This is a genomic window from Neorhizobium galegae (assembly GCF_021391675.1).
Taxonomy (GTDB): Bacteria; Pseudomonadota; Alphaproteobacteria; order Rhizobiales; family Rhizobiaceae; genus Neorhizobium; species Neorhizobium galegae_B.
Genome location: NZ_CP090095.1, coordinates 1240792 through 1467070, shown reverse-complemented (window position 1 = coordinate 1467070; position 226279 = coordinate 1240792). Strand labels below are relative to the sequence as shown.

Annotated in this window: 231 protein-coding genes, 1 tRNA gene and 3 pseudogenes (2 of these 235 running past the window's edge); 123 read left to right on the top strand and 112 right to left on the bottom strand. The window is 62.1% G+C overall.

The window, feature by feature from the left end:
* Nucleotides 1-729, top strand: partial view of a polysaccharide deacetylase family protein gene (locus LZK81_RS07340; protein WP_046609859.1) — the 3' portion only. 123 nt of this gene lie to the left of the window's left edge; the window shows 729 of its 852 coding nt (coding positions 124-852); its start codon lies beyond the left edge, outside the window; its stop codon occupies nt 727-729.
* Nucleotides 730-747: 18 nt separating this feature from the next.
* Here LZK81_RS07340 and LZK81_RS07335 read toward each other — a convergent pair whose 3' ends face one another.
* Together LZK81_RS07335 and LZK81_RS07330 are read right to left on the bottom strand one after the other, a co-directional pair.
* Entirely contained in the window at nt 748-1197 is a 450-nt protein-coding gene (locus tag LZK81_RS07335; RefSeq protein WP_233955670.1) for a DNA polymerase III subunit chi, read from the bottom strand.
* Between the two features lie 46 nt (nt 1198-1243).
* On the bottom strand, nt 1244-2737 hold the full coding sequence (locus LZK81_RS07330; protein ID WP_233955669.1) for a leucyl aminopeptidase: 1494 nt from the start codon (nt 2735-2737) through the stop codon (nt 1244-1246).
* 232 nt (nt 2738-2969) lie between these two features.
* On the opposite strand from LZK81_RS07330, the gene LZK81_RS07325 reads away from it, so the two are divergent.
* The 7 genes from LZK81_RS07325 to rsmA all read left to right on the top strand — a co-directional run bounded on the left by LZK81_RS07325 (nt 2970) and on the right by rsmA (nt 11433).
* The gene (locus LZK81_RS07325; RefSeq protein WP_233955668.1) at nt 2970-3761 is read left to right on the top strand and encodes a phosphatase PAP2 family protein; all 792 of its coding nucleotides are present in this window, start codon (nt 2970-2972) and stop codon (nt 3759-3761) included.
* 114 nt (nt 3762-3875) lie between these two features.
* The gene (gene lptF / locus LZK81_RS07320) at nt 3876-5051 is read left to right on the top strand and encodes an LPS export ABC transporter permease LptF (RefSeq protein WP_233955666.1); all 1176 of its coding nucleotides are present in this window, start codon (nt 3876-3878) and stop codon (nt 5049-5051) included.
* Nucleotides 5048-6136: an LPS export ABC transporter permease LptG gene (lptG, locus tag LZK81_RS07315; RefSeq protein WP_046605618.1), complete on the top strand. Its 1089-nt coding sequence runs from the start codon at nt 5048-5050 to the stop codon at nt 6134-6136. The genes lptF and lptG overlap by 4 nt, the downstream gene beginning before the upstream one ends.
* Complete coding sequence (locus tag LZK81_RS07310) at nt 6136-8463, top strand: LPS-assembly protein LptD (RefSeq protein WP_233955665.1); 2328 nt, start codon at nt 6136-6138, stop codon at nt 8461-8463. Before lptG ends, LZK81_RS07310 begins: the two co-directional genes overlap by 1 nt.
* 133 nt (nt 8464-8596) lie before the next feature.
* The gene (locus tag LZK81_RS07305; protein WP_233955663.1) at nt 8597-9541 is read left to right on the top strand and encodes a peptidylprolyl isomerase; all 945 of its coding nucleotides are present in this window, start codon (nt 8597-8599) and stop codon (nt 9539-9541) included.
* Between the two features lie 42 nt (nt 9542-9583).
* Nucleotides 9584-10600: a 4-hydroxythreonine-4-phosphate dehydrogenase PdxA gene (pdxA, locus tag LZK81_RS07300; protein ID WP_233955662.1), complete on the top strand. Its 1017-nt coding sequence runs from the start codon at nt 9584-9586 to the stop codon at nt 10598-10600.
* Entirely contained in the window at nt 10600-11433 is an 834-nt protein-coding gene (rsmA, locus tag LZK81_RS07295) for a 16S rRNA (adenine(1518)-N(6)/adenine(1519)-N(6))-dimethyltransferase RsmA (protein ID WP_233955661.1), read from the top strand. Before pdxA ends, rsmA begins: the two co-directional genes overlap by 1 nt.
* An 83-nt stretch (nt 11434-11516) precedes the next feature.
* Here the strand turns inward: rsmA and LZK81_RS07290 are convergent, their stop codons facing one another.
* The 9 genes from LZK81_RS07290 to fabD all read right to left on the bottom strand — a co-directional run bounded on the left by LZK81_RS07290 (nt 11517) and on the right by fabD (nt 20044).
* Nucleotides 11517-12269, bottom strand: a complete 753-nt coding sequence (locus LZK81_RS07290; RefSeq protein WP_233955660.1) for a hypothetical protein — start codon at nt 12267-12269, stop codon at nt 11517-11519.
* An 80-nt stretch (nt 12270-12349) separates the two neighbouring features.
* Nucleotides 12350-13117, bottom strand: a complete 768-nt coding sequence (locus LZK81_RS07285; RefSeq protein ID WP_233955659.1) for a hypothetical protein — start codon at nt 13115-13117, stop codon at nt 12350-12352.
* A gap of 282 nt (nt 13118-13399) precedes the next feature.
* The gene (gmk, locus tag LZK81_RS07280; RefSeq protein WP_046636472.1) at nt 13400-14080 is read right to left on the bottom strand and encodes a guanylate kinase; all 681 of its coding nucleotides are present in this window, start codon (nt 14078-14080) and stop codon (nt 13400-13402) included.
* A gap of 3 nt (nt 14081-14083) precedes the next feature.
* Nucleotides 14084-14971, bottom strand: coding sequence for a YicC/YloC family endoribonuclease (locus LZK81_RS07275; protein ID WP_046609847.1), 888 nt, complete (start codon nt 14969-14971; stop codon nt 14084-14086).
* A 32-nt stretch (nt 14972-15003) separates the two neighbouring features.
* Complete coding sequence (gene mltG, locus LZK81_RS07270) at nt 15004-16197, bottom strand: endolytic transglycosylase MltG (RefSeq protein WP_046605624.1); 1194 nt, start codon at nt 16195-16197, stop codon at nt 15004-15006.
* A 204-nt stretch (nt 16198-16401) separates the two neighbouring features.
* Nucleotides 16402-17664, bottom strand: a complete 1263-nt coding sequence (fabF, locus tag LZK81_RS07265; protein WP_233955658.1) for a beta-ketoacyl-ACP synthase II — start codon at nt 17662-17664, stop codon at nt 16402-16404.
* Nucleotides 17665-17792: 128 nt separating this feature from the next.
* Nucleotides 17793-18029, bottom strand: coding sequence for an acyl carrier protein (locus tag LZK81_RS07260; RefSeq protein WP_003502080.1), 237 nt, complete (start codon nt 18027-18029; stop codon nt 17793-17795).
* Nucleotides 18030-18316: 287 nt separating this feature from the next.
* Nucleotides 18317-19054, bottom strand: a complete 738-nt coding sequence (gene fabG / locus LZK81_RS07255) for a 3-oxoacyl-[acyl-carrier-protein] reductase (RefSeq protein WP_151041552.1) — start codon at nt 19052-19054, stop codon at nt 18317-18319.
* A gap of 42 nt (nt 19055-19096) precedes the next feature.
* Entirely contained in the window at nt 19097-20044 is a 948-nt protein-coding gene (gene fabD, locus LZK81_RS07250; RefSeq protein ID WP_233955657.1) for an ACP S-malonyltransferase, read from the bottom strand.
* A 165-nt stretch (nt 20045-20209) separates the two neighbouring features.
* On the opposite strand from fabD, the gene LZK81_RS07245 reads away from it, so the two are divergent.
* The 3 genes from LZK81_RS07245 to LZK81_RS07235 all read left to right on the top strand — a co-directional run bounded on the left by LZK81_RS07245 (nt 20210) and on the right by LZK81_RS07235 (nt 23932).
* Complete coding sequence (locus LZK81_RS07245) at nt 20210-21256, top strand: aldo/keto reductase (RefSeq protein WP_233955656.1); 1047 nt, start codon at nt 20210-20212, stop codon at nt 21254-21256.
* Nucleotides 21257-21573: 317 nt separating this feature from the next.
* Nucleotides 21574-22800, top strand: coding sequence for a hypothetical protein (locus tag LZK81_RS07240; protein WP_233955655.1), 1227 nt, complete (start codon nt 21574-21576; stop codon nt 22798-22800).
* Between the two features lie 184 nt (nt 22801-22984).
* Complete coding sequence (locus LZK81_RS07235; protein WP_233955654.1) at nt 22985-23932, top strand: RTX toxin; 948 nt, start codon at nt 22985-22987, stop codon at nt 23930-23932.
* A 72-nt stretch (nt 23933-24004) separates the two neighbouring features.
* Here LZK81_RS07235 and LZK81_RS07230 read toward each other — a convergent pair whose 3' ends face one another.
* On the bottom strand, nt 24005-25471 hold the full coding sequence (locus tag LZK81_RS07230) for a peroxidase family protein (RefSeq protein ID WP_233955653.1): 1467 nt from the start codon (nt 25469-25471) through the stop codon (nt 24005-24007).
* A 569-nt stretch (nt 25472-26040) separates the two neighbouring features.
* Here LZK81_RS07230 and rpsF point away from each other — a divergent pair.
* The 27 genes from rpsF (at nt 26041) to LZK81_RS07095 (ending at nt 48337) form a co-directional block, all read left to right on the top strand.
* Entirely contained in the window at nt 26041-26520 is a 480-nt protein-coding gene (gene rpsF, locus LZK81_RS07225; protein ID WP_037080787.1) for a 30S ribosomal protein S6, read from the top strand.
* A 22-nt stretch (nt 26521-26542) separates the two neighbouring features.
* The gene (gene rpsR / locus LZK81_RS07220; protein ID WP_007771634.1) at nt 26543-26797 is read left to right on the top strand and encodes a 30S ribosomal protein S18; all 255 of its coding nucleotides are present in this window, start codon (nt 26543-26545) and stop codon (nt 26795-26797) included.
* A 158-nt stretch (nt 26798-26955) separates the two neighbouring features.
* Complete coding sequence (locus LZK81_RS07215; protein WP_046605632.1) at nt 26956-27942, top strand: hypothetical protein; 987 nt, start codon at nt 26956-26958, stop codon at nt 27940-27942.
* Nucleotides 27943-27978: 36 nt separating this feature from the next.
* Complete coding sequence (rplI, locus tag LZK81_RS07210) at nt 27979-28554, top strand: 50S ribosomal protein L9 (RefSeq protein WP_037080794.1); 576 nt, start codon at nt 27979-27981, stop codon at nt 28552-28554.
* A 255-nt stretch (nt 28555-28809) separates the two neighbouring features.
* Nucleotides 28810-30306, top strand: coding sequence for a replicative DNA helicase (locus LZK81_RS07205; protein ID WP_046605633.1), 1497 nt, complete (start codon nt 28810-28812; stop codon nt 30304-30306).
* Nucleotides 30307-30317: 11 nt separating this feature from the next.
* Nucleotides 30318-30644, top strand: coding sequence for a toxin-antitoxin system TumE family protein (locus LZK81_RS07200; RefSeq protein ID WP_326491505.1), 327 nt, complete (start codon nt 30318-30320; stop codon nt 30642-30644).
* Entirely contained in the window at nt 30641-31003 is a 363-nt protein-coding gene (locus LZK81_RS07195) for a transcriptional regulator (RefSeq protein WP_046605634.1), read from the top strand. The genes LZK81_RS07200 and LZK81_RS07195 overlap by 4 nt, the downstream gene beginning before the upstream one ends.
* 113 nt (nt 31004-31116) lie before the next feature.
* Nucleotides 31117-32283, top strand: a complete 1167-nt coding sequence (gene alr, locus LZK81_RS07190) for an alanine racemase (protein ID WP_233955652.1) — start codon at nt 31117-31119, stop codon at nt 32281-32283.
* A gap of 67 nt (nt 32284-32350) precedes the next feature.
* Nucleotides 32351-32626 carry a type II toxin-antitoxin system ParD family antitoxin gene (locus LZK81_RS07185; protein WP_046605636.1) on the top strand — a complete coding sequence of 92 codons (276 nt, stop codon included), beginning with the start codon at nt 32351-32353 and terminating at the stop codon, nt 32624-32626.
* A 40-nt stretch (nt 32627-32666) separates the two neighbouring features.
* A complete protein-coding gene (locus tag LZK81_RS07180; RefSeq protein ID WP_233955651.1) occupies nt 32667-32930 on the top strand; it encodes a type II toxin-antitoxin system RelE/ParE family toxin in 264 nt (87 codons plus the stop codon).
* A gap of 7 nt (nt 32931-32937) precedes the next feature.
* On the top strand, nt 32938-34341 hold the full coding sequence (radA, locus tag LZK81_RS07175) for a DNA repair protein RadA (RefSeq protein WP_046605638.1): 1404 nt from the start codon (nt 32938-32940) through the stop codon (nt 34339-34341).
* A 104-nt stretch (nt 34342-34445) separates the two neighbouring features.
* Entirely contained in the window at nt 34446-35033 is a 588-nt protein-coding gene (locus LZK81_RS07170; protein ID WP_233955650.1) for a CvpA family protein, read from the top strand.
* A gap of 154 nt (nt 35034-35187) precedes the next feature.
* Nucleotides 35188-36690 (top strand): amidophosphoribosyltransferase, encoded by a 1503-nt coding sequence (purF, locus tag LZK81_RS07165; protein ID WP_046605640.1) that lies wholly within the window; start codon nt 35188-35190, stop codon nt 36688-36690.
* A gap of 79 nt (nt 36691-36769) precedes the next feature.
* The gene (locus LZK81_RS07160) at nt 36770-37582 is read left to right on the top strand and encodes an IS5 family transposase (protein WP_046612902.1); all 813 of its coding nucleotides are present in this window, start codon (nt 36770-36772) and stop codon (nt 37580-37582) included.
* Nucleotides 37583-38018: 436 nt separating this feature from the next.
* A complete protein-coding gene (locus LZK81_RS07155) occupies nt 38019-38759 on the top strand; it encodes an SDR family NAD(P)-dependent oxidoreductase (protein ID WP_233955648.1) in 741 nt (246 codons plus the stop codon).
* A 103-nt stretch (nt 38760-38862) separates the two neighbouring features.
* Nucleotides 38863-39081 carry a hypothetical protein gene (locus LZK81_RS07150; protein WP_037080813.1) on the top strand — a complete coding sequence of 73 codons (219 nt, stop codon included), beginning with the start codon at nt 38863-38865 and terminating at the stop codon, nt 39079-39081.
* 152 nt (nt 39082-39233) lie between these two features.
* A complete protein-coding gene (locus LZK81_RS07145) occupies nt 39234-39614 on the top strand; it encodes a hypothetical protein (RefSeq protein WP_046605641.1) in 381 nt (126 codons plus the stop codon).
* 218 nt (nt 39615-39832) lie between these two features.
* Nucleotides 39833-41218: a cysteine--tRNA ligase gene (gene cysS / locus LZK81_RS07140; RefSeq protein ID WP_233955647.1), complete on the top strand. Its 1386-nt coding sequence runs from the start codon at nt 39833-39835 to the stop codon at nt 41216-41218.
* Nucleotides 41219-41253: 35 nt separating this feature from the next.
* Nucleotides 41254-41646 carry a VOC family protein gene (locus tag LZK81_RS07135; protein ID WP_233955646.1) on the top strand — a complete coding sequence of 131 codons (393 nt, stop codon included), beginning with the start codon at nt 41254-41256 and terminating at the stop codon, nt 41644-41646.
* A gap of 365 nt (nt 41647-42011) precedes the next feature.
* On the top strand, nt 42012-42374 hold the full coding sequence (locus LZK81_RS07130) for an endonuclease domain-containing protein (protein ID WP_046605644.1): 363 nt from the start codon (nt 42012-42014) through the stop codon (nt 42372-42374).
* A gap of 2 nt (nt 42375-42376) precedes the next feature.
* Nucleotides 42377-42874, top strand: coding sequence for a GFA family protein (locus LZK81_RS07125; RefSeq protein ID WP_233955645.1), 498 nt, complete (start codon nt 42377-42379; stop codon nt 42872-42874).
* The gene (locus LZK81_RS07120; protein WP_046624411.1) at nt 42871-43383 is read left to right on the top strand and encodes a GFA family protein; all 513 of its coding nucleotides are present in this window, start codon (nt 42871-42873) and stop codon (nt 43381-43383) included. The genes LZK81_RS07125 and LZK81_RS07120 overlap by 4 nt, the downstream gene beginning before the upstream one ends.
* Entirely contained in the window at nt 43380-43856 is a 477-nt protein-coding gene (locus LZK81_RS07115) for a GFA family protein (RefSeq protein ID WP_046605647.1), read from the top strand. The genes LZK81_RS07120 and LZK81_RS07115 overlap by 4 nt, the downstream gene beginning before the upstream one ends.
* Nucleotides 43853-44812, top strand: a complete 960-nt coding sequence (pip, locus tag LZK81_RS07110; protein ID WP_233955644.1) for a prolyl aminopeptidase — start codon at nt 43853-43855, stop codon at nt 44810-44812. Before LZK81_RS07115 ends, pip begins: the two co-directional genes overlap by 4 nt.
* 252 nt (nt 44813-45064) lie before the next feature.
* Entirely contained in the window at nt 45065-46681 is a 1617-nt protein-coding gene (gene cimA / locus LZK81_RS07105; protein WP_233955643.1) for a citramalate synthase, read from the top strand.
* A 247-nt stretch (nt 46682-46928) separates the two neighbouring features.
* On the top strand, nt 46929-47951 hold the full coding sequence (gene rsgA / locus LZK81_RS07100) for a ribosome small subunit-dependent GTPase A (RefSeq protein ID WP_233955642.1): 1023 nt from the start codon (nt 46929-46931) through the stop codon (nt 47949-47951).
* Between the two features lie 227 nt (nt 47952-48178).
* Nucleotides 48179-48337 (top strand): hypothetical protein, encoded by a 159-nt coding sequence (locus LZK81_RS07095; protein WP_172745617.1) that lies wholly within the window; start codon nt 48179-48181, stop codon nt 48335-48337.
* Between the two features lie 56 nt (nt 48338-48393).
* On the opposite strand, the gene LZK81_RS07090 is transcribed toward LZK81_RS07095, so the two are convergent.
* Together LZK81_RS07090 and LZK81_RS07085 are read right to left on the bottom strand one after the other, a co-directional pair.
* On the bottom strand, nt 48394-49083 hold the full coding sequence (locus LZK81_RS07090) for a pentapeptide repeat-containing protein (protein WP_046624508.1): 690 nt from the start codon (nt 49081-49083) through the stop codon (nt 48394-48396).
* Nucleotides 49084-49369: 286 nt separating this feature from the next.
* A complete protein-coding gene (locus LZK81_RS07085) occupies nt 49370-50242 on the bottom strand; it encodes a protein-L-isoaspartate O-methyltransferase family protein (RefSeq protein ID WP_233955641.1) in 873 nt (290 codons plus the stop codon).
* A 152-nt stretch (nt 50243-50394) separates the two neighbouring features.
* Between LZK81_RS07085 and rarD the strand changes: the two genes are divergently transcribed.
* On the top strand, nt 50395-51306 hold the full coding sequence (gene rarD, locus LZK81_RS07080; protein WP_233955640.1) for an EamA family transporter RarD: 912 nt from the start codon (nt 50395-50397) through the stop codon (nt 51304-51306).
* A 20-nt stretch (nt 51307-51326) separates the two neighbouring features.
* Nucleotides 51327-51656 carry a DHCW motif cupin fold protein gene (locus LZK81_RS07075; RefSeq protein WP_233955639.1) on the top strand — a complete coding sequence of 110 codons (330 nt, stop codon included), beginning with the start codon at nt 51327-51329 and terminating at the stop codon, nt 51654-51656.
* A 17-nt stretch (nt 51657-51673) separates the two neighbouring features.
* Here LZK81_RS07075 and LZK81_RS07070 read toward each other — a convergent pair whose 3' ends face one another.
* On the bottom strand, nt 51674-52303 hold the full coding sequence (locus LZK81_RS07070) for a TIGR00730 family Rossman fold protein (RefSeq protein ID WP_046611934.1): 630 nt from the start codon (nt 52301-52303) through the stop codon (nt 51674-51676).
* Nucleotides 52304-52448: 145 nt separating this feature from the next.
* On the opposite strand from LZK81_RS07070, the gene LZK81_RS07065 reads away from it, so the two are divergent.
* The 5 genes from LZK81_RS07065 to LZK81_RS07045 all read left to right on the top strand — a co-directional run bounded on the left by LZK81_RS07065 (nt 52449) and on the right by LZK81_RS07045 (nt 58913).
* Nucleotides 52449-54263: a LysM peptidoglycan-binding domain-containing protein gene (locus LZK81_RS07065; RefSeq protein ID WP_233955638.1), complete on the top strand. Its 1815-nt coding sequence runs from the start codon at nt 52449-52451 to the stop codon at nt 54261-54263.
* Between the two features lie 523 nt (nt 54264-54786).
* Nucleotides 54787-55476: a hypothetical protein gene (locus LZK81_RS07060; RefSeq protein WP_233955637.1), complete on the top strand. Its 690-nt coding sequence runs from the start codon at nt 54787-54789 to the stop codon at nt 55474-55476.
* 156 nt (nt 55477-55632) lie between these two features.
* A complete protein-coding gene (locus LZK81_RS07055) occupies nt 55633-57522 on the top strand; it encodes an ABCB family ABC transporter ATP-binding protein/permease (RefSeq protein ID WP_233955636.1) in 1890 nt (629 codons plus the stop codon).
* Nucleotides 57523-57651: 129 nt separating this feature from the next.
* A complete protein-coding gene (locus tag LZK81_RS07050) occupies nt 57652-57792 on the top strand; it encodes a hypothetical protein (protein ID WP_156376347.1) in 141 nt (46 codons plus the stop codon).
* Nucleotides 57793-57890: 98 nt separating this feature from the next.
* The gene (locus tag LZK81_RS07045) at nt 57891-58913 is read left to right on the top strand and encodes an LLM class flavin-dependent oxidoreductase (protein ID WP_233955635.1); all 1023 of its coding nucleotides are present in this window, start codon (nt 57891-57893) and stop codon (nt 58911-58913) included.
* A gap of 124 nt (nt 58914-59037) precedes the next feature.
* On the opposite strand, the gene LZK81_RS07040 is transcribed toward LZK81_RS07045, so the two are convergent.
* Nucleotides 59038-59883, bottom strand: a complete 846-nt coding sequence (locus tag LZK81_RS07040) for an SDR family oxidoreductase (RefSeq protein ID WP_233955634.1) — start codon at nt 59881-59883, stop codon at nt 59038-59040.
* A 93-nt stretch (nt 59884-59976) separates the two neighbouring features.
* Here LZK81_RS07040 and LZK81_RS07035 point away from each other — a divergent pair, with 93 nt between their 5' ends.
* From LZK81_RS07035 to LZK81_RS07020, 4 genes are all read left to right on the top strand, one after another.
* Complete coding sequence (locus LZK81_RS07035) at nt 59977-60903, top strand: AraC family transcriptional regulator (RefSeq protein WP_233955633.1); 927 nt, start codon at nt 59977-59979, stop codon at nt 60901-60903.
* Between the two features lie 116 nt (nt 60904-61019).
* Complete coding sequence (locus LZK81_RS07030) at nt 61020-61718, top strand: phosphatidylserine decarboxylase (protein ID WP_046605752.1); 699 nt, start codon at nt 61020-61022, stop codon at nt 61716-61718.
* 17 nt (nt 61719-61735) lie between these two features.
* Nucleotides 61736-62578 carry a CDP-alcohol phosphatidyltransferase family protein gene (locus LZK81_RS07025; RefSeq protein ID WP_233955632.1) on the top strand — a complete coding sequence of 281 codons (843 nt, stop codon included), beginning with the start codon at nt 61736-61738 and terminating at the stop codon, nt 62576-62578.
* 174 nt (nt 62579-62752) lie between these two features.
* Complete coding sequence (locus LZK81_RS07020; RefSeq protein ID WP_233955631.1) at nt 62753-62890, top strand: hypothetical protein; 138 nt, start codon at nt 62753-62755, stop codon at nt 62888-62890.
* 30 nt (nt 62891-62920) lie between these two features.
* Here the strand turns inward: LZK81_RS07020 and LZK81_RS07015 are convergent, their stop codons facing one another.
* The 3 genes from LZK81_RS07015 to LZK81_RS07005 are packed head-to-tail and all read right to left on the bottom strand — an operon-like array spanning nt 62921 to nt 64715.
* Nucleotides 62921-63538, bottom strand: a complete 618-nt coding sequence (locus LZK81_RS07015) for a LysE/ArgO family amino acid transporter (RefSeq protein ID WP_233956497.1) — start codon at nt 63536-63538, stop codon at nt 62921-62923.
* A 40-nt stretch (nt 63539-63578) separates the two neighbouring features.
* Complete coding sequence (locus LZK81_RS07010) at nt 63579-64346, bottom strand: SOS response-associated peptidase (protein ID WP_233955630.1); 768 nt, start codon at nt 64344-64346, stop codon at nt 63579-63581.
* A gap of 42 nt (nt 64347-64388) precedes the next feature.
* Nucleotides 64389-64715 carry a YnfA family protein gene (locus LZK81_RS07005; protein ID WP_233955629.1) on the bottom strand — a complete coding sequence of 109 codons (327 nt, stop codon included), beginning with the start codon at nt 64713-64715 and terminating at the stop codon, nt 64389-64391.
* A 47-nt stretch (nt 64716-64762) separates the two neighbouring features.
* On the opposite strand from LZK81_RS07005, the gene LZK81_RS07000 reads away from it, so the two are divergent.
* The 11 genes from LZK81_RS07000 to LZK81_RS06950 all read left to right on the top strand — a co-directional run bounded on the left by LZK81_RS07000 (nt 64763) and on the right by LZK81_RS06950 (nt 71395).
* On the top strand, nt 64763-65065 hold the full coding sequence (locus tag LZK81_RS07000; RefSeq protein WP_233955628.1) for a type II toxin-antitoxin system RelE/ParE family toxin: 303 nt from the start codon (nt 64763-64765) through the stop codon (nt 65063-65065).
* Nucleotides 65062-65361 (top strand): addiction module antidote protein, encoded by a 300-nt coding sequence (locus LZK81_RS06995; RefSeq protein WP_046611946.1) that lies wholly within the window; start codon nt 65062-65064, stop codon nt 65359-65361. The genes LZK81_RS07000 and LZK81_RS06995 overlap by 4 nt, the downstream gene beginning before the upstream one ends.
* Nucleotides 65362-65378: 17 nt before the next feature.
* A complete protein-coding gene (locus LZK81_RS06990; RefSeq protein ID WP_046611947.1) occupies nt 65379-65795 on the top strand; it encodes an NUDIX domain-containing protein in 417 nt (138 codons plus the stop codon).
* Between the two features lie 46 nt (nt 65796-65841).
* On the top strand, nt 65842-66270 hold the full coding sequence (locus tag LZK81_RS06985; RefSeq protein ID WP_046628335.1) for a TIGR02301 family protein: 429 nt from the start codon (nt 65842-65844) through the stop codon (nt 66268-66270).
* Between the two features lie 101 nt (nt 66271-66371).
* Nucleotides 66372-66629: a hypothetical protein gene (locus LZK81_RS06980; RefSeq protein WP_007752665.1), complete on the top strand. Its 258-nt coding sequence runs from the start codon at nt 66372-66374 to the stop codon at nt 66627-66629.
* Between the two features lie 40 nt (nt 66630-66669).
* Nucleotides 66670-67410, top strand: coding sequence for a hypothetical protein (locus LZK81_RS06975; RefSeq protein ID WP_052759100.1), 741 nt, complete (start codon nt 66670-66672; stop codon nt 67408-67410).
* 288 nt (nt 67411-67698) lie between these two features.
* On the top strand, nt 67699-68001 hold the full coding sequence (locus LZK81_RS06970; RefSeq protein ID WP_046605670.1) for a hypothetical protein: 303 nt from the start codon (nt 67699-67701) through the stop codon (nt 67999-68001).
* Nucleotides 68002-68400: 399 nt separating this feature from the next.
* On the top strand, nt 68401-69243 hold the full coding sequence (locus tag LZK81_RS06965; protein ID WP_046605671.1) for a YgfZ/GcvT domain-containing protein: 843 nt from the start codon (nt 68401-68403) through the stop codon (nt 69241-69243).
* 32 nt (nt 69244-69275) lie between these two features.
* Entirely contained in the window at nt 69276-69860 is a 585-nt protein-coding gene (locus LZK81_RS06960) for an HD domain-containing protein (RefSeq protein WP_046605672.1), read from the top strand.
* Entirely contained in the window at nt 69857-70381 is a 525-nt protein-coding gene (locus tag LZK81_RS06955) for a tyrosine phosphatase family protein (protein ID WP_233955626.1), read from the top strand. The genes LZK81_RS06960 and LZK81_RS06955 overlap by 4 nt, the downstream gene beginning before the upstream one ends.
* Before the next feature lie 120 nt (nt 70382-70501).
* Complete coding sequence (locus LZK81_RS06950) at nt 70502-71395, top strand: mechanosensitive ion channel family protein (RefSeq protein ID WP_046605674.1); 894 nt, start codon at nt 70502-70504, stop codon at nt 71393-71395.
* Between the two features lie 84 nt (nt 71396-71479).
* Here LZK81_RS06950 and LZK81_RS06945 read toward each other — a convergent pair whose 3' ends face one another.
* Nucleotides 71480-72172, bottom strand: coding sequence for an RES family NAD+ phosphorylase (locus LZK81_RS06945; protein WP_233955625.1), 693 nt, complete (start codon nt 72170-72172; stop codon nt 71480-71482).
* Nucleotides 72169-72558, bottom strand: coding sequence for an MbcA/ParS/Xre antitoxin family protein (locus LZK81_RS06940; protein WP_233955624.1), 390 nt, complete (start codon nt 72556-72558; stop codon nt 72169-72171). Before LZK81_RS06940 ends, LZK81_RS06945 begins: the two co-directional genes overlap by 4 nt.
* 143 nt (nt 72559-72701) lie before the next feature.
* Here LZK81_RS06940 and LZK81_RS06935 point away from each other — a divergent pair, with 143 nt between their 5' ends.
* Nucleotides 72702-73196 carry an HIT family protein gene (locus LZK81_RS06935; RefSeq protein WP_233955623.1) on the top strand — a complete coding sequence of 165 codons (495 nt, stop codon included), beginning with the start codon at nt 72702-72704 and terminating at the stop codon, nt 73194-73196.
* A 50-nt stretch (nt 73197-73246) separates the two neighbouring features.
* Here the strand turns inward: LZK81_RS06935 and LZK81_RS06930 are convergent, their stop codons facing one another.
* The 3 genes from LZK81_RS06930 to LZK81_RS06920 form a co-directional block, all read right to left on the bottom strand.
* Entirely contained in the window at nt 73247-74059 is an 813-nt protein-coding gene (locus tag LZK81_RS06930) for an ABC transporter permease (protein WP_233955622.1), read from the bottom strand.
* The gene (locus LZK81_RS06925) at nt 74056-74844 is read right to left on the bottom strand and encodes an ABC transporter ATP-binding protein (protein WP_233955621.1); all 789 of its coding nucleotides are present in this window, start codon (nt 74842-74844) and stop codon (nt 74056-74058) included. Before LZK81_RS06925 ends, LZK81_RS06930 begins: the two co-directional genes overlap by 4 nt.
* A gap of 176 nt (nt 74845-75020) precedes the next feature.
* Complete coding sequence (locus tag LZK81_RS06920) at nt 75021-76061, bottom strand: ABC transporter substrate-binding protein (RefSeq protein WP_233955620.1); 1041 nt, start codon at nt 76059-76061, stop codon at nt 75021-75023.
* Nucleotides 76062-76500: 439 nt separating this feature from the next.
* On the opposite strand from LZK81_RS06920, the gene LZK81_RS06915 reads away from it, so the two are divergent.
* The 4 genes from LZK81_RS06915 to LZK81_RS06900 are packed head-to-tail and all read left to right on the top strand — an operon-like array spanning nt 76501 to nt 81306.
* Entirely contained in the window at nt 76501-79272 is a 2772-nt protein-coding gene (locus LZK81_RS06915; protein ID WP_233955619.1) for a DUF2339 domain-containing protein, read from the top strand.
* A gap of 20 nt (nt 79273-79292) precedes the next feature.
* On the top strand, nt 79293-79931 hold the full coding sequence (locus tag LZK81_RS06910; protein ID WP_418936498.1) for an HD domain-containing protein: 639 nt from the start codon (nt 79293-79295) through the stop codon (nt 79929-79931).
* Between the two features lie 12 nt (nt 79932-79943).
* Nucleotides 79944-80795, top strand: a complete 852-nt coding sequence (locus LZK81_RS06905; RefSeq protein ID WP_233955616.1) for an MOSC domain-containing protein — start codon at nt 79944-79946, stop codon at nt 80793-80795.
* A gap of 13 nt (nt 80796-80808) precedes the next feature.
* A complete protein-coding gene (locus LZK81_RS06900) occupies nt 80809-81306 on the top strand; it encodes a GNAT family N-acetyltransferase (protein ID WP_233955615.1) in 498 nt (165 codons plus the stop codon).
* A 25-nt stretch (nt 81307-81331) separates the two neighbouring features.
* Here the strand turns inward: LZK81_RS06900 and LZK81_RS06895 are convergent, their stop codons facing one another.
* Nucleotides 81332-82555 (bottom strand): MFS transporter, encoded by a 1224-nt coding sequence (locus LZK81_RS06895; protein WP_233955614.1) that lies wholly within the window; start codon nt 82553-82555, stop codon nt 81332-81334.
* A gap of 158 nt (nt 82556-82713) precedes the next feature.
* Between LZK81_RS06895 and LZK81_RS06890 the strand changes: the two genes are divergently transcribed.
* The gene (locus LZK81_RS06890) at nt 82714-83331 is read left to right on the top strand and encodes a TetR/AcrR family transcriptional regulator (RefSeq protein WP_233956496.1); all 618 of its coding nucleotides are present in this window, start codon (nt 82714-82716) and stop codon (nt 83329-83331) included.
* Nucleotides 83332-83573: 242 nt separating this feature from the next.
* On the opposite strand, the gene LZK81_RS06885 is transcribed toward LZK81_RS06890, so the two are convergent.
* Nucleotides 83574-84305 carry an SDR family NAD(P)-dependent oxidoreductase gene (locus LZK81_RS06885; RefSeq protein ID WP_233955613.1) on the bottom strand — a complete coding sequence of 244 codons (732 nt, stop codon included), beginning with the start codon at nt 84303-84305 and terminating at the stop codon, nt 83574-83576.
* Nucleotides 84306-84386: 81 nt separating this feature from the next.
* Here LZK81_RS06885 and LZK81_RS06880 point away from each other — a divergent pair, with 81 nt between their 5' ends.
* Nucleotides 84387-84779 carry a winged helix-turn-helix transcriptional regulator gene (locus LZK81_RS06880; protein WP_233955612.1) on the top strand — a complete coding sequence of 131 codons (393 nt, stop codon included), beginning with the start codon at nt 84387-84389 and terminating at the stop codon, nt 84777-84779.
* Between the two features lie 258 nt (nt 84780-85037).
* Here the strand turns inward: LZK81_RS06880 and LZK81_RS06875 are convergent, their stop codons facing one another.
* Nucleotides 85038-85394 (bottom strand): antibiotic biosynthesis monooxygenase, encoded by a 357-nt coding sequence (locus LZK81_RS06875; RefSeq protein ID WP_233955611.1) that lies wholly within the window; start codon nt 85392-85394, stop codon nt 85038-85040.
* Between the two features lie 123 nt (nt 85395-85517).
* Between LZK81_RS06875 and LZK81_RS06870 the strand changes: the two genes are divergently transcribed.
* The 3 genes from LZK81_RS06870 (at nt 85518) to LZK81_RS06860 (ending at nt 89018) form a co-directional block, all read left to right on the top strand.
* Nucleotides 85518-86405: a LysR family transcriptional regulator gene (locus LZK81_RS06870; RefSeq protein WP_233955610.1), complete on the top strand. Its 888-nt coding sequence runs from the start codon at nt 85518-85520 to the stop codon at nt 86403-86405.
* A 169-nt stretch (nt 86406-86574) separates the two neighbouring features.
* A complete protein-coding gene (locus LZK81_RS06865) occupies nt 86575-87474 on the top strand; it encodes a DMT family transporter (protein WP_233955609.1) in 900 nt (299 codons plus the stop codon).
* Nucleotides 87475-87764: 290 nt separating this feature from the next.
* Nucleotides 87765-89018 carry an MFS transporter gene (locus tag LZK81_RS06860; protein WP_233956495.1) on the top strand — a complete coding sequence of 418 codons (1254 nt, stop codon included), beginning with the start codon at nt 87765-87767 and terminating at the stop codon, nt 89016-89018.
* A 15-nt stretch (nt 89019-89033) separates the two neighbouring features.
* Here LZK81_RS06860 and recO read toward each other — a convergent pair whose 3' ends face one another.
* On the bottom strand, nt 89034-89786 hold the full coding sequence (gene recO, locus LZK81_RS06855; RefSeq protein ID WP_233956494.1) for a DNA repair protein RecO: 753 nt from the start codon (nt 89784-89786) through the stop codon (nt 89034-89036).
* A 200-nt stretch (nt 89787-89986) separates the two neighbouring features.
* Between recO and LZK81_RS06850 the strand changes: the two genes are divergently transcribed.
* Nucleotides 89987-90376, top strand: coding sequence for a hypothetical protein (locus LZK81_RS06850; RefSeq protein ID WP_233955608.1), 390 nt, complete (start codon nt 89987-89989; stop codon nt 90374-90376).
* Between the two features lie 9 nt (nt 90377-90385).
* Here the strand turns inward: LZK81_RS06850 and LZK81_RS06845 are convergent, their stop codons facing one another.
* From LZK81_RS06845 to LZK81_RS06815, 7 genes are all read right to left on the bottom strand, one after another.
* On the bottom strand, nt 90386-90889 hold the full coding sequence (locus tag LZK81_RS06845; protein WP_046611977.1) for a PAS domain-containing protein: 504 nt from the start codon (nt 90887-90889) through the stop codon (nt 90386-90388).
* A gap of 164 nt (nt 90890-91053) precedes the next feature.
* Entirely contained in the window at nt 91054-92007 is a 954-nt protein-coding gene (era, locus tag LZK81_RS06840; RefSeq protein WP_233955607.1) for a GTPase Era, read from the bottom strand.
* Between the two features lie 10 nt (nt 92008-92017).
* The gene (gene rnc / locus LZK81_RS06835) at nt 92018-92737 is read right to left on the bottom strand and encodes a ribonuclease III (RefSeq protein WP_233956493.1); all 720 of its coding nucleotides are present in this window, start codon (nt 92735-92737) and stop codon (nt 92018-92020) included.
* Nucleotides 92734-93483: a signal peptidase I gene (lepB, locus tag LZK81_RS06830; RefSeq protein ID WP_046605691.1), complete on the bottom strand. Its 750-nt coding sequence runs from the start codon at nt 93481-93483 to the stop codon at nt 92734-92736. The genes rnc and lepB overlap by 4 nt, the downstream gene beginning before the upstream one ends.
* A gap of 83 nt (nt 93484-93566) precedes the next feature.
* The gene (gene acpS / locus LZK81_RS06825) at nt 93567-93968 is read right to left on the bottom strand and encodes a holo-ACP synthase (protein ID WP_046611980.1); all 402 of its coding nucleotides are present in this window, start codon (nt 93966-93968) and stop codon (nt 93567-93569) included.
* A 40-nt stretch (nt 93969-94008) separates the two neighbouring features.
* On the bottom strand, nt 94009-94569 hold the full coding sequence (locus LZK81_RS06820) for a DUF2062 domain-containing protein (protein ID WP_233955606.1): 561 nt from the start codon (nt 94567-94569) through the stop codon (nt 94009-94011).
* A gap of 227 nt (nt 94570-94796) precedes the next feature.
* A complete protein-coding gene (locus tag LZK81_RS06815) occupies nt 94797-94952 on the bottom strand; it encodes a DUF3563 family protein (RefSeq protein ID WP_080951252.1) in 156 nt (51 codons plus the stop codon).
* A 302-nt stretch (nt 94953-95254) separates the two neighbouring features.
* Between LZK81_RS06815 and LZK81_RS06810 the strand changes: the two genes are divergently transcribed.
* The gene (locus LZK81_RS06810; protein WP_233955605.1) at nt 95255-95908 is read left to right on the top strand and encodes a glutathione S-transferase family protein; all 654 of its coding nucleotides are present in this window, start codon (nt 95255-95257) and stop codon (nt 95906-95908) included.
* Between the two features lie 184 nt (nt 95909-96092).
* Complete coding sequence (locus LZK81_RS06805; protein ID WP_233955604.1) at nt 96093-97571, top strand: FAD-dependent oxidoreductase; 1479 nt, start codon at nt 96093-96095, stop codon at nt 97569-97571.
* A 149-nt stretch (nt 97572-97720) separates the two neighbouring features.
* On the opposite strand, the gene LZK81_RS06800 is transcribed toward LZK81_RS06805, so the two are convergent.
* Both LZK81_RS06800 and rpoZ read right to left on the bottom strand, forming a co-directional pair.
* Entirely contained in the window at nt 97721-99949 is a 2229-nt protein-coding gene (locus LZK81_RS06800) for a RelA/SpoT family protein (protein ID WP_046611983.1), read from the bottom strand.
* Between the two features lie 158 nt (nt 99950-100107).
* Nucleotides 100108-100515: a DNA-directed RNA polymerase subunit omega gene (rpoZ, locus tag LZK81_RS06795; RefSeq protein ID WP_037080919.1), complete on the bottom strand. Its 408-nt coding sequence runs from the start codon at nt 100513-100515 to the stop codon at nt 100108-100110.
* Nucleotides 100516-100804: 289 nt separating this feature from the next.
* Here rpoZ and LZK81_RS06790 point away from each other — a divergent pair, with 289 nt between their 5' ends.
* Nucleotides 100805-101380, top strand: a complete 576-nt coding sequence (locus LZK81_RS06790; protein WP_046605695.1) for an NYN domain-containing protein — start codon at nt 100805-100807, stop codon at nt 101378-101380.
* Between the two features lie 84 nt (nt 101381-101464).
* Nucleotides 101465-102526, top strand: a complete 1062-nt coding sequence (locus LZK81_RS06785) for a bifunctional transcriptional activator/DNA repair enzyme AdaA (protein WP_233955603.1) — start codon at nt 101465-101467, stop codon at nt 102524-102526.
* 278 nt (nt 102527-102804) lie between these two features.
* On the opposite strand, the gene LZK81_RS06780 is transcribed toward LZK81_RS06785, so the two are convergent.
* The 4 genes from LZK81_RS06780 to dapA all read right to left on the bottom strand — a co-directional run bounded on the left by LZK81_RS06780 (nt 102805) and on the right by dapA (nt 105731).
* On the bottom strand, nt 102805-103770 hold the full coding sequence (locus tag LZK81_RS06780) for a lysylphosphatidylglycerol synthase transmembrane domain-containing protein (protein ID WP_233955602.1): 966 nt from the start codon (nt 103768-103770) through the stop codon (nt 102805-102807).
* A gap of 75 nt (nt 103771-103845) precedes the next feature.
* Entirely contained in the window at nt 103846-104139 is a 294-nt protein-coding gene (locus LZK81_RS06775) for a WYL domain-containing protein (RefSeq protein ID WP_233955601.1), read from the bottom strand.
* A 111-nt stretch (nt 104140-104250) separates the two neighbouring features.
* The gene (gene smpB / locus LZK81_RS06770; protein ID WP_046611986.1) at nt 104251-104727 is read right to left on the bottom strand and encodes an SsrA-binding protein SmpB; all 477 of its coding nucleotides are present in this window, start codon (nt 104725-104727) and stop codon (nt 104251-104253) included.
* A 119-nt stretch (nt 104728-104846) separates the two neighbouring features.
* Nucleotides 104847-105731, bottom strand: a complete 885-nt coding sequence (gene dapA, locus LZK81_RS06765; RefSeq protein WP_046605699.1) for a 4-hydroxy-tetrahydrodipicolinate synthase — start codon at nt 105729-105731, stop codon at nt 104847-104849.
* Between the two features lie 273 nt (nt 105732-106004).
* On the opposite strand from dapA, the gene LZK81_RS06760 reads away from it, so the two are divergent.
* The gene (locus LZK81_RS06760) at nt 106005-108080 is read left to right on the top strand and encodes a lytic transglycosylase domain-containing protein (protein WP_233955600.1); all 2076 of its coding nucleotides are present in this window, start codon (nt 106005-106007) and stop codon (nt 108078-108080) included.
* A 154-nt stretch (nt 108081-108234) separates the two neighbouring features.
* Here LZK81_RS06760 and LZK81_RS06755 read toward each other — a convergent pair whose 3' ends face one another.
* The 5 genes from LZK81_RS06755 to LZK81_RS06735 form a co-directional block, all read right to left on the bottom strand.
* Nucleotides 108235-109275, bottom strand: coding sequence for a porin (locus tag LZK81_RS06755; RefSeq protein WP_233955599.1), 1041 nt, complete (start codon nt 109273-109275; stop codon nt 108235-108237).
* A 182-nt stretch (nt 109276-109457) separates the two neighbouring features.
* The gene (locus tag LZK81_RS06750; protein ID WP_233955598.1) at nt 109458-110510 is read right to left on the bottom strand and encodes a porin; all 1053 of its coding nucleotides are present in this window, start codon (nt 110508-110510) and stop codon (nt 109458-109460) included.
* Between the two features lie 418 nt (nt 110511-110928).
* A tRNA-Ser gene (locus tag LZK81_RS06745) sits at nt 110929-111018 on the bottom strand.
* A gap of 126 nt (nt 111019-111144) precedes the next feature.
* Nucleotides 111145-111945 (bottom strand): aldolase/citrate lyase family protein, encoded by an 801-nt coding sequence (locus LZK81_RS06740; RefSeq protein WP_233955597.1) that lies wholly within the window; start codon nt 111943-111945, stop codon nt 111145-111147.
* 11 nt (nt 111946-111956) lie between these two features.
* Complete coding sequence (locus LZK81_RS06735) at nt 111957-113186, bottom strand: NAD(P)/FAD-dependent oxidoreductase (RefSeq protein WP_233955596.1); 1230 nt, start codon at nt 113184-113186, stop codon at nt 111957-111959.
* Between the two features lie 286 nt (nt 113187-113472).
* Between LZK81_RS06735 and LZK81_RS06730 the strand changes: the two genes are divergently transcribed.
* The 3 genes from LZK81_RS06730 (at nt 113473) to LZK81_RS06720 (ending at nt 116234) form a co-directional block, all read left to right on the top strand.
* Complete coding sequence (locus LZK81_RS06730) at nt 113473-113826, top strand: PilZ domain-containing protein (RefSeq protein WP_046605705.1); 354 nt, start codon at nt 113473-113475, stop codon at nt 113824-113826.
* Nucleotides 113827-114183: 357 nt separating this feature from the next.
* Entirely contained in the window at nt 114184-115047 is an 864-nt protein-coding gene (locus tag LZK81_RS06725; protein ID WP_233955594.1) for a LysR family transcriptional regulator, read from the top strand.
* A 77-nt stretch (nt 115048-115124) separates the two neighbouring features.
* Nucleotides 115125-116234, top strand: coding sequence for a pyridoxal phosphate-dependent aminotransferase (locus LZK81_RS06720; RefSeq protein ID WP_233955593.1), 1110 nt, complete (start codon nt 115125-115127; stop codon nt 116232-116234).
* A gap of 188 nt (nt 116235-116422) precedes the next feature.
* On the opposite strand, the gene LZK81_RS06715 is transcribed toward LZK81_RS06720, so the two are convergent.
* Entirely contained in the window at nt 116423-116689 is a 267-nt protein-coding gene (locus LZK81_RS06715; protein ID WP_007758903.1) for a sel1 repeat family protein, read from the bottom strand.
* A 536-nt stretch (nt 116690-117225) separates the two neighbouring features.
* On the opposite strand from LZK81_RS06715, the gene LZK81_RS06710 reads away from it, so the two are divergent.
* From LZK81_RS06710 to LZK81_RS06655, 12 genes are all read left to right on the top strand, one after another.
* On the top strand, nt 117226-117564 hold the full coding sequence (locus LZK81_RS06710; RefSeq protein ID WP_046628262.1) for a DUF2147 domain-containing protein: 339 nt from the start codon (nt 117226-117228) through the stop codon (nt 117562-117564).
* A gap of 573 nt (nt 117565-118137) precedes the next feature.
* Nucleotides 118138-118356 (top strand): hypothetical protein, encoded by a 219-nt coding sequence (locus LZK81_RS06705; protein WP_046605709.1) that lies wholly within the window; start codon nt 118138-118140, stop codon nt 118354-118356.
* Nucleotides 118357-118443: 87 nt separating this feature from the next.
* Nucleotides 118444-118713 (top strand): hypothetical protein, encoded by a 270-nt coding sequence (locus LZK81_RS06700; RefSeq protein WP_233955592.1) that lies wholly within the window; start codon nt 118444-118446, stop codon nt 118711-118713.
* Nucleotides 118714-118800: 87 nt separating this feature from the next.
* A complete protein-coding gene (locus LZK81_RS06695) occupies nt 118801-119016 on the top strand; it encodes a hypothetical protein (protein ID WP_046628265.1) in 216 nt (71 codons plus the stop codon).
* 87 nt (nt 119017-119103) lie between these two features.
* Entirely contained in the window at nt 119104-119319 is a 216-nt protein-coding gene (locus LZK81_RS06690; protein ID WP_233955591.1) for a hypothetical protein, read from the top strand.
* An 87-nt stretch (nt 119320-119406) separates the two neighbouring features.
* Entirely contained in the window at nt 119407-119673 is a 267-nt protein-coding gene (locus tag LZK81_RS06685) for a hypothetical protein (protein ID WP_046607638.1), read from the top strand.
* An 86-nt stretch (nt 119674-119759) separates the two neighbouring features.
* Entirely contained in the window at nt 119760-120014 is a 255-nt protein-coding gene (locus LZK81_RS06680) for a hypothetical protein (RefSeq protein ID WP_046607639.1), read from the top strand.
* Nucleotides 120015-120465: 451 nt separating this feature from the next.
* A complete protein-coding gene (locus LZK81_RS06675; protein WP_233955590.1) occupies nt 120466-120762 on the top strand; it encodes a hypothetical protein in 297 nt (98 codons plus the stop codon).
* A 300-nt stretch (nt 120763-121062) separates the two neighbouring features.
* Nucleotides 121063-121233: a hypothetical protein gene (locus LZK81_RS06670; RefSeq protein WP_172724099.1), complete on the top strand. Its 171-nt coding sequence runs from the start codon at nt 121063-121065 to the stop codon at nt 121231-121233.
* Between the two features lie 75 nt (nt 121234-121308).
* The gene (gene amn / locus LZK81_RS06665; protein WP_046607641.1) at nt 121309-122811 is read left to right on the top strand and encodes an AMP nucleosidase; all 1503 of its coding nucleotides are present in this window, start codon (nt 121309-121311) and stop codon (nt 122809-122811) included.
* Between the two features lie 48 nt (nt 122812-122859).
* Nucleotides 122860-123138 carry a type II toxin-antitoxin system VapB family antitoxin gene (locus LZK81_RS06660; RefSeq protein WP_233955589.1) on the top strand — a complete coding sequence of 93 codons (279 nt, stop codon included), beginning with the start codon at nt 122860-122862 and terminating at the stop codon, nt 123136-123138.
* A complete protein-coding gene (locus tag LZK81_RS06655; RefSeq protein WP_046628270.1) occupies nt 123135-123563 on the top strand; it encodes a type II toxin-antitoxin system VapC family toxin in 429 nt (142 codons plus the stop codon). The genes LZK81_RS06660 and LZK81_RS06655 overlap by 4 nt, the downstream gene beginning before the upstream one ends.
* Here the strand turns inward: LZK81_RS06655 and LZK81_RS06650 are convergent.
* On the bottom strand, nt 123560-124525 hold the full coding sequence (locus LZK81_RS06650; RefSeq protein WP_233955588.1) for a lysylphosphatidylglycerol synthase transmembrane domain-containing protein: 966 nt from the start codon (nt 124523-124525) through the stop codon (nt 123560-123562). The two genes, LZK81_RS06655 and LZK81_RS06650, sit on opposite strands and share 4 nt — an antisense overlap.
* An 83-nt stretch (nt 124526-124608) precedes the next feature.
* Here LZK81_RS06650 and LZK81_RS06645 point away from each other — a divergent pair, with 83 nt between their 5' ends.
* Genes LZK81_RS06645 through LZK81_RS06635 form a run of 3 tightly spaced genes read left to right on the top strand, consistent with a single transcriptional unit; the run spans nt 124609 to nt 127112 of the window.
* The gene (locus LZK81_RS06645; RefSeq protein ID WP_233955587.1) at nt 124609-125628 is read left to right on the top strand and encodes a glycosyltransferase family 2 protein; all 1020 of its coding nucleotides are present in this window, start codon (nt 124609-124611) and stop codon (nt 125626-125628) included.
* On the top strand, nt 125612-126964 hold the full coding sequence (locus LZK81_RS06640; RefSeq protein WP_233955586.1) for an ArnT family glycosyltransferase: 1353 nt from the start codon (nt 125612-125614) through the stop codon (nt 126962-126964). Before LZK81_RS06645 ends, LZK81_RS06640 begins: the two co-directional genes overlap by 17 nt.
* Before the next feature lies 1 nt (nt 126965).
* A complete protein-coding gene (locus LZK81_RS06635; protein WP_233955585.1) occupies nt 126966-127112 on the top strand; it encodes a hypothetical protein in 147 nt (48 codons plus the stop codon).
* Nucleotides 127113-127278: 166 nt separating this feature from the next.
* On the opposite strand, the gene LZK81_RS06630 is transcribed toward LZK81_RS06635, so the two are convergent.
* The gene (locus LZK81_RS06630; protein WP_233955584.1) at nt 127279-128646 is read right to left on the bottom strand and encodes an aspartate aminotransferase family protein; all 1368 of its coding nucleotides are present in this window, start codon (nt 128644-128646) and stop codon (nt 127279-127281) included.
* Between the two features lie 84 nt (nt 128647-128730).
* Here LZK81_RS06630 and LZK81_RS06625 point away from each other — a divergent pair, with 84 nt between their 5' ends.
* On the top strand, nt 128731-130065 hold the full coding sequence (locus LZK81_RS06625) for a glutamine synthetase family protein (protein WP_233955583.1): 1335 nt from the start codon (nt 128731-128733) through the stop codon (nt 130063-130065).
* 9 nt (nt 130066-130074) lie between these two features.
* On the opposite strand, the gene LZK81_RS06620 is transcribed toward LZK81_RS06625, so the two are convergent.
* A complete protein-coding gene (locus tag LZK81_RS06620; RefSeq protein ID WP_046607647.1) occupies nt 130075-130788 on the bottom strand; it encodes a hypothetical protein in 714 nt (237 codons plus the stop codon).
* 305 nt (nt 130789-131093) lie between these two features.
* Here LZK81_RS06620 and LZK81_RS06615 point away from each other — a divergent pair, with 305 nt between their 5' ends.
* Nucleotides 131094-131837 carry a GGDEF domain-containing protein gene (locus tag LZK81_RS06615; protein ID WP_233955582.1) on the top strand — a complete coding sequence of 248 codons (744 nt, stop codon included), beginning with the start codon at nt 131094-131096 and terminating at the stop codon, nt 131835-131837.
* 39 nt (nt 131838-131876) lie between these two features.
* Here LZK81_RS06615 and LZK81_RS06610 read toward each other — a convergent pair whose 3' ends face one another.
* Nucleotides 131877-132815 carry a diacylglycerol/lipid kinase family protein gene (locus LZK81_RS06610; protein WP_233955581.1) on the bottom strand — a complete coding sequence of 313 codons (939 nt, stop codon included), beginning with the start codon at nt 132813-132815 and terminating at the stop codon, nt 131877-131879.
* A 271-nt stretch (nt 132816-133086) separates the two neighbouring features.
* Here LZK81_RS06610 and LZK81_RS06605 point away from each other — a divergent pair, with 271 nt between their 5' ends.
* Nucleotides 133087-134328 (top strand): MFS transporter, encoded by a 1242-nt coding sequence (locus LZK81_RS06605; protein WP_233955580.1) that lies wholly within the window; start codon nt 133087-133089, stop codon nt 134326-134328.
* 230 nt (nt 134329-134558) lie between these two features.
* Here LZK81_RS06605 and LZK81_RS06600 read toward each other — a convergent pair whose 3' ends face one another.
* Nucleotides 134559-134954, bottom strand: a complete 396-nt coding sequence (locus LZK81_RS06600; RefSeq protein WP_046611630.1) for a winged helix-turn-helix transcriptional regulator — start codon at nt 134952-134954, stop codon at nt 134559-134561.
* A 123-nt stretch (nt 134955-135077) separates the two neighbouring features.
* On the opposite strand from LZK81_RS06600, the gene LZK81_RS06595 reads away from it, so the two are divergent.
* Complete coding sequence (locus LZK81_RS06595) at nt 135078-136094, top strand: zinc-binding alcohol dehydrogenase family protein (protein WP_233955579.1); 1017 nt, start codon at nt 135078-135080, stop codon at nt 136092-136094.
* 77 nt (nt 136095-136171) lie between these two features.
* Here LZK81_RS06595 and LZK81_RS06590 read toward each other — a convergent pair whose 3' ends face one another.
* Nucleotides 136172-136783, bottom strand: coding sequence for a L,D-transpeptidase (locus LZK81_RS06590; RefSeq protein ID WP_046607653.1), 612 nt, complete (start codon nt 136781-136783; stop codon nt 136172-136174).
* Between the two features lie 186 nt (nt 136784-136969).
* Here LZK81_RS06590 and LZK81_RS06585 point away from each other — a divergent pair, with 186 nt between their 5' ends.
* The gene (locus tag LZK81_RS06585) at nt 136970-137161 is read left to right on the top strand and encodes a type II toxin-antitoxin system VapB family antitoxin (protein ID WP_233955578.1); all 192 of its coding nucleotides are present in this window, start codon (nt 136970-136972) and stop codon (nt 137159-137161) included.
* A gap of 77 nt (nt 137162-137238) precedes the next feature.
* Here LZK81_RS06585 and LZK81_RS06580 read toward each other — a convergent pair whose 3' ends face one another.
* Nucleotides 137239-138915: an electron transfer flavoprotein-ubiquinone oxidoreductase gene (locus tag LZK81_RS06580; protein ID WP_233955577.1), complete on the bottom strand. Its 1677-nt coding sequence runs from the start codon at nt 138913-138915 to the stop codon at nt 137239-137241.
* A gap of 258 nt (nt 138916-139173) precedes the next feature.
* Between LZK81_RS06580 and LZK81_RS06575 the strand changes: the two genes are divergently transcribed.
* The 5 genes from LZK81_RS06575 to LZK81_RS06555 all read left to right on the top strand — a co-directional run bounded on the left by LZK81_RS06575 (nt 139174) and on the right by LZK81_RS06555 (nt 145309).
* On the top strand, nt 139174-139962 hold the full coding sequence (locus LZK81_RS06575; RefSeq protein WP_046628289.1) for an SDR family oxidoreductase: 789 nt from the start codon (nt 139174-139176) through the stop codon (nt 139960-139962).
* A 128-nt stretch (nt 139963-140090) separates the two neighbouring features.
* Nucleotides 140091-140459 (top strand): hypothetical protein, encoded by a 369-nt coding sequence (locus LZK81_RS06570; protein WP_046607656.1) that lies wholly within the window; start codon nt 140091-140093, stop codon nt 140457-140459.
* Between the two features lie 97 nt (nt 140460-140556).
* Nucleotides 140557-140760, top strand: a complete 204-nt coding sequence (locus LZK81_RS06565; RefSeq protein ID WP_046611635.1) for a hypothetical protein — start codon at nt 140557-140559, stop codon at nt 140758-140760.
* 200 nt (nt 140761-140960) lie between these two features.
* Nucleotides 140961-142187 (top strand): efflux RND transporter periplasmic adaptor subunit, encoded by a 1227-nt coding sequence (locus LZK81_RS06560; protein WP_233955576.1) that lies wholly within the window; start codon nt 140961-140963, stop codon nt 142185-142187.
* Entirely contained in the window at nt 142184-145309 is a 3126-nt protein-coding gene (locus LZK81_RS06555) for an efflux RND transporter permease subunit (RefSeq protein ID WP_233955575.1), read from the top strand. Before LZK81_RS06560 ends, LZK81_RS06555 begins: the two co-directional genes overlap by 4 nt.
* Nucleotides 145310-145358: 49 nt before the next feature.
* Here the strand turns inward: LZK81_RS06555 and LZK81_RS06550 are convergent, their stop codons facing one another.
* A complete protein-coding gene (locus tag LZK81_RS06550) occupies nt 145359-146921 on the bottom strand; it encodes a hypothetical protein (RefSeq protein WP_233955574.1) in 1563 nt (520 codons plus the stop codon).
* 296 nt (nt 146922-147217) lie between these two features.
* Nucleotides 147218-148042: a class D beta-lactamase gene (gene blaOXA / locus LZK81_RS06545; protein ID WP_233955573.1), complete on the bottom strand. Its 825-nt coding sequence runs from the start codon at nt 148040-148042 to the stop codon at nt 147218-147220.
* Nucleotides 148043-148146: 104 nt separating this feature from the next.
* On the opposite strand from blaOXA, the gene LZK81_RS06540 reads away from it, so the two are divergent.
* The 5 genes from LZK81_RS06540 (at nt 148147) to LZK81_RS06520 (ending at nt 152159) form a co-directional block, all read left to right on the top strand.
* Nucleotides 148147-149037 carry a LysR family transcriptional regulator gene (locus tag LZK81_RS06540; RefSeq protein ID WP_046607716.1) on the top strand — a complete coding sequence of 297 codons (891 nt, stop codon included), beginning with the start codon at nt 148147-148149 and terminating at the stop codon, nt 149035-149037.
* A 141-nt stretch (nt 149038-149178) separates the two neighbouring features.
* A complete protein-coding gene (locus tag LZK81_RS06535; RefSeq protein WP_233955572.1) occupies nt 149179-150471 on the top strand; it encodes an Hsp70 family protein in 1293 nt (430 codons plus the stop codon).
* Nucleotides 150472-150715: 244 nt separating this feature from the next.
* Nucleotides 150716-151612 carry a uracil-DNA glycosylase gene (locus LZK81_RS06530; RefSeq protein WP_233955571.1) on the top strand — a complete coding sequence of 299 codons (897 nt, stop codon included), beginning with the start codon at nt 150716-150718 and terminating at the stop codon, nt 151610-151612.
* Between the two features lie 176 nt (nt 151613-151788).
* The gene (locus LZK81_RS06525; RefSeq protein ID WP_046607662.1) at nt 151789-151980 is read left to right on the top strand and encodes a hypothetical protein; all 192 of its coding nucleotides are present in this window, start codon (nt 151789-151791) and stop codon (nt 151978-151980) included.
* A 26-nt stretch (nt 151981-152006) separates the two neighbouring features.
* On the top strand, nt 152007-152159 hold the full coding sequence (locus LZK81_RS06520; RefSeq protein ID WP_172717206.1) for a hypothetical protein: 153 nt from the start codon (nt 152007-152009) through the stop codon (nt 152157-152159).
* Between the two features lie 27 nt (nt 152160-152186).
* On the opposite strand, the gene LZK81_RS06515 is transcribed toward LZK81_RS06520, so the two are convergent.
* Nucleotides 152187-153125 carry a DMT family transporter gene (locus LZK81_RS06515; protein ID WP_233955570.1) on the bottom strand — a complete coding sequence of 313 codons (939 nt, stop codon included), beginning with the start codon at nt 153123-153125 and terminating at the stop codon, nt 152187-152189.
* 331 nt (nt 153126-153456) lie between these two features.
* Here LZK81_RS06515 and pepN point away from each other — a divergent pair, with 331 nt between their 5' ends.
* Nucleotides 153457-156105 carry an aminopeptidase N gene (pepN, locus tag LZK81_RS06510; protein WP_233955569.1) on the top strand — a complete coding sequence of 883 codons (2649 nt, stop codon included), beginning with the start codon at nt 153457-153459 and terminating at the stop codon, nt 156103-156105.
* 16 nt (nt 156106-156121) lie between these two features.
* Here the strand turns inward: pepN and LZK81_RS06505 are convergent, their stop codons facing one another.
* Nucleotides 156122-156685, bottom strand: coding sequence for a TetR/AcrR family transcriptional regulator (locus LZK81_RS06505; RefSeq protein ID WP_233955568.1), 564 nt, complete (start codon nt 156683-156685; stop codon nt 156122-156124).
* Between the two features lie 122 nt (nt 156686-156807).
* Between LZK81_RS06505 and LZK81_RS06500 the strand changes: the two genes are divergently transcribed.
* A complete protein-coding gene (locus LZK81_RS06500) occupies nt 156808-158010 on the top strand; it encodes an MFS transporter (RefSeq protein ID WP_046607666.1) in 1203 nt (400 codons plus the stop codon).
* Between the two features lie 163 nt (nt 158011-158173).
* The gene (locus tag LZK81_RS06495) at nt 158174-160516 is read left to right on the top strand and encodes a PAS domain-containing sensor histidine kinase (RefSeq protein WP_046628352.1); all 2343 of its coding nucleotides are present in this window, start codon (nt 158174-158176) and stop codon (nt 160514-160516) included.
* Between the two features lie 38 nt (nt 160517-160554).
* On the opposite strand, the gene LZK81_RS06490 is transcribed toward LZK81_RS06495, so the two are convergent.
* The 14 genes and pseudogenes from LZK81_RS06490 to LZK81_RS06425 all read right to left on the bottom strand — a co-directional run.
* The gene (locus tag LZK81_RS06490) at nt 160555-163506 is read right to left on the bottom strand and encodes a bifunctional [glutamine synthetase] adenylyltransferase/[glutamine synthetase]-adenylyl-L-tyrosine phosphorylase (protein WP_233955567.1); all 2952 of its coding nucleotides are present in this window, start codon (nt 163504-163506) and stop codon (nt 160555-160557) included.
* Between the two features lie 32 nt (nt 163507-163538).
* Nucleotides 163539-164930 (bottom strand): sensor histidine kinase, encoded by a 1392-nt coding sequence (locus LZK81_RS06485; RefSeq protein WP_418936497.1) that lies wholly within the window; start codon nt 164928-164930, stop codon nt 163539-163541.
* Between the two features lie 27 nt (nt 164931-164957).
* On the bottom strand, nt 164958-165716 hold the full coding sequence (locus LZK81_RS06480) for a response regulator transcription factor (RefSeq protein WP_326491504.1): 759 nt from the start codon (nt 165714-165716) through the stop codon (nt 164958-164960).
* Nucleotides 165717-165791: 75 nt separating this feature from the next.
* Nucleotides 165792-167381 carry a Do family serine endopeptidase gene (locus LZK81_RS06475; RefSeq protein WP_046628316.1) on the bottom strand — a complete coding sequence of 530 codons (1590 nt, stop codon included), beginning with the start codon at nt 167379-167381 and terminating at the stop codon, nt 165792-165794.
* Between the two features lie 146 nt (nt 167382-167527).
* On the bottom strand, nt 167528-168004 hold the full coding sequence (locus LZK81_RS06470; protein ID WP_418936479.1) for a cytochrome c-type biogenesis protein: 477 nt from the start codon (nt 168002-168004) through the stop codon (nt 167528-167530).
* Nucleotides 168005-168146: 142 nt separating this feature from the next.
* Nucleotides 168147-170135 (bottom strand): heme lyase CcmF/NrfE family subunit, encoded by a 1989-nt coding sequence (locus tag LZK81_RS06465; RefSeq protein WP_233955566.1) that lies wholly within the window; start codon nt 170133-170135, stop codon nt 168147-168149.
* A complete protein-coding gene (ccmE, locus tag LZK81_RS06460) occupies nt 170132-170617 on the bottom strand; it encodes a cytochrome c maturation protein CcmE (protein ID WP_233955565.1) in 486 nt (161 codons plus the stop codon). Before ccmE ends, LZK81_RS06465 begins: the two co-directional genes overlap by 4 nt.
* Complete coding sequence (ccmI, locus tag LZK81_RS06455) at nt 170614-171750, bottom strand: c-type cytochrome biogenesis protein CcmI (protein ID WP_233955563.1); 1137 nt, start codon at nt 171748-171750, stop codon at nt 170614-170616. Before ccmI ends, ccmE begins: the two co-directional genes overlap by 4 nt.
* 148 nt (nt 171751-171898) lie before the next feature.
* A complete protein-coding gene (locus LZK81_RS06450) occupies nt 171899-172333 on the bottom strand; it encodes a hypothetical protein (RefSeq protein WP_233956490.1) in 435 nt (144 codons plus the stop codon).
* A 266-nt stretch (nt 172334-172599) separates the two neighbouring features.
* Entirely contained in the window at nt 172600-174024 is a 1425-nt protein-coding gene (locus LZK81_RS06445; protein WP_418936478.1) for an ATP-binding protein, read from the bottom strand.
* Nucleotides 174014-174685, bottom strand: a complete 672-nt coding sequence (locus LZK81_RS06440) for a response regulator transcription factor (protein WP_046628321.1) — start codon at nt 174683-174685, stop codon at nt 174014-174016. Before LZK81_RS06440 ends, LZK81_RS06445 begins: the two co-directional genes overlap by 11 nt.
* 50 nt (nt 174686-174735) lie before the next feature.
* Complete coding sequence (locus LZK81_RS06435) at nt 174736-175002, bottom strand: hypothetical protein (protein WP_046611652.1); 267 nt, start codon at nt 175000-175002, stop codon at nt 174736-174738.
* A 117-nt stretch (nt 175003-175119) separates the two neighbouring features.
* A complete protein-coding gene (locus LZK81_RS06430; RefSeq protein WP_233955562.1) occupies nt 175120-175332 on the bottom strand; it encodes a hypothetical protein in 213 nt (70 codons plus the stop codon).
* Between the two features lie 20 nt (nt 175333-175352).
* Nucleotides 175353-177422 (bottom strand): annotated as a pseudogene (locus LZK81_RS06425) (baseplate megatron protein TIM-barrel domain-containing protein); the annotation flags it as partial.
* 589 nt (nt 177423-178011) lie between these two features.
* On the opposite strand from LZK81_RS06425, the gene LZK81_RS06420 reads away from it, so the two are divergent.
* The 5 genes from LZK81_RS06420 (at nt 178012) to LZK81_RS06400 (ending at nt 184128) form a co-directional block, all read left to right on the top strand.
* Nucleotides 178012-179787 carry a KAP family P-loop NTPase fold protein gene (locus tag LZK81_RS06420; RefSeq protein WP_233955560.1) on the top strand — a complete coding sequence of 592 codons (1776 nt, stop codon included), beginning with the start codon at nt 178012-178014 and terminating at the stop codon, nt 179785-179787.
* Nucleotides 179787-180545 (top strand): hypothetical protein, encoded by a 759-nt coding sequence (locus LZK81_RS06415; RefSeq protein ID WP_233955559.1) that lies wholly within the window; start codon nt 179787-179789, stop codon nt 180543-180545. Before LZK81_RS06420 ends, LZK81_RS06415 begins: the two co-directional genes overlap by 1 nt.
* On the top strand, nt 180538-181857 hold the full coding sequence (gene qatC / locus LZK81_RS06410; RefSeq protein ID WP_233955558.1) for a Qat anti-phage system QueC-like protein QatC: 1320 nt from the start codon (nt 180538-180540) through the stop codon (nt 181855-181857). The genes LZK81_RS06415 and qatC overlap by 8 nt, the downstream gene beginning before the upstream one ends.
* The gene (gene qatD / locus LZK81_RS06405) at nt 181854-182609 is read left to right on the top strand and encodes a Qat anti-phage system TatD family nuclease QatD (protein ID WP_233955557.1); all 756 of its coding nucleotides are present in this window, start codon (nt 181854-181856) and stop codon (nt 182607-182609) included. The genes qatC and qatD overlap by 4 nt, the downstream gene beginning before the upstream one ends.
* A gap of 538 nt (nt 182610-183147) precedes the next feature.
* Nucleotides 183148-184128 carry a metallophosphoesterase family protein gene (locus tag LZK81_RS06400; RefSeq protein WP_233955556.1) on the top strand — a complete coding sequence of 327 codons (981 nt, stop codon included), beginning with the start codon at nt 183148-183150 and terminating at the stop codon, nt 184126-184128.
* A gap of 76 nt (nt 184129-184204) precedes the next feature.
* Here LZK81_RS06400 and istB read toward each other — a convergent pair whose 3' ends face one another.
* The 16 genes and pseudogenes from istB to LZK81_RS06325 all read right to left on the bottom strand — a co-directional run bounded on the left by istB (nt 184205) and on the right by LZK81_RS06325 (nt 201227).
* Complete coding sequence (istB, locus tag LZK81_RS06395) at nt 184205-184939, bottom strand: IS21-like element helper ATPase IstB (RefSeq protein ID WP_046611191.1); 735 nt, start codon at nt 184937-184939, stop codon at nt 184205-184207.
* 5 nt (nt 184940-184944) lie between these two features.
* Nucleotides 184945-186438 (bottom strand): annotated as a pseudogene (istA, locus tag LZK81_RS06390) (IS21 family transposase); the annotation flags it as partial.
* Between the two features lie 549 nt (nt 186439-186987).
* Entirely contained in the window at nt 186988-187788 is an 801-nt protein-coding gene (locus tag LZK81_RS29410; RefSeq protein ID WP_418936496.1) for a lantibiotic dehydratase C-terminal domain-containing protein, read from the bottom strand.
* Between the two features lie 56 nt (nt 187789-187844).
* The gene (locus LZK81_RS06385; protein ID WP_233955555.1) at nt 187845-190163 is read right to left on the bottom strand and encodes a lantibiotic dehydratase family protein; all 2319 of its coding nucleotides are present in this window, start codon (nt 190161-190163) and stop codon (nt 187845-187847) included.
* A complete protein-coding gene (locus LZK81_RS06380) occupies nt 190160-190921 on the bottom strand; it encodes a DUF5825 family protein (RefSeq protein WP_233955554.1) in 762 nt (253 codons plus the stop codon). The genes LZK81_RS06385 and LZK81_RS06380 overlap by 4 nt, the downstream gene beginning before the upstream one ends.
* The gene (locus LZK81_RS06375; protein ID WP_233955553.1) at nt 190921-192783 is read right to left on the bottom strand and encodes a RiPP maturation radical SAM C-methyltransferase; all 1863 of its coding nucleotides are present in this window, start codon (nt 192781-192783) and stop codon (nt 190921-190923) included. Before LZK81_RS06375 ends, LZK81_RS06380 begins: the two co-directional genes overlap by 1 nt.
* A gap of 123 nt (nt 192784-192906) precedes the next feature.
* Nucleotides 192907-193113: a hypothetical protein gene (locus LZK81_RS06370; protein ID WP_233955552.1), complete on the bottom strand. Its 207-nt coding sequence runs from the start codon at nt 193111-193113 to the stop codon at nt 192907-192909.
* A gap of 573 nt (nt 193114-193686) precedes the next feature.
* A complete protein-coding gene (locus LZK81_RS06365) occupies nt 193687-193893 on the bottom strand; it encodes a hypothetical protein (protein WP_233955550.1) in 207 nt (68 codons plus the stop codon).
* A 259-nt stretch (nt 193894-194152) separates the two neighbouring features.
* Nucleotides 194153-194626 carry a hypothetical protein gene (locus LZK81_RS06360; protein ID WP_233955548.1) on the bottom strand — a complete coding sequence of 158 codons (474 nt, stop codon included), beginning with the start codon at nt 194624-194626 and terminating at the stop codon, nt 194153-194155.
* A 94-nt stretch (nt 194627-194720) separates the two neighbouring features.
* Nucleotides 194721-196403 (bottom strand): AAA family ATPase, encoded by a 1683-nt coding sequence (locus LZK81_RS06355; protein WP_233955547.1) that lies wholly within the window; start codon nt 196401-196403, stop codon nt 194721-194723.
* A 1742-nt stretch (nt 196404-198145) separates the two neighbouring features.
* Complete coding sequence (locus LZK81_RS06350) at nt 198146-199003, bottom strand: DUF2163 domain-containing protein (protein ID WP_233955546.1); 858 nt, start codon at nt 199001-199003, stop codon at nt 198146-198148.
* Entirely contained in the window at nt 199000-199638 is a 639-nt protein-coding gene (locus LZK81_RS06345; protein ID WP_233955545.1) for a DUF2460 domain-containing protein, read from the bottom strand. Before LZK81_RS06345 ends, LZK81_RS06350 begins: the two co-directional genes overlap by 4 nt.
* A 23-nt stretch (nt 199639-199661) precedes the next feature.
* Complete coding sequence (locus tag LZK81_RS06340) at nt 199662-200192, bottom strand: phage tail tape measure protein (protein WP_233955544.1); 531 nt, start codon at nt 200190-200192, stop codon at nt 199662-199664.
* Between the two features lie 32 nt (nt 200193-200224).
* On the bottom strand, nt 200225-200452 hold the full coding sequence (locus LZK81_RS06335) for a rcc01693 family protein (RefSeq protein WP_255392918.1): 228 nt from the start codon (nt 200450-200452) through the stop codon (nt 200225-200227).
* A gap of 20 nt (nt 200453-200472) precedes the next feature.
* Nucleotides 200473-200820, bottom strand: coding sequence for a gene transfer agent family protein (locus tag LZK81_RS06330; protein ID WP_233955543.1), 348 nt, complete (start codon nt 200818-200820; stop codon nt 200473-200475).
* Complete coding sequence (locus LZK81_RS06325; protein ID WP_046611658.1) at nt 200820-201227, bottom strand: phage major tail protein, TP901-1 family; 408 nt, start codon at nt 201225-201227, stop codon at nt 200820-200822. The genes LZK81_RS06330 and LZK81_RS06325 overlap by 1 nt, the downstream gene beginning before the upstream one ends.
* A 106-nt stretch (nt 201228-201333) precedes the next feature.
* On the opposite strand from LZK81_RS06325, the gene LZK81_RS06320 reads away from it, so the two are divergent.
* Nucleotides 201334-202560 carry an MFS transporter gene (locus LZK81_RS06320; RefSeq protein ID WP_233955542.1) on the top strand — a complete coding sequence of 409 codons (1227 nt, stop codon included), beginning with the start codon at nt 201334-201336 and terminating at the stop codon, nt 202558-202560.
* Here LZK81_RS06320 and LZK81_RS06315 read toward each other — a convergent pair.
* The 13 genes and pseudogenes from LZK81_RS06315 to LZK81_RS06255 all read right to left on the bottom strand — a co-directional run bounded on the left by LZK81_RS06315 (nt 202544) and on the right by LZK81_RS06255 (nt 210174).
* A complete protein-coding gene (locus LZK81_RS06315) occupies nt 202544-202981 on the bottom strand; it encodes a hypothetical protein (RefSeq protein ID WP_233955541.1) in 438 nt (145 codons plus the stop codon). The two genes, LZK81_RS06320 and LZK81_RS06315, sit on opposite strands and share 17 nt — an antisense overlap.
* The gene (locus LZK81_RS06310) at nt 202978-203232 is read right to left on the bottom strand and encodes a hypothetical protein (protein ID WP_046611661.1); all 255 of its coding nucleotides are present in this window, start codon (nt 203230-203232) and stop codon (nt 202978-202980) included. The genes LZK81_RS06315 and LZK81_RS06310 overlap by 4 nt, the downstream gene beginning before the upstream one ends.
* Before the next feature lie 54 nt (nt 203233-203286).
* Entirely contained in the window at nt 203287-203685 is a 399-nt protein-coding gene (locus tag LZK81_RS06305; RefSeq protein WP_233955540.1) for a DUF3168 domain-containing protein, read from the bottom strand.
* Nucleotides 203682-204014, bottom strand: a complete 333-nt coding sequence (locus tag LZK81_RS06300; protein WP_418936477.1) for a phage head closure protein — start codon at nt 204012-204014, stop codon at nt 203682-203684. Before LZK81_RS06300 ends, LZK81_RS06305 begins: the two co-directional genes overlap by 4 nt.
* Complete coding sequence (locus LZK81_RS06295) at nt 204014-204583, bottom strand: head-tail connector protein (RefSeq protein ID WP_233955539.1); 570 nt, start codon at nt 204581-204583, stop codon at nt 204014-204016. Before LZK81_RS06295 ends, LZK81_RS06300 begins: the two co-directional genes overlap by 1 nt.
* Nucleotides 204584-204743: 160 nt before the next feature.
* On the bottom strand, nt 204744-206009 hold the full coding sequence (locus tag LZK81_RS06290) for a phage major capsid protein (RefSeq protein ID WP_233955538.1): 1266 nt from the start codon (nt 206007-206009) through the stop codon (nt 204744-204746).
* Complete coding sequence (locus LZK81_RS06285; RefSeq protein WP_233955537.1) at nt 206006-206587, bottom strand: HK97 family phage prohead protease; 582 nt, start codon at nt 206585-206587, stop codon at nt 206006-206008. Before LZK81_RS06285 ends, LZK81_RS06290 begins: the two co-directional genes overlap by 4 nt.
* Nucleotides 206588-206797: 210 nt before the next feature.
* Nucleotides 206798-207132 (bottom strand): annotated as a pseudogene (locus tag LZK81_RS06280) (DUF6107 family protein).
* 212 nt (nt 207133-207344) lie between these two features.
* Entirely contained in the window at nt 207345-207650 is a 306-nt protein-coding gene (locus tag LZK81_RS06275; protein ID WP_233955536.1) for a type II toxin-antitoxin system RelE/ParE family toxin, read from the bottom strand.
* The gene (locus LZK81_RS06270; protein ID WP_233955535.1) at nt 207647-207925 is read right to left on the bottom strand and encodes a CopG family ribbon-helix-helix protein; all 279 of its coding nucleotides are present in this window, start codon (nt 207923-207925) and stop codon (nt 207647-207649) included. The genes LZK81_RS06275 and LZK81_RS06270 overlap by 4 nt, the downstream gene beginning before the upstream one ends.
* Before the next feature lie 54 nt (nt 207926-207979).
* Complete coding sequence (locus LZK81_RS06265; protein WP_418936476.1) at nt 207980-209152, bottom strand: phage portal protein; 1173 nt, start codon at nt 209150-209152, stop codon at nt 207980-207982.
* A gap of 37 nt (nt 209153-209189) precedes the next feature.
* The gene (locus tag LZK81_RS06260; protein ID WP_046607695.1) at nt 209190-209504 is read right to left on the bottom strand and encodes a Dabb family protein; all 315 of its coding nucleotides are present in this window, start codon (nt 209502-209504) and stop codon (nt 209190-209192) included.
* Between the two features lie 49 nt (nt 209505-209553).
* Entirely contained in the window at nt 209554-210174 is a 621-nt protein-coding gene (locus LZK81_RS06255; protein WP_046607696.1) for a chitinase, read from the bottom strand.
* A 158-nt stretch (nt 210175-210332) separates the two neighbouring features.
* On the opposite strand from LZK81_RS06255, the gene LZK81_RS29250 reads away from it, so the two are divergent.
* Nucleotides 210333-210458, top strand: a complete 126-nt coding sequence (locus LZK81_RS29250) for a hypothetical protein (protein ID WP_267967571.1) — start codon at nt 210333-210335, stop codon at nt 210456-210458.
* 28 nt (nt 210459-210486) lie between these two features.
* Here the strand turns inward: LZK81_RS29250 and LZK81_RS06250 are convergent, their stop codons facing one another.
* The 4 genes from LZK81_RS06250 to LZK81_RS06235 form a co-directional block, all read right to left on the bottom strand.
* Nucleotides 210487-211719: a DNA-packaging protein gene (locus LZK81_RS06250; protein ID WP_233956486.1), complete on the bottom strand. Its 1233-nt coding sequence runs from the start codon at nt 211717-211719 to the stop codon at nt 210487-210489.
* Between the two features lie 236 nt (nt 211720-211955).
* Nucleotides 211956-212615: a hypothetical protein gene (locus LZK81_RS06245; protein WP_233955533.1), complete on the bottom strand. Its 660-nt coding sequence runs from the start codon at nt 212613-212615 to the stop codon at nt 211956-211958.
* A gap of 265 nt (nt 212616-212880) precedes the next feature.
* Nucleotides 212881-214341: a protein adenylyltransferase SelO gene (locus LZK81_RS06240; protein WP_080952535.1), complete on the bottom strand. Its 1461-nt coding sequence runs from the start codon at nt 214339-214341 to the stop codon at nt 212881-212883.
* A 98-nt stretch (nt 214342-214439) separates the two neighbouring features.
* Nucleotides 214440-215828 carry an MFS transporter gene (locus LZK81_RS06235; protein ID WP_233955532.1) on the bottom strand — a complete coding sequence of 463 codons (1389 nt, stop codon included), beginning with the start codon at nt 215826-215828 and terminating at the stop codon, nt 214440-214442.
* Nucleotides 215829-216035: 207 nt separating this feature from the next.
* Between LZK81_RS06235 and LZK81_RS06230 the strand changes: the two genes are divergently transcribed.
* The gene (locus tag LZK81_RS06230; protein ID WP_233955530.1) at nt 216036-216665 is read left to right on the top strand and encodes an outer membrane protein; all 630 of its coding nucleotides are present in this window, start codon (nt 216036-216038) and stop codon (nt 216663-216665) included.
* A 77-nt stretch (nt 216666-216742) separates the two neighbouring features.
* On the opposite strand, the gene LZK81_RS06225 is transcribed toward LZK81_RS06230, so the two are convergent.
* The 6 genes from LZK81_RS06225 to LZK81_RS06200 form a co-directional block, all read right to left on the bottom strand.
* On the bottom strand, nt 216743-217873 hold the full coding sequence (locus LZK81_RS06225; protein ID WP_233955529.1) for an esterase-like activity of phytase family protein: 1131 nt from the start codon (nt 217871-217873) through the stop codon (nt 216743-216745).
* A gap of 254 nt (nt 217874-218127) precedes the next feature.
* On the bottom strand, nt 218128-218328 hold the full coding sequence (locus LZK81_RS06220; RefSeq protein WP_046611674.1) for a heavy-metal-associated domain-containing protein: 201 nt from the start codon (nt 218326-218328) through the stop codon (nt 218128-218130).
* A gap of 298 nt (nt 218329-218626) precedes the next feature.
* Entirely contained in the window at nt 218627-219058 is a 432-nt protein-coding gene (cueR, locus tag LZK81_RS06215) for a Cu(I)-responsive transcriptional regulator (RefSeq protein ID WP_046607700.1), read from the bottom strand.
* Nucleotides 219055-221487, bottom strand: a complete 2433-nt coding sequence (locus tag LZK81_RS06210; RefSeq protein WP_233955528.1) for a heavy metal translocating P-type ATPase — start codon at nt 221485-221487, stop codon at nt 219055-219057. The genes cueR and LZK81_RS06210 overlap by 4 nt, the downstream gene beginning before the upstream one ends.
* A 223-nt stretch (nt 221488-221710) precedes the next feature.
* Nucleotides 221711-222736, bottom strand: coding sequence for a helix-turn-helix transcriptional regulator (locus tag LZK81_RS06205; protein ID WP_233955527.1), 1026 nt, complete (start codon nt 222734-222736; stop codon nt 221711-221713).
* 350 nt (nt 222737-223086) lie between these two features.
* The gene (locus LZK81_RS06200) at nt 223087-223518 is read right to left on the bottom strand and encodes a winged helix-turn-helix transcriptional regulator (RefSeq protein WP_233955526.1); all 432 of its coding nucleotides are present in this window, start codon (nt 223516-223518) and stop codon (nt 223087-223089) included.
* Between the two features lie 88 nt (nt 223519-223606).
* Here LZK81_RS06200 and LZK81_RS06195 point away from each other — a divergent pair, with 88 nt between their 5' ends.
* Nucleotides 223607-224422 (top strand): oxidoreductase, encoded by an 816-nt coding sequence (locus tag LZK81_RS06195; protein ID WP_233955525.1) that lies wholly within the window; start codon nt 223607-223609, stop codon nt 224420-224422.
* A gap of 47 nt (nt 224423-224469) precedes the next feature.
* On the top strand, nt 224470-225471 hold the full coding sequence (locus tag LZK81_RS06190) for an NADP-dependent oxidoreductase (RefSeq protein ID WP_233955524.1): 1002 nt from the start codon (nt 224470-224472) through the stop codon (nt 225469-225471).
* Nucleotides 225472-225486: 15 nt separating this feature from the next.
* Here the strand turns inward: LZK81_RS06190 and LZK81_RS06185 are convergent, their stop codons facing one another.
* Complete coding sequence (locus tag LZK81_RS06185; RefSeq protein WP_046607705.1) at nt 225487-225948, bottom strand: YcgN family cysteine cluster protein; 462 nt, start codon at nt 225946-225948, stop codon at nt 225487-225489.
* A 186-nt stretch (nt 225949-226134) separates the two neighbouring features.
* Between LZK81_RS06185 and LZK81_RS06180 the strand changes: the two genes are divergently transcribed.
* Nucleotides 226135-226279, top strand: partial view of a transglycosylase domain-containing protein gene (locus tag LZK81_RS06180; RefSeq protein WP_046607706.1) — the 5' portion only. 2069 nt of this gene lie beyond the right edge of the window; only the first 145 of its 2214 coding nucleotides appear in the window; its start codon is at nt 226135-226137; the stop codon falls past the right edge of the window.

Sequence of the window (226279 nt, the reverse complement as noted above, 5' to 3'; positions counted from 1 at the left end):
TCGTCCAAATCGCCCAGAAAGGTCGAAGCGGATTCGCCGGTAGCGCTGACGCCGGTCGCTTGGGGGCGTTTCAACAATCCCGGCAGCCTTTCCGGCCGCACCCTCACCGCCTCGTCGCTTTCCGACCTGAAGCTCGCCGACAAGGAGGTCGTGCTGACCTTCGACGACGGCCCGATGCCGAAGAAGACGGAGAAGATCCTCTCCATCCTCGACGAATACGACGTCAAGGCGACCTTCCTGATGGTCGGGCAGATGGCGAAGGCCCATCCGGAGATCGCCCGCAAGGTGGTCAATGCCGGCCACACGATCGGCAGCCATACCTATCGTCATGCCGACCTGCAGCACCTTTCCTTCGATGCGGCCGTGGCCGAAATCGAAAAGGGGCGCGATGCGGTGACCAGCGTCACCCATGAGGATGCCGGTTTCTTCCGCTTCCCCTATCTCGCCGACACCAGGCGCTTGCGCCAGTGGGTCGCCTCAAACAGCATGGTGGTGCTGGACGTGCAGGTGGATTCCAAGGATTATTTCGGCGTCTCGCCGGCCGCCGTCGCAACCCGCACGATGAATTCGTTGCGCGCCCACGGCAAGGGCATCATCCTGCTGCACGACATCCATGCCCGCACGGCCGCCATGCTGCCGGCGCTGCTCACCCAGCTGAGCGCAGAGGGCTACAAGGTCGTTCGCCTGCGCCACAGCAATTCGTCGATGATGATGGCCTGGCTGAACTGAGGGAAAGAATGCGCGGGGTCAGGCCTTCTTGACCCAGCGCCCCTCTTCCGATTGCTGCCAGTAGGTCAGCGCATGCCCCTCGCCCTTCAGCTTCTTCCACTGGGCGCGGGCATTGTCGAGTTGGACGGTGTCGTAGCCATCGAACATGAAAACGATCCGGTCATAGTCGACGATCGGGGGCGGCTCGGCACCATCCACCAGAAAACGGACAGTCGCACCGTTGCCATTTTCGGCGGCGGAGGTCAGCAGCACCGGCTGCGCCTCGGCCATCGGCGAGACATCCGTGCCATGCGGCAGAAAACTGTCCTCGCGAAACGTCCACAGATGCGCGTCGAGAAAGTCCCGCCGCACATCGCCGCTCGTCTGCACCGCCACCTTCCAGCCGCGCTCGACGCTCTTTTCGAGGAGCGCCGGCAACGCATCCTCGAGCTTTGATTCGGTCAGGTGATAGAACAGGACTTCGGTCATCACAGTTGAGAACCCATATTTTCGTTGAACCGACAAATATGGGTTCTCAACCCACCTCGTAGTGCGCCCGGACGAGTTCGTCCAGCAGCCGCACGCCGTAGCCCGATCCCCAGGACTGGTTGATCTCGCTCGACGGCGAGTTCATCGCGGTACCGGCGATGTCGAGATGGGCCCAGGGCGTTTCGCCGACGAAGCGCTTCAGCAGCTGCGCCGCGGTGATCGACCCGGCATGGCGCCCGCCGGTATTCTTCATGTCGGCGAATTTCGAGTCGATCAGCTTGTCGTAATCCTTGCCGAGCGGCATGCGCCACAGGCGCTCGCCGGTGACGTCTCCGGCACCGCTCAACTGGCCGGCCAGCGTGTCGTCGTTGGAGAACAGGCCTGCCTGCAGATTGCCGAGCGCCACCAGGATGGCGCCGGTCAGGGTGGCGAGATTGATCATGAAACGCGGCTTGAAGCGATCGTTGCAATAGTGAAGCGCATCGGCAAGCACCAGCCGGCCTTCCGCATCGGTGTTGATGATCTCGATCGTCTGGCCGGACATGGTGGTGACGATGTCGCCCGGCCGCTGTGCATTGCCGTCAGGCATGTTCTCGACCAGGCCGAGAATGCCGATCGCGTTGACCTTCGCCTTGCGGGCGGCGAGCGTATGCATGAGGCCGATGACGGCAGCCGCGCCGCCCATGTCGCCCTTCATGTCCTCCATGCCGGCGCCCGGCTTGATGGAAATGCCGCCGGTATCAAAAACGACGCCCTTGCCGATGAAGGCGACCGGCGCCTCCTTCGGCTTGCCGCCCTTCCACTGCATGATGGCGAGCCGCGGCGGCCGCACCGACCCCTGCGCCACGCCGAGCAGCGCGCCCATGCCGAGCTTCTTCATCTCTTTTTCGGTGAGGATTTCCACCTCGACGCCGAGCTTTTCGAGTTCCTTCGCCCGGTCGGCGAATTCGACCGGGCCGAGCACGTTCGGCGGCAGGTTGACGAGTTCGCGGGCGAGAAGGACCCCGCCGGCAATCGCCTCGGATTCGGCAAATGCCTTCTTGGCGGCCGTATGCTCGGCTGTGACGATCGTCACCTTCACCGTCTTCGGCGCCTTTTCCTCGTCATCGCCCTTCTTCGTCTTGTAGGTGTCGAAACTGTAGGCGCGCAGCAGCATGCCGAGCGCAAAGCCGCCGAGCTGTGCGCCGCCGACCGCAAGGCCGGGCAAGTCGGCGAAGATCACCACCTTGGTCATCGACTTGACCGAGGATGCGGCGATGCCGCCCGCCTTCAGCCAGTCATAGGCGGTCAGCGTCTCGGCCTTGCCGAGGCCCAACACGACCAGCCGGTCTGCCGGCGATCCCTGCGGCGCAATGAGGTCCAGCGTCGACATCGGCTTGCCGGAAAACTTCGCGATCTCAGCCGCCCGGGTCACGATGCCGGCGGGGTCGGCCTCGGCGGCACCCGCCGCGGGCCCGTCGCCGGCAAGCTTGAGCTGGATGGCAAGGCCACCATCGATCTTGGCGGACTTGGCGAAGGAGATATCGAATTTCACGGACATTGCGACTCCAGGAGGCTTTCGAATGGAACGCGGCGATCATCGCCGTTTCGGCTTGAAGCGCAAGGGCGAGAAGTCACAACCGCGTCAACCCGGAGTCGGGTCCCCTGTCCTGACGCGTCAAAAAGCCCGATTTCGGGCGCGGACATTCCCGGCTATCGGCAGACGGCCCTGTTCAAATTCCGCGCGTCTTGCTCTAGGGTCGCGCCGCCTGATGACCACCGGATCAATTCGCATGACCTCGCCCTCCCCCACCGTCTCCGACCGGCTTGCCGCCGTTCGACGATTCTTCGCCAGACCGAAGGGATGGTTCATCGTGCTGATGGCGCTCTGGTGGGTGCTGCTGGCGGTCTTCTACCTGGTACCCCAGATCGACCTTGCCGTGGCGCGCGCCTTTTTCGCGCAGGCCGCCTGTGGCGAGGCGATCGAACAGGGCCAGGTCTGCGGCAGTTTTCCCTATGGTGGCGAAACCGTCTTCGTCCTGATCCGGCGCGTTCTCTTCTACCTGCCGGCGCTGGTCGCGATCTATCTCCTCTATCGGCTGATCGCCAACCTGCAGCACCACGGCAAGACCTACAGCCCGCGCAAGACACGGGATTATTCCATCGCCCTGATTTCCTTCCTGATCGGCCCGTATGTGCTGGTCAACCTGATCCTGAAGCAGGTCTCCAACCGGCCCCGCCCCTACGAGACCGACTTTTTCGGCGGCAAGGACGTGTTCACGTCGGCGGGCGATTTCGGCGGCGCCTGCGCCGGCAACTGTTCCTTCATTTCCGGAGAGGCGGCGGGCGCCGGGTGGCTGGCCTGCCTCACCATTTTGCTGCCCAAACCGCTGCGTCCGGTGCTCGGGCCCCCGCTGATCGCCATCTCGCTGATCTCGCCGGCGCTCAGGACCTCCTTCGGCGGCCATTATTTTTCGGACGTGACGCTCGGCTGGTTGTCGTCGCTGGTGGTCTATGCAGCGGTGGCTGCGTGTTTCGAAATGTCACAGCGAAGAAGAAAACGGAATTCGCAAACAAATTTGTGACGCAGCCCCTGTCGCAAAGCTGATCTCAATCGCTTAGATAGGCGCGACCGTCATCTCGGGGTAACTAGCTGTCACCATTCCCCGGGTGACGTTGTGCAAGGTATCTAGGCCGGAATGAAGCTTCTCGAAGTCTACATATTGCGCCGGATTTTTCAGATGTTCCTGGTGACGCTCCTGCCGGTGCTCACCATCATCTGGACCATCCAGGTGCTGGGACGCATCAACCTGGTCACCGATACCGGCCAGTCGATGGGCTCGTTCGCGACTCTTGCCACCTTCATCCTCCCCACCATCATCCCCGTCGTGCTGCCCTTCGCTCTCGTCATCGGCATCACCCAGACGCTGACGGCGATGAACAACGATTCGGAACTGCCCGTCATCGACGCTGCTGGCGCGTCGCGCAGCATCATTTACCGGCCGGTGCTGATGCTCGGGCTCGCGCTTAGTCTCTTTTCGTTCCTGGTGACGAATTTCGTCGAGCCGCCGTCTCGCGTCGCGGCCCGCCAGATGGTCGCCGCGGCTTACGCCGACCTGCTCTCCTCGGTCATCGAGGAAAAAACCTTCCGCAGCATCGAGCCGGGGCTCTACGTGCAGATCTCGGAGCGCCATTCCGGCCGGGTGCTCAAGGGCCTGTTCGTCGTCGATTATCGCGACCGGAATTTCGACCTCATCTATTACGCCCGCGAGGGATCGATCGACGAAAGCGGTACCTCGCTCACCATGCGTGACGGCGAGGTCCACCGCAAATCCGCCGACGGACGCATTTCGATCATCAAGTTCGTCTCCTACGCCTTCGATCTGTCTGCAATGGCGAAGGCGGAAGGCGGCCTGCCGCAATATTCGTCCGACCGCAGCCTCACCTTCCTTCTGAACCCGGATCCGAACGATCCCGTCTACCAGAAGTCGCCGGACGCCTATCGGTCGGAGCTGCACAGACGCCTCTCCGACTGGCTTTTCCCGATCACCTTCGCGCTGATCTCGCTGGTCATTGCCGGTAGCACCCGCTCGCACCGGCAGGCCCGGGTCCATCCGATGGTGTTTGCGCTTTTCCTCGCTTTCGGCGTGCGCTGGCTCGGGTTCTCGGCCACCAACATGGTCGAACGCCATGCACTCTACACCCCGCTCCCCTACGCGGTGCCGATCGCCTTCTCGCTGATCGCGATCTTCATGCTTGCCACCAACCGGCAGTTCTCGGCGCCGCGCTTCATCGCACGCGGCATGTCGCGCCTGGCCAACAGCCTGCAGCGGCGCATACCCGCCTCGCGGACTTCGGGCGGAGGTACGGCATGATCTTCACGACGCTCGGCCGGTATTTCTTCCGTCGTTATATCATCACAGCGCTCTGGTTCCTGCTCGGCGTCGGCGCCATCATCTTCCTCGCCGACTTCAGCGAGACCAGCCGCCGCATGTCGGGCTTCAGCGGCTACACGGTCTCAGCCGGGCTGGCGATGACCGCCATGCGCGTGCCGCTCATCCTGCAGCAGACCATCCCGACGCTCAGCCTGTTTATCGGCATGACGGTGCTGATCGCACTCAACCGCCGCTACGAACTGGTGGTGACGCGCGCCGCCGGCATTTCGGTCTGGCAGTTCATCTCGCCCTTCGTCATCGGAGCGTTTCTGATCGGGCTCGCAACCTTGCTTGTGATCAATCCGCTCGCCGCCTGGGGCCAGCGCGAATCCGCTTCCATGGAGGCAAGCTGGCGCGAAGCGAGCAACCGCTCGCGGGCATCCACCTTCATTCCCTGGATCCGCCAGATCAGCGGCGACGACGATACGGTCATAGGCGCCAAGAGCTATCAGGAGAAGGGAACGCGGCTTGTCGACGTGGTGGCTTTCCAGTTCGACAAGGACGGCCGCGTGATCATGCGGCAGGACGCCAAGACCGCAAAATTGGAAGATGGTTACTGGCTGCTTAACGAGGTTTTGGAAAACCGGCCGGGCGAAATTCCAGTGCGTCGCGAGACAGCACAGGTTCGCACCAAGTTGAAGCAGGAGTATATCCAAGAGAGCCTGGCGCAGCCTGATACTGTTGCGTTTTTTGATCTTTCCAGAAAAATCGAGGTCAGCAAATCTTTCGGCATTCCCACAAAGGCGCTGGAGACGCAGTACCACTCGCTGCTCTCCCTGCCGATCCTGCTCGTGGCAATGACTCTCATTGCTGCAACAGTCTCATTAAAATTCAGTCGGTTCGCCCAGTCCCGCTCCGTGATTCTGGGTGGAATAGTTTCTGGCTTCGTGCTTTATGTCGTCACGGTGCTCGTGAAGGCATTCGGAAGCAGCGGGGCAATTCCTCCTTTCGTGGCGGTCTGGATTCCAGTGATCGTCGCGACGGCACTGGGGACGACGATTCTGCTTCATCAGGAGGATGGCTAGTGGCGGTAAGTGACCGCAAACATATAAGACGGCTCGCCGCCGCCCTGCTGACAGGTGTGTCTGTATGCGTATTCGGCGTCTCCGCAACGGTTGTGCAGGCTCAGGGTCTGGTGCCTCAGGCAGCGGACGGCGCCAAGATGCTGTTGCGCGCCAATGAGCTCGTCTACAATCAGGACGCCGAGGTGGTCACCGCGACCGGTGGCGTGCAGATCTACTACAACCGCTACAAGATGGTGGCGCAACGCGTTCAGTACGATCAGAAGAGCGGCCGCGTCATGGCGACCGGCAATATCGAGCTGATCGAGCCGGGCGGCAGCCGTGTCTATGCCGAGCAGATGGACGTCACCGACAGCTTCGGCGAAGGTTTCATCAACGCGCTCCGCGTCGAGACCACCGACAATACCCGCCTTGCCGCCGAGAGCGCCGAGCGCCAGCCCGGCGACCTGATGGTGCTCAACAATACCGTCTACACCGCCTGCCTTCCCTGCACCAAGACGCCGGGCAAGGCTCCGCTTTGGCAGGTCAAGGCGCAACGGGTAGTCCGCAATGGCCAAGCCCATACGATTCGGCTTGAAAGCGCCCAGTTCGAACTGTTCGGCCTGCCGATCGGTCGCTTGCCTTTTGCGATCGAGGTGCCGGACGAAACGGTCGAGCGGAAGTCGGGCCTTCTGTTCCCCCAGTACAGCGCGAGCGACAATCTCGGCTTCGGCATCACGGTGCCCTATTATCACGTGTTCTCGCCGAGCATGGATGCGACGCTCAGCCCCACCTACTATTCCAATCAGGGGCTGCTGCTTCAGGGCGAGATCCGCAACAAGTTCGAAACAGGCGAACATACGTTCCGCTTCGCCGGAATCCATCAGAACGATCCGGAAACCTTCGATCCGAATACCAGCGACCGGGCTGCGGACAACCGCTTCATGGTCGCCTCCAGGGGCGCCTTCAGGATCAATCCGCGCTGGACATTCGGCTGGAACGTCATGACCCAGAGCGACAACAACTTCTCGCGCACCTACAAGTTGACGGGCGTCAGCAGCGGCACGTTCACCAACGACGTCTATCTCACCGGGCAAGGGACGCGGAACTATTTCGACCTGCACAGCTATTATTTCAACATCCAGGATGACACCTATAGCAACACGGCCGAACAGAAGCAGGCGATCGTCTATCCCTCGCTCGACTACACCTATTACGCGCCGGAACCGATCCTGGGCGGTGAGCTTTCGGTCACGTCCAACATTACCAACCTGTCCCGTCGCGAAGACGACTGGTACAGGGAAGGCACCACCAATCGTTTCCCGGGCCTTGAAGGCAGCTACAGCCGTTTGACCGTGGAAGCCGAATGGAAGCGCACCTTCAACACGCTCGACGGCCTGCTGCTGACGCCGATCCTCGCCGCCCGCGGCGACGGCATCCGCCATACCGGTTCCGGCACGCCGGGTGCCTATTTCGGCGATATGGAGTCTGAAGGTGCCAACGGCCGTTACATGCTCACGGCCGGTCTCGAGGCGCGTTATCCGATCCTGCTGACCACCGAAAACAGCAGCCATATCATCGAGCCGATTGCGCAGATCTTCGCGCGTCCCGATGAGCAGATGGCCGGCGGATTGCCGAACGAGGATGCGCAGAGCTTCGTCTTCGACGCCACCAGCCTTTTCGAGCGCGACAAGTTTTCGGGCTTCGATCGTGTCGAAGGCGGCACGCGCGCCAATGTCGGCCTGCGTTATACCGGCACGTTCGCCAACGGCATCGGCGTGCGCAGCATTGTCGGCCAGTCCTACCAGATTGCCGGCCAGAACTCGTTCGCGACCGAGGACCTGGTTCAGGCGGGCGCCAATTCCGGGCTCGAAACGAGCCGGTCCGATTATGTCGCGATGGCGGCAATCGATCTGCCGCGGGGCTTCACGATCGGGGCAAACGCCCGCTTCGATGAAAAGACATTCGCGATCAAGCGCACCGATGCCTCGCTTTCCTACACGACGCCGCGGGTGAGCGGCTCGCTGGTCTACACGCAGGTCGATGCTCAGCCGGAATACGGTGCGGACGACGCGAGGGACGTGCTGAAGCACTCGATGAGCTTCCGGATCAACGAAAACTGGGCGCTTGCCGGCACGGCTACCTGGGACCTCACGGACAAGGAACTGATCCGGCGCGGCATCGGCATCAGCTATGCGGACGAGTGCACGATCTTTACGGTCGCCTATACAGACAAGCAGTCGGACACGGCCGCCAACGACTGGACCGTCAGCGCCCGCCTGAGCTTCCGCACGCTCGGCGATATCAGCGTCGGCTCGACCGAAGGTTTCGATCAGGACTACCGCTACTGACGTGGCGGCTCGTCCGATCGGCTGAACGTCATCGTTTCGCCGCAAGAATTGTGCAAGCGGTCGCAAATAGAGTATGAAATGCGAGGCCGGTCGGGCTCAAGTGCCCACCGGGGCGGGAAAAGGGATTGGTATCATGTTCGCAATGACCGCAACGCGCAAGCTGGTGCTGGCCGCGGCCGCCTTGGCCGCCTCGGTCGTCATTCAGCCCGCTGCCCAGCAGGCGCAGGCCGCCAGCGAAGTTTCGGCCGTCGTCAACAGGACGGCGATCACCAGTACCGACGTCGGCCGGCGCGTCGCCTTCCTGCGCCTTCAGCGCCAGAAGGCAGATGCCAAGACGGCGCGTGAGGTGCTGGTGGATGAAGCGCTGAAGCGCCAGGAAATTTCCCGCGTGAAGATGTCGGTCAGCACCGAGGATGTCGACAAGGCCTTCGAGCGGTTTGCCGCCGGCAACAAGCTGAGCGTGGCGCAGATGAGCCAGATCCTCGACAAAGCCGGCGTCGGCGTCGAGCATTTCAAGAATTACATCGCCGTGCAGATGAGCTGGCCACGACTGGTCAACGCCCGCTACGGCGGTTCGCGCGGCCGCATGTCGAGCCAGGAACTCGTCACGCGCATGATGGAGAACAAGGAAAAGCCGGTCACGACCGAATATTTCCTGCAGCAGGTGATTTTTGTCGTGCCGCCGGCCAAGCGCAACGCCATTCTCGCCAAGCGCCAGAAGGAAGCCAACGCCGCGCGTTCCAAATTCCCGGGCTGCGAGCAATCCAAGGATTTCGCCGCGACCATGCTGGACGTGTCGATCCGCGACCTCGGCCGCGTCCTCGCCCCCGAGCTCCCGGCCGACTGGAAGCCGCTGATCGAGAAGACGGCCGATGGCGGCACGACGGGCACCCGCGTCACCGAACGCGGCGTCGAATTCCTGGCCATCTGCAAACAGCGCCAGGTGTCGGATGATCTCGCGGCGGAAGTCGTGTTCCGCGCCGAGGATCTCGGCAAGGAGAAGAAGGGCGCTCCCGATCCGAACGACAAGAAATATCTCGATGACCTGCGCAGCAAGGCCCAGATCGAGTATCGCTGAGATATCGCTGACCTCGACACTTAAGTCATTTTCGGAGCCGTAATGCCTCTCGACCGTCCGCTTGCGTTGACCCAGGGCGATCCTGCCGGCATCGGCCCCGATATCACACTGGTCGCCTGGGCCGCGCGCCGGGCATACGACCTGCCGCCTTTCCTCTTCCTCGGCGATCCGGCCGTGCTCAAGGCCCGCGCCGTGATGCTCGGCCTCGACGTGCCGATCCGGGAAGCGGATAGCGACAGCGCGATGTCGATCTTCGACGACGCCCTGCCCGTGCTTCCCATTCCCGCGGGCGCGGAAATCGCCGCCGGCCAGCCGCATGTGGCGACCGCCAGGGGGACGATCCAGGCGATCGAGACCGCCGTGTCGCTCTCGCTCGAGGGCAAGGCCGCCGGCACGGTCACCAATCCGATCGCCAAATCCATTCTCTACCAGGCCGGCTTCGGTTTCCCCGGCCACACGGAATTCCTGGCCGACCTTGCCGAACGCGCCACGGGCAAGAAGATCCTGCCGGTGATGATGCTGGCCGGGCCAAAACTCCGGGCCATCCCGGTCACCATCCATATCCCGATCGCCCAAGTCCCGGCGGCCCTCAATGCGGACCTGATCGCCGAGACCTGCCGCATCGCCCATCACGATCTGAAGACCCGCTTCGGCATCGAAAAGCCCCGGCTCGCCGTCGCCGGCCTCAACCCGCATGCGGGCGAGGACGGGGCGATCGGCCGCGAGGACCAGGATATCATCCATCCGGCGATCTTCAAGCTGCGGGCCGAGGGCCTGCACGTCTTCGGGCCGCTGCCGGCCGACACGATGTTCCACGACGAGGCGCGCGCGCGTTACGACGTGGCGATCTGCATGTATCACGACCAGGCCCTGATCCCGGCCAAGGCGCTCGGGTTCGACACGTCCGTCAACGTCACGCTCGGCCTGCCCTTCATCCGCACTTCGCCGGACCATGGCACGGCGTTCGGCATTGCCGGCCAGGGCGTGGCCCGCGAGACCAGCCTCGTCGAGGCGATCAGGCTTGCCGGCAATCTCGCGTTGAAATCGAAAGCAGCCTGATGGCAACTCTGGACGGCTTGCCGCCGCTGCGGGACGTGATCCAGCGTCACGGGCTCGACGCCAGGAAGGCGCTCGGCCAGAATTTCCTTCTCGACCTCAACCTCACCCAGAAGATCGCCCGCAGCGCCGGGCCGCTTGGCGATGCGACGGTTTTCGAGGTCGGCCCCGGCCCCGGCGGCCTCACCCGCGCCATCCTGTCGCTCGGCGCGAAAAAGGTGATCGCGGTCGAACGGGACAGCCGCTGCCTTCCGGCTCTTTCGGAAATCGGCGAGCATTATCCCGGCCGGCTGGAAGTGATCGAAGGCGACGCGCTGAAGACCGACTTTGCCGCGCTGGCGCCGGAAGGTCCCGTTAAAATCATCGCCAACCTGCCTTACAACGTCGGCACCCAGCTGCTGATCAACTGGCTGCTGCCCACGCCGGATCAATGGCCACCCTTCTGGGAAAGCCTGACATTGATGTTCCAGAAGGAAGTCGGCCAGCGGATCGTCGCCGATGAGGATGACGACCATTACGGCCGGCTCGGCGTTCTCGCCGGCTGGCGCACCGATGCCCACATGGTCTTCGACGTGCCGCCGCAGGCCTTCACGCCGCAGCCCAAGGTGACCTCGACTGTCGTCCACCTGACGCCGCGCCAAAATCCCCTGCCCTGTGACGTCACCAGGCTGGAGCGCGTCACCCACGCCGCCTTCGGCCAGCGGCGAAAAATGCTGCGCCAGAGCGTCAAATCGCTCGGCGGCGAGGCGCTGCTGGTGAAGGCCGGCATCGACCCGGCACGGCGGGCGGAAACGCTGTCGGTGGAAGAGTTCGTGAGGCTGGCGAACTGCCTCTGAGAGGTAGCGCCATAACTCACTATAAGAGACGCCCGATGCGGCCGATCCCGGCGCTCTCAGAAGTAATCGCCGTCGTACAGAAGCTACCAGACGAAATATGAGTACTTTGAGCCGCTGACGCCCCAGGTGGCTTGCTTGCCGGATGCCTTGTCGTACATGACGCCGTCCCTGGTCTCTGTGTATTTCTCCAGAAATGCGTCCATCCCTTCGACCTTGAAGATTGCGCCGGTGCCAAACCGATCAGAGTAGGCCTCCATCGAAGATGTCACGCCCATCGTGGCCATGTCGTATTTTTCAACGGCCCCATTTTTCAGAGCGGTGGCGAAGGAAAGGGTGTCATCAAGGGAGGCAGGGTCCACCCCCCGCTCCAAAGCCGATTCCATCGTCTCCAGCCAAAACTGCTGCCAATCCGCGTCGTTATAACCGGCCGCTATACCAGTAAACGTTTCGCGGACGTTCCCCTCGGCGTCCTTGTGCTTTGTGTAGGTTCCTTCGGCGTCGTAGAAATTCATGGTGGCGATTTGCGACGCTGACCCCGTGAAGGTTTCGGTCACGCTGCCGTCATCAGCATCCTTCCTCGTGTACATCCCTTTCGCACCAAAGATCTGTAGCGCATCGGCGGCCTTAGCAGCCGTATCGTCGCTGCTCATCCTTGCCGCGATTTCAATGATCGTCCCGATCGCGTTGCCGGTCCGAAGGGCGCTGTCGAAACCGCCGCCAACTTCACCAAGCAGAGCGCCTGCTGGTGAGAGGGGCGCAGCCGATTGCGGCGCGCTCGAGGCGCTAAAAAGCAGGGAAACGGAACCGGCGGACATCGCATTTATGGGGAGTAGCATAGGGCTTCCTCATCGTTTTCTGATCGCCCGGAGCGGGCTGTGGACGTGCGTGCAGTCACGACGAACATCGAGAAGGGAAATTAGAAGACGAAATATGTGTACTTTGAGCCGCTGGCGCCCCAGCTTGAAAGCTTGCCGGTTGCCTTATCGTACATGACGCCGTCCCTGGTCTCGGTGTATTTCTCCAGGAAGGCCGCCATGCCGTCGACCTTGTAGCTAATCCCGCCGCCGGTGCTGCCGCTTGCATAAGTATTGCGATAGGTGCTTATCGAAGTCGTTACGCCCATTTCAGACATGTCGTATTTTTCAACGGTCCCATTTCGTAGCGCTGCGGTGAAGGAACGAGCGTTGTCAACGAAGGCGGGGTCGACACCCCGTTCCAGATTCGCTTCCATCTGCTCCAACCAGAACTGCTGCCAATCCTCATCATTGTAGCCGCTGGCGGTGCCGTTAAACGTTTCTACAATATTGCCCTCGGCGTCCTTGTGCTTTGTATAGGTTCCTTCGGCGTCGTAGAGCCGCATGCTCGCGATTTGCGATGCCCACCCTGTGAAGGTTTCGATGACGCTACGGTCCTCGAATTTCTCCTTCGTGTACGTCCCTTTCGCGCCAAAGATCTGAAGTGCGTCGGCGACCTTGGAGGACGTATCGTCGTTGCTCATCCTTGCTGCGATTTCAATGATCGTCCCGATCGCATTGCCGGTCCGCAGCGCGCTGTCGAAACTGCCACCAACCTCGCCAAGCAGGGCGCCTACCGGTGAGGGAGGCGCAGCCGGCTGCGGCGCGCTCGACGCACTAAAAAGCAGGGAAACGGAACCGGCAGACATCGCATTTATGGGGAGTAGCATAGAGCTTCCTCATCGTTTTCTGATCGCCCGTTTCATTCGGGCTACCCTCGATTGGAAGCGTCATGCTTGACCGCACCGTGCGGCAAAAATCCCCAATTTTTTCTTAATTTCTACCCATAGATGTAGCCCGCCTCGAAAGCGTATTTCTACGGCTTTGTCGGAAAAGACCATGGGTTGGAAACGGAACAGGGTCAGTGAAGAAATCGATCCCTGAAGGGCCGCAAACCGCAAGTGCCGAAGATGAACGGGGCAGCATGCTATCCGCGCGCCACCAGCCCTCTCCTACAGCTCCGGCTCTTCCGTCAGCAACTCGCTCACAAAATCGAACAGCCCATGCCGGCGGTCGCGGCGGATGCGTTCGGCGTTGACGATGCAGCTCACATGGCCGAAAGCCTCGTCGAGATCGTCGTTGACGATGACGTAGTCGTATTCCCGCCAGTGCTCGATCTCGGCACGCGAGTTCAGGAGCCTAGTGCGGATCACCTCTTCGGAGTCCTCGGCGCGGCGGTGCAGGCGAGACTGCAACTCGGTCATGGTCGGCGGCAGCACGAAGATCGAGACGACGTCGGCGGCCATCTTTTCCTGCAGCTGGCGGGCGCCCTGCCAGTCGATGTCGAACAGCATGTCGCGGCCCTCGCTCATCGCCAGCTCCACGGGCTCGCGCGGGGTGCCGTAGAAATTGCCGTGCACCTCTGCCCATTCGAGCAGGTCGCCGGCGTCGCGCATCTTCTCGAACTGCGGCACGGTGATGAAATGATAGTGCTTGTCGGCGATCTCGCTCGGCCGCTTGGCCCGGGTCGTGACGCTGATCGAGATTTCGAGGCTGCGATCCGCATCCAGAAGATTGCGGGCGATCGTCGACTTGCCGGCGCCCGACGGCGAGGAAAGAACCAGCATCAGTCCGCGCCGGGCGATCTTCACGGCCGGGGACGCTTTGCCCTGAGACGATGGGGCCGGGCTCATGTCTTACTCCAGATTCTGGACCTGTTCGCGGAACTGGTCGATGACGACTTTCAACTCGATGCCGGCGGACGTGACCGCCGCCGAATTGGATTTCGAACAGATAGTATTCGATTCCCGGTTAAATTCCTGTGCAAGGAAATCGAGCCGGCGGCCCACCGGGCCGCCCTTGTCTATAAGTTCGCCGGCGGCCGCCACATGCGCCTTCAGCCGGTCGATCTCTTCGCGCAGATCGGCCTTGGTGGCAAGCAGGGCCGCTTCCGCATGCAGCCGGTCGCGGTCGAGCGTCGGCGCCTCCTGGAGAAGCGCTGCGAGCTGGAAGGACAGCTTGCGGGCGATCTCCTCCGGCGTGCGGGAAGGATCGGTCTCGACGACCTGGGCAAGCTCCGCGATACGGGCGACCTGGCCTTTGAGAACGGCTGCCAGCGCCATGCCCTCGCCCTCGCGCATCCGCTGCAGATGACCGATCGCCTCGTCGAGGCTGCCGAGGATCGCGATATCGCGGGCTGCGACCGTCTCCTCGTCCTCTTCCGCCTCGCGGATATCGACTAGGCCGCGAATGCCCATCAGCGTATCGAGCCTCAGCGGCGAAGGATCGACGAGATCGCCGAGTTCGGCGCGCAGCGCCAGCACCGCTGCCAGCGCATCGCGGTTCAGCACCGCCTCCACCTTGGTCTCGGCAACGGTGAGGGTGAGGGTCGCCTGCAGATTGCCGCGCGAAAATTTCTCCGTGATCAGCCGGCGGACGTCCGGCTCCAGCCGTTCGAGACCGGGCGGCAGGCGCAGCCTTATATCGAGGCCCTTGCCGTTCACCGAGCGCAGTTCCCATGCATAACGGTTGCGCCCACTCGTGCCTTCGCTGCGGGCAAAACCGGTCATGGACTGCAATGTCATCGGTGTCTCCAGATCACGCTTTCGGGAAGCGGTCAGTTGCTCTTCGGCGGCTTTTCCGCTTCGTCGCCGTCCGGCTGGCCGTCTACCACTTCCGGGTTGGCGGCGCGCTCGGATTCCATTCTGCGCCAACGACGGACGTTGGCATTGTGTTCCTCGAGCGTCGCTGCGAACACATGCCCGCCGGTGCCGTCGGCCACGAAATAGAGGTCCTTGGTTCGCCAGGGATTGGCAACGGCTTCGAGGGCGGCACGGCCGGGATTGGAGATCGGCGTCGGTGGCAGGCCCTTGATCTGATAGGTGTTGTACGGCGTCGGCTTGACGAGGTCGGACTTGAAGATCGGCCGGTCGGAGGGTTTTCCCTCGCCGCCGAAGATGCCATAGACGATCGTCGGATCCGATTGCAGGCGCATGCCGCGCTGCAGCCGGTTGATGAAGACGGAGGCCACATGGGCGCGCTCGTCTTCCTTGCCGGTCTCCTTCTCGACGATCGAGGCGAGTACGACGAATTCTTCCCTGGTCTTGATCGGCAGGTCCGGGTCGCGACGCTCCCAGATCTGGTCGACCATCTTCTGCTGCGCAACCCGCATCTGCTGGATGATGTCGGCGCGCTTGCTGCCGCGCGAGAACTTGTAGGTATCCGGCCTCAAGCTTCCCTCGGCCGGCAGTTCTGACGGCAGGTCGCCTTCGAGCACCGCATCCTCGGCGAGACGCAGCATCATCTGCCGCACCGTCAGGCCCTCCGGCATGACGACCGAATAGAGGATCGACTTGCCCGATTCCAGGATGGCCATGATGTCCTTCATGGAGGCGCGCGCCTTGATCTCGTATTCGCCGGCCTTCAGCGTCTCGCCCTTGCGCAGGTAGGTCGCCGTCACGTAGCGGAACACGCGTGCATCGGAGATGATACCGTTGCGTTCGAGATTTGTGGCGATTTCCGCAAGCCCGTTGCCAGGGCGAACCATGAAATGGGTGTTGGCTTCGAGCGGGCCTGGCTGCTGGAAGGCCGAGATCATGTAGTAGAAGCCAGCTACCCCGATCACGCAGAGAACCACGACCATGGTCATCACGAAATTCAGGAAGATGACGACCTGGCTGCGCGCCTTCTTGGAACGGCGGGGCGGTTCCGGCACGCGTTCGGGCTTCAGGGCCTCGTTCGGCGATTTCGGAATAATCGGTCCCCTGCCATTGCCGGGCGGCAATTCACTGACATGATTCGTATCGTTCAACCGCGCCCCCCGGGGTTAACGCCCCCTACAGACTCAAAGACTTGCAACCCGCTGTTTGGCCAACCAATGCGGCGAAAAACAGGTCCAGAAGATGATACGAGCCGGCTCGCGAGTCCAGCCGGCATATGTTTCAGTGCCCGAAACAATCGACGCCATGAAAATCCGGCCCCGAAAGATCAGGTCCCAAGGATCAGGCCCCAAGGATCAGGCTTCGTAGCGGCGCAGCACGAGAGATGCGTTGGTGCCGCCGAAACCGAAGGAGTTCGACAGCGCGACGTTGATCTCGCGCTTGCGCGCCTTGTACGGCACCAGGTCGATCGCCGTCTCGACATCGGGATTGTCGAGGTTGAGCGTCGGCGGCGCGATGTTGTCGCGAATGGCAAGCGCCGAGAAGATCGCCTCGACCGCACCGGCAGCGCCGAGAAGATGGCCGATCGCCGACTTGGTCGACGACATGGAGATCTTCGAAGCGGCGTTGCCGACCAGACGCTCGACCGCGCCGAGTTCGATCGTGTCGGCCATGGTCGAGGTGCCGTGGGCGTTGATGTAGTCGACGTCCGACGCCGAGAGACCGGCGCGCTTCAGCGCCGCGGTCATGCAGCGGAACGCGCCGTCGCCGTCTTCCGAAGGCGCGGTGATGTGGAAGGCGTCGCCGGACATGCCGTAGCCGACCACTTCCGCATAGATCTTGGCGCCGCGGGCCTTGGCATGTTCCAGCTCTTCCAGAACCACGATGCCGGCGCCCTCGCCCATGACGAAACCGTCGCGGTCGCGGTCATAGGGGCGCGAAGCCTTCTGCGGATCGTCGTTGTGCTTGGTGGAGAGCGCCTTGCAGGCGGCGAAACCGGCCAGCGAAATGCGGCAGATCGGCGATTCCGCGCCACCGGCGACCATCACCTCGGCATCGCCGAAGGCGATCATCCGGGCCGCGTCGCCGATCGCGTGCGCCCCGGTGGAACAGGCAGTGACGACCGCATGGTTCGGACCGCGCAGCTTGTGGCGGATCGATACCTGGCCGGAGACGAGATTGATCAGTCGGCCGGGAATGAAGAAGGGCGAGATACGGCGCGGACCCTTGTCGCGCAGCGTATAGCCTGCCTCGACAATGCCTTCGAGGCCGCCGATGCCCGAGCCGATCAGCACGCCGGTGGCGATCTGGTCCTCGTCGGTCTTCGGATGCCAGCCGGCATCTTCGAGCGCCATGTCGGCGGCGGCCACACCGTAGATGATGAAGGGATCGACCTTGCGCTGTTCCTTCGGCTCCATCCACTGGTCCACGTTGAACGTGCCATCGGAACCGTCGCCGACAGGAATGCGGCAGGCGATCTTTGCGGGAAGGTCTTCGACCTCGAATTCAGTGACAACGCGGGCAGAGTTCTCGCCGGCCAGCAAGCGCGACCAGCTGACTTCCGTTCCGCATCCGAGAGGAGATACCATGCCGGTACCGGTGATAACGACCCGTCTCATCGCCAGTGCCCTACCCTATAATTTTTTCTCGATTTTCAGGGCCCAAGCCCCAATTGCTGAAACGGCCCGAACAAGCGGGCCGTTTTCGGGACCTGCCTTGCGGCGTCATCCCCACTATGTCGGGTTGATCAGGCCTGAGCCTTCTCGATGAACTTCACAGCGTCGCCGACGGTCAGGATGGAATCGGCAGCGTCGTCAGGGATTTCAACGCCGAATTCTTCCTCGAAAGCCATGACCAGTTCGACGGTGTCGAGCGAGTCCGCACCGAGATCGTCGATGAAGCTTGCGCCTTCGACGACTTTGTCGGCGTCGACGCCGAGGTGGTCAATAACAATTTTCTTAACGCGTTCTGCGATATCGCTCATGTCGGTTTCCTCGACCTTTGTCTTTATCGAATGCCCGATCGGCATCCGCACCCTGTTAAAAACCTGCGACCGCCGCTTGTTCAGCGCCGATGCGGGCAAACCCGTTCTCCCCTTTTCAGGTTCCGATCCTATTGCACTCACGCAATATGACGGCCTGCATTTCAGGGTGACCATTCACAGTCATGGCCCGCTTAACATGGTTTCCGTGTTCAGCAAAGCCAGAATTTGTTCCATTGCACAGCCGCCAACAACCGATTGTAACGTGTTTTCTCGAAGGCGGCACTCAATCAGATCATCGCCATGCCGCCGTTGACATGCAGGGTCTGGCCGGTGACGTAGCCAGCCTCGCTGGAGGCGAGATAAAGGACCGCGGACGCGATGTCCGATCCGGCGCCCATGCGCTTCATCGGAATGGCGCCGAGGATCGCCTCTTTCTGCTTGTCGTTGAGCTTGCCGGTCATTGCGCTGTCGATGAAGCCCGGCGCGACGCAGTTGACCGTCACGTTGCGGGTGGCAATCTCCTGGGCGAGCGACTTCGAAAAACCGATCATGCCGGCCTTGGAGGCGCAGTAATTGGTCTGGCCCGGATTACCGGTGACGCCGACCACGGAAGTAATGTTGATGATCCGGCCGTAACGGCGGCGCATCATCGGATGGGTGAGTTCGCGGGTCAGGCGGAAGACCGCCGTAAGGTTGACTTCCAGGACCTTGTCCCAGTCGTCGTCGCTCATGCGCACGAACAGGCCGTCCTTGGTGATGCCGGCATTGTTGACGAGGATGTCGACCCCTTCGAGCTCGGCCTCGGCCTTTTCGCCGAGCGCCTTCACTTCGGCGCGGTCGGAGAGGTTGGCCGGGAAGATCTTGACCCGCTCGCCGAGTTCGGAGGCGAGCGCCTCGAGCTTCTCGACGCGCGTGCCGTGCAGGCCGACGGTGGCACCCCGGCTGTGCAGCATCCGGGCGATCTCTTCGCCGAGCCCGCCGGTTGCGCCCGTCACCAATGCCTTGCGGCCGGTCAAATCAAACATGATCGTGTTCCTTCGCGTGTCTTTGGGTCTCAGCAGGGGGTTTCACCCGAGAATGGCTGTGAGCGCGGCTACGATATCGGCCGGCGTGTTGACGGCAATGCCGGAGATATTCTTGTCGATGCGGCGGGCAAGGCCGGTCAGCACTTTTCCCGAGCCGATCTCGTAAAGGGTCGTCACGCCGTTGGCGCCGAACCATTCCACCGTCTCGCGCCAACGGACCTGGCCGGTGACCTGGGTGACCAGCAGCCTGGCGATCTCGTCGGCATCATAGACCGGCACGGCGCGCACATTGGCGATCACCGGCACAACCGGGTTGTTCTTTGCCACCTTGTCGAGCGCGTGGCGCATGGCGTCGGCCGCCGGCGCCATCAGGTCGCTGTGGAAGGGTGCAGAGACCGGTAGCATGATGGCGCGCTTGGCGCCCTTTTCGGTCGCGAGCGCCGCTGCCTTTTCGACAGCCGCCTTGGAACCAGAGATGACCAGCTGACCGCCGCCATTGTCGTTGGCGATCTGGCAGACGCCGGCATCGCGCGCTGCGGCGCAGATGGCGTCGACGTCCCCATGTTCGAGGCCGATGATCGCCGCCATGGCGCCCTGCCCGACCGGAACCGCGGACTGCATCGCATCGCCGCGGATGCGCAGCAGGCGTGCCGTATCGGCCAGCGAGAAGGTGCTGGCGGCGCAAAGAGCAGAATATTCTCCGAGCGAATGGCCGGCGACGAAGGCCACCTTGTCGGCGAGCTTCAGGCCGCGCGCTTCCATCACCCGGATCGCTGCGACCGAGACGGCCATCAGCGCCGGCTGCGCATTGGCGGTCAGCGTCAGCGTTTCTTCCGGGCCGTTCCACATAACGTCGGAGAGTTTCTGGCCGAGCGCCTCGTCGACTTCATCGAAGACGGCACGGGCTTCGGGAAAAGCCTCTGCCAGGTCCTTGCCCATGCCGACAGCCTGGCTGCCCTGGCCGGGGAACGTGAATGCGATCGTGCTCATGGGGATGATTTCCTTCCCTTATGTTTTGCCCTCTCCATTCACATTCCGGCCCGGAGAGTCAAGGGCAGCGCGGTTTTCGAGGCCTTTTCCGGCCTGTTGTCCCCTTGCGCTTCGTCAAATCGCGCTTAGAGTGCCGCCGACTTTTTAAGGACGGGATCTGTTGGCATGAAATACAAGAAACTTGGGCGCACGGACCTCTCCGTGTCGGAAATCTGCCTCGGCACAATGACCTGGGGCACCCAGAATTCGGAAACCGAAGCCCATGAGCAGATGGACTACGCGTTCGAGAACGGCGTCAACTTCTTCGACACCGCCGAACTCTATCCGACCACGCCGGTCAGTCCCGCCACCTATGGCCGCACCGAGGAATATATCGGCACCTGGCTGAAGAAGAATGCGGCCAAGCGCAAGGACCTCATCCTCGCCACGAAGATCGCCGGCAGCGGCCGTCCACATATCCGCGAGGGCCGCGACATCGAGTCCGCCACCATCCGCCAGGCGGTCGACGCCAGCCTCAAGCGCCTGCAGACCGATTATCTCGATCTCTACCAGATCCACTGGCCGAACCGCGGCACCTTCCATTTCCGCAATTCCTGGACCTTCGACGTTTCGAAGCAGGATCGCGACAAGGCCGCGGCCGAAATCGCCGAAATCCTCGAAACGCTTGGCGAGCTGGTGAAGGAAGGCAAGCTGCGCGCTGTCGGCCTTTCGAATGAAAGCGCCTGGGGCGCGATGAAATATCTCCGCCTGTCGGAGAAAAAAGGCCTGCCGCGCATCGCCTCGCTGCAAAACGAATACAATCTCCTCTACCGGCATTTCGATCTCGACCTCGCCGAGGTCGCCCATCACGAGGATGTCGGGCTGATGGCCTATTCGCCGCTCGCCGCCGGCCTCCTCACCGGCAAGTACCAGAACGGCGCAAGGCCGGAAGGGTCCCGCGCGACGATCAACAAGGATCTCGGCGGCCGCCTGACCCCGTATCAGGAGCCGGCGGTAAAGGCCTATATCGAGGTCGCCGAAAAGCACGGCCTCGACCCGGCGCAGATGGCCCTCGCCTTCTGCCTGTCACGCCCTTTCATGGCCGCAGCCATCATCGGCGCGACGTCCATGGCCCAGCTGAAGCACGACATGGCGGCAGCAGACGTGACACTGTCGGACGAGGTGTTTGCGGACATCGCCGAGGTTCATAGGCAGTGGCCGATGCCGCTGTAACACCTGAGACACCGACCCTGGGAGCGGCGCCCTGTCACCAGCAAGCGACGTTCCCTGGTTCGACCTGCATTTTTCCGCTCGTCGCGGGCCGAATACGAGAATTCGCTATCGAGCGTCGTGCTGACGCTTGCAACCATGCCCGGCTGAACGGACCTAAAGCCCCGCGGAATTGCAATCCAGGGGCGGCGGAATAGCATATTTTGCAACCCATACTAAGACTTTGTTAACGCTCCTCCCACACTTTCGATTGCAATCTTAGGCGATCACATTCGAGGATTTCGGTCGCCTCCTGCCATTCTCGATTTGGAAGAACGAGCATGCTCAGCGCCGTATCGTCTTTGAGCGCCGCCTATCACGGCCGCTCCGCGTTGCAACTTCTGCAGGTATCGGTTGACCGTACCGGCACCGACGGCAGCATCGAGAGGATATCCGCCGGGCTTTCTCCGCTGATGAACGGGACCGCCAATGCGGCGATCGACATCCTGATCCTGATCGCGCTGGACGCTAAGGGCAATAGCGACATCTCGGTCGAAGCGAAGGATGGAGCGGTGACGGCCAAGGCCGGCAGCGGCGACGACACGATCAAAATCAGCGCCGGAGCCGCGATCGGCGTGTATGGCGGCTCCGGCAACGACACGATCGACATCGCAACAACCGGCATGAAATCGATCCTCGACTCCCTCAACGTCGCCGCAGACAATGTTAAGGGCGGCGAGGGCGACGACAGCATCCATATCGACGGCCATGGGGTCGTGATGCGGATCTACGGCGACGCGGGCAACGATCTCATCGAGATCGGCAGCACTGGCGGCGACGCATCGTCGGGCATGCTCGACTATGGCATCGACATCGTCAAAGGCGGGGCAGGCAACGATACGATCAAGCTTGCAAGCGACTCGCAAGTCGGCCGGATCTACGGCGACACGGGCGACGACGTCATCGACATCAAGGCCGGCGGCATGGTTTCCAGTATCCGCGGCGGCGACGGCAATGACACGATGAGCGCCGAAGGGCGTAGCGTCTCCAGCCTCGACGGCGGAAACGGCAACGACACGATCGTCGTCAACGCCTCCTACGCTTACGACATCGACGGCGGCGACGGCGGCGACGTGATCATTGCCACGACGGACGGCTTCCTCGCCCAGGTTTCGGGCGGCAAGGGCGACGACTATGTCGTGCTCGACAACAAGGGCCGGGCCGAGGCCGGCTATCGTTTTAGCGAGGGCGACGGCCGCGATGTGATCGTCACCAATGGCCCACTCGAAATCAACGGCTTCAGCGAGGACGGCACCCGGCGGCTCGACATGAGCAAGGCCAGCGTCACCGTGGACGGCGACACCGTGACGATCGGCTTTGCCGGCACTGCGGACAGCATCACCGTGAAGCTCGGCGGGCGGATGGCCGATGCCGGCATCCATCTGGTCTACAGGCCGGAAACACAGTCGCTGCTGATTGCCGACGACCGGTATATTGCGGAGAACACGCCGGCCCCGCCGGTCTTCGACCGGAGTGAAGACAATCACGCGGGCTCCTTCCACCGGTAAGGTTACGTCCGATGGCGATGCCGCTCCGCGGCATGACCCAGCCGCGAAACCTCTCATTTTTCTTTACCAAGCGCTTACCGCGCAAAGCGATGCCGCTGTCTCGCGACCCTGCTCTTCTATAATCTGTTCTCAATCAATGTCCGGTATGATGGCGGCATGTGAAAGACGGGACCTGCGGCCTCTGATGGGCCGCTTGCCGGAGGACAGAGCCATCACCAGCATCACCAACTCGTTCTATCGGAACTCCAATGCGGGCGCCTATGCCTCGTTGCTGTTTTCCGGTTCGTCCATTTCGGCGAGCTCCTCTTCCGGCAGCGCCAACGGTTTCACCTCGGGCAGCGCAGGCGGCATCGAGCCCGACACGCAGGGGCCGGCGCAGCGGGCGTTGGCGCGGATCGTCGAGATCCTCGCGCTCGGCAGGGCCGACGACACGTCCGAGGTAAACGTCAGCGAAAGCCTCGGCTATATCACCCATGCCTCCGGCAGCGAAGGCGACGATAGCCTGACGATGACCGGCCGCGCCGTCTACAATGTCGATAGCGGCGCCGGTGACGATACGTTGAAGATCAAGACAGCTTCCGTCTCCGGCGTCGAGGCCGGCGACGGCGCCGACAGGATCGAGGCAAAGGCCACCCTCTTGCGCGCCATAAACGGCGGCGCCGGCGAGGACGACATCCAGCTTGCAGGAAAGCTGGCGATGGAGATTTCGGGCGGCGACGGTGCCGACAGCATCCGGATCTCGGCCGAGACGATGACCGGCATCGATGGCGGCGACGGCGACGATACGCTCTATCTCGAAGGACGCCGCATCTTTGCCTCGGGCGGTGCAGGCAATGACACCGTTACCATCCACCAGACCGGCAAACCGTCCGGCCAGGGCGTCGTCGAATACACGTTCGGCAAGAATGGCGGCCAGGACACGATCGCCACCGATGGGCCGATCTCGCTGCGGTTCGACGGCTATTTCGAGAAGGATGTCAGCATTTCCGTCAAGGACAATGTGCTGACCGCCTCGTTCAAAGGCTCGGACGACAAGATCACGGTGACGCTCGACGAGAAGGCACTGAAGGGCAGCGCCCTCACTTATGGCTTCTCCTTCGATAAGGGACAATCGGTCCTCAAGATCGGCTGATCCGCTCTTCGGTTACTGATCGGGGATACCGCCGGGCCTCCCGGCGATATCCGATGGTAATGACGGCCGGCTTCACTCCGTCGGCGGTGCTGCGGGCTCGACGACCGGCGTCGGTACCGGCGCAGGGGACGGGGGTGCCGGCCGGAACGGTGCGGCATCGACGGGCAGGCCCGACAGGCGGATGATGGTCGGCAGTCCCCATTTGCGGCCGTTGACCTGTTCATCGGCGTTGAGGCCGGGCTTGCCGGCAGCGATCAGATCCGCCTCGACGCTGTCGAGCAGCTCATCCTTGTCGGGCGTCCATCCGGGTTCCAGATTGAAAAACGACAGCGGATCGCCCTTCAGCAGGCCTGCGAACGTCGCCGCCACGATGATCGAGCCGAGCGTCCCCAGCCGATCGCCGGCGCCGCCGACGGTCAGCGTCGAGCCCTCGACCTGGGGGTCGAACTCGGCCTCTCTCAGGATATAATACCAGAGGGCCTCCCGCTCGGTTTCGGCGATATTGATGATCGGGATATCCAGGAGCTTGGCGACCTCGATCGCTGAAGGCAGCTGCATCCTGACGCCGCGTACCAGATTGCGGGCGGCAAGCACGTTGAGGATCTTGGTGTTGTCCCCTGGCTTGTCGGGATCCTCCGGCAGTTCGCGCAGCGCATTCGCCAGCACGCCGTCGAATTTTCGGGCCACCTGCGGGAATGTCGGCCGGACCGAGGACGACATCCTGAGGAACCAGTCCCACTGCACGACCCGGTCCGGGTGCAGCGCGCGAAACCCTCGCAGGTCCTCGGCATTGAACTTGAAGGTCGGCGTGAAGACGCCGACGCCCTTGGCGAAATTCGTCTGGTAGCCGTTGCGGACCAGCGAATGCCCGAACCGATAGGCGGCGACCGAAAATTCCAGCGGCATGAACGGATTGTTCTTCCAGTCATAGACATCTTCGTAGCCGAGCTCCCAGGAGGTTCGCCCGTTGCCGGCATCGCGGTCCCTGCGAAGCGCCCGCTTGTGGACGGAGGGATCGCAGATGCGGGCCATGTAGTCATGCCAGATAATCCACTGGTAAAGCCGCCGCAGCGTCTTACGTGCAGCCTCGAAGGCCTTCCTGGACGACAGGCCCTTCTTGGTCGCCGCCTTGACGAGCGTGTTATGGGCCAAAAGGAAGGCCAGGTGCAGCTGGGCGACAATGGCGTTCTCGTCATTGCGCGGGTCGCCGATCAGAGCGGTATCCTGGCCTGCGGCGCGCGGCAGATCCTTGAACGGCGCGCCGGCGATCTCGCCGATCCGAAAACAGCCCGGCGCCGTCTTGTCGTAGAGATAGGGCTGGGCATCCGGCCCCTGCCCGTAGATGCAATCGAGATCGAGCCGCGGCGTGCGGAAATTATGAAGCCGGTTCGGATCGAGCTCCGCCTCGCTGAGCGGCGTCGTGTCCAGCGTCAGGTCATGGTCGATGAACTGACCGAAATAGACGTAACCGGACGGAAGTTTGGAGTCGCCCGCGGGCGGCGCCGTCGTATCGACCATCTTGGTCGCTACAAAATCCATGAAATAGGCTTCCAATGCCGCAGCACTACCTATCCCTGCACCTGTAAAACCGGTTGTATCCGGCTCCCAGCCCGGAAGTTCGGGAAACAACCGCCCGAAACCTCCCTGGTAAAATCGAGAACGTGGCGCGGTTACTTCAAAGTTCTTCTCTCCATGATGCATGACAAATTCCCCTCCACTTTGGTTGAATACCCTCCAGCACTTTTCCCGCGGCAGACTATACTCCAATTACTCGCATTTTCAACCTACAGGTTTGTTAACTCTACCTTAAGTATAATTTAGATATCTCTAATTGATTACATTCGATGAACCACCCTTGCCTTCTCTCCAAAAATCCGTATAAGCGCGCTGTTCGCAACACCCGGTCTTCTGGCTGGTGGCTGAACGGAGGGCAGGCTTCCTCGAAAAGGAAGCCGCAGGGACCATAGGGTCCAAGCCTCCCGTGTCTCCGCTCTCGACCGTCTCGATACAACACTTTTCTTGGGCACGGGTTCTCCCGTTCAGGAGCAGTCGTTGAGGCTTAGCCGCCGAGGTCCGGGTAGACAACCGCAAGAAAAGGCAAAGCTTACATGGCTCTTTATGAACACGTATTCCTTGCCCGGCAGGATATGTCCGCTCAGCAGGTTGATGCCCTCGTCGAACAGTACAAGGGCGTCATCGAAGCTAACGGCGGCAAAGTCGGGCGCATTGAAAACTGGGGCCTCAAGTCCCTCACCTACCGCATCAGCAAGAACCGCAAGGCTCACTACGCCCTGATGGACATCGACGCACCGGCTCCGGCCGTGCACGAGATGGAACGCCAGATGCGCATCAACGAAGACATTCTTCGCTACATGACGATTGCCGTCGAGAAGCATGAAGAAGGTCCGTCGGCGATGATGCAGAAGCGCGACCGTGACGACCGTCCGCGCCGCGATGGCGACGACCGTGGCCCGCGCCGCGAATTCGGCGACCGTCCGCCGCGCCGCGAAGGCGGCTTCGGCGACCGTCCGGACCGTGGTCCGCGTGAAGGCGGCTTCGAGCGCCGTCCGCGCGAAGACCGTGCGTAATAGAGGCTAAGGAGAAAAGACTATGGCTGACGTATCATCATCCTCCTCCCAGGCACGCCGTCCGTTCCATCGCCGCCGCAAGACCTGCCCGTTCTCGGGTGCCAATGCGCCGAAGATCGACTACAAGGACGTACGCCTCCTGCAGCGCTACATTTCCGAGCGCGGCAAGATCGTTCCGTCGCGCATCACGGCCGTTTCCCAGAAGAAGCAGCGCGAACTCGCCCAGGCGATCAAGCGCGCCCGCTTCCTCGGCCTGCTGCCCTACGTCGTAGCGTAATTACGAATACCGGACCCGCTGATCAAAAGTCAGCGGGTCTATCCCTTTCGCGATGGGCGCGGATCGGAACCTCCAAAACCCCATGTTGGGGATGAAGTGCCTGAGAGATCGTTCAGGACTTGTCCCCTAACTGCTTCAAAAAGCAGGACAGCGAGACCGTGACGAACAAGATACAGACAGTGCTGCCCACCGGCATCCTTGCCGGCATTGCCGCCACCCTGCTCGTGCTGGGTGCGAATGCGCAGCTGTCCTTTGCGTCCGTGCTTTACGCTGCCTCTTCGCTTCCGATCTTCATCGCCGGCCTCGGCTGGGGCAATCGCGCCGCCGTCATCGGGATCGTCACCGCCGGAATCCTCGGCGCCATCCTCGTCTCGCCGATGTTTGCTGTCGCGATGGCGGTGTTCACGCTGATCCCGGCCGGCTGGCTTTCGCATCTCGCCAACCTCGCGCGTCCCGCCTCCGAACTCGGCGGCCCGGACAACCTGATGGCCTGGTACCCGATCTCGGATATCCTCCTGCATCTGTGCGGCCTGGTGACGATCGCCGTCATCGCGCTGGGCGTTGCGATCGGCTACGGCCCGGAACTCACGGACCGGATGGTTGACGCGATGACCGCGGCCCTGCAGGCCCAGGAGCCGGCCTTCACGCCGGAACCGGCGGGCATGGCGCAGACCAAGTCGCTGCTGGTGCTGATGCTGCCGCTCGTCCAGGGCGGCGTCTGGGTGACACTGCTGTTTGCCGCCTTCTACATCGCCGTGCGCATCGTATCGCGTTCCGGCCGGGCCCTGCGTCCGCGCGAGGACATGCCGTCGGCACTGCGCATGAACCGCCACGCGATCTTCATCTTCCTCGGCGGCATCGTGCTCGCATTCCTGGGTGGCGTTCCGGCGATGATCGGCGCGACGATCTGCGGCACGTTCGGCGCCGGCTTCCTGATGGCCGGTTTCGCCTCCTTGCATTTCCGCAGCCTCGGCAAGGACTGGCGCATCCCGGTCCTCGTCCTCTGCTACCTCTCTTCAATGCTCGTCCTGCCGGCGATCGCGATCCTCATCCTGGGGCTTTCCGATACGAGGCGGACGATCGCGCTCACTCCGCTCAAGACCGGCGCGAGCCCCGACAACAAGACCACCGAAAACAAGAACTGAAAAACAAGAACTGACTGATCGAAAGGAAATCTAACCATGCAAGTCATTCTGCTTGAACGCGTACCGAAGCTTGGCCAGATGGGCGAAACCGTCAAGGTCCGCGACGGCTTTGCCCGTAACTACCTCCTGCCGCTCGGCAAGGCTCTCCGCTCCAACGAAGCCAACAAGAAGCGCTTCGAATCCGAGCGCGCCACGCTCGAAGCACGCAACCTCGAGCGCAAGGGCGAAGCCGCCAAGGTCGCCGAAGTTCTCGACGGCAAGTCCTTCATCGTCGTGCGCGCCGCCGGCGAAACCGGCCAACTCTACGGCTCCGTCGCTGCCCGCGACATCGTCGAGGCGCTCGCTGCCGAAGGCTTCACCATCGGCCGCAACCAGGTCGACCTCAACACGCCGATCAAGGAAATCGGCCTGCACAAGGTCTCGCTGCACCTGCATGCGGAAGTCGAAGTGTCGATCGAACTGAACGTTGCCCGCTCGGCTGAAGAAGCCAGCCGCCAGTCCCAGGGCGAAAGCCTCACCTCCGCCGACGCCATCTACGGCGTCGACGAAGATGCGCTGCGTCCGGAAGACTTCTTCGATCCGGAAGCCGACGGCGCCGGCGACGACGAATAAGCGTCGTTCCAAAGACTGTTCAAAGAGCGCCCGGGCCGACAAGGTCCGGGCGTTTTTTTGTCTATTTTCAGCGTGTAGGATGAAGCCTCGCGCCAACGATTCGCCGAATGCCACAGTCAAACGGATTCGTGCCGTTTTCCGTAATTTTGTAAGCAGCCTGTGAATCACTGTGTGTAGCGAACTGAATCATTTCAGGACGCCTCGCAACCCGTTAGAACCGAGGGCTTGGCAGCAGGACAGGACGGACAGAAGACCATGAACGACGCAGTACGCAAGCTTGCCAATATCCAGCCGGCAGAGCCGCATTACCGCGAAGCCCCGAACAATATCGAGGCCGAACAGGCGCTTCTCGGCGCGATCCTGGTCAATAACGACGCCTATTACCGCGTCTCCGACTTTCTGAAGCCCGTCCATCTCTACGAGCCCCTGCACCGCAAGATCTTCGAGGTCGCCGGCGACATCATTCGCATGGGCAAGACCGCCAACCCGGTGACGATCAAGACCTTCCTGCCCGCCGACGACAAGGTCGGCGATCTGACGGTGGCGCAATATCTCGCGCGCCTCGCCTCCGAAGCCGTGTCGATCATCAATGCGGAGGACTACGGCCGGGCGATCTACGACCTGGCGCTGCGCCGCGCGCTGATCACCATCGGCGAAGACATGGTCAACATCGCCTTCGACGCGCCGCTCGACATGCCGCCGCAGACGCAGATCGAGGATACCGAACGCCGGCTGTTCGAACTCGCCGAAAACGGCCGTTACGATGGCGGCTTCCAGTCGTTCAACGATGCGGTGGCACTTGCCATCGACATGGCCGGCCAGGCCTTCGAGCGCGACGGCCATCTTTCCGGTGTCTCGACCGGCATCATGTCTCTCGACAGCAAGATGGGCGGGCTTCAGCGCTCCGACTTGATCGTGCTTGCGGGACGCCCCGGCATGGGCAAGACCTCGCTCGCCACCAACATCGCCTATAACATCGCCGCCTCCTACGAGCCGGAAGTCCAGCCGGATGGTTCGTTCAAGGCCAAGAACGGCGGCGTGGTCGGCTTCTATTCGCTCGAAATGTCGGCCGAACAGCTCGCCACCCGTATCATCTCCGAACAGACGGAAGTCTCCTCGTCAAAGATCCGCCGCGGCGACATCACCGAGGCGGATTTCGAAAAGCTCGTCGCCTGCAGCCAGATGATGCAGAAGGTGCCTCTTTTCATCGACCAGACCGGCGGTATCTCGATCGCCCAGCTTTCCGCCCGCGCCCGCCGCCTGAAGCGGCAGCGCGGCCTCGACTGCCTGGTGGTCGACTATATCCAGCTGATGACCGGCTCGGGCAAATCCGGCGAGAACCGCGTGCAGGAAATCACCCAGATCACCACGGGCCTGAAGGCGCTCGGCAAGGAACTGAACGTGCCGATCATCGCGCTGTCGCAGCTCTCCCGCCAGGTGGAAAGCCGCGACGACAAACGCCCGCAGCTCTCCGACCTTCGCGAATCGGGCTCGATCGAACAGGACGCCGACGTAGTGCTGTTCGTGTTCCGCGAGGAATATTACGTCAAGAACATGGAGCCGCGCGACATCGCCGACCCGAAATATCCCGAATGGGAAGTGCTGATGGACAAGGTCAAGGGCACGGCGGACGTGATCATCGCCAAGCAGCGCCACGGACCGACCGGCACCGTCAAGCTCGCCTTCCAGTCGGAATACACCCGCTTCGCCGATTTGGCCGACCCGAGCTTTACGCAGTACGAAGAGCATTGATCGACTGAGATTTGACAGACCGCCTTCATGTTGGCATTATCGCCAACATGAAGGCGGAACAGCTTTACCGTTCGAAAAGCGTGTTGTCGGATGGGGCTATCGTCGAGATGGTGATCTGGAAGGTTCCACGTCGCGTGGAGGGCAGCCAGCATGACTATAAGTATAGCCTGTTCTACGGTTATGAGGGACGAAGGGTTGTCGCTTACGATAACGAACGAGGCAAAGGCGATCACAAACACATCAAGGGCCACGAGGAAGCATACGAATTCTCAACAGTTGACAAGCTTATCGCCGATTTCCTCGGGGATGTGCACATAAGGAGGCAACGCGGCCGATGACGACAGCGACGATCCGAATTCAACGAGACGATGCGACCGTGCTTCAGAATGCCGCCGAAGGGTTTCTCGCTGCCTGGAAAACCGGCAAAGCTCAGGAGCACGTCTTCAGCTTCTCCTCCCCCGAACAGCTTTTTACGGTCCTGACGCCGAAGCGCTGGACATTGATCGAGGCGCTGCAGAGCCTTGGCCCCTCGACCTACCGCGCTTTGGCCACAGCCCTTTCCCGCGATGTGAAGCGCGTGCATGAGGATACGGCAGTCCTGATCGAATGGGGCCTTGTCGAGGTAAACGAAGACGGTCGGATCTACGTGCCCTACGACGTCATTCATGCGGATTTCGATCTGCGTAGCGTCGCCTGACGTGTAGCCCCCCAAAAGATTGTGCAGCGCGAAAGATTTTGCGGGCGTGGTCTTTTTCCTGCCTTCGAAACCGGTAGGATTGCTGCAACCATCCTCATGCCCTACGAGCCGACATGACCGATTTCGACAGCGAGCTTTCCTATCCCGACGATTTCGATATCGCGCCCGTCCGGCTGACGGTCGATCTGGGTGCGCTTGCCGACAATTGGCGGGAGATGGCGCGGCGTTCGGGAACGGCGCGGGCGGCGGCCGTCGTCAAGGCGGATGCCTATGGACTCGGGCTCGAGGATTGCGGCATCACGCTTTACGAGGCCGGCGCCCGGGATTTCTTCGTCGCCGTGGCGCGGGAAGGCGTGACGCTGCGCGCCTATGCCCCCGACGCCCGCATCTATGTTCTCTCCGGGATCTGGCCCGGCCAGGAGGCGATGTTCTTCGAACACGATCTGGTGCCGGTTCTCGCCTCGGAAGAACAGCTCGCCTTCTGGATGTCGGTGACATCGGAATATGGCGACCACCCCTGCGCGCTGCAGGTCGATACCGGCTTCAACCGGCTCGGCCTGCCGCTTGAGGACGCCATCGCCTTTGCCGACGACGTGTCGCGTCCGGCGAGCTTCTCGCCCGTCCTAGTGCTGTCGCATCTCCACAGCGGCGACACGCCCTCCTCGCCCCTCAACCAGAAACAGCTTTCGGCTTTCCAGAGGGTTGCGGAGGCTTTCGAAGGCATCGAGACCAGCCTTTCGGCTTCCGCCGGGATCTTTCTGGGGCCGGACTATCAATTCGATCTCACCCGCCCCGGCATTGCGCTTTATGGCGGCGAGGCGGTCGTCGGGGTGCCTAACCCGATGAAGCCGGTCGTCAAGGCGGAAGCCCGCATCATCCAGATCCGCGACGGGAAAAAGGGCGAGACGGTAAGTTACGGCGGCACCTATCAGCTCTCCCGCGACAGCCGACTGGCGGTCGTGTCTGCGGGTTATGCGGATGGCTACAAGCGCGCACTCTCCGGCTCCGGCGTGCCGTTGCGCCAGACGGTCGCGCAAGGCGGTTTCGGTTTCGTCGCGGGCCGCAAGGTCCCGGTCATCGGCCGCATCACCATGGACCTGACGATCTTCGACGTCACCGACATCCCGGCATCGGAGATCCAGGCCGGCGACTATGTCGAACTGTTCGGCCCGAACATAGACGTCGACGACGTCGCCCGTGCCGCCGGCACGATCGGCTACGAACTGCTGACCAGCCTCGGCCTGCGTTATGAGCGCAGATATATCTATCCCGAGGATTGAGCCAGCATTCGCTTGCCTCTTGGAAGCGGAAATTCCTCGTGCTATATGAGAACAAAAGGAGATCGAAATGGCCGAGATCCATCTCAGCGACGAGGACCGCGACTTCATCGAGGAACAGGTGAAGGCCGGGATTTACAAGGATGCCGACGAAGTCGTGGCAGCGGGACTGCGACTGCTTGGGAGCAAGGAAGGCAAGCTCGTCGAACTGCAGCGCCTTATCCAGGAGGGGATCGATGACGTCGAAGCCGGCCGTGTCCATCATTATGCTTCCGGGGAAGATTTGCTGAACGACATCAAGCGCATGTCGGCCGAACGCAAGCAGAAGACGGGGACCGGCCATTAAAACCCGAGACGCCGTCTGGACCACCACAGCGCGTGCCGACTTGATCGAAGATCACGCCTATATCTCCCTCGAAAATCCTCCAGCAGCTGACCGGTTTGTTCTCGACATCTTTGCAAAGGTTCACTCCTTCGCCGAGCTCTGTCTGACCGGTGTCGAGCGAGAATTCGGCACTGGCATCCGGAGTTTTGCCTATCGGGAACGGATCATCTTCTTTCGGATCAGCGAGACCGAGTTGACCGTTCTCCGCGTCCTGCACAGCCATCAGAACGTCTCCCCCGACGACTTCACGACAAGCGAAACCTGAATTCCCCATGGCAAAATCCAAAACCCAATTCGTGTGCCAGAACTGCGGCACGGTGCATAACCGCTGGGCCGGCAAGTGTGACGGCTGCGGCGAGTGGAACACCATTATCGAAGACGACATGATGGGCGGCATCGGCGGAGGTCCCGGCAAGGTGCCGAAGAAGGGCCGCGCGGTGGCACTCACGACGCTGTCGGGCGAGACCGAGGAAGCGCCGCGCATCTTCACCGGTATCTCCGAGCTCGACCGGGCAACCGGCGGAGGTTTCGTGCGCGGCTCGGCGGTGCTGGTCGGCGGCGATCCGGGCATCGGTAAGTCGACGCTGCTGATGCAGGCGGCGGCAGCCCTTTCCCGTCGCGGCCACCGGATCATCTACGTCTCGGGCGAAGAGGCGGTGGCGCAGGTCCGGCTGCGCGCCCAGCGGCTGGATGCCGCCGATACCGAGGTGCTGCTCGCGGCCGAAACCAATGTCGAGGACATCCTCGCCACGATCGGCGAAGGCAAGCGCCCCGACCTCGTCATCATCGATTCGATCCAGACGCTATGGAGCGACACGGCCGATTCGGCGCCGGGCACCGTTACCCAGGTGCGCACCGGCGTGCAGGCGATGATCCGGTTCGCCAAGCAGACCGGGGCCGCCATGGTCCTCGTCGGTCACGTCACCAAGGAAGGCCAGATCGCCGGCCCGCGCGTCGTCGAGCACATGGTCGATGCGGTCCTCTATTTCGAGGGCGATCGTGGCCACCACTACCGCATCCTGCGCACCGTCAAGAACCGATTTGGGCCGACCGACGAGATCGGCGTCTTCGAAATGTCCGACAAGGGGCTTCGCGAAGTCACCAATCCGTCCGAGCTCTTCCTCGGCGAGCGCAATTCGAAATCGCCAGGTGCCGCGGTCTTTGCCGGCATGGAGGGCACGCGGCCGGTTCTGGTCGAGGTGCAGGCGCTGGTGGCGCCGACCTCGCTCGGCACGCCGCGGCGTGCCGTGGTTGGCTGGGATTCGTCGCGCCTGTCGATGATTCTCGCGGTCCTGGAGGCCCATTGCGGCGTCAAGCTCGGACAGCACGACGTGTATCTCAACGTCGCGGGCGGTTATCGCATCACCGAGCCTGCGGCCGACCTTGCGGTCGCGTCCGCACTGGTATCCTCGCTTGCCGGTCTTGCCCTGCCGGCCGATTGCGTCTATTTCGGCGAAATCAGCCTCTCGGGCGCGGTGCGGCCGGTTTCGCAGACTGCGCAACGCCTTAAGGAAGCTGAGAAACTTGGTTTTGCAGGAGCGATGCTGCCGGCCACGTCCGCGGAGGTGCCGAAGGGCGCGAACGGACGCTGGGTGACGATCGAGGACCTGCCGGATCTGGTGTCCCGCATTGCGGGTTCCGCCGCCAAGCTGAGACAAACGCCGGAAGATGATTGATCTTCCGTTAACAAGCCCGCTGATGTATGACGGCTGCGGTAAGGCGGGGCGCCGGGCTTGAAGCCGGCAAGTCTTGAAGTCGGCAAGTCTGGAGTAGATCATATATGCCCATCACGATTTTCGATGGTATCGTCATCGCTGTGACGCTGTTTTCCGCTGTTCTCGCCATGGTTCGCGGTTTTTCGCGAGAGGTGCTGTCGATCGCAAGCTGGGCTGGCTCGGTCGCCGCTGCCTATTACCTCTACCCCCTGGTTCTGCCCTATGTGAAGCCGCACCTGAGTGACGAGCGCATCGCAATCGCCGCGTCGGCCGGCGCCATCTTCCTGATCGCGTTGATCATCATCTCGTTCATCACCACCAGGATCGCTGATTTCATCATCGACAGCCGCATCGGCGCGCTCGACCGGACGCTGGGTTTCCTGTTCGGCGCCGCCCGCGGCATCCTGCTGCTCGTCGTGGCCGTCGCGTTCTGGAACTGGCTGGTGATGCCCAGCGCCCAGCCGACCTGGGTGACGCAGGCGAAATCGAAGCCGTTCCTCGACACGCTCGTCGCCCGCCTCGAAGCCGTGCTGCCCGCCGATATCGAGCCGCAAATCCGCGCCCGCATCCTCGGCCGCGGAGCAGCGCCAACCGATGGCGCTCCGGCTCAGGATCAGCCGGCGGCAGACGACGCGCCTGCGACAAATAATTGACGCGATCTTGCGCTTGATGCAGCGCAAAACGTCACCATTTGTGGTATCATTCGCATTCAAGTGAAAAACAGGCTGGTTTCCGGGGAGGTTCTCCCCGGCCGGCCTTTCCATTTTTCCGACAGGGACAGGTTGTCCACAGGGATAAGGGGCCAAGATGAATCAGGCGGTTTCCGAGACGTTCGCCGAAGACAGCGTCAATGAGTGGGATGGCGATACGCTGCATGAAGAATGCGGCGTGTTCGGCATTCTCGGCCATCCCGAGGCTGCGACGCTGACGGCGCTCGGGCTGCATGCCTTGCAGCATCGCGGTCAGGAGGCGGCCGGTATCGTCTCTTTCGACGGCTTGCGCTTCCATTCGGAACGCCGCATGGGCCTCGTCGGCGATCATTATACCGATCCCGTCACCCTTGCCCGCCTGCCCGGCAATATCGCGATTGGCCACAACCGCTATTCGACCACCGGCGAGGTGGCGCTGCGCAACGTCCAACCGCTGTTTGCCGAACTTGAGGTCGGCGGCATCGCGGTTGCCCATAACGGCAATTTCACCAATGGCCTGACCCTGCGCCGGCAGCTGATCGCCGGCGGCGCCATCTGTCAGTCGACCTCCGATACCGAAGTCGTCCTGCATCTCATCGCCCGCTCCCGTTATTCGTCGACCGCCGACCGGTTCATCGACGCGATCCGACAGATGGAAGGCGGCTATTCGATGCTCGCCGTCACCCGCACCAAGCTGATCGCCGCGCGCGACCCCACCGGCATCCGCCCGCTGGTCATGGGCGAACTCGACGGCAAGCCGATCTTCGCGTCCGAGACCTGCGCGCTCGACATCATCGGGGCCAAGTTCGTCCGCGACGTGGAGAACGGCGAAGTCATCATCTGCGAAATCCAGGCGGACGGTTCGATCTCGATCGACGCCCGCAAGGCCGGCAACGGCCAGCCGGAACGGCTCTGCCTGTTCGAATACGTCTATTTCGCCCGTCCCGATTCCGTCGTCGGCGGCCGCAGCGTCTATGTGGCGCGCAAGAACATGGGCATCAACCTCGCCAAGGAAGCGCCGGTTGAAGCCGACGTCGTCGTGCCGGTGCCGGATGGCGGCACGCCAGCTGCTCTCGGTTACGCCCAGGAAAGCGGCATCCCGTTCGAATACGGCATCATCCGCAACCACTATGTCGGCCGCACTTTCATCGAGCCGACCCAGCAGATCCGCGCCTTCGGCGTCAAGCTCAAGCATTCCGCCAACCGGGCGATGATCGAGGGCAAGCGCGTCGTGCTAGTCGACGATTCGGTGGTGCGCGGCACGACGTCTCTGAAGATCGTGCGGATGATCCGCGATGCCGGCGCCAAGGAAGTGCATCTGCGCGTCGCCAGCCCGATGATCTATTATCCGGACTTCTACGGCATCGACACGCCGGACCGCGACAAGCTGCTCGCCAACCAGTACGACAGCCTGGAAGCCATGTGCCGGTATATCGGCGCGGACAGCCTCGAATTCCTGTCGATCAACGGCCTCTATCGCGCCGTCGGCGGGGAAGACCGCAACAACGCCCGCCCGCAATTCACCGACCACTACTTTACCGGCGACTACCCCACCCGCCTGCTCGACAAGGACGGCGAGACGATGGGGCGCAAGGTTTCGGTTCTGGCCAGCAACGGCTGAGAGCCCGTCCGAGAATTGGGTTGAGTGATCGGGCCGATGATGATTCCAAGAAGGTGTCTGAAGCCTGAATGGAAGCGCCATGTGGAACCCGACCACCCGGCGGCAGTATAGTCGCAAACAGCCACGATACGAAACCGACCTGACGGACGCGGAATGGGCGGTGATAGCGCCCCTTCTTCCGCAGCCTGCGCCAAGGGGGCGTAAGCCAGCTTGGCCGCTGCGGGAGATCATCAACGCCATTTTTTACGTTCTGCGGGGCGGCATTCCCTGGCGTCTCATCCCGAAAGACCTGCCGCCCAAGAGCACGGTTTTCGGGTATTTCTGCCGCTGGCGTGACACTGGTGTCTTCACGCGGATCAATCACTGCCTCGTCATGGCGGATCGCGAGCGGACCGGCCGCCAGGCCTCTCCAAGTGCTGCTGTGTTGGATAGCCAGAGTGTCAAAACCACCGAGAGCGGCGGTCCGCGTGGATATGATGCGGGTAAAAAGATCAAAGGCCGCAAGCGACAAGCAATGGTCGATATGGATGGACGTGCTCTCGTGCTTGATCCTCAACCGGCCGACGTTCAGGATCGCGATGGTGCCATCCCGGTTCTGCGACTGTCTCGGAAGTCCTTCCCGTTCGTTGCCAAGGCATTTGCCGACATGGGATACTCTGGCGACAGGCCGCAAAATGCGACACTGGTCGACGTCGAGATCGTCCGCAAGCCGAAGGATCAGGTCGGCTTTGCCGTTCATCCAAAGCGTTGGGTTGTCGAGCGCTTCTTCGCTTGGATCAGCCGAAACCGGCGGCTATGGAAAGACCCGGAAGCAACCATCAAGTCCGCCAAGGCCTTCCTTTATGCCGCATCCATCATGACCCTCGTCAGACGGATCGCACGCCGCTCGTGAATTCTCGGACGGACTCTGAGACGAGCTTCTCCCGAAGCTGAAATCAGGCGTCGAGCCAGATCGCCCCCCTCTGCCCTGCCGGGCATCTCCCCCACAGGTGGGGAGATCGGCTGGGCGCGCCGACTTCCCTCCTCCTCAACGTGCGCGAAGGGCGAAACGTCGCCACGAGTCGATCTCCCCCCTTGTGGGGGAGATGCCCGGCAGGGCAGAGGGGGGGTGCCCTGTCCACGCTCGTCCAAGGCGGCGCTCCGCCCACACCCGCGAAAGATCTCTCCGGCGCGCAAGGACTTGCGCGCACTGGATCCCTGTGACAAGCACAGGGATGAGGACGATGGAGGTTGGCGCGCCTGTTCGAACAAGCGCAGCCCTTCTCCATCAAGGATTCGACGACGGATGGCAGCCTTCGTGCTGCGTCATGCATTAGGGACTGAAAATCATGACTATCGATCTGAAGGGCAGGATCGCGCTGGTGACCGGAGCGTCGCGGGGCATCGGCTATTTCACGGCGCTCGCTCTGGCAAAAGCCGGCGCGCATGTGATTGCCACGGCCCGCACCGTCGGCGGTCTCGAGGATCTCGACGACGCGATCAAGGCGGCCGGCGGCACCGCCACGCTGGTTCCCTTCGACATCACCGACATGGCGGCGATCGACAAGCTCGGCGCCTCGATCTTCGAGCGCTGGGGCAAGCTCGACATTCTCGTGGCGAATGCCAGCATCCTCGGCGTCATCTCGCCGCTCGGCCATATCGAGGCAAAAGTGTTCGAAAAGGTGATGCTGACCAATGTCACGGCCACCTGGCGGCTGATCCGCTCGGTCGAGCCGCTGCTGACCAAATCCGATGCCGGCCGCGCGCTGATCCTGTCGTCGGGCGTCGCATCCAAGGCGCCGGCTTTCTGGGGCGCCTATTCGATCTCCAAGGCGGCCGTCGAGAACATGGCCCGCATCTGGGCTGCCGAGACCGCCCACACGCCGCTCAAGGTCAACATCGTCAATCCCGGCGCCACCCGCACCGCCATGCGCGCCCAGGCCATGCCCGGCGAAGACCCGGAAACCCTGCCGCATCCGTCGGAAGTGGCCGAAAAGATCCTCTTCCTCGCCTCCCCCGACCTTCAGGATACCGGTCGCCTGTTCGTCGTGCGCGACAACAAGTTCGTGGATTTCCGCGCACCGGAATAGAAGCGACCCCTTGCCGCATGGGCGCGCTTGTATTTGACATTGGTCAATTCTGGAGGTCGATAGGAAAACGCCCCAGAACGGCCACCGCAATGCAAGGACGTCCATGCAACCGCACCTTACCGAAGAGCAAAGAGAACAGGCGACGGCAACCGCCAATCTGGTCGCCGCAGCGATGGCCCGCCTTCACCGCGAGCATGGCGAAGCGGCCGTCATGGAAGCGATGCGGCTGATCAGTTCCGCCATGACCGACGACGCGCGGCGCAAGTCCATCGCCCAGGCCCTGCTCGACAACAGCAATCCGCCGACCGAGAAAGGCCGCTGACACGGCAGAACCCTGGACGCCGGCGCGCGCTTGCAACCCTGCCCTCCTCCGAATTGCTATGACCGATACCCCATGTATGAAAATCCGATTTCCCGCTATGCTGCAGGTCCTGCGATAGGGCGCAGGAACTTCGTATTTCGGGGGAAGATCTGATGAGAAACATCGCCTTCTATTTCTTCGGCGTAGCTGTGCTCTGTGTCACCGTCGGCATGTTCTGGGGTATTCAGATGGCTATCTCCGGCGATCATCTGATGGCGCCGGCGCATGCGCATCTGAACCTGGTCGGCTGGACGACGATGGGGCTTTTCGGTCTCTACTACACGGTGACCCCGGCGGCGGCCGATTCCGTGCTGTCCAAGGTCCATCTCGGCTTTGCGGTTCTCGGCGTGCTCTGTATCGTGCCGGGCATCGCGATGGCGGTGTCCTCGGGCGGCGAGGCGCTTGCCGCGATCGGCTCGATCCTCACCGTCGTGTCAATGCTGATCTTTCTGTTCACCGTCGCCCGGAACGGCATCGGCCGGAAGACGGCGTAAGGCCGGTTTCGGACATCCCGCGCGGGTAAAGCCCACTTGACCAAACGGCTTGCCCGCGCCATAACCACCTCCATGAAAACGGCGATTTCCATTTGTGGGATCATTATCCGCTAGCGTTCGCGCTGGCCCGGCCGTTTTCGTCTCTCGAAAAGCCTTGAAGACAAACGACCCGGTCCGGTGACTGGTCCTTTTTGCCGCCTGCTTTTGGGAGAGTTTCGATGAGCGCCTCGCTCAAGTTCTACAACACCCTGACCCGTGAAAAGACGGCGTTCTCGCCGATCGACCCCCAGAACGTGCGCATGTATGTCTGCGGCCCGACGGTCTATGATTATGCCCATATCGGCAATGCCCGACCGGCCATCGTCTTCGACGTGCTCTTCCGGCTGCTCCGCCATGTCTATGGCGAGGCCCACGTCACCTATGCCCGCAACATCACCGACGTCGACGACAAGATCAACGCGCGGGCGCTGCGCGACCATCCCGGCCTGCCGCTCAACGAGGCGATCCGCCTCGTCACGGAAAAGACCGAGACGCAGTACCACGAGGACGTTGCCCTGCTCGGCAATCTGGAGCCGACCGTCGAGCCGCGTGCCACCGACACCATTGCCGAGATGATCGAGATCATCGAGAAGCTGATCGGCAACGGTCATGCCTATGTGGCAAAAGGCGAAGTGCTTTTCGATACCAAGTCGATGGCCGACTACGGCCAGCTTTCCAAGCGTCCGCTCGACGAACAGCAGGCCGGCGCCCGCGTCGCCGTCGATGCGCACAAGAAAAATCCGAGCGATTTCGTGCTGTGGAAGCTCTCCTCCCACAACGAACCCGGCTGGGAAAGCCCCTGGGGCCGCGGCCGTCCGGGCTGGCATATCGAGTGCTCGGCGATGAGCCGGCGTTATCTCGGCGAGGTGTTCGACATCCATGGCGGCGGACTCGACCTGATCTTCCCGCACCATGAGAACGAGATCGCCCAGTCGCGCTGCGCCCATGGCACGGAGGTGATGGCGAATGTCTGGATGCATAACGGCTTCGTGCAGGTCGAAGGCCGCAAGATGTCGAAGTCCGAGGGCAATTTCATCACCATCTACGACCTGCTGCACACCGAAAAATTCGGCGGACGCCAATGGCCGGGCGAGGTGCTGCGGCTTGCCATGCTGATGACGCACTACCGCGAGCCGATCGACTTTTCGGTGAAGCGGCTGGAAGAGGCCGAGCGCCTTCTCGCCAAGTGGCCGGCGACGGAGGCTTCCGGTGCCGCGCCTTGCGATACGGTGATCAACGCGCTTGCCGACGACCTCAACACGGTCGCCGCCGTGCAGGCGCTGCACGCGCTGGCGCAGGAGGCCCACGGCGACCCGGACGCACTTGCGGTGTTTGCGGCCAGTGCGGCGTTTCTCGGCGTGCTGCCTGAGAAAACCGAGGTCGACGAGGCGCTGGCGTCCGCCGTCGATGCGCTGGTCGCCCTGCGGCTCGAAATGCTCAAGGCGAAAAATTTCGCCGAGGCCGACAAGATCCGCAACGAACTGTCGGACAAGGGCATCCAGCTCAAGGACGGCAAGGACCCGGCGACAGGCGAGAGGGTGACGACCTGGGAGGTGAAGCGGTAAGCTTCACCTCTCCGACAAAGGCGAGGAGCAAGGCGATGATCGATCACATGGGCATCAAGGTCGCGGATTTCGACCGGGCCAAGGCATTCTACGACGCAGCCTTCGCGCCGCTCGGCGCCTCGCTGCTCTACATGGTGCCGGCCGAACATACGGGTGGCGTCAAGGTCGGTGGCTATGGACGCGAGCGGCCGGTCTACTGGCTGCATGAGGACAAGCCGGCAGGCGGCCATTCGCAGCACGTCGCGTTTACCGCCAACAACCGCGCCGAGGTGGACGCCTTCTATGCGGCGGCGATGGCCGCTGGTGGAACCGACAACGGCCCGCCCGGCCTGCGCGCGCATTACCACCCGAACTATTACGGCGCCTTCGTCTTCGACCCCGACGGCAACAATATCGAGGCGGTGTGTCACGCGCCGGAGGGTGTGTGATGGTGATGGTGATGGTGCTGGAGCTCAGGCAATAGGATGGCGATGCGGGCGCGGCATACCCCCCTCTGCCCTGCCGGGCATCTCCCCCACAAGCGGGGAGATCGGCTAGACGCGCCCACCTCCCCGGCCATCGCCCGCCGCCATTGCCGCCCCCACGCTCCAAAACGCCGGCAATCCAATTCGCAGCAGCGTTTAAGTTTTCCGAATTTGGAAACTCGGCTTGCCTTGCGAGAGCACCTATCCCAGATTGCGACATCCAATGTAGACGGGTGTGTTCGCCACACTCCGATCTCCCCCTTGTGGGGGAGATGTCCGGCAGGACAGAGGGGGGTAGCCGCGCGCTCCGCGCCGATAAGGAGCATGATATGCCACATGCCCCAATCCCGCCGCAGCGTCGCGCCAATGCCCGACGCATGCGCAAAGCACTCACCGATGCGGAGCTGAAACTCTGGAACGAATTGCGCGCCCACCGCCTGATGGGTCTGAGCTTTCGCCGCCAACTGCCGATCGCGGGTTACATCGTGGATTTCGCCTGCCCGATGCATCATCTCATTGTCGAGGTCGATGGGTCCCAGCACGGCAACGACCATGATCTACGCTATGATACCGCCAGGACAGAACGTCTCGAGCGGGATGGCTGGACCGTCCTGCGCTTCTGGAATGACGACGTCCTGAAAGATATCGACAATGTCTGTCTCCATATCCTGAAAATCGTTGGGGAGGCCTGAAGATGACCCAGATCCACACCGGCGGGTGTCAGTGCGGCGCTGTGAGATACCGGGCGGAAGGGGAGCTCGGATTTCCGCATCTGTGCCATTGCCGCATGTGCCAGAAGGCGGCGGGCAATTATTTCATGCCGCTCGGCGGGGTGATGTATGAAAACTTCAAGCTGACGCGCGGCGAGCCGGCCTGGTTCCGGTCGTCGGAAACGGTGCGGCGCGGGTTCTGCGAGAAATGCGGCACGCCGCTCTTTTATGACGGGTCGAGCGATCATATCAGCATCACGCTCGGTTCGCTCGACGATCCGCAATCGGTGAAGCCGGAGCTGCAGACCAATCTTGCCCATAAGGTGTCCTGGTTCGGCGAACTCGACCAGCTGCAGCACGATGTCGCCATGGACATGACCGAGGAACAGGAAAAGACTGTCTCGGCCAGCAGTAACCAGCACCCCGACCACGACACCGAGGTCTGGCCGCGAGGCAATCGACATGCGGAGGGTCAATCATGAGCGATACCATCCGAACCGGCGGCTGCCAGTGCGGCGCGATCCGCTTCCGGCTTGAAGGCGAGCCGTTCGATTCCTCGGTCTGCCATTGCCGAATGTGCCAGAAGGCCTTCGGCGCCTATTACGCGCCGCTGGTGGCGACCGGCGAGGCGAAGCTCGCCTGGACCCGCGGCGAACTGAAATATTTCCAGTCGTCGAACCACGTCCGGCGCGGCTTCTGCGGGAACTGCGGCACGCCGATGACCTACGAGGCGGCGGACGGGATCGCGATCTCCGCCGGCAGCTTCGACGACCCGACCCTGCTGCCGCCGGTCGTGCAGTTCGGCGTCGAGGGCAAACTTCCCTTCGTCGACCGGCTGTCCGAATTGCCGGCGCGCCACACGATGGACGATATCGACACCGCTCCCTTCCTGGCCGATATCGTCTCCTACCAGCATCCCGACCACGACACCGAAACCTGGCCGCCAGAGAACGGTCCGCCAGAAAACCAGCCACCGGAGAACAAGCGATGAGCGAAACCCTTAGAACAGGCGGCTGCCAGTGCGGCGCCGTGCGCTTCCGGATCCATGGTGAACTCGGCCGCGCCTCGATCTGCCATTGCCGCATGTGCCAGAAAGCCTTCGGCGGGTTTTTCGGGCCGTTGGTGACCGCGCCGAAGGACGGCGTCGAATGGACCCGCGGCGAGCCGAAATATTTCCAGTCCTCGGTGAATATCGACCGCGGCTTCTGCGAGGATTGCGGCACGCCCCTCACCTACCGCTATCCCGGCGGGCTGGAACTGGCGATCGGCGCCTTCGACGACCGCGGCGACCTCGCCCCGAAAATCCAGGTGAACTATGCCTCGCATATCCCGTGGGTGACGACGATCTTCGACCAGCCGGTGCGCGACAGCGGCGAGGACGCCGTCAAGCAGGAGCAGATCATCTCCTTCCAGCATCCCGATCACGATACCGAAAACTGGCCGGCGAAAGGGCTGCACCTGTGACCGAAGTCTTTCGTACCCTCTATCCCGAGATCGAGCCCTACCAGACCGGAACGCTGGATGTCGGCGATGGCCACGTTCTTTCCTGGGAACGGGTCGGCACGCCGGGCGCCAAGCCTGCCGTCTTCCTGCATGGCGGCCCCGGCGGCGGCATCAATCCGAACCAGCGGCGGCTGTTCGATCCCGATCTCTACGACGTGCTGCTGTTCGACCAGCGCGGCTGCGGCAAGTCTACGCCGCATGCGAGCCTGGACGCCAACACGACATGGCATCTGGTCGCCGATATCGAGCGGCTCAGGCAGATGGTCGGCGTCGAAAAATGGCAGGTGTTCGGCGGTTCCTGGGGTTCGACGCTGGCGCTCGCCTATGCGGAAACCCATCCGGAGCGGGTAACCGAACTTCTGGTGCGCGGCATCTATACGCTGACCAGGCCAGAGCTCGACTGGTACTACCAGTTCGGCGTCTCGGAAATGTTCCCGGACAAGTGGGAGGCCTTCGTTGCTCCCATTCCGGAAGCCGAGCGCCACGAGATGATGGCCGCCTATCACCGCCGCCTCACCGGCACCGACAGGGCCGAGCAGATCCGCTGCGCCAAGGCCTGGAGCGTCTGGGAAGGCTCGACCATCACGCTTCTGCCGAACCCCGAACTGGCGTCGGACCACGACGACGACCATTTCGCGCTCGCCTTCTCGCGTATCGAAAACCACTTCTTCATGAATGCCGGCTGGCTGGAAGACGGGCAGCTCCTGCGCGACGCGGTGAAGCTCAAGGGCATTCCGGGTGTCATCGTGCACGGCCGCTACGACATGCCCTGCCCGCTGAAATATGCCTGGCAGCTCTCGAAAGTCTGGAAGGACGCGGATTTCCACATCATCGAGGGTGCGGGGCATGCGGTCTCGGAACCGGGGATTACCGACCAATTGATCCGCGCGACGGACCGGTTTGCGGGGAAGGTTTGATCATGGCGTTCGTGGCCACCCCCCTCTGCCCTGCCGGGCATCTCCCCCACAAGGGGGGAGATCGGATGGGGCACGACCTTCCCCAAACAATGACTGCAAGCGCCCGCATTCGAGGCGGATACGGTATCCCGAAGCCTATCTTGGGAGCGAGGCATCGCTCCTGGCCGATCTCCCCCTTGTGGGGGAGATGCCCGGCAGGGCAGAGGGGGGTGCTTCCGCCCACAGCATAATCTTGCTCCAGGAGGAGCACCCATGACACGCGAACGCATCTATCTCTTCGACACCACGCTGCGCGACGGGCAACAAACCCCCGGCGTCGATTTTTCCGTCGAGGACAAGATCGCCATTTCCAACCTGCTGGACGAGTTCGGCCTCGATTACGTCGAGGGCGGTTATCCCGGCGCCAACCCGACCGACACCGCTTTTTTCTCGCAGAAGCGCACCGCGAAGTCGAAATTCGTCGCCTTCGGCATGACCAAGCGGGCCGGCATTTCCGCCTCCAACGATCCGGGCCTGGCCGTGCTGCTGCAGGCGAAAAGCGATGCCACCTGTTTCGTCGCCAAGAGCTGGGATTATCACGTCCGCGTCGCGCTCGGCTGTTCGAACGAGGAGAACCTCGAATCGATCCGCGACAGCGTCGAGGCAGCCCGCAGCGCTGCCAAGGAGGCGCTGGTCGACTGCGAGCATTTCTTCGACGGCTACAAGGCCAACCCCGAATATGCGCTTGCCTGCGCGAAGACCGCATATGAAGCGGGGGCGCGCTGGGTGGTGCTGTGCGACACCAATGGCGGCACCCAGCCAGGCGAGATCCGCGCCATCGTCGAGGCGGTCATTGCGTCCGGCATTCCGGGCACCTCGCTCGGCATCCATGCCCATGACGACACCGGCCAGGCGGTCGCCAATTCGCTGGCCGCGATCGAGGCGGGCTGTCGGCAGATCCAGGGCACGCTCAACGGCATCGGCGAACGCTGCGGCAATGCCAATCTCGTGACGATCATCGCGACGCTTGCCCTGAAGGACGCTTACATCAGCCGGTTCGAGACGGCGATCGATGCGGAACGGCTGACCGGCCTCACCCGCCTCAGCCACGCCTTCGACGAGCTGCTCAACCGCTCGCCGAACCACCAGGCGCCCTATGTCGGCGCATCCGCCTTCGCCACCAAGGCCGGCATCCATGCCTCGGCGCTGCTGAAGGACCCACGCACCTACGAACACGTGACGCCGGAAAGTGTCGGAAACCTCCGCAAGGTCATGGTGTCCGACCAGGGCGGCAAGTCGAACTTCATCAACGCGCTGAAGCGCCGCGGCATCGAGGTCGGCAAGGACGATCCGAAGCTCGACCAGCTGATCTCGATCGTCAAGGAACGCGAGGCGACCGGTTATGCCTATGAAGGCGCCGACGCGAGCTTCGAACTGCTCGCCCGCCGCACGCTCGGCACCATTCCGGAGTTCTTCGCGGTCGAAGGTTTTCGGGTGATGGTCGAGCGCCGGTTCGACAGCCACGGCCGTATCAAGATCGTCTCGGAAGCGGTGGTCAAACTCGTCGTCGACGGCCAGACGCTGATGTCGGTCGCCGAGGGCGACGGCCCGGTCAACGCGCTCGACCGGGCGCTGCGCAAGGATTTCGGCAAATACCAGCACGAGATCGACGACCTGGTGCTTGCCGACTTCAAGGTGCGTATCCTCAACGGCGGCACCGAGGCGATCACCCGCGTGCTGATCGAATCGATCGACGGCACCGGCGTGCGCTGGTGGACGGTCGGCGTCTCCGAAAACATCATCGACGCCTCGTTCCAGGCACTGATGGATTCGGTCATCTACAAGCTGATGAAGAACCGGGAGCTGGCGGGCAAGATCGCGGCCGAGTGAGGCTTGTAAAACGCTGCAGCTCGATCGGCCCGGCTCGACCATCATATATGGACGCGGGTCGATCGTTTCCTCGACTTCGGCGGCATGCTGGTCTAATGCTCCGGTATAGCACGAATAGACAGAGGTTTTGGTCGAGCCAAGAACCGACACCTTTGCACCCCGATCTGCGGCTCCTCCTTGGAAGAGCGTGATCGCAACCTGCGGAAAGCCTGCCCATGACGGCGTCCCCGAATTTTCGTACCGAACCTTGACCGGCCCCGCCCTGCCCTCATCGCTTGAACTGCTTGGCTGGTCCGATTTCTTTGCGGCTCAGGTCGAGCCGAACGAAACGGAACTCCTGGTCCGGCGTATTGCCTCGGTTCATCGGGCGCGCATCGATGCGATCGACATCAGCGGACCGGTTGGGATCGAACTTCCGCCCAATAGCAATACCGCGGATTTTGCGGTCGGCGACTGGGTTCTTGCCGACCCGCTGACGGGTATGCTCGTGCGCCGTCTCGACCGGAAAACCGTGTTTCAACGGCGCGCGGAAGGCGGGCACGGCCAGCAGCTTGCCGCGGCCAATGTCGATACCCTGTTCATCGTCACCTCCTGCAATGCCGATTTCAACCCCGGACGGCTGGAGCGCTACCTGATCATGGCGAACCAGGCCGGCACCAATCCGGTGATCGTGCTGACCAAGGCCGACACCGTCGAGGACGCCGGCCCGTTCGAAGAGCAGGCCAGGGCGCTGCAGCGCGACCTGCCGGTGGTTGTCCTGAACGCGCGGTCAGAAGACGCGGTTTCTCTCCTGGAGCCATGGTGCGGCGTCGGGCAGACCGTAGCCCTTGTCGGTTCCTCCGGCGTCGGGAAATCGACGCTGGTGAATACCCTGGCCGGACCTCAATCCGACACGATGCAGAAGACCGGAACCATCCGCGAACATGATGCAAAGGGCCGTCACACCACCACGGCACGGTCGCTGCATGCGATTGCCGGCGGCGGCTGGGTGATCGATACGCCGGGTATTCGGACGCTCTATGTCAGCGATGTCACCGACGGCATCGATACGCTATTTGCCGAAATCACCGATCTGGCGCCGAATTGCCGGTTTCGCGATTGCACCCACGCGCACGAACCGGGCTGCGCCGTGCAGGCGGCCGTTGCCAAAGGCGAACTTTCCGCCGATCGCCTGGAACGCTGGCGCAGCCTGCTTGCGGAAAACCGCGACAGGACACCGGTGCTAAGCGGTCCACGGGGCAACAAGATCGTCCGCAAGAAGAAATACTGAAGGTTTCGCGCGCGAATACCGTCCCTGCAGGAGTCTGCAGGTGGCCCCGAATCCTGTGGCCCGATCCGGGCCATTGTATTTCAGGGGTTTTTGTACCATATAGACGGCACATTGAGGCAGCCGCTCGCGGTAATGACGCAGCAGCGCCTGGCAACCAACCCCCTCACTATTTCATTAATCCAAAGAGGCTTCGGCATTCTGCCGGAGCATCGAGATCGGAGACGTTCATGTCTGATAAAAAAGCAAACACCCCGGACCAGCCCTACCAGCCTATCCCCTTCGCCAAGAAGCATCGCATTTCGGTTGAGGATGCGAAGGCTATCATCGAAAAGCACGGCGCAGACCGGAAGTCGGCCGACAAGGAAGCACGGCGCGTGGCCGTCTAATCCTGTTCGCCTGTAAGACGACTGGAAGAACCGGAGACTGAGGATGCCGCAGCCGGCTATTGAACCTTCAGTCCCAGTTCCGCCAGGATATCTCCGGCCTGCTGCCGCGAGATCGTCGCTCCCTTGAACTTCCTGGCGTCGATCAGCTTCAGTCCGCCGAGGTCCGCGCCGCGCAGATCGGCCCCTTCGAACCTGGCATCGACGAGTCCTGTATCACGCAGGCTGCAGCCGTCGAACACGACGTCGCGAAAATCGCATTTCGACAGATCGGCCATGCCGAAATCGACCCGCTCGATCCGGGATTTCCGGAACGACAGTGCGGGAAGTCTTGCCTGCGCCAGGATGGTCTCCTTGAACGACAGGCCGAGCGAGGCGATCCGCGTCAGGTTGGCACCGGTCAGCTTGCAGCCGACGAACCGGGTGTCGTTCATTTTGGCTTCCAAAAAAGCGGCGTTGTTGAAGTCGCAATTCCGGAACTCCACCTCCGCGAGATTGGCCCCCGTAAAATTGGCGAACGGGCCGCGGCACCCCTCGAACTTCGCCCCTTCCAGGTCGGCGGCCCGCAGATTGACGGTCGTCATCCTGCAGTTTCTGAATTCCCAGCGCTGCAGATCGAGCCCCGACAGGTCCACTTCCTCCAGCGTGCAGCCGTTCAGGACAACCGTGTTTCCGGCGGCCGTAAAGCCAAGCACCTCCGCGCGTCCGATCTGTTGTTCGGAAACCTCGATGGGATGCTGCTCCGCCATGACCTTCGCCTCCGCCGACATTCGTTCGCGTGATTGATCAGAGATTTGGATTCGAAACAATCGGCGGGACGGAAACGGCGCGGCGTGCTCCCTCTGATCTCCCCCCTTGCGGGGGAGATGTCACCGGAGGTGACAGAGGGGGGTGGCGCCACAAACTCAATGGCACAAGAGTATGCTGCAGCACCCCCTCTGCCCTGCCGGGCATCTCCCCCTCAAGGGGGGAGATCGGCCAGAGGCGCTGTCTCTCCCCACGATTGACCACCTTATTGGAAAAGTGGGCGCCCCCTCACACCTCCTCGAACGAAAGCCCCCAGGACTCCTCGCCGTACCATTCGTCGCCCTGCGGCGGCCGATGCCAGCGCAGGCTGCGGACCTGATAGCCGCGGCGGGAGCGGAAGGCTTCCGCCAGCCCCTCGTGACGACCTGCCGGAGGTGGCTGCTGGCCTTCCGCCCAGACGAAGGAGACCGGCTGCAGGAACCTGGCGCCAAAACCCGACGCTCGCCGGTCGATCATCAGGAAGCCCGCAGAACGGGTAAAACCGCTCGACCGGCCGTGGTCGGTCGCCGGGAAGCCGAGCGGGAAGAGCGTGCGCCCCGAGACCGCCAGATTGTCGATCCAGGCGGCCGGCGGGTGGTCCAGCGCGAAATTGGCGTAGATCACGTCCGCGTCCTCCTTCGGCCATTCTGTCGCATCGCCACGGACGAGTTCGACATTCGTGTAGCCCGCCAGGTTCTGCCGCGCCTTGTCCGCGAGAGCCTCGTCGTATTCGACGGCGATCACCCGGCCGGACGGCCCCACCAGCTCGGCGATGATCGCCGTGTAATATCCGGTCCCGGCACCGAGATGCGCAACCGTCTCGCCGTCGCGGATGCCGAGCGCGTGAAGGGCCCCGGCATGCAGCGACGGCATGCCGTTGTTGACGCCCCGGCCCGTATCCAGCCCGACCAGCAGATCCTGGTAAAGCACCAGCGGATCGGTGGAAGCGAGCTCGCGGTAGTTGCGAAAGTCGTTATAGACCCAGGGCGGCGGGCCGACGAATTGTTCGCGCGGCACCTTGGCGAACGCAGCGAAAAGGCGCGCGTCCGCACTCACGCCGGCCTTGGCCAGGATCTGGCGGGCGTAGATCTGCCGGTGCAACGGCTGGTTTTCGAAATCCATCCAATTCCTCCGTTCTGACAAGGGCTCACTATCGCAAGCCAAGCCGACAGAATCGCGACAAACGATAGGTTCTTCAATGAAATGAATTGGTCCGGCTCAACCTATTCGTTTAAACGGGGGATAACCAGAACAACATACCGGAAACACCCCGCATGACCACCGACACCGCCCCGGCGCCAATGAAGAACGAGGATACCCCGCGCGGTTTCGCCTTTGGGCTGACTGCCTATTTCCTCTGGGGGTTCCTGCCGTTCTATCTCAAGGCGGTTGCCCATATTCCTTCGCTGGAAGTGCTGGCACACCGGGCGATCTGGTCGGTGCCGGTCGCCGGGATCGTTCTTCTGATCCTGCGTCGCACAAGCGATCTCAAGGTGGCGATGCAGAACCCGCGCATGCTGGCGATGGCGTGCCTGACCGCCCTGATCATCATGGCGAACTGGGGCATCTATGTGTGGGCGGTCGCCGCCGGGCGGGCGCTCGATGCGGCGCTCGGGTATTTCATCAATCCACTGTTCAGCATTTTCCTGGCGGCGGTCCTGCTCAAAGAAAGGCTGGCGCCTGTTCAGCTCGCCGCGATCGGCCTTGTGGTGGTGGCGGTGGCGATCCTCACCTATGATGCGGGCGGATTGCCCTGGGTTTCGCTGGCGCTCACCGTCACCTGGGGGTTCTATGCGCTGTTCCGGAAAACCCTGCCGATCGGCCCGAACCAGGGCTTCTTCCTGGAAGTGCTTCTGATCAGCATTCCCTGCCTGCCCTATGTGATCTGGCTGGAATCGACCGGTCAGGGCCATCTCCTCAATTCGACAGGCTGGGACACGTTCATCCTGATGGTAGCCGGCATCGTCACCGCCGCACCGCTAATGATCTATGCCAACGGCGCAAAACTCCTGAAGCTCTCGACCATCGGCATCATGCAATATATCGCGCCGACGATGATCTTCCTGATCGCGGTCTTCGCCTTCCACGAGCCGCTCAGCCCCGTGAAGCTCGGAGCCTTTGTTCTGATCTGGACGGCGCTGGCAATCTATACCTGGTCGCTTCTCAAGCAAGCGCGCGGCCGATAGGCCTTTCCCGGAGCATTCCCATGAAAATCAGCGATATACCGTTCGGCACCACCGACTGGAGCGCCATTCCCAAGACGGAGCACAAGGGCGACACGGGGCTGGCGACCTGGCAGACCTGCCATTTCGGCGGGATCAGGGTGCGGATGGTCGAATATACCCCGGGCTATCTCGCCGACCACTGGTGCGTCAAAGGCCATATCCTGCTCTGCCTTGAAGGCGAACTGAGGACCGAACTCGCCGACAGCCGGGTCTTCGTACTTACGCCCGGCATGAGTTATCAGGTGGCCGACGATGCCGAGCCCCATCGCTCCTCGACATCCGTCGGCGCAAAACTCTTCATCGTCGACTAGGGCTCAAGCGCCGGCGCTCACAGCCTCGAGATCACCGCGCCCTCGCCGCTCGACGGCGGGCGTTCCTCGCCCTGTTCCAGGATCGCCGGAACGATGTCCTCGACATCGGCGATGACCAGCGGCTGGACCAGATGAGCACGGTGGATAAAACCCTGTTCGCGCATGTGGGTGATGAGGTCGAGCATCGGATCCCAGAAACCGCCGATATTGGCAAAGACCATCGGCTTCTCATGCCGTCCGAGCTGCGCCCAGGTCATGATCTCGACGATCTCCTCCAGCGTGCCGATACCACCCGGCAGGGTCACGAAAGCGTCAGCGCGCTCGAACATCTTGTGCTTGCGCGCATGCATGTCCTCGGTCACAATCAGCTCGTCGAGCTGGCCGAGCGAATGGCGCGTGGCCTCCATGTCGACCAGGAATTCGGGAATGATGCCGGTGACCTGACCGCCGTTCGACAGAACGCCGGCCGCGACCGCACCCATGATGCCCTTGGTGCCTCCGCCATAGACAAGCCGAAGCCCATGGGCGGCGATGGATTTTCCGAGCGCACGGCCGGCCTCGATATAGGCGGGATCGCGTCCCGGCTGCGAGCCGCAGTAAACGCAGATGGATCGAATCGGCACAGTTTTCTCCGCAACGCATTTCAAGTGGAGGGCCAAACCGAGCCCCGGTCGTCAAAATTGACGGGAAATGCCCGGAAGAGCAAGGGTTTATCGTGTGAAAAGCTTGTGAATGCGGGAGGAAAAGGTTAATCCGGATATGCGATGGCAATAGCTGTCGGGAGAGGCATTGATGATGAAAAACCGCGCCGGCTGGCTGGCTCTGATCGTATTGGCTATCGCATCGCTGCTGATGGTGTTCTTGGTGATGCCTGCGATAAACAAGGATTCCAAGCCGATCGGCGACGCGATCAATGCCGCAGGCAATGCCGTCAAGGACGCGGTGACGGAACCGCAGCCGACGGCCAGAGCGCCCGATGCCGCAAAGCCGGCCGACCAGGCCGCTGCCACGGCGCCGCAGACGACTCCTTCCGCAGCTGGCCAGACCACGCCTCAGGCCGCGGCAATGACGCCGCCCTCCTTCGATGTGCTGCGCGTCGAGCCGGACGGATCGACCGTGATCGCCGGCCGCGCCGCCCCCCATTCCAAGCTCGAAGTCAGCGATGGCGCCGCAATCGTCGCCAAGGTCGACGTCGGCCCGAGCGGAGATTTCGCCGCCATCCTCGACAAGCCGCTGCCGCCCGGCGACCACCAGCTCGTGCTCAAGGCGATCGGCAAGGATGGCAAGACCACCCTGTCGGAAGAAACGGCGACCGTCTCGGTGCCCGCCGACAAGAACGGCAAGCTGCTTGCCATGGTCACCAAGCCCGGCAAGGCAAGCCGCGTGATCGCCACGCCGACCCCGGACGCCGCAACTCCGCCTGGCGCGAGTGCCGCGCAGCCCGCAGCCCAGGCCGCAGCAGCTTCGCCCGCTACCAATGCGGCTCCGGCCAGCCCCGCGCTTGCCGCTCCCTCGGCCACGCCGTCGGCCAATACCTCCGTTGCCGCCCTGCCGGCTCCGCCGTCCGGCTCGTCCAATCTCGCATCTTCCGCGCCGAGCATACCGGTCTCGGCGCCCGCCTCCCCGGCGGCGACCTCCGCTGCGCCTGAACTGCGCATCACCGCTGTCGAGATCGAGGGCAACAAGATCTTCGTCGCCGGCAACACCAAGGCCGGCACCTTGCTGCGCGGCCAGGCCGACGGCCGGCCGATCGGTACCGCCCAGGCGGGCCAGGACGGCAGTTTCGTGATCGAAGGGGCGATCGACCTTGCCGTCGGCGACCACCGGATCGGCGTCGAGGTTGTCGGGGCCGGCGGACAGGCTCTGGTCCGGGTCGAAGTGCCCTTCAACCGACCGGCCGGCGATCAGGTCGCTGCCGTCGCGGTGCCGCAGGCCGCCAATAACGGCATGTCGGCGGCCGACAGCGGCGCCTTCGACAAGCTGCGCAACGAAACGGTACGCGCCTTCAACCTGCTGCGCGGGCTTTACACCGACGGCCGTGTACCCTCGGCGGAACAGATGGCAGCCGCCCGCTCCGCCACCTCGATCGCCCTGAAATCGCTCTCCGAATACCGGCTGCCGGCCGATGCGGCCGCATCCGCCCGGGTGCTTGCCGAAACCACCGTCCAGAACGCCGCGGCGGCATTTGCCGCGCTCGACGCACTTCCCAAGGATGTCGCAAGCGTCGGCGCCGGCCTGAAGCGGATCGGCGAAATGATCGCCCGCGCCGTCGGCCCGACCATCGCCCGCGAACTGCACGGCGTCCAGGTCACCGCAGCCGCCCCGATGACGGTCACCGATGCCAGCGGCACCCGTACCATCCAGCAGGAGCCGCTGACCCAGAGCGAACGCAGCTCGGTGATCATCCGCCGCGGCGACACGCTCTGGCAGATCTCCCGCCGCGTCTACGGCCAGGGTGTGCGCTACACGACGATCTACCTCGCCAACGAAGACCAGATCCGCAACCCCGACGTCATCCAGCCCGGCCAGATCTTTGGCGTGCCGGACGCGGCTCTGCCGGACGCTGAAGAACTCCATCGCCAGCGGATGATACAGCGCCGGTCGTAAGAGGCTGCGAGGCGCTTTCTTGGCTTACGGGGGTGGGTAAAGATCCCCTCCCGGCCTGCCGGCCACCCCTCCCCACAAGGGGGAGGGAGATATGTCGCACGCTCATCGTTCTCCGACGAAGCGCTCGTTGTACATTGAAGCACTCATCTCTCAACAGACCGGCGAATAGGCGGACATTGACGCGTGGATTGCGCGACATCGCGGCTGGGTTTCCCTCCCCCTTGTGGGGAGGGTGGCCGGCAGGCCGGGAGGGGTTTTGCCCGGGGATAATTTTCATCTGGTTAGAAAAAACGCATCCAGCCCCTCAACCCCTTAGCCACATTCATTTCCCCGTCCATCCCGCCTATCCGAAACCGCCGCCATCTCAATTCCACTGTCCCAAAAGGCCACTGGCCGGCCAATGACCGCGCCGGCTCCGGTTCGGCCAGCTTCGCGCAGGTTAGGAGGAATACCGCGGTGATCAGGCGGCGTGCTCCCATATTATCTCCGGCTCTGATCCATGCCGCGCGGACAGGAGAAGAAAATGGTTTCCAGCATTAATTCCATTCGGACTTGGTCCTCTCAGGCGGCCCTCAATGCATTCAATGATGTCTCCAACAACAGGGCGCCCGGCAGCTCGGCGTCGGGCTCGTCCTCCTCGTCGCTCGCCGACATCTTGTTTTCCAGTGGCGGCGGCGGTGACGACGACTACGAGGACGACAAGATCGCGGCGCTGATCGCCTCACTGCAGCAGACCATGAACGGCAACGCCCCGGACACCGCAGGCGACGGATCGGTCGGCGACATGTCCAGCAAGGCGTTCATGAAGGCGCTGCAGGAGAAGCTGGACGCGCTGAAGGCGAGCCCCGACAGCAAGGCGATGGCCGAGGCGATGCAGAAGGCGCTCGACGCCGGCACGCTGAAGATGACCGACGCGGTCGCCGGCGACCAGATCACCGCCTGGGACATTACCGACGGCAAGCAGACCTCGGCCGGCGTTACCTCCGTCGACAAATCCGACTGGACCCAGTTCCTCAAGGACCGCCTGACGCGGGACGAAAACGGCAAGTTCGTGCGCAATGCCGACGGCAGTTATATCGAGAAGGCAACCGGGGCCAGCTCCTATTTCGGCATGGTCGGGGAGGCCTATTATTACATCTCCTGGACCACGCCGGCAGCGACCACCAAGCCGGCAGCCGGAACCGCCCCTGCCTCATCCACCGATACCAAATGATCGCGACAGGCGAAGGCCGGAGACATCCCGCCTTCGCCTCGTATCGCCCGGCCGCTCTGTCCCGTGCCCTGAAGTTTCACGAAACCGTCATTGCAACATTCTTCCCCGGACCTTATGTGCGGGAGGCGTTTCGACGCGCCCGCTCCGGAGACATTGATGGCGAATAACAAGAAGACCATTTCGGCGGATGCCAGCAATCCGCTGGGTACGCTCGTGAACCTGTGGCCCTATATGTGGCCGGAGGGGCGTGCCGACCTGAAGGCCCGCGTCCTCTGGGCGACCTTCTATTTGTTCCTCGCCAAGTTCGTACTCTTGACGGTGCCCTATTTCTTCAAATGGGCGACGGATGCGCTGAATGGCAGATTGGACATGGCGGGAATCCTGCCCGCCTTCCTGCTCGGCGCCGTGGTGCTGGTCATCGCGCTCAATTTCACCCGCATCCTGCAGGTGGGGCTGAACCAGCTGCGCGACGCGCTGTTTGCCTCGGTCGGGCAATATGCCGTGCGCCAGCTCGCCTACCGCACTTTCGTGCACATGCACCAGCTGTCGTTGCGTTTTCATCTGGAACGCAAGACCGGCGGCCTGTCGCGGATCATCGAGCGCGGCACCAAGGGCATCGAGACGATCGTCCGTTTCACCATTCTCAACACCGTGCCGACGCTGCTCGAATTCCTGCTGACGGCTGTGATCTTCTGGGTCAGCTACGGCTTCTGGTATGTCGCGGTGACGGCGGTCACGGTGGCGCTCTATATCTGGTTCACGGTGAAGGCCAGCGACTGGCGCATCGCCATCCGCCGCTCGATGAACGACAGCGACACGGACGCCAATACCAAGGCGATCGATTCGCTCCTCAATTTCGAGACGGTCAAATATTTCGGCAACGAGGAGATGGAAGCCAAGCGCTTCGACAGTTCGATGGCGCACTACGAGAAGGCTGCGACCGACGTGTGGACCTCGCTCGGCTGGCTGAACTTCGGCCAGGGCGTCATCTTCGGCCTCGGCACGACCGTGATGATGGTGATGTCGGCGCTGGCCGTGCAGCGCGGCGAGCAGACGATCGGCGATTTCGTGTTCGTCAACGCGCTGCTGCTGCAGCTCTCAGTGCCGCTCAACTTCATCGGTTTCGTCTACCGCGAAATCCGCCAGGGGCTGACCGATATCGAGCAGATGTTCGAGCTTCTGGAAGTGCAGCCCGAGGTCGTCGACCGGCCGGGTGCCAAGCCCCTCGACATCGCCCAAGGCACGATCTTCTTCAAGGACGTGCATTTTTCCTATGATGCGGCCCGGCCGATCCTGAGGGGCGTCTCCTTCGACGTGCCGGCCGGCAAGACGGTGGCGATCGTCGGCCCTTCGGGCGCCGGCAAATCGACGATTTCCCGGCTGCTCTACCGGTTCTACGACATCCAGGGCGGCTCGATCACCGTCGACGGCCAGGACGTGCGCAACATCACGCAGCAGTCGCTGCGCGCGGCGATCGGCATGGTGCCGCAGGATACCGTCCTGTTCAACGATACGATCGCCTACAATATCCGCTACGGCCGGCCAACGGCCAGCGAGGAAGAGGTGCTGGCCGCCGCCGAAGTGGCACAGATCGGCCATTTCATCAGCGCCCTGCCGGATGGTTTCGAGACCAAGGTCGGCGAACGGGGCTTGAAGCTTTCGGGCGGCGAGAAGCAGCGCGTGGCGATCGCCCGCACCGTCCTCAAGGCCCCGCCGATCCTGATCCTCGACGAGGCGACTTCGGCGCTCGACACCACGACCGAACACGAGATCCAGTCGGCACTCGACGTGGTCTCGAAGAACCGCACGACGCTGGTGATCGCCCACCGGCTTTCGACCGTCATCGGCGCCGACGAGATCATCGTCCTGCGCGACGGGCTGATCGCCGAACGCGGCACGCACAGTTCGCTGCTCGAACAGAACGGGCTCTATGCCTCGATGTGGAACCGCCAGCGCGAGGCGGTACAGGCCGAGGAGCAGCTGCGCAAGGTGCGCGAGAGCGACGACCTCGGCGTCGTGCTGCGCGGCGTTCCGGCGGCGGAATAGTGGGTAGTGGGTAGTGGGTAGTGGGTAGTGGGTAGTGGGTAGTGAAAGGAAGCCGATGTGAAAGCGAAACGCCAGTACTAACGACTACCGACTAATCACCAATCACTGACTCACCACGGACCGGAAACGATGAAACGCTACCTCACTCCCCGCATGCTCCTCCTCGGCAGCATTGCCATCGCCTACATGCTGGTGCTGGTCTTCTTCGGCTCGCCGCTGCTCGCCTTCACCACCTGGATGGGCTGGGTCGATCCGCAGGCCGCGCGGTAAGCGGACGCACTGTTCACAGGGCGGCGACTGTTCATATCGCGGTTGAGATGCCATCTAACGTGTAACTTCAGACACAATAAATTCACGGTGGTAACGCAATGAAAAAGATCGGCTTTCTCTCCTTCGGGCACTGGACGCCCTCGCCGCAGTCGCAGGCCCGGTCGGCATCCGACGTCCTCCTGCAATCCATAGACCTCGCGGTCGCGGCCGAAGAGCTCGGCGCCGACGGCGCCTATTTCCGCGTCCACCATTTCGCCCGGCAGCTTGCCTCGCCCTTCCCGCTGCTTGCCGCCGTCGGCGCCCGCACCAAGCGAATCGAGATCGGTACCGCCGTCATCGACATGCGGTATGAAAACCCGCTCTACATGGCGGAAGACGCAGGCGCTGCCGACCTGATTTCCGGCGGACGCCTGCAGCTCGGCATCAGCCGCGGCTCGCCGGAACAGGTGATCGACGGTTTTCGCCATTTCGGCTACCAGCCGGCGGAAGGCGAGACCGATGCGGATCTCGGCCGGCGCCATGCGGAAGTGTTCTTCGACGTTTTGCGCGGCGAAGGTTTCGCCAAGCCCAATCCGCGGCCGATGTTCCCGAACCCGCCGGGCATGCTGCGCCTGGAGCCGCATTCCGCGGGCCTGCGCGACCGCATCTGGTGGGGTTCCAGCTCCAACGCAACCGCCGTCTGGGCCGCCAAGCTCGGCATGAACCTGCAGAGCTCGACGCTCAAGACCGACGAGAGCGGCAAGCCGTTCCACATCCAGCAGGCCGAGCAGATCCGCATCTATCGCGAAGCCTGGAAGGAAGCCGGCCATGCCCATGAACCGCGCGTCTCCGTCAGCCGCAGCATTTTCGCGCTGATGAACGACACGGACCGCGCCTATTTCGGCGGCAGCGGCGAAAGCCAGGACCAGATCGGCAATATCGACCCGCAGACCCAGGCAATCTTCGGTCGCTCCTATGCCGCAGAGCCGGACAGGCTGATCGACCAGTTGAAGGCCGACGAGGCGATTGCCGAGGCCGATACGCTGCTGCTCACCGTACCGAACCAGCTCGGCGTCGACTACAACGCGCATGTGCTGGAGAGCATTCTGAAGCATGTGGCGCCGGGGCTGGGGTGGCGGTAGGGCAACCCGCATCCGGACAATTCAGGTGCAGAAAGCTCCAGCGATTGCGCCTTGCGGGATGCCACTGAAACCGCAGACGGGTAGTTGTGGGACCAGGCTCGGATGAGCCTGGTTGTCTCAGCCATCACTTTGCCATGTCGCGCCAGGCAGTGTGTCCTGTCAGCCGGTGCATGCCGGCGCGATATTCATCTTCCGAGGTCGACCAGCGCAGGCGGGCATATTCTTCCACATCCGGGCCGACCTGATAGCGAAGGCGGTCCGTTGCGTCGACGGTCGCCGCGTAGATCGCCTCGACCACCGACTGCTCTTCTGTCGAAGCGAACGGGTAGTTGATCATCGACTGCAGCATGTGGTCGAAATAGGGTTTGTAGCTTTCCGGCACCGGAGCCGCCTGCGAGGCCGCCATGCCCGTGGCGGTGAAATTGGTGCTGCGCATCGCGCCGGGCTGGATCAGCCGGACCTTGATGTTCTGCGACGCCAGCTCGTAAGAGAGCGACTCGGAAAGGCCTTCGACGGCCTGCTTGGAGGCACTGTAGAGCGACAGCAGTGGCATGGCTGCGATCCCGACACCCGAACCGACGTTGACGATCGTGCCCCCGCTTCGCCGGTGAAGATGCGGCAGGGCCGCCCGGATGACGTTCATCATACCGAAGACATTTGTCTCGAAGATGTGGCGGATTGCCTCCGCCGGCGTCGCCTCAAAGATCGAGACCATCGTGACACCCGCATTGTTGACGACCGCGTCGAGACCACCGAAGCGCTCGACGCCGGCCTGTATGGCGGCCTCTATGCTCACCGGCTCGGCAACGTCGAGGGCCGCGACCAGAATGCGGTCGGGATACCGATTGGCAAGTTCCGGGTCGGCCCTGCGCATCGTCGCGACGACGTTCCAGCCCTTTTCCGCGAAATGGCGGGCGGTCATCTTTCCGAGGCCCGAAGAACAGCCGGTGATGAGAACGGTCTTGGTCATGTGTCTGTCTCCAATATGTTGATGCGCCGTCCTAGACCAGCCAATCGGAACACTCTATAATGGAAACTCCCTCATTCATTACGGATCGTCCCGATGGATGCTCTTGCCGACGTCATAAAGCTGCTTCGCCCGTCCACCGTTCTGCTCGGCAGCATGTCGGCCAGGGGACGGTGGGGCGTTCGCGTGCCGGAACAGCCCGGGCCAACCTTCTACTTCGTCACGGAAGGCCGGTGCTGGTTCAGGTCCCATGACGGCGGCCCCGTCGAGCTGCAGGAGGGAGATTATATTCTCTCGGCCAGACCGCTTTCGGATTCGTTCCTGAGCGAGATCAACGCGCAAACCGAGCTGTCGGACGATGCCTTCAAGGCCCGCCATACCGTAGATGGTGAGATTCGTGTGGGCGACGACGGATCGGGACCAGCCACGCGCGTCCTCGGCGGCCTCATCCAATGTGATCCCGCCAATGCCGATCTGCTGATCGGGCTGTTGCCCCGTCTCGTGCATGTGCGGGCCACGGATCAGACTGGCGCGCGATTGCGGGCGTTGGTCTCGATGATCCTGGAGGAAGCCGGCGACACACGGCCCGGGCGCGACGCCGTCCTCTGCCGCCTGATCGAGATCATGCTCATCGAGACCCTGCGCCGCGAGGCGGCCTGGGCGCCGCATGCGGGCCTGCTGGGAGGACTTGCCGATCCGCAGCTCGCCCAGGCGCTCGGCCATATCCATGCCGATGTCGCCCGCGGCTGGACGGTCGGCGAGCTGGCAAGGCGGGTCGGCATGTCGCGCTCGGTCTTCGCCCGCCGTTTTTCCGAGACCGTCGGCGTCGCGCCGGTCGAATATCTGCTCGGCTGGCGGATGGCGTTGGCGAAAGACGTGCTGCTGCGCGGCCGCGGCTCGCTGGAGGAGATCGCCGAGACGGTCGGCTACAAGTCGGCCAGCGCCTTCAGCACGGCCTTCAGCCACCGGGTCGGCTGTCCGCCGAGCGAATACGCATTGCATCTGCAGGCTGGGCGGAAATGAGGATCGGCATTTTTTTCCGGCATATCCGCGCTGCGGTTGCGGCGATACGGAACCGCATTGCCGCAAAAACGGTTTCGCTGTAGTCAGATGGCACTGACATACGGGAGAAAACGTTGATCAACCTCTTCGACACCATCCGCAACACGCTCGTGCCGATCCATAAGGAAGGTTACATCTTCGTCGCTGCCTTCTTCATCGCCTCGCTGATCCTCGGTTATATCGCCGAGCCGCTGTTCTGGATCGGCCTGGTGCTGACTTTGTGGTGCGCCTACTTCTTCCGCGATCCGGAACGGGCGGTGCCGCAGGACGACGACCTCATCCTCAGCCCTGCCGACGGCCGCATCAGCCATGTCGCCATGGTCGTGCCGCCGGTCGAACTGCAGCTGGGTTCGGAACCCATGCTGCGCATCTCGGTGTTCATGAACGTGTTCGACTGCCACATCAACCGTTCGCCGGTACGCGGCCAGGTGTCGCGCATCGAGTATCGCCCCGGCCAGTTCGTCAATGCCGAACTGGACAAGGCCAGCGATGACAACGAGCGCAACGGCCTCGTCATCGAAACCCGCCACGGCAAGGTCGGCGTGGTGCAGATCGCCGGCCTGGTGGCGCGGCGCATCGTCTGCTGGGTGAAGCCGAGCGAACCGGTCAATGCCGGCGAGCGATTCGGCCTTATCCGCTTCGGCTCGCGGCTCGACGTCTTCGTGCCGGCCGGCGGCCAGGCGCGGGTGTCCGTCGGCCAGCTCGCCATCGGCGGGGAAACCGTGCTTGCGGAATTCGGCTCGACGAAGGGCCCGATCATCAGCCGCCGCACGTAAAGGGAAGACAGAGCATCATGGAGACGCCCGCCTCGCCGCCCTCGTCGCATACCGATCCCAACAGGGAATCAAGCCATCAGAACGAAGAGGCCCGCGGGCCTCGCCTGCGCGAAATTCCGCTCCGGCTGCTGGTGCCGAACCTGATCACCGTGCTTGCCATCTGCGCCGGCCTGACCGGGATAAGGCTCGCCTTCGAGGGGCGTTACGAGCTAGCGGTCGCCATGGTGCTGCTGGCCGCCTTCCTCGACGGCATCGACGGGCGCGTCGCACGGCTCCTGAAAGCCACGTCGAAATTCGGCGTGCAGATGGATCCGCTTGCCGACATCATCAATTTCGGCGTGGCGCCGGCATTGGTCTCCTACGCCTTCCTGCTTGACCAGGCACATTCGATGGGCTGGATCGCCGCCCTGCTCTATGCGATCGCCGCCGGCCTTCGGCTGGCCCGGTTCAACGTCATGGAAGACCGCAACATCAAGGCGGACTGGCAATCGGAATTCTTCGTCGGCGTGCCGGCGCCGATGGGCGCCATGCTGGTGCTGCTGCCGGTCTATCTCGGCTTCCTCGGGCTCGAGGCCACGCCGATCTTCGTTTATGCGAGCGTCGCCTATACGTTGCTGATCGGCTATCTGCTTGTGTCCCGCCTGCCGGTCTGGTCCGGCAAGTCGAGCCGCATCCGCCGCGATCTGATGCTGCCGATCATGCTCGCCGTCGTGCTCTATGTGGCGCTGTTGATGAGCTATACCTGGCAGGTGCTGTCGATTACCGTCGTCGCCTATCTCCTCGTCCTGCCGCTCAGCGCGCGCGCCTGGCACCGCCGCTACGGCACGATTACGATCGAGGATGAGAGTGCGAACGTCTGAAGGGCAGGCGCACTCGGTAAGTTGCAACTTCCGCGCAACAGTTTCCCGCAAGATGACAGTTCTATGAATGGCGGGCGGCAGTGCCGGCTTGCCGGCCACGATTCCGCCCGCTTTTATGGGAAGAGCCGCGATCGCAGAATGCAAACAACAGAATCGCGTGACGAGGAGACAGCCATGAGCAACGAGAAGAGCCCTAAGAAGATTGAATCCAAACCGGAAATCACCACGCCCTACCGTCCGCTCGGCCTGAAGGCCGTGGTTGCCGCCGCCCTTATGGTGCAGCGCAAGCCGAAGCTTACCCCCGCCGGCTAATCAGGGCCGCCTGATCCCGCCGGTGACCGGTCACTCGCCGCCGAGAAAACTCCACAGGAGCCCGAGCGCGAGCAGGCTCATGACCACCCCGATAATGACATCCAGCACCCGCCAGGCGGCGGGTCTGGCAAAAAGCGGCGCCAGAAACCGCGCGCCGTAACCAAGCCCGAAGAACCAGACGAACGAGGCAATCGCCGCACCGGCACCGTAAGCCATACGTTCCGCTCCTTCGAAGGCCGCAGACAGGCTGCCGAGCAGCACGACCGTATCCAGATAGACATGCGGGTTGAGGAAGGTGAAGGCCAGGCAGGTCAGAACCGCCGCCTTCAGCCCCATAGGTTCCGGCGCGCCGGCGACCATCGCGGCCGGTTTTACCGCCCGGCGGAAGGCCATGAAGGCATAAAGCCCGAGAAACACCGCGCCGCCCAGCGTCACCACCGAGATCAGCACGGGAGATTGCGCGACGATCGTGCCAAGCCCGCCAACGCCGGCGGCGATCAGCGTCGCATCCGACAAAGCGCAGATCAGGCAGAGGATGAAGACATGCGAGCGGATCAGCCCCTGGCGCAGGATGAAGGCATTCTGGGCGCCGATCGCCATGATCAGCGAGGCACCGAGTGCGAGGCCGGAAAGGCCGGCGGAAAGCAGGTTCATGGGATTGTCCGTCTAGAGGAAGAAAGCCGAGGGATCAGAAAAGCGACATCTGGGTGGAGTCGGGTTTCGGCTTTTTCGGCGGCTCCTCTTCCGGCTGGGCGACCGCGACCGGTTTCTGCAGGTCCGGCCCCATGTTGGCGACTTTGTTGACGAGGTCGGACACCGGCAGCGCCTCGAAGAAATCCTCCTGCACCGGCCGCATCAGGTCGGCCACTTCGCGCGGTTCCTGCGTCCTGCAATCGAGCCAGCGGGCAAAGTCCTCCGGCTCGATGACCACCGGCATGCGGTCGTGGATGTGCCGGATGCCGCCGTTCGCCGCCGTCGTCATGATCGCCGCGGTATCCACTTCGGAACCATCGGCCGAGGACCAGGTCTCCATCAGCCCGGCAAAGGCGATGACCCCGCCGCGCTTCGGGCGGATCCAGTAGGCCTGCGGCTTGACGCCGCTTTCCTTCGGCGGTCGGCGCCATTCGTAGAAGCCGGTGGCGGGGATCAGGATGCGGCGATGGCGCATGGCGGCGCGGAAGGAGGCCTTGCCGATCGCCGTCTCGGAGCGCGCGTTGATCAGCAGCGGAAACTCCTTCATGTCCTTCACCCAGCCGGGGATCAGGCCCCAACGGGCGAGGAAGGCGCGGCGCTCCGGCAGGTTGCTGCCCGGCTCACGCTTTTCGGACGACATGACGACGAGGATCGGCTGGGTCGGGGCGATATTGTAGCGGGCCGGGAAATCGTCGAGATCCGCCAGACTGAAGAACTCCGAAATATCCTTGGGGGTCGCCGTCAGGGCGTAGCGTCCGCACATGCGAACTATGTGGCATCGGGCTTTCGAAGGGTCAAGCGCTGATCAGGCGCTTCGCGGACCGAAGAGGATGATGGCCCCGCCGACGAGGCAGACGGCAACGCCGAGAATATCCCAGCGGTCCGGCACCCTGGCTTCGACGGCCCAGAGCCAGAGGATCGAGGCGAGGATATAGATCGCCCCATAGGCCGCATAGGTACGCCCCGCCGCCTCGCTCGGCACCATCGCCAGCAGCCAGGCGAAGACGACCAGCGATGTTATGCCCGGCGCCAGCCACCAGACCGGCTTTTCCAGCCGCAACCACGCCCAGAAGGCAAAACAGCCGGCAATCTCGGCAAGCGCGGCGATGGCGTAGAGGGTGTAGGTTTTCATGAAACTCGTCGGCTTGAAGAACTGTAGCTTACACGCTACATATTTATATGATCGAAATCCAGGAAACCGAAATCTATTCGACTTGGTTTGCCAGGTTGCGGGACGAGCGGGCCAAAGCCCGGATCAATGCCCGCATCTATCGTTTGTCGCTCGGCAATCCCGGCGATGTAAAGCCTGTCGGTTCCGGTGTCAGCGAAATGCGGGTCGATTACGGACCGGGTTTTCGGATCTATTTCATCCGCCGTGGCCAGGCATTCGTCGTCCTGCTCTGCGGCGGAGACAAATCTAGCCAGACGGAAGATATCGTATCGGCCAAAAAGCTGGCGGCTGGTCTGGAGGGCCGGAAATGACGGTTGAGACAAAGAAATGGGATATCACCGAGCATCTGGACACCGATGAGCGTATCGCGCTCTTTCTGGAAGCGGTGTTTGAAGATGGCGATCCGGCCGTGATCGCCGCGGCGATCGGCGATGTCGCCCGAGCCCGAGGCATGAGCCAGATCGCCAAGGATGCCGGCCTCTCACGTGAAAATCTCTATCGAGCATTGAGTGAGGGCGGCAATCCCGAGTTCGCGACCATCCTGAAGGTCATCCGAGCCATCGGCTACGATCTCACCATTGTACCGCATGGCTCCGCAGCTCGCTGAATCGAAAAGACCGTAACATGCCCCCTTTCCCCCAGGCCGCGTCCTCCGCCATTCTCGAACGGGATGGCCGGTTCCTGCTGATTCGCCGGGTGAACCCGCCGTCGATGGATCTGTTTGCCTTTCCGGGCGGGCGGGCCGAGCCCGGCGAGACGCCGGACCAGACGGCGGTGCGGGAATTTCTCGAGGAGACCGGCATTCCGGCGCGCAATCCCGTCCTCTTCGCGACCTACGACCTGAAGAGCGAAAAAGAGGACAGGCGGCATTTCTTTCTATCGGTCTTCCGTGTGGAGGCCGATCCCGACGCCGAGGCGATCGCCGCCGACGATGCGGCCGATGCCGGCTGGTATACGGTCGAGGAGATCCGCGGCCTGGCTGTGCCGGCGAGCGTGCTCGAATGCGCCGAGAGGCTGGCGGCGGAGATCAATGCCCGCTAAGAATGCTCGCAAAACCGGCGCAATCGCGCCGTATCGGGACCCGTTCATGAAGCTCATTCCGCGACTTGGCTGCCTGACGCTGCTGGCAATCCTGACGGCGACGCCGCTTGCCGCCCAGCCGGCGAAACAGCAGCCGGCGTCGCCGCCCCCGCCTCCACCGGCCGAGGAAAAGCCGGCGCCCTATGACGTGCAACTGACGCGGCTTGCGGAAGTGCTCGGCTCGATCCAGTATCTTCGCACGCTGTGCGGCGTCCCGACATCCGAATGGCGGGCCTCGATGCAGCAGTTGCTGGATGCCGATACCGGCACCGAGCCGAAGCGACGCGAACGGTTGACGGCGGCCTTCAACCGGGGGTATCGCTCGTTTGCCGCCGTGCATACGTCCTGCACGGATGCGGCAAGGACCGCCGAAGAGCGTTATCGTATCGAAGGCGCAACACTTGCGACAGAAATCGCCGCGCGCTTCGGAAATTAGAGGATTATTTACCTCTTTTGGCAGGAGGCCGTGTCGTTTTGATAAAAGGCTGATAAAGTTTTTAACGGGCTAGTAATTAAACGGGCACCGAGGACGACAGAATGCAGACAGGCCGCAACGACATCGACGACATGATTGTGCATGAGAAGATGCAGGCTGCCTTGGAATATCAGAGCGAGGCATGGGCCGACGGCCGTGCCGACGGTATCGAGCCGGAAATCATCGCCGACGCAGCCCTGGTCCTTGCCATGCGGGAAACCATTCGCATACACGGAGAAATGGGTGCCGAAGCCATGCTTGATTCGCTCAAGAGCCGCATGCTCGCAGGCGAATTCTCCCCCGAGCGCACTGTTCAATAAACGATAGAGGTTTCCCATGCGGAACGCGGCGGAAACGACGATGTCCCAACTGATCATCCGCCTTTCGGCGGCAACCGTGGTTGCTGCCGCGATGGTGGTTGGCGGCCAGGCTTTTGCGCTGTCCGAGCTGCGCCCGAGCGTCGAGCCACGCGAACCGGAGCGTGGCCAGAGCCGCGCTATTCTTCAGGCTTTCGAAGGCACGACCCTGCCGCAGCCGGGTCCTGCGATCAACCGGTCGGCCCAGGCCGGCGACGGCAAGGCGCCCGCCGCCCCGGCAGACCCGAATGCCGCCAAGCCCGCGCCGAGCGACGACAAGCCAGCGGAGATCATCCGCGACATGACCAAGCTGCCGGCGCCGGTCAAGCACATGCGCGAACAGCTCGTCGAGGCCGCGGCGTCCGGCGATGTCACCCGCCTGCGCGCCCTGATGGGAACCGGAGCGACCCAGACACAGGTGATGAACGGCGAATTCGAGGACCCGATCGAAACGCTGAAGAGCTTCTCCGGCGATGCGGACGGCCAGGAGATCCTCGCCATCCTGCTCGACATCCTCTCCACCGGTGCCGCGCATTTCGACGTCGGCACGCCTGATGAAGCCTATGTCTGGCCCTATTTCGCCGGCAAGCAGCTTTCGACGCTGACGCCGCCCGAACGGGTCGACCTTTTGCGCATCGTAACGGCCGGCGACCTTGCCGGCATGGAAGAGAACGGCAACTACAACTTCTTCCGCGCCGGCATCAGCCCGGACGGCAAATGGAAGTTCTTCTCCGGCGGCGATTAAAGCGGGATCGTAACCTCTATTGCCGCACCGTTGCTGCCGCCTCCGTCACCTTCGGTGACATCTCCGGTATTCTGTCGCAAATGCACCAGCGGCAACTCGTAACCCATCGCAGACAACGCACGGCGTCACGATGACCGCGCTAACTTTAGCTCGTGGTCGATCTGCGAATGAAGTATAAAAGGGATACTAGCACGCTGGTCGGCAGGACCGGAGCCGTTGGCTTGGATCGATGCTCGCCACAACGCGCGTTCGCATAGTGAACGCCTTCGCTCAGATGAGGGATCCATTATGGACGTCGTCGTAAGAACTTACACAGGCAAGGGCTCGAAAGAGCTATTTTCACTCCTGGAGGAGCGCAAGGCAGAGATTGAGAAGCTCTTGCGCTCAACAAAGGGATTTGTGAGCTACACTCTGGCTCGGAGCAGTGAAAGTGACGGGGGGCTATCGATGACCGTATGCCAGGACAAGGCAGGCATCGATGAGAGTGTAAACATGGCCAAGGATTGGATTGCGAAAAACGCAGCACACATTGGCGTCGATGCGCCAAAGGTATCTCTGGGAAAGATCATCATCCACGCCACAAATAGCTGACTTCCATACTTCCGCCCGGTCGAGCGAACCAACCGGCCGGGCGTTTTCCGCTGATCCCGTTGCAACCCCCTCAGTCGCCTTCGGTGACATCTCGCATATGAGGACGTGAGGCAGTGCGTGGAGCCCCTCCCCCTTGTGGGGAGGGGTTGGGGAGGGGTCTTCGCTCCGCCTCAAAACCCCTCCCGCCTGCCGGCCACCCTCCCCACAAGGGGGAGGGTTAGGGGTGCCGCACCCGCTTCACATCCCATACGCGATCCACGTATTGTTGAGCGCAAGATCGGTTGGGGCTTACCGCTCCCTCACTGCCTATGAACTTTATCATCCAACCGGACGGCATGTCTTGCCGCCGCCGTCGCGAAGACTTAACTCTCAGTCTCAGAACAACCGGATTCCCGCACCATGCCCGCCGCCATTCTTCCCTCGCGAAGCCTGATTCGCCTCACCGGCAAGGACGCGCAGGATTTCCTGCAGGGCCTCGTCACCACCGACATCGATTCGCTGCCGGAAAATGAAGCCCGGCCGGGTGCGCTCTTGACGCCGCAGGGCAAGATCCTGTTCGATTTCCTGGTCTGGCGCGAGGGCGAAGGTTTTCTCATCGAGACCGAGACGGCCCAGCGCGAGGCGCTGATGCGGCGGCTGACCATGTACAAGCTGCGCGCAGCCGTGGATATCGCTGCCGGTCCGGAAGACGGTGTTACCGTTTTCTGGGGTGACGATTCGGACAAGAGCGCGGTGAAGGATGCGGCCTTTGCCAAGTCCGGCATCACGCTCACCCGCGCGCCCGGCAAGCTGAGTGACCAGCCGGAAGCGGCCTATCACGCTCTCCGCATCGACGCCGGCATCTCGATGTCCGGCCACGACTATGCGCTGCAGGACGCCTTTCCGCACGACGTGCTGCTCGACCAGACGGACGGTCTTTCCTTCCGCAAGGGCTGCTATGTCGGCCAGGAAGTCGTCTCCCGCATGCAGCATCGCGGCACAGCGCGGCGGCGGGTGGCGATCGTTTCGGGCGAAGCCGCCCTGCCCGCGCCCGGCACCGAGATCACAGCCGGCGGCAAGCCGGTCGGGACGCTCGGATCGGTTTCCGGCAACAAGGGCCTGGCGATCGTGCGCATCGACCGCGTCGGCGACGCTTTGGCGCGTGGAGTGCAGCTTTCGGCCGGCGACGTCGCGGTCAGCCTGGCGCTTCCCACCTGGAGCGGGCTCTCCTTCCCGGTCGAGGCGCAAGAGGCCGAGACGTGAGCCCAGCGGTAACGGCACGGGCGTGGCAACGGATGCTGTCGGGACGACGGCTCGACCTGCTCGACCCCTCGCCGCTCGACGTCGAAATTTCCGATATCGCCCACGGGCTTGCCCGCGTCGCCCGCTGGAACGGCCAGACGCGCGGCGATCACGCGTTTTCGGTCGCCCAGCATTGCCTCGTCGTCGAAGAAATCTTCCGACGCTGCAACGAGGACTGCACGGCCGATGCGCTGCAGATGACCATGCTGCACGATGCGCCGGAATATGTGATCGGCGACATGATCTCGCCGTTCAAATCCGTGGTCGGCGGCGGCTACAAGGCGGTCGAGCAGCGGCTGGAGGCGGCGATCCACCTGCGCTTCGGCCTGCCGCCGCATCCGACCCGCGAACTCAAGGCGCTGATCAAGAAGGCCGATACGATCGCCGCCTTTTTCGAGGCCACCGAGCTTGCCGGCTTCTCGGTCGCTGAAGCCCGGAAATTCTTCGGCCAGCCGCGCGGCATCACCCGCGACATGCTGCCGATCCAGCCGATGCCGGCGCTGACGGCGCAACAGCTTTTCCTCGACCGGTTCCATGAGATCGAGGCCGCACGCACCGCTTCGGGCAAGGTGCCATGACCGCGATCATCGTCTGCCCGCTCGGCGCCATCGCCGAGACCGCCGTCCGGCACAAGGCGCGCGAAATGGTGAGCCTGATCGCCGAGAGACAGGACTTTCACCGGCCGGGCGTGATTTCCGCCGACCGCCACCTGAAGCTTGCGATGAACGATATCGGCTTTGCCGGCACGGGCGACCTGATCGCGCCCAGCGAAGCGCATGTGGAAAGCCTGATCGCCTTCGTGCGCGACTGGGACCAGTCGGCGCCGATCATCATCCATTGCTGGATGGGCGTCTCCCGTTCTCCGGCCGCCGCGGTGATCGCCGCGCTCTCGCTGCATCCCGAGGAGGACGATTTCGCGCTGGCCGCAAGGCTTCGCAGCGTGGCGCCGCATGCGACGCCGAATACACGGCTGATCGAGATCGGAGACCGGCTGCTCGGCCGCAACGGCCGGCTGGTCGCCGCCATCAAGGGGATCGGCCGCGGCGCCGAGACGGATGGGCGGGCGTCCTTCATCCTGCCGCTCAAAATCTCACCTTGAACCTGAAAGTTGAATTTTCCTAATTGTTTAGCTGGAGGCGGGAAACCTCCATTTTTTCCTTGACCTCGCGGTCTGCTGCGCCAATTAACGGCGAAACCGAAAGAGGGAGCAGATTGCCGGATGGACCAGGCATCGGAATTCGTTGTGGCCACCAGAGCAGCGCTCGCTCAGCTGAGCGCGCTGGCGGTGCAATATTCCTTCTCCGCCGTCGGCGCGATCGTTCTGCTCATCCTCGGCTGGATGGCCGCCGGCCTGATCAGCCGCTGGGCGCATCGCGGCTTGTCGCGCATCCACGGAATCGATGCGACGCTGTCGCAATTTTTCTCCAACATCATCCGTTACGCCATTCTCGTCCTCGTCATCGTCATGGTGCTCGGCCAGTTCGGGGTGCAGACGGCGTCGGTACTCGCGGCGCTGGGCGCGATCGGCCTTGCGGTCGGCCTCGCGCTGCAGGGCACGCTGCAGAACATCGCGGCGGGCATCATGCTTTTGGTGCTGCGGCCGTTCCGGGTCGGTGAGAGCATCGAGACCGGCAGCGTCACCGGCACGATCGTCGATGTCGGGCTGTTTGCGACCGAGCTTCGAACCGCCGACGGCGTCTACCGGCTGGCGCCGAACTCGACGCTGTGGAACGTGCCGATCACCAATTACAGCCGGTTGAAGACGCGCCGCAACGAAATCTCGGTCAGCATCGGCACCGATGGCGACATCGGCCGGGCGCAGGCGAAACTGATGGCCATCGCCGGCACCGACAAGCGGGTGCTGAAGGACCCGGCGCCTACCGTTTACTTGGCGGAATTCGATGCCGGCAGCGCCAAGCTGACGCTGCGCTACTGGACTAAAAGCGGCGACTGGTGGAATGCCAGCCGCGACCTGACCAGAGACGTGAAGCTCGCCTTCGACAAACATCCAGAAAAGATTCCAGACCCTCAGGTAGAAACCCGCGACGTTACCGGTGAGAGCGGACCTCCGGCTCCTCACGGTGCGGACGAACCGGTCGCAGAGCGGACCTGAAGGAAAGGATGCATCGGGGCCGGCTTTTCACGAGGAAGCCGGCCCCGATGCCCAAATTTCACGAGAACAGATCGGCGATTGCCGTCACACGGCCTTGAGGCCGTATTCCTCGCTGCCCGACCAGACGATGTCCCAGGAGGCCCCGGGGCGGACGTTGCGGATGGCCGTCGGCTCAAACGCGACGAGGCACCGGCCCTGGCTGTGGCGCACCGACGGGTAGATCAGTCCGTCATGACCGTCGCGCCTCAGTTTTTCGGCCAGCGCCTGGCCCTGGCGATAACCGATCGCCGGATCGGGGTCGAGCGCCGGGTGGTCTCGCTCGTCGGTGATGTCCGGATATTCGCCGATGAAATCCGCCAGCAGTTCGACGTAACGCGCCCTCTCCTCGAACACGCCGATGAACTTCAGTTCGCGGGTCTTGTGGAAGGCGACCTCGGCGAGCGAGGTCATCGTGTCCCAGCTGCAGTACCAGGCGCCGCGGGTCTCGTCGTTGAAGCGGTTGCCGCCTTTTCGCGTGTAGGTGAAGGCGGCGTTGATATGCGTGTTGCCATAGACCTGCAGGTCGTGCTTGCGGCGTTTCCAGGCGAGTTCGCGGCGGTCGAGATGCAGGTTCAGCCCGCGCTCGGCAGCGAGGCGAGCGCTGGTCATGCCCTCGATCTCGGCGAGGATCGCCAGCTCCTCGTCGCTATCCACCAGGCCGCGCAGGCTCGGCGGCTTGTGATAGGTCGCCGGGATCAACCGCACCAGGCCCCGGTCGCTGACCGGCGTGACGATCACGCGCCGCCCCGCAGGGCATCGAGGTAATTGCGCACCTGCAGGAATTGCGGCAGTCCCTCATCGATCAGCGTATCGATCGGGCGGGTGCCGCGAAACAGCGGCCCCTCGTTCGGAAGCGTCATCCACCTGGTGGCGATCGGATCGCTGAAATAGAGCTTTAGCGCCTTGTAGATGCCGATCACGGCGCTGAGGCGCAGCATCTGGTCCTTGGTCAGCCCGCCGGAATAACCGGGCTTTCGGGCGCGTTTCCAGGTACTTTCCGACATGTCGGCAAGTGCTGCCGCCTCGTTCACCGGCACGCCCCATTCGGCGACGACATTGCCGAAGGCCTTCAGCGCAACGGCCGCCATCTGCTCCGCCTGCTCTCTCCTTGCCGTGACCGCCATGCCGAGGCTCCTTTGCGTCGAACTCAAATGTAGTTCATTTGGTCTCGATGTAAAGGTCAAATGGACCTTCCTTATTAACATTGCCGCGGCGTGTGGCTGTTGCTACCCCTTTTTGCAAGGAACCCTCACAGGGATCGATCGAAATGCCCATTCCTCCAGAACTTCATGTCTTCGAGACGCCGCACTGGCTCGTCAATCACCGGACAAATTCCGCCCTTCCCGGCTATCTGATGATCGATTCCAAGCGCTTTGCGGGCGATCTCAGCGAGCTTGAGGACGAAGCGCTCCTAGAGCTCGGGCCGCTGATGGCGAAGGCTCAGAGGGCGCTGGGCCAAGAGCTGAAGGCGGAGCGGGTCTATATCGGGCGATACGGCCATATGCCAGGCCATTCGATCCATTTCCACGTAATCCCGATCTATGGCTGGGTGGAGGCGCTTTTCTGGCAGGACGAGCGGTACAGGATGCTCAATACTTTCGCCGAAGGCCCGGGCGAGACTGCGACCGATGGCGCGGAGCTGACGTTCTTCGTCTGGCGGGAATTCTGCGAAGGATCGGCGCCACCACCGATCCAGGGGCCGAGCGTTACAGAGGTCGTCGAACGCTTGCGGGAGGCTTTCCGGCCGGGACCGCGGCGGTAACTGGACTGCGGATGCAGAACCGGTGCCGAAGGCCACGGCTCGAGAACCCGTCACTGCGACATGGTGGAGCGGTGCGCCCAGCCGGTCATGCGCATCTCGATCCAGGCCATCAGCGCATACATGGCGATGCCTTCGACGGCGAGCATCAGGAGGCCGGCGAAAACCAGCGGCACGTTGAACTGGCTCTGGGCAGAGCTCATCATGTTGCCGAGGCCGTAGTTCGAGGCGACGGTTTCCGACACGACGGAGCCCACGAAGGCGAGCGTGATCGCCACTTTCAGCGAGCCGAAGAAATAGGGCATCGAGCGCGGGATGCCGACCTTCAGCATGATGTCGAGTTTCTTCGCGCCGAGCGCGCGCAGCACGTCCTCGGTTTCCGGCTCGATGGTGGCAAGGCCGGTCGCGACGTTGACGACGATCGGGAAGAAGGAGATCAGAAAGGCGGTGAGGATGGCGGGCACCGCGCCGATGCCGAACCAGATGACCAGGATCGGCACGAGCGCCACCTTGGGGATGGCGTTGAAGCCGATCATCAGCGGATAGAGCCCGGCATAGATCGCCTTCGACCAGCCGATGAAGAGGCCGATCGCCAGGCCCGCGACGACGGCGATCGCGAAGCCGACGGTGGTCGTATACAGCGTCTGCAGCGAGTTCTTCCAGATCGGCGACCAGTATTGCACGATCGCCTGGAAGACGCGCGACGGCGCCGGCAGCACGGTCGGCGAGGTCTGCAGCACGATGACCAGCAGTTCCCAGGCGAGGAAAAGTCCGATCGTATAGAGCCAGGGGGCGAGCTTCACCCAGTTGATGCGCTGGGCAAGCGGCTTGGCCGGCGTGGCGGTGTTTTCCGTGACCACGCTCATGCGACAACCCTCGCGCTGGCGATTTCGCCGTGCAGTTCATGCACCATGTCGTTGAAGGCCTTTTCGTACATGACTTCCAGATCGCGGGGGCGGGCGAAGGGCACGGTATGTTCCTTCAGCACCTTGCCGGGACGGGCGCTCATCACGAAGATCCGGTCGGCAAGGAAGGTCGCCTCGCGCAGGTCGTGGGTGACGAGGATGATGGTGACGCCCTGCGCCGCATGCAGGTCGCGGATGACGCACCACAGCTCCTCGCGGGTGAACGCGTCGAGGGCGCCGAAGGGTTCGTCGAGCATCAGGAGTTCGGGTTCGTGGATCAGCGCGCGGCAGAGGTTGGCGCGCTGCTGCATGCCGCCCGAAAGCTGCCAGGGGAATTTTGAGCCGAATCCCTTCAAGCCCACGGTTTCGAGCAGGTGTTCGGCCTGCTCGACATATTCCTTCTTGTTGGCGCGCAGGCGGTGGCGGTGTCTTTCGACAATTTCGAGTGGCAGGAGGATGTTGTCGAGCGTGGTGCGCCAAGGCAGCATGGTCGGGTTCTGGAAGGCCATGCCGACGATCGACACCGGCTTGGTCACCTGTCTGTCCGCAACGATGACGACGCCGCTCTGGGGGATGTGCAGGCCGGTGACGAGTTTCATCAGGGTCGACTTGCCGCAGCCGGACGGGCCGACGACCGCCGCGAACTCGCCCTTGCCGACCTTCATGGTCAGGCCGGAGACGGCAAGCGTGCCCGCCGCGCCGCCATAGCGCATGTCGACATTGTCGATGGAAACGAGGTGGGGCAATCAAATTTTCCTTTCGGACAGTCGTGTAGCAAACCCCCTCCCGCCTGCCGGCCACCTTCCCCACAAGGGGGAGGGTTAGATCTCCCGCAACGCCGACGCCCGATTTGGACGGGAGGGTTCGGCAGTTTAAGCCCCTCCCCCTTGTGGGGAGGGGTTGGGGAGGGGTCTTTGCGCTCTTACGGCAGCATCCGCTGTTCCTTGGCCGGCAGGAAGCTGGCGTCAAAAACCTGGTCGGCCTTGACGTTGCCCTTGAGGCCCATGGAGACTTTCAGCGTGTCGATGGAGGCGGTGAGCCGCGCCGGGTCGATGCCGCCGAAGCCGTTGGCGACGACGTAAGGGGTCTTGATGTTCATCGCGTTCGCCATTTTCAGGCGTTCCAGCTCGATATCCTTGTTGAGCGTCTCGTTGCGCTTGAGGACGGCGGCGACGCCCTCTTCCGGCTTGGCGACGGCATCGGCAAAACCCTTGGCGAGCGCCTTCAGGACACCCTTGACGGCAGCCGGGTTCTTGGCCGCGAAATCGGTGTTGATCAGCACCGCGTTGCCATAGAGGTTGAGGCCGTTTTCAGCCATCAGGATGGTGGCGATGTCCTCATCCTTGATACCCTGGGCTTTCAGGTTGAGGATGACCGAGAAGGCGAAACCGAAAACAGCGTCGACCTTGCCCTGGGCGAGCATCGGCTCGCGGACCGGAAAGCCGATCGATTCGATCGTGATCTTCGAATCGTCGATCTTGGCGACCTGCTTGAAGGCCTTCCACTGGGCGAAGGCGCCATCCGGCGGAGGCGCGCCGAGCTTCTTGCCTTCCAGCGACTTCGGATCGGTGGTGATGCCGAGCGACTTGCGGCCGACGACCGCGAAGGTCGGGCGCTCGTAGACCATCATCGCGGCCCTGATCTTCTGGTTCGGATCCTCGTCAAGGAACTTGATAAGCGAGTTGATGTCGCCAAAACCCATCTGGTAGGCGCCGGTCGCAACACGCGGGATCGCCTCGACCGAGCCGTTGCCGGTGTCGATGGTGACGTCGAGGCCTTCGGCCTTGAAGTAACCCTTGTCCTGCGCCAGCAGGAAGCCGGCGGCCGGGCCTTCGAATTTCCAGTCGAGCGTGAACTTGACCGCGGTTTGCGCCAGCGCCGGAGCGGCAGGCACCGAGAAGCCGGCGGCAAGCGCAAGGGCCGCGACGGCTGGGAGTTTTGAGAACAGTCTGCGCGAGATCATGAAGGTCGTCCCCCTGGAGTTTTTTGTTCGGATGGGATGCATCCAAGCGTTTATTCCGGGGCCGCGCAAGTCGAAATTGCACACAAAACAATCATACTTTAGAATTGTTCATTACATATGCAAACGCCATTTTAGTGTGCGGAATTCTGCCGATGTTTTTGGCAGCCGATTGAGAACCGCACGTCAGGCGCGAACACTGAAACTCCTGTTCCATATCATTCAGTGAGTTAGCGAAGTGGCGACCTACGTCCTCGCCCGGCACGGGAATGCGGACGCAACCGAAATCTAGGCCATTGGATCCGACCTGGGGGAGTTCTGAAAAACGGCAATGGTTTCCGTGGCTTCCGATTGAGGATGGGTTGTGGAACACGGCTCTTCCCTTCCCTCGCCCGGCAATTGTATAACCGCTTGACCGAACTCCTCACCCGCGAGCGTGCCGATGATCGAAATCCTCCTTCTGCTGCTGGTGATCCTGATGGTGGGTCTCAATCGCAAGACCTCGACGCGAGTGACTGCACTCGAAACGGAGCTGGAAGCGATCAAGGCCGATCTCTTGGCGCGGCAACCGGTCTTGGCTGCGGCGCCGGCGGCGCTTCCCGTGGCGGCAGCCGCTGCCGTCACCGAAGCCGTAATCGAGGAACCGGTGCCAGAGGCCGAAGCAGTTTCGGCAGAAGCTTTTCCGGAAGAGACGATCGCAGCGAGCACGGCAGCCGAGGATATTGCAGCAGCCGAAGAAGCCCCTGCCCCCGCAATGGCGGCAGCACGGCCGACTGCCAAGCCGAAGACCAAGGAAAACCTCGAAAGTTATCTTGGCGCCCGCTGGCCGGTCTGGGTCGGCGGCGTGGCGCTTGCCTTCGGCGGCATCTTTCTGGTGCGGGCGTCGATCGAGGCCGGGCTGCTCGGACCGGGTGCGCGCCTCGTGCTCGCCTGCCTGTTCGGCCTCCTCCTGATGGCCGGTGGCGAGATCGTGCGACGCCGGGCGATGCCGCAGGTGTCCGACCGGTTCAGCAATGCGATGATCCCCGGCGCGCTGACGGCGGCGGGTGCGGTGACGCTGCTTGGGGCGATCTATGCGGCCTACGGCGTCTATGAATTCATCGGTGCGACACCGGCCTTCGTCCTTTTGGCGCTCGTCTCGTTTGCCACCATCGGGCTCTCGCTGCTGCACGGGCAGGCGCTGGCCGGGCTCGGCCTGCTCGCCTCGCTGCTGACGCCCGGCCTCGTCGCCAGCGGCGAGCCGAACGCCAATGCGCTGTTCCTCTTCCTCGGCCTCACCTGGGTCGCGGTCAACGCCGCCTCGCGCTTCCGCCAATGGACGATCGTGCCGATGCTCGCCAATATCGGCATCGGGCTCTGGGTGATCGCCTATGCCATCGGCGCCGACGATTTCGATACGATGCCGCCGACACTGACGCTGATCGTGATGATCGCCAGCACCGGTTTCTTCTGGCCGGGCGCAGTCTATAGCAGGGACCGGGTGGTCAAGACCGGCTGGGGCGGAATGCTCGGGCGCCAGCCGCTGACCATCACGCTGTCGGTGGCGATCATGTCGGTTCTGCCGGCGCTCGCCATGCTGGCGACCAACCCGGTGACCGGCATCGATCCCTTCTTCCCCTCCGCGGCAGTCATCGCGGCGCTCGCGGCGCTTGGCGCCAGCCGCGCCTATACGGTTTGGCCGGCGATGATCGCCGCCTGCGGGGCGGTGCTGAGCCTCGCCATCGTGGCGATTTCGCTGCTTGACACCTATGTGCCGCAGCCGGTCGGCAACGAACCGCTGCCGGTCATCACCTATACGACGGAAATCGCCGTCAGCCTGCTGCTCGGGGCGGTGTTCACGCTGCTCGGCTTTGCGTTCCTGAAACGCTTCCGCAAGGCAGAGCCGGAATTCTCGATGGTCTGGAGCGTGCTGATGTCCGGCGTGCCGGTGGCGCTGGCGACGATCAGCTTCCTCAATTTCGGCAATCTCGGACGCGACTGGACGCATGGGCTCTACGGGGTCGGCCTCGGCCTCGTGCTGCTGGCCGGTGCCGAATGGCTGTTTCGTGAGCGCGACAAAACCGCGGAGGGCCGCATCGACTGGGCGGCCTGTTTCTTGATCGCCGGCTCGTTTGCCGGCTTCACGTTTGCGCTGCACGCGCTGACCAACGGCATCGTCACCACCATTCTCCTATCCGTGCTGGGCTTTGCCTATGTGCTCGGCATGCGGGCGCGGCCATGGCCGGCGCTGCCGTGGATGATGGCGGCGGCGATCCTGATCGTCTTCGGCCGCATCGCCTGGGAACCGACGCTGATCGGCCAGAACAGTCTCGGCACCACGCCGTTCTTCAACGCGCTGCTGCCGGGCTACGGCATTCCGACGCTGCTGGCGATCGCGACGGCCTATCTGCTGAAGGACTCTTCGGATTTCCGCATCCGCAACCTCATGCAGGCGCTCGCGTCGCTGGCCGGCCTGATGACGGTGGCGGTGCTGGTGCGCCATGCGATGAACGGCGGCGTGCTCGACGACCGGGTGCCGACGCTTGGCGAACAGTCGATCTATACGCTGCTGACGGTCGGGTTCTCAGGGATTTTGATGACGCTCGACCTCAAGTCGCCGAGCCCTGTCTTCCGCTGGGGTTCGATGATCGCAGGCGTGCTCGCGACGATCAATGCGCTGTCGCTGCACGTGTTTGCGCTCAACCCCTATTTCAGCGGCGAAAACACCGGCGCCTGGCCTTTCCTCAACCTGCTGCTGCTCGGCTACCTCCTGCCCGGCCTCGCCTATGCGCTTGTTGCCTACTACGCACGCGGGAGGCGACCCATGCCCTACGTGATCATGCTGGCGCTGGCCGGCGCGGTGCTCGGTTTCCTGTGGGCGACGCTTTCGGTGCGCCGTTTCTGGCAGGGGGAGAACATTGCCGACTGGAAGGGGTTCATGGCCGCCGAGACCTATACTTATTCGGTGGTCTGGCTGCTGATCGGCGTGTTGCTGCTGGCGATCGGCTCGAAGCTCGATGCCAAGAGCCTGCGGCTCGCTTCCGCCGCTCTCGTGCTGGTCGCAGTGGTGAAAGTGTTCCTGGTCGACATGTCGAACCTCGAAGGGATTCTTCGGGCGCTGTCCTTCATCGGGCTCGGTGCGGTGCTGATCGGGATCGGGCTTTTCTACCAGCGCATTCTGGTGAACAAGAGCGGTGAACCCGCCGCCACCAATTCCCAGGAAACCGCTTCGTGACCGTTTCCCTTGTCGCTTCCCTGGCCGCCGCCTTTTCGCCTTTCGAGGCGCTTGCCGAAACCCTGATCCCGCATGCGACCGAGGGCGACGACGGGTCGCACGACATCGCCCATATCCTGCGCGTCTTCCGCAATGCGATGCGCATCCATGCCAAGGAAGGCGGCGACGGGCGGGTGCTGGCCGCCGCCGTGCTGCTGCATGATTGCGTGTCGGTGGAGAAGAACTCGCCGCTGCGGGCGCAGGCCTCGCGGCTGGCGGCCGAGAAGGCGTCGGTGATCCTTGCCGATCTCGGCTGGGACAAGGCGGATATCGGGGCCGTCGCACATGCGGTGACGGCGCACAGTTTTTCGGCGAACATAACGCCCGAGACGCTGGAGGCGAAGATATTGCAGGATGCGGACCGGCTGGATGCGATCGGCATGGTGGGCGCGGCGCGCTGTTTCTACATCGCCGGGCGGATGGGGTCCGGCCTCTACGACCCGGCGGATCCGCTCGCCAAAGATCGCCCGCTCGACGACAAGGCTTTTGCGATCGACCATTTCGAGGTGAAACTGTTCAAGCTTGCCGACGGCTTCCAGACCGCCGCGGGGCGGGCTTTTGCCACCGAGCGGCACGCGCGGCTGAAACAGGTCCTCGACCTCTTCATCGACGAGATTTGAAGGAGACTTCCCATGCGGATCACCGAACTCAACTTCTATCCCCTGAAGAGCGGCCGCGGCATCGCGCTCGCCCAAGCGGAGATCGCGGCATCAGGCATTCCCGGCGACCGGGAGATGATGGTCGTCGATCCGACCGGCATGTTCATCACCCAGCGGGAATTGCAGCCGCTCGCCAGGCTCGAGGTCACTCCGGACAAGGATGCCGTGCGCTTCGCGATGGAGGGGCAAGGCGAGATTCGCGTCGCCCGGCCGCCGGCGGACCGGCGCATGGAGACGGTCGTGTGGAAATCGAGCGTCAACGCGGCGCTTGCCGACGATGCGGCCAATGCGACGCTGTCGGAATGGCTCGGCCGGGATATCCGGCTGGTGTTCTTCGACGAGCAGGCCCGGCGCGTTGCCAACCCGGAATGGGCCGGTGACAATTCGCCGGTGACCTTTGCCGACGGTTACCAGGTCCTGGTGACCACGACGGGGTCGCTTGCGGCGCTCAATGCGGACATGGCAGCCAAGGGCGAAGGCGCGGTCGGCATGGAGCGGTTCCGGCCGAATATCGTGCTCGACCATAGCGAGGCCTGGGCCGAGGACGGCTGGACCGGCATCGAGATCGCCGGCATCCGCTTCGATTTCGTCAAGCCCTGCGCCCGCTGCATCATGACCACCCAGGACCAGCAGACCGGCACGCGCGACGTGCCGGACCCGATCCCCGCCATGGGCCGCATCCGCATGTCGGCCGATCGGCGCGTGCCCGGCCCGCTGTTCGGCTGGAACGCCGTGCCGCGCGGCACCGGGCATATCAAGGTCGGCGATATTGCGACGGTGGTTGCCGAGCGGCCGGAGGCCTGGACGATCAAGCGGCGGGCTTGAGCGGTTCCCATCGATGATCGTCACCGACCGGCTCATCCTCAGGCGTCCAAAGCTTGCCGACGTCCCTGCCCTGTTCGAATTCCTCGGCGACCCGAACGCGATGCGGTTCACCCATGTGGACGGCTCACCGAGGGAATGCCGGCGGCGGGTGGCGGTGCACGAATGGCGCCGCCGCCGGGACGGCTACGCGCCCTGGACTGTCGAGCTGAGGGAGAGCGGCCGGATCATCGGCTGGGGCGGGCTTTACGACGATCCTTTCGATCCCGGCTGGGGCGTCGAGCTCGGCTACTACTTTCACCCCGATAGCTGGGGCAAGGGATTTGGCCGCGAGCTGACGGCGGCAGCGATGCATGAAGCCGACGAGGTCCTGAAACTGCCGAAGGTCGGGGCCTTTGCCCGGCCGGAGAATGCCGCCTCGCGGCGACTGCTCGAAAAGACGGGCTTTCAGGTGGTGCGTTACGTGCCCAAGATGGAACGCTATTATTTCGAGCGCCTGTCGCCGGAAAGTTGAAGGGCCGCCGGGGCGGCCCCTCCCATTACTCGGCCGGATTGAGCGCCACGCCATCCGGCACCGCCTGCGGCTCCGGCCTGTTCAGCAAGCCATAACCGATCAGCATCGTCGTGAACGCCAGCGCGCCGCCGGCCACCGCGACCCAGAAGCCGTTGGAGGCGCCGTAGGCGTCGATCGTCCAGCCGGCGAGCGAGGAGCCGGCGGCAAAGCCGATGCTCATGCCGGTCATGGCATAGGTGATGCCTTCCGTGACCTGCGACGACGGGACGATGCGCTCGATCAGGGTCATGGCGCTGATGAAGGTCGGCGAGATCGCGGCGCCGGCGAGGAAGATCACCGCCGTCAGGCCCCAGAGGCTGCCGACGAAGGGCATGGGCAGCGTGGTGACGGCGGCGACGAGGCTTGCGAAGAGCAGCCGGCGGGCCAGCGACGACTTGAACTTGATGGCGCCGAAGACGATGCCGACCACGAAGGAACCGGCGGCATAGGCCGACAGGATGTAGCTGGCGGCCCCCTTGTTGCCCAGCGCTTCCGAGAAGGCGACGACCGAGACTTCCGCCGTGCCGAAAATGATGCCCATGCCGGCGCAGAGCACGACCAGGAACCACATGGGCAGCAGCCGCATGACCGAACCGCCGCCCTTTACGCGATGCGGATCGACCTTAGGTTCGGTCGACTTCTGGACGACGAAGAGCGTCGTGCCGACGGCAAGGAAGGCGGCGGAGGCGAGCACGCCGGCTTCCGGGAAGAGCCCGACGCTGAGGCCGATGCCGAAGACCGGGCCGCAGATATAAACGAGCTCGTCGATCACCGATTCGAAGGCGAAGGCGGTGTGCAGTTCCGGCCGGTCGCGATAGATCTCCGACCAGCGGGCGCGCACCAGCGCCATCATGCTCGGCATAAGGCCGGCGACGAGGGCGAAGGCGAACAGCGTCCAGATCGGCCAGCGCATCCAGGCAGCAGTGGCAAGACCGATCAGCGCGAAAAAGGTGACGAACGTCGTCGGCATCAGCACCGCCGACTGGCCTTTTGAATCCACCCAGCGCGATACCTGCGGGGAGATGAATGCGTTGGCAAGCGCGAACGTGGCCGAAACCGCGCCGGCCAGCCAATATTCGCCATGCGTCTGGGAAAGCATGGCGACGAGGCCGATCGTCGTCATCGGCAGCGGCAGCCGCGCCACGAAAGCGGCGGCGGAAAAACCTTTCGTACCCGGCCTTGCGAATATTTCGCGATAGGGATTGGGCATAACCTGCTCCTTGGGTTATTTTGAATGAGGATTTACATACGCCGCGTATGTGAGCTAAATAGTCGCATACCTTTCGTATGTCAATTAACATACGGCGCGTATGCGAATAATTCGGAGTCCGCATGGCTGAGAAGATGGCAGACAAGATCGTCACCAAGATGGCCCTTGAAACGACGCCCAGGAGCACGCCCAAGCCGCGCAAGGAAATGATCGCCGAAACGAAGGCCAAGCTGATCGCCGCCGCAAGGCACGCGTTTGCGCGCCAAGGTTATGCGGAAGCCTCGATGGACGATTTCACCGCCGGCGCCGGACTGACGCGCGGGGCGCTCTACCACCATTTCGGCGACAAGAAGGGCCTGCTGATGGCGGTGATCATGCAGATGGACGCGGAAATGTCCGACCGGCTCGCCACCATCTCATCAAGAGCCGAGACGCCTTGGCAGGCTTTCGTCGACGAATGCGTCGCCTTTATCGAGATGTCCCTGGAGCCGGAGATCCAGCGCATCATGCTGCTCGACGGCCCGGCGGTGCTTGGCGACCCGTCGCAATGGCCGAACCAGAGCGCCTGCATTCGCACGACGACCGCCAGCCTTCAGAAGCTCATCGACCAGGGCACCATCCGCCCCGTCGACGCCGAAGCCACCGCCCGCCTCGTCAACGGCGCGACGCTGAGCGCCGCACTCTGGATTGCCAATGCGGAAGACCCGGACGCGGTTTCGAAGAAGGCGGTGGAGGTGTTTCTGACGCTGGTTTCGGGGTTGTTGGTGGAGAGGTGAGGTTGAGATGCCACGTTGGTTGAGCCGAGAAAGACGCTTACTTCCGCTTCCGGCCCTAAGCGGAAGCTTCACGACAGGTGAATTTCTTCGCCGTGTATAATGGACGGGTTCGTCGAAAATACAGGCGCCAATATGCTCGTACTCGGCGCTCTTGAACGGCTTCAATTTAAAGTTGGTCTGTCATCAAGCGCGTTTTGCTGTACCCGACCTGCTCAGATCGGGTACACCGTTTCGACGGAACCTTAGACCTGCCGCAAGCCGCCGTCGACGCACAGTTCGGCACCGGCGATGTAGCTCGCGTCGTCGCTCAACAAGAACAAGGCGGCCGCAGCCACTTCTGAAGGCCGTGCCATACGACCCATCGGAATCGGAGCAACAATTGCCGCGCGAGTGTCTTCCGCGACAGCTGCCATCATGTCCGTATCGGTGGGGCCGGGTGCAACGACATTGACCCGAATACCTTTGGGTGCGAGTTCTGCCGTCCAGGTTCTGGCGTAGGATCGAACGGCCGCTTTGGTTGCGCAGTAGGTTCCGTAATCCGAGTAGCCGGCGTTCCCGGCTATGGACCCGACGAGGACGACCGAGCCGCCTTCTGTCATTGCGGGAAGAGCTGCCTGGAGGCCGAACACCATCCCTCGAACGTTGACGTCGAAGTGGCGGTCGAAGTGCTCCGGCGTGATCTCGGCGATCTGCGAAGGCTCGGAAAGACCTGCATTCAAAACAAGCGCGTCGATACGACCGTATGCTTTGCGCACTTTTTCGACAGCAATTACCATGTCTTCCGGAGAGCTCGCGTCAGCGGTAATAGCGACCGCGCCATTGCCGATGCCTTTGGCCGCGATTTCAGCATCTTCACCTCTACGACTGGTGATGAAGACATGTGCGCCTTCGGCAGAAAGTCGTTCTGCAATAGCCAGGCCGATACCCTTCGCGCCACCGACGACTAAAGCCACCTTGTTAATCATTCGAGCCATCGTAAATCCTTTCACTGAATGGTCTCGCGATGATATACGTTGGATATCTGATATCAATTACGCACCTGGAATAGACTAGATATGGACGAGTATACCGACCTGGAAGCCCTCTCTCATCGCGCGCTTTGCGACATGGCGCAGGTTCGTCCGGTGCTCGACAAGATTGCTGATAAATGGACGATCCTGATACTGACAGTGATCTGTCCCAAACCCTCGCGCTTCAACGAACTCAAGCGGCGTCTCGATGGGATCACTCACAAGGCTCTGGCCGACGCTTTGAAGAGGCTTGAACGGAACGGCCTTGTGACGAGAACCGTACTTCCAACGCAGCCGATTGGCGTGGAATATGCAATTACTCCACTAGGCCATTCACTGCGGGAGCCGTTTGAAGCACTATGTTCATGGGCAGCGGCCAACGGCGACAAGGTTGAGGCGGCCACGCTACACTACGACAACACGGGAAATCGTCGTTGACGGCGTCGCCGTGTCCGCTTCTGCCGCTAAGCGGACGCGACGACACACGCTCCCGCCTCACGCATGCAGCTATTCGCAAAGCAGATCGTCCGCCCCTTGCCGAACGATTACAACGGAATCATCACACTATGCTGCCTGATCCCCGGATTTGGGCGATCCCCGAGAGACTGCCTTCGGAAACGTACCCTTGAGCCCCTCCCCACGAGGGAAGGAGCTCCACGCACCGCGTACAGATCATACGCGACTCTCGCCTTCCGATCAGAGCGCCGCCACGCGCTTGGGCAGCACAAGATCACCCACTGTATAGGTGTGGAACTCGCTCTTCGAGACGTCGTCCAGCTTTCGAAATTTTTCGGCGAATACCGGGTCGGAGAAGAACTCGTTGACATTTCCGGCAGCTTGGATGGCTTCGATATTGACGACGGTCTGTCCGTCCGTGCTCTTTGCCAAGGTGCTCCAGAGGAACCCCTCTTTCCGTTCGGCGACGTAGTGGACGACATCCTGGATGATGGCGAACGCCTCCTCCTGCTTGCCGGGGTGGGCGTGAATGACGTTGACGATGAACGTGGTCGGGACGGGAAGCGGCGAAAAGGCAGCGGAAGAGTTCGTTTCCATGAGTGTCTCCGTTTGAAAATGCGGCTGGCAGCCGCGGCGACATCTGGATATCCGGCGACGGATATCGGATAAACGAGCCCTTATTCTCATCACATCGGAATTTTATTCCGCAATTGGATCGTCATGGACAAGCTTGGAACGCTCGGAGTTTTCATCCAGGTCGCGGAATGCGGAAGCTTCGTCGCTGCAGCCCACCGTCTTGGATTGTCGGGTTCGGCCGTGGGAAAGGCCATTTCACGGCTCGAAGATGAGATGGGCGTGCGGCTGTTCCATCGCTCGACCCGCAGCATGGCGTTGACGGAAGAAGGCAGTTTCTTCCTCGATACCTGTCGGCGCATCCAATCCGAATTCGAGTCCGCCCGGGCGCAGTTGTCGCGGTCGCAGACGAGCCCGCGCGGACAGCTTCGTGTGAGCCTCCCGCTCGCAGGCATGCTTTTGATGCCGACGATCTCGGCCTTCATGGAGGCGTATCCGGAGATCAATCTCGACCTCGATTTCACCGACCGGCTGGTCGATGTCATCGAGGAAGGTTTTGATGCCGTGATCAGAACGGGCGAGGTCAGAGACACGCGTTTGATGAGCCGGAAGCTTGGCACGTTCCGGCACAGGATCGTCGCCGCACCGGGGTATCTCGCCGCGAACGGTTGGCCGAAGGTTCCGGAAGACCTGCTCCAGCACCAGTGCCTTCACCACCGGTTCGCCAATTCCGGAACCCTTGAGCCTTGGCCGCTGGTTCGCGACGGACGCGAGGTGAAGATCGAGCTTCCCGTGACCACCGTCGCAAGCACGCTGGAGCCATTGATCTACCTGGCGGAACGATCTTTCGGCATTACCTGCCTTCCTCCATTCGCCGTGGCATCGGAACTGGCCGAAGGAAAGCTCGTTTCGCTGCTGGAAGAGTACATGGCCGAGACCGGAGCATTCCGTGTTCTGTGGCCGACCAATCGATATCTCTCCCTCAAGGTCCGGGCTTTCGTCGATTATATGGCTGGCGAACTGTTCAAGGCCTGATTCACTGTTGCCCCAGCCCCCACTCCCCCGCCTCACGCATGGCAGGTATTCGCAAAAGCAGGTTGTCCGGCCCCTTGCCGAACGGTCACAACGGGGTCATCACCATACGCTGACTGATCCTCATGCGCCGGCCGGGTTTTCGGGCGGTTTGTCGAAAGAGACTGCCTTCATGACCCCTCGGTCCACCGGCCTCATCTGCGCCATTGCGGCGGTGACGATCTTTTCGATGCAGGACGGGATTTCCAAACATCTGGGCAGCGCCTATCCGCCGATCTTCATCACCATGATCCGCTACTGGGCGTTCGCGGGCTTCGCGTTTGCGCTGGCCAGCCGCTCGGCCGGCGGGGTGAAGGTTGCGGCGAACGCCAACCGGCCCTGGCTGCAGATCGCCCGCGGCGCGCTGCTGGCGGTGCAGATCGTCATCTCGATCTTTTCCTTCTCGCATGTCGGGCTCGCGGCCAGCCATACGATGTTTGCGGCGACGCCGCTGGTGGTCGCCTGTCTTTCGGTGCCGTTCCTCGGCGAAAAGGTCGGCTGGCGGCGGTGGACGGCGATCGGCGTCGGCTTTGTCGGCATCCTTCTGATCGTCAACCCGCTCAACGCCACCTTCGACGCCCGGATCGTCATCCCGATGGTCGCGACGCTGATGTTCGGGCTGTATTCGGTCATGACCCGGCTTGCCAGCCGCACCGACACCTCCGACACGGCCTTTTTCTATACCGGCGTCGTCGGCGCGGTGACGATCACCGTCGTCGGCCCGTTCTACTGGACGCAGGTCACGCCTACCGACTGGCTGTGGATGCTGGTGCTCTGCATCACCGGCATAAGCGGGCATTACCTTCTGATCCGCGCCTTCAACCTGCTCGATGCGGTGGTCGTGCAGCCGATGTCCTATATCCAGTCGGTGCTGGTCTGCCTGATCGGCGTCTTCGTATTCGGCGAGGTGATGACCGCCAACATGATCTTCGGCGTCGCAATCGTCATCGGCGCCGGCATCTTCACCATCTGGCGCGAGGCGCGACTCGGGCGCGCAACGCCGCCGGCGATCGATCCGCCGGGCACGCCGTAAGGGGTGGTGAGTGGAGCCCCTCCCGCTTGTGGGGCGGGGTTGGGGAGGGGCCTTCGCTCCGCCTCAAAACCCCTCCCGCCTGCCGGCCACGCTCCCCACAAGGGGGAGGGTTAAGACTGTCGCGCCCTCCTCCCTCGCCTGCAACGCCCTGCCCATCGCAAACTGCACGGCTTTCGCGACTGCATGGCCGCATCAATCCCGGTGATGGATTGATTGAGCAAAAGTTGTTTTAAGAACGGCGGCGCGCGCGGTATGTTTTGCTCCTTGTGTTCGAGGAGATCCCCATGCCCATGTCCGCGTCGCCATCCGTGCTCCCCTCGAGGCCGAAGCCGGCTTCCATGCCCTGGCTGATTATCGTCGCCGGCGCCCTGATCGCCATGCTGACCTTCGGCCCGCGTTCGGCCATGGGCTTCTTCCAGCTTCCGATGCTCTCCGACACCGGCTGGGACCGGTCCACCTTCGGGCTGGCGATGGCGATCCAGAACCTTGCCTGGGGGCTCGGCCAGCCCTTCTTCGGGGCGCTTGCCGACAAATACGGCACAGGCCGCGTCCTCACCATGTCCGGCGTGCTCTATGCCGCCGGCCTCATCGTCATGGCCAATGCCAATGCGCCGGTCTGGCTGCATATCGGCGGGGGTGTGCTGATCGGCCTGGCAATCGCCGCCGGCTCCTTCAGCGTCATCCTTTCGGCCTTTGCCCGCAACGTGACGCCGGAGCAGCGTTCGATGGCGTTCGGCATCGGCACGGCCGCAGGCTCGGCCGGCATGTTCCTGTTTGCGCCGCTGAGCCAGGCGCTGATCAGCAATTTCGGCTGGTCCGACAGTCTGGTCTATCTGTCGGTGCTGATGCTGATCGTGCCGCTGCTCGCCTTTCCGTTGCGCGGCAATGCAAGCTCGGGAAGCCAGTCGCACAGCCAGTTCCAGCAATCGGTGGGTGCGGCTCTGAAGGAAGCCTTCGCTCATCAGAGCTACCTGCTCCTGACCGCCGGGTTTTTCGTCTGCGGCTTCCAGGTCGCCTTCATCACCGCGCATTTTCCGGCCTATCTCGGGGATATCGGCATCGCGCCCGCCTATGCGGTGATTGCCATGGCGCTGATCGGCTTCTTCAACATCATCGGCTCGCTCGGCGCGGGCTTTATCGGCCAGCGGTATTCGAAGCCCTATTTCCTCGCCTACATCTATATCGCCCGATCGATCGCCGTGACGGCCTTCCTTCTCCTGCCGCAAACGCCGGTCTCGGTGATCGTGTTCGCGATCGTCATGGGGCTCCTGTGGCTTTCCACCGTGCCGCCGACCAATGGGCTCGTCGCCATCATGTTCGGCACGCGCCATCTCGGGCTCCTGGGCGGCCTCGTCTTCCTGTCGCACCAGGTGGGCTCGTTCCTCGGCGTGTGGATGGGCGGTTATCTCTACGACCGTTTCGGCTCCTACGATCCGGTCTGGTGGCTCGGCGTGGCACTCGGCCTTTTTGCCGCCGCCGTGCATTGGCCGATACAGGAAAAGCCGGTGGACCGTGGGGTATTGCAGCCGCAGCCGGCGGAGTAATGACCGGCCAGGCCTTTAGCTGGCCTGACGTTCCGCATCCTTCGAAAGCGCCTTCAGCGCCGCCTGGACGAAACCGTCGCGGGCGGCGTTTTCCGTCAGGCCCCGGGGTTCGTAGACGTGGCGGTGCAGGAAATAACCTGTAAGCCGGAAGGCTTCCGCCATGCTGTCGCGGTCGGCGGCCGAAGCGGCGCCTTCTCCGAGGAACCCCGGCAGGGCCAGCATGCGGTCGGCATAGGGCGCGCCGGCATCGCGGGAGACGGCGCGGCCGCTTTTCGGCGAGACGTAGACGAGGTTTTCCCGTCCGCCGGTCGCCGCGCATTCGGTAAGGTCGAGGCCGAACCCGAGGTCGTTCAGAACCGCGAGCTCGAAACGCACGAAAAGCTCGCCGGCATCGGACGGATCGTCGAAGGCATCGAGGATGATGTCCAGCGCATCGAAGAGATGCGGATGCGGGTCGCGCTCGGGCAGCAGGCGCAGCAGCGCGCCCATCGCCTGGACGCCGTAGACGGCCGTCGCCGTTTCCATCAGCTTGGCGGCGCGCAGCCTGACGGGCTCCAGCTTGAACTCGCCGAGATGTTCGTCGAGCCTCGCGCGCCAGACCACTTCCACCCGGTTTCCGGCCTGCAGCACCGGCTGCATCGACCGCGAACGGCCGGAGCGGACGAGGCCGAGGTGCCGGCCGCGGTCACGGGTCATCAGCTCGGCGATGACGCTCGTCTCGCCGTGGCGCTTGACGCCTATGATGATCGCTTCGTCCTGCCACTGCATGTATCTGTTCAAGCTCCTTTCGAGCCGATTCAACAATAGAGCATAAGTCCTTCGGACTGAATCGGTTTCTGCTGTCGCGCAGTTGCGACAAAGATGCATATGCCTATGGGCTTGCCTGGAACAAAACGGCCTCCATTTGGATTCCTGTGCGAAAATTCGCGACGCCAACACGACCGTCAATACGACCTCTGGGAGTCTTCATGAAATATGTCCTCTTCGCCGCCGCCCTTCTGACCGCTTCGCCCGCCACCCTTTTCTCCTCGCCGGCCGCCGCGCAATCGCAGCCGCTCGAGCAGGCCTGCATCACCGTGGCCAAAAATTTCCTGCTGGTGCCGTCGATCAAGACGGGCATCGTCCAGTCCTTTCCGGAACTGGATCCGCCGGGCGCGCGGCTCACCTATTCCACCCGCGAGGACGCCAAGCCGACCGATTTCACCAACCAGATCGAGTGCGAGTTCGACAAGGGGCAGCCGCCCTTCCGCCTGCAGCGCTTCTGCATTTCCGACACCTGCTATGGACCCAACGAGCAGGACCAGGACAATCGCCGCCGCTACCAGGAAGTCAGGGCGCTGATGGACCGACAGAAGTGACGCGCAAGCCTATTTGCCGAGCACGTTGAGCGCCGAGGTGAGATAACGTGCGGCGAGCACCTGGCGGCGTTTGGTGGCGAGCCAGAGAGCGGCGCGGCAATGGCGCTCCAGAGGATCGGTCGCGGCAACCGCCTCGGCCGCGGACTGGATGGCAACGGTGCCGGAATAGATATACGGAACGCCCTCGGCATCGCGCAGACAACGGCCATTGGCGGTAACGTCGATCCGGCGGCCGTCCGGATGGGTAAGGCGGTAATTTTCCTGGTATGCGCCGCCGCTGACGATCGCATCGTGGATCGCCTTGGCGACCCGTTGCCTGTCGCCCTCGTTGACGTAGCGGATCACCCTTTCGATGGGGGCGCCGGCGGCCAGCTCCTCTTCGGAAACGCCGAATATGTCGGCGATCACCTGGTCGCCATACACCTTGTTTTCCGGGACGACCCAACTGTAGAAGCCGAGAGAATTCGGATCATCCGAGCCCGTGTCTTCCTCTCCCGATCCGACGTCCGACATTCATGACTCTCCGTGCCACTTTGTCGATAAATTGGATGTTCGGCTCTACGTTAGCAAGTCATTATAATGATGGATAAAAACCGCTACCTAGCTCCTTCGTCCGCGGGTGACCCTCGGAAGAACTGACGCCGCCATGCGGCGGCGTAGGCGGATATCGGCATTGCTCAGGATTTCGGAAATTCCAGTCCCATTTCGCGGAACCGTTCCGGATCGTCGCCCCAGTTCTCGCGGACCTTGACGAACAGGAAGAGGTGGACGGGCTGTTCGAGGATCTCGGCCAATTCCTTGCGGGATGCCGTGGAGATTGCCTTGATGGCGTCGCCGTTCTTGCCGAGCGCGATCTTCTTCTGGCTGTCGCGCTCCACGTAGATGACCTGTTCGATGCGCACCGAACCGTCCTTGCGTTCCTCCCACTTCTCCGTCTCGACATGGCTGGCGTAGGGGAGTTCCTGGTGGAGGCGCAGAAAGAGTTTTTCACGGGTGATCTCGGCCGCCAGCTGGCGCATCGGCAGGTCGGAAATCTGGTCCTCGGGATAATACCAGGGGCCTTCCGGCAGCTTGTCGGCCAGATAATCCATCAGGTCGTCGCAGCCGGAACCGGTGGTCGCGGAGACCATGAAGGTGCGCTCGAACGGCACGGCCTCGTTGGCCGTGGCGGTGAGCTTCAGCAGATCCTCGTGGCGGACGCGGTCGATCTTGTTGAGCACCAGGATCTTCGGCTGATGGACTTCCTTCAGGCCTTCCAGGATCGCCTCGGCGTCGCCGCGGATACCGCGTTCGCTGTCGATCAGGAGCAGGATCAGGTCGGCATCCTTGGCGCCGCCCCAGGCCGACGTCACCATGGCGCGGTCGAGCCGGCGGCGCGGCTTGAAGATACCGGGCGTATCCATGAAGACGATCTGGGCGTTGTTGTGGATGGCGATGCCGCGCACGATGGCGCGCGTCGTCTGCACCTTGTGGCTGACGATCGAGACCTTGGCGCCTACGAGCCGGTTGAGAAGCGTCGATTTGCCGGCATTGGTCGGGCCGATCAGCGCTACGAAGCCGGAGTGGGTTGCACCAGCGGATGTCTGGCCGGCTGCGTTCTCTTCACCGGTAATGTTGTCGTTCTCGGTCATAGTGTCCAATTCATTGTTCGGCAGAGGGTTTCTGCCACACGCCTTCGCGTTCGAGCATCTTGGTGGCGGCCACCTGTTCGGCGGCGCGCTTGGAACGGTCCTCACCGGTTTCCGGCGCCACGCCCGCAACCTCGACGGTCACCGTGAAGCGCGGATCATGATCCGGGCCGGAGCGTTCGTCCACCCGGTAGGCGGGCGTCAGGCCGAATTTCGCGTGCGCCCATTCCTGCAGCTCGGTCTTGGCATCGCGCCGCGCACCGTCTGCGCGAGTGGCGCGGCCTTCCCAGTACCTGATGATGAAGCCGCGGGCGGCTTCCAGCCCGCCATCCAGATAGAGGGCGGCAATCAGGCTTTCCACCACGTCGGCGCGCACGTTCATCATCCGCTTGCCGGTCAGCTTCTTGACGTCGGCGCCGGTACGGATGAACCGATGCAGCTCCAGCTCGTCGGCGACAATCGCGCAGCTATCGGCGCTGACAAGCTGGTTCAGGCGCACGGAAAGCTCGCCTTCGGCGGCGGTGCGGAACGTCTTGAACAGCAGTTCGGCGACACAGAGGCCGAGCACGCGGTCGCCCAGGAATTCCAGCCGTTCGTAGTTCGCACTCTTGGCCGACCCGGTGCTCGCATGGGTGAGCGCCCGGTCGAGCCATTGCTTGTCGGCGAATTCATGACCTATGGCTTTTTCAAGCTGGCCGCGTTCCTCCGCCGAAAGCGTCTTGGACTTCATCACCGGACGACCTTGAAAATCCGATCCCAGCGCATGTTCGTCGGCCACTTCCAGATTTCACGGAACGAGGTGTCGTTGCCGAGCGAGAAGAAGATGACGCTGGCGCGGCCGACCAGGTTCTCGGCGGGCACGTAACCGACGTCGAAACGGCTGTCGAGCGAGTTGTCGCGGTTGTCGCCCATGAAGAAATAGTGGCCGGCCGGGACGACGAATTCCTGGGTATTGTCGCCTCGCGAAACCGGCGAATGGTCGAGCGTGTCATAGGTGACGCCGTTGTCGAGCGTTTCGCGGAAGACCGGCACGTCGGTGCCCGGATCGAGGCTGTAATCGGAGGTGAAGGTGCCGTCGCCCTGTTTGGGAACCGGCTTGCCGTTGAGGAGCAGTACGCCGTTGGTAACCTGGACGCGGTCGCCCGGCAGGCCGATCAGGCGCTTGATATAGTCGATGTCCGGATGGCTCGGCAGGCGGAAGACGATGACGTCGCCGCGCTTGGGTTCGCTGAATTCCAGGATACGGCCCGAGAACAGATTGGGCGAGAACGGCAGCGAATATTTGGAATAACCGTAGGCGAACTTGTTGACGAAGATATAGTCGCCGACGAGCAGAGACGGCATCATCGAGCCGGACGGGATGGTGAAAGGTTGGAACAGCACGGTGCGGATCACCATTGCCAGCAGGAGAGCCTGGATGATGACCTTGATGTTTTCCCAGAGGCTGTTCTGCGACTTGGTCTCGGCTTTGTCGGACACGTTTGACGTCTTTCTGTTCGGCTCGGCTGTTGCCAGCGGTTTTGCGTTCTCTAAACCCTTCGCAAAGCGGCGGCAATGGTCGATTAGGCCGCGAGGCGCGCTTCGATCACCACAAAGGCCTGTGCATAAGGGTATTCGTCGGTGATGGTGATGTGAATAACCGCTTCATGGCCTGACGGCATCATGCTCGCGAGGCGTTCGGCGGCGCCATTGGTGAGCACCATGGTGGGTCGCCCGCCGGGCAGATTGACGACCCCCATATCCTTCCAGAACACGCCGTGCGCGATGCCGGTGCCGAGCGCCTTGGAGCACGCCTCCTTGGCGGCGAAACGCTTGGCATAGGAGGCCGCCCGGTTCTGGCGGCGGTCGGATTTCGCCCGCTCGATCTCGGTGAAACAGCGATGGGTAAAACGCTCGCCGAACCGTTCGATGGATTTCTCCACGCGTCTTATGTCGATGAGGTCACTGCCCATGCCGATGATCATGAAATCTTCCTCGCGGCGCCCAGCCGGTTCTCGTCAATCTTTATACTGACTTGAGGGCTCCGGCCCGCGCCGTCAAGCGTTCCAGCCGCCGGTTGCGGAAACTGCGCACGCCCAGATAAGTACCGGCATAGAAAACCAGGCCGCACAGGATGCCCGGCGGCAGGGAACCGATCAGCATCGGCTCCAGGATCGGCCGCCAGAGTTGCGAGACATCGAGGTGATGAAACAACCTGCCGAGATCGAGACTGTCATGGCCGGCGGCGTCGTGGCCGAGCATCGTCTCGCCAAGTTTCCAGGTGAGCGGCCAGATGATCGGACAGGTGATGGGATTGGCGAAGGTGGTGCCGAGCGCCGCGGCGATCATGCTGCCGCCGAAGAGATAGGCGAGCGGGATCGCAAACAGGATGTGGAGACCAAGAAACGGCGTCCAGGCGCTGACGACGCCGATCGCAAGCCCCGCTGCAACCGCATGCGGCGAACCGCCGATGCGCATCACCTTCAGGCGATAATATTCGAGGACGCGGCGAAAGTCCTTGGGAGGCAGGACGGCACGGCGCAGTCTTTGACGAATTCCAAGCGGTGTACGGCGGCGAAACGGCATCGGGGCGCATCTGGTTCGGCAGCGGGATATTCATCCGTCGGCTGCGGGAATCTTCGGTCCAACAGGCTTTAGCCCAAGCCGAAGATGATGGCGAAAATTGGCCCGCCCTAGATAAGAGCGGCTTTCGCAGAGGTGATCCGGTCACCGGTCGCATCGACGCGGGAAGACCTGCAGCAGCCGCGCGGCGTCATTTCCGCGCGAACGGGTGGCTGATCGGAACGTATCGCTTAGAAGGACGACTTGCGGAACATGCCGCGGTCGATCTGGCGCATGCGGTATTCGAGGTCGATCCGGTCGTTTGCTTCGTTCAGGTAAGCGACTTCGCGGTCCTGGGTGGTGGGGACGCGGAAAGCGCGGGCGAACTTGCGTACTGAGTCAAACATGATGTGTTCTTTCTTTCTAATATTGCACTGCAGCAATATAAGACGCGGAATCATGCTTTACCAACGCCGCAACCGCCGGGCAGCCCTGCGTGGGAAGCATGGCGGGTTAATGGGGATGCGCAGGAAATGGGCGGGCGCCCGAGTTTATTAAATTTCGCAAGCGGAGAAGGCGACCCTTCAAAGCAGAGGGACCGTGCGCTTTTGAGTGTATTTGGTATGGTTGCCGGCACTATTTCGAGCACGGATGTCGGAATCTCGTTTAGCCGGCCGTCTTCAAGACGGACAAGCCATGGAGGACGACGATGACCATTACTATTACCGCCTTCGAACGATCGCCCGACCGCGGCAGAGGGCTGGCGCGTGACATGCGCGTTCGCTGGGCACTCGAGGAAGCGGGACAGCCTTACGAGGTTCGCCTCGTATCGTTCAAGGCGATAAAGGAGCCCGCGCATCTGGCGCTTCAGCCTTTCGGGCAGATTCCGACCTATGAAGAAGGCGATCTCGCGCTCTTCGAGTCGGGAGCGATCGTACTCCATATCGCGGAACGCCACGGAGGCCTGCTGCCGGACGATGCGAATGCCCGGGCGCGGGCGATCGCGTGGATGTTTGCCGCGCTCAACACCGTGGAGCCGCCGATCTTCGATCGCAGCCTCGCCAGGATCCTCGAGCGTGACGAGCCCTGGTACGAGAAGCGTCTGCACGCCCTCGACGACACCATCCGGAAACGGCTGGCCGATCTTTCCCGCCGCCTTGGCGAGGCCGACTGGCTCGATGGCGAATTCAGTGCCGGCGATCTTCTGATGGTGTCGGTGCTGCTCCGGTTGAAAGCGTCGTCGGATATGCTGGACGATTATCCGAACCTCTCCGCCTATGTCGCCCGCGGCGAAGCGCGGCCCGCATACAAGCGCGCCTTCGCCGCCCAGTTGGCCGTTTTCACGGCCGCATCGGCCAGCTGACCACGACCGGCTCCGCGTTCAAAGCCATCATCCGGGTCTTTTTTGATCGGCCGGCGGGGCCGATCCTAGCCTGAATCGAGAAAGCTCTATCGGCGGATTGGTGTCTTTCCGACCAGCCTTTTCCTTGGCTAAATCTCCCTCGGGCTCGTCGGGCGTGACGGCCGGCGGAAATGAGGAGGATGCCATGAATGATCGCAACGTATCGGTGAAGGAGATACGCCAGAACGAGAACCGCTTCCTGAGCTCCGACATTTTTGAATCAGGGCAGTATGTCTTCCCCCGTCGCAACGGCGAGGGCGTCCTCAGGGAAGAGGCGCGCGACATTCCGATCTATCATCGCTGCGACGTGCTGGTCGTGGGTGGGGGACCATCCGGAACCGCCGCAGCGCTCGCCGCTGCGCGAACCGGCGCGGAGGTCGTGGTGCTGGAGCGCTACAATCATCTCGGCGGGCTTTCCACCGGAGGCGTGGTGATCTGGATCGACCGGATGACCGACTGGGACGGGCGGCAGGTCATTCGCGGTTTTGCCGAGGAGGTTCTCGGCCGCCTTCCTCCTGAAGCCGTCGCCGGGCCGGACAGGAGCCTGTGGGGACAGCGGAACGCCGACCTGGCGAAATACTGGCGGCTGCGCACATCCGCTTTCCACGGCATCGTCACCTGGGCGCCCACGATCGACCCTGAAAGACTGAAACTGACCTCGCAGGAAATGCTCATCGAGGCGGGCGTGCGGATCGTCTTCCATTCCTGGGCGGCGACGCCGGTGGTCGAGGACGGCGCGGTAAAGGGCGTCATCTTCGAAAGCAAGGAAGGCCGCCAGGGGATCATGGCCAAGGTCGTCGTGGACTGCACCGGCGACGGCGACGTTTTTGCGCGCGCAGGAGCGAGTTTCGAGGCCGATATCGAGGAGGGCGACGTGCATCACTCGATGAATACCGGTTTCATGCTGGGCGGCGTGGACATGGCCACATGGCTCGCCTTCCGATCGGAGCAGGAACTGGCGTTCGCCGACTTCAATACGCTCGGGCGCGACCAGCTCGGGTTCTTCCAGACGCCCTACGTTTCCTGGCGCAACGACATCGCGCTGTTCCTCGGGCCGCGGCAATCGGGGCTTTCGGCGCTCAATGTCGACGACATGACCGAAGTCGAAATCCGCTCGCACCGGTTCATGCAGTCGCATTGCGAATTCTTCCGCAGCCATGCACCGGGGTTCAAGGACGCCTACATGCTGCTCAGCGCGCCGCAGCTCGGCGTCCGGCATACGCGGCGTCTGGCGGGCGCCGGCCGGATCGAACGCAGCCAGTGGGCAAGCGGCACAATCCAGCCCGACGAAGTCGGCGTCAGCCCCTCGGTGTCGCCAAAATTTCCGGTCCTTTCGATACCTTACGGAGCACTCGTGCCGGCAAGGCTGGGCGGACTGCTGGCCGCCGGGCGGCACATCTCCTGCGATGCGAACAGCCACGGCTTCATGCGCGAAATTCCCCAGTGCTGGCTGACCGGACAGGCGGCGGGTGCGGCGGCGGGTATTGCGGCCAATCGCGGCGTCGCGCCGCGGGATGTGGATATTGCCGAGCTGCAGTCGACCTTGCGGGCTCAAGGCGCCTTCGTGCGGGATGCGAGCGAGGCGGCAACGGTGGTGAGCCAGGCGGAAACGGCGCAGGGCTGATTGTTAAGTAAGCAGCGCGGCAGGCGACAGAGGGGGGGTGGTGCCGCATATTCCATGGGCCGTTGAGTTCGCTAAGCCACCCCCCTCTGTCAGCTCTGCTGACATCTCCCCCGCAAGGAGGGAGAAGGGAGATTGCCGCACCCATCCCCTCAGTCATACACCCGCTTGACGTTCGCCACGCAGTCGAGATCCTTCATCTGGTTCAACAGCTGGTTCAGCTGGCGCAGGTCCCAGACCTCGACTTCCATCGTGATCTCGGAGAAGTCGGCGGCGCGGTTGCTGCCCATGGTCAGCGCGCGGATGTTGATGTCGAGATGGGCGATCGTCTGGGTGACGGTCGCGAGCGTGCCCGGCTCGTTCAGCGTGTTGACCTCGATGCGGGCTAGGAAGCGGGACTTGTTGGCCTCGTCCAAATCCCAGCGCACGTCGATCCAGCTGTCCGGCTGGTCGTCGAACCTCTGCAGGGCCGAGGCCTGGATCGGGTAGATGGTGATACCCTTGTCCTTTTCCATGATGCCGACGATGCGATCGCCGGGTACTGCGCCGCTCGGCGCGAACCGCACCTGCAGATTGCCCGAAAGACCGCGGATCGGCAGCGGATCCGGCCCGGCCTCGATTTCTTCCGGGGAGACGCGCCGCTGGTTCGGCAGCTTGAAGATCATGCCCGAGGCGCTGCGCATGTTGAACCAGCCGTCGTCGGTGGCCGGCTTCACCGTGACGCGTTCATCCTTGTAATCCGGAAAGACCGCGCGCAGCACGTCGAGCGAGGAGAGCTCGCCGCGCCCGACGGCGGCGATCGCATCCTCGACATCCTTGTGGGCGAGCCGGGGCAGAGCGGGTTTCAGGGTATCGCGGGTAAAGACCTTGCCGGCGCGCTCGAAGGTGCGCTCCAGGATGCGGTGGCCAAGGCCGGCATATTGCTTGCGGATCGCCATGCGGGTGGCGCGGCGGATCGCCGAGCGTGCCTTGCCCGTCACGACGATCTCTTCCCAGGCGGCAGGCGGCACCTGCACGCCGGAGCGGATGATCTCCACCTCGTCGCCGTTGTTCAGCCTCGTCACCAGCGGCATGATCCGGCCGTTGATCTTGGCGCCGACGGTGGTGTTGCCGATATTGGTGTGGACCGCGTAGGCGAAGTCGATCGGGGTGGCGCCCCTCGGCAGGGCGATCAGCTTGCCCTTCGGCGTGAAGCAGAAGACCTGGTCCTGGAACAGTTCGAGCTTGGTATGTTCCAGGAATTCTTCCGGATTGTCGCCCTCGGCCAATGACTCGATCGTGTGGCGCAGCCAGGAATAGGCGTTGGATTCCTTCGGCAGCAGCTCCCCGCCCTTCACCGCCCCTTGGCCGTCCTTGTAGAGCGCATGCGCGGCGATGCCGTATTCGGCGATCTCCTGCATCAGCTGGGTGCGGATCTGCAGCTCGATACGCTGACGGGACGGGCCGACGATCGTCGTGTGGATGGAGCGGTAGTCGTTCTGCTTCGGGTTGGAGATATAATCCTTGAAGCGGCCCGGCACGACGCGCCACCGCGTATGAACAATGCCGAGCGCGCGATAACAGGACGGAATGTCGCCGACGACGATGCGGAACCCGTAGACATCCGAGAGCTGCTCGAAGGAGAGCGACTTCGACTGCATCTTGCGGAATACCGAATAGGGCTTCTTCTGGCGGCCCTTGACGAAGGCGTCTTTCAGACCATTGGCGATCAGCAGCTCACGCAGTTCGTCCTCAATCTTCTTGATCAGGCCCTCGTTGCGGGCCTCGAGATCGGCGAGCCGGCCGGTGACCGTCTCGTAGGCCTCCGGGTTCATGTAGCGGAACGAAAGCTCTTCCAGCTCGTCGCGCATGTCCTGCATGCCCATGCGCCCGGCAAGCGGCGCATAGATATCCATCGTCTCTTCGGAAATGCGCGCCTTCTGCTCGGCCTTCATGTGCTCGAGCGTGCGCATGTTGTGCAGGCGGTCGGCGAGCTTGACGAGGAGGACGCGGACGTCGTCGGAAATGGCAAGCAGCAGCTTGCGCAGGTTTTCCGCCTGTTTGGCTTTCTTCGAGACCAGGTCGAGGCGCTTCAGCTTGGTGAGACCTTCGACCAGCCGGCCGATATCCTCACCGAACAGTTCGTCGATCTCGGCGCGGGTGGCGGTGGTATCCTCGATCGTGTCGTGCAGCAGGGCGACCGCAATCGTCGACTCGTCGAGATGCATGTCGGTGAGGATGGCTGCCACTTCGAGCGGATGGGAAATATAGGGGTCGCCGCTCGCGCGCTTCTGCTGACCATGCTTCTGCATGGCGTAGACATAGGCCTTGTTGAGCAGAGCTTCGTTGGCTTCGGGCTTGTATTTCTGAACCCGTTCCACCAGCTCGTATTGCCGCATCATCCTGAAAAATGTCCTCGATACCGCTTCAGTGCCCGTGAATGGGCACCGGACGAAAAGAAAATGGCGCGCCAACCGGGAAGGTTGGCGCAGCCATCATAAAACATTCAAGCAGATTAGGGCGAGAGAATGAACGAAAACTTGCTAAGCGAATGTTTCGCTTAGTAATCGTCGCTCTTTTCCGGCGGCACGAGGCCTTCGATGCCGGCGAGCAGTTCCTCTTCCGACATCTGGTCGAAGGTGACGGTTTCCGGAGCGTCGTCTTCCTCGTCGCGATCGGAGGCGACGGCAACACCGCCGGCAGCGATCAGCGAAGCCGGATCGGGCTCGGGCTCGTCGACTTCGACATGCTTCTGCAGCGAATGAATGAGGTCTTCCTTGAGGTCGTCCGGCGAAAGCGTCTCGTCGGCGATTTCGCGAAGAGCGACGACAGGATTCTTGTCATTGTCGCGGTCGATGGTGATCGAAGCGCCCTGCGAGATCTGGCGGGCGCGGTGGCTCGCGAGCAGGACCAGTTCGAACCGGTTGTCGACTTTGTCAATGCAATCTTCTACTGTGACACGGGCCATTGCCTGTCCTTTGATCAGTGATTTTCGGAATTGATACGCCCGATACAGGCATTGCGCGGCAAATTCAAGTTTTTCCTGAGAATTGACTTTTGACAAGGCGCGCCACGTCTTCTGGGGGCGCCCGCGAATTTCAACCTCAAGCTGCTTGGATTATTACGAATCGTGCCATAAATGACAGTTATATGAATAGTTCGTAATGTAGTGGATTATTCCGGAGATTTGGTTCGGCTTATATTGACCAGGCCTCCACCTGCAAAGCAGGTTCATAAGAAAAGGGGATGGAGACCATATGTTTGACCCAAGGGAGAAGATTGCTCTCTTTATAGACGGCGCAAATCTTTACGCTGCTTCGAAAAGCCTCGGTTTCGACATCGATTACCGGAAATTGCTCAAGGCCTTTCAGAAACGCGGTTATCTTCTTCGCGCCTATTACTACACGGCCCTGATCGAGGATCAGGAATACTCTTCGATCCGTCCGCTGATCGACTGGCTCGACTACAACGGGTACAAGGTCGTCACCAAGCCGGCCAAGGAATTCACGGACTCGATGGGCCGCCGCAAGATCAAGGGCAATATGGACATCGAACTTGCTATCGATGCCATGGAACAGTCTGAGACCGTCGACCATCTCGTGCTGTTTTCCGGCGACGGCGACTTCACCACGCTGGTCGAAGCCCTGCAGCGCAAGGGCCGCAAGGTTTCGGTGGTTTCGACCATGGCAACCCAGCCGCCGATGATCGCCGACGACCTGCGCCGCCAGGCCGACCATTTCATCGATCTCGTATCGCTGAAGGCGGAAGTCGGCCGTGACCCGTCCGAGCGCCCGCCCCGTCCGGCGGAATCGGCCGAGGCAGCCGATCTCTGATAGAGGCGAGACCTCAGATATCAAAACGAGAATAGGCGCCCGTTTTTCGGCGGCGCCTTTTTTCGTTCTGGGCTAGAAAGGTGCATGCTTTTCGAACGCCCTTCCGAAGACACCCTTTATGACGCCCTGGTCGCCCGCGACGCCTCCTATGAAGGTTTTGCCTGGGCAGCGGTCAAGACGACCGGCATTTTCTGCCGCCTCACCTGCCCCGCCCGCAAGCCGAAGCGCGAGAATACCAGTTTCTTCGAAACCATCGCCGAATGCCTGGAAGCAGGCTTTCGGCCGTGCAGCCGCTGCCGGCCGATGCTGAAGCTCGGCGAGGCGGATCCGATGGTGACGCGGTTGCTGACGGCACTCGACGCAGAACCCTTTCGGCGGTGGAGCGAGGAGGATGTCGTTTCGCTCAGTATCGATCCGTCGACCGCGCGGCGTGCCTTCAAGCGGCAGTTCGGCATGAGCTTCCTCGAAATCGCCAGGCTCCGGCGGATGGGCAAGGCGGCCGAGACGCTGAGGCAAGGGGCGAGCGTTCTCGATGCGCAACTTGATGCCGGTTATGAATCCGGCAGCGGCTTCCGCAGCGCGGTGACCAAGCTGTTCGGTGCGGCGCCCACCAACCTGCGGACCAAGACCCTGCTCAGGGCCGACTGGATCGAAACGCCGATCGGGCCGATGATGGCGATTGCCGATCAGCACTCGCTGCACCTGCTCGAATTCGCCGAGCGCAAGGCGCTGCCGGCGGAAATCAAGAAACTGCAAAAATTCACCGGCAGCGGCATCGTCATGGGGCGTCATCCGCCGATCGATCAGATCGAGGCGGAGCTGAAGGCCTATTTTTCCGGCGAGGACCTTGGGTTCAAAACGCGGCTTGCCGGGCACGGATCGCCTTTCCAGCGCCAGGTCTGGGAGGCCTTGCGGGCGATCCCGGCCGGAGTGTCCACCACCTATGGGGCGGTCGCTGCCGAGCTCAACCTCCCCTACTCCACCCGCGCGGTGGCGGGCGCCAACGGCGCCAACCAGATCGCCATCGTCATCCCCTGCCACCGCCTGATCGGTGCGGACGGCAGCCTCACCGGTTATGGCGGCGGGCTGTGGCGCAAGCGCTGGCTGCTGGAGCATGAGCGGAGGATGGTGGTGGGGAAGGGTTAGGGAGCACCTGTGCGCAAGCGCGTTCGAGGTGTTGTGCCCCGTGATACCCCCCTCTGCCCTGCCGGGCATCTCCCCCACAAGGAGGGAGATTACAAGTGGATGACCGCCGCTCCCAAAGTTTCGTGGCAGAGGGTGAGACCTCAGAGAGGAAGTGGTGAGCACGCCGCCAGCCGATCTCCCCCCTTGTGGGGGAGATGCCCGGCAGGGCAGAGGGGGGTGACGCCACACCCGCAACATCAATGTCACACAGACGCAGAGGGTGACGCCACCCACCAATCTCACGCCGATGCCGGTTCGCTGAGCTGAAGCCCCGGCTGCGACTGCCGCTTCGCCTTCCTGGCCCGAAAAATCGCCTCGACGATCAAGGCCAGAGGCAGGCCGATGAAGAACGGGATGAAGAAATAGATCACCCGGAAGGCGACCAGCGAGCCGATCGAGGCCTGGTCGCCCATGACGTGGCGGACCGTCGCTTCCAGCACGCCGAGACCACCCGGTGCATGGGTGATTAAAATCGCGAGATTGGCGAGCACGAAGGCCGTCGCGGCCTTGAGGTAACTGACATCCGCGGTGGCGGCCATGACTTCGCGCAGGCAGGCCGAGACCAGCGCGAAATTGATCGTGCCGATCACCACCTGGGCAATGGCGATCTTCAGGGTCGGCATTTCGAAGATCCAAGAGCCGATCTTCAACGGCGTTCGCACGAAGGCGGCGAGCGCCAGGTAACCGGCTGTTGCAGCAAGGCAGGCAAACCCGATGGCGACGACCACGACGTTGCTCAAACCGAGTACAGAAGCGGCATCTCCGGGGTTGATGATCATGACGACGCCCGACAGCATCGCCATGCCGATGCCGACCGTGACGCCCGACAGCAGCACGATCTTCGCCACATCCTCGGTGCTCATGCCCCAATGGGCATAATAACGATAACGCAGTGCGCCGCTGCTCAAGCCCGAAAGACCGACGCTCTGACCGATCGATAGCGCGATGAACGAGGCAAGGCCGATCTTCGGATAGGCGAGATCGTTCTTCACATAACGCACGCCGGCCCAGTCGAAGCCCGAGAGGCAGACATAGGAACCGAAGGCGAAAAGGAGGGCCATCAACAGGTTGACGGTCGGGATCGCCCGGAAGGAGGAGACGATCTCGGACAGCGTGAAATCGCGGAACGTATGGTAGAGCAGGTATCCGGCGGCACCGAAGCCGACGACCAGCATGACGTAAGTTAAGATTTTCTTTCGCGTCATTTGCCCCATAATCCGCACGCACTCACAAGATCACACGCAACGGACGGATGCGGATTTTGTTCCTAAAGCGGGATTTCAGAGGCGGTCCATGATGCGCGAGAAGCGTGGATCGTTGCGGTTATAGCCGCGCGAGGGGCTGCGGAAACCGTCTTCGGTCGGAGTGAGCTCGCTGATCTCATCCACGTGAAAGAGCCGCCAGCCGACGCCGGTACCGGCCATCTGCCAGGCGCTGAGTGCCAGTTCCCCCTGCCCGACATAACCCAGAATATGCGGCCGCACCCTGCGCCTTGTGTCCTTGTAGCGGAGCTCGATGATCCGCCGCCGCTCGATCGCATCGATGATGATATCCGGATAGCTTGTTTTGCGCACGCGAACTCCCTGGTATCTCCCTTAACGAACGGGAGTTCAGGAAGTTCACGATTGATGTCGGCCAGCAGGCTTTGCAACTGGCCGCTACGGCGATCGGGATCAGGGCGGAGATCAGTTCGACTTCAGCAGTCGCGACTTCTGGCGGTTCCAGTCGCGTTCCTTCTCCGTCTCACGCTTGTCGTGCAGCTTCTTGCCCTTGGCGAGGGCGAGTTCGAGCTTGGCGCGGCCCTTTTCGTTGAAGTAGATCTTCAACGGCACCAGCGTCATGCCTTCGCGGTTGATGCCGGCGCGCAGGCGGCCGATCTCGCGTTTGGAGAGCAGCAGCTTACGGCGGCGGCGCGGTTCGTGATTGAAACGGTTTGCCTGCAGGTATTCCGGCAGATGCGAATTGATCAGCCAGATTTCGTTGCCCTCGTCGGAGGCGTAGGATTCGGCAATATTGGCCTTGCCTTCGCGCAAAGACTTGACCTCGGTCCCGGTCAGAACCAGGCCGGCCTCGTAAGTATCCATGATTTCATAGTTGTAGCGGGCCTTGCGGTTCTCCGCGACAATCTTGTTGACCGTACGCTGGCTGCCTTTGGGTGCCATGGGTGTATTCCGTTCCGCCCTTATCTGAAAACAAATCCCCGCCCATGGGCTATGAGCGGGGTTACTTGTCTATGTAATGCGGCCGATGCCGAAAGTGAAGCGGCGAGCGCGGATGTGTCTCAGTTCAGGAGGCCGGCGTGGCGCAGCGCGGAATCGATCGCCGCCTCGGTTGCCGGTTCCAGCGTCGAGACCAGCGGCGAGCGGACCGTGCGGTTCATGCCGCGGATCCTGTTGAGGCCGTATTTGGCGCCGCAGAGGCCGGGTTCCAGGAAGATCGCCTTGTGCAGCGGCATCAGGCGGTCCTGATATTCGAGCGCCTTGGCATAATCACCCGCAAGCGTCGCCGCCTGGAATTCCGCGCAGAGGCGCGGCGCGACATTGGCCGTCACCGAGATGCAGCCGACGCCGCCGTGGGCGTTGAAGCCGAGCGCTGTCGCGTCCTCCCCCGAAAGCTGCACAAAATCCTTGCCGCAAGTGATGCGCTGTTCCGAGACGCGCTCGATCTTGCCGGTCGCATCCTTGACGCCGACGATATTCCGGTGCGCCTTCACCAGCGCGCCCATCGTTTCCGGCGACATGTCGATGACCGAACGCGGCGGGATGTTGTAGATGATGATCGGCAGCTTCGTCGCTTGCGCGATCGCCGAGAAATGCGCGATCAGGCCCTTCTGGGTCGGCTTGTTGTAATAGGGCGTCACGACGAGCACGGCGTCGGCGCCGGCCTTTTCCGCGTGCACGGCAAGCTCCACCGCCTCGCGCGTGTTGTTGGAGCCGGCACCGGCGATAACGGGAACCCGCTTTTTGGCGACTTCGATACAGAGTTCCACGACGCGCTTGTGCTCGTCATGGCTCAACGTCGGCGATTCACCGGTGGTACCGACAGGCACCAGACCGCTGCTGCCTTCGACGATCTGCCAATCCACATGCGCGGCAAAAGCCTGCTCATCCACCGCATCATCGGCGGTGAACGGGGTGACCAGCGCGGGCATCGATCCCTTGAACATGCAAAACTCCCAATCGACAGCGTTCATTCTGCTGCCGCAATCCATGACTATGAGGGCTTTCGACAACTTTGGACGGGCCGCGACGCAGCCGACCTTCCCGAAAGCCTTTCAGGTCGCGCACCATAAAGCGGCGGGAAAGCGGCGACAAGCGCAAGTGCCAGGGATTTCATATGGAATCTCATATAAGAAACCGCGCATTTTCACAAACGCGGTAAGCTTTCGTTAACGTGGCTGGCGGCTAATAAGGGGACGACTATTTTCGCGAGTTACCGGATGTACAGGCCTGTTCTGATCCTCGCAGCACTGGGGCTCGGCGCTGCGAGCATGCATGCATTTGCCGCATCGCTGCCCGAAAGCATGGCCCCCCTTTCCTATATGAAGCCCGAGAACCCGGTGGCGATCACCATGCCCGCCGCAATGCCGGCGCCGGACGTGACCGGCACGATCCCGAGGACCGGCCCGCTGGTGGTGGCACCTGAGCTGAAAGCCGGGCTCGATGCGCTTTCCGGCAATGACATCGCCGCCGCGCTTGCCACACGCAATGGTCTAGCCGAAGGCTCGCTCGACCGGCATATCCTCACCTGGGCGATCGCCACCTCCGGCGCGCCGGGCGTGCCGTCGGGCGAGATCGCAGCGGCCCAGGTGGAACTGAAGGGCTGGCCGGGCCTGAAGGGTCTGCGCGCCAATTCCGAACGCGCGCTTTATCGCGAAAACCCGCCCGCCCCGACCGTGCTCGCGGCCTTCGGCTCAACCCGCCCGGAAACCACCGAGGGCACACTCATCCTCGCCCGCGCGCTCGTCGCCTCCGGCAGACAGGTCGAGGCCGCCCGGCCGCTTCGGCAGATCTGGTTCACCGAAACGCTCGAGAAGCCGACCGAAGACAAGATCCTCGCCGAATTCTCAGGCCTGCTAACCCCCGCTGACCACAAGGCGCGGATGGATTTCCTGTTGTACAAGGGGCGTGCCGCGCAGGCCAAGCGCTTCGGCGATCTCGGAAAGGCGCAATCGCTCTACAAGGCCTGGACCGCCGTCATCAGCAATGCCAAGAATGCCGAGACGCTTCTGAACGGCGTCGATGGCTCGCTGAAGGACGACGCGGGTTATCTCTTCGCCCGCATCGAATATCTTCGGCGGCAGGACAAATACCGGGATGCCGCAGACCTGCTCGAAAAGGCCCCGCGCGACGCGGCAAAACTGGTCAACACGACGGAATGGTGGAACGAGCGGCGCATCGTGGCGCGCGGGCTTGCCGACCAGGGCGAGTTCAAGCTCGCCTACCGGACCGCGGCCAATTATGTCGCCGCCTCCTCCACCGATATCGTCGATGCGGAATTCCACGCCGGCTGGTATGCGCTGCGGGCGCTGCATGAACCGGCAACCGCCGAGAAACATTTCCGCAAGATTCTCGAGACCTCGAACAAGCCTCTTTCGGCGTCGCGCGCCCTCTATTGGCTCGGCCGCGTGGCGGAAGACGGCGGACCGGGCAGCGCCAAGGAGTTCTTCGCTAAGGCGGCGCATTTCTCCAGCACGTTCTACGGCCAGCTTGCCGCCGCACGGCTCGACCTCAAGTCGCTCGACGTCACCTATCCGACCGCGAGCGGGGCCGACCGCCAGAATTTCGAAAGCCGCGAGGCCGTCCGAGCGATCGCAAGGCTCGAAGATGCCGGCCACGGCAAACGCGCAGCGGTGCTCTATCGCGCGCTGGCGGAAGAAATGACCAGCCCCGGGGAACTGGCGATCCTCGCGGCAAGGGCCGAATCGGAAGACAATCACGCCCTGTCGCTGCAGATCGGCAAGACCGCTTTCAGCCGCGGCATCGATGTGGCGGCGCTCGCCTTCCCGATCGGCGTCATACCGGCCGGCGCCGATATCGCCGGTTCCGGCAAGGCGCTCGCCTATGCGATCGCACGCCAGGAAAGCGCCTTCAACCCGGGCGCGGTTTCGCCAGCCAATGCCAGAGGTCTCCTGCAGATCCTGCCCGGCACGGCGCAGGGCGTTGCCAAGCGGCACGGCCTCACCTATGCGGCGGCACGGCTGACCACGGATGCAGGCTACAATGCCACCCTCGGCGCCCATTATCTCGGCGAACAGATCGACACGTTCGGCGGCTCCTACATCCTCACCTTCATCGCCTATAACGCAGGCCCGAAACGGGTGCCGGAATGGATCACCCGCTACGGCGATCCGCGCGGCAAGTCCCTTGACGAGGTGGTCGACTGGATCGAGCGTATCCCCTTCCCCGAAACCCGCAATTACGTGCAGCGGGTGATGGAGAACTACCAGGTCTACAAGACGAGGCTCGGGCAGAAGGCGGATATAGAAGCGGATCTGCGGTTCGGGCGGCGGTAATTACATCGCGGCCTGATCGAGTCTGATCTTCTACCTTCGAACAAGAGACAACGCGGGCCTAATTTCGAACAGCCATCCCTGTTGCAGTCGAAGTCATCAAAACAAAAAGCCCGGCACGAGGCCGGGCTTCTAAGCTTAATCCGATCAAATCAGATTAGAAGTCGCGCTGCAGGCGGACGATACCCTGTACCGTACCGTCTTCATCGCCAACTTCCACGTAGTTTACAGCAACCTTGGCAGCGAAGTTTTCGACGATCTGGTAGTTGACGGTCACGCCAGCGCCCCAGGCGTCGTCACCGAAGAAGTCGCCGTCTGCATCAGCTTGCGTATTCCAGATGTACTGGGCTTCCGGAATGATTTCGAGCTTGTCGGTCGCCTTGAAGGAATAGGCAACGGCCACAGCTGCTTCACCGGCACCGGTATCGGTTACGCCGTAGTAGGCATTGTCACCCGACGACCAGACACCGGAAAGGTAGAAGGTGCCCGGACCAACGGCAACAGAACCGATCGCGCGGACGGCACCGTTTTCGGCGCCGAAGTCATAAGAACCGAGCAGTTCGAGCTTGGCCGGGCCGATTGCTGCCTGGATGATAGCTTCGATACCGACGTTCTGTCCGCCAACGCCCTGAAGACGCGACAGTTCGTCAACCTGAATGCCAGCCGTGAAGGCCGAGCCGGTATAGGTGTAGGAGATCGACTGCAGACGGTTCGAACCGAGGTTGTCGAGTTCGCCCGGCAGGTCGTTTGCATCCCACCAGTTCAACCAGCGACCAACGCGGAAACCGCCGAGCTGGATATAGGCTTCATTGATATAGGCGCCGTTGGAGCTGCCGTTGGACGTGTAACCGACGTCCTGGTTGGCTTCGAAACGAACCGAGGCAACCGAGGTCAGCGTGCCGAGTTCGGTGTCGGACTTTGCAGTGAAGTCGAGCTGAGCGCGGCTATACGAATCCCAGTCGCCGTTGTTGAAGCTATTGGTGTCCTCACCAAAGCCGACTTCGAAACGGACATAACCACCGACCTTGAGGCAGGTTTCAGTGCCCGGGATGTAGAAGTAACCAGTGCCGAACGCGTCGCAGACACGAACGTATTCCATAGGCTCCGGTTCGGCAGCGACGATTGCGTCGGCAGCCTGAGCACCGGAAACTGCCGCGAGAGCCGCTGCAGAACCGAGAAGAAGGCTCTTAATGTTCATTCTTTTGACCTCCAGTCAATTTCTCTGAATGCTAGTTCGCGCCCGACCCAAAATTGATCAAACACGTAAAGGCCGCATAAGCAGCCCCATTCCCCAGTATCATCTCCCCATATGGAGGCCCTACATAGAGGCCAACCATTTATAGAAAACTCCCCCGGCGAACCGGGGGAGTTCCATTATGATTAGAACGTGCGATCGAGACGGACGAAGCCATCCCAGAATTCTTCAGCAGCGCCCGAAGTTTCGTTGTAGTTCGCGGTAACCTTGGCAGTGAAGCCCGGAACGATCGTGTAATCGACCGTTACGCCAGCGCGCCAGGCGTCGTCGCCCGTGAATTCGCCGTCAGCATCGACTTCAGAGTTCCAGACGTAGGTACCGCCGGGAGTGATCGTCAGCTTGTCGGAGACCTTGAAAGCGTACGAAGCAGCGAGAGCCCATTCACCACGGTTGAAGTAGGCGTTATCGAAGTTCGCATCGCCCACGCCGCTCGACCAGATGGCGAGAGCCTGCAAGGTGCCCGGACCGACCGGAGCCGAGATGAGGGCACGAACTGCACCGTTTTCAGCACTGAAGTCATAAGCGCCGAGAAGGTCGAAAGCTACGCCGCCGAACTTGGTCGTTACGATAGCTTCGAGACCGACGTTCTGGCCACCAAGACCCTGAAGACGCGACAGTTCGTCAACCTGGACACCAGCGGTGAAGGCGCTACCCGTGTAGAAGTAGCCGACCGACTGCATACGGGTGTTCTGGGTACCGGAGTTCCAATCGGATTCGCCGTTGATACCCTTATCCCAAGGGTTGTAGTAACGACCAACCTTGAAGCCGCCGAGCTGGATGTAGGCTTCGTTGATGTAGGCGCCGTTGGCGCTGCCGTTAGACGTGTAAGCAACGTCCTGGTTGGCTTCGAAACGAACCGAAGCAACCGAGGTCAGCGTACCAAGTTCCGTGTCAGACTTCGCGGTGAAGTCGAGCTGAACGCGGCTGAAAGTATCCCAGTCGGTGTCGTTGAAGGAGTTTACGTCCTGGCCGATATCAGCCTGGAAACGGACGTAACCGCCGATCTTGAGGCAGGTTTCGGTGCCCGGGATGTAGAAGTAGCCGGTGCCGAAAGCGTCGCAAACGCGAACGTATTCCATGGGCTCCGGTTCAGCAGCTACGATGGCGTCAGCTGCCTGAGCGCCGGAGACTGCTGCGAGGGCAGCAGCGGAGCCGAGAAGAAGGCTCTTGATGTTCATTTTTGACCTCCAGTCAAAGTTTCGTATGGGTCTGGGTTCTTTTGGCTGAAGGACAGCGTTCCCTGCCCCATCCCCGTCGATTGCTAGAAGAAGGACGATCCACCGCCTCGCTTCCGGATTTGAAAATACAAGACGGGGAAGGTCATGCAATCTGGAACTTCAATCGGGCGCCCTTCCGGTACCCGCTTCCCATAAGTCTGTTGCCGAAAGGACACAAAGCCGGGGACTGCCTTAGGTGGTATTTTACGCTTTGTTAAGAAAGGGCTTATCCGGCAGCCACTTAGCGCCGCGGAGAAGCCTCGGAAGGGAATCACCTCGCCCGCCAAGCGGCGCGCGTGCACGGCCGTGCGAGCTGCCGGCAGAGGTCGATCAGAACGGCATTGGGATTCGGAATTGGGCGGGCGTTTCGAGCCTGGAATGGCGGAGAAGATGGGATTCGAACCCACGATACCCTCTCGGGTATACTCCCTTAGCAGGGGAGCGCCTTCGACCACTCGGCCACCTCTCCGGTTGGGCCTGATTATTGGGAAACGATATCGATGGCAAGGTCTTTTATGGAAATGTCATGCGATTCCCACCGGTCACGACACGCGAATCGCAACAAGTGATTCCATTCCAGCCGCTTCAGTGATTCTCAGTAGCCCGAACGCTGATTGCCGGCGCCGCCGCCACGGCCGTAACGGCCGGCCAGCGATCGCAGCGCGCCGGAAAATTCGGTGACATCGGCACCGACGGCCACGAAACTCGCGCCGAGATCGAGATAATGGCGGTTCAGGGTTTCGCTGAACGTCAGGATGCCGGCCGCCTTGCCGGATTTCACGATCGTGCCGATCGCCTTCTCGATCACCTCCTGGACCTCCGGAGCCTCCATGCGGCCGAGATAACCCATGTCGGCCGAAAGATCGGCCGGGCCGATGAAGACGCCGTCGACGCCGTCCACCGCGGCGATGTTCTCCAGGTCGCGGATCGAGGCCATGGTCTCGGCCTGGACGATCAGGCAGATCTCGTCGGCGGCCGTCTCGGCGTAGTCGGGAATGGAATTGAAGCCGGAGGCGCGGGCGACTGCGGCACCGACGCCGCGCACGCCGCGTGGCGGATAACGCACGGCCCGGACGAGTTCCCTCGCCTGTTCGGCCGAATCGACCATCGGCACCAGCAGCGTGCGGGCGCCGATGTCGAGCATCTGCTTGATGACCCAGGTCTCGCCGATCGGCGGCCGCACCACCACTTCCGAGGGCGAGGTGGCAAGCGCCTGCAATTGCGCCAGGATGCTGCGCAGGTCGTTCGGCCCGTGCTCGCCGTCGATCACCAGCCAGTCGAAACCGGCATGGCCGGCGATTTCGGCGGTCAGCGCCTCGCCCATGTTCAGCCAGAGACCGATCTGCGGCTGGCGGGCCTTCAGCGCCGCCTTGAAGTGATTCTTCGGAGACGGCATGGCGTTTCCCTTCAGGAGAGGAGCTGTTTCAGGTCGGCGGCCGGATCGGCGAGGATGGCGCGGCTGGGTTCGATGCCGCTGTCGAGCAGCTTCTTGCCGCTCACATAGGCCTTGGCGTCGTTGATCGCGTCGACGGCGATGAAGCGGCCCTGGCGAAAATACCAGATCGACAGGCTGCCTTCGCGGGCGCCCTTGCGCACCAGCGTCTCGTCATACCCCATGTTGAAGCCGGCGATCTGCAGCTTCACATCGTATTGGTCGGACCAGAACCAGGGCTTTGCGTCATAGGGCGCGGAGCCGCCGGCGAGGATCGCTGCGGCGGCCTCCGCCTGATCGACGGCGTTCTGTACCGATTCGAGACGGATGCGCTCGCCTTTCCAGGGCAGCATGGCGCAGTCGCCCATGGCGAAGATCGACGGATCCGAGGTGCGGGCGAACTCGTCGACGATCACGCCGTTGCCAACTTCGAGGCCGCATTCCTGTGCCAGTTCGTCGTTCGGCTTCACGCCGATGCCGACGATGACGAAATCGACCTCGAGGGTGCTGCCGTCGGAGAGTTCAGCGGCGCGCACGTGATTCCCTTCCGGGCCGCTTCCGCCGATCAGGCGGTGCAGGCCGGTCTTTTCGCGGATGACCACGCCGTGGCTGTCGTGAATGGCGCGCATCACGTCGGCGGTCTCTTTTGCAGCAACGCGCTGGAGGATGCGGTCGGCCATTTCGATCAGCGTCACTTCGAGGCCGAGATGGCGGGCGACGGCGGCCGCTTCGAGGCCGATATAACCGCCGCCTATAATAAGGAGCCGGCGGCCCGGTTTCATCTCGCCGGCGAGCAGGTCGGCATCGCGCTTGTCGCGCACGGTGAAGACGCCGTCGAGATCGCCTCCGACACTTGCCGGCAGCGTGCGCGGCGTCGAGCCGGTGGCGAGCGCCAGAGTGTCATATTCGATGACCGCGCCATCCTGCATACGGACGGACTTTGCCTTGCGGTCGATCTCCTCGACATAGGTCGAGAGCAGAAGCTCGACATCGTGTTCGGCAAACCAGGTTTCGGGCCGGAAGGTCAGCCGCTCGAACTCCATTTCGCCGAGCAGATATTTCTTGGAGAGCGGCGGGCGCTGGTAAGGGATCACGCTTTCCGAACCGATGATCGTAATCGGCCGCGCATCCTTCAGAGCCCGGAGTTTTGCAGCGAGCGCGAAACCCGCCTGGCCCGCGCCAATTATCACCAACCTGCCCGTCACGTCTCGCTCCCCATACTGATCATGGTTTTCGTTGAGATAGCACCATTAATCCGATCGAAAGGGGTATCCCCGCGACATCGCTCCGTCAACAACGCGACATCGGCGATTACACGCTTTGCGTTCGCAGCTGTTCCATACGGAAAGGAAAAACCGCTTCGCCAGCGATCAGGTGCCAGATTTTTCGGCGATTTTCCGCCTATCCGGTCGCATTTTATCAATCCGTTTCAGAATGTGTCAGCGGAGGAGGAATATAGTCACAGAGTAGGAATGAAAACGGGAGGGCGTCATGCCCTTGAATATGGACCAGCACACCAGAAAAGACGGCCCCCGAGACCAGGCTTTCGAGAAGTTCACGATCGACCGCCCCGGCAAGGTCATCCTTGTCGGTCATCACCTCAGCACCAAAACGAGCTTCCGCTGCCTGATCCGCAGCATCTCGCTATATGGTGCGGAAATCGAGGTCGGCCCGACCCTGCCGATGCCCAACAACTTCTTCCTCGAAATCCTCGGCATCCATGACGACATCGGATGCACGGTGATCCGCCGCGAGGAAGAGAAGGTTACAGTCGGCTTCAACATGCTGATCGACGCCGAATTTCTGCATCACGTGATCCGGCTGAGCTTCGAGACCAGCCACTGACCGGCACGTCGTAATGCTGCCGGCGGGCATTCTTCGCCCGCCGCCTATAGCGGCCGTTCGTCAACCACGACAGAAGCGGCACAGCCCAGAGCAGCCCGCGCCATTCGGCGCCCTCCAGGGGATCGGCAAGAGGATCGGTCATCGGATCCCGCCGCCCGCTCCGGCAGCGCCGGCCCTTCTCCTCGTTCAATTGATCCCAAAATTTCACCCGGTTGAGAAGCATGGCAATCACTCCATCTATGATGTGATGCCATCGAGCTAGTGGTTTGCCGCGCCGGCTTGTAGACGCGCCGGCGAAAGCCGCTTTTCATCCATGAACGATGGGAAGATCACCGGTGAAACGATAGGGTGCCTGATATGACGGACGCGGGCTGGGACGATCTCAAACTGTTCCTGCATGTGGCGAGCGAAGGGGCCTTGAGCGCCGCTGCCGCCCGCACGGGCCTCAGCGCCCCGACGATCGGCCGGCGGATGCTGGCGCTCGAACGGGCAACCGGCCGGACCCTGTTCGTGCGCAGCCAGCAGGGCTACCGGCTGGCGCCGGATGGAGAAACGCTGCTCGAACATGTCCGCGCCATGCAGAAGACGGCCGACAGCATCGCCGACTGGAAGGCGCAGGCCTTTGCCATGCCGATCGTTTCGATCGGCGCCGATGCCTGGCTTTCCGGTTTCGTCAGCGATCATACGTCCGAGCTTCGAGGTAGGGAGGACCGGTTCCGGCTCTGCTGCAAATCGCTGCACAGGGGGCTCGATTTCACCTATCGCGAAACGGATGTCGGGATCGTCGGTCGAAGGCCTGAATCCGGCAATGTGGCGATCCGCCGCTCGGTCACTGTCGCACACTGTATATATAGAGAGGATAGTCTTGCCGAAGACGAGACAATGCCGTGGGTTTCGATCGGCACCGAAAGCTCCCATTCGCCGGCCGACAAATGGGTGTTTCAGCATCACGAGGCTGATATCCGCACCTGGACCAATTCGCCGGAACTGCTGCTGCGGCTGATTGCGAGCGGCAACGGGCGCGGCGTGCTGCCGTGCTTCATTGGCGATTCTGCCCCCGCCCTGGTGCGCGAGGGCGGCATCATCGCAGAGCTCACCTATACCATGTGGATCGTCGCCAATGACGACGACCGGCACCGGCCGGAGGTACATCAGGTCATCGAAAGGCTCGGCGCACTTTTCAAACGGGAGGCGGAAAGATTTAGCGGCGATCAAGCCTAATCGAGCCCAAGCAGACTTGCATGCCGGTGAATCGATCCTATTGTGTGCCGATTTTAAAAGAACCGGAACTGAAGTCCATGCCTGCATTCTTGCGCTTTACACCGCTGATCAGCGCCCTTCCCGCCACCGTCCCCTTCGTCGGACCCGAGGCCATCGAGCGCAATCGCGGTCTCATGGTGAAAGCGCGCATCGGCGCCAATGAAAACGGCTTCGGCCCTGCACCTTCCGTCATCGAAGCGATCGGCGCTGCGGCGGCAAGCACCTGGAAATATGCGGATCCGGAAAACTTCGAACTGAAGCAGGCGCTCGCCGCGCATCTGGGCTGTCAGGTCAACAATGTTGCCGTCGGCGAAGGCATAGACAGCCTGCTCGGGCTGATCGTCCGGATGGTGATCGAGCCGGGCATGCCGGTCGTCACCTCGTTCGGTGCCTATCCGACGTTCAACTTCCATGTGGCGGGCCATGGCGGCCGGCTGGTGACGGTGCCTTATGTCGACGACCGCGAGCATCTCGACGGGCTGATGGAAGCCGTTCGCCGCGAAAACGCGCCGCTGGTCTATTTCGCCAACCCCGACAATCCGATGGGAAGCTGGTGGGATGCCGACAGCATCGTCGCATTTGCCAAGGCGCTGCCGGAAACCTGCCTGATGATTCTCGACGAAGCCTATTGCGAGACAGGCCCGGCTGGCGCGACGCCCGATATCGCCGCCCTGATCGACCGGCCGAACATCATCCGCACCCGCACCTTCTCGAAGGCCTACGGAATGGCCGGCTCGCGGGTGGGGTATGCGATCTCGACGCCCGGCACGGCCCAGGCCTTCGACAAGATCCGCAATCATTTCGGCATGAACCGGATCGGCATCGCCTCGGCACTCGCGGCGCTGAAAGACCAGGCCTATCTCGGCCAGGTGATCGGGCAGATCAAGGCCTCGCGAGACCGGATCTCCGCCATCGCTGAAACCAACGGCCTGAAGCCGCTGGCGTCTGCCACCAATTTCGTGGCGATCGATTGCGGCCGCGACGGCGCCTATGCGCGCTCGATCGTCGATGGGCTGATGGAGCACGGAGTTTTCATCCGCATGCCGGGTGTCGCGCAGCTCAACCGCTGCATCCGCGTCAGCACGGGCCCGGAATCGGACATGGCGCTGTTCGAAGAAGCCCTGCCGACGGTGCTGAAGAGCCTATAGGCCATACGAAAACGACCGCGCCGGCCTTGTTCCTGCCGGTCGCGGTCTCAATTTCAGGCGGTCGTCCCCGTCCAGACCCGACCGTCCTATCTCCCGATCCCCTTTTGGGTGCTGTCTTTTGGATTGTTCTCCCGCCGGCCCTCTTGCGGGGCCGGTCAATTCGTCGACCACGGCGCTCCTGAAGTCGCTCAGTGCATGGTCATCCATTCGCGAGCGGCGCGGAGTGCTGCGGCCAGCTGCATCTTGCTCATTGTCTGTGCGAGGTCAGCGCGCAGTTCGGCGGCGCGGTCGGAGCCCTTGATCGCGGCGATGTTGAGCCATTTGTGAGCGGAAACGAGATCGACGTCGCAACCACGGCCGGTCGCATACATCAGGCCCATTTCGCAGAAAGTGTCGGCGCGGGTTTCGCCACCCATGGTGGCCATTCCGGAATTGTTCATTTCAAAGCGTGCCATCGGTTTGATCCCTGTTAAAGCCTGTTGTCCGTCGTCTGCCCTGTTTTTGCCCTTTCGGGCTCCGTCCGGATCACCGTCTTCAAGCGGCTGTTTCGATCCTTCCGGCCGGCGGTTTTTCCCGCTCGTTTGATGACTTCACTATGCGCCAAACCTTCCAAAAGACGCCTAAAAAGCATGATTAATTCAATGAAAACAAAGATAAAACACTTCGTAAACTTGAGCTTTTGTTAAACATGGGATGCCTTGCATTTTAAGGAGTTTGCGGAGATTTTTACGAAAAGTTTAGAAAACGATTTAAACCGAACGCTAACTACGAATACGGTTCGGTTCGGCGACCCCGTCTCCAGGGCTGTGGAAAACCCAGCCTTCCCGACCGCTGAAATTCCGCCCTATCGGGCCAAACCCATATTTACCTTTACGTGTGCGTAAGATAAATTTCGGCACAAGTTCGTACAGAGGGGTGCGCACTGGAGGAAACCGCGCTGTCTGTCTGCTCTCGAAGAGCTCAGCGGCGGAAGCGAAGGAGGAAAACAATCATGATGCGCAGACTGATGCTTGTTGCAGTGCTGACACTTGCCGCGACCGGAGCCCGAGCCGCAGAGCCGATCGAAGGCAATTGGAAGACCGCCAGCGGCGAGACCGCGGTGATCGGCAAATGCGGTACCGCCTATTGCGTGACGCTGAAGACCGGCAAACATTCGGGTAGGCAGATCGGCAAGCTCTCCGGCAAGGACGGGGAATATAGCGGCGAGATCACCGACCCCGCGGAGGACAAGACCTATAGCGGGTCGGGCTCGGTCAATGGCAATTCGCTCAAGATGAAAGGCTGCGTTCTCGCCATCCTTTGCAAGTCGCAGACCTGGACGCGCCTCTAAGCCGATCGCCCAAATATCGTCCCATATAAGAAGTGCAGAGATGGCCGCGCCGGCAATGGCACGGCCATTTTTCGTTTCCAACCGTCAAGGAGTGCCTGAATATTTTGCTGCGCCGCATCAAGAAAAGGCAATTTGATCACGCAAACGGCATCGATTTTGGGCGTAAAAATTCGCAAAATTTCAATGTCACAGTTTTGTGAAAAGCTTGAATACCTATTGAACACGATTTATGCCACACAAAAGCCACTAAAATGACACGATCTCCGAAAAATTACACGCAATCGGTGCAAATTCTTTCATAGCCACATATCCTACTGATTTTGCTGGTTAATTATCTTACCAAATCGTAACTTAATCGATTTATTCGTGGCTTTTCTCAAGAAATGACCGCGATATGCACTTTTTGCGCGCATTTTTACCGGCCCGTTTTCGCTGTCAACGTTTCGTTGACAGCAGTCGCCGAAATGAGGGGCTTTCGGATCGAACCGATCGGTCCGATATCAGCATCGCAAACAGAAATTCACTCTGGTTCGAACCCAAGACCGAACCGAACATAACCCAAGGATAAAGACAATGACCAAGATCACTTCCGCTATCGCCGCAGCCCTTATCGCTTCGGCCTCGTTCGCTTCCGTCGCCCTCGCTGAAGGCGACTATTATGAAGGCGCCTCCAAGGCATCCGCCACCGTCGACCATGTTCAGACCGGCAGCATTGCTCAGGATCAACAGAATCAGGTCCCGGCTTCGATCGGCCGCGGCGAATATTATGAAGGCGCAAACCGCCCGAACTAACCGCAGCTCATTCAAGATACCGAAACAACCTCCGCAGGCCAGGTCGCAAACTTTGAAGCCGCGGATAACTCTGAAGGGACTACCACAATGACCAGGATCACCTCCGCTATCGCCGTAGCCCTCATCGCTTCGGCTTCGTTCGCTACCGCCGCTCTTGCTGAAGGCAACTACTACGAAGGCGTTACTCCGCCGTCGGCCGGCCAGCAGCACCCGGCAACACATCAGAAGGCCAAGGGTTCGGCCAGCTACGGCTACACGGGCTCGGTCTCCAACGCCCAGGGTTCGAACCAGTCCTTCGACGGCACGGTCACCCTGAACCATGGCGACTACTATGAAGGCGCCAACCGCCCGAACTAACTGCAGCTTATTCAAGATATCGAAACAATCTCCGCAGGCCAGGTCGCAAACTTTGAAGCCGCGGATAACTCTGAAGGGACTACCATCATGACCAAGATCACTTCCGCAATCGCCGCAGCCCTTATCGCTTCGGCCTCGTTCGCTTCCGTCGCTCTTGCCGAAGGCGACTATTACGAAGGCGCCTCCAAGGCTTCCGCTGCCGTCGACCACGTTCAGACCGGCAGCATCGGCCAGAAGGCCGACGCTCAGAAGGCCGACGTCAACAGCGGCGACTATTTCGACGGCGCCAACCGCCCGAACTAACCGCAGCTCATTCAAGATACCGAAACAACCTCCGCAGGCCAGGTCGCAAACTTTGAAGCCGCGGATAACTCTGAAGGGACTACCACAATGACCAAGATCACTTCCGCTATCGCCGCAGCCCTTATCGCTTCGGCCTCGTTCGCTTCCGTCGCTCTTGCCGAAGGCGACTATTATGAAGGCGCCTCCAAGGCTTCCGCTGCCGTCGACCACGTTCAGACCGGCAGCATCGGCCAGAAGGTTGATTCCCAGAAGGCCGACGTCAACAGCGGCGACTATTTCGACGGCGCCAACCGCCCGAACTAACCGCAGCTCATTCAAGATACCGAAACAACCATCCGCAGGCCAGGTCGCAAACTTAAAGCCGCGGAACACTCTGAAAGGACTACCACAATGACCAGGATCACTTCCGCTATCGCCGCAGCCTTCATCGCTTCGGCTTCCTTCGCCACCGCCGCTCTCGCCGACGAAGGCGACTATTACGAAGGCGCACAGCCCACCCAGCAGGCTCAGTCCGTCCATGGCGCTCGCGTCGACAGCTTCGGCTATACCGGTTCGATCGCTCGTGCCAACGGTTCCGCCCAGTCGAACCAGTCGTTCGACGGCACGGTCACCCTGGACCGTGGCGACTATTACGACGGCGCAGTTCGTCCGAACTAACCGTCTCCTATTCAAGATACCGAACATATGTCCGCAGGCCGGGTCGCAAACTCACTGCCGCGGGCAACTCTGAAAGGCATAAGACAATGACAAAGATCACTTCCGCTATCGCCGCAGCCCTGATCGCTTCGGTTTCGTTCGCCGGTGCAGCACTTGCTGAAGGCGACTATTACCAGGGCGCCCAGAAGACTGGGCCTGCCACATCCATCGATCGCCTGAACACCGGCAGCATCGATCGTCAGGACGGCAAGCTTCCGTTCAACAATGGCGGCGGCCGCGATAACCGTGCTTCCGATCTGGACAGCGGCGACTACTACAGCGGCGTCAACCGCCCGAACTAACCCTGAAGGTCGTTCGCCATCGATAGCCGCACAGAGCCTTGCCCGGTGCGGGATCAAACAGACAGCAAGTATACGGAAAAATGAAATACCAGCCGCGCGAGCGGCTGGTATTCGCAGTTCATTCAAGACACCGATTGGAAAGACGGGTCGCAATCGTCTTTCCGGTGCGTGATGGCCGGACTCTGAAACCCGCCATCGAGTTCAAGATTAAGTGAAGCTTTTCCACGAATCAATCACGTTGATGCTCTTCTTCGTGAGATTTCCTGCATTTGGCACTGCGCCGCCGGTTTCCCGCAATATTGCAGGCTTTTTTGCCGCTCAAAAAAAACCGCTAGTTGGCGGCTCCACTCCATTTCTATTGGAACGATCCTCCCTTCCAGGAATTTGTACCTCGGACGGAGCGATGAACCTATCGCTTCGCACCATAAGAACAGATGGAAAGGACAGGAAAATGAAAGCCTATCTCACTTCCGGTATTGCCGCTCTTATCATTTCGGCTGGTTTCGCGGGTGCCGCCGCCGCACAAAACGCGGTCTATTCGGACCCGGACGGCCTGCCTCACTCGCCGCCGACCATCCAGCAGGATCGCGGTCAGGATCGCGGTCAGGGCGTGGACACCATGTCCACCGGCAGCATCTATCCGAGCGCCGGCTACATGTACAACAACAACGCGAGCGGCAACGCCGATCTCGATGGTGGACAGGACGAAGGCGATTATTACGACGGTACGTTGCGTCCGCATAACTAAGCAGTTGCTTCAAGATACCGCATCTCGCGCAGGTCGCACCGATGCGCGGGATGACCTCTCCACCGACAGACCAATTTCAAGCCGGCCCTCGTGGCCGGCTTTTTCATGAACGCAGTGCTCTGCGGGGTGTGCCGACGCCTCCTGCGAACGGATGAAGCCAGCGACGGAGACATAGACGATTCGTCGCGCCTTCCTGTCCCTTCTGGCGTTAACCATTCTGAACGCTGGATGAAACTCTCTCTCAGGACGCATTCAGCCCCGCGCCTTTATTCTGCCGTCATTGGCTTTGGGGAGAGAACCATGACCATCCTTGCACGCCGCCTGACAATCGTAACGCTGATCATGACCATTTTCGCATTCGCCTTTGCCGCGCTCGTCGCCGTTCCGGCGCGCAACGATCTGCGCGTGCATCTTGGCACCGTGGTGCCCTGTTATCATCCCGCCACGCCGAACTGCGTCGCGGCGCTTTGAAAAAGTTCAGGTATTCAATCGGCGGGAGCCTTTCAACGTCGTTTGATTGTTAATGAGTTCCCTCTATAATAGCGCATGAACACACGAATCTTTTCCTTGACCCCGCTTTCCTTCATCAGCCCGAGCCCGGTAGAGCCGCGCGCCTTCGACAATCCGGTCGAGGCGGTCGATGCCCTGACCGAACTCTACGAACGCAATACGAAATTCCTGATCGACGCGTTCGGGGCGCTTGCCGATGGTGCTGCCGTGACCGGCCGCTACCGTGCCTGCTATCCCCAGGTCAGCATCGAGACGACATCCTTCGGCCACGCCGACTCGCGCCTCTCCTACGGCCACGTCTCGTCGCCCGGCGTCTATACCACGACGATCACCCGACCGAAGCTGTTCCGGCATTACCTGAAAGAGCAGCTCGGCCTCTTGATGCGCAACCACAGCGTTCCGGTGACGATTTCGGAATCGACGACGCCGATCCCGCTGCATTTCGCCTTCAGCGAAGGCGCGCATGTGGAAGCATCGGCGACCAGTTCGCTCGCCGACATCTCATTGCGAGACCTGTTCGACACGCCGGATCTCAACAACACCGACGACCTGATCGCCAACGGCGAATACGACCAGGTGCCCGGAGAGCCGGCGCCGCTTGCGCCGTTCACCGCCCAGCGCATCGACTATTCGCTGGCCCGCCTCAGCCACTATACGGCGACCAGCGCCGATCATTTCCAGAATTTCGTGCTGTTCACCAACTACCAGTTCTACATCGACGAATTCGCGGCCTGGGCCCGTGAGATGATGGCAAAGGGCGGCGACGGTTACACGGCCTTCGTGGAGCCCGGCAATATCGTCACGCTTGCCGGCTGCGACAGGCCGGAAACCGATGCGGTTGTCCGCCTGCCGCAGATGCCTGCCTATCACCTGAAGAAGAAGGGGCACGCGGGCATTACGCTCGTCAATATCGGCGTCGGGCCTTCGAACGCCAAGACGATCACCGACCATATCGCCGTACTGCGACCGCATGCCTGGCTGATGGTCGGCCATTGCGCTGGCCTGCGCAACAGCCAGCGCCTGGGTGACTATGTGCTGGCGCATGCCTATGTGCGCGAGGACCACGTGCTCGACGACGACCTGCCGGTGTGGATCCCGATCCCGGCGCTTGCCGAAGTGCAGCAGGCACTCGAAAGCGCCGTCGAGGAGGTCACCGGCTACCAGGGCTTCGAGCTGAAGCGGATCATGCGCACCGGCACGGTCGCGACGATCGACAACCGCAACTGGGAACTGCGCGACCAGCGCGGGCCTGTGAAGCGGCTCTCCCAGTCAAGGGCAATCGCCCTCGACATGGAATCGGCGACGATTGCCGCCAACGGCTTCCGCTTCCGCGTGCCCTATGGGACGCTGCTCTGCGTCTCCGATCGGCCCTTGCACGGCGAACTGAAACTGCCCGGCATGGCGACCGCCTTCTACCGCACCCAGGTCAGCCAACACCTGCAGATCGGCATCCGCGCCGTGCAGAAGCTCGCGGCGATGCCGACCGAGACGCTGCATTCGCGCAAGCTGAGAAGCTTTTACGAGACGGCGTTTCAGTGACATTGTCATGATTTAGGACTATATTCTGGTGTCTCCGGAGGGCTCCTGATGCGCATGTCCTTGAATATCGATGACGACCTCTTGAACGAGGCGAAGCAGATCACCGGCTTGCCGGCCACGGCAACCGTGGAGGAGATTCTTCATCATCTGGTCACGAACGAACGCCGACGCCAGGCTTTCAATGAGCTTGCAGGCACGGGCTGGGACGGTCCGCATCACAGCCGGCCGACCTTTGAGACCCTGGCATCCGAATTTCGGGCCCTGACAGCCAATCGCGATCACGCGCCTTCCGAAATGCTGATGCGCGAAGGACGCGAGGAGCGGTGACGACCTTCGTGGTCGATGCGAGTGTCGTCATCAAATGGGTGATCCAGGAGACAGGGACCACTGAGGCATTGTCCCTGCTCGACGGCAATGCGCTGGTCGCCCCGGATCTGATCCTGGTCGAATGCACCAACATCCTTTGGAAAAAGGTACGACGAAAAGAGCTTTCCGCCCCCGAGGCGCATTTCGCCGCGCGGCTCATCGAAGGCTCGGACCTGCAATTGCGGGAAATGCTGCCGCTTCTGACCGCCAGCCTCGAACTGGCGATCGAACTCGACCATCCGGCCTATGACTGCATCTATCTGGCGCTTGCGCTCAAGGAAAACCTGCGCTTCGTGACCGCCGATGAAAGCCTCGTCCGGAAGCTGCGGCAAAGCTCCGACAAGAAATTCCGGGACGTGGCGATATCGCTGGGCGAATTGGCTTAACGGCGATCGCGTGTCGGCCTCGCCACCAGCAATGACAGCGCCGTCCCCACCAGCGACGACACGATCACCAGGAGATGCGTATTGACGGCCGCCTGGCCGAGTTCCGCCAGGGGCAGTCCGGCGGTGCCGGCGCCGAAGGCGATGGCGCCGGCGGTGATGCCGGCTGGATAGGTGCCGACGCCGGCGGGGGCGTGGACCGGTAGGACGGAGGAGAGCTCGCCGCCGAGGGCGCCGCCGAAGCTTGCGGCAACGGACAGGCCGCCGAGCAGGCCGAGGACCCAGGCGAGGACGGCGATCTTGGTGAACCAGTTGATCAGCGTCGCGCCCCAGGCGCGGGCGAAGGCTTTCGCATCGAGCGGCAGGCCGGCTTCGACCTCGTCGAGCAGTTTTTTCGCTTTGTTCGGAAGGGCCTTGGCCGCAAGACGGAAGGCCTGGCCGCGCAGCACGAAGGTAATTGCCGGCAGGATGAGGAAGGCGAGCCAGAGCGCCCAGGCCCAGAGTTTCCCTGTCTGCAGCGCCAGCCCCGTGCCGGCGGCGGCGAGCAGCGCATGCAGGTCGAAGAGCCGCATGACCAACAGCGCCGCGGTGCTGCGCGCAACGCCCAGGCCGAACTCGCGCTTCATCAGCAGCGGAAAACTCGCCTCGCCGGTGCGGAAGGGCAGCATGATGTTCAAGAGGTTATGGACCTGGACGAGCCTCAGCAGCGTGCCGAACCGGCCGCCGGTCTCGGCCGGAAAGTAGTCGTAGATACGCCAGGTGCGCAGAACGTAGGTGCCGAGCAGCAGCGCCAGCGCTATCGCCGCCGAGCCCCAGCCGGCGCTGCTCCACAGCGACACGACGCTCTGCCAGCCCCAGACCCACTGGATGAAAGCGGCGTAGACCAGAATGATCGCCACCGTTGCGAGCGTCATCGCGTGGCGAATTATCCACGCCCGGCGGCTGGCAACCGGAGAATTCTTCATATAGTAGGGTGCCCCATGTGAAATTTCGGGTTTCGGCCATTATCAGAGGGCCTTTCAAGCCCGTGGTTTAGGAGAAACGCAAGGTGCGTACAACAGCAGAGTCGGTGACAGGCCTCATCGAGACGGCCGAGCCGATCGAACTGTCCCTCGTCGTGCCCCTCTTCAACGAAGAAGAAAGCGTGCGCCCGCTGATCGAACGGATCTGCGCGGCGATGGCCGGCTACGCGGCGAGCTGGGAACTCATCCTCGTCGACGACGGCAGCACGGACGCGACGATCGCCAATGCCCGCGAAGCGCTGAACCGTCCTGGCCTCGACCTGAAGATCGTCGCGCTGCAGCGCAATTTCGGCCAGACCGCCGCGATGCAGGCCGGGATCAACCAGGCAAACGGCCGGCTGATCGCCACGCTTGACGGCGACCTGCAGAACGACCCGAAGGACATTCCCGGCATGGTGGCCGAGCTGGAGCGGCGCGAGCTGGATCTGCTGGTCGGCTGGCGCAAGAACCGCCAGGACGGGCTGCTGCTGCGCAAGGTGCCGTCCTTCATCGCCAACCGGCTGATCGGCCGCATCACCGGCGTACGGCTGCACGACTATGGCTGTTCCTTGAAGATCTATCGCGGGTCGGTGATCAAGCAGGTCAAGCTGATGGGCGAGATGCACCGCTTCATTCCGGCCTGGGTTGCCGGCGTGGTGCCGAGCTCGCGGATCGGCGAAATGCCGGTGACCCACCATGCGCGCCAGCACGGCGTTTCCAAATACGGGATTTCCCGCACCTTCCGGGTGATCCTCGATCTGCTGTCGGTGATGTTCTTCATGCGCTTCAAGGCGCGGCCGGGGCATTTCTTCGGCTCGCTCGGCCTCGGGCTCGGGGCGCTGTCTGCGATCATCCTCTTCTACCTGTTCATCGACAAGTTTATCATGGGCAACGACATCGGCACACGGCCGCTGTTCCTCATCGGCGTCATGCTGTTCCTGTCCGCGGTACAGATGATCACCACCGGCATTATCGCGGAAATGATCGCCCGCACCTATTACCGCGATGACAACTCGCTCAGCTACATCGTCAGGGAAGTCTATGAGGGCGATGCGGCGCATCAGTGACGCGCTTGCCCGCCGTCCCGACCTCATCCTCTGGCTGATCGCTGCATATTATGTGCTCGCGGTCATCCTTCGGGTGCTGCGTTCGGAGGCGCTCGAAAGCGACGAAGCGGAACAGCTCTACCAGTCGCAGTTCCTGCTGATGGGGTACGGCCGTCAGCCGCCGTTCTACAACTGGCTGCAATACGGGGTCGTCCACCTGATCGGCCCGTCGGTCCTTGCAGTCGCGCTGGTCAAGAACCTGCTGCTATTCCTCACATGTGCGGTCTATGGGCTGGCGGCCCGGGTGTTGCTGAAGGACCGGCGGCTCGTCGCCATCGCCATGATCGGCGTGATCGCCATGCCGGCGGTCAGCGTCATGGCGCAAAGAGACCTGACGCACGCAATCGCCACGCTGTTTGCAGTCGCGCTGTTCTTCTACGGTTTCCTCCAGACGCTGACGCGGCCAACCCTTTGGACCTACCTGCTCACCGGCATCGCGGTCGGGTTCGGGCTGATCGCCAAGTATAATTTCGTCATCGTGCCCGTCGCGGCGATCCTCGCCATCCTGCCGGAACCGGGCTTGCGCAAGCGCATTCTCGACTGGCGGCTGATCCCGGCGCTTGCCGTCGCAGCGGTGATCTGCCTGCCGCACGGGCTTTGGGTGCTCGGAAACCTGGGCGAAGCGACGGCCGGGACGATCAAGGCTATGCGCGAGGACGCGTCGGGCAACCCCATTCTCGACCGGCTGTCCGGTATCGGCACGCTTTTCGTCGCCATACTGACCGGCGGGCTGCCGGTGCTCGCCTTTTTCCTGATCGCCTTCCGGCAACCGCTGATCGATGCCTGGCAGGCGACGAACCAATGGACGCGGGTGATCGGCCGGACGCTCGCCATCTGCCTGATCGCCGTCGGGCTGATCGGGCTCGGTTTCGGCGCCACCAGCATCAGCGAAAAATGGCTGTCACCGTTCCTGGTTCTGCTGCCGCTCTATCTGTGCCTGAAGCTCGAGGCCGCCAATGCGGAGACGAGCCGCAGCATCCCGCGGCTGCTGTTTCCGGTGGCGGTGCTGGCGCTCGGCTTTGTCGTCTATATCGCGCTCGGCAATGTCATCGGCCCGATGTTCGGCGATTACACCAAGGAAAACCTGCCGTCCGGGCCGTTCATCAGACAGGTGGTGGCGGAGCATGCCGATACCAAGCCGGCCTATGTGATCACCGACGATCCCTATCTTGCCGGAAGCGCCCGGCTGGAACTGCCGCAGGCCCGCGTGCTGCTGCAAAGTTTCGGTCAGACGCCGCCGCTCGGCGAGGCGGAGAGACGCCAGCCGGGCCTGATCGTCTGGCAGGGGGGGCGATGACATGCTGGCCGCTCTCGGGCCCTATCTGCAGGCCAATGGGGTTGCGGCGGAAAGATTGACGCCGGCGACCGAGGCCGTGCCCTATCTCTTCTCGGGCGGGCAGGACAGCGTCACGTTTGGATATGCCTGGGTGGAGCCGGGCAGATAGAGACCGGTGGTCTCCCTCTCCCCCCTTACGGGGGAGATGTCACCAGGGGTGACAGAGGGGGGGTGGGTCTGCGAACTCAATTGCCGGAGAGTATGCCGCGACACCCCCCTCTTCCCCTGCCGGGGCATCTCCCCCACAAGGGGGGAGATTGACTCGCGGCGACGGCTCACTCCCTGACGCTATCTTTCAAATGATCCAGCGCCGCCCGCAGCTTTTCGATCACCTCATCCACCTCAGCGCGGCTGATGGTCAGCGCCGGCGAAGCGAGCATGCGGTCGCCGGTGGCGCGCAGGATGAGGCCGTTTTCGACGCAGTGATTGCGCACCAGCGTGCCGATATCGTCGGGCTTTGCATAACGCCGGCGGGTGGATTTATCCGCAGCAAGCTGGAGGCCGCCGATCAGGCCGACGCTTTCGGCCTGGCCGACCACCGCGTGATCCTCCAGGCTTTTCCAGGCAGCGGCAAAATAAGGACCGATATCGTCGCGGACGCGCTCGACCAGCCCCTCTTCCTCGATGATGCGGATGTTTTCCAGAGCAGCGGCAGCCGCGACCGGGTGCCCGGAATAGGTGAAGCCATGGTAGAAATCGCCTAACTCCTCGACCATCACGTCGGCGACGCGGTCGCTGACCAGCACGCCGCCGATCGGCAGGTAACCGGAGGACAGGCCCTTGGCGATCGGCGCCAGATCCGGCTCGAAGCCGAAATGCTGGTGGCCGAACCAGGTGCCCAGGCGGCCGAAGCCGCAGATCACCTCGTCGGAAACGAGCAGGATGTTGCGTGCCTTGCAGATGCGGGCGATTTCCGGCCAGTAAGTTTCCGGCGGAATGATAACGCCCCCTGCCCCCTGGATCGGTTCGGCGACGAAGGCTGCGACGCGCTCCTCGCCGAGTTCGTCGATCTTCGCCTCCAGCTCGCGGGCGACCTTCAGGCCGAATTCCGCAGGCGAAAGATCGCCGCCCTCGGCATACCAATAGGGCTGGTTGATGTGATGGATGCCCTCGATCGGCAGGTTGCCCTGTTCGTGCATCAGCTTCATGCCGCCGAGCGAGGCGCCGGCGACGGTCGAGCCGTGATAGGCGTTCTTGCGGGCGATGACCAAGGTCTTTTCCGGCTTGCCCAAAGCCTTCCAGTAGACCCGCGCCATGCGGAACCAGGTGTCGGTCGCTTCCGAGCCGGAATTGGTGAAGAAGACGCGCTTCAGGTTTTCGCCGGTATGGGAGGCGATCTTCTGGGCGAGCAATGCCGCTGGCTCCGTCGTGGTGCCGAAGAAGGTGTTGTAATAGGGCAATTCCTGCATCTGCCTGTAGGCGGCATCGGCGATCGACTTACGGCCGTAACCGACATTGACGCACCAGAGGCCGGCAAACGCATCGAGATATTTCCTGCCCGCCGAGTCGTAGATATGGACGCCTTCCGCGCGCTGGATGACCCGAGCGCCCTTGGCGTTCAGCTGCTTCATGTCCGAGAACGGGTGCAGGTGATGGGCGGCATCGATTGCGGCGAGATTGGAAAGCGGCTGCATATCGGTCATGACTGTCTCTCTGCCTCAGATTGTGCCGTCAATTCTTATCGGTTACGAACAGAGTTCCGCAACACCCGTCAAAAGACATTCCTCATGGCCCTAGAGACCGCCCCGCCCCGCATCGAAATCCTGCTCGTCGGCATGAACGGCGACCTGCGCGGCAAACAGATCCCGATCGAGGCCGAAAAGAAGGTCTGGGACGGCACGGTGCGCCTGCCCTCCTCCACCCAATCGCTGGATATCTGGGGCGACGACAACGACGACATCACCGGCCTGTCGCTGTCGGTCGGCGATCCGGACGGGGTCTGCCTTCCCGATCGGCGCAGTCTCGCGCCAATGCCGTGGGCGCCAGAAGGGTCGAAGCAGGTTCTCTCGACCATGCACGAATTCGATGGCACGCCTTCCTTCATGGATCCCCGCGCCATTCTCGCAGCCCTTCTCAAGCGCTTTGACGAACGTGGCCTGACGCCGGTCGTGGCGACCGAGCTCGAATTCTACGTGATCGAGGACGACTGGCGCGAAACGGGCAGGCCGCGCCCGCCGGCCAGCCTCATGTATCGCGGCGAGCCGAACGGCTTCCAGCTCTACGACATGAGGGCCGTCGATGCGCTCGACGACTATCTGCAGACGGTGCGGGCCTGGGCGAAACTCCAAGAACTGCCCGCGGATGCGACGACCGCGGAATTCGGCCCCGGGCAGTTCGAGATCAACCTCCTGCACCGCGCCGATGCGCTGGCGGCGGCGGACGACTGCATCTATCTCAAGCGCATCGCCGAGCAGGCAGCCAGGAAGCATGGGCTCAAATCCACCTGCATGGCAAAACCCTATGCAGAGCATGCGGGCTCCGGCCTGCATGTGCATGCGAGCATCATCGACCGAGACGGCAACAATGTGCTGGACGCCAGGGGTGGCGATCCGGTGCGGCTGAAATCCGTCTGCGCCGGAATGTTGAAGACGATGCGGGATGCGCAGCTGATCTTCGCGCCGTTTGCCAATTCCTACCGGCGATTCCAGCCGGGATCCTTCGCGCCGGTCGATATCGACTGGGGCTACGGTCATCGGGGGACTGCGGTGCGCGTTCCGGACGCCCAAGGGCCGGCCGCCCGCATCGAACACCGCGTCGCCGGCGCCGACGTCAATCCGTACCTGCTGCTCACCGCCATTCTCGGCGGCATGCTTTTAGGATTGGACGAAACATTGGATCCGGGTCCTGCGACCGAACCGGGCAAGGAGCCGCCGGCCGGCACGAAAAAGCTGACGCACGATTTCCTGACGGCGGTCGAGGAGTTTTCCGCCTCGCCCTTCATCGCCGACGTGTTTGGCGCGCGCTATCAGAAGCTCTATGGCGACACGAAGCGCAAGGAGGCGATCACCTACCTGCGCACGGTCTCGGATTTCGACTACCAGACCTATCTGCCTCGGATCTAGGATTTAGGCCTATGCCTTTTTCATCCATGGTGCGTAGAGAATGTCTTTGACATCAACAAACATGTAGACATCGCCCGGTTTGAAGCCGAATGCCTGACTCCAGGCGGCAGTATAGGAACCGAGTTCCGCGTTGAGCTCACCTAGGGCCGTCCCGTCTCCGGTCTTGGCGGCGTTGATCTCCTCCTGCTCCAAAGCTTCCATCAGGTCGCTATAGGTGCTGTTGCCCTCACTGTCGGGAATGAAGACGATGATGCCGCTCTTGTCCTCGAACCTTACCGAAAGCTCGATCTCGTCCTCGGTGAAACGCTCACGGTTCTTGACGATCATCTGGGGAAGCACGATCGCGAACAGATTCTCGCGTGAGATGGCGCCGTCGTAGGCCTCCTGCTGCTGCTTCACCAGCTGCATGAATTGCCATCCGTTTTCGGAAATCAGCTGCTTCAGCGTCTGCTTAACGCTCAGGTCGGTGACCTTGAACTGATCCGAGTCGATGAACTCCATCGCTTCGACGGCCAGCTCGCCCTTGGCGTCCAGCTCCATGAACGCGACGCTGATCGCAAAGGCCGCCTTCAGCGTCTCTTCAGCGGGCTCTCCGGTAATACCGTTCGCCACCTGGACGAGATCGGCTTTCTTTTCCTTGTCTTCGTCAGTTTCGGCAGGCTGGGCGTTCGCCTGCTGAAGGATCAGCAAAGCCGCAGGTTGAACGACGGAGATTGAAGTCATGCCGGTCCTCGTCCGCGACGCACCACCCCTGATGGGCATTGCCGCGATTTGCCGGGCGCTTCATGGCCAGACCAACCAATGATTCTATCAATGGTTGAAAATCTAATGCTCCCCACTTAACGAGATATGAACAAGCGGAGGCAAGAGGTTGTATTGCGGGCCTCGGACTCGCCCAGATGCCGCGATCTCCGGTGGCGGGATTAGGCATTGGCCGCACACGATCGATGTTTAAGCGAATGTTTCAACCTATCTTAAATTCATGGAGCCTAAGGAAGCTGGATATTTGAAGTCTTGCGGCACATCCGATGCGTATTGTTATCGCCAAGTCACTCTTTACCGGCCTCTTGTCCCTACTCGCTTCTCTGGCCCTGTCATTTGCCTTCGTTCCGATGTTGGGCGGGGAAGTAGCCGGGGCCGGCTTGGTGATGACCATCGTTTGCCCGCTTGCTATCTCGATTCCCGCCTCGGCCGTGCTTTTCAGCCAGTCAGAACGAATCCGACGTGCGGAAGCCATGGCCTCTGACGCACTCACGAAACTGGCCGCCGCCTACGAGGAACTTCAGCGGCAGTCTCGCCAGGACGGATTGACCGGGCTGTTGAACCACAGTGCCTTTTTGGAGGAACTGCAGACCTTCAGCCGGGAGGGCGTAACCGGAGCCCTTCTTTTTCTGGATCTCGACCATTTCAAATCGATCAACGATCGCCACGGTCATGCAACCGGTGACGAGGTCCTTCGCCGCACCGGGCAGATACTCGCCACGTATGACGGGCAATTCAATATAGCGGGCCGCCTCGGAGGCGAAGAATTCGCTCTCTTTCAAGGTGGCCTGACCGTCGACGAGATGTTGAGGTGGTGCGAGGATATCCGTGAACTCATCGAAGGCCTGGATGTGCGCTCCGCCTCAAGATCGAGTGTGCCGGTATCGGCCAGCATAGGAGCTATCCACTGCGCTTCGGGCTTCGATCCTCATGAATGTCTCAGAGCCGCCGATGTAAACCTGTACGAGGCAAAATCGCTCGGGCGAAATCGGGTCGTTTCATCCATCTGAAGCGGCGGCAGAACGGTTCGGCTACCGCCGCGAACCCGCTCAGATGCCGCTGCCGTCCCCTTCCTGTGTCACGCGCTCCTGCGGCTTGTTGACCAGCACGGTCAGCTCGCCGGCATGGATCTTCAGGAGCACGTCGCGGTCCATGGGCAGCAGTTCCCCGTCGATAACACAGCGGATATCGTGACGCTCGCGGGGGAAGTGCAGTTCCAGTTCGGTCGCCGTCATCGCCGTGACGGCCGCGTTTTCCTTCAGCCGGCCGCGCATGATGTCGAAGGTCAGCCGCGCCACGCCCGCCGGCGTCAGCGGATCGGCGACATAGAAGCCGAGATGGCCGCCGGTCAGACTGTCGGCGAACATCAGCGGATCGCGGCCGAATTCATTATTGGAGACGGAAATCGCCGAGACCTTGCGGTGCCCGATCTTGCCGCCGGCGTTGAACTCCACCTCGAATTCCGGCGGATTGAACATGACGCCGATCGCCGCCCGCGTGCTCGCGCGTATCTTGCCCAGCCGCGAAGCGAAGGTCATCGAATTGCGGTATCGCACCATGCGCGCATGCATGCCGGCAGAAAACTGGTGCACGAAGCTCTTGCCGTTGGCGCTGGCGATGTCGATGTTTTCCGGCGTGCCATCGGCCAGCGCATCCAGCACCTGCCAGATATCGAGCGGCAGTCGCAGCGAGCGGGCGAAAAGGTTCATGGTGCCGGCCGGCACGACGCCGAGCGTCAGGCCGCTTTTCCAGGCGATGCCCGCGGCCGCAGAGATCGTTCCGTCCCCGCCACCGGCGATCAGCCCTTCGACGCCGGTCGTCGAGGCCGCCTTTTCCATGGTCGAGACCACGTCCTTGCCGGACACCACGTGGCATTCGATCTCGTGACCGGCCGCCTTGAACGTCTCGGCAGCTCGAGCGCAATAGGCGTCCATATCGGTGGTTCGGAAGGTACCGCCATCGCGGTTGAAGACGGCAAAGAGGTTCATCTGATCTCGCTTGCAGAGGAGCGGATTTGGCGCGGGACAACGGCCCATCAGAGAAATGGTTGCGACCCGGAGCTTTATCAACAAGCGCGCCGCCGCTTCAGGAAAAAACTCACAATCCCGTGAAGGCGCACCTGAATAAATGGCGGATACTACCGCAACGCACAATGCCATGTTAGCCTGAAGACCGGTCATTTCGATGACCCGCTCACCTCCAGAGCGGGTGGATGTCTCCCACATCCTACCCGCGTCTTTTTCCAGCAGATTCAACATTATGACCGATACTGCCGCCGATTTTCACTCCGCACGGGACCGTTCGGAAGCCCAAGACTTTGATAGTGCACCCGCTCTTTCGCGGCTCGCCGTCATCCTGATCGAAATCGCATTGGCGGTCGGAGGCTTCGGCATCGGCACCGGCGAATTCGCGATCATGGGCCTGTTGCCGGATGTCGCCTCCACCTATCAGGTCAGCATTCCGATGGCAGGCTACGTGATCAGCGCCTATGCTCTCGGCGTCGTCATCGGTGCGCCGATCATCGCGGTCGCCGCTGCCCGGATGACGCGGCGGTCGCTGTTGCTGATCCTGATGACGGTGTTCGCGCTCGGCAACATCTTGAGCGCCATGGCACCGGACTTCTGGAGCTTTACCGCGCTGCGCTTCATTACCGGCCTGCCGCATGGCGCCTATTTCGGCGTCGCGGCTCTCGTCGCCGCCTCGATGGTGCCGCCCAACAAGCGCGCCCGCGCCGTCGGCCGGGTGATGCTCGGTCTCACCGTCGCGACCCTGGTCGGCACGCCGATCGCCACCTTCATGGGCCAGGTGCTCAGCTGGCGCGCCGCCTTCTTCCTGGTCGGCGGCATCGGCGTCGTGACGGTGGCGCTGCTCTGGTATTTCCAGCCGCGCGACAAGGTGCATGAGGGCGCCAGCATCTGGCGCGAGCTGAGCGCCTTCGGCCGCGCGCAGGTATGGCTGACGCTCGGCATCGCGGCGGTCGGTTTCGGCGGCATGTTCTCGGTGTTCAGCTACATCGCCTCGACCACGACGGTGACGGCCGGAATGTCGGTCAGCATGGTGGCGATCGTGCTCACACTGTTCGGCATCGGCATGAATGTCGGCAATATTGTCGGCTCGCGGCTGGCCGACGTGTCGCTCAAGGGCACGATCGGCGGCGTCATGGTGTTCAACGTCATCGTCATGGGCGCCTTCGGGCTGTGGGCGCAATATCCCGTCGTGCTCTGCCTCTGCGTCTTCCTGATCGGCTGCGGCTTCGCTGCGGGCCCTGCCCTGCAGACGCGGCTGATGGACGTCGCCGCCGACGCGCAGACGCTGGCCGCCGCCTCCAACCATTCGGCCTTCAACGTCGCCAACGCGCTCGGCGCCTGGTTGGGCGGGCTGGTGATTGCCTGGGGCTGGGGGTTTGCCGCGACCGGTTTTGTGGGTGCGGTGCTCTCGCTGTTGGGCTTTGGGGTGTTCGCGGTATCTGCGGTGCTCGACCGGAAGATCGCGGCGGGCTGAGAGCAAGTATCCCCCTCACCCCGCCTCCGCTGTCGCTCGGCGGACAACCGGGGTCGAGCCAACGGTCTCGACCCGTCCTTCGGCCCCCCGAGGGGAGAGGATAACCGAGAGGGCGCGGCAGTTTCCCTCTTCTCCCCAGCGGGGAGAAGGTGGCCCGAAGGGTCGGATGAGGGGGCGGCTCGCGCTGCCGTCTTCGTTAGAGTCCGCGTGAACACGCAGCGCTTCGATGTCTAAGCCGCCTTCGACGCGACCTTTTCCTCCGGCATCATCATGTATCTTCTGCCATTCTCGCAGACGAAATGGGTCTTGCCCCAGATGCGGAGCGCGGTGATGACCGGTTCGAGGCTCAGACCGATCGGGGTGAGCGCATAATCGACACGCGGCGGCACGACCGGGAATATGGTGCGCGTCAACAGTCCCGCCTCTTCCAGCTCCCTGAGCTGCTTGGTCAGCATGCGCTGGGTGACCGCCGGAATGCGGCGGCGCAGCTCGTTGAAGCGAAGCGTGCCCTCTTCCAGCAGATGATAGAGGATGACGCCCTTCCATTTTCCATCGAGGAAACTCAGCGTCGTTTCGACCGGGCACCCGGGGAAATTGTCGGTCAGCTTGGCACGGGGTTTCGACATCGGAAGCGTCCTTTCACGGTATACTTTTCGGTACTATAGACCAAAAATGTGCATTCTTGCGCTCCTTGAACATAGGAGCCATCTAGTCTCCGGACAACAGGACACAAACCAAGGAGACGTTCCATGCGCGCCGTTGGCTTCAACACGCCCCAGCCCATCACAGCCGAAACCTCGCTGATCGACATCGATCTGCCCATGCCGGAGGCGGCGGGCCGCGACCTGCTCGTCGAGATCAAGGCGGTCTCGGTCAATCCGGTCGACACCAAGGTGCGCCGCTCGGCTGCGGTCGAACCCGGCCAGCACCGGATCCTCGGTTATGATGCTTCCGGCGTGGTCAAGGCGGTCGGCCCAGGCGTCAAGCTCTTCAAGCCCGGCGACGAGGTCTACCACGCCGGCGCGATCAACCGGCCGGGCACCAATGCGGAATTCCACCTGGTCGACGAGCGCATCGTCGGCTTCAAGCCGAAGACCCTGAGCTTCGAAGAGGCTGCCGCCCTGCCGCTGACGGCGATCACCGCCTATGAGGCGCTATTCCATCGCTTGAAGGTGCAGGACAAGGTGGCGGGCGCCTGGAACGCGGTGCTGGTCATCGGCGGCGCCGGCGGGGTCGGCTCGATCGCCATCCAGCTCCTGCGCGAACTTTCCGACGTGACGGTGATCGGCACCGGATCGCGGCCGGAGACGCAAGCGTGGATCAAGGAACTCGGAGCCCATCATGTGCTCGACCATTCCAAGCTGATGGCGCCGCAGCTTGCCCAGATGGCGATCGGCGCGCCCGCCTTCGTCTTCTCCACGACCCACACGGAAAATCATCTCAAGGATATCCTGGAGTTGATCGCTCCGCAGGGCCGCCTGGCGCTGATCGACGACCCGAAGGAGCCGATGGACCTGCGCGCATTCAAGAGCAAGGCGTTGTCAGTGCATTGGGAAATGATGTTCGCCCGGGCCGTCTTCCAGACCGCGGACATGATCGAGCAGCACAAGCTCCTGAACCACGTCGCCGAACTGGTCGATGCCAAAAAGATCCGCACGACGCTTGCCGAAACCCTGGGACCGATCAACGCCGCGAACCTGAAGAAAGCCCATGCGATGATCGAAAGCAACCGAACCAAGGGCAAGCTCGTGCTCTCGGGCTTCTGAGCGCCGTGTTGTGAAAAGAAACAAAGAAAGCCCGCCGTGGCTGAAACGGCGGACTTTCTTAGCGGCCTGGCGGTGGATCAGGCCTGGATGACGACGACCTTGGCGCCGACATTGACGCGGCTGTAGAGATCGACGACGTCATGGTTCATCATGCGGATGCAGCCGCTCGACATGGCAAGCCCGATCGATTGCGGCTGGTTGGTGCCGTGGATGCGGAAATGCGTGTCGTTACCACCGCGATAGAGATACATGGCGCGGGCGCCAAGCGGATTGTTCGGGCCGCCAGGCATGCCGCCTGCGAGTTTCCGGTATCGCTCCTCGCGGCGCTGCATGTTTGCGGTCGGGGTCCAGGTCGGCCATTCGGCCTTGCGGCCGACGTAGGCATTGCCGGCAAGCGCCAGTCCGGCACGGCCGACGCCGACGCCATACCGGATCGCGCGGCCGTTGCCGAGAATATAATAGGCGCGGCGGGCCGGCGTATCGACGACGACGGAGCCGGCGGCATACGGGGTGACATAGGCGACTTCGGTGCGGCGCAGCTCCGGCTTGATGTTCTCGACCGGTACGGTCTTCAGCGGAAACTGTTCGTTCGGCAGTGCTGCGTAATTCGTCTGATCGTTGATGGTGGAAGCGCAACCGGCAAGCAGAAGCGGCAGACCGCCAAGAAAGCCGCGACGGGAAATCGACATGAATGTGTCCTTGGTGCGTCGAGAAGATGACGCCGAATTTAAGAATATTATGGTTAATGAAGTGCTAAACGGGCGATTGCGGCAGTCATCACGAACGCGTCAGAAGGGTGCTGATGTAGAGAGGCCACATTGCCATGTGCGCAATGGGAAATGCATCATCCGATGTGGGCCACCGGAGGCTAGGGTATGCGCACGACCATAACCGTCGACGAAAAATTACTTGCAGACGCCAAGGAATTCAGCGGGATCAAAAATACCTCGGACGTGATCAAAAAAACCCTCACGCTTCTCGTCCAGCACGAGGCAGCGCAGAGGTTGATCATGCTTGGAGGCAGCACGCCGATCTGGAGGCTCCGCCACGCCGACGCTGGGCCCTGAATGGCACTTGGGAGGGTAATCCGGAGTGATCTGCTTGGGGCCTCGCTCTGGATCGAACTCCGCGACAGGCACGAGCCTCACATATTCGGATAGACCGGGCCTTCGCCGCCCTGCGGGGGGACCCAGTTGATGTTCTGGTTGGGGTCCTTGATGTCGCAGGTCTTGCAGTGGACGCAGTTCTGGGCGTTGATGACGTAGACCTGCTCGCCGTCCTTCTCCACCCATTCGTAGACGCCGGCCGGACAGTAGCGCGTCGAGGGACCGCCATAGACGTCCAGTTCAGAGCGCTTCTGCAGGTCCATGTCCCTCACCTGCAGATGGACCGGCTGGTCTTCCTCGTGATTGGTGTTCGACAGGAAGACGGAGGACAGGCGGTCGAAGGTCAAGACGCCATCCGGCTTCGGGTAGTCGATCTTCTTGTGCCGGGCCGCCGGTTCCAGCGAGGCTGCGTCGGTGTTGCCGTGTTTCAGCGTGCCGAAGATCGACAGGCCGAACAGCTGGTTGGTCCACATGTCGAGGCCGCCGAGTGCGATGCCAAGGCCGGTGCCGAGCTTCGACCAGAGCGGCTTGACGTTGCGCACCCGCTTCAGGTCCGTGCCGATCGGCGTCGAGCGCCATTCGGTCTCGATCTCGGTCACTTCGTCATTGGCACGGCCGGCCTCGATCGCTCTCGCGATGTTATCGGCGGCGAGAATGCCGGACAGGACGGCGTTGTGGCTGCCCTTGATGCGCGGCACATTAACGAGGCCGGCGGAACAGCCGATCAGCGCGCCGCCCGGGAAGGTCAGTTTCGGCACCGACTGGTATCCGCCCTCGGTGATGGCGCGCGCGCCATAGGAGAGGCGTTTTGCTCCCTCGAACGTCCCCCGGATCGCGTCATGCGTCTTGAAGCGCTGGAACTCCTCGAAGGGATAGAGATACGGGTTCTTGTAGTTCAAGTGCACCACGAATCCGACGGCGACCAGATTGTCCTCCAGGTGATAGAGGAAGGAACCACCGCCGGTCTTCATGCCGAGCGGCCAGCCGAACGAGTGCTGCACCAGGCCCGGTCGATGGTTTTCCGGCTTCACCTGCCAGAGTTCCTTGAGGCCGATGCCGTATTTCTGAGGCTCGCGATCCTTCTGCAGGTCGAACCGCAGGATCAGCTGCTTGGCGAGCGATCCGCGCACGCCCTCGCCGATCAGCGTGTATTTGCCGATCAGTTCCATGCCGCGGGTAAAGGCCGGGCCGGGTTCGCCATTGCGCTCGACACCCATGTCGCCGGTCGCCACGCCCTTGACCGCGCCGTTCTCGTCGTAGAGCACCTCGGTGGCGGCAAAGCCCGGATAGATCTCAACGCCCAAGGCTTCGGCCTTTTCGGCGAGCCAGCGACAGACGTTGCCGAGCGAGACGATATAGTTGCCGTGATTGTTCATCAGCGGCGGCATCATGAAGTTCGGCAGGCGGATCGAGCCGGCCGGCCCCAAGAACAGGAAGTGGTCGGCGGTGACCGGCTGCTTGAAGGGATGGCCCGCCTCCTCGCGCCAGCCGGGCAGCAGCGCGTCTATGCCCACCGGATCCACCACCGCGCCGGAGAGAATATGCGCGCCAACTTCCGAACCCTTTTCGAGCACCACCACGGTCAGGTCCGGATTGACCTGTTTCAGGCGGATCGCGGCCGAAAGCCCCGCAGGACCCGCGCCGACGATCACCACGTCGAATTCCATGCTCTCGCGCTCTGGCAATTCGTGGGCAGGAAGTTCTTGCTCGCTCATATCCAACTCCGCTCGCCGGCCCCTTCCGGCTTTATTCAGGCAACCTGTTTGACAAAACCGCCCCGGCTTGTCGAGGCGGGAAAACGTCCTCCGCCTTGTCATTCGCGCAAATGGCGTTTCGGTTTTCTCATATTACGTTTACGTACACGTCAGTTATAGGCACCGAACTGCAGAAAGCAAGATCGCCCTTTCGCAGCCTTCTGTCGCTGCTATAAAGGCCCGACAACCGATCACAGGAATTGGGGAAGGAACAGAATCATGGATCTCGGTCTCAACGGCAAACGCGCTCTCGTGCTCGCCTCGTCGCGCGGGCTTGGCCTCGGCATCGCCAAGGCGCTGGCGAGCGAAGGCGCCCATGTTCTCCTCGTCGGCCGCTCCGGCGAGCGACTGGCGGACAATTGCAAGGCGATCAATGCCGAAGGCAAGGGAAAGGCCGACTGGGTCTGGGGCGATCTGTCCGAAGAGAATTTCGTCGAGGCGATGAAGACCGCCGTCAAGGAAAAGCTCGGCGGCATCGACATCCTGGTCAACAATACCGGCGGCCCGACGCCGGGCACGGCAGAAGACATGAGCGCCGACAAGCTCGACATCTTCTTCCAGTCCATGGTGCTGCGCGTCATCACGCTCACCAACGCCCTCCTGCCGCAGATGAAGGAACAGGGTTTCGGCCGCATCCTGACCGTCGCCTCCTCCGGCGTCTTCGAGCCGATCGCCAATCTGGCGCTTTCCAACACGCTGCGCTCGGCGCTGGTCGGCTGGAACAAGACGATCGCCACCGAAGTGGCGGGTTTCGGCATTACCTGCAACATGCTGCTTCCCGGCCGCATCCATACCGACCGTATCGACGAACTCGACGGTGCCAATGCCAAGCGCACCGGCAAGTCGGTGGAGGAAATCCGCTCCGCCTCGCTGAAGACCATTCCCGCCGGTCGGCTCGGCAAGGTCGAGGAATTCGCAGCCGCCGGCGCCTTCCTCTGCTCGGTTCCGGCAAGCTACGTCACCGGCACGATGCTGCGGGTCGACGGCGGCGCGTCGCGCTCGATCTGAGGTTTGCGAAAGCGGGTTAAACCCAGGTCCCTAAACATTGAATCGAATTGAGGTGCCGCTGTTGGCGGTATCTCAATTCGCCTGAGTTAAGAGGCAAGCCGGCCCCCCAAAATTAAAGGATCGCCGGCATGATCGAAAGTGTTTCGGGGGCGACCGAGGCTACCCCGCCCAGTGTACCCTCCGCCGTGCCTCACGCCGCGGCGCCCTCCACTGCCTCCTCGGCAGCCTCGATCTCGGCGACGCTTGCGGCCGGACAGGTCGCGACCTATGCAGGCACCTGGGAAGCTGCGACCCGGCACGCAGCCGAGACCTCGGCGATCTCCGGCCGTCCCGGCATGATGCATGCGCGAAGCCTTGAGGCCGTGGACGATGTGGTGGTCCGCAACCTGCTCGACAGCCTGTCTCCATCGAGCCGCATCGCCGGCAGTTTCTTCCTGGCCGACGGCGAGGAACCGGCACCGCGATCGCTGATCGCCACCTATTACGAAGACGTCTGACCGGACACGTTTCCCGACGATCCGACATCACGCAAATTCGTCTCGCGGCAGACGCCGCGCACGCCTATGATCTCCGTCCCTACCTCGGAGTTCTTCCATGACATTCCTTCGACTTGCACTTACGGTGATCGGCGTCCTGATGGTCGTCATCGGCCTCATCTGGATCGGCCAGGGCACCGGCGCCTTCCCCTATCCCGCCAGCAGTTTCATGATCAACCAGACGCCCTGGATCATCAGGGGCGCCGGTGTCGCGATCGTCGGCATTGCGGTCATCTGGGGTGCCCGGCGGTTTCTCCGCTAGCTCTGGTGGGCGCGCGCACCTTGCGCAGCCAAAGGGCGAGAAAGATTAACTCCAGTTCATCTAAGCCCTTCATTACAAACCTTTAATCCGTCTTCACCGGTTAGTGAGCCGGTGGGGTAAAACCTGTCTTTTTTGCGCCGCAATAGAGGCGGTTCGATGGAGTGATACCATTGGCGCAACCATAGGCGAGCGGTTACCTCATGAAGAAGATCTGGATTTTTGCTGGCGTTCTTGTCGCTGCCGGCGTAGCGGGCTGGGAGTTCCGCGATCGGCTTCCCTTTCTTTCGTCCTTCATCCAGCAGGCATCCGCCGATACCGGCGATAGCCAGCCGCAGGGCGCGCAACGCCGGCGCGGCGCAGGCGGCTCGCCACCGGCGGTCAAGACGGTCGCCGCCACCCGCACCGCCCTGCCAATGGACGTCACCGCCTCCGGTGCAGCCAATGCGGACGAGAACACGACAATCGCCGCCCAGCAGCCGGGCATCGTCGTCAGCATCGCGGCGACCGACGGCGCCTTCGTCAAGAGCGGCGACCTGATCGCCAAGCTCGACGACCGCACGGCCAAGGCCGCGCTCGACAAGGACAAGGCGTTTCTCGTTCGCGACCAGGCGACACTGACCCAGGCCCAGACGGCCCTTTCCCGCGCCGATGACCTGCTGCACGGCAATGCCGGCACGCAGCAGACCGTCGATCAGGCGAAGGCCGCCCAGGATACCGCCGCCGCCACGGTGCAGAGCGACAATGCGGCGATTGCCTCCGATCAGATTGAGATCGACCATACGGATATCCGCGCACCCTTCGACGGAAGGCTTGGCGACATAGACATCAGCACCGGTGCCTATCTCAGCGCCGGCTCGGCGGTGGTGACGATCGCCAAATACGATCCGATCTACGTGAAATTCCATCTTCCCGAGGCCTATCTCGGCCAGCTCAAGCAGGGTTCGGCAGCGAATGCGGTTGCGGTCGATGCCGTGCCGCAGGGCGGTGGCACTTCGGCCAAGGGGACCTTGAGCTTCTTCGACAATTCCGTCGATCCGGCTTCGGGCACGATCCTCGCCAAGGCAAAGTTCGACAATCCGTCCGGCACGCTCTGGCCGGGACAATCGCTAAATGTCACCGTGCATTTCCAGAGCGACGACAAGGACATCGTGGTGCCGACGGTGGCGGTCAATCCGGGCGTCGACAGCCCGTTCGTCTACGCGGTCGGCGACGACAGGCGAGTGCATGTGACACCGGTTGCGGTGGCGCGTTCCAACGGTCCGAACACTGCGATTGCCAGCGGGCTGACCGAAGGCGCGCATGTGGTGGTCGAAGGCCAGGTACAGCTCGTCGATGGCGCCACCGTCGTCGAGCAGTTCGGCAACGGCCAGAAGACGGCTGACGCCAAGGGCAATGATCAGCCAATCGAAGTGGGGGCAGCGCAATGATCCCGCAATTCTGCATCCGTCGCCCGGTCGCCACCACGCTGCTCGCCATCGGTGCCGTGCTCGCCGGTCTTGCCGGCTACCAGCTGCTGCCGGTCGCTGCCCTGCCGCAGGTCGATTTTCCGACCATCAACGTCTCCGCGCAGCTCACCGGCGCCTCGCCGCAGACCATGGCGACGGCGGTCTCGACCCCGCTCATCAAGCAGTTCGAGACCATCCCCGGCATCAGCGAGATCAGCGCCACCAACTCGCTCGGCAATACGTCGATCGTGCTGCAGTTCGACCTCAACCGCGATATCGACGCGGCGGCGGCCGACGTGCAGGCGGCGATCTCGCATGCGACCCGGCAATTGCCGGACAACATGACGACGCCGCCGAGCTACCGCAAGACCAACCCGGCCGATGCGCCGGTCCTGCTCCTGTCGATCCGCAGCGATACGATGCCGCGCAGCAAGATCGACGAGATCGCCGAGGACGTGCTCTCTCCTTCGCTTTCGACGCTTCCCGGCGTCGCGGAAGTCTCGATCTTCGGCGCCCAGACCTATGCGGTGCGCGTCGAGGTCGATCCCAACAAGCTGCAGGCCCGCAACCTCGGCGTCGACAACGTCACCAATGCCATCTCCACCGCCAACAGCCAGGCGCCGGTCGGCTCGCTCGAAAACAACAGCCAGCGGCTGACCATCAATGCCGATACCCAGCGCACCGATGCCGACCAGTTCCGCTCGCTGGTGATCGCCAGCCCGAACGGTGCGCCGGTGCATCTCGGCGATGTCGCCAACGTTCAGGACAGCGTCGCGAACCTCGACGCAGGCAGCTGGTATGACGGCAACCAGTCGATCATCCTCGCCATCCAGCGGCAGCCGGATGCCAATACGGTCGATGTCGTCGATTCGGTGCGCGCAAAACTGCCGGGACTGTCCGCCGAGCTGCCGGCCGCGGTGTCGATCAACGTCATGAACGATTCGTCGACGGCGATCCGCTCCTCGATATCGGACGTGCAGTTCACGCTGATGCTGACGATCGGCCTCGTCGTGCTGGTCATCTATCTCTTCCTCGGCCGGATCACCGCCACCCTCGTTCCAGGGCTTGCCGTGCCGCTGTCGCTGATCACCACGTTCGGCGCCATGTATGTGCTCGGCTACAGTATCGACAACATCTCGCTGCTCGGGCTGACGCTCTCGGTCGGGCTGGTGGTGGACGATGCGATCGTCATGCTGGAAAACATCATGCGGCATGTCGAGGACGGCATGGCGCCAATGCAGGCGGCGCTGCAAGGCGCCGGCGAAGTCAGCTCGACGATCATTTCCATGTCGGTGTCGCTGATTGCCGTGTTCATCCCCATCCTCTTGATGGGCGGGGTGGTCGGGCGGCTGTTCAACGAATTCGGCATGGTGGTGGCGCTCGCCATCGTCGCTTCGGCGGTCGTGTCGCTGACGGTGACGCCGATGCTCGGCTCGCGCCTGTCCGGCGCCGAACATCACCCCGGCCTGATGGTCCGCATCTTCGACGCCGGCTTCAACCGCACGCTCCGGGGTTATGACCGGGCGGTCGGCTGGTGCCTCAGGAACCGGGCGATCATCCTGCTCGTCTTCCTCGCCTCGGTCGGCGCCTCGGTCTATTTGTTCCGGACGCTGCCGACGAGCTTCTTCCCGCAGGAGGATATCGGCCGCCTGACGATCTCGACCCGCGCCCGCGAGGACATTTCCTATCCGGCGATGCGCGACCTGCAGGCGCAGGTGGCGGCTGCCGTGCAGAAAAACCCGGCGGTCAGCCACGTCACCTCGATCGTCGGCAGCAACGGCCGCAGCTCGCTCAACAACGGCACGATCTGGGTGGAGTTGAAGGACCGCGACCAGCGTCCGCCGCTCGACCAGACCCTGCGTGAATTGCGCCAGGCAACATCCAGGTTCGCCGGCATGAAGACCTTCATCACCCCGCAGCAGAGCCTGCGCTTCGGCGGTCGCGCGACGGCGAGCCAATACCAGCTCGTCGTGCAGGCGCTGAATGCCTCGCAGACCAGCGAGTGGTCGGACAAGATCCAGACCGCGATGCGGGCCGACCGGGCGCATTTCACCGACGTCACCTCCGACGCCCAGAACGACGCGATCGAAGCCAATATCAAGGTCGATCCGGAAAAGGCCGCCTCGTTCGGGATTACCGACGACGAGCTGCGCAAGACGCTGCAGATGGCGTTCGGTGGTTACACGGCGGCCGAAATCCAGTCGACCGGCGACAGTTATGACGTGATCACCGAGTTCGACAATACGCAACAGTGGAACGACCAGATGCTGCAGGGTGTCAGGGTGATGTCCTCGAACGGCTCGCTGGTGCCGCTCTCGAACTTTGCGACGGTCGTGCGCCAGACGGCGCCCGTCACTATCAACCAGACCGGCCAGCTGGTCTCGACGACCGTGTCGTTCAACCTGCCGGCGGGCGTTTCGCTCTCGGATGCGACGGCTGCGATCGATCAGATCAAGGCTACCCTGCAGATGCCGAACGACGTGTTCACCTCCTATGGCGGCACGGCGCAGATCTTTCAGCAGAGCCAGGGCAATACGCCGCTGCTGATCCTCGCCGCAGTGCTGACCATCTATGTGGTGCTTGGCGTGCTCTACGAGAGCTTCATCCACCCGCTGACCATCCTGTCGGGCCTGCCGGCGGCAGCCTTCGGGGCGCTGCTGGCGCTGAAACTGTTCGGCTTCGACCTGTCGATCATCGCGCTGATCGGGCTGTTAATGCTCATCGGCATCGTCAAGAAGAACGCGATCATGATGATCGACGTGGCGGTGGAGACGATGCGCTCGAAGGGCGAGACAGCGGCGGTGGCGATCCACGAGGCCTGCGTGCGGCGTTTCCGGCCGATCATGATGACGACCTTCTGCGCCCTGCTCGGCGCGCTGCCGATCGCACTCGGCACCGGCGCCTCTTCCGAGCTTCGCCAGCCGCTCGGTGTCGCTGTCGTCGGCGGTCTGATCGTTTCCCAGGCGCTGACGCTGTTCATCACGCCCGTCATCTTCGTGGAAATGGACCGGTTCGGCCGCTTCCTCAGCCGGCTTTGGACGAAGAAGGACAAAGACCCGCACGAGGCGAACGACGACGTGCCGACGCAGATTGCCGCTGAGTGAAGCTCCATTGCCCCGCCGTTCAACTCGGTGGAGGTGCTGCCCGTCCAGATCAGAGGTTGGTGACGTATCGGCCGCCTTCCCAGGTGAATACGGACTGACGCTGATATGGTTCGGTGTACCGGCCGCAGTGTATTTTCGCCGAAGCCAGCGCCGTGGGATCCGGGTGGGGGGCGGCGACCATGCCGGTGAAGCTGCAGGTCAGCTCGATCCCATACGTGCAGGTGTAGGAGCTTCCCGAACCGGCACACGAAAAAAGCTCGGCGCCCACGAGGCCTAGATTGACGGTGACCCCGTCATTCATGATCCGCCCGAAGATTTTGTTGATCTCGTCGGCAATCGCCGCGCCGTCTCGGCTTCTGCCATATCCGATGTTGCAACCGAAGCGTTCCCGGTTGAACTGGTGACCGCCGTCGTCGCAGCTATACTTCCTGGTGATCGCCACTTTCAACGCCTCGATCACCTCGTCGTCACGAGGCGGGCGCTTGCCTTCAAGGGCGGCCATCTGCTGGCGGCCCCTGTCGATTTCCGCGCTGTCGACGATCTTGTGCTTCTCCACCAGGGCGAAAACGTCTGCGCAGCTCAGATCGAAGAGACCGGCCTGGAAGTTTTCGTACCTCGCCTTCTTGATGGTCCGGTACATGCCGATCTGCTTGCCTGTCACGCATTCCTCGAATGCCGCCTTCCACATCCGGGCGAATTCCGGATCGGTGGTTTCCGTGCCGGAGCAGTTGACAAGTTCCTCTCCGATATTGCCGGCCGATCGCTTGCATGTGCTGAGGGCGGGCATCCCCAGCGGAACGCGCATGGCATCCAGATTTTCGCAGGTCTTGGGGCCTGTGGCGTCACGGCGCCAGGAAGCGGCGGCCTCCAGGGGAAACTTGCGTTCGATCATTCCGTGCGCGCGACTGACGAACTGCCTGCACGAGCTGACGCCTTTAAGGAAATCGCTTCCCGTACCGCCGCGGTCGTCGATGAACAGGATGCCGCCAAGGCACTCGGGCGTGCTGACCGGATCAAAGTTTCTGAAGGCGCTCTCGCAGGCTTCTCTCAATAGCTGGTTGGGAAGGCCTCGACCGAAGCGGGGCGTGTTCCGTGCCTCGACAATGCAGTCCATCCGCTTGCCGTAATCGGCGAGCGCCTGGCACGCCTTTTCCTTGTGCCTGCGCGGGTCGTCCTCCCCTCTCGCTATCCGTTCCAGGTCTTCCTTCGACGGCGGCTTTGTACGACTGAACTCGAACGAGCCGCAGTTCTGGATATCCCCGGTATATCGCTTGCCGTCCGGAGAGACCTGGCCGAGCAGCATCACCGGCTTGTAGCCATTGGGGTTTTGCCGCCAGCTCACCATCGCGAGCTCGATCAGACCGTCCTGCCTCAAGCTTGCTCTTACCGTGAAGACGGCGGCGGGTTTTCCCGTGCCGGGGAGAGTGAGGGAAACCACACCTTCGCGGATCTGTCCGCGTAGCTTGAGGGTCACCGTCGCCTCCAGCCGCTCCGATGCGCAGTCGTAGCGCCCGGCCCACTCCCCGAGGATGGCATTGGCATCGGGTTCCTGACTTTGGGCCGGCATCGCCAGCGCCAGACACACAAAGGCCGCCCAGAAGATGCGCCTCATGCTCACAATAAACTCCGAGGAAACGTGGATGGTGGATGGGCAGGCGTGCGCTAGGATAGGTTGCGCCTTCCCCACCGACAATTCGCCTGATGGAGCTAGGAATGTCGCGGACCGCCGCGTCGGCGACAAATACGGTTAGGGTAACGTTAATGAATAACCTGAATATCGAACTCCGTTTGCATTAGACACCTCTAAAGCTTCTTATAGGTGGTGCAGCGTAGTACTGCGTACGCGCTGTGGCGGTCGGGCTTGGGGGTCGCCCGGCCGCTTTCAGTTTCAGGTAAGGTGCCGGAAAATCAGAAACTTTCGGCCAGTTTCGGGAAATCGCGGATCAGCGAATCCCGTACCACGAAGCTGATCGGGTCGTTCGGATAGCGTTTGGTATCGACCAGCAGCCTTGCGAAGATGACGCGCCGCTCATCCTTCATCGCCCAGCCGACGAACCAGCCGAGTGGGCGGTCATAATCGACCTTGCCGGCCTTGTCGCGCAGCCAGCCGGAACCGGTCTTGCCCTGGATGTCCCAGCCGTCGCCCGCCTCGAAATGCGGCACGATCGCAAGCGTCATGTCGACCGCATGTTCGGAGATCGGCAGGCCGCCGTTGAGGAAACGGCGCAGGAACTGGACCTGCTGGTCGGCCGAAATCTTCAGCGAAGACATCAACCAGGATTCGGTCAGGCCGTCGGTATTGCCCGGGCCGCCGGAGACATCGCGGTTGCCGTAGCCGAAGCGCTGGATGTAGTCCGCGAATTTGGGCTTGCCGAGCTTGCGGGTGATTTCCTGCGAGTACCAGACGATCGATTCCTTTTCCCAGATCAGCGGATCGACATCCTTCTTCACCCGCTCCGGCCCCTTGAACTTCGCCTGGTATTTCCAGCGCGGGTTCTGGGCGTCGGTGAGGATGCCTGCATCGTAGCCCATCATGGCCAAAGGCAGTTTGAAGGTCGATTGGGGATAAAAGCCCTGATCACAGGTACCCTGGCGGTAGAGCGCATCGCCACTCTCCTCGTCGATGATGACGGTGCAGCGGATCGGATCGGCGGCGCCAGCGGAGGTGCAATCGAGAAAAGTCGTGGTAATTCCGAGAGAAAATGCCAGAAGAAAAGAGTTTCTGAAAGCCATCGCGGTGCTCCAATTGGGGTGACACGGCTTTTCTAGGTCGGCTTGCGAGCCCCAATCAAACGATGATATCTGCGGTCAGGCATGAATAAAATTAGGGCATGGCCATGGTTCGACCATATTTGCCGCTGAACGCGCTACGGGCCTTCGAGGCGGCCGCGCGGCATCTCTCCTTCACCCGCGCATCGATCGAGCTCTGCGTCACCCAGGCAGCCGTCAGCCATCAGGTGAAGCTGCTCGAACAGCGGCTCGGCGTGACGCTGTTCCGTCGCCTGCCGCGCGGGCTGATGATCACCGAGGAGGGTCTGGCGCTGCTGCCGGCGCTGCAGGACAGTTTCGACCGCATGGCCGCCATGCTGGAGCGCTTCGAAGACGGGCATGTGCGCGAGGTGCTGAAGCTCGGCGCGGTCGGAACGCTTGCGGTCGGCTGGCTGCTGCCGCGGCTCGCCGACTTCCGGGAGAAATACCCGTTCATCGATCTCAGGCTCTCGACCAACAACAATCGCGTCGACATCGCCGCCGAAGGGCTCGACTACACGATCAAGTTCGGCAACGGCGCCTGGCACGATATCGAGGCGGAGCCGCTATTCGAGGCGCCGCTTTCCGTCCTCTGCATTCCGCCGATCGCCCGCCAGCTCAAGACCCCGGAGGATGTCGCCCACCAGGTGCTGCTGCGTTCCTACCGCGCCGACGAATGGCCGAGCTGGTTCGAGGCGGCGCAAGTCGCCTCGCCGCAGATCCGCGGGCTGGTGTTCGACAGTTCCGTGCTGATGGTCGAAGCGGCGATGCAAGGCGCCGGCGTGGCGCTCGCCCCTCCCCTGATGTTCTCCCGCCAGCTTGCCGCCGGCATGATCGAACAGCCGTTTCCAATCTATATTTCCAAGGGCAGTTACTGGCTGACGCGGCTCAAGTCCCGCACCGTGACGCCGGCCATGGAAATGTTCAAGAACTGGCTCGCGGAACAGGCGACGGAGACGCGGCGGCAGCTGGAAATCTAGGGCTTCCGGGCTTGCCATCCCGGCGACCTTATGCGATCACGCGCCCTCTCAAAAATTCCGGGGCGCCAGCAGCGCCCTTTTCGCATTCGGAGCCTCATCGCTCCGGTTCAATGATCTTCCACGGATAAAAGGAGCACGGCGATGGCACGGGCGCTCGGGCTTGATTTCGGCACGACGAATACGGTTCTGGCACTGGCGGATGGCGGCAGTACCACGCATTCGATGCGCTTCACTAGCAGCGCCGGCGAGAGCGATTCGATGCGCACCGCGCTCTCCTTCATGAAGGATCCGGTGATGGGCGCGCAGGCGCTGAAGGTCGAGGCTGGACAGGCGGCAATCCGCCAGTTCATCGACAATCCCGGCGACTGTCGTTTCCTGCAGTCGATCAAGACGTTTGCGGCGAGCGCTCTCTTCCAGGGCACGCTGGTGTTTGCTCGCCGGCATGTCTTCGAAGACCTGATGGAAATCTTCCTGAAGCGCCTGAAGATCTATGCGGACGACAACTGGCCGACCGACGTGTCGCGGGTGATCGCCGGACGGCCGGTGCATTTTGCCGGTGCCAACCCGGATCCCAAGCTTGCGACCGAGCGCTACAACGAGGCGCTGACGCGGCTCGGCTTTCCGGAAATCCACTATGTCTACGAACCGGTCGCGGCCGCCTATTACTTCGCCCAGACGCTGAAGAGCGATGCGACCGTCCTCGTCGCCGACTTCGGCGGCGGCACGACCGACTATTCGCTGATCCGCTTCGAAACCAAGGCCGGCAAGCTGACCGCCACCCCGATCGGACATTCCGGCGTCGGCGTTGCGGGCGACCATTTCGACTACCGGATGATCGACAACCTGGTATCGCCGGAAATCGGCAAGGGCAGCAAGTTCAAGAGTTTCGACAAGGTGCTCGACGTGCCGGCCGGCTATTACGTCAATTTCGGCCGCTGGAACCAGCTGTCGATCTTCAAGACCACGCGCGAATTCGCCGACCTGAAATCGCTGGTGCGCTCGGCGCTGGAGCCGGAAAAGCTCGAACTGTTCGTCGATCTCGTCGACCACGACGAGGGTTACCCGCTCTACCAGGCGATTTCGGCGACCAAGATGGCGCTGTCGCATGCGGAGGAAGCGGAGTTCAGTTTCGCGCCGCTTGGGCGTGCCGGCCGCAAGATGGTGAAGCGCTCCGATTTCGAAGGCTGGATCGCCGAAGACCTCGGCCGCATCGAAGGCGCGCTGGACGAGGTGCTGGAAAAGACCGGCACCGCGCCCTCCGAAATCGACAAGGTGTTCCTGACCGGCGGCACCTCCTTCGTGCCGGCCGTGCGGAGCATCTTCACGCGGCGGTTCGATGCTGGCAAGATCGAGAGCGGCGGCGAACTGCTGTCGATCGCCCACGGCCTGGCGCTGATCGGCGAGAGCGACAATGTCGCGCAATGGGCGGCTTGAGGGCGCGCCCAGCCGATCTCCCCCCTTGTGGGGGAGATGCCCGGCAGGGCAGAGGGGGGTGTCGCGGCACACTCTTCGACAGTTGAATTCGCGGCGCCACCCCCTCTGTCACCTCTGGTGACATCTCCCCCGCAAGGGGGGAGATTATAGGGAAACTGCCGCACCGTCTCCTTCCACATGTCATCGCTCGTTCCGGCCCGAAACCGGTTCCCTCTCCCGCGCCACATGCTGTAGTGTAAGTCCGATGAACCTCGCCAAAGACATGGACGCCCCCGAGCTCGCCGCCCTCCTGCATTTCTATGCGGATGCGGGCGTGGAGTGGCTTGTCGAGGACGAGCCGGCGGACCGGTTTGCGCAGTTTGCCGCCCAGAAGGCGGCGCAGGCCGATGCTAGGGCGCCCGCGTCTGCCCGGCAACAGCCGGCCCAGAATGAGCAGGCCCGAACGGGGGACGCTGGTCCCGCGGCGCCGAAACGTACCGCTCCGACGGCGCGCGCCGCAGCACCGCCGCCTGCCTCCGCGCCCGTATCGGTGCCCGACGAGCAGGCAGTCGCCTCGGCGCGATTCGCAGCCGAAAGCGCCCGCTCGCTCGAGGAGCTCAAGACCGCGCTCGGAACCTTCAACGGCTGCAACCTGAAGAACGGCGCGCGCAACACGGTGTTTGCAAGCGGCGATCCCGCGTCCGGCATCATGGTGATCGGCCCGATGCCGAATGCCGACGACGACCGCGATGGCATTCCCTTCTCCGGGCGGCAGGGGCAGTTGCTGGATCGCATGCTCGGCGCGATCGGGCTTTCCCGCGACGGCGTTCTGCTCACCAATGTCATCCCGTGGCGACCGCCGGGCAACCGCATGCCGTCGCAGGCCGAGATGGACATCTGCCGGCCGTTCCTGGAACGCCAGGTAGCGCTCGCCGAGCCGAAACTCCTGCTGCTACTCGGCAATTTCCCGGCCCGTTTCTTCTTCGGCGGCAATGGGACGATCCATTCGATGCGCGGCGAATGGCGGGACATTGGTTTCGGCGGCGTGACGCTTTCGGCAATCGCCACCCTGCATCCGCAGGAACTGCTCGCGGCTCCTGCCAACAAGGCGCTCGCCTGGCAGGACCTTTTGATGTTCAAAATGCGTTTGTCGGCGCAGTGATTGCCCGCATTTCAGGCAGATTGAACCATAATTCGAGTAAAGTTACGGAAATATGAAAAATGCCATGCAATCGGCGCATGGCAGCGCAGCGTTTTGCTGCATTGCAGAATCGATGTTGCATTGCAATATTAGCCCTGTGTCTTGGGAGGAATTCTAGGTTTAAGGAACCAAGGCCAATGACGACCCGCTTCCGCCCGATCCATTCGGGTTTCGAAACTCTTCGCATCGCCGGCCTGTCGCCGCGCTCGACGAAGGGCTATCACCATTTCGGCTCCGCGACGAACGAGCAGCTCACCTCCTGCGCCCTGGCGCGCCCGGTAGGCGTCACTCGTCCGGCTTCGGTCTTCGCCGATTTCCGCGAACGTTGATCGCGCGACCCAAGGAAGCATCAGCCATGACGGCCATTTTCCACCCGATCCGCACCCTGCGCGAGAACTTTTCTCACATCGGCGCTGCCGTGAACGCCTCGCGCGAATATAGCCGCGCCGGTGCTGTCCGTGCGTCTACCGAAGCGGCCAACCCGGTCGCAGCGGCTATCCCGCTTTAAGCATCCGACTTTCTCAAGTCCCGGGGGTCAAGCCCCGGGCGGCGAAGCCTTGCGCGCCGCTTTCCGCTCGAGCCCCAATTGATGCTCGCGGTAAATGATGAAAATCCCCGCCGATATCGTGATCGCCGTCCCGACCAGCATGGCCGCCGTCGGCACATCCCCGAACAGAACATAGGCGATGCAGATCCCGAGAAGGATCGAGGTGTATTCGAACGGCGCGACCGTCGATACATCCGCATTGCGGTAGCTTTCGGTCAGCAAAATCTGTCCGATGCCGCCGCAGAATCCGGAGCCGATCAAGAAGAGCTTCTCAGGCATCGTCAGCGCCGTCCAGCCGAAGGGCAGGCTGAGCAGTGAAAACAGCGCGCCCGAAAGCGAGAAATAGAGCACGATCGTCGCCGTCTTCTCGGTGCGCACGAGCTGGCGCGTCTGGATCATCGCAAAGCCCGCCAGCACCGCCGAGAGGATGACGGAGGCGGCGCCCATCGCCTGCTCCGAGCCCATTCCGCCCTGTTCGAACATGGTGAGCTTCGGCCAGGAAATGATCACCACGCCGACCATGCCGATCATGACCGCCGTCCAGCGGTAGATGCGCACCGTCTCCTTGAGGAATATCGCGGCAAAGACGACCGCCAGGAGCGGCGAGGAATAACCGATCGCGATCGCATCCGGCATCGGCAGGTGCACCAGGCCGTAAAAGCCGAAAACCATCGACAGGATGCCGAGAAAGCCCCGCTTCACATGGCCGGTCAGGCTGTTCGTGTGGAAGGCGCCACGCAACTCGCCCTGGAAGGCGAGATAGACCATGATCGGCACGAGCGCGAAGGCGGAACGGTAGAATGTGATCTGCCCCGCCGGGATATCGGGACCTGCGGACTTAATACAGGTCTGCATCATCACGAAGACCACCACGGAGGTGACTTTGAACATGATCCCACGCAGGGGATTCAGGGCATCGGCGGACATCAACAACTCATGGGGATTTTAGGCGGAAATCCAGTCCGCGCGGACGGGGCGTGTTGGAGAGACAATCCGGGAGGATTCAGTTTGACGACAAAGTAACGGAAAAGTGCCGTGAAGGGGATCAAAACTGATGATAGGTCGATCAATATCCGTGACCTTGTGAAAGATTGCGCGAAATATACTGGATCGAAATGACGCTTTATTTTGGCCGAAGTTTCAACAATCGTTTAGCATTGCGTGCAATTATCCGCGCGGCGACGGGTGTGTGTGCCAGTTCGACGGGAGTGCTGCGAAACTCCCGACAACAATTTGAAGAGCCGGTTCAGGAAGCAACATGCGAACAGATACGGGCCAGATCGTTCATCTGGCAGATTACCGCCCCACCGACTTCGTCCTGGAACGCGTCGATCTGACCTTCGAGCTCGACCCGACCAACACCAAGGTTGATGCGCGACTGATCTTCCACCGGCGCGAAGGTGTCGACCTCTCGGCGCCGCTGGTGTTGGATGGCGACGAACTAACGCTGTCCGGACTGCTGCTCGACCAGAACGAAGTGCCCGCGGCGCAGTACGATGCGACGCCGGAAAGCCTGACGATCCGCGACCTACCGGCTGAATCTCCGTTCGAAATCACGGTCACCACCTACATCAACCCGGAAGCCAATACCCAGCTGATGGGCCTCTACCGCACCAACGGCGTCTACTGCACCCAGTGCGAGGCCGAAGGCTTCCGCCGCATCAGCTATTTCCCGGACCGGCCGGACGTGCTGGCGCCCTATACGATCACCATCATCGGCGACAAGGCCGCCAACCCGGTCATGCTGTCGAACGGGAATTTCCTGGGCGGCGCCGGTTACGACGAAGGCCGCGCGTTCGCCGCCTGGTTCGACCCGCATCCGAAGCCGAGCTACCTGTTCGCGCTGGTCGCCGGCGATCTCGGCGTGGTCGAGGACACGTTCGTCACCATGTCCGAGCGTGAGGTCACGCTGAAGATCTATGTGGAGCACGGCAAGGAGGCGCGCGCGGCTTACGCCATGGACGCGCTGAAACGCTCGATGAAGTGGGACGAGGAGCGGTTCGGCCGCGAATACGACCTCGACATCTTCATGATCGTCGCGGTGTCCGACTTCAACATGGGAGCCATGGAGAACAAGGGCCTCAACGTCTTCAACGACAAATACGTGCTCGCCGACCCGGAAACCGCGACCGACCAGGACTATGCCAATATCGAGGCGATCATCGCCCACGAGTATTTCCACAACTGGACCGGCAACCGCATCACCTGCCGCGACTGGTTCCAGCTCTGCCTCAAGGAAGGCCTGACGGTCTATCGCGACCACGAATTTTCCGCCGACCAGCGCTCGCGCGCGGTGAAGCGCATCGCGGAAGTGCGGCATTTGAAATCGGAACAGTTCCCGGAGGATGCCGGCCCGCTCGCGCATCCGGTCCGCCCGACCAAATACCGCGAGATCAACAATTTCTACACGACGACCGTCTACGAAAAGGGCTCGGAAGTCACCCGCATGATCGCCACGCTTCTCGGCCGTGACGACTTCAAGGCGGGCATGGATATCTATTTCGAGCGCCATGACGGCCAGGCCGCGACGGTCGAGGATTTCGTCAAGTCGTTTGAGGATGCGAGCGGCCGCGATCTCACGCAGTTCTCGCTCTGGTACCACCAGGCCGGTACGCCCTTGGTCACCGTGTCGAGCGACTACGACCAGGCAAGCGCCACGTTCACCCTGTCGCTCGAGCAGATGATCCCGGCGACCCCTGGCCAGACCGCCAAGGAGCCGATGTACATTCCGCTCTCCTTCGCGCTCATCCTCGGCAACGGCTCGGCAGCAGTGCCGACCAAGGTCGCAGGCGGCGAAGTCACCGGCGAGGTGCTGCATCTGACCGAGCGCCGGCAGACCTTTACCTTTTCGGGCATTTCCTCCCGTCCGGTCCTGTCGCTCAACCGTTCTTTCTCGGCGCCGATCAACCTGCATCTCGACCAGACGCCGGCCGATCTTGCCCATATCGCCCGCCACGACACGGATCTCTTCGCCCGCTGGCAGGCGCTGACCGATCTTGCGCTGCCGAACCTGATGCAGGCGGCGCGCGACGCGCGTGACGGCAAGGACATCACCTGCGACCCGTCTTTCGTCGCGGCCCTTCTGGAAGCTGCCGGCGATGAGACGCTCGAACCCGCCTTCCGCGCCCAGGCGCTGGCGCTGCCGAGCGAGGCCGACATTGCCCGCGAACTCGGCGGCAACAACGACCCGGATGCGATCCATGCGGGCCGCAACGCCATTCTTTCGGAGATCGCCAAGGCCGGGACCAAGACCTTCCTGCGCCTGTTCGAGGACATGAAGGTCGATGGCGCCTTCACGCCGGATGCGGCAAGCGCCGGCAAGCGGTCGCTGCGCAACACCGCGCTGTCCTACCTGACCTATGCGGAAGGAACGCCGGCCCGTGCCGCCGCTGCCTTCGTGTCTGCCGACAACATGACCGATCTCGCCCAGGCGCTGGCGGTGCTTGCCCATCGTTTCCCGGACGCACCGGAAACGACAGACGCGCTTGCCACGTTCCTCGCGCGCTTCGACGGCAATGCTCTGGTCGTCGACAAGTGGTTCTCGACCCAGGCGACCATTCCCGGCGCGGGCGCGCTTGCCCGCGTCAGGGCGCTGATGGAAAACCCGCGCTTCATCGCCACCAATCCGAACCGGGTGCGGTCGCTGATCGGCACGTTCGCCTTCGGCAATCCGACCGGCTTCAACCGTGCCGACGGCGAAGGTTACCGGTTCCTGGCCGAACAGATCCTGGCGATCGACCCGCGCAATCCGCAGCTTGCGGCCCGGATCCTGACCTCGATGCGTTCGTGGCGATCGCTGGAACCGCAGCGCGCCGACCATGCCCGCGCGGCGTTGGCCACGATCGAACAGGCTGCAACGCTTTCGACCGACGTGCGAGACATCGTCGAGCGAATGCTGAAAAGCTGAGCCTAAGGCGCCGGCTTCAAGCGCCGGCGAATTTTTGCAGGAAGCGGGAAACCAGCGAGCGGCAATAGTCGGTCGTCAGCTCGCGATCACCGAACAGGATGTGGTAGATGATCGGCGCGACGATGGAGTCGATCGCTTCGCTTACGTCGAAGGCGCTCTCGCCGCGGGTCAACGCCCGCTCACGCAACGTCTCCAGGTGATCATAGGTAAACTGGCAGCAGCGGCCCGCCGCATTGCCCTCCATGCTGCCCAGCACATCCGCCAGCATCGAGCGTCCGACCTTCGACGACATCTCCTCCGCATATTGAAGAATGAAGGTTTCGAGATCGGACTCCATCGCGCCGGTATCTTCCGGGTCGGCGACCGGCCGCATGCGGGCGACCGCGACATCCGCCAGGAGTTCCGACAGATCCCCCCAGCGGCGATAGATGGTCGACGGCGTCACGCCAGATCTTTCCGCAATCATCGGCACGGTGATCTCGCCGCGATCCATCGTCTTCAGCAGATCCTGGACCGTGCGATGCACTTCGGACTGGATGCGGGCACTGCGCCCACCCTGGCGCACCATCTCCCTGGCCATTCTGTTCTCCTTGCCGGCGCGTCGCCGGAAATATCAAATCTCTTAATGCAAAGATATTGCATTAATGGAGGAATACAACTACATCCGGCTAACGCGAAAAAATTGCGTTAAGGTGAAACGCCATGAGCAATATCCTCCCCGCCTCCCCTTCGCCGTCCGCGCTACGGATGACGGCCTACAGTTTCCTCGGTGCTGTCCTGATCTCCGCAACCAGCAGCGCGCCGACGCCGCTCTACCATCTCTACCAGGAACTCTTCCATCTCTCGCCGGCGATGATCACCCTGATCTTCGGCTCCTACTCCTTCGCACTGCTCGCAGCGCTTCTGACCGTCGGCGGGCTTTCGGACTATCTCGGGCGCCGCCCGCTGATCCTGCTGGCACTGATCTTCAATGCTGCGGCGCTGATCGTCTTCATGCTGGCTGAATCGGGCACGATGCTGCTCGTCGGCCGTATCGTCCAGGGTTTCGCGACCGGGATCGCCTTCCCGACCTTCGGGGCGACGATCCTCGATACCGACAAGCGCAGAGGGCCGACGCTCAACAGCATCACCGCCTTTCTCGGCCTGATGGTCGGCACGCTTGCCGGCGGCACGCTGGTCGCCTTCGCACCCGCGCCGACGCACCTCATCTACGCGCTTCTTTTCATCGTGACGGTGGCCGGCATCATCGCGCTGGCCTTCATGCCGGAGACCATCACCGGACGGCCGGGCGCGCTCGCCGCCATGCGTCCGCATATCAGCGTGCCGCCGCGGGCCCGCACGACGCTTCTCAAGGTCACGCCGGTCAATGTCGCCGGCTGGGCACTCGGGGGCTTCTATCTGTCGCTGATGCCGACGCTGGTTGCGGTTGCGACCGGCATCACCTCGCCCTTCGTGGGCGGCACGGTCGTCGCGACGCTGATGCTGAGCGCCACCGCCTCGGTCTTCGTGTTCCGTGCATGGACGCCCCAGCGGGTTCTGTCGACCGGCACGACCGCGTTGATGATCGGCGTCCTGATCACGCTCTCAGGCGTACACCTGCAGGCGGTCTGGCTCCTCTTCCTCGGCACGGCGGTGGCCGGCCTCGGGTTCGGATCGATCTTTTCCAACATTCTGAAGGTCGTCCTGCCGCTTGCCGAGAGCCATGAAAGAGCCGGTCTGTTCGCAGCCTTCCTGGTCGAGAGCTACCTCGCCTTTTCGATCCCGGCGATTGTCGCCGGACTGATCGCTCCGACGCTCGGCCTCTCCAATACCGCGTATGTCTATGGTGGTGCAATCATCACGCTGGCGGTGATTTCGATTGCGGCTACACGCGCTAACCTTTCCGAAAGCCCGGCCGTCTCCTGAGACGGTCGGTTTGCCGCCCCGCGGGACTCTTCCGATTCGCAATTGAATCAAATCGTTAAAAAAATCTTAGCAAGCCTCTGGACACGAAGAATCACTAATGATTCATTAAGGCAGATTCGGGCGAGCGGCGCGCCGAATCACCATGAGGGACACCATGAAAACCATGTCGGACGTGCAGCGGGCAACCGCGGCCGAGGGGCGGCTGCGTCTTAAATTTCCAAGCCTTGGAAGTTTGCGGCGGGTCATCCCGGATGAGGCCCGACTCTCCGTCAAGCCCATCGCGCGGCAGCTGCCGCGGGTGGAACTCGTTCTCAAGCGTTCGATCCCCCTTCTTATCATCGCATTCCTCACCGTCGTTGCCGCGTCGCGCATTCTCGGCATCGTCTCCGAATACACGCGGATGGAAGATGCCGCACGGCAGGCGACCGCGCTGATGGCGGCCACCGCGAGTGCCGCCTTCTCAGGCGACGCAACGGCACTCATCGGTCGGGACCGCGCCGCCGCAGAAAAACGCCTTGGAACCTTTCTCCCGCAGGAACGCCTGGAGGCCGAGGCCTTCTTCCTCTTCGTCGACGAAACCGGCCGGATCTTCGGCGGGACCAAGCAGGCCGCCAGCTATATCGGCAGGCGCCTGACCTCCGTCCTGCCGGAAACCGCGGCACTGCGGCGGTTCGGCGACGAGAGCGGCGTGATCGAGACCTATTTCGGTGAAGTTCCGCATTACGCGGCCATCGAGATGGTCGGCAGCGAAGGCGTGCTGATCGTGGCGGCCTATTCGCTGGAGAGCATCAATCTTGCGTGGCGTCACGACGTGTCCCTCAACGTCACGCTCTTCACTGGCATTTCTGCAATCCTGCTGGTCATCCTCTACGCCTATTACATGCAGGTGAAACGCGCCCGCGAGGCCGACGAAACCTTCGTCGAATCCAATCTGCGCATCGAGACGGCGCTGTCGCGCGGCCGTTGCGGGCTGTGGGATTTCGACGTCAGCAACCGGCGCCTGTTCTGGTCGGGTTCGATGTACGAGATGCTCGGCCTGCCGCCTGCCGGCAACGTCATCTCGTTTACCGATGCCGCACGGATGATGCATCCGACAGACGGCAATATCTACGCGCTCGCCCGCGCCATCAGCCGCGGCAATGCCAAGCAGGTCGACCAGGTTTTTCGCATGCGCCATGCGGCCGGCCACTATGTCTGGATGCGCGCCCGCGCCCAGCTGGTGAAGACCAGCCAGGGCCGTACCCACGTCATCGGCATCGCCATGGACGTCACGGAGCAGCATCGCCTTGCCCAGCGCTATGCAGAGGCCGACCAGCGTCTTGCGGACGCGATCGAATGCACGTCGGAAGCCTTCGTGCTGTGGGACAAGAACGACCGCCTGGTGATGTGCAACACTCATTTCCAGCAGGCTTACGGCCTGCCCGACAGCGTGCTGGTGCCCGGCACCGAGCGTCACGCCGTCAACGCCGCCGCCGCGCGGCCGGTCATCGAGCGCCGCGTCGCCGATCCGGACGGCAGCGGCCTTTCGCGCACCACGGAAGTGCAGCTCGCCGATGAGCGCTGGCTGCAGATCAACGAGCGCCGCACCCGCGACGGCGGCCTGGTCTCGGTCGGCACCGACATCACGCTGCTGAAGCGCCACCAGGAACGGCTGCGCGACAGCGAGCGCCGCCTGATGGCGACGATCGGCGATCTTTCCTCTTCGCAGAAGAAGCTGGAGCGCCAGAAGTCCGAACTTTCGATCGCCAACGCCAACTATCAGGCGGAAAAGGATCGTGCGGAGGCCGCCAACAAGGCCAAGTCGGAATTCCTCGCCAATATGTCGCATGAACTGAGGACCCCGCTCAACGCGATCCTCGGCTTCTCGGAAATCCTGACGAACGGCATGTTCGGACCGCTCGGCTCGCCGAAATATTCGGAATATTCCAAGGACATCCACGACAGCGGCAAACATCTCCTCAACGTCATCAACGACATTCTCGACATGTCGAAGATCGAGGCTGGCCACATGCGCATCCAGTGCGAGGCGGTCGACCTGAAGCCGCTGATCGAAGAAAGCCTGCGCCTCACCTCGATCTCGGCCCAGGACAAGCAGATCGCCATCCATCAGCGCCTGTGCGACAGCCTCCACATGGTGGCCGATCGCCGCGCATTGAAGCAGGTGATGCTCAACATCCTCTCCAACGCGGTCAAGTTCACCAACCACGGCGGCAGGATCGAACTGCGTGCCCGCAAGATGGAAAAAGGGGTGCTGCTGACGATCGCCGATACCGGCATCGGCATTCCGATGGAAGCGCTCAACAAGATCGGCCAGCCGTTCGAGCAGGTACAGAGCCAGTATGCCAAGAGCAAGGGCGGCTCGGGATTGGGACTTGCCATTTCCCGCTCGCTGATCGGCCTGCACGGCGGCAAGATGCGGATCCGTTCACGGGTCGGCGAAGGCACGGTCGTCTCGCTGCTCATCCCTGACCAGCCGATGCTGGCCGGTCGCAAGCGGGTGGCCTGAGGTCGACCGCGAAACCGGATGAGGGGCGGAGACGCCCATCACTTCCGTACAACCGAATGGAATATTCCCCGCACCGCCTTCGAGAGCCGCTTTACCTCGCCCTCCAGCGTGCGGATATCCGGGCAGTCTCCTGCCCGGCAGACGCGCTCGACGAGCCCTGCGGGCGCATCGCCCGGATCGAACGGTCCATCGACGCAGAGCCGGACGATCTGCGAAAGCTCGGTGAAAAACCGTAGCGCCTCCAGGCATATATCGAGGTCGGCGGGCTTCATCAGCTTTTCGCCGAGCGCCTTCAGGGCTTCTTCCGTGCTGAAACCATAGGTATCGAGCGTCACGCCCCTGGCCGGCGCTATCAGCCGCAGATACTGGGCGATGAACTCGATATCGATCAGGCCGCCGGAGACCAGCTTGAAATCCCAGATATCGCGCGGCGGCTTTTCCTTCTCGATCAGCTCGCGCATCTCGGCAACGTCCTTGGCGACCTTCGCGATATCGGGCTTGGTCGACAGAACTTCGCGGATCAGGCCTTTCGCCTCGTCGACAAGGCTTTCCTCGCCGCAGATCAGCCGGGCGCGGGTGAGCGCCATGTGTTCCCAGGTCCAGGCCTCCTGGCGCTGGTATTTGCCGAATGCATTGATACGGGTGGCGACCGGCCCCTTGTTGCCCGACGGCCTCAAGCGCAGATCGACTTCGAAGATCACCCCCTCGGCCATCGGCGCCGAAAGCGCCGCGACCAGCCGCTGCGTCAGACGGGTAAAATAACGGCTGGAATCGAGCGGCTTGTCGCCCTCGCTTTCCGTCGCCTCGCTATCGTAATCGTAAAGAAGGATGAGATCGACGTCGGACCCGGCAGTCAGTTCGAAACTGCCGAGCTTGCCCATGCCCATGACGGCGACACGGCCGCCCGGATAAAGGCCATGGGCGCTGCGGATCTCCGCCGTCACCGCCTTCAGCGCCGCATCGATCAGGAGGTCGGCGAGATGGGTGAAGGCACGTGCCGCCTGAGCACCCGAGATCGCCCCCGTCAGCAGCCGGATGCCGATCAGGAACCGCTGCTCGGCTGCAAAGATGCGCAGCCGGTCGAGCTTTTCCTCGTAGTGCCGGCCGGCGGTGAGGAATGCGGCCAGGCGATAGGAAAGATAGTCGCGGGTCGGCAGTTCGGCCATCAGGCCGGGATCCAGCATGCCGTCGAAGACATGCGGCTTGGAGGCGATAATATCGGCAAGCCGCGGCGCCGAGGACATGATCGTGACGATCAGCGCCAGCAGCGGCGGGTTGTTGCCGATCAGCGAGAAGAGCTGGATGCCGGCCGGCAGGCCCTTCAGGAAACTGTCGAACCGCAGCAGCGCCTCGTCGGCACGCTTGCTCTCGCCGAACGCCATCAGCAGCGCCGGCATCAGCTCGGTCAGCCGCTCGCGTGCCTCGGCCGATTGCGTGGCGCGATAGCGGCCGTAATGCCAGGTGCGGATAACGCGGGAAATGTCGGCCGGCCGCTCGAAGCCGAGCGAGGCGAGCGTCTTCAGCGTGCCCGGATCGTCCTGCTGGCCGGTGAAGACGAGATTGCCGTCGCCGCCGGACAGTTTTGCCTCCTGTTCGAACAGCCGGGCATAACGTTTTTCGACAGTCTTCAGTACATATTCCAGCCTGGCGGAAAAGCTGGCGGTATCTGCAAAACCGAGCATGAAGGCGATACTCTTCAGTTCGGGCTCGGTTTCCGGCAGGTTGTGGGTCTGTTCGTCGTGGACCATCTGGATGCGGTGTTCGACATCACGCAGGAACCAGTAGGCCTCGGTCAATTCGGCGGCGATGTCAGGCGTGATCCACCGCGCCTCGGCGAGCGCCTTCAGCGCCGTTTCCGTTTCGCGAGCCCGCAGGGGCGGCATGCGGCCTCCAGCGATCAGTTGCTGGGTCTGGGCGAAGAACTCGATCTCGCGGATGCCGCCGCGACCGAGCTTGACGTCGTGGCCCTTCACGGCGATCGCGCCGTGGCCCTTGTGGACATGGATCTGCCGCTTGATCGAATGGATGTCGGCGATTGCCGCATAATCGAGATATTTGCGAAACACGAAGGGGGTCAGCAGCCGTATGAAATTTTCGCCAGCGGCAATATCACCTGCGATCGGCCGCGCCTTGATAAAGGCCGCCCGCTCCCAGTTCTGGCCGCGGCCCTCGTAGTAGATCAGCGCCGCATCGAGCGAGACGGCGAGCGGCGTCGAGCCGGGATCCGGGCGCAGGCGCAGGTCGGTGCGGAACACGTAGCCATCTGCCGTGCGTTCCTGCAGGATGCGGATCAGCCGCCGCATCATCCGGCCGTAGACTTCCGACCCATCGAGAGGATCGGCAAGGATGCCCGCTTCGGGGTCGAAGAAGACGACGATATCAATGTCGGAGGAATAGTTGAGCTCGCGGCCGCCGAGCTTGCCCATGCCGAGCACGATGAGGCCCGCGCCCTTGCTCGGTTCTTCGAGGTCGGCGAGCTTCAGTTTGCCGCTCTCGTGACCGGCGACCAGAAGGTGATCGATCGCCGCCGCGAGGGACGCTTCGGCAAACAGGCTCAGCCAGCGCGTCGTGTCCCTGGCGGAAAAGATACGGGCGAGATCGGCAAGCGCGACGAGGAAGCTCAGGGCACGCTTGCCGGCACGCAGCGCGGTCATCACCTCGTTTTCGGATGGCGCCTTGCCGTCCTTCAGCTGCCATGCCCGCCGCGCCGTATCGACCAGACGGTTGAGCGTCGGCTCCAACGGTTCGGTGATCGCAGTCGACAGAAGTTTTGGCGTGATGACCGCAGTATCGCGCAGGTAAGGCGAGAGGGTGAAGGCGGCGACGATGAAATCCTTGAGCGCGCTATCCCTGCCAATCAGTTCCGCGACGGAAGGCTCGGACTTGCCGATATCCTTCAAGGCCGCCATGGCCGCCTTGGTTTCCGTCTGGTTCAGCGGGCGGATCACCCCCGCCTTCACCGTATCGAGCCGATTTCCGGTCTCCGACACTGGCACCTCCCGTGATTCTTCCCTGGCGAAACTTACGGCTTCGGCACCGGAAAGACCATGGTGACTGTCAGGCCGGGCGCTGCGGTATTCGTCTCGTCGGTGGCGGAAAGTTCCAGCGAGCCGCCATGCAGCTCCATCACCGCTTCGACCAGCGAGAGGCCGAGGCCGGTGCCAGGCTTGGAGCGGCTTTCGTCCAGGCGAAAGAACCGCTTGGTCACCTCGCCCCGCTTGTTGGCCGGGATGCCTGGGCCGTTGTCGCAGACGGAGAGCCTGAGCGTGCCGTCGCTCCTGGCGAGCTTCACGCCGATCTTTGGCGTCTGGCTTCCCTCGGAAGCATATTTGATCGCATTGTCGAGGAGATTGAAGATCGCCTGGCCGATGAGCTCCCGGTTGCCGTTGACCACGAGACCCGGTTCGAGCTCGGTGGTGAGCGACAGACCCGCCTCCTCCGCCGCGGGCTCATAAAGCTCTGCGCTGTCGGCGGAGATCGCTGACAGATCGACATCGGACATTTCCGCCGCGATCGATCCCGCCTCGACGCGGGAGATCATCAAAAGCGCGTTGAAGGTGCGGATAAGCTGGTCGGATTCGGCGATGATGCCTTCAAGGGCTGCGCGGCGCACATCCGCACGATCCTCGCCCAGCGCATCGGCGGCCTTGTTGCGCAATCTCGTCAGCGGCGTCTTCAGGTCGTGGGCGATGTTGTCGGAAACCTGGCGCAGACCCTCGTTCAGCTTCTCGATGCGTCCGAGCATGGCGTTCAGCGAATCCGACAGCCGGTCGAATTCGTCGCCGGACTTGCCGACCGGCAGGCGCTGCGAAAGGTCGCCCGCCATGATCTTCTGGCTCGCCGCCGACATGCGGTCGATGCGTTTCAAGGCGTTGCGGCCGATGCCGAACCAGATCACCAACGCTCCGACGCCCATGATGGCCAATGCCACCATCAGTGCCCGGCGCACGATGCCGCGGAACCGGCTCGGGTCGCCGAGATCGCGACCGACCAGCATCCGCAGACCGTTGTCGAGGCGGATGACGTTGGCGGTCGCCAGATGCCGGCCGCGACGGTCCACTTCCGTATAGGGTTCATAGGTGAAAGGAATGTCCGTCCAGCCCTGCTCGTCGAGCACGCCAGGCTGCACCGCGGCAACATTGCCGGCGAGCATCTCGCCGTTGGGACCGGCGATGACATAGAGATTGGCGCCCGGCTGACGGGCTCGCCGCTCCATCATCCGCAGGAGAAGGCTGACGCCGCCGCGCTCATAGGCGCGCTGTATCTCCTGCACTTCCTCCTGTAGCGACTGGCGCGTCTGCTGCGCCAGCAGCCTTTCGGACATCGCCGTGACGTAGATGACCAGAAAGGCCGCACACAAGGCGAAGAGCAGGATATAGAGCGCCGAAAGCCGCACGGCCGTCGAGCGGAACATCAGGCGGGCACGTGCCAGCAACTCGGCTTACCCCTCGTCCTTGATCATGTAGCCGGCCCCGCGAATGGTCTTCAGAAGCGGCTTTTCGAAATCCTTCTCGATCTTCGATCTCAGCCGCGAGACATGCACGTCGATGACATTGGTCTGGGGATCGAAATGGTAGTCCCAGACGTTTTCGAGCAGCATGGTGCGGGTCACCACCTGGCCGGCATTCTTCATCAGATATTCGAGCAGACGGAATTCGCGCGGCTGCAGCAGCACTTCCTTGCCGGCGCGCTTCACCTCGTGCGACAGCCGGTCGAGCTCCAGGTCACCGACCCGGTAGACCATGTCCTGTTCCGGCGTCCCCTTGCGGCGGCCGAGCACTTCGACGCGGGCGAGAAGCTCGGAGAAGGCGTAGGGCTTAGGCAGATAGTCGTCGCCGCCGGCGCGCAGGCCGGTCACGCGGTCGTCCACCTGCCCGAGCGCCGAAAGGATCAACACCGGGGTATTGATGCTGCGCTTGCGCAATTCGCTGATGACGGACAGCCCGTCGCGGCGCGGCAGCATGCGGTCGATGACCATCACGTCGTAGGAATTCTCGGTCCCCATGAACAGACCGCTCTCGCCGTCGCTTGCATGATCGACCACGATCCCGGCCTCGCGAAAGGCCTTGGTCATGTAGGCTGCCGCCTCCAAGTCGTCTTCTATCACCAGAATCTTCATGTGCGGGACAATAGCGTCCGCGCCGGTCTTTGCACTACGGGAATCTGCGGTGCCGGCAGAATATCGGGTATCCGTCTCCATCACTCGCTCCATGGAAAGAAGAAAGGCGCCGACCGTTGCCGGCGGCGCCCCTGACCTTGCGACCTATTTGAGAAATCAGCCTTCGTTGATCGGCAGGGCGACGAAGCGGCTGGTATTGTTTTCACCAGCCACCTGGAACAGCGCGCGGGTGCGGCCATCCTTGCGGGCCTGGTCGAGAACCTTGCCGACATCGGCGGCGCTGGTGACCTTGCGGTTGTTGACCGAGACGATCTTTTCCCCGGTCTTCAGGCCGCGGGCAGCGGCTTCACTATCCGGATCGACATCGGTGACCGAGAGACCGGAACCGTCCTCGGCCGGAGCGACGGTGATGCCGAGGCTGGCAAGCGCCTTGTCGCTGGAGGGCGCCGGAGCGTCGGGCTGCTTCGGCTCGGCCGCCGAAGCTTCATCGCTCTGGAGATTGCCGAGCGTGACCGGGATCTTCTGCGCCTTGCCGTCGCGCCACAGGTCGACATCGACCTTGGTGTTCGGGCCGAAGGCGGCGACGCGCTTGGCGAGGTCACGGGCATCCTTGATCGGCTGGCCGTTGACGGCGGTGATCACGTCACCTTCCTTGATGCCGGCCTTCTGACCCGGAGAGCCTTCCTGCGGAGCAACGACAAGGGCGCCGGTCGCTTCCTTCAGGCCGAGCGAGTCGGCAATATCCTGGGTGACCGGCTGGATCTGTACGCCGAGCCAGCCGCGATCGACCTTGCCGTCCTTCATCAGGTCGGCAACGACGTCCTTGGCGGTGGAAGACGGGATCGCAAAGGCGATGCCGACATTGCCGCCCGACGGCGAGAAGATCGCGGTGTTGATGCCGACGACTTCGCCGGAGAGGTTGAAGGTCGGGCCGCCGGAATTGCCGCGGTTCACCGCCGCATCCACCTGGATATAATCGTCATAGGGACCGGAGCCGATGTCGCGGCCGCGGGCCGAAACGATGCCAGCGGTAACCGTACCGCCAAGGCCGAACGGATTGCCGACGGCAACCACCCAGTCACCGACCCGGACCTTGGAGTCGTCCGCGAAATTGACATAGGTGAACTTGCGGCTGGTGGCGTCGACCTTGAGCACGGCGAGGTCGGTGCGGCTGTCCTTGCCGACCAGCTTGGCTTCGAGTTCCGTGCCGTCATTCAAAACGACCGTGTAGGCGGAACCATCCGAAACGACGTGGTTGTTGGTGACGACATAGCCGTCCTCGGAAATGAAGAACCCGGAGCCCTGTGCCGCCGGGCGCAGGCGGTGAGGACGGTTTCCGTCCTGGCCCCGCGGGCCGTTGCGGTCGGCGCGATCCTGGTTGCGGTTGTTGCGGTCGCCCGGAGCACCCGGAGCGCCCGGTACCTGGCCACCGAATTCACGGAAGAACCGCTTCAGCGGATGGTCATCAGGAAGCTGGTCGAAGCCGCGGCCGCCGAAACTGAACGAACTGCTGTCATCGGAAACGGGCTGTGCGTCGGACTGGACGCGGACGGAAACGACGGCGGGAGAAACGGCCGAAACGACATCGGCAAAGCTCGGGGCCTGCGGTGCGGTAACGCTGACCGGAGCCGCGAAGGACTGCACGACCTGGCCCGGGATGCCGCTCGAGAGCATGACCGCGGCAAGACCAGCAACCGTGGTGGTCTTCAAGACGGTCTTCAGAGAGGGACGTCCGATATTGCGCATGTTTTAAGCTACCTTCTTCTCTTCAGTCATTTTGGCCGGAGGTCAGCCAAGCGGTGGATGAGGAGAGATATAGGCGCTCGCAGGTTAACTGCAGGTGGCGGACGAATGAATTATTGGTAATGTTTGCGGCGGTCTGTTTCGGGCGCCTATTTGTTCAAAAGCTCTTCGATGCGAGCCTGTTCCTCGGCCGTCAGCGACGCGACCGAGCGTTGGCTGGGGCGCGTGCGAACAAAAACCAGGATCGCCACGCCACCGACCAGCAGTAGCAGGACGGGAGTGGCCCACAGGATCATCGTCTTGGCGCTGAACCGCGGTTTCAGGAGCACGAATTCGCCGTAGCGGGACACGACGTAGTCGATCACCTGATCGTCCGCATCGCCGTTCGTCAGCCGCTCGCGCACCAGCACCCGCAGGTCGCGGGCAAGCTCCGCATTGGAATCGTCGATCGACTGGTTCTGGCACACCATGCAGCGCAACTGCGCCGAAAGATTTCGGGCGCGCTGTTCGAGCACGGGGTTTGAGAGCACCTCGTCGGGGTTGACGGCGAAGGCCGGCAGGGGGGCGAGGAGCGCCAGGATCATCGCGAGAACGACCCAGAACACCCCCTCTGCCCTGCCGGGCATCTCCCCCTCAAGGGGGGAGATTGGCAAGACGCACCGACATTGCTCCAATCGCAGCGTTTGTTTGGGGCGGGAGATGGCCACGAGTCGATCTCCCCCCTTGAGGGGGAGATGCCCGGCAGGGCAGAGGGGGGTGAGTTCGCCATCACTCCGCAGCCTCCAGCGTCGCCTTGACCGGCTTCGCCTTGCGGCTCGGCGCTCCCACCCTGAGCCTCCGATCCGACAGCGAGACAAACCCGCCGACCATCATCACCAGCGCGCCGCCCCAGATGCAGAGGATGAACGGTTTCCACCAGATGCGTACCACCATGCCGCCGCTGTCCATCGCATCGCCGAGCGACACGTAGAGTTGGCTGAGGCCGAAAGTCAGGATGCCGGCTTCCGTCGTCGGCATCCGCCGCGCCGTATAGAGCCGCTTCGACGACCAGACATCCGCCACCTGGACGCCACCACGGCTGACGGCAAAATGCCCACGCTGTTCGGTGTAGTTCGGCCCGATGGCATCGCGCAGCCCGTCATAGGTCAGCGAATAACCGCCGGCGTCGACGGAAGTACCCTGCTTCATCTCGACCACCGTCTCGGTGCCGAAGGTCGTCGCGGCGAAAATGCCGAGCACCGTGACCCCGAGGCCGAAATGGGCGATCGCCGTGCCGAATACCGAACGCGGCAGGCCGGCCAGCCGCCTCAGGCCGACCGAAAGCCCGACTTTCGAAAAATTGCCGCGATACCAGAGGTCGGCGAATGCGCCGATCATGCCCCAGAAACCCAGCACCAGGCCGAAGATCGCCAGAACCGGTCCGCCGTTCTGGATGTAGAAGAAGGCAAGGCCCGCTGCCAGCGCCAGGCCCGCGAAGACATAGAGCCGCTGCAGGGCGCCCAGGAGATCGCCACGCTTCCAGGCGAGCACCGGCCCGAACGGCGCGGCGACCAGGAGCGGCAGCATCAGCAGGCCGAAGGTCATGTTGAAGAACGGCGCGCCGACCGAGATCTTTTCGCCGGTCAGCGTTTCGAGGACGAGCGGATAGAGCGTGCCGGTCAGCACCGTTGCCGTTGCCACCGTCAGGATCAGGTTGTTGAGCACCAGCGCGCCCTCGCGCGAGATCGGCGCGAAAATGCCGCCCGCCTTCAGCATCGGCGCCCGCCAGGCAAACAGCGCGAAGGCGCCGCCGATGAAGATGCCGAGAATGCAGAGGATGAAGATGCCGCGGGTCGGATCGGTCGCAAACGAATGCACCGAGGTCAGCACGCCGGAGCGCACCAGGAAGGTGCCGAGCAGCGACAGCGAAAAGGTCATGATCGCCAGCAGCACGGTCCAGATCTTCAGCGCCTCGCGCTTTTCCATGACCAGCGCCGAATGCAGCAGCGCCGTGCCCGCGAGCCAGGGCATGAAGGAGGCGTTCTCGACCGGATCCCAGAACCACCAGCCGCCCCAGCCGAGCTCGTAATAGGCCCAGTAGGAACCCATGGCGATGCCGGCCGTCAGGAAGGTCCAGGCGGCCAGCGTCCACGGCCGCACCCAGCGGGCCCAGGCGGCGTCGATGCGGCCTTCCATGAGCGCCGCGACGGCGAACGAGAAGCAGACCGAAAAGCCGACATAACCCAGGTAGAGAAGCGGCGGATGAACCGCCAGGCCGAGATCCTGCAGCACCGGATTGAGATCCTGTCCCTCGGCCGGCGCCGGGTTGAGGCGAAGGAACGGATTGGAAGTCAAAAGGATGAAGAACAGGAATGCGGTCGAGATCCAGGCCTGAACGGCCAGAACATTGGCCCTCAGCGTATCCGGCAGATTGCGGCCGAAGACAGCGACGAGCGCGCTGAAGAACACCAGGATCAGCAGCCAGAGCAGCATCGACCCTTCGTGATTGCCCCAGACGCCCGAGAACTTGTAGATCAGCGGCATCAGCGAATGGGAATTCTCCCAGACGTTCGCAACCGAGAAATCCGAGACCATATAGGCCCAGGTCAGCACGCCGAAGGAAAAGGCCACGAGCGCGAACAGCACCAGCGAGCCGGTCGGGGCCAGCGCCATCATCGCGACATCGCCGCGCCGGGCGCCGACGACCGGCAGCACCGAGACGATCAGCGCGGTTGCGAGCGCCAGAACAAGTGCATAATGACCGATCTCGATGATCATCTCGTTGCCGTCCCCTTGGCGCCATCGGGCTGGCTCTGGTTGCCTTGACCCTCGTTCCAGACGCCCTGCGCCTTCAGCCGGTCCGCGACTTCCTTGGGCATGTAGTTCTCGTCATGCTTGGCGAGCACGCTGTCGGCCACGAAACCGCGCGATGCCGCGTCGAACGCGCCTTCGGTCACCACGCCCTGGCCTTCGCGAAACAGGTCCGGCAGGATGCCCGTGTAGGTGACCGGCACGCTACCGGTTCCGTCGGTTACCGTAAAACTCACGGTCGAGCCCTGACCGCGCTTCACCGACCCTTCGGCGACCAGCCCGCCGAGCCTGATGCGGGTGCCGGGTTTGACATCGGACTTGGCAAGATCGGCCGGCATGAAGAAATAAGCCACCGACTGGCTGAAGGCGAACATGACGAGCAGCACCGCCACGAGAATGAAGCTCATGCCGCCCGCGATCACCGCCAGCCGTTTCTGTTTGCGCGTCATTGCGCCACTCCTTCGACGGTGATCCCCATCTCGTTGGCGAGCGCCACCAGCTCGCCTGATGACGGGAACTGCTTGAGGCCGCTCTTCAGGGCCTCCTCGGCACTGGATTTGTCGCCGAGCACGGAATAGGAGCGCACCAGCCTCACCCAACCTTCGAGATTGTTCGGGTCCTGTTTCAGCCGTTCCGCAAGGCTCTCGACCATGCCGCGGATCATCGCCTGCCGATCGCCCTGCGACATGTTTGCGGCCGCCGCGACATCCGCCTGGCTCGGATTGCCGGGCGCCTGCGCCGTGTCCTGTCCCGTCGCGATGGTGCCGCCGTTCTTGACGATATGCTGGTTGACGAGCTGCATCCACGGCGCATCGGCCGGCGAGCCCTTGGCAATCGTCTCGAACTGCGCCCTCGCCTCTGCCGCCCTGCCGGCCTGTTCGAAGCCGAGGCCGACATAGAAACGTGAACGCGGATTGTCCGGATCGAGCTTCACCGCCTGCTCGAAGGCGGAACGCGCATCCTCGGTGACGATCCCGTCATTCGATGCGACCAGCGTTTCGCCGAGCCCGGCCAGCCGGACGGGACTTGGCCCAAGAATGCGGATCGCATTTCGATAGGCCATCTCGGCATCGCCAAGCCGCATGGAGCGGAAATAGATCGGCGCAAGCAGATCCCAGCCGGCGCCGTCATTGGGATTTTCGGCAAGATGCCGCTCCGCCTTGGCGACCAGCAGGGCGACATTGTTGCCAGGATTGGCAAGCCGCGCTTCGAGCGGCTGGTCCGGCAGCCCGGGATTGCCGAGCGCCAGGTAAAGACAGAGCCCGACAAGGGGCGGAACCAGCGTGACCACAGTGGTGGCGAGCGCATATTTTCGCGCCTTAGGAGCGGCGATCTCCTTGCCCTCCCCGGCAGCGGCCGCGGCCAGCAGCCGGCGGCCGATCTCCGCACGGGCGTATTCGGCCTCTTGCGGCTCGATCAGGCCCTGGGCCTGGTCCCGGTCCAGTTCGGCCAGCTGGTCGCGATAGACGGCGACCTCTCCGGCACGGTCAGCGGATGCTGTTTTGGCGGCTCGGGCGAAAGGCAGGATGAGGATTGCCGCAACGGCCGCCGTCAGAGCTGCGAGGATGATCCATAAAACCATAGTGGCCCAATACTGCAACGGCCCGCGCTTTCCAACAGCGCAGCCGGCGTTGACGCGAATTTGAGGCCTTTGGCCGCAAGTTCAAACCTGCATATGGGGCCGATCCGATCTGGCGGCCATGACCCATGTCAAACAGCCGCAGAGGAAATCAGGTGAGCGGCGTCCAGGTGCCGTTGGAATTGCGGCAGGCAGCGCCCCGCGCCGTCATGTCGCGGCCGTTCATGGTTACCGTATGGCGATACTGACGGCAGTTCTGAGTGCCCACCTGATAGGGGGCGTTGGCGATCACCTGGCCGTTCGCGTCGTCACCCTTCCAGGTGATTGCCTCGCCGCCGGCCGCCCCTTCCAACGCGCGATATTCCGCCTCGAGGGCGCGGGAACGGTCGCTTGACGAAAGCGTCGCGCCGCTGCGGCCGACGATGCCGCCCTGCAGCGCGGAAATATAGGATGCGGATGGCGAGGGCCGTGGTGTCAGCAGGCCGCGCGTGCCGCCGGTCCCCGCTCCTGAAGACGTGCCGCAGCCCGCCAGCAGGCCGGCAACCACAAGCGATGAAACGGTATTTCGAAGGCTCAATAATCGCATCGTGTCGGAAACCGGTCGCGGCTCGTTTTCTTCGGAAATCTCGCCGAGACTGGTCCGGTCCCGGCATGGCATCATTATGGCGTCATTGGGAAAACACACAAATCCGACGATCTTTCAGTCTCCCCGCATATTAGCAGATATATAGAAATGTCTCTTCCGACAAAGATATAGCAGGCGATCCATCCGTCCATAAGCAATGGCAGGGAATAGGCCGATGTTGCCCTTGCGCCACAGTCCTGCTGGACCATGTTGTGAATATCGGACGATCACGGACCTTCCTTGGCGACGCCGGGAAGCAGAAGTTGCGCCCTCAGGCCACCCCGCGTCCCGCGCGTCAGCTCGACGGAACCTTGATACTCGCCGGTGATTTCGCGCACGATCGACAGTCCGAGCCCAGCGCCCGGCTTGCTCTCGTCGAGCCGCCTGCCGCGTTTCATCGCCTCCCGGATCTGATCCGGCTCCAGCCCCGGGCCGTCGTCTTCGACAGCGACCTCGACCCAGGAGCGCCGCACGGTTTCGCCTTCGCCGGATTGGGGGCCTGATGTTGGCGTCGCGGTGATCCACACGCCGGTTTCGCAGAAGCGCGCGGCGTTTTCGAGCAGGTTGCCGACCGTCTCCTCGACGTCCTGCTGTTCCATGGCAAGCGCCACGCCCGGCGGAAAGACCGACAGGTGGAACTCCTTTTCCGGATTGAGTCGCCGCATCACCCTGACCAGGCGTTCCAGCACCGGCTCAAGCTCGGTCCGGGCGAGCAGCGATTCGCGCTGGGCGGCGATGCGCGCGCGGTTCAGGTAGGATTGCACCTGCGCCTGCATTCCCTCCGCCTGCGACCGCACCATGTCCGACTGCACCTTTTCGACGGCACGCGATTCGTTGAGCAGAACCGCAATCGGCGTCTTCAGCGAATGGGCGAGATTGCCGACCTGCATGCGGGCCCGCTCGACGATGCGGCGGTTGCTTTCGATCAGCGCGTTGATGTCGCTCGCAAGCGGCATGATTTCGCGCGGAAATTCCCCTTCCAGCCGCTCCGCCTCGCCGCGCCGCACCCTTTCGAGCGAGCGCCGTGCGCCGTCAAGCGGCTGCAGCCCGTAGAGGATCGCCAGACCGTTGACGACCAGACTGCCGAAACCGAAGACGGCAAGGGCGATATAGAGACTGCGGGTAAAGGCCTGGATATCCTCCTCGACAACCGCGAGATTGCCCGACACGCGGAAGCGCGCGGCGCGGCCTTCGCCGTCGAGGACGACTTCGGTTTCGGCAACCAGAACATGATTCTTGTAGGCGTCGATCGCGGGGTAGAAGCGCTCATAGCGATTGTTGAAGGGCACCGCCAGGATCGACGGAACGCTGATGTTCGAGGTGCCGAGCGAGGAGGATGACAGCGGCGTCGCTGCAAAGGTGCCGAGCGGCTCGATGATCCAGTACCAGCCGGTCTCAGGCTGCGAGAAGCGCAGGTCGCCGAGCTGAGGGCTGCCGGCGAGCTTGTTGTCGTCACCGATCGTGATCGAGTTGATGACATTATAAAGCTGGGCGCGCAGGAGGTCGGTGAAGGCGCGCTCTGCCGATTGCCGGTAGAGCTGCGAGATGACGATCGAAATGACGACCAGAGCCAGCGCCGACCACAACGTGGCCAGAAGCAGCACGCGGGCAGTCAGCGATCTTGGTCCGATCATCCGGAATTTAGGGCGCATCGTTTGGCGCTTGCATCCTGTAACCGAGTCCGCGGACCGTCTCGATGAGGTCGACACCGAGCTTCTTGCGAAGCCGGCCCACGAAAACTTCGATCGTATTGGAATCGCGGTCGAAATCCTGATCATACATATGCTCCACAAGCTCGGTGCGGGAAACGACCTGCCCCATGTGATGCATCAGGTAGGACAGCAGCCTGAATTCGTGCGAGGTGAGCTTCAGGGCGACGCCTTCGACGCTCGCCTTGGAAGCCTTGGTATCGAGCCGCACGGGCCCGCAGACGATTTCGGAGGATGAATGCCCCGCCGCCCGGCGGATCAGTGCCCGAACGCGGGCCAGCACTTCCTCCACATGGAAGGGTTTGGCGACATAGTCGTCGGCACCGGCATCGATGCCTGCCACCTTGTCGCTCCAGCGGTCGCGGGCGGTCAGCATCAGAACCGGCATGCCCTTGCCTCCGGCACGCCATTTCTCGACGACGGTGATGCCGTCCATGACCGGCAGGCCGATATCGAGGATCACCGCATCATAAGGCTCGGTTTCGCCGAGATAATGGCCTTCCTCGCCGTCGAAAGCCTGGTCGACCACATAACCCGACTCCTTCAGGGCGTCGGAAAGCTGCCGGTTGAGATTGACATCGTCTTCGACCACCAGAATGCGCATGCACCGCCCCTCGAATGATATGCCGGCGGCTGATCGCCGCCGGAGCCGCTTTACATCGGAACCCTGACGGTCACCTTGCGCGGTCTTTGATTGCCATCGCCTTGGACGAGCACCGTCACGACACAGGTCTGGCCATCTGAGGAGGGCTGAGCGGAAAGAAGCTGGCCGCCGGTTTCCCGCACCACGCGAGACGCCGCCGAGCCGCAATCGCCTGCGACGAGGACGAGGTAATCACGCGCATCGACCTTTTCCGGCAAAAAGCCGGCGAAACCGGCAAGGCCGGCGGTCAGTATCGCGATGATTGGCAGTCGCGCCATGGGTACAATTTCCACTCACAAGACAAACAGGATTCATGTCCAAAGCATGTGATGGATTATGTAGCCAAAGGCGGCTGAATGGCAAATGAATGGTCCGTAGTGCTTTCCTTCATGGGGCTATTTTCCCCTGATTCCGGTCTGGGCCGCGATACGACCGTAGATCGCGAGAAACCCGCCGGCAGCTCCCGCCAGCGTCACCGCAAGCTCTGCGATGTCTGCCTGGACATCTGCTCCGAGCTGAATTCCCGTGATTTGCAGAAGCGCGGCGGCGACCGCAATCAACCCGCCCCAGACCGTTTTCGACTGATACCACACCTTCATGCCATCCATGTTCATCTCCTTGTTTCAACCTAGAATACAACGGCCGCCTCGGCCGGGACCCCGAGCGGGACCGCCCGGCCCATCTGCCGGACCCGCAGCGAAAGGCTCGATTGGATACCGCCGAAATCGGCAATCTCGTCGGCCGCCGGATAGGTGAAAGCGGGTTCCGTCACCTCGACCATGCGCCTGACGGTGGGGCCGTCCAGCACCTCGAGCCGGTAGCGCTCCTCCGGCTCGTCCAGTGGAATTTCGATCCCGTCCCAATTGTCCGCCTCGACCCTGCCACGCCTCACCCAGGTCAGGCGGGCATCGCCGCCGACCGGCCGCTCCCCGCGGATATGGACCGGCGAAAGCGGCGTCTCGGCGCGCATGCCCCCCGCAAATCCATGTGGGCTGGAACGTCCGCCCGCCTGCCCCAGGCTTTCCGCCAGCCAGTTCATGGCCAGACCACGCTCCTCCGCCGACAGTCCCAGCGGCACAACGGCTTCATCGAGCACGACGACGGCTGCACCCGCCGTGGCGCCCGCCAACATGGCATCCCCGGTCCCCGCCAGCCCGCGCAACAGGTTCGACAGCGCCCAGCGATTCGGGCTGATCTCTTCGGCTACGGCAAAGCCGAGCACTTCCCAGGCGCCGTTCTGCGCTTTCACCGCAATACGGTTTTCGCCATTCAGCACCGCCTGCTCGTCCGCCGACGACAGGCCGCCGAAAAACAGTTCGATCTCCATGACCACACCGCGATCGAAACGCCCGATCACGCCGCCCGAAAGCGGCGTCGCCAGAACACCCACCCTTGCCGGCCGGTCGAGCGCCGAGTGCGTGCGATACCCTTCCGTCGTCACGGAGGAGGATAGCGCCATCCGCCGCCACGGCCGGCAGAAGCCCGCAACGCGGGCGAAGCTCGCTGACTCGCCCGGCGTAAACCGCGGCAGATCAAGAAAGTGCAGTACAGGCGCAAATCCGTCGGAGACGGCGCTACCGCCATTTCTGTGCCCCTCGCCGACAGCATAGTTCAACGGCGCCAGCGGCGCGTGGTGCCGCGCCTCGATCCGCCGCGCCGCGCCTTCTTCGACCCGTTCGACGATGAACGTCCCCTCCGGGCCGCTCGCATCCGGCAGAGCCAGCCGCACCGCATCGCCGGGCTCGACGGCAATATCGGCGGGCGAAAGCGCAAAACTCAACGACCGCCTCGCGACCCTGTGCGTGCGCAGCAGCGTCTCGACCGCACCGAGCGACGTCTCCTCCGGCAGCACGGCCGGTAGGTCGTAGCTCAGGATACGCTGGCTTTCCGCCCGCGCCCGCCGCGATCGCACACCCGCCTGTTCGTAGTCCAGGCTCGGATTGTAGGAGGTCAGCACCGCCTCAGCCGCAAAATCGCTGTCATGCCCCCGGTTTTCCGACCACAGCGGCTCATCCTCGATATCGGCAATGACGGCGATCTCCTTCGCCGCCAGGCTTGCCGTCAACCGCGACCGGAAGCGCAGTCTGCCGCCGTCTTCGGCGACATCCACCTGAAAGACCTCGAGTAGCGGCTCCAGAAGCGCCCTCGCGGAGGTCACCTCGCCCTGTACGTAGCCAGTCAGGTCGCCGCTCACCGCCGAAACGTCGAAATCTTCAAAACCATGTTCCGTCAGGATCGCGGCGATGGCATCGGCAAGCGTAGTTCCTCCCAGCCGACCATTGAGCCAATGGCCCGTGCGCCAGTTGCCGCCATCGCTCCAGGCCGAAAGATCGCCGGGAAAGGCCGGAACAGGCCGGGCATCCCAGGTCCAGACGAAGACGTGATCCCGGTCGACCATGCCGGCCGGCAGCGCGTCGCCCTGCCACCAGCCATGATGCGCCTCCAGGAACCGCCGCTGCATGCTGTCCGACCGCCCGCCGCTCGAAAAATACGGCAGAGCGCTTTCAGCCGATTTCGGGTCGGTAAAGACGTTCGGCTGATTGGCGCCCTTGTCGACCGCCGGGCACCCGAGTTCGGTAAACCAGATCGGCTTCATACCGGGCACCCAGTCCGTGGGTATTATATTCTCGGCCCCGCCCGCACGGTCATGATGGTCATTCGACCACCATCCCAAGAGATCCTTGTAACGAAATACCCACGTGTGGCGCGGCAACTACGCTTGAGAGGCTTAGGCAGGAAATCAAGGACTTAGGGTGTGGCTTTCTGGCATACCTCTAACTGTTTTAGCACATACCCCTGTTAGAGAATCCGAGATTGCGGCATTCCCTTGTGAACTTTCGGCGGACTGACAGTTGTCGGCCTCTGGTCACTGAGCCTCCAATGCCAGCTTGTGACTCGGCAATTTTGAGGAAGGCATTCAATCGGGTTGATCGTAGTCCTCCGGCTCAAGACATTGATGTCCCCTAGATCGATCTCGACACAGGCACCGTCTAACTCGCATTCGATGCCGTCGAACATCTCATCCTCGCCACTAAGTCTTTGGAATGTGATGTTCACCATCGCTCTGATTTCGAGTTCTTCATCGGGCTCGAGCCGTAGCAGAGCTTTGGATACAATTGACCTTCGGGAGTACCCGTAGACAGCGAGTTCATGCTCAGCGTCGAGTCGACTAGGCTGCGTGTAAAACTTCTAGTGCATAAGCCGTACGTTGCACCAGAAAGGTCGCCGACCTCCTTGACCGTGGAATTTCCCGAACCCAATCTCTCAAGTGAAAGGGTGGAGGAATCATGTGGGCGGATAGCGAAAGCAAAGTAGACTACCTGAATTATTCTGAGGTTTCCGAGATGATCTGCGACTTGGTGTCTGATGATGCCATGCTTCCCATTTCACTCGGTGTCTACGGTACCTGGGGCGTTGGAAAATCCAGCATTCTACAGTTGGTCGGCACGCAGCTGGAGGCGGAAGAGCGCAATCTAGTCGTCCTGTTCGATGCGTGGCTTTACCAAGACTTTGAAGAAGCCAAGTCTGCCCTCATGACGGTCATAGCGAAGGCCATCTACGAGGCCGCCCCTGATTCTCTGAAGGACAAGGCGGCGAACTTTTATCGGCGAGTCAACAAGCTCAAGGTTTTGGGAATGGCCGTGGACGTGGGCGCTTTGTTCGCCGGCATTCCGACGATGGGAATGTTCACCAGGGCTGCGGGTTCTGCAGGAGATATGTGGGAAGGCACAGCCGACGAAGACGACGTTTCTGCGGTGAGGGAAGCCACCACAGAGGCCGGAAAGAAGGCATCTGGTCTTCTAAAGCCCAAAGAGAAACGTAACGCTCCGGAAGAGATTATCGCTTTCCGCAAAGAATTCAGCGACCTTCTTGGCAATCTCGAGCGACGTCTAGTAGTTTTCGTTGACAACCTTGATCGGTGCCTGCCGGCGAACGCCATCGCGACACTCGAGGCGATGCGCCTTTTCTTGTTCATGCCGAATACGGTGTTTATCGTAGCTGCCGACGAGGACATGATCCGTTTGTCGGTCGAGAAACATTTCAAAGACCCCGGCAGCCAGCACATCACTGACTACCTCGACAAGCTGATCCAGATACCTCTTCGCGTGCCGAAACTCGGCCTCCAGGAAGTCAGAGCGTACCTGTTTATGCTTGCTGCCACGAAATCCGAAGTCGCTGCTGAGAAAATCGAGGCCTTGCGGACTTATCTCATCGAGAAGCTCCGGCACAGCTGGTCCGATGCCCCTCCATTCGACGTCAACCAAGCGGCTCTTCACCTGGGCGTCGCGACGGGCCACGAGCTTCGCGGAACCCTCGAAACCATGGATCGTCTTGCGGGACTGCTCGCACATTCGAAACAGGTGAACGGCAATCCGCGTATCGTGAAACGGTTGCTGAATGTCGTGCGGATGCGCGGCCTCGTCGCGCGCCGTCGCGGTATGGCGTTGGATGAGTCCACCATCGCAAAGCTCGCCCTCTTTGAGCGATGCACTGACGAGAGTGCTATCCGGGCATTGAACGCTTTGATCAGCGCCGCACCAGGTGGAAAAGCCCCGATCTTCTTGGAGCTCGAGGCACTCGGCGATGCGGTGGCTCCAGACAAGCTTCCGAAGGAATGGCAAAAATATCCGGACTTCGTTTCGGATTGGCTCAAGCTTCACCCTCCCCTTGGCGGCACCGACTTGCGTCCTGCGGTCTATCTTTCCAAGGAGACCATGCCAGTCAAGATGTCTCCGCAACGCATCAGCGCGAAGACGTTGAAGGCCATCGAAGTCATCCTGAAGACTGCGACCCTGAGTTCACTTGCCACCAAGACGGCCATCAGGGAAATCGACCCAGCCGAAGTCGGAGAAGCAATGGACGAAATCATCGCGACGATGAAACGTAATCCGGAGTGGTCGAAAGCGCGCGATGACTTCCGAGGGGCGTCTTTGCTCGCCACGAGTGACGAGATTGCTCATGAAAAACTGGTCAGCTTCGTTACGAGTCTTCCGAGCCGTCCAAGGTGGATGAAGGCTTTGATGAAGGACGAAACAGCCGACGCGACGGGGAGCGGTGCCTGATGGGAACTTCAGCGTCGGCAAAAGGGTCTGGTCCGAAGCAGCCAATGGTTCCGCCTTGGGGGGACGATGATCCCGGCACACCCGTGCCTCCCGCGCCCCCAAAGCGCTTTCAGGCTTTCAGAACTTCATTTGGGAAGTACCTGAAGGGTGGCGAGGGCAGTGACCTTCGGAGGTCACTCGGCCATTATGCGAGGACCTCGACCGGAGGAAACGCTGTCGGTCCGCGGCGCTTTGGTTCTGTTTATACGACCGGCGGCCAGCTTTACGACGTCCTGAATTCACTTGCGGGCGACGGAACGGCCGCAGCGGAACAGGGCCTCTCGCAGGCATCCCTCGCGGGGCAGCCACTCGATGTCGTGTGTCAGCGTCTGGCTGAAGCGCTTGCGCCTGAGAACGGTGATAGTGACCGAATTCGCGCGGCCATTGATGAGGCGATGCTGGAGGTTCTCGGCGATGGCGACTTCGATCCCACGCAACTTGACGCCGAGACTATAAACCGGGTTCTCGGAGAGTACCTTTCACAGTCGGTATTCCAGGAAATCGTCGAGGAAGTCGGCGGTTCATGGGCCAACGCTCCCGACGAGCAGAGGACAGCGGAGGCGGAGGCCGATCTTCTCGAGGTTATTCGTGTCGTGGTGGACAAGAACCTGGGGCCGCGACTGGCCGACGCAGGCAACATGACCAAATCTGACGTCCACCGCTTCATGCGCGAGGCCGTCACCGAAGTCTGGCGCGAATGGGAGAGCTACGATGAATAAACTCGTATTCCACGTCGACGAGGCGAAGATACCCGCCGCGGATACAAACGGCACGACGCATGTCTTTCTATACGGCAAGCGTCCGGCGCGCCTTGGAACAGGCTCGATCGGCGGAAGGCTGGAAGTGGCGGTGGCTAGACTGGCCGTCCCCGTCGACACAAGGTCCTTCGACTTCCTGTCCATCGCCCTAGCCGTCGTCGCTGCGGACACCTTCGTCAGCCGCGAGTCCTTCTCCGCTAATGGCTGGACACGGGAATTCATCCTGGACGTTCCGCTAGCGCGGCCGAGGGTTTGGCAAGACGTGGCGGCCGACCTTGAGCATGCGCTGAACTTCCTCAGCGGGGATCGCTGGTCGCTATTGTTTCGGGACGGCGGGATCGAGCCGCCTACCAAGAAGGACATCTCGAGACTTATAAAGCATATCCCGGTTGGATCGGCCGATTGTGCGTGCCTGTTTTCCGGTGGGCTCGACAGCCTCATCGGCGCTCGTCGTCTCGCTGACGAAGGGAGGACACCCCTCTTGGTCAGTCATTCCTATCGGGGTGACCAAAGCTACCAGGACTATCTTGCACCGCGCCTCGGGAAGACCCTCCCTCGTTTCGCCGCGAATGCCAATCCCGTGTTCGGTGGTCAGAATACGAACGATACCACCATGCGGACACGAAGCCTCGGCTTCCTGGCCTACGGTGTCGTGTCAGCGAACGCTGTTCTCGCTAAAAAACCCTCTGCGGGGGTCATCGACCTCTTCGTTCCTGAAAACGGCTTCATCGCCCTGAACGCTCCGCTGACACGACGTCGTGTGGGTTCTCACAGCACCCGCACGACACACCCAAGCTTCCTGTCGCAAATCCAGTCCGTCCTCGACAAGGTCGGACTGCCTGTCCGACTACAGAACCGATATCGGCACATGACGAAGGGTGAGATGCTCTGTGAGATGCTGCCTAGCGCCGTCGTTGCTCAGGCCGCTGTATCCACGGTTTCTTGCGGTAAATGGAAGCGTAAGAGCAAGCAATGCGGCCATTGCGTGCCTTGTCTGATCAGGCGTGCGGCCTTTGCGAAAGCCGGCGTTGTGGACACCACGCCCTACCAGTTCCCGGACCTGGGAAAACTATGGGATCGGCCCGATATTCGCGACGACGTAATGGCTACGCTGGTCGCGGCAGGCCGGGACGAGCGCAGCCAGAGACAGCGCGCCATAGCGAGTGGACCCTTGCCGTTCGATCCGGTAGAACGCGAAAACTGGTTCGGTGTCCACAAACGAGGTCTTGAAGAGGTCGCCGCCTTCCTGAAGACCCAAGGTTTCGCGAATTGATCGACTTCCATTGCCATGTAGACCTGTTTCCGTCGCCGGAACGCGCGGCGGACGAGATCGATCGTTCCGGCACATATGTACTGTCCGTGACGAACACGCCCAAAGCTTTCCCGAAGACGGCGCTGCTCGCCAAGGGAAAGAAACGGATCAGGACGGCTCTGGGGCTTCATCCCCAACTCGTGTCGGAGCGCCACGGTGAAATGGGTCTTTTCCGGAGACTTCTCGGCGAGACGCGCTACGTCGGGGAGATCGGGATCGACGGCGGCGACGAGCATGCCCAGCATCTCAAGCTTCAAAGAGAGGTCTTCGACGAAATTCTCCTGGCGTGCGCTACGGCGGGCGGGCGTGTGATGTCCATTCACAGCAGACACGCTAGCGGAGAAGTGGTCGAGGCGTTAGCCAGACGGCGTAACGCTGGGTTGGCGATCCTACACTGGTTCTCTGGCCCCTTATCGCATGCCGACAATGCCGTTGATATCGGAGCGTGGTTCTCGGTCGGCCTCCCGATGTTGAGGAGCAAACGAGCAGCCTCATTTATGAAACGGCTCCCACGCGATAGGGTACTAACCGAAACCGATGCTCCCTTCGCTTCGACCTCTGGAGAACACTATCCAACGGCAGCGGTAACTGAAACCGTCGCCGCTTTATCTCGCTTGTGGAATTGCGATGAGCATGAAACACGCCTGCAACTTCAGACGAACCTCAGGACTTTGGGTGAGCAAGCCGAAAATTTCTCGCTCAAAACATCGTAGATTCAGGCCCGTCGCGATGATGAGAACTTAGATGTGATCACTTATCCGCCGGCCGCCGTCGCGGTCTAAGCTTTTTCCTCAGGCATCAACAGAAGTCTGACGTCGGTCAGAATTCCTTTCCATTCGGACACATCTTTATCGAATGCTCTGTAGAGCTTTTCGACAATCCTCGCGAGGCCTGGGAAACCCAGCTGGAACTTGTTCGTTGCTCAATTGCGGACAATATCCGACGCAAGCGAACTGAGGACAAGCCGCTTACGGAGAACCTCAGAAGCCACGAAAAAGCGTAGTTGGACTTCCTTCACTGATCGACAGCTCATAATGGAAAGTTGAATTCTGACAAGCCGCACCGCCTTTGCTCGGGAAATCATGGCTCCGCTGCGTCGCAACTACTGATCGCAGGAAGCACTGGTTAAACGTTGTATGTTCGCGGAATGGTATTGCGGAAGTTTCGGACCCGCTCCATCCTGTAAATCAGATGACAAATTTCGCCGGCGCAACCACGATGTCGACTAGCATGTTAGAGAATCCCGACCGCATGACCTCACCCGAGCGCATAACCATACTGCATATCAGCGACTTCCATTTCAGCGGCAAGAAGCTTCGAGACCAGAAGATGGTCGTGGATGCCTTGCTCCAAGACGTCAAATCACAGTGCGTCGGCAACAAAACGCCGGACATCATTCTCTTCAGCGGCGACCTCACGAACGGCCCTCCCGTGGACGAGCATGCGGCAGCTTACGACTTTCTGCTCGCTCCGCTACTGAAGGCAACGAATACCACGAACGAACGGCTTTTCATCGTTCCTGGTAACCACGACGTCCAGCAGGACACGATCATTGACTACAAGGCTGAACACGTAGAGTGGCAGGCGAAGGCCGACGATCTCGACAACATCAATGGTTTCTTCGACAAGGGTAAATTCCAGCCCGCCCATGCTGCGAAATTCGCGAAATATCTCAACCTGCAGGCGTATATATCAGGCAGCAAGGCGGTATTCGAAAACCTCTTCTGCACAGTGACCTACATCGAGGCGTTGAACACGAACGTCGTCGTTCTAAACTCGTCGATGCTTTCGACCGGCGGGCACTCCGACTTCGGCGCCGATGAGGGGAGGATGGTAATTCCCGAGTTCGCGATTGAGGAAGCGTTGCCGTATCTCACCGACGGCGCATTCAAGATATTCACGACCCACCACCCGCTCGCGGCTTTCACGGAAACGGGCGGCGCTTACCTCGGCCGCATCCTCGAAAAGCATGCTGACCTGCATCTGTTCGGGCATATGCATGACCCCAAGACCAAGCAGGTCATCGGCTTCGAGGGCAAGCTCCTTTCGAACCAGGCAGGCGCGGTATTTACCCACCGGAAGCAATGGTACAACGGCTACGCGATCATCAGCATAGATTTCGAAACAGGCTTCTCGCGGACGTGCCTGCGTTCATATTACGCCCAACGCTGTCAATCGGCGTCCAAAATTCCCCCCTTATCGGCATCCAATTTTGCCCCCCTGGTGGTGTAGATCAGCGCTTGGCCTGCCCGGCGCTGGCCGGGGTTGCAGAGGGTAGGCCAAGTGCGGGTGATGATCGTCTTCGGCTTTAGCCTTGAGAGCGGTTCTTGAAGCGCCAGGACTCGTTTCCGGTTTCGACAATCTCGCAATGATGGGTCAGACGGTCCAGAAGTGCTGTCGTCATTTTGGCGTCCCCGAACACTGATGGCCATTCGCCGAACGCCAGGTTCGTGGTGACGATGATCGACGTGCGCTCGTAGAGCCTGCTGATCAGATGGAACAGGAGCTGACCTCCGGCCTGGGCGAAAGGCAGGTATCCGAGTTCGTCGAGGATGATGAAGTCGAGACGGTTGAGATAGTCGGCCGTCCGCCCTTGCTTGCCGCTACGCGTTTCCGTTTCCAACCGATTGACCAGATCGACGACGTTGAAGAAGCGCCCGCGTGTTCCGTTGCGGATCAACGCACGGGCAATTGCGATGGCGAGGTGGCTCTTTCCGGTTCCCGTGCCGCCGACGAGAACGACATTGCGCTGATCGGCGACGAAGGTGCCGGTTGCCAGCTCCCGCACCAGGGATTCATTGACGGGCGTATCGGCGAAGTCGAAGTCATCGATGTCCTTGGCGAGCGGCAGCTTGGCGATGCTGAGCTGGTAGCGAATGGAGCGTGCCTGCTTCTCGGCGATCTCCGATTGCAAGAGATCGCCGACGATGCGCGGCGGTTCGTGCTGCCGTTTGATGCCGTTGCCCATGACCTCGTCGTAGGCGCTGCGCATTCCATAGAGCTTCAGCGTGCTCATCAGTTCGAGAACTTGCGTGCGTTCCATCAGCTTGCCCTCCTGAGGCTGTCATAGCGTGCGCAATCGGCGACCGGTTCATGGGTCAGACGCAGCGCATCCGGGGTTTGCAGGGTTGCGGCCGGAGCCGGATCACGGCTGCGGGCCAGAATGTTGATGATCACCGAGGCTGAGCAGACGCCGTGATCCAAAGCCTCCTGGCAGGCAGCATCGACAGCCGCCAGACCGTCGGTGGGAACACAGCCGAGGATGGTGACCATCTGCCGATCACCATCATGGACGCTCTTCAGCCGCCGGCGCACTTTCTCCATCGCTGCGGGTAAGACCCATTCCCGGAACGGCGCACCATTGCGCAAAGCACCGGGTTTACGAGCCAGAACAGGGACGTAATGCCAGGGATCGTAGATCGCCTCGCCACGGCCAAAGCAACGAGGATGCTCACCGACGTTCACGCCGTCCTGCCTGATGACGATCTTCTCGGCATAGGCGTGAACCTCAACAGGGCGGCCGACCGCCGTCGATAGGACCGAGTATTTGTTGTTGTCGAAGCGGACCGTGCAGGTCTTCGACACCGAGGCGGGAACGCAGTGGAAGCCATCGAACGGTCCAACGTAGTGCACCAGGCTGCCGCGCTCCTCCTCGAAAATCTGCCAGATCATCCGCTCGGTCTGCTCGGGATGGCGGTGTGCCTTGGCGTAGGCGACGCATTTGTCGAGCAGCCAGACGTTCAGCTCCTCCAGGCTTTTGACCCGTAGGCGTGGCGTGAAGAAGCGCTCGCGCACGAGACCGACCTGGTTCTCGACCTGTCCCTTCTCCCATCCGGATGCGGGCGTGCAGGCAACGGGATGGACCAGATAGTGGCTGCACATCTGCAGGAAGCGGCGATTGTATTGTCGCTCCTTGCCGACGAACACCGCCTCGACCGCAGTCTTCATGTTATCGTAGATGCCGCGCGTGCAGGTGCCACGGAAGAAGGCGAAGGCCTTGTCATGGGCATCGAACACCATCTCCTGGCTCTCACGCATATAGGCTCGGGCGAACATCATCCGGCTGTGGCAGAGCCGGACGTGCGCGACCTTCACGGTCGTTGTCACCCCGTTGACCAGAATGATCTCGTGGCTCCAGTCGAACTGGTAGGCTTCTCCTGGCGCGTAATAGAGGGGCACATAGGCTTCCGCCGTCACGGCTCCCCGGTTCTTCGCCCAGGTCTTGGCGTATCGCCGGATCGCGTCATAACTGCCATCGTAGCCGAGTGCCCGAACCTCCTCGTAAATCCGGATCAGCGTTAGCCGTTCACGCGACGGCTTGCCCTCATTGGCAACCAGAAACCGCTCGATCTCGGCCTTCCAGGCTCCGACCCTCGGCAGCGGTTGTCGCTCGCGTTCATAGGCAAAATCGGTCTCGTCGGAACGCAGAATCTTGCGAACCGTGTTGCGCGACACGTGGAGTTCCCGGACAATCTTCTTCACCGACCAGCCCTGCACATGGAAGGCCCGTCGAACACGCGCAATCGTATCCACTCGCTTCAACTCCCGCTCCATCCGCCGTCAAAAGCCGGATGGTCAGATGAAATCTGAGGGGGGCAAAATTGGACGCCGATTACCCCGCCAACGGGGTCAAATTTGCACGCCGGAACACAGCTCTATAGGCAAGCTGGCCTAAATCTGAAGCAGGAAGGTGCTGGCGACAGACCTCTTAACTTGGGCGTCATAAGGAAAGACGGTTTTTTGGATACTGGACCAGCGTCTTGGTGGGGACGACTTCCCGAAACAGAAACTCTACAACCAGATCCTCGCGACGGCGATCGGTGGCAAGATTGCCGCCGACGCAGCCGAGCTTGACGACGTATACGAGACGGAACGGCGGCTGCTCTACGTGGCTTGCACCCGAGCAGGGGACATCTGGTTCTTACCGGCCAGCGGCCGGGGTCTGAGTATCTCGTCGACTTCGCCGAGTAGCCGCAAAACGTAACGGGAAGCGGAATCGTCTCCGCGCCGCGGTGGTGTCGGGCGTCTCGCTGCTCGCACTTTGTTTAAGTCTTGGTAGGTTTCTTGCGTTTTGATGCTCACGGGCTCAAATCAGATTTGGGTTCGTTTCAGTGCCTCAGCGATAGCTGCGTACATGCTAAGCTCGTCCTGAATAGACACACCGAGCCTATTGTTTAGGAGATGGCAAAGATCTAAACGCAAGGATCGAAGACGAGATCGATTTTGTCTATCGTCTAACATCAGCTTCGACAGCAGACCTTCAACTTCTGTTGCCCAAAATGAGTACAGTGTCTTGGTCGTCCGAAATCTTCTACTGATGTTGTTTAACCATTGAACTTCATTTTCCTTCAGACGGGGCTCTATAGACCATAGTGACTTTGCTGATGCCAGAAGGTTTTGCAGTTCGGCAATGGGGCAATCTTCGTCAAAAGGTGCTAGTAGGCCTGAGTATGATAGCGCGTATGACTCGGCAATCAGGCGCTCTCGCTGGTGGCCTACCCTAGTTAGTACCTCAAATGCGATTGCACTAGAGGCGCAAAAGTGCCTTTCGAGGTCCTCTCTGCTCCAAGCACCATATCGATATTCATCGTAAAAATAGTCGCGCTCCTGTACGGCCCCGCTCGGCATTAGATCCTCTGCAACCTCTGACATACCGAGGCCAAGATTTTCGACCCTAGACATTCGAGAGATTGTTTCGGCATACGTCTTTTCGCGCTCCCTCCTCGGTTTGGGCAACCCGGCTACAGAACAGATCAAGGGGCGTAGTGAAGCAATTTCGGCCTCGGTCGAAAATAGTCTTAAGCGGATATGATTACCGCCGTTCCAATACCTTACGAAAAACCAAGGAATGCCGTGGCTCGAGGCACGCTCGAGACACGGGCGCAGGGCCATGACGACGTCACCCAAGGGACCGTCCGAAAAAAGATGAAAGGAATGCCAACGACTTTTCACCAGAATAATTCGACTATTGTTTCGGTGACCGGTTCGCTCTCTTTGCTTAGGGTCGGGAGCGATTCGGTAATCGAAATCTCTGCGCCCATCCTCCCAATGTGCTTGCGTAACAGTTCCACTGAGGCTGGATTTTGCCAATTTACAAACAACGGCTTGTGGGCAGAGGCAGTGCGTCTATTCGGTGCAGAGTGTGCGAGCAAGCTCCTAACAAAACATTGGGACGGTAATCTGCGCTCGTCGAGCCACTTCAAAAGCTCTTTCGCCCGCAATACAGGGTTGTTGAGTTGAAGGATGCTACATAGCTCAACTGTGGCGACACAAGAACTGCTCCGCATCACGACTATTGGGCCTACGGTCAGACGGGGGTAGCGTCGCACTTGTTGGTGGGCCAGTGGCGGCATCCTAGCTTCGAGGTGTTCTAATAGAGGTAGTTCGGGACAAAACGCAGTTCCAATAGCGCATAGGAAACGATAAAGCGGCGGAGTATGCTGTGGCCCAATAGTACCCATGGGGATCGGAACCAAGTACTTTCCACTCAGACGATCCATCATAAACACCCGATGCTCGCGTTCGTCGAACACGACACGAACGTCGCCAAATTTAATATTGGGATCGGCCCCAGTTCGCTTAAGATCTGAAGGGTGAATTAGGCGTCGCGCGGTCACCCGCGGGTTGACCTGAGGCTCGAATCCAAAACTGCCCACAAGCTCGATAAATTCATTCGACCCTTGTTGGTTGACGAGATTGGTGCGTAGTAATCGTAAAAGCTCCGATGCAGAGTTCGGCCCATGATCATCCGAACTCCATCTTGCGAACATCGCTCCATACCCTGGCAGCACGCGATCAAGAATGAACCGTCTATCCAGAATATGCCCCGAGAATGCGGAGCTTCGCATAACGGCGGCACCGGGTCGTTCGGCTGCGTAGTTTTGAAACAATTCGCTGACGGAGACCTCTTGGCCACATTCGACTTCAAGTATCGATGCCAGCTTTGATATGAGTTCACCTCTCTGGCGCTTCATCTCCTTATAGCCATGCGTCTCTGACTCAAAAGTCAGAAGAGCGTTGTTGATCTTTGAATGCTGCCAGAACTCTTCGAAGAATTGAAGCAACCCAGTTTCGCCATTCTCACCCCATCTGCTTAAAAAAAACTCTGAGACAGAATCGATCCACGCCATTTGATAGTTGAAAAGATGTAATATGTTGCAAATTGGCATAAATTCACTGGGCGGAGGAACTATGTCTCTTTCAGTTGTCATTCCGCCTTTCGCACAACTATTATTTGCGTGGATCGCTCCGAGGTGTTGGTATTCAAAAGCGGAGCTATTAGGAAGGTGACCGTCACACCGAATCAAAAGACCCAGCTTCTCAAGCCGAGCTATCAAATAATCGGCATCACTATCTTGGAGGGAAAGGACCATAGCGACTTGCCGCTTGATTTTTAGATAATCCGATGGGCCGAGGGGAGCCAGAACGGATTGCAAGAGAAGTCTCCATATTTCGGGCAGATACATCGTATTGAGAGCATCGTCGCCGGTATGCCACTCAGTGTCAAAGTATCGAGCTTCTCCAGTCTCTGGTTGGATCTCAATTGTTGGGTTTACGATCCACAACGAGTTATTAGCATTGGCTTGGCCCTCTTCGCAGCAGATTGCTCTCGACTGGTCTAGCGTTGCGCCACACCGCCTTGGCGAGTGTATGCTCTGGACGTCTGGGAACGTTCCGACTGTTATGTGACCCAACCCGGCAAACGGGTCAGCCTTCGTCAGCCCTCTGACAGCATAAGATACGAGTGATAAGCCGATACGGGAAAGCCCATTCTTTCCAAGAAGAGACGAGACTTTAGCATCCGCAAGCCGCGGGTTCAAAACTCTCAACGACCGCTGAAGCGGGAAGGATTTGCTCAGTTCATAGGCTCGGTAGCCTACGCTGGCAATGCAGGCAGAATATAAGGCAGCGACCTCAGCGTGGAGTGCATCGCGCGTTTCCAGCAGCATGTTCCAAGAACGCATCCCGGACGATAAGGTTGTTTCGATGTCGAGAGATTCAATGCTGACCGCAGCGTGGTTGTGGATACCTCTTTTCGCAGCCAGCAAGCGTCGACGGAGGTCGGTATCTTGTTCACCTCTTACACGTTTGAATATTGCGTCGGCAAGCCCTGCAGCGGCATCGGTGATTCTGTGCTCGAGTCCTGAGAGTTTAATGAGCTCGCTATGAAACTCAGTTTCAAATATGCTCTCAAACGACGATCCTCTTATGATCGCCCGCCTCTGAATAAAATAGGGTGCAAGTACGACCGTAGCTTTGTTTCTCACTGTAGGCCTGAGGTCCAACTCTCTGACAAGCTGCGGCGAAGAGACAGTGGAACCACAAATCCATCCGAAATATATACAAGTTCCTGTGCTTCCAGTGCCGTAAAAAATCTTGCGATGGTCGAACGCCCGCCGCCGCCTACTTCCAGTATTTGATCGAGTGAAATTCCGCCCTCTGCCAACTGCCACAGACGGTACTGCAGCCCGGCCAACGTAACAAAACGCGAGTTATTTCGCTGATCAAAGATACGAATAAAACCGGGACCTCGCGCATGTGTCAGGGAGCGAGGAAGAAGAGATTCTCGCCAAGATACACTGAACGACGGATTTTTGGGGTCGTAAGTTGGAGGACTTAGATGAAAAAGGCGAGCGGCGTAGTTCGAGTCGATACCGGCAATTTCTGCGAATTCACGCAATAACCAAATCACTTCGATCGCGTATTCGTTGGCTGCTCTTATCGCTCGCAAAACCATCACATCTCGATGGGGCAACTGACGCCACTGGTTTGGGTCGGACAACGTTACTTGTGTTACGCCCGCTGTTGACAACTCTTTGAGGTTATACCGCGTGGCATCGCTCAGCCGAAGTTGGCACCTAATCGAAAAAGCCAACGATTGACGGGATCTAGCCGTCCTGAAATTGGACATAAGGTCAAGCGTTTCCGGGACAGACAGGTCTATCAATCCCAAGTCAACACTCAACGACTGATCGTCAGCCGCACGTTGTAAATAAAAATCAAATGGACTGATTGATACGACCATTAGACGCTCGCTTCCACCATTACTGTTTTGGCGAACACGGAACGATTTTTCTTTTGCAGTGTCCTCATACTACTGCCGTCGCCCTCGAATCGCAGAGGCGTATTGACCAATTGTCCTGATTTCGAGCGGTAGATAAATCGCTTCGCTACCAAGTCTGACAGCGTTATCCGGATCAACGCATCATCGAAAAGCGGGCTAAGATTACTAACAAGTTCGTCTACCGTTGTTAGTTCATCACAGGCGGCGAATACTTCATGCTCTATTCCCAATAATTCAACCTTGTCCGGCATTCCGCAATTCAAGCTCAGGACGCGCTTGTCAGTAATCACAGTGAAACCGGGACCCCGCTTCTGAACTAGCGATTCCGGAATAAAGACACTTCGCCAATCATCCAAAGCGTCCCGCAGGCGGCGATGCGCAAGAAGTAACTCCTCTGACCACCCTCCCTCAAGTTCGTAGTCGAAATAAAACGCGATCTTATCAAGATCAACAGTCGGGTCTGGAAACAACTGTTTGTAATACGGCCTAGGGGTGATATTCGTGACCCCATAACTCTCAGGACGTTCGTGATATGGCGCGTACCTATTGACCTGCATCGGGATGTATCCGCCCGCGTGCAGCGGAGGGATGTGATGCATATACGGGATCGCATCCATTATTTCCTGGTAATCCTCGACAGTCTCCCCAGGGTTTGCATAAATAATGTTCCATGCAACAGAAATGTGCTGCTCAGCGAGAACTTTCAGGCACTGCAATTGCCTCGCAGCCGTCGTTCCCTTGTCCATTAACTCTAGTATGTGATCGCTAAAGCTTTCGATCCCAGGCTGTACTTCACGGACGCCGCCTTTTCGAAAGATGACGGCGTGTTCTCTTCGGATGTTTGATTTGCATTCGAAAAAAAACGCTATATCACTCTCGTCACGCTCGCGATCGGCCGCAAGTGCAGGCAATAGAGTTTGATAGAACCTATAGTTAATAATACTATCGACAGCAAACATGTCAGGCAGTGTGTGCCGTGACGTCAAATATCGGATTTCTTCAAGAACGCGTTCGTCCGATTTTGACCTAAATCGCATGATGTCATCACCAATACCACAAAAAGTGCAGTGATGTTTAGCTCCCCACCAGCAGCCACGTGATGTCTCAAACGGAATGAACGGCGCGATATGTTGCACGTCGAATAGAGAGAGTTGGTCAAAGAAGGGGTCGAAATTGGGCATCGGCAACGAGTCAAGTGAGTGAAATGGCGTCGGACTTCCGGAACTCACTACCTTTCCATCGTCGTCACGATACCAGATACCAGGAGGGAGCTTTTCGCCCACCCCTTTCGTTCTTATGTGTCGGACAAGTTGCGTGATTGTTCCATCTACCTCTCCTTCGGCAATATAATCAACGACACCTCCGAACGATCGTAGAATTTCCTCACCCATCGGGCTGGATGTATTGGGACCACCAAACACTATTGAGCTGTTCGGGCTTATCGCTTTTATGCGCTTTGCAAGTGCGAGTGACGGCACCGTCTGCTGCATCATGACGGAAAAGCCAATTACGTCGTAGGCTTGCCAGTCGACATTGCTAGCAAGATAGTCAAGCAAGTCGCCAGCCGCAGAGACAACCTTGGTGAAACGATCCAGTGGGTACAAAGAGGGATCGACCGCAAATGGGGCAATATAATCTTGCAGCAGCTTTGCCGCCACTTCAATCTCGGTATCAAAATAAAACGGGGTGAACGCGATCTCGCTAACCGGCAATCGGGTTAGCTGGCGCTCGATGTTAATGTCATCTTCGAGAAACTTTGAAAAGATAACATTTGCAAAAAGCTGATCACATTCGATACCATCGCGTCTGAGTATACTCTGCAAGAGCGTAACTCCGAGCGCTGGAAATTGCGGGGGTGACCAAGGCATTACCACAAGCAATACTTTACAATTGCCGTTGTCACTTACCGCAAAAGGTCTGGGCCATTTGTCCAACTTCGCAGGCATTTATGTCGCAGCGAAAACTAAAATTACAACAGTAACGATGCTCGCGGGCTTCTCTCCTTGAGAACTCGCCTCACCAGGCTCTGTAGCAAACTTTCTAACCTCTCTCACAGTTAGATTTTCTAGCCCAGAAAGCATCTCAGGAGTTATATGTGGGGCAATACCATCGCGAAGTGCGTTAAGTTGTCTTGTAACGTCATCATCATTCATCGGACTTCTCCCATATAAAAAAATATGAAAATCAACAAATGCGCGCATTCATCATTCTATGACAACCGAAAAAAGTCAACAGATTAGTTTACCGTAATATTCCCTCCACAGAGCCGCTAGTGAACGTCTACTAGAACCCCTCTATTCTAGCACGTACAACGACGTCTTAACCTTCTTCCCACGTGCCGGTGCTATTTTCTCTCGAACAGTAAGCGCGCATAACCGCATAACGAAGAGAGAGGAAACCCGATCGCCGTGCCCTCGAGTCGAGCGCCTTGAATATATCCGTGACTTGAGCGTACCGGGTCGATGTAGGTGTCACCGGCCGCAATGCACGGTCCCCATCGACGCTCGATGATGTCGTCATTCCGATAACAAAGGGGCCATCAGGGGCGAGGCGCGCGACGACGATCGACAGCAGACGTGCCGCCACCGTTACCGATTACCCGGACATAGGAATCGCACCACCACCAACCGAGATGGTTTCAACTGGTAAACCAGGGCGGACACAGCGACAGCCGGTGGCCAAGGGCGTGTGCGACAGGATGGGCCGATCCGATGCAGTTCTTCATGTCATCCGTCATACATCGGTCGAATCCGAATACACGCGCCAGTGTTGACCGCCTTCGAGATGAGCCAGTGCAGCGCGACGCGGGCGACATCATCGCACCCCGGTCGGCGCTCGGCCTTCTGCCTCTCCCGCAGCAAACGCTGCCGTTCCTTTTGTTCCGCGTTCCTTAGATCCACTGACTTCCTGACCATGAACGTCTCCTCTGCCATGTCACCCTCTCATGGTCAGGGGCTCCGGCTGCCTGTATACCCGCGCTTAAGGATTGCACTTTTGCTTGGGTTACTGAAGCCCGCGAACGCGCGCTTGGCGTGGCAGGGGTGCGAACAAATACGACGCTTGGTTGCAGCGTAAATATTCGCTCACCTTCAAGGTTTTATAACAGCGAATGCTGAAGAACCAAAAACGTTTTGCAGACTTGGGCACGGCAAACTGCAACCGTCCTACGCATCATCTCCCGTTGCCGCTCAATCAAATTGATCGCATGGCGACGAACGGATCGGCGTCGGGATCGTAAAGCACGGCCCTTGCCGCAGTCACGATGGTAATACGTGGTGTCGGAAGCACTGGCTGGGATTCCAGTTCTTCAGCATGTTCACCGCACCGCGTGGCATACATCATCCCATTATACGTGAGACAACCCCGGCGACCACAATGCTCGCAAATGTGAAATGAACGAGCCTCGGCCAATCCATAGGCCCGATCTATCGCCGCGACGCCCCTGTTGGGAATCTCAGTCGTTCGGAAATAGATTCTCAATGCTCCGAGCTTCTCCTTGATCTGAAGCAGATGAAACGTCCCGCCCTCCGCCGCGACCACTTCCTCGACGGTTGCGAAGAACGCGTAGATAATGTCCGCCCAGCCGTCTCCACATTCGACGCCGAACGGTAGATGGCTCAAGAACAGACGCGGATATCGAGCCGCAATTTCTGAAATTCGGATCATGAAAGTCGTCCCTTGATCGGGCTGCAGAAGGATTGCATGACCGTCGAATCCTTGGGTGAGTGGAGCGATATCGCCATTGCTATGCGCCGCACGGCTACGATTTCTCGATCCGCATCTTGCGGTCGACGACGAGTTCTGCCGACAATCGCAGAAGCCGGGCCTTCTCCTTCGCCATTAGTTCCTTCGCGGCGCGATATTCGCGTGCAAGGATTGCGTCGACCTCCTGTCGAAGTTCCGCGGACGGCACAAACCGATTGTCAACTTTGGAGGCGTCCACCTGATACCGCAGCGACTTGCCCAACCCGTAGCTCCCGACGAACCGGTAGGCGAGTCTCGTTGCCTGGTCGAGGTCGCTTCCTTCGCTGCCGCCGGCGCCGATAGACCTGACGCCGAACACGACGTCCTCGGCAGCAGTTCCCCCGAGGAAAATTCTTATTTTTGCCAGCAAATCCTTTTCCGTCGGAAGTGCTGCATTATGCATCTCATACCGCACACGCCCTCCATCTTGGATGGGGGTGCCTTCGACCATATGGGATTCAACCCGGATATCGATGACATCGGCCACTCCGGACGACATCACCATGAGGGCGTGCCCCATCTCGTGCACACAAATCCGATGAAGCACAGACTCGGGAAGCGGAAGCTGCGCGGGCAGCGACGCCTGGACATCGCCGGTGGTGATCGACCCCTTGCGAGCTCTCGCAGTTCTCTTCGCCTTGCGGGCAAGCTTTTCGAGATCGGACGCGGTCGCGAGCGTGAGTTTGTCCGTAAGTAGTCGGAGGTCCTGCGGCGAAAGGATACGATCGAGATGATACGAGAGTATCTCCGACCGCTCGACGTCATCCGGAAGATCAAGATAGACGTGCGTTTCCAGTCGGCCGGACCGTAAGACAGCCGGATCGATAAGCTGTGGATGGTTGGTTGCTCCGATGAGGATCGCGCCTTCTTGCTGGAAGAGTTGCGTGACCAACTCGAGAAACCGGTTGATCACATTGCCCTCGTAGTAGGCGTGGTCCTCTCTCATCCTGCTCCGGTCGCCAAGTGAGTCCAGTTCGTCGACGAAGAGAACCGCACCCTTGCGCGAACCGGCGTCGGCGAAGGATTCGGACATTGCGCGCAACAGGTTCCCGAGGTGGCCGTCCTTCTTCCCCTGCCAGTCGCCTACGCTGGTCGAAATGAGATCAAATCCCAGCTCGTTCGCCAGTGCGGTGGCGAAGAGTGTCTTGCCCGTGCCTGGAGGTCCGGCAAGAAGGAAACCCTTGTCGACGGCCGACCAGTCTAGCCCTCCATCGCGCCAATCCTCTATGTCCTGTCCAAGGTCTGCCGCCCACGCGCGCGCGGGGCGATAACCCGGAAGATCGGAAAGCTTCGGTCCTCGGTCAGGAAGCGCCGCCGCTGCTGGCCTCTCAAGAAGCGAGAGGTCGAAAGTTGACAACGAATTTCGTGCGGCGAGACCGGTCACGATCTCGGCTTCCTGTCTGGAAATCTCGTTCGCGACGTCGATCGAGACGTCTTTGCCCCCACAAACCCTACGCGCCGCCCTGAAATGCCGACCGTTCGGCGGAGCGACATAAACGGTCTGATCAGCAGCGAGGACGAGAGCGTTTGGGAAGGCGCTTAGCGAAGGGGCAAGGTAGATCGCTTGATGCTCTGGACGAATGATTGAGACGAACTCGGCATCTTTCGATTTTGACCGAGAGGAGTGCACGCCGTACACCTGAACCGGCGTTCGAAAATCATCAAAGCTGAAAACCTCGCGACTTGCGGTCAGCAACAACGATGCTGCGGCCTTCGCGTGCCAGATTCAGTTCTTGTCAACAATACAGAGCATTATGCCCTTTGCATTCTGCTGAAACTGTGGCGTCTGACGAAGGGCAGCTTTTAGCGCGCAGGTCATCATGAACTTTGCGGGGTTTCGCCGAAGTTCGGAAAACTCGACGGGAGCGATACGGTTCTTCATTAATAGGTCTCCGAGCCGCCGGCGACGGCAAATTGAAAACAAGGGCTCAGGGGGTGGAGGGAGAAGAGAGGCGGCGAGAACGGGTGCAGGTTTCAATGTTTGCCAAGATCGACTGCGCGCTCAATGCGATACCAACGCGAAAGCGTGCGTGCGAAAAGAAGTCCCCCCACTTCGCACGTTGCCCAAAGTTCAGATGTCATGACCCGCTCACCGTCTGAAAGGCGTGGGTGACCTGCAACGAATCCTCGCAGGCAGACCGCAGCGCGTTTTCCGAAAGAGGCGTCATTGATTAGCGGAGCATCCCCGAGCCGTGAAAAATCGAAGGCACCGTCCCGAAGAGCTGCAAGGTCTGTTGCAAGCGTTTCTACGATTTCGATGTCGGCGAAGAATTTTGGAGAAGGCACGGGGCACCTATTAGAAACGTGATTCGAGTTAAGGGCATCAAGGATTCGCTCAAAATCATTCTTTCAGGACGCCTTTTCGATCTTTGTAGACGCCTTTTCATTCTCGGCGTCAACTGATTTGATTTAAGGACGGGGCAATGACATTCAATCCTTATGAGGGTGCCCCCGTTAATGCTAAAAGCAGCAAGAGAGCTTCTTGGTGAAAGCCAGGATGCGATGGCGCTTGCGAGCAAACGTTCGAGACGGGCTATTCAGCGTGCGGAGACCACCCCGTCGTCCCCCGCAGTGCACCGATCGCTCGTCGACTACTTCAAGCGCCGTGGTCTGAGATTTCTGCCGCCGCATGATGGTGAGGGCTGGAGCATCATCGAATCAGCGGATACAGGCGAGAGCGATGTACCAGCACGCCTAATTCGGGCCGCTCGAGTGGGGTTGCAACATTCCCAAAAGTCGTTGGGTGTCGACGCCAGTTTGAGCGTGTCCACTGTTCGGAGGGTCGAGGCTGAAGAAGAATCGGTAGAGCGTGAGACGCGCCTTTTCTTGGTTCAGCATATCCTGTCCAAGGGAGTTGAGTTCATTCGGCCTCAAGGGCTGGCAGGTTGGGCGATACGGTGGAATTCAGTGCAGGACGATTCAAAAGCAAGAGCACCGCGGCCGAACCTTCGTGGACGTAAGCAAAATTCGTCCACGCGGTAGTGCAGAAATTTTCAGTCGGCTGCGTCAAGCGAAAGCCGCCTTTTGGAAGCCGCTCTCAAAGCCCACTCCTTCGCTTCGCTACGGAGCAGGTCCGACGCCCCTTCGGGTCGTAAGAAAAACGGACGGGCTAACGCCCGACATTCTTTTTAAGCCGAAGTCGGACCGAGCCAGCTCAGCAATGAGGCACCGCTGACCCGGCCCGACTTCGTTTTAAGCGGAATGCGAGCGCGCTCGCATACTCTTGTTTTCTTCCTTTCCCGAGAACCAGCATGCCATGACGGAAATCGAGGTCAACGGATCTCGGGCTACGGCCCTCGACCGTCCTCCGGCCCTTCGGGTGACATCGATTTCCTTACATGGCTTGCGAGGCTTATCGGGACGGGGAACATCAGTTCCGCCTTACGGCGGGTTCGATCCCCTCCGGGGGATCGAACAGGGAACAACTTGTCACCGAGACCTTCAACAAAGCTGCCCAAACCGATACATATGTTTTTGCCCAGTTTCCTTCCAAACGTGAAAAGGAAAGCCGCGGAAATTCAGATGGTTCGCAAAGCGCCTCTTGCAGGTCGCAAAGGACTTGTCGCAACCCGCGGTTACCGTGAACGTGTGGCCCGCCGCAACCGGCTCCTCCAGCGGCAACCAGAAAGTCAGCGCCACCGAACCGTCCGCGCTCTTTTCGTGCGCGTCGACATCGACCGCCACGCCACCCGCAAACGTCAGCACGCCCTGCCGAAAGAAATCGCTCGCGAAACCGCCGAGGCCCGAGACGACAATCCGGCTGGCATCCTTCACCGCGATCACCGCCCCCTCGCCCCGCCACAGATCAAGGTCTACACCACAGCGTGCATCCCCGAGGCTCGCGTCACAGCGCCGGTTATAGACGCGCCCCTGTGGCTGGCTCAGCCGATGCGCCAGGCTGCGCAGCTCAGCGCGAAACTGCCCGCCGGCGCGGGAAACCTCGCCGATCTCCCGCACGTTCAAGAGAACATGCTGATCCGCCGCCGCCCAGTTGACGAGAAACAGTTCCACCCGCGCACCGTCATACCTGCCGGTTGCCAAATCCTGCTCGCGGATCGCCGCATTCGAAAACCCACCGGCCACCTCGTCGGCACCCGCCGAAAGCCCCGTTGCCGCTTCTGCCTCGCTTGCCGAAAACCCGCTCGCCGCCAGGAAGGTCGTGCCGCCGAATGTCAGGTCATGGTCGTGTTCGGTAAATCCCAGCACCGCCCGGTCCCGCCGCGTCACCCGCCATGCGTGGCAGGTGGTCGTTGCCTCCTGCGCCAGATGTTCGGCCAGATCAGCCGGTATCGTTCTCATGCCAAAACCTCCGTCAGCGGAATGGTCGGGATGCGCCCGGCATCGAAATGCGCGAGATTGACGTCGATCCGGTCGGTGTCGAACCGCACCGGCACGTCGAATTCGTAACCCGCCCGCACCACCGCGCCGATCGCCGGAACATGGCCGGCGGCAAAGGTGACGATCCCCGTCGCCGCATCACCGGAAAAAGCCTCCGGCGCTTGCGCAATGCCGTCCACCGACAACGCGACCGTTCCTGCAACCGGCTTGACGATCCGCCGGACCCAGCTCCCCGCGCCATCCGCGTAGATTTTGACGAGCTGGAACGCTGCAGTCTCCCCGTCGCCCGTGCCGATCGCCTGATCGGTCGCCGATACCGCCTCGCCCGGTGCGCAGGATTTCCAGTCGACCGGATCGCGGAACCGAAAGCCGTAAAGCTGCCCGCCCCGCGCCTCGAAAAATTCCAGCACCGCATAAAGATCGGTGAGCGACTTCACTCCCGAACCGGCATCATAGTTGCGCCTTGAATCCCGCCAGCGCTGGTTACGCTGCTCGCGCCCGTTGGAAAGATTGACGATATCGGTGCGCCGCACCGGCCCGCCGGTCGCCCCGAGCGCCAGGCGCAACGGGAACCGAACCTCGTGAAAACCGCTCATCTCTCATCCTCGCAACATCATCGTCACAGGCCGCGCCGTCCGCGCGAAACACTGCGGGCCAGCATGGCGGAAATCTGCCCTTCGCTTTTCCGAAAGCTCGCGGCGTCGCTTGCCGTCACGTTGAAGACGATCTGCGGCGTGGCGCCGCCGGCCGTCGCAACGCCGAGCGCGCCGTCCGGCCCGCGCCTGAGCGGCAGGATCGCTTCCGCGCCGGCCTCGCCCATCAGGCCCATATCGCCGCCCATCGGGAAGAAGCTCGGGGAGCGCACGACACCGCCGTCGGCAAACGGCGTCACCGACCCGACAAGCCCGCCGATCGCACTGCCCAGCATGTTTTCGAGCGGCCTGAGGCCAGCGGCCAGCGCGATATCCGAAAGCCGGTTGCCGAGCCCCTTGAGTACGTCCTCGAGCCCGCGCCCGCCTGTCGTCGCGGACCTGAGCGCCCCGGTCAGCGCCGCGCCGAAGCGCTGCGAACGCACTTCGAGATCCGCCATCACGCCGGTCAGTGCCTCCGCGCCGGAGAGCGTGCCGGCCAAGCTATTGTCGTCTTCCATGGTGAACTCCCTTTTGTCGCCGCGGCCCTAATTCACCCATCCGGAAACGCCCGCATCAGCGCGTCCAGCCCGGCCTTCTCCAGACCCGCGCCACGTCCCCTCAGTCCGCCGGCCATGGCAGAAAACTCGACCGGCGTCAGCGCCCAGAAATCTCTCGGCGGAAGCCGCAGCAGGCAGAGGCCGGCATGCATCACCGCATCCCACGGAAACGGTCGCCTCGCCTCTTCGATCGCAGTGTCGGGAACTCCTGCTGCGATCACTCCGAATCCCACTGCGGCATTCAAGGGTTTGCCGCGGCCTCCCCGCACGGCGCCCCAAACGTCGCCGCCAGCAGATCGCCGACAATCCGCGCGTAGCCTAAAATTCCACCCTCGATACTCATCGCCGCCACCTCGTCGTCGGAGAGCAGATTGCCGCCGCCCCTCAGGCCGGCACCGATCAGCCGGATCATGTCCGCCGCCTTCAGCCGCCCGGAGGAAAACCGGTCCGCCAACCCGTTGAGGTCGCCGGCCGCAAACGCAGTTTCCAGCTCCGCCAATGCGCCGAGCGTCAGGCAGAGGATGCGGCGCTCGCCGTCGATCACCGCCTCCACCTCGCCGCGCCTGCGGTTCGCGTGTCCGCCCGCCATCACAGCACTCCGAAGGTCAGGCTGCCGGCCGATTCCAGTGCCAGTTCAAAGCGGATCTCGCCATTGTGCTCGCCGGAATATTCGAGCGCCGTCACCTGGAACGGTCCGGTCACCGTGCCGAAGGCCGGGATCAGGATCTGCCAGGCCAGAATGCTGCCGGCAAAAAACGCGGCCCGCACCAGCGCATCGCTTTCCTGGTCCTTGAAAATACCGGCGCCGGTCAGAGAAGCGCGCTGCACGCCGGCGCCGCCCAGCAACTCACGCCAGCGTCCGGCGCTTTCGGCATCGGTGATGTCGACGGTCTCGGCATTGAAGGCCAGCCGCTTCGAGCGCAACCCCGCCACCGTCAGGAACGCGCCGTCATTGTCGATCTTCAAGAGCAGATCCTTGCCCTTCTGCGCCACCATGTGGAAGTCCTTTCCGCTGTTGTCCGTTTGTCGCTTCCGCGCCGTAAAATGCGGTGCTAGAGCACCGGGCGCTCAACCATCCCTTTCGCGAATGCCTCCCGCCGCCATGCCCAAAACTCTCCCCCTGCGCTCGGCGCAGACGATCGCCGTGCTCGCCGTCACCCAGATCATCTCCTGGGGCACGACCTCCGAAATGCTCGGGGTCATGGGCCGCATCGTCGCGCCGGAACTCGACCTCCCGAACGAGGTCGTGTTCTTCGGCCTGTCGATCATGATGCTGGTCAGTGCGCTCGCCGGTCCCGCGACCGGCCGGCTGCTCGGCCGCCATGGCGCCGCAAAAGTCATGGCCTGCGCGTCCGTCATCTTCGCGATCGGCCTGCTGCTGCTGGCGAGCGCCCACGAAATCCTGGTCTACGGTCTCGCCTGGATCGTCATCGGCATCGGCGGCGCGCTCGGCCTGTCGGCGCCGGCCTATACGGCGGTCGTCGAGCGCGAGGGCCTGGACGGCAAGCGCGTCATTGCCATCCTGATGCTGTTCACCGGGCTTTCGGCGACCATTTTCTGGCCGGCCCTGACGCTGATGAACGATCTCGTCGGCTGGCGGATGACGTTCGTATTCTCAGCCATGCTGCAGCTCTTCATCTGCCTGCCGCTCTATCTGTTCGGTCTTCCCAAACCGATCGACCGCAACGGGCAAACCCAAGCCACGGATACGGCCCCGGTCGATTTCACCCCGCCGGAACGCCGTCGTGCCTTCTTCCTGGTGGCCGCTGCCACCGCGATCAGCTCGTTCATCAGCTTCGGCCTGTCGCCCTCGCTGCTGGCCCTGCTGCAACAGGCCGGCGCCTCGCCGGCGCTTGCGCTGCAGCTCGGCTCGGCGCGTGGCGTGATCGGCGTTTCCGCCCGCTTCGTCGACATGGCTCTCGGCAGGCGCGGCAATGCGCTGCTCACTTCGCTCGTCGGCACCGGCCTGATCCTGTTCAGCTTCCTGCTCGCCGCGACCGTCACGTCCTCTGCCCCGGTCCTGGTGGTCTTCATGCTGCTCTATGGCTTCGGCACCGGCGTGCTCGCAGTCGCCCGTGCGCTCCTGCCGCTGTCGCTCTTCTCGCCCGGCGAATTCGGCCTGCAATCGGCCCGCCTGTCGCTGCCGCAGAACCTTGCCACTGCCGCCGCCCCGGTCGTCTTCACCGCCATCCTCGACCGCGCCGGCGTCACGGCAGCGCTTGTGACCGGCGCCGTGCTCTCGGCAATCTCGCTGGTATTGGTGCTGATGCTGGTGGGACTGGTACGGCGGGCGAATGCGCGGACGGCGGAACCTAGTCCCGCTTCATGATCCTGTTCTTCCGCTCGCGATCCAGGTCGATGATGCGGCCGCGCATCAGCTCGAAGAATTCCTTCGGCAGCATGCCGTAGTCCCAACGGCTCGCATCGTCGGGACGCGGTCTCAGATCGTAGCCGGGCCACAGGAACCGGTTGAGTTCATCCAGCCGCAGCCAATGACGGCCGTCGTCGAAGCCGAGGCTTCTGCAGATCGCAGCAGGTATTTCGAGCGAGGACTTCGGATTGTCGCCATGAGGCGGCGAATGCGTCACCGGCGCCACGATCGTCTGGATCGCGCCTGCCTGGTTATAGGCGGCGACAACGATGGCGCAGGGACGATCCTTGCCCGCCTCCACTGAGCCGCGATCTTCCTCGCTGCTCCAGAGGAACGCGTAACGGATGACGAGACCCGGCTTGGCCTCCGGAAAGCTCACTTGGTAATCGAGCCGTATTCGGCGTCACGGATAGCAGAGAGCGTCTCCTCGTCCAGTTCACCGACAGTCAGGATCTCCCGTTCCTTGCGCTTCAGCGTTTCGTAATGGGCAAGCTCGCTGGCGGAGAGATAAGCGCCTACTACGCGCCCGTGACTGGTGACACTGATCACCTTGGCGCTGATCGCCTCGTCCTGATATCTTGCAAAATTGCGCGCGAATTCCGTCGCCGCAACGCGGAGGGGTTCAGTCATGAAGCTGCTCCTTGGCTCCACTTAAAATACGCAAAATGTGTAATTTACGCAAGCCTATTCCGTCACCGCCCGGAACCGCATCTCCGCCAGATAGAACTTCGTCTTCGGCTCCCGCCGCGTCCTTGTGCCCACCTGCAGCAAGTTCACCAGCACCGCACCGTCGAGAGCCAATGCCGCATCATGCAGCAGGCCGTGCACCAGCCCGGCGATCTCCTGCGCCTGCCGCCGTCCCTCGCCATCCGACCAGATTTCCAGAACCAGAAGATGTTCCTCACCGGCCTCGCTGGCGGTCGAAAAATCCCGTGTCTCCAGCTCGCCGAACACCACGCAGGGCAGCTTTGCCCGCGGCAGAAGCCGGTCGCGGATGCCGTCGGCACCGACGATCGCGGTCAGCGCCGCATCGTTGGCAAGCGTCTGATGGATCGCCTGCAGAAGCGCGTTTCCCGCCGTCATCGGGTTTCCTCCTCGCATTGGCAGACGAGATAACGCCGCGTCTCGTCCGGATCGTGCACCAGCTTCACCAGGAAGATCCGTGCGCCCTTGCGAAACCGCTGCCCGGCCGAAATGCCGTCGCGGAACCGTACCCAGATGCGGTGGCTGATGGTGCCGACCTCCGCGGCCGCCTGTTCCGCTACCACGAACGAAACCGGCTCGATGCGTGCCCACAGCGAGAGCGTCACCTCCCAGGCCACCGTCGCGCCGCCCTGCCCGTCCGGCACCGCCTGCGGCGCCTCGAGGTCGAGCCTTGCGGTCATCAGCCCGGGATCGAAGAACTGGACCATCAGAGCCTCCGCATCCGGAAGGGCGCGATCAGCCGCTCGTAGCCGTCGGGGATGCCGGCCGGCTGGTTCTCCGGCGAGACGACGCCGCGGAAGGCGAACATGTGGCCGATATGAATCGACATCGCCCGTTTCAGCGTGTCCGGCACATCGATGCCCGCCTCGCCGAAACCGGCCGAAAACTCGATCTCGATGCCGTTGACCGATCTGCCCGGCGCCGGCGGGTGCCTCAGCCACAACCGCGCCGGACGGCCCTTGCCGTCGAGCAGATGATCTTCCAGTGGAACTTCAAGCGCCGTCCCGTCAGCGTCATAAACCGTAACGTTCTCAACCGCCTGCACCGGCGATCTCGATATCCGGATCACCCCGTCCGCCGGCCAGCGGTCGAGATAGAGCCGCCAGGCTTGAGAGATCAGGCAAAGCCCCGTCTCCCGCTCCAGGTGTTCGCGGGCGGTGCTGATCAGCGAGGCCAGCAGCGCATCCTCGTCGCTTCCATCGAGGCGCAGGTGCGCCTTCACCTCGGCAAGCGTCAGCGGCTCCGCGGAAGGCGGAGTGGTTTGGGCGTAGGTCATGGGGATCCTTGGAGAGCTTGGCCGACGCCGCTCCGCATACTCCGTCATCCTCGGCTCGACCCGAGGATCCAGGCCGAGCCCGATGGATATCGATGCGGAGAGGCACCACGCCAGAAAGGCTGGATCCTCGGGTCGAGCCCAAGGATGACGAGACGTACCTCTAGGCCGCCGCAAACTTCACCACCTTGATCGCCTCGAAATTCTGCACGCCGCCGCCGACGCGCTTGGTGGTGTAGAAGAGCACATAGGGCTTTGCCGAATAGGGATCGCGCAGGATGCGCACGCCCGCGCGGTCGACGACGAGATAACCGGAGCGGAAATCGCCGAACGCGATCGAGAGCGAGTTCTCCGCCACGTCGGGCATCTCTTCGGCTTCGGCGATCGGGAAGCCCATCAGCGAGGCCGGCTGGCCGGCCGATACCGGCGGGTGCCAGAGATAGTTGCCGTCGCCGTCCTTGAACTTGCGGATGTCGCCCTGCGCCTTGCGATTCATCATGAACGTGCCGTTCTGGCGATGGCCGGCCTTCAGCGCATAGATGACCTCGATCAGCGTGTCCGAAGGGCCGGTGGATTTCCAGCCGCCCGCAACGCCGGTGGCGATGTGGCCGATATTGCCCCAGCTCCAGGAGCCTTCCGCCACCGTCGGATAGGACAGAAACCCCTTCGGCTTGTTGATGCCGTCGCCGCGGATGAAGGCGTCGCCCTCCTGCTCGGCAAACACGATGTCCACCTCGCCGGCGATCCAGGCCTCGATATCGACGGCCGAGTCGTCCAGCAGCGACTGCGTCGCGGCCGGCATCGCATAGAGTTCCATGGTCGGGAAGGAGAGTTCGGTGAGCTGCGGCGTATTGGTCTGCGGCCGCGCCGTGGTCTCGGCCACCCAGCCGGTCGAAAGCCCGGCCGCCGCGAACGGCTTCTTCAGCACCGCGGAAGACACGGTGCGCACGGTGGAGAGCGCCCGCATCGGCGAGACCGCCGAAATCCGCCGGCCGATTTCCGTGTCGATTTCCGGCGGGACGAGATAACCGCCGTCGGCACCGGTTCCGCCCGAAAACGCCTTGGCCTCCAGCTCGCGCAGGCCGTTCTCCTCGCCACGACGCACATAAGCGTCGAAGGCCGCCTTATGCTCCACAGCCTCGGCCGAAAGCTCCGAACCGCCGCGGCCAAGTTGCGGCCTGGCCTTCTTCAGCACCAGCTGGTCGAGCACCTTCTTCTGGTCGTCGACGGCACGGTTGATGCGGTCCATCTTGTCGCGGGTCACGACGTCGGTGGTCAGCTTCTGCTCGATCTCGCCGAGGCGCCGGTCGTTGACCTCCTTGAAGGCCTCGAACGCCTCCATGAATTCGTCGAAGGCCGCCGTCACCGTTTCCGGCACGGCTTTCACCTCGGGCGCCACGCTTGCCATCGTTCTCGCCTGCTCGGTCATATCGCTTTTCCTTTGAAGGTTGATTTCATCATCATCTTCGCCGCCCGCCGCATCTGGCGGACGAGTTCGGTTTCCCTGTCGCGGAAGAACCGCGCATGCTTGACGTTGGAGACCCGGGCCGATGGCAGCATCGGAAAGGTCACCACCGAGATTTCCCAGAGATCGGCCTCGAGGATTTTGCGCACGCCCGTCTTGGCGTCGGTGCGGGCCTTGACCGTGCGAAACCCGATCGACAGCCCGTCGAGTGCGCCCGATTTCATCAGCGCCAGCACCTCGCGGGAGCGGGCGACCCCCGGCGACAGCATGCCCTCGACATAAAGCCCGCGGGCATCCTCGCGGATCGTCCTCCAGGCGCCGATCGGCTCGGAAGGGTCATGCTGGTAGAGCATCCGCACCCCCATCGCCCCGCGCTCGACGAGGCAGTTGCGGAAGGCACCGCGCTCGATCGTATCCTTGCCGAGATCGACCTCGCCGAAGACGCTGGCATAACCGGAGAAAACCCCGTCGCCGGTGACGCCTGCGAGTTCCAGATTGGCAAATTTGCGCGCGTTCGGGCGCGGCCCGCGATAAGCGTGCATGGGTATTCTCCTAGCGTTTGAATTGGAGCTGGCCCCTCATCCGCCTGCCGGCACCTTCTCCCCGTTGTCACGGGAGAAGGAACACGCGGCAACGCCCTGGCATATCAATGGCGTCGGAGATGAGGGAAACCGGCGCGTCATACTTCCTTCTCCCCGTTTGCGGGGAGAAGGTGCCGGCAGGCGGATGGGGGCTCCGGGCGAAGACCGAGGTTAAGCCCCGCCGCCTCGGCCGCCATATCTGACAGCGATCCTCGCCAGCGCGCCCAGCACCCACCAGGCACAAAGACTGGCCGCCGCCGACCCCGTCAGCATCACTTCCGCGCCGGAAAGCTCCCCGCCGATCCCCAGCCTTTCCACCAGCCAAAGCCCGGTCGGCCCGCCGAAGATCATCCCGCAGCTCAAGCCCGTCAGAAACCGGCTTGCCGCCTCGCGACGGCTCTTCGGCAGGAGAAGATCAGCGACACGCCGGCTCCCGCCGTGGCGCCCACCGCCTTGGCGGCCCATATGCCGGCCAGGGCGCCCGGATCGTTTCCGAGATCAGCCATTTTTAATCTCTCTTGTTTATGATGCACGCATACGGACCGAACGGCGCTGCTGCCATGCAACCAGCCGTTCCGCACTCGACGCAGGGTCAGCGGATCCAGTTTCCATGAATGTTCAGAATCGGTTGGGCCAACCTAATGAGAGGTTGAGTCGGCAAGCTCTCAAGTTGAGTGAGCGGCAAGAGATGCTTTGAGCAAAAGCCGAGCCGCCCAGACTACTCCTTGTAGACGTCCTCGTCCTCATCAGGCCGGTCATCCTGCCTGCCGTGCCTGACGATCAGGATCAGCACGCCGTCGGAATCGATTTCGTACTCGATGAGATAGGGCGCAATGACCAGGACCCTGACGCCATTGGTGCCCGGTTTGACCTTGCCGATCTCCGGGTACTGCGCCAGTAACGCCTGGGCATTCCGCAATTTCCTGCTCAGCTCCTGCACCGCCGAAGTGCTGAACCTGGCGAGATAGGTTCGCTCTGACCTGATATAGTCCGCAGCCATCGTGGAGATGCGGACTTTCTTCATGCGGCATCGGTCCGGGACTTTTCATCCGCGGTATTCAAACCATCCAGTTCGTCGAGAAGGTCGTCCATATCCATGACCTTGCCGTCGCGCACGTCCTGGCGCGCCGCAGCAATTTCCAGAAGCTCGCTTCCCTCGGTGGTCAGGTAGGCTTTCAGCGCCCGCACGATCACCCAGCTTCGGCTGCGATCCGCCGTCTCGGCGATCTTCTCGATGTCCCCGAGGATGTCGAGCGGCAGGCGCAGGGTGATCGGATCGGAAAGCGTGGGCTTGGCCATGACAGCCTCCATTTTGTAATACAAGGTATTACAAATACACCACGCCTTGCCCGATTAATACCCCACCGCCTCGCGCTTCTCCTCGTCGCTCAGAAACGCCGCCGCCCCGACCCTCGCCCACAGTGCCTCGCGCTCGACGCTCAGCCCGGCGATCCGGTCGAGGTCCGGTTCCAGCCGCAGCCGCTCGTCATAGGCCTCCGACAGCCAGGCGGAAAAGCTCGCGGCGGTGCGGGAGATCAGCGGCAGCACGGTGAGGCGGTAGAAGGCGCGGTTGGCCTCCTGGTAGTTGGCATAGGTATTGTCGCCGGGAATGCCGATCAGCATCGGCGGCACGCCGAAGGCGAGCGCGATGTCGCGGGCAGCCCCGTTCTTGGCCTCGATGAAATCCATGTCCTTCGGCGACAGGCCCATCGCTTTCCAGTCGAGCCCGCCTTCGAGGAGCAGCGGCCGCCCGGCATTGACGGCGCCGGAATAGCCCGCCTCCAGTTCGTCCTTCAGCCGCTCGTACTGGTCGGCGGAGAGGTTGCCGCCATCCTTCGGCTGGTAGACCAGCGCGCCGGAAGGCCGTGCGGAATTGTCGAGCAGCGCCTTGTTCCAGCTCGCCGCCGCATCGTGCAGGTCGAGCGCGGCACCCGCCGCTCCGAGCGGCGGGAACCCCGAATGGTCGTCGAGCGGATGAAACAGCTTCAGATGCAGCAGCGCGATGCCATCCGTCTCCGCCGGCAGCCGCCGCGTGGTGCCGCCGGCGCGATAATCGTAGCCCGCCACCCAGCCGTCACGCCCCTCGACCACGTTCACCCGGTCGGGCCGGAGCAGATGCAGTTCGCGCAGGTCCCCGCCGATCGACAGCGGCTCGACATAGGCATTGCCGGAAAGCGCCAGGTACCCGTAGAGCGCCTCGAAAAAGTCAGGCCCGCCCTGCCGGCCGTTCGGCCGCTGCAACAGCGCAAGCACCGGATGTTCGGCCAGCTCCGTTGCCCCGTCATAGGCAAGCCAGGGCACGGCTGCGGCGGCTTCGGCGATCATCCGCACCGCCCGATAGGCGACCGGGTTCTTCATGAAGCCGGCCCGCGCCAGCGCCGCATAGGACCGCCCCGACCACTGCGCCGCCCCCTCGCTGGAGACGATCGCGAAACCGGAGGCCGTCTTGGTCTCGGCCATCTGGATGTCAGGCATGGCCCGTCGCCCACCCGTGGAAAACCACGGGCGCCGGAATGGAGATTTCATGGTGGATGTCCTTATCGCTCGCGGGCGAAGGCCCGCCTTAGAGAAGCGGCAGGGGTGATTTCACCGCAGCTGCACTGTCGAAATCGGCGGCCATGCGGATCTCGCGGATCGGCCGGACGATATCGATCGATGCCTGATAGACCGGATGCGCCTTGTAGGCGGCCAGCGCCGCCGCATCCTCGAACTCGCCATAGACGACCAGATCGACCTCGTTGCCAAGCTGGTCGCTCTTCACATTGGTGCCGATCTCCAGGGTCAGCGCGTGCGGGTTGCCGGTCAGCAGGGAAAGGCCCGCCCGAACCCGCTCGATCTCGCCGGCATGCGCCGTGAAAAACACGATGTGACGTATCATGGAACCTCCAGCAATGCGGAGGCCTCGCTATCATGGCCTGCAGCGGGCATCAATGCGACCTGCTGTCCAGTGCCTGGCCAAACACCCGCGCATGCCGCGCCACCAGTTCCGCCCGGTCATTGCCGTTGATGATCTTTCGCGCGCCCACCCAGTCGGCTCGCCCCGGCCCGAAATAGTCATCGAGCTTCCGGCCGGTGAAACTGCCGCGCCGCATGCCCTCGATCAGGATCGCGACCGACACCGGCATCTCCATCGCCCGGCCCGGATCGGCCACCAGGTCGATCCCGGTCACATCGGACATCGCCTCGTAGTTCCGCCTGTGAGTGAGCTGCACCAGGCCGCGGCCGAGCCAGCTTTTTCCTTCCGCGTCCGGCCGCCAATAGGGCGTCTTCACCGACCCGAGCCGGCCCGCCGCAAAAGCTTCGTCCAGCCGCGCGATCGCCGACCTGTCGCTGGCCGCCAGGGTCTCGCGGACGGGCTGCATGGTGGCGGCCGTCTCGTGAAAGGCGGTCGCCAGCACATAGGCGAGCGACGGTGCCTCACCTTGGCCGACCCGCGCCTGCCAAGTGTCGAGAATCACCGTCAGCCCCTCCACCTGGCCCCTGATCAACCGACCTTTGAAGAGCTTCGTCCGTGCGAAATCAAAGAAAGCATGCCGGTTGTGAGCCATGTCGGACTTACCCCTATACCGCGTCCCGGAATTTCAATCGGTTTAGAAAAACTAAATCGTTTTAAGCCCTTAGGCGGCAGTTTACTTTTTTCTAACGATGTGGAACCAACGTCTCCACACGACGTTCATGTCCGCTTCCTAAACAACAGGAGATCATGATGATGCAGCAGCCCGCACCGGCCGCCCCTTCCAAGCCGATCCCGCAGCATGTCGTCGAGCGGATCGAATCCGAATGGAAACAAATGCGCGAAAGCGCCCAGCCGAAGCCGGCAACCCCGCGCTGATCATCATCGCCTGAAGGGCGAGCCGCGCTCAAACACCTCGCACGCGCGGCTCTCCATGACCTTCCAGCATCAGCGCCGTCAGCGCCCAGACCAGCGCATCGAGCCGGTCGGGCGAACGGCCTGAAGACAGGCCGTCCGGGCCGAAATCACACATCTGGTCTTCGAGTTCGGCGAACCGCCCGGCATGCGCCACCCGCCCCTGTTCGTAGAGGGCCGCCACCGGCTCGGCGCGCAGGAACTTGCCGCGCGTTGCCCGCACCATCGTCACCGGCAGGCCTGCGTCGACGCTTTTCAGCATCGCCGTCACCATATCGCCGCCCTGGTTCACTTCCGCCACCACCCGGTCCGCCTGAAAGCGCGCATAAGCGCGCGCCACCGCGTTCGCCCAGCCGGCGGGGCTCTTGCCCTCGACCGAACAATCGGCCAGCACCACCGCCCGGCCGCTCGGCTCCAGCCCGGCCACGACAATGCCGCAGCAGGAGTTTTCGCCCGAACCTGAAGGCGGGTCGACTGCCACGACGATGCGCCGCAACGCCCCGGTAAACCGGATCGTGAAGGCCTCCAGGTCGGCCCGTTTCCACAGCGCGTCCTCGCGGTCCTCGATCAGTTCGCCGGCCAGTTCCTGCCGTCCGAGCCTCGTTCCTCCGTAACGTGCCTCCAGCGCCGAAATGAAGCCGGGTGAAAGGTTGCCGGCATTGGCCTGGGTCGAGATCCTCACGAGCTGTGTCCCGGGATCGGCGATCAACCGTTTCAGGATCGGCACCGGCCGGGGCGTGGTCGTCACCAGCTGGCGCGGATCGGCCCCGAGCCGCAGCCCGAACTGCAGCATGTCGAAGGTTTCCTCCGCATGCCGCCATTTGGCGAGCTCGTCGCACCAGGCGAAATGAAACTGCGGGCCGCGCAGGCTCTCCGGGTCTTCCGAGGAAAAGATCTGCGCGATCGCCCCGTTCGGCCAGACCAGCCTCCGGCGGGAAATCTCGAAATCCGGCCGTTTGCTTCGGGCAACCCGACAGATGCCGGAAACCCCGTCGATCATCACCTCACGGGCATCGCCCAGCGTTTCCGCCACCAGCGCAATCCGGAGCTGCGATCTGCTGCCGGCCGAGGCGAGCCCATGAATCCACTCGGCGCCGGCCCGCGTCTTGCCCGAGCCGCGCCCGCCCATGATCAGCCAGGTGCGCCAGTCGCCGGAGGGCGGCTTTTGGTCGCGACGGCCCTTTATATCCCAATCGCGTTCGTGACGGAGCGTGAAGCCGATCAGAGAGGTGTCGGGCTGCTGCGGCTGGCCGATCTCCCCCTTGTGGGGGAGATGCCCGGCAGGGCAGAGGGGGGTGTATCCGCACACTCTTCGACAGTTGAGTTCGCGGCGCCACCCCCCTCTGTCACCTCTGGTGACATCTCCCCCACAAGGGGGAGATTGAGCTGCCGTCGCGCCCGGCGCTCCGCCCGATCGCATCGCTCAAGGCCGTGCTTTTCGTAATGGCTTCGCGATATTCCTCACGCGCGGCCGTGATCGTCCGCAGGCCGCGGTTCAACCGCGACGCTCCTTTCGAGGCCTTGATCGCGATCTTCGCTAGAGCCTTTCGCTGTGTCCGAGGGATCGAGGGCCGGGCGCTCAAGCTGCCCGGCAACCCGGGAAGGCGGTCCATCCCGCTTCCATGCTTCGAAAAGCCGATAAGCGTTTTCATTGGCGCGATCCTCGATCATTTTCAGGAAGCGGACCTTGGCCTCCTCATAACCGCCCTCGTCCGCATCGCGCTCGGCGGCCTCGTCGCGGTCGCGGGCGAGCTGGCGTTGCAGGCTGTCGACCTTTTCGAGCGTGCGGACGATCAGCGACATGGCGTCGGTCGCGGCCTTCACGTCGGCCCGCGCCAGCTTCTGGGCGGCGTCGTCGCCGTTCTCAAGCGCCGCCTCCGCCGAGGTCCGCATCCGCCGGAAGGTCGAGAACTGGTCGCGCATCTCGACGGTCATCTCGTTCAAGAGCCGCCGCAGCTCCTCGCCGGGAGAGAATGCGCCCTCGGCCGACTTGATCTCCAGCAGCACGCCGCGCACCGCGTCGGCCAGTGCCGAATCATCCATGACGACCGCGTCGCCATAGACCGGCGCCTCCGTCCAGAGCCCGAAAAGCGCCGGATCGAACGTCTCGAATTCATCCATCTGGGATATCCCCGGGGCCAAAATGAGGGCCAAAATTTCGGCGCAGAAAATCCCGCCGCGTCCGTCTCCGGTCGCCGCGCATCCCCGCTGCCGATTGTCGAGATAAAAAGAAGGCCCGGCTTTGGGACCGGGCCAATTTGACTGGAAGTCTTGCCACCGGCTATCCGCCGGCGCAATTCTTCGACTGTGCCTAGAACCTACCAAACAACCGTCACGCCGTCAAGGACTATTTTCCTAATTAGCAAAAATTAATTTATAGACGAGGTCACGTCCCGCAGAACGTCTGCGTCACCCGCTCCTCAGGCTTCGGGGGGTGCATGTAGCCTGAGAATTCCGGCCGCTCTTCGAAAGGTTTTTCCAGCGCCTCCAGCAACCGTTCGAAGAAGCTGAAATCGCCGTAATTGGCGGCCGAAAGGGCCTCCTGGACCTTGTGATTGCGGGGGATGACCGCCGGGTTGACTGCGCGCAGGGCGGCCGCCAGTTCGCCGACCGACCGTGCCTCCGTGGTCAACCGCTCGCGCCAGTCGGTGAGCCAGGCCTGCGCCTTGTCGGGATCGGCAAAGCAACCCAGAAACGCCTCTTGCCCGCCCTCCGCCGCATCGGCAAGCCGCCGGAAAGCCAGCGTGAAATCCGCCTGCCCCTCGTGCATGGCTGCCAGCAGCGCCTGGATCAGGTCTCCATCGCCATCAGCCTCGGTCGTAAGGCCGATTTTTGCCCGGAAAACGCCGATCCACTCTTTCTGGAACCGCTCGCCGAACGCTTTCAGCACGGCATTTGCCGCTTCCACGGCCTTCTCCTCGTCGGCGTCCAGCAGCGGCAGCAGGCATTCCGCCAGCCGCGCGACGTTCCACTGGCCGATGCCCGGCTGGTTGCGATAGGCATAACGGCCGCCCTGGTCGATCGAGGAAAACACCTTCATCGGGTCGTATTCGTCGAGGAAGGCGCAAGGCCCGAAGTCGATCGTCTCGCCCGAAATCGTCATGTTGTCGGTGTTCATCACCCCGTGGATGAAACCGATACCCATCCAGCGGGCGATCAGATCCGCCTGCCGCGCCGCTACGCCCTGCAGCAGCGCCAGATAGGGGTTTTCCGCGATTTTAAGCTCCGGATAGTGCCGCTCGATGACGTAGTCGGCGAGCAATTTGATCCCGTCATTGTCGCCGCGGGCGGCAAAGAACTGGAAGGTGCCGATCCGCACGTGGCTTGCCGCGACGCGCACGAACACCGCGCCCTGCTCCACCGTTTCGCGATAGACCTGCTCGCCGGTCGCAACAGCCGCCAAGGCCCGCGTCGCCGGCACGCCGAGCGCGTTCATCGCCTCGGAGACGATATATTCGCGTAAAACCGGCCCCAAAGCCGCGCGCCCGTCGCCCCTACGGGAATAGGGCGTTGGCCCGGCACCCTTCAGCTGGATGTCGCGGCGCTTGCCGTTGCGGTCGACGACTTCGCCCAGCAATATCGCCCGACCATCACCGAGCTGCGGCACGAAATTGCCGAACTGGTGGCCGGCATAGGCCATGGCGATCGGCATGGCCCCGGGTGGCACGACATTGCCGGCAAGAATCGCCGCCAGCCGGGCGGGATCGGAAAAATCCGCCTCGACGCCCAGCTCCTCTGCCAGCGACCCGTTGAATTTCAGAAGCTTCGGCCCCTCCACCGGCTCGGGATAGACGGAGGCGAAAAACCTGTCCGGCAGGCGGGCATAGGAATTGTCGAACTGGAACACGGGAAGGACTCCTTTGACCGCCGGGATGCGGCGACCTTTTCTTCAAATATGGGAAATCTGTCCCGCCGAACAAGCGAAATACGCTTTTGTTGCGCCGCTCAAGGCTTGGCCAGCCGCACCCCGAAACCGAGGAGGAAGGTTAGCAGCGCACCGGCCGCCGCGGTCCCGTAGAGCCACAGCGCCGGCCCGCTGGCCTCGCCGTTTTCCAGCGCCGAAACCAGCCCTGTCGCACCGGCGATCATGCCGGCAATCCCGGCGCCGATCGCGTAACCGGCGGTCGAAATCGTCGGCAGCAAGGCGCTTGCGAGATCGCGCTCCTGCCTTGCTGCCGCTTCCATCGCCGCCTGGTTGACGCTTGCCCAGGCGACGCCGAAACCCGTACCGATTGCCACCTGGCCCGCAAGCAGCAGCACCAGCGAGCCGCTCGCGAACGCGGCGGCGAGGCAGAGGAAACCGGCCAGTTGGAACAATGCGCCTGCGCGCATCCACCGATGCCGCGGAGCAAGCGCGGTAATCCTGCTCGCGACCACGGCCACCGCACTCCAGGAGAGCGCCATGGTCACCACCAGATAACCGACCACCGCCGGCCGGAAACCGAAGACGGCGTCGATCATCAGCGCCAGATAGACGCTGCCGACCGAGTGGCTCGCCGACATCAGGAACAGCACCCAGAACCCGTGCCCGAGGACCGAACCGAGCCGGAAGGCGCCTTCCGGAAACAGTCTTGGCCCGATCCGCCCATCAAGCTTCAGCGCCGGCAGGAACAGCCCCGCGCCAGCCACCACCGCCACCGCCTGCATCGCCCCTCCGGTCACCACCGACGACAGCGACAGGACGAAGGAGGCCGCAAGGCAGAGCGAAATGGTGGCGACCGACAGCGGTACCGGCGCCGCCTCGGTCACCCTCACCTTCGCGGTCAGCGCGAAGACGGCCAGCAGAGCCACGAAGGGTGAGACGGCCAGAAACGACGCCCGCCAGGAATAGGCCTCGGTCAGAAGCCCGCCCGCCAGCGGCCCGGCAATCGCCGCCACCGCCCAGACGATCGCCTCCACCGCAAACACCTTTGCGATCAGGGCCGAGGGAAAGTTGGCGGGGATGAGGCTGTAGCAGATCGCCACGATCAGCCCATCGGCAATGCCCTGCAGCAGGCGCCCAGCCATGATCCAGGAAAAGGCCGGCGCCGACAGCGCCAGCAGCCCGCCGGCTGCAAAGACCAGCGCCGAAAGAAGGAGAATGAAGCGCGCGCCGAACCGGTCGCGCATCGCCGCAGCCCCAGTGCCGCCGGCGATAGAGCCTAAGAAATAGAGCGTATAGGCCCAGCTGAAATAACCCGTGCCGCCGATCTCCTTCGCCGCCGGCGGCAGCGCCGCGACGATCGCGAACTGGTTGAAGGCATGCAGCCCGATCCCCGCCGAGATCAGCCCCAGCATCGCCCCTTCGCGGCCCTTGAGAAGCCTCGACCAGCCCACATCAATGTCCTGCAACACGCCCTGCCTCTTATCCGGTTTTTCAGTCCCGGGCACGCTACAACCTCAACCACGATTGAGGTCAAGGGAAAAGCCAAAAATTAAAATCACGAAATTTCAGCATCTTAAGGCGTAATTGCAGATTTCTTTCGATGTTGTATTTTAGCTACAGCTTTCAAAGCAAATCGCCCTATTTGCGTTTTCACCAACATTCGGAGGAAAATATCCATGAAGGCTCTTTTCATTCTTGCAGCGTCGGCCGCCATGACCGCCTCTTCCGTTGCTTATGCAGCCGACGCCGTCGAGCAAATCCCGCAAGCGCCGCAAGCCGTCGAAATGCCTGCCGCGTTCACCTGGAACGGCCCCTATATCGGTGCCCACACGGGATATGCCTGGGGCGACGGTGATGCCCCCGGCGGCGGTTCGGACGATTTCGACAGCTGGAGGCTTGGCGGCTTCGTCGGCTATAACTGGCAGTTCTCCAGCGGTTTCGTGGCCGGTATCGAAGGCGACGTCAACTACGACTGGAACGAGAACAGCTATGCCGGCGGCATAGACATCGATACCGGCTTCTCCGGTTCGGTTCGCGGCCGTGTCGGTTACGCCATGGACCGGGCGCTGATCTTCGCGGCAGCCGGCTGGACGGCCACCACCGCCCATATCGACGGCGGCGGCTTTGACGACGACGACATGCTCAACGGCTGGACGGTCGGGGCGGGCGTCGATTACGCCTTCACCGACAATATCTTCGGCCGCCTCGAATACCGCTACAACGACTTCGGCAACGGCAGCCTCGCAGGCGCCGATTTCGACTTCAGCCAGCACGTGATCAACGTCGGCATCGGCGTGAAGTTCTAAGCCGCGGCTTCGAGACACGTCTCAATGCTCCACCTTGCGACAAGGTGGAGCAAGATTTCGAGGGCCGGCCGGCGTCCTCAGGGGCGTGACAGCACCTTGAAGGCGATGAACTGCGTCTTCTGTTCCTTTGAGAAATTGTTGTCGGAAGCGAAGATCAGCAGGTCGTTGCCATCGGTGCCCCTGGCGAAGGTGACGGCCTCGATATTGTCCGGCTGCAGGCCCATCGCCCGCATGTCGAGCACCTGGGCCTTGCGCACCGGCACGATGACCGCGTCGGTATTGGCGAGCGAGGGGATGGCCGAGACATCGGTGGCGCCCTCGGTATCGACCATAAAGACCTTGATCGAACTTCCAAAGCCTTGCGCAAAACCGCGCTCGACCACCAGGAGGCGGTGGTCGTCCAGGCTTAGGATTTCCGAAGCGCCGTTGTCGTTATAGCCCTTGTCGACGGTCGGCGCCTGGGGGATCGGCGCGATCGGATAGACATATTCGGCCTTCGGCCTGCCGCTTGCCGCGTCGTAGCGGATCATGCGGGCGAGCGTGCCGCGGCTAAGCCCGGAGATCGGGCCGTCCTGGAACAGCGCCGATTCGACCTCCAGCATCAGGTCTCCGCCGGGCAGCGTCGCGAGCCCCTCGAAGGCGAGGTTGTCGCGGATGCCGGCGGACTTGTCGGCGGTCGGCATAAAAGCCTTGGGAAGCTCGAACTCGCGCAGGAAGGCGCCATCCGGGCCGGCGACCCGCACGAAGGGCGGCAGGAGCTGCTTCACGTCGCCCTCGCTCGACCAGTAGATGCCGTCCTTGCCGAGCCGGATCGATTCCGGATCGACGCTCTTGGCCGCAAAAGCCTCGCCGTTTTTGTCCTTCAGGGTCACGGTCTTGACCACTTTCACATCGGTGATGCCGGCGGCGCTCGCCTCGATCGAAAGCTCGTAGAACCGGGCCGGCGCCCGTTCGGAACGGTCGTCGGAAATGGCGATATAGCGGTTGCTTGCCGGGTCGTAATCAAGCCCCGACAGGCCGCCGAACTCGACGCCGTCGAACAGCGTGCCGGTCGGCATGCTAAATTCCCCCACGAAGGAAAGCCCGATGGCCGCCTTGCAATCGCCGAACGGGCAAGGGGTGACGACCGTTACCCCTGGCTCTACGGCATGGGCAACGGGCGCGAAGAGGATGGCGAGGGCAACGGTTGAAAACAGCGCTTTGAGCATGATCGGTGTCCGGCAATTCGAGGCGGGTGGAAAACGAAGACCCGCCTCACGAGTGAAAGCCGGTCCCGCGGGCCACCCCTTGTCTGCCACGCGAGCTTTGCGGACGTGTAACGGTTGCTCGTCAGAATGTTGAATTTTTCATGACGGTGTATTGGGAGAGCGGCGGGAGTTTCCGCCTTTCAACAGGAACGGAGCCGCCACGGGCTCCGGCTTCATCATGGCACCCACACTCATGTCGGGCAGTTGTCCGGTCTTCAAGCCACCACCCGCTCCGGTGAATATCCAGCCTCGCGGATCGCCTCTTCTGCCCTGCCGGCATCGCCTTCGACGGTTACCGTCTTGGCCGTCAGATCGATCGCCACCGCCGCACCCGGCAGGGCTTCCGCAAGGGCGCCACGCACGGTCTTTTCGCAATGGCCGCAGGTCATGTCCGGCACGGTGAAAATCGCAGTCATCGGAATCTCCTTGTTCGATAGGTGTGTTGTGCAGCTTCCCATGGGGGGAAGGTCAAGTGGGTGGCTGGCATGTCAGTCACGTGGGAATGCCCCTCATCCGCCTGCCGGCACCTTCTCCCCGCATGCGGGGAGAAGGACATATGCCGCGCCGGCTTCCCTTGGCCTCAAGGCAGCAGGCGTATTTCTCATGCTCTCGTCTCGGAAAGAGCGGTGAACGGGCGGTTTGCGTCCTTCTCCCCGTCAAGACGGGGAGAAGGTGCCGGCAGGCGGATGAGGGGCGTTCCCCAGCGCAAAATTGTCAGGCACGAATCTTCTTCCCCACGGCCCCATCCCCCACCGTCCTATCCCCCGCCAGATCATCGAGGATCGGGCAGTTGGGGCGGTTGTCGCCGCCGCAGCAGTTGGCGAGGTGTTTCAGCGTCTTGACCATGCCCTGCATATCGGCGATGCGTCGTTCGAGATCGCCGATATGGGCGGTCGCCACCTCCTTGACGGCCGAGCTTTCGCGGCTCTCGTCCTGCCAGAGTTTCAGAAGCGTCTCGGTTTCCTCCAGCGAAAAGCCGAGATTGCGGGCGCGCTTGATGAAGCGCAGGATATGCACTTCCTCCTGACCATAGACCCTGTAATTGTTGCCGGTGCGGCCCATCGGGCGGATCAGGCCGATCTCCTCGTAATAACGGATCATCTTGGCCGAAACGCCGGACGCGCTGGAAGCCTCGCCGATATTCATCTCGCTTCTCCCACTTTCACGGTCTTCAGCCGCAGCGCGTTGCCGAGCACGAAGACGCTCGACAGCGCCATGGCGCCGGCGGCGATCATCGGCGACAGCAGCCAGCCGAAGGCGGGGTAGAGCACACCGGCCGCGACCGGAACCAGCGCCACGTTGTAACCGAAGGCCCAGAACAGATTCTGCTTGATATTGGTCATGGTCGCGCGGCTCATGGCGATCGCCGAGACGGCGCCCGACAGCTCGCCGCCGACCAGAACCACGTCGGCGCTTTCGATCGCCACGTCCGTGCCGGTGCCGATGGCGATGCCGATATCGGCCTCGGCGAGCGCCGGCGCGTCGTTGATGCCGTCGCCGACGAAGGCGAGCTTTTTCCCGCTCTGCTCCCCCTTGACCCGCATCTCGTGGATCGCCTTCACCTTGCCTTCCGGCAGGACCTCGGCAACGACCTTGTCTATGCCGACCTGTCTTGCGATCGCCTCCGCGGTGCGGCGGTTGTCGCCGGTCACCATCACCGTTTCGATGCCCATCGCCTGTAGCGCCTTGATCGCGTCGCGGCTCGAGGGTTTCAGCGGATCGGCAACCGCGATCACGGCGGCCAGCTTGCCGTCGACGGCGGCATAAAGCGGTGACTTGCCCTCGTCGCCAAGCCGGGCGGCGGCTTCCGCAAAGGTTTCGACCGAAAGCCCCAGCTTTTCCATGAACCGGTCGGCGCCGACCGAGATCCTGCGGCCGTCCGCCTCCGCCTCGATGCCGTAGCCGGTCACCGACGCGAAGCGTTCCGCCTTCGGCACAGTCAGCCCCTTGGCCTCGGCCGCCTTGACGATCGCCTCGGCGATCGGGTGTTCCGACTGCGCCTCGACGCTGGCGACGAGCGCCAGCACCTCGTCCCCGGCAAAACCTTGCGCCGCCACCAGATCGGTCAGCTCCGGCCGGCCCTTGGTGACGGTGCCGGTCTTGTCGACCACGACCAGCTGGACATTGCGCAGCTCCTGCAGCGCCTCGCCCTTGCGGAACAGCACGCCGAGTTCGGCCGCGCGACCGCCGCCGACGACGATCGAGGTGGGCACGGCAAGCCCCATGGCGCAGGGGCAGGCGATGATCAGCACGGCGACCGCATTGACCAGCGCATGGGCGAGCGCCGGCTCGGGGCCGACGAAGAACCACACCGCGAAAGTCAGCGCGGCAGCCAAGATCACCGCCGGCACGAACCAGGCGGTCACCCGGTCGACCAGCCCCTGGATCGGCAGTTTGGAGCCTTGCGCCTGCTCAACCATGCGGATGATCTGGGCCAGCATGGTATCGCGGCCGACCTTGTCGGCCCGGAAACGGAAGGCGCCGGTCTTGTTGATCGTGCCGCCGACCACGGTCGCGCCGGCCGCCTTTTCGACCGGCAGCGGCTCGCCCGAGATCATCGATTCGTCGACATTCGAGGAGCCGTCGATCACCGTGCCGTCGACCGGGATACGCTCGCCCGGCCGGATCACCAGCACGTCCCCGGCGACCACCTGTTCGGCGGGGATGTCCAGAAGCTTGCCGTCGCGTTCGACGCGGGCGGTCTTGGCCTGCAGCCGGCTCAGCTTCTCGATCGCCTCGCCGGTGCGGCCGGTGGCGCGGGCCTCGAGCAGCCGGCCGAACAGGATCAGCGTGACGATCACGGTGGCGGCTTCGTAATAGACGAAGCGGGCGCTCTCCGGCAGCAGGTCCGGGGCAAATGTCGTCACCAGCGAATAACCATAGGCCGCCAGCACCCCGACCGCGACCAGCGAATTCATCTCCGGCGCGCCGCGCACGAGTGCCGGCAGGCCGAGCTTCAGGAATCGGAAGCCCGGGCCGAAGACAACCACCGTCGCCAGCGCGAAATAGACATAATAAAGGTTTTGCGTCTCGATCACGCCCATCAGCCAGTGGTGGAACGGATCGTAGACGTGGCCCGCCATCTCCAGCACGAACAGCGGCAGGGTCAGCACGAAGGCGATCACCAGGTCGCGCTTCAGCACGCCCTCCTCGCCCTGGTGCATATGCATATGGTCATGCCCGCCGGCATGGCCCGACTGGTCATGCCCCATGGCGGCGTGATCCATGTGCTCGTGGCTTTGCGGCCCGGAATGGCTGTGGTGATGCGCGTGTCCCGCATGCGCAGCCTCGGCGACCGGCGGCAGCATTCCCGCCTCGCGCATTGCATGGTCCATGGCGCCCGGCGGAATCTCGTAACCGACCTTCCGGATCGCCTTTTCGAGATCCTCCGGCAAGAAGCCCTCGGCCGATTCCACCGTCAGCTTCTTGGTCGCGAAGTTGACCGCGCTTTTCTCGACGCCCGGCACTTTCGCAGCCGCATTTTCGACACGGCGCACGCAGGAAGCGCAGGTCATGCCCTCGACAGGAACGGTGAAGGGCTCGGCTTTGCGGATCGGTTTGACGGTCTGGTTCATGGGACGGACCTCGCTTTCCCGCCCCATGTGGAGCTTCCCATCATGGGAAGGTCAAGGGGTATATCTGCAATTCTCGGGCGGTATATCGAAGATAGCCCAATGCCCCTGGGTCCAAGGGGGCAAAACATAAGCCTGGGAAGAGATCGACAGTTCAGGCTGCCGACGCCGGAGACGGAATTCACACCGCTTTTTCCGGGAAAGGCGGACGACCGGAAGACCGGTCCTAATCCTCTCTTGCGCCACCGCCGAAGCTCGGCGCATTCAGCCCCGAAAGCAGCAGCACCAGTTCCGCCTGGCGGGTGGTGCCGGTTTTCAGCATGATCTTCTTCAGGTGCGAGCGGGCGGTTTCGAGCGATATGCCGAGCGCGGCGGCGGCCATTTCCGGCGTCTGGGCCATGGCGATGCCGCGCGCCACGCGGGCTTCGGCAGGGGTGAGGTCGAAGAGGCCGCAGAGCACCCGCATGTCCGGCGGGCCGACCTGCCCCACCTGGGTGACGGCGAGCACCGCCATCGAACGGGAGAAGATGTCGCGGGCGGCGCGGCGGACCGGCAGAAGATGCAGGATCAGCGGTGGCACGCCGGCGCGTCCCGCCATCGGCAGGGACTGCACGGCCGGCGAAGCCTGCGCCTTGTAGTGCTCGATCGCCTCCTCCAGCAACGCGTTGGCGCCCGACCCCTCAAGCAGCAGCCGGTCGCCGGCACCGGTGCGGATGCGCGGGCTCAAGTCCTCCATTTCCGGATTCATTGCAATTGCCCGGCCGCTGTCACCGATGACCGCCGCCGGCAATCCGAGCAACGACAGCGTCTCGGTCATCGAACGCGCCTCGGAAAAGGCGAGCCGCGACGCCATATAGGCAGCCCGGGCGAGATCCGGCTTCAAGAGATCGAGGCGCGCCAGCTGTTCGTCGGAGAAATGCGTCAGGCCCTTGGCGCGCATCAAGGTAATGACGATGACGTGCCCGGTCGGCTCCTGGAAGGCCCAGCCCGCCTCCCATTGCATGCCGTGCGGCTCGATGATGTCGCGTTGGATCGCATCATTGGCAAATTCCTCCGCGCTCAGGAGATCGGTCACGCGGACAAACGAAAAGGGCGAACGCTCCATGGCTCGAATGGGGCGAACATTGCCCAGCCGGGTGTCGCTCTTGACGAACTCGGCAAAGGCATCGGCGATATTGGGAGTGGTGACGTAACGATGATTGCCGCTGCCGTCGATGGTGAAGATCGAGGCGGTGCTGGACCCCGCCTCCAATGCTATCCTCTCACAAGTTTCCGTCCAAAGCTCGGGAACCAGAGCTGCCTCATAGAGGCGGTCTGCCAGCGTGCCTTCTGCATTCATCTAGGTGCCATCGAATGAATTCGGAATGAATCTTGACTGTCACCGTAGTCTTAGCGTTTCCGCACGCCCGGGCATACTGGTAGAATTACCTGAAAAACTCGGGTGGCCCATATTAACTTATGTCATTGACAAGTAATAAACCCATGCTTCGAGGGGCTTCCCGCACGTTCCTCGCTCGCCGGTTTAGCCCCAAGGCCTGTCGATCCGGCATCGCGCGTCGCCGGCAACAGGATGCAGGGCCGGCTTTCAACCGGGGTTGCGGTTCATTCGGGTAGGGCGATCCGGATAGGACGCGTTCCGATCGGAGCGCCGGTGGCGCGGTCGATGGTGACGGGATCGATCTCCGTTCCGGTTTCGGCGTCGAAGAACCGGGTCACCTCGCCTCCGCCGCGATGCTTGCGTCCCCATGCGCCGAGCGCAAACAGAACCGGCAGAAAGTCGCGGCCGGCATCCGTCAGTACATATTCGTCCCTTGGCGGACGGTCGGAATAGCGGCGTTTCTCCAAAAGCCCCTCCTCCGTCAGGCCTGAAAGCCGTCCCGTCAGCATGGTCGGCGCAATGCCGAGGCTCTTGCGAAACTCGTCGAAGCGGGTCAGCCCCGCATGGGCGTCGCGCATGATCAGCATGCTCCACGCGTCCCCCACAAGCGCCAGGCTCCGGGCGATCAGGCAGGGCTGGCTGGAAAGATTCTTCATGTCGATATCTTTTTAGTAGTGACTTAATACGGATTTGATAGTAACTGATTGCTCGACGATGTTCCATCACAAAATGAAAGAGAAACCGATGAGCAAGAAAAAACGTGGCGTCGCCCTGGTTACGGGTGCGTCCTCAGGCATAGGACTGGTGACGGCACAGGCGCTGCGGCGGGATGGCTATCTTGTCTTCGGCACCAGCCGAAAGCCGATGCCCGACACGGTGGACGGGGTGACGATGCTGGTCTGCGACGTGACCGACGATGCATCCGTCGAACGTGTCGTTGACGAGGTTCTGCGCCGCGCAGGGCGGATCGACCTTCTCGTCAACAATGCCGGGATCGGGCTGCTTGGCGGCGCCGAGGAATCCACCACGGAACAGGCGAAGGCCCTGTTCGAGGTGAACGTGTTCGGCATCATCCGGATGACAAATGCCGTCCTGCCCGTGATGAGGGGCCAGCAGCGGGGCCGCATCGTCAACCTGAGTTCGATACTCGGGCTGATCCCGGCTCCCTTCAACGCCCTTTATGCAGCGACCAAGCACGCCGTCGAAGGGTATTCGGAGTCCCTCGACCATGAAGTGCGGACCCAAGGCATCCGCATCGTGCTTGTCGAGCCCGGCTTAACCCGCACCGCCTTCGAGGAGAACCTGACGCGCGCGGACCGCCCGCTTTCCGTCTATGATACGGTTCGCGGCGACGCGGAGCGGCTGATGCGCGAATCCGTCGCGAAGGGAGATGCACCGGAAGTGGTCGCCGAAGCCATCGTAAAGGCCGCCAATGCGGCATTGCCGAAACGGCGCTACACCGCCGGAAAAATGGCAGGACAGGTCCGCTTCATACGTCGCTTCCTGCCCGAAACCATCGTCGACAAGAACCTTCGGAAGTTCAACGGGCTTCCCGCCTGAGCATTATCGCAGCCCCGCCGGCCACCACGGAAACGGAAGTCAGTCCGATGAAATCATTCCTGATCGATCGCTATCGCAAAGGCGGCGCCCTGCGGCTCCGCGAAATACCCGAGCCGGCATTGCGCGACAACGACGTCATGGTGGAGGTTCATGCGGCCGGCGTGAACGCCTTGGACAACAAGATCAGGGACGGAGAATTCAAGCTTATCCTGCCCTATCGCCTTCCGCTGGTGCTGGGCAATGACGTAGCGGGGGTCGTCGTCCGGGTTGGGGCGAATGTCCGGAAGTTCAAGCCGGGGGACGAGGTCTATGCACGTCCGGCCCAGGATCGCATCGGCACGTTTGCCGAATATATCGCCATGGACGAGGCCGATGTGGCGAGAAAACCCGGCAATCTCACCATGGTGGAGGCCGCATCCATTCCGCTGGTCGCCCTGACGGCATGGCAGGTCCTCGTCGAGCGGGCCAACCTGAAGAAGGGGCAGAAGGTGCTGATCCATGCCGGCTCGGGCGGCGTCGGCACCGTCGCGATCCAGCTCGCCAAGCATCTCGGGGCCTATGTGGCGACGACCACGAGCACGGCCAACGTCGCCCTTGCGAAAAGTCTCGGGGCGGACGTCGTCGTCGATTACAAGAAAGACGACTTCGAGAAGGTGCTGCAGGGCTACGACGTCGTGCTGAACAGCCTGGGCAAGGATACACTGGAGAAATCCTTGAATGTATTGAAGCCGGGCGGCAAGCTGATCTCGATTTCCGGCCCGCCCGATCCGGATTTCGCCCGGCAGAACGGCTCCGGCTGGCTGCTTCAACAGGCCATGCGCCTGCTGAGCTTCGGCATCAGGAGAAAAGCGGGACGCCGGAAGGTCGGCTATTCGTTCCTCTTCATGACGGCGAATGGCGGCCAGCTCGCACAGATCACCTCGCTGATCGAGGCAGGTCGCATCCGCCCGGTGATGGACCGGGTCTTCCCGTTCGAGCAGACCAACGAGGCGCTGGACTATGTCGAAACGGGTCGCGCGAAGGGGAAGGTCGTCGTCGCAGTGAAGTGACGCCGCGCCCCTAGACTAGCGTTCCTCGCCCACCGTCAGCGGCCAGTCGACCACGTAGTCCTCGAAATCTTCCACATCGACCTCGTTTTCGCTGACCGTGCGGCCGCGGGCGGAGATGCCGGCCTGGTGCACGGTGTCCGGATCGCCCGAGACCAGCGGATGCCACCAGTAGAGGTCCTCGCCGTCGCGGACGAGGCGATAACCGCAGGTCGGCGGCAGCCAGGCGATCTCTTCGACCGTCGTCGGGGTGAGCTGGATGCAGTCCGGCACGGTCGCCTGGCGGTGCTGGTAATCCTTGCAGCGACAGCTCTCCCCGTCGAGCAGGCGGCAGGCGACGGAGGTGAAGACGACGTCGCCGGAATCCCAGTCCTCGAGCTTGTTGAGACAACAGAGGCCGCAACCGTCGCACAGGCTTTCCCATTCATTTTGGGTCAGCTGGTCGAGCCGCTTGGTTTTCCAGAAAGGTTCGTCGGTCATCGTGGGTATCACATTTGCGGCAGAGCGGAACAAATCCCGATATCTGCATTTTACCTGTTGCGATTTTGATATCGCGCATCAACCATTTGTCAGCTAAAGCTGATTAACGGTGAGAGGCTAGAGCTCTTGATCCCTCCAGGGGACCGCGTCAAGCACATCTCATCGAAAGGGCGGGGAATTCCGAAGGTGCAGGACGAGCCAAAGTCATCGGGCGACCGGCCGCGCGGCAAGCGCCACCTGCTGCTGCGCATCGATTCGTGGATCGATTCCACCGTCTGGAATCTCGGTTTCCGGCTTGGCGAAATCTGGGAGGAGATCACCATCTTCTTCC

Bases quoted from the DNA above. Each gene is read 5' to 3' on its own strand.
- LZK81_RS06605 (WP_233955580.1), top strand. From the start codon at position 133,087: ATGACCGATACTGCCGCCGATTTTCACTCCGCACGGGACCGTTCGGAA.
- LZK81_RS06500 (WP_046607666.1), top strand. From the start codon at position 156,808: ATGAGCAATATCCTCCCCGCCTCCCCTTCGCCGTCCGCGCTACGGATG.
- LZK81_RS07130 (WP_046605644.1), top strand. From the start codon at position 42,012: ATGCCACATGCCCCAATCCCGCCGCAGCGTCGCGCCAATGCCCGACGC.
- fabD (WP_233955657.1), bottom strand. From the start codon at position 20,044: ATGAGCACGATCGCATTCACGTTCCCCGGCCAGGGCAGCCAGGCTGTC.
- acpS (WP_046611980.1), bottom strand. From the start codon at position 93,968: ATGATCATCGGCATGGGCAGTGACCTCATCGACATAAGACGCGTGGAG.
- LZK81_RS06985 (WP_046628335.1), top strand. From the start codon at position 65,842: ATGAAGCTCATTCCGCGACTTGGCTGCCTGACGCTGCTGGCAATCCTG.
- LZK81_RS06200 (WP_233955526.1), bottom strand. From the start codon at position 223,518: ATGAAGAATCTTTCCAGCCAGCCCTGCCTGATCGCCCGGAGCCTGGCG.
- LZK81_RS06880 (WP_233955612.1), top strand. From the start codon at position 84,387: ATGGACGAGTATACCGACCTGGAAGCCCTCTCTCATCGCGCGCTTTGC.
- LZK81_RS06720 (WP_233955593.1), top strand. From the start codon at position 115,125: ATGCCTGCATTCTTGCGCTTTACACCGCTGATCAGCGCCCTTCCCGCC.
- LZK81_RS07240 (WP_233955655.1), top strand. From the start codon at position 21,574: ATGCTCAGCGCCGTATCGTCTTTGAGCGCCGCCTATCACGGCCGCTCC.
- LZK81_RS06680 (WP_046607639.1), top strand. From the start codon at position 119,760: ATGACAAAGATCACTTCCGCTATCGCCGCAGCCCTGATCGCTTCGGTT.
- LZK81_RS06990 (WP_046611947.1), top strand. From the start codon at position 65,379: ATGCCCCCTTTCCCCCAGGCCGCGTCCTCCGCCATTCTCGAACGGGAT.
- LZK81_RS07230 (WP_233955653.1), bottom strand. From the start codon at position 25,471: ATGGATTTTGTAGCGACCAAGATGGTCGATACGACGGCGCCGCCCGCG.
- LZK81_RS06320 (WP_233955542.1), top strand. From the start codon at position 201,334: ATGCCCAAAACTCTCCCCCTGCGCTCGGCGCAGACGATCGCCGTGCTC.
- LZK81_RS06535 (WP_233955572.1), top strand. From the start codon at position 149,179: ATGGCACGGGCGCTCGGGCTTGATTTCGGCACGACGAATACGGTTCTG.
- LZK81_RS06695 (WP_046628265.1), top strand. From the start codon at position 118,801: ATGACCAAGATCACTTCCGCAATCGCCGCAGCCCTTATCGCTTCGGCC.
- cysS (WP_233955647.1), top strand. From the start codon at position 39,833: ATGAGCGCCTCGCTCAAGTTCTACAACACCCTGACCCGTGAAAAGACG.
- LZK81_RS06635 (WP_233955585.1), top strand. From the start codon at position 126,966: ATGCTGGCCGCTCTCGGGCCCTATCTGCAGGCCAATGGGGTTGCGGCG.
- era (WP_233955607.1), bottom strand. From the start codon at position 92,007: ATGACCGAGAACGACAACATTACCGGTGAAGAGAACGCAGCCGGCCAG.
- LZK81_RS06790 (WP_046605695.1), top strand. From the start codon at position 100,805: ATGTTTGACCCAAGGGAGAAGATTGCTCTCTTTATAGACGGCGCAAAT.
- LZK81_RS07065 (WP_233955638.1), top strand. From the start codon at position 52,449: ATGATGAAAAACCGCGCCGGCTGGCTGGCTCTGATCGTATTGGCTATC.
- LZK81_RS07150 (WP_037080813.1), top strand. From the start codon at position 38,863: ATGCAACCGCACCTTACCGAAGAGCAAAGAGAACAGGCGACGGCAACC.
- LZK81_RS07090 (WP_046624508.1), bottom strand. From the start codon at position 49,083: ATGGCGGAGCAGCATCCCATCGAGGTTTCCGAACAACAGATCGGACGC.
- LZK81_RS06865 (WP_233955609.1), top strand. From the start codon at position 86,575: ATGACCCCTCGGTCCACCGGCCTCATCTGCGCCATTGCGGCGGTGACG.
- LZK81_RS07000 (WP_233955628.1), top strand. From the start codon at position 64,763: ATGATCGAAATCCAGGAAACCGAAATCTATTCGACTTGGTTTGCCAGG.
- LZK81_RS06960 (WP_046605672.1), top strand. From the start codon at position 69,276: ATGCTGTCGGGACGACGGCTCGACCTGCTCGACCCCTCGCCGCTCGAC.
- LZK81_RS06965 (WP_046605671.1), top strand. From the start codon at position 68,401: ATGCCCGCCGCCATTCTTCCCTCGCGAAGCCTGATTCGCCTCACCGGC.
- purF (WP_046605640.1), top strand. From the start codon at position 35,188: ATGAATCAGGCGGTTTCCGAGACGTTCGCCGAAGACAGCGTCAATGAG.
- LZK81_RS06600 (WP_046611630.1), bottom strand. From the start codon at position 134,954: ATGTCGAAACCCCGTGCCAAGCTGACCGACAATTTCCCCGGGTGCCCG.
- LZK81_RS06975 (WP_052759100.1), top strand. From the start codon at position 66,670: ATGTCCCAACTGATCATCCGCCTTTCGGCGGCAACCGTGGTTGCTGCC.
- LZK81_RS07020 (WP_233955631.1), top strand. From the start codon at position 62,753: ATGAGCAACGAGAAGAGCCCTAAGAAGATTGAATCCAAACCGGAAATC.
- LZK81_RS06275 (WP_233955536.1), bottom strand. From the start codon at position 207,650: ATGAAGAAAGTCCGCATCTCCACGATGGCTGCGGACTATATCAGGTCA.
- LZK81_RS07155 (WP_233955648.1), top strand. From the start codon at position 38,019: ATGACTATCGATCTGAAGGGCAGGATCGCGCTGGTGACCGGAGCGTCG.
- smpB (WP_046611986.1), bottom strand. From the start codon at position 104,727: ATGGCACCCAAAGGCAGCCAGCGTACGGTCAACAAGATTGTCGCGGAG.
- LZK81_RS06365 (WP_233955550.1), bottom strand. From the start codon at position 193,893: ATGGCAGAGGAGACGTTCATGGTCAGGAAGTCAGTGGATCTAAGGAAC.
- LZK81_RS06565 (WP_046611635.1), top strand. From the start codon at position 140,557: ATGACATTCCTTCGACTTGCACTTACGGTGATCGGCGTCCTGATGGTC.
- LZK81_RS07170 (WP_233955650.1), top strand. From the start codon at position 34,446: ATGCCCATCACGATTTTCGATGGTATCGTCATCGCTGTGACGCTGTTT.
- cueR (WP_046607700.1), bottom strand. From the start codon at position 219,058: ATGAATATCGGCGAGGCTTCCAGCGCGTCCGGCGTTTCGGCCAAGATG.
- LZK81_RS06270 (WP_233955535.1), bottom strand. From the start codon at position 207,925: ATGGCCAAGCCCACGCTTTCCGATCCGATCACCCTGCGCCTGCCGCTC.
- LZK81_RS06915 (WP_233955619.1), top strand. From the start codon at position 76,501: ATGATCGAAATCCTCCTTCTGCTGCTGGTGATCCTGATGGTGGGTCTC.
- LZK81_RS07305 (WP_233955663.1), top strand. From the start codon at position 8,597: ATGTTCGCAATGACCGCAACGCGCAAGCTGGTGCTGGCCGCGGCCGCC.
- LZK81_RS07135 (WP_233955646.1), top strand. From the start codon at position 41,254: ATGATCGATCACATGGGCATCAAGGTCGCGGATTTCGACCGGGCCAAG.
- dapA (WP_046605699.1), bottom strand. From the start codon at position 105,731: ATGTTCAAGGGATCGATGCCCGCGCTGGTCACCCCGTTCACCGCCGAT.
- LZK81_RS06570 (WP_046607656.1), top strand. From the start codon at position 140,091: ATGATCGAAAGTGTTTCGGGGGCGACCGAGGCTACCCCGCCCAGTGTA.
- LZK81_RS06860 (WP_233956495.1), top strand. From the start codon at position 87,765: ATGTCCGCGTCGCCATCCGTGCTCCCCTCGAGGCCGAAGCCGGCTTCC.
- LZK81_RS06905 (WP_233955616.1), top strand. From the start codon at position 79,944: ATGCGGATCACCGAACTCAACTTCTATCCCCTGAAGAGCGGCCGCGGC.
- LZK81_RS06495 (WP_046628352.1), top strand. From the start codon at position 158,174: ATGTCGGACGTGCAGCGGGCAACCGCGGCCGAGGGGCGGCTGCGTCTT.
- LZK81_RS07285 (WP_233955659.1), bottom strand. From the start codon at position 13,117: ATGCTACTCCCCATAAATGCGATGTCTGCCGGTTCCGTTTCCCTGCTT.
- LZK81_RS06675 (WP_233955590.1), top strand. From the start codon at position 120,466: ATGAAAGCCTATCTCACTTCCGGTATTGCCGCTCTTATCATTTCGGCT.
- recO (WP_233956494.1), bottom strand. From the start codon at position 89,786: ATGCAGTGGCAGGACGAAGCGATCATCATAGGCGTCAAGCGCCACGGC.
- LZK81_RS07005 (WP_233955629.1), bottom strand. From the start codon at position 64,715: ATGAAAACCTACACCCTCTACGCCATCGCCGCGCTTGCCGAGATTGCC.
- LZK81_RS07055 (WP_233955636.1), top strand. From the start codon at position 55,633: ATGGCGAATAACAAGAAGACCATTTCGGCGGATGCCAGCAATCCGCTG.
- LZK81_RS06450 (WP_233956490.1), bottom strand. From the start codon at position 172,333: ATGCGATTATTGAGCCTTCGAAATACCGTTTCATCGCTTGTGGTTGCC.
- fabF (WP_233955658.1), bottom strand. From the start codon at position 17,664: ATGAGACGGGTCGTTATCACCGGTACCGGCATGGTATCTCCTCTCGGA.
- LZK81_RS06540 (WP_046607716.1), top strand. From the start codon at position 148,147: ATGGTTCGACCATATTTGCCGCTGAACGCGCTACGGGCCTTCGAGGCG.
- LZK81_RS06210 (WP_233955528.1), bottom strand. From the start codon at position 221,487: ATGAACCAGACCGTCAAACCGATCCGCAAAGCCGAGCCCTTCACCGTT.
- LZK81_RS07125 (WP_233955645.1), top strand. From the start codon at position 42,377: ATGACCCAGATCCACACCGGCGGGTGTCAGTGCGGCGCTGTGAGATAC.
- LZK81_RS06360 (WP_233955548.1), bottom strand. From the start codon at position 194,626: ATGATCCGAATTTCAGAAATTGCGGCTCGATATCCGCGTCTGTTCTTG.
- LZK81_RS06955 (WP_233955626.1), top strand. From the start codon at position 69,857: ATGACCGCGATCATCGTCTGCCCGCTCGGCGCCATCGCCGAGACCGCC.
- LZK81_RS07195 (WP_046605634.1), top strand. From the start codon at position 30,641: ATGACGACAGCGACGATCCGAATTCAACGAGACGATGCGACCGTGCTT.
- LZK81_RS06310 (WP_046611661.1), bottom strand. From the start codon at position 203,232: ATGACTGAACCCCTCCGCGTTGCGGCGACGGAATTCGCGCGCAATTTT.
- LZK81_RS07115 (WP_046605647.1), top strand. From the start codon at position 43,380: ATGAGCGAAACCCTTAGAACAGGCGGCTGCCAGTGCGGCGCCGTGCGC.
- LZK81_RS29250 (WP_267967571.1), top strand. From the start codon at position 210,333: ATGATGCAGCAGCCCGCACCGGCCGCCCCTTCCAAGCCGATCCCGCAG.
- LZK81_RS07235 (WP_233955654.1), top strand. From the start codon at position 22,985: ATGGGCCGCTTGCCGGAGGACAGAGCCATCACCAGCATCACCAACTCG.
- LZK81_RS06760 (WP_233955600.1), top strand. From the start codon at position 106,005: ATGTACAGGCCTGTTCTGATCCTCGCAGCACTGGGGCTCGGCGCTGCG.
- rsmA (WP_233955661.1), top strand. From the start codon at position 10,600: ATGGCAACTCTGGACGGCTTGCCGCCGCTGCGGGACGTGATCCAGCGT.
- LZK81_RS06970 (WP_046605670.1), top strand. From the start codon at position 67,699: ATGGACGTCGTCGTAAGAACTTACACAGGCAAGGGCTCGAAAGAGCTA.
- LZK81_RS07040 (WP_233955634.1), bottom strand. From the start codon at position 59,883: ATGACCAAGACCGTTCTCATCACCGGCTGTTCTTCGGGCCTCGGAAAG.
- LZK81_RS06585 (WP_233955578.1), top strand. From the start codon at position 136,970: ATGCGCACGACCATAACCGTCGACGAAAAATTACTTGCAGACGCCAAG.
- LZK81_RS06530 (WP_233955571.1), top strand. From the start codon at position 150,716: ATGAACCTCGCCAAAGACATGGACGCCCCCGAGCTCGCCGCCCTCCTG.
- LZK81_RS07335 (WP_233955670.1), bottom strand. From the start codon at position 1,197: ATGACCGAAGTCCTGTTCTATCACCTGACCGAATCAAAGCTCGAGGAT.
- LZK81_RS06755 (WP_233955599.1), bottom strand. From the start codon at position 109,275: ATGAACATTAAGAGCCTTCTTCTCGGTTCTGCAGCGGCTCTCGCGGCA.
- lptG (WP_046605618.1), top strand. From the start codon at position 5,048: ATGATCTTCACGACGCTCGGCCGGTATTTCTTCCGTCGTTATATCATC.
- LZK81_RS29410 (WP_418936496.1), bottom strand. From the start codon at position 187,788: ATGGCCCTGCGCCCGTGTCTCGAGCGTGCCTCGAGCCACGGCATTCCT.
- LZK81_RS06935 (WP_233955623.1), top strand. From the start codon at position 72,702: ATGCCCATTCCTCCAGAACTTCATGTCTTCGAGACGCCGCACTGGCTC.
- LZK81_RS06810 (WP_233955605.1), top strand. From the start codon at position 95,255: ATGACCATTACTATTACCGCCTTCGAACGATCGCCCGACCGCGGCAGA.
- LZK81_RS06485 (WP_418936497.1), bottom strand. From the start codon at position 164,930: ATGTTCCGCTCGACGGCCGTGCGGCTTTCGGCGCTCTATATCCTGCTC.
- LZK81_RS06800 (WP_046611983.1), bottom strand. From the start codon at position 99,949: ATGATGCGGCAATACGAGCTGGTGGAACGGGTTCAGAAATACAAGCCC.
- LZK81_RS06515 (WP_233955570.1), bottom strand. From the start codon at position 153,125: ATGTCCGCCGATGCCCTGAATCCCCTGCGTGGGATCATGTTCAAAGTC.
- LZK81_RS06705 (WP_046605709.1), top strand. From the start codon at position 118,138: ATGACCAAGATCACTTCCGCTATCGCCGCAGCCCTTATCGCTTCGGCC.
- rplI (WP_037080794.1), top strand. From the start codon at position 27,979: ATGCAAGTCATTCTGCTTGAACGCGTACCGAAGCTTGGCCAGATGGGC.
- LZK81_RS07010 (WP_233955630.1), bottom strand. From the start codon at position 64,346: ATGTGCGGACGCTACGCCCTGACGGCGACCCCCAAGGATATTTCGGAG.
- LZK81_RS06230 (WP_233955530.1), top strand. From the start codon at position 216,036: ATGAAGGCTCTTTTCATTCTTGCAGCGTCGGCCGCCATGACCGCCTCT.
- LZK81_RS06610 (WP_233955581.1), bottom strand. From the start codon at position 132,815: ATGAACCTCTTTGCCGTCTTCAACCGCGATGGCGGTACCTTCCGAACC.
- LZK81_RS06815 (WP_080951252.1), bottom strand. From the start codon at position 94,952: ATGTTTGACTCAGTACGCAAGTTCGCCCGCGCTTTCCGCGTCCCCACC.
- LZK81_RS06525 (WP_046607662.1), top strand. From the start codon at position 151,789: ATGACGACCCGCTTCCGCCCGATCCATTCGGGTTTCGAAACTCTTCGC.
- LZK81_RS06995 (WP_046611946.1), top strand. From the start codon at position 65,062: ATGACGGTTGAGACAAAGAAATGGGATATCACCGAGCATCTGGACACC.
- LZK81_RS07085 (WP_233955641.1), bottom strand. From the start codon at position 50,242: ATGGATTTCGAAAACCAGCCGTTGCACCGGCAGATCTACGCCCGCCAG.
- LZK81_RS06435 (WP_046611652.1), bottom strand. From the start codon at position 175,002: ATGGCGCGACTGCCAATCATCGCGATACTGACCGCCGGCCTTGCCGGT.
- LZK81_RS07095 (WP_172745617.1), top strand. From the start codon at position 48,179: ATGTCTGATAAAAAAGCAAACACCCCGGACCAGCCCTACCAGCCTATC.
- LZK81_RS06950 (WP_046605674.1), top strand. From the start codon at position 70,502: ATGGACCAGGCATCGGAATTCGTTGTGGCCACCAGAGCAGCGCTCGCT.
- LZK81_RS06980 (WP_007752665.1), top strand. From the start codon at position 66,372: ATGCAGACAGGCCGCAACGACATCGACGACATGATTGTGCATGAGAAG.
- LZK81_RS06715 (WP_007758903.1), bottom strand. From the start codon at position 116,689: ATGGCACGCTTTGAAATGAACAATTCCGGAATGGCCACCATGGGTGGC.
- LZK81_RS06195 (WP_233955525.1), top strand. From the start codon at position 223,607: ATGAGCAAGAAAAAACGTGGCGTCGCCCTGGTTACGGGTGCGTCCTCA.
- LZK81_RS06580 (WP_233955577.1), bottom strand. From the start codon at position 138,915: ATGAGCGAGCAAGAACTTCCTGCCCACGAATTGCCAGAGCGCGAGAGC.
- LZK81_RS06260 (WP_046607695.1), bottom strand. From the start codon at position 209,504: ATGATACGTCACATCGTGTTTTTCACGGCGCATGCCGGCGAGATCGAG.
- LZK81_RS06430 (WP_233955562.1), bottom strand. From the start codon at position 175,332: ATGGATGGCATGAAGGTGTGGTATCAGTCGAAAACGGTCTGGGGCGGG.
- LZK81_RS06750 (WP_233955598.1), bottom strand. From the start codon at position 110,510: ATGAACATCAAGAGCCTTCTTCTCGGCTCCGCTGCTGCCCTCGCAGCA.
- amn (WP_046607641.1), top strand. From the start codon at position 121,309: ATGAACACACGAATCTTTTCCTTGACCCCGCTTTCCTTCATCAGCCCG.
- LZK81_RS06225 (WP_233955529.1), bottom strand. From the start codon at position 217,873: ATGCTCAAAGCGCTGTTTTCAACCGTTGCCCTCGCCATCCTCTTCGCG.
- LZK81_RS07050 (WP_156376347.1), top strand. From the start codon at position 57,652: ATGAAACGCTACCTCACTCCCCGCATGCTCCTCCTCGGCAGCATTGCC.
- LZK81_RS06305 (WP_233955540.1), bottom strand. From the start codon at position 203,685: ATGACGGCGGGAAACGCGCTTCTGCAGGCGATCCATCAGACGCTTGCC.
- LZK81_RS06870 (WP_233955610.1), top strand. From the start codon at position 85,518: ATGGACAAGCTTGGAACGCTCGGAGTTTTCATCCAGGTCGCGGAATGC.
- LZK81_RS06685 (WP_046607638.1), top strand. From the start codon at position 119,407: ATGACCAGGATCACTTCCGCTATCGCCGCAGCCTTCATCGCTTCGGCT.
- LZK81_RS07260 (WP_003502080.1), bottom strand. From the start codon at position 18,029: ATGAGCGATATCGCAGAACGCGTTAAGAAAATTGTTATTGACCACCTC.
- LZK81_RS06380 (WP_233955554.1), bottom strand. From the start codon at position 190,921: ATGGTCGTATCAATCAGTCCATTTGATTTTTATTTACAACGTGCGGCT.
- LZK81_RS06465 (WP_233955566.1), bottom strand. From the start codon at position 170,135: ATGATCATCGAGATCGGTCATTATGCACTTGTTCTGGCGCTCGCAACC.
- LZK81_RS06615 (WP_233955582.1), top strand. From the start codon at position 131,094: ATGCGTATTGTTATCGCCAAGTCACTCTTTACCGGCCTCTTGTCCCTA.
- LZK81_RS06700 (WP_233955592.1), top strand. From the start codon at position 118,444: ATGACCAGGATCACCTCCGCTATCGCCGTAGCCCTCATCGCTTCGGCT.
- LZK81_RS06630 (WP_233955584.1), bottom strand. From the start codon at position 128,646: ATGACCGATATGCAGCCGCTTTCCAATCTCGCCGCAATCGATGCCGCC.
- LZK81_RS06560 (WP_233955576.1), top strand. From the start codon at position 140,961: ATGAAGAAGATCTGGATTTTTGCTGGCGTTCTTGTCGCTGCCGGCGTA.
- LZK81_RS07060 (WP_233955637.1), top strand. From the start codon at position 54,787: ATGGTTTCCAGCATTAATTCCATTCGGACTTGGTCCTCTCAGGCGGCC.
- LZK81_RS06595 (WP_233955579.1), top strand. From the start codon at position 135,078: ATGCGCGCCGTTGGCTTCAACACGCCCCAGCCCATCACAGCCGAAACC.
- LZK81_RS06370 (WP_233955552.1), bottom strand. From the start codon at position 193,113: ATGAATGATGATGACGTTACAAGACAACTTAACGCACTTCGCGATGGT.
- rarD (WP_233955640.1), top strand. From the start codon at position 50,395: ATGACCACCGACACCGCCCCGGCGCCAATGAAGAACGAGGATACCCCG.
- LZK81_RS06505 (WP_233955568.1), bottom strand. From the start codon at position 156,685: ATGGCCAGGGAGATGGTGCGCCAGGGTGGGCGCAGTGCCCGCATCCAG.
- pdxA (WP_233955662.1), top strand. From the start codon at position 9,584: ATGCCTCTCGACCGTCCGCTTGCGTTGACCCAGGGCGATCCTGCCGGC.
- LZK81_RS06290 (WP_233955538.1), bottom strand. From the start codon at position 206,009: ATGACCGAGCAGGCGAGAACGATGGCAAGCGTGGCGCCCGAGGTGAAA.
- LZK81_RS06850 (WP_233955608.1), top strand. From the start codon at position 89,987: ATGAAATATGTCCTCTTCGCCGCCGCCCTTCTGACCGCTTCGCCCGCC.
- LZK81_RS06640 (WP_233955586.1), top strand. From the start codon at position 125,612: ATGCGGCGCATCAGTGACGCGCTTGCCCGCCGTCCCGACCTCATCCTC.
- LZK81_RS06805 (WP_233955604.1), top strand. From the start codon at position 96,093: ATGAATGATCGCAACGTATCGGTGAAGGAGATACGCCAGAACGAGAAC.
- fabG (WP_151041552.1), bottom strand. From the start codon at position 19,054: ATGTTTGATTTGACCGGCCGCAAGGCATTGGTGACGGGCGCAACCGGC.
- LZK81_RS06330 (WP_233955543.1), bottom strand. From the start codon at position 200,820: ATGGCGGGCGGACACGCGAACCGCAGGCGCGGCGAGGTGGAGGCGGTG.
- LZK81_RS07185 (WP_046605636.1), top strand. From the start codon at position 32,351: ATGGCCGAGATCCATCTCAGCGACGAGGACCGCGACTTCATCGAGGAA.
- ccmE (WP_233955565.1), bottom strand. From the start codon at position 170,617: ATGACGCGCAAACAGAAACGGCTGGCGGTGATCGCGGGCGGCATGAGC.
- LZK81_RS07025 (WP_233955632.1), top strand. From the start codon at position 61,736: ATGGAGACGCCCGCCTCGCCGCCCTCGTCGCATACCGATCCCAACAGG.
- LZK81_RS06690 (WP_233955591.1), top strand. From the start codon at position 119,104: ATGACCAAGATCACTTCCGCTATCGCCGCAGCCCTTATCGCTTCGGCC.
- LZK81_RS06725 (WP_233955594.1), top strand. From the start codon at position 114,184: ATGACGGACGCGGGCTGGGACGATCTCAAACTGTTCCTGCATGTGGCG.
- LZK81_RS06475 (WP_046628316.1), bottom strand. From the start codon at position 167,381: ATGCGCAATATCGGACGTCCCTCTCTGAAGACCGTCTTGAAGACCACC.
- rpoZ (WP_037080919.1), bottom strand. From the start codon at position 100,515: ATGGCCCGTGTCACAGTAGAAGATTGCATTGACAAAGTCGACAACCGG.
- LZK81_RS06190 (WP_233955524.1), top strand. From the start codon at position 224,470: ATGAAATCATTCCTGATCGATCGCTATCGCAAAGGCGGCGCCCTGCGG.
- LZK81_RS07045 (WP_233955635.1), top strand. From the start codon at position 57,891: ATGAAAAAGATCGGCTTTCTCTCCTTCGGGCACTGGACGCCCTCGCCG.
- LZK81_RS07160 (WP_046612902.1), top strand. From the start codon at position 36,770: ATGTGGAACCCGACCACCCGGCGGCAGTATAGTCGCAAACAGCCACGA.
- LZK81_RS06470 (WP_418936479.1), bottom strand. From the start codon at position 168,004: ATGCCCGGCAGGGCAGAGGGGGTGTTCTGGGTCGTTCTCGCGATGATC.
- lptF (WP_233955666.1), top strand. From the start codon at position 3,876: ATGAAGCTTCTCGAAGTCTACATATTGCGCCGGATTTTTCAGATGTTC.
- LZK81_RS06660 (WP_233955589.1), top strand. From the start codon at position 122,860: ATGCGCATGTCCTTGAATATCGATGACGACCTCTTGAACGAGGCGAAG.
- LZK81_RS06820 (WP_233955606.1), bottom strand. From the start codon at position 94,569: ATGCCGTTTCGCCGCCGTACACCGCTTGGAATTCGTCAAAGACTGCGC.
- LZK81_RS07325 (WP_233955668.1), top strand. From the start codon at position 2,970: ATGACCTCGCCCTCCCCCACCGTCTCCGACCGGCTTGCCGCCGTTCGA.
- LZK81_RS06620 (WP_046607647.1), bottom strand. From the start codon at position 130,788: ATGACTTCAATCTCCGTCGTTCAACCTGCGGCTTTGCTGATCCTTCAG.
- LZK81_RS07245 (WP_233955656.1), top strand. From the start codon at position 20,210: ATGAAATACAAGAAACTTGGGCGCACGGACCTCTCCGTGTCGGAAATC.
- qatC (WP_233955558.1), top strand. From the start codon at position 180,538: ATGAATAAACTCGTATTCCACGTCGACGAGGCGAAGATACCCGCCGCG.
- LZK81_RS06625 (WP_233955583.1), top strand. From the start codon at position 128,731: ATGGCCCTAGAGACCGCCCCGCCCCGCATCGAAATCCTGCTCGTCGGC.
- pepN (WP_233955569.1), top strand. From the start codon at position 153,457: ATGCGAACAGATACGGGCCAGATCGTTCATCTGGCAGATTACCGCCCC.
- LZK81_RS07330 (WP_233955669.1), bottom strand. From the start codon at position 2,737: ATGTCCGTGAAATTCGATATCTCCTTCGCCAAGTCCGCCAAGATCGAT.
- LZK81_RS06875 (WP_233955611.1), bottom strand. From the start codon at position 85,394: ATGGAAACGAACTCTTCCGCTGCCTTTTCGCCGCTTCCCGTCCCGACC.
- LZK81_RS06480 (WP_326491504.1), bottom strand. From the start codon at position 165,716: ATGGAGACGGATACCCGATATTCTGCCGGCACCGCAGATTCCCGTAGT.
- rpsR (WP_007771634.1), top strand. From the start codon at position 26,543: ATGGCTGACGTATCATCATCCTCCTCCCAGGCACGCCGTCCGTTCCAT.
- LZK81_RS07275 (WP_046609847.1), bottom strand. From the start codon at position 14,971: ATGACATTGCAGTCCATGACCGGTTTTGCCCGCAGCGAAGGCACGAGT.
- LZK81_RS06740 (WP_233955597.1), bottom strand. From the start codon at position 111,945: ATGCCGTCTCCGAAGAATCACTTCAAGGCGGCGCTGAAGGCCCGCCAG.
- LZK81_RS06440 (WP_046628321.1), bottom strand. From the start codon at position 174,685: ATGCGCATTCTGGTGGTCGAAGACGATGTCAATCTCAACCGGCAGCTT.
- LZK81_RS06550 (WP_233955574.1), bottom strand. From the start codon at position 146,921: ATGAGGCGCATCTTCTGGGCGGCCTTTGTGTGTCTGGCGCTGGCGATG.
- LZK81_RS06520 (WP_172717206.1), top strand. From the start codon at position 152,007: ATGACGGCCATTTTCCACCCGATCCGCACCCTGCGCGAGAACTTTTCT.
- istB (WP_046611191.1), bottom strand. From the start codon at position 184,939: ATGGAACGCACGCAAGTTCTCGAACTGATGAGCACGCTGAAGCTCTAT.
- LZK81_RS06575 (WP_046628289.1), top strand. From the start codon at position 139,174: ATGGATCTCGGTCTCAACGGCAAACGCGCTCTCGTGCTCGCCTCGTCG.
- LZK81_RS06255 (WP_046607696.1), bottom strand. From the start codon at position 210,174: ATGGCTCACAACCGGCATGCTTTCTTTGATTTCGCACGGACGAAGCTC.
- LZK81_RS06895 (WP_233955614.1), bottom strand. From the start codon at position 82,555: ATGCCCAATCCCTATCGCGAAATATTCGCAAGGCCGGGTACGAAAGGT.
- LZK81_RS07145 (WP_046605641.1), top strand. From the start codon at position 39,234: ATGAGAAACATCGCCTTCTATTTCTTCGGCGTAGCTGTGCTCTGTGTC.
- LZK81_RS06300 (WP_418936477.1), bottom strand. From the start codon at position 204,014: ATGGTCCAGTTCTTCGATCCCGGGCTGATGACCGCAAGGCTCGACCTC.
- ccmI (WP_233955563.1), bottom strand. From the start codon at position 171,750: ATGGTTTTATGGATCATCCTCGCAGCTCTGACGGCGGCCGTTGCGGCA.
- LZK81_RS06900 (WP_233955615.1), top strand. From the start codon at position 80,809: ATGATCGTCACCGACCGGCTCATCCTCAGGCGTCCAAAGCTTGCCGAC.
- LZK81_RS06185 (WP_046607705.1), bottom strand. From the start codon at position 225,948: ATGACCGACGAACCTTTCTGGAAAACCAAGCGGCTCGACCAGCTGACC.
- LZK81_RS06285 (WP_233955537.1), bottom strand. From the start codon at position 206,587: ATGCACGCTTATCGCGGGCCGCGCCCGAACGCGCGCAAATTTGCCAAT.
- LZK81_RS06415 (WP_233955559.1), top strand. From the start codon at position 179,787: ATGGGAACTTCAGCGTCGGCAAAAGGGTCTGGTCCGAAGCAGCCAATG.
- cimA (WP_233955643.1), top strand. From the start codon at position 45,065: ATGACACGCGAACGCATCTATCTCTTCGACACCACGCTGCGCGACGGG.
- LZK81_RS07120 (WP_046624411.1), top strand. From the start codon at position 42,871: ATGAGCGATACCATCCGAACCGGCGGCTGCCAGTGCGGCGCGATCCGC.
- LZK81_RS06920 (WP_233955620.1), bottom strand. From the start codon at position 76,061: ATGATCTCGCGCAGACTGTTCTCAAAACTCCCAGCCGTCGCGGCCCTT.
- LZK81_RS07035 (WP_233955633.1), top strand. From the start codon at position 59,977: ATGGATGCTCTTGCCGACGTCATAAAGCTGCTTCGCCCGTCCACCGTT.
- LZK81_RS06590 (WP_046607653.1), bottom strand. From the start codon at position 136,783: ATGTCGATTTCCCGTCGCGGCTTTCTTGGCGGTCTGCCGCTTCTGCTT.
- LZK81_RS06220 (WP_046611674.1), bottom strand. From the start codon at position 218,328: ATGACTGCGATTTTCACCGTGCCGGACATGACCTGCGGCCATTGCGAA.
- LZK81_RS06555 (WP_233955575.1), top strand. From the start codon at position 142,184: ATGATCCCGCAATTCTGCATCCGTCGCCCGGTCGCCACCACGCTGCTC.
- LZK81_RS06245 (WP_233955533.1), bottom strand. From the start codon at position 212,615: ATGGATGAATTCGAGACGTTCGATCCGGCGCTTTTCGGGCTCTGGACG.
- LZK81_RS06670 (WP_172724099.1), top strand. From the start codon at position 121,063: ATGACCATCCTTGCACGCCGCCTGACAATCGTAACGCTGATCATGACC.
- LZK81_RS06420 (WP_233955560.1), top strand. From the start codon at position 178,012: ATGTGGGCGGATAGCGAAAGCAAAGTAGACTACCTGAATTATTCTGAG.
- blaOXA (WP_233955573.1), bottom strand. From the start codon at position 148,042: ATGGCTTTCAGAAACTCTTTTCTTCTGGCATTTTCTCTCGGAATTACC.
- LZK81_RS06650 (WP_233955588.1), bottom strand. From the start codon at position 124,525: ATGAAGAATTCTCCGGTTGCCAGCCGCCGGGCGTGGATAATTCGCCAC.
- LZK81_RS06345 (WP_233955545.1), bottom strand. From the start codon at position 199,638: ATGAGCGGTTTTCACGAGGTTCGGTTCCCGTTGCGCCTGGCGCTCGGG.
- LZK81_RS06780 (WP_233955602.1), bottom strand. From the start codon at position 103,770: ATGACGCGAAAGAAAATCTTAACTTACGTCATGCTGGTCGTCGGCTTC.
- LZK81_RS06845 (WP_046611977.1), bottom strand. From the start codon at position 90,889: ATGTCGGACGTCGGATCGGGAGAGGAAGACACGGGCTCGGATGATCCG.
- LZK81_RS06295 (WP_233955539.1), bottom strand. From the start codon at position 204,583: ATGACCTACGCCCAAACCACTCCGCCTTCCGCGGAGCCGCTGACGCTT.
- LZK81_RS06885 (WP_233955613.1), bottom strand. From the start codon at position 84,305: ATGGCTCGAATGATTAACAAGGTGGCTTTAGTCGTCGGTGGCGCGAAG.
- rpsF (WP_037080787.1), top strand. From the start codon at position 26,041: ATGGCTCTTTATGAACACGTATTCCTTGCCCGGCAGGATATGTCCGCT.
- LZK81_RS06940 (WP_233955624.1), bottom strand. From the start codon at position 72,558: ATGGCGGTCACGGCAAGGAGAGAGCAGGCGGAGCAGATGGCGGCCGTT.
- radA (WP_046605638.1), top strand. From the start codon at position 32,938: ATGGCAAAATCCAAAACCCAATTCGTGTGCCAGAACTGCGGCACGGTG.
- LZK81_RS06930 (WP_233955622.1), bottom strand. From the start codon at position 74,059: ATGAGCGTGGTCACGGAAAACACCGCCACGCCGGCCAAGCCGCTTGCC.
- LZK81_RS06340 (WP_233955544.1), bottom strand. From the start codon at position 200,192: ATGGAAGACGACAATAGCTTGGCCGGCACGCTCTCCGGCGCGGAGGCA.
- LZK81_RS06265 (WP_418936476.1), bottom strand. From the start codon at position 209,152: ATGAAATCTCCATTCCGGCGCCCGTGGTTTTCCACGGGTGGGCGACGG.
- LZK81_RS06400 (WP_233955556.1), top strand. From the start codon at position 183,148: ATGACCTCACCCGAGCGCATAACCATACTGCATATCAGCGACTTCCAT.
- LZK81_RS07075 (WP_233955639.1), top strand. From the start codon at position 51,327: ATGAAAATCAGCGATATACCGTTCGGCACCACCGACTGGAGCGCCATT.
- LZK81_RS06710 (WP_046628262.1), top strand. From the start codon at position 117,226: ATGATGCGCAGACTGATGCTTGTTGCAGTGCTGACACTTGCCGCGACC.
- alr (WP_233955652.1), top strand. From the start codon at position 31,117: ATGACCGATTTCGACAGCGAGCTTTCCTATCCCGACGATTTCGATATC.
- LZK81_RS06890 (WP_233956496.1), top strand. From the start codon at position 82,714: ATGGCCCTTGAAACGACGCCCAGGAGCACGCCCAAGCCGCGCAAGGAA.
- gmk (WP_046636472.1), bottom strand. From the start codon at position 14,080: ATGAGCCCGGCCCCATCGTCTCAGGGCAAAGCGTCCCCGGCCGTGAAG.
- LZK81_RS06785 (WP_233955603.1), top strand. From the start codon at position 101,465: ATGCTTTTCGAACGCCCTTCCGAAGACACCCTTTATGACGCCCTGGTC.
- LZK81_RS07290 (WP_233955660.1), bottom strand. From the start codon at position 12,269: ATGCTACTCCCCATAAATGCGATGTCCGCCGGTTCCGTTTCCCTGCTT.
- LZK81_RS06445 (WP_418936478.1), bottom strand. From the start codon at position 174,024: ATGCGCCCTAAATTCCGGATGATCGGACCAAGATCGCTGACTGCCCGC.
- LZK81_RS06350 (WP_233955546.1), bottom strand. From the start codon at position 199,003: ATGAGAACGATACCGGCTGATCTGGCCGAACATCTGGCGCAGGAGGCA.
- LZK81_RS06730 (WP_046605705.1), top strand. From the start codon at position 113,473: ATGCCCTTGAATATGGACCAGCACACCAGAAAAGACGGCCCCCGAGAC.
- LZK81_RS07205 (WP_046605633.1), top strand. From the start codon at position 28,810: ATGAACGACGCAGTACGCAAGCTTGCCAATATCCAGCCGGCAGAGCCG.
- LZK81_RS06325 (WP_046611658.1), bottom strand. From the start codon at position 201,227: ATGGTGGCGCAGAAGGGCAAGGATCTGCTCTTGAAGATCGACAATGAC.